This window comes from Pectobacterium aroidearum (assembly GCF_041228105.1).
Taxonomy (GTDB): Bacteria; Pseudomonadota; Gammaproteobacteria; order Enterobacterales; family Enterobacteriaceae; genus Pectobacterium; species Pectobacterium aroidearum.
The window spans coordinates 2939070-3169755 of record NZ_CP166097.1 but is presented as its reverse complement, the minus strand read 5'-3'; the positions used below and the strand labels follow the sequence as shown (position 1 = coordinate 3169755).

At 51.2% G+C, this 230686-nt stretch carries 193 protein-coding genes, 1 tRNA gene and 1 other annotated feature (2 of these 195 only partly in view); of the genes, 107 read left to right on the top strand and 87 right to left on the bottom strand.

Annotation, left to right across the window (positions count from 1 at the left end; all coding sequences use genetic code 11):
• Positions 1-375, bottom strand: the beginning of a protein-coding gene (gene yejM / locus AB8809_RS14455) for an LPS biosynthesis-modulating metalloenzyme YejM (RefSeq protein ID WP_349856414.1). Its footprint begins 1374 nt before the window's first position; 375 of the gene's 1749 nt are visible here — the first part of the coding sequence; its start codon is at positions 373-375; the stop codon falls past the left edge of the window.
• Between the two features lie 14 nt (positions 376-389).
• A complete protein-coding gene (locus AB8809_RS14450) occupies positions 390-620 on the bottom strand; it encodes a YejL family protein (protein WP_015839894.1) in 231 nt (76 codons plus the stop codon).
• 217 nt (positions 621-837) lie between these two features.
• Here AB8809_RS14450 and yejK point away from each other — a divergent pair, with 217 nt between their 5' ends.
• Positions 838-1845, top strand: coding sequence for a nucleoid-associated protein YejK (gene yejK / locus AB8809_RS14445; protein ID WP_181828314.1), 1008 nt, complete (start codon positions 838-840; stop codon positions 1843-1845).
• A gap of 86 nt (positions 1846-1931) precedes the next feature.
• Here yejK and AB8809_RS14440 read toward each other — a convergent pair whose 3' ends face one another.
• From AB8809_RS14440 to AB8809_RS14425, 4 genes are all read right to left on the bottom strand, one after another.
• The gene (locus AB8809_RS14440; protein WP_349856413.1) at positions 1932-3080 is read right to left on the bottom strand and encodes a heparan-alpha-glucosaminide N-acetyltransferase domain-containing protein; all 1149 of its coding nucleotides are present in this window, start codon (positions 3078-3080) and stop codon (positions 1932-1934) included.
• A gap of 99 nt (positions 3081-3179) precedes the next feature.
• On the bottom strand, positions 3180-3464 hold the full coding sequence (gene rplY, locus AB8809_RS14435; RefSeq protein ID WP_015839897.1) for a 50S ribosomal protein L25: 285 nt from the start codon (positions 3462-3464) through the stop codon (positions 3180-3182).
• Positions 3465-3722: 258 nt separating this feature from the next.
• Positions 3723-5483, bottom strand: coding sequence for a DEAD/DEAH box helicase (locus AB8809_RS14430; protein ID WP_349856412.1), 1761 nt, complete (start codon positions 5481-5483; stop codon positions 3723-3725).
• 2 nt (positions 5484-5485) lie between these two features.
• Positions 5486-5725, bottom strand: coding sequence for a YecH family metal-binding protein (locus AB8809_RS14425; protein WP_349856411.1), 240 nt, complete (start codon positions 5723-5725; stop codon positions 5486-5488).
• Positions 5726-5949: 224 nt separating this feature from the next.
• On the opposite strand from AB8809_RS14425, the gene rsuA reads away from it, so the two are divergent.
• The 3 genes from rsuA (at position 5950) to AB8809_RS14410 (ending at position 8655) form a co-directional block, all read left to right on the top strand.
• The gene (gene rsuA / locus AB8809_RS14420; RefSeq protein ID WP_015839900.1) at positions 5950-6645 is read left to right on the top strand and encodes a 16S rRNA pseudouridine(516) synthase RsuA; all 696 of its coding nucleotides are present in this window, start codon (positions 5950-5952) and stop codon (positions 6643-6645) included.
• 40 nt (positions 6646-6685) lie between these two features.
• On the top strand, positions 6686-7876 hold the full coding sequence (locus tag AB8809_RS14415; protein WP_015839901.1) for a Bcr/CflA family multidrug efflux MFS transporter: 1191 nt from the start codon (positions 6686-6688) through the stop codon (positions 7874-7876).
• Positions 7877-8310: 434 nt separating this feature from the next.
• A complete protein-coding gene (locus tag AB8809_RS14410; protein WP_015839902.1) occupies positions 8311-8655 on the top strand; it encodes a YejG family protein in 345 nt (114 codons plus the stop codon).
• Between the two features lie 39 nt (positions 8656-8694).
• Here AB8809_RS14410 and yejF read toward each other — a convergent pair whose 3' ends face one another.
• From yejF to yeiP, 8 genes are all read right to left on the bottom strand, one after another.
• Positions 8695-10311 (bottom strand): microcin C ABC transporter ATP-binding protein YejF, encoded by a 1617-nt coding sequence (gene yejF, locus AB8809_RS14405; RefSeq protein WP_181844321.1) that lies wholly within the window; start codon positions 10309-10311, stop codon positions 8695-8697.
• Position 10312: 1 nt separating this feature from the next.
• Positions 10313-11338, bottom strand: coding sequence for an ABC transporter permease (locus AB8809_RS14400; RefSeq protein ID WP_015839904.1), 1026 nt, complete (start codon positions 11336-11338; stop codon positions 10313-10315).
• On the bottom strand, positions 11335-12432 hold the full coding sequence (locus AB8809_RS14395) for a microcin C ABC transporter permease YejB (RefSeq protein ID WP_015839905.1): 1098 nt from the start codon (positions 12430-12432) through the stop codon (positions 11335-11337). Before AB8809_RS14395 ends, AB8809_RS14400 begins: the two co-directional genes overlap by 4 nt.
• A 9-nt stretch (positions 12433-12441) precedes the next feature.
• Complete coding sequence (locus AB8809_RS14390) at positions 12442-14250, bottom strand: extracellular solute-binding protein (RefSeq protein ID WP_349856408.1); 1809 nt, start codon at positions 14248-14250, stop codon at positions 12442-12444.
• Between the two features lie 466 nt (positions 14251-14716).
• Positions 14717-15301 (bottom strand): bifunctional murein DD-endopeptidase/murein LD-carboxypeptidase, encoded by a 585-nt coding sequence (gene mepS, locus AB8809_RS14385; protein WP_015839907.1) that lies wholly within the window; start codon positions 15299-15301, stop codon positions 14717-14719.
• A gap of 322 nt (positions 15302-15623) precedes the next feature.
• On the bottom strand, positions 15624-16325 hold the full coding sequence (locus AB8809_RS14380) for a phosphatase PAP2 family protein (RefSeq protein ID WP_015839908.1): 702 nt from the start codon (positions 16323-16325) through the stop codon (positions 15624-15626).
• Between the two features lie 38 nt (positions 16326-16363).
• Positions 16364-17350, bottom strand: coding sequence for a GTP-binding protein (locus AB8809_RS14375; protein ID WP_349856406.1), 987 nt, complete (start codon positions 17348-17350; stop codon positions 16364-16366).
• A 248-nt stretch (positions 17351-17598) separates the two neighbouring features.
• Positions 17599-18171 (bottom strand): elongation factor P-like protein YeiP, encoded by a 573-nt coding sequence (gene yeiP, locus AB8809_RS14370; protein WP_015839910.1) that lies wholly within the window; start codon positions 18169-18171, stop codon positions 17599-17601.
• Positions 18172-18606: 435 nt separating this feature from the next.
• On the opposite strand from yeiP, the gene AB8809_RS14365 reads away from it, so the two are divergent.
• Complete coding sequence (locus AB8809_RS14365) at positions 18607-18861, top strand: YkgJ family cysteine cluster protein (protein ID WP_349856404.1); 255 nt, start codon at positions 18607-18609, stop codon at positions 18859-18861.
• A 10-nt stretch (positions 18862-18871) separates the two neighbouring features.
• On the opposite strand, the gene setB is transcribed toward AB8809_RS14365, so the two are convergent.
• On the bottom strand, positions 18872-20050 hold the full coding sequence (setB, locus tag AB8809_RS14360) for a sugar efflux transporter SetB (protein WP_256541964.1): 1179 nt from the start codon (positions 20048-20050) through the stop codon (positions 18872-18874).
• A gap of 334 nt (positions 20051-20384) precedes the next feature.
• Between setB and fruB the strand changes: the two genes are divergently transcribed.
• The 3 genes from fruB to fruA are packed head-to-tail and all read left to right on the top strand — an operon-like array spanning position 20385 to position 24163.
• Complete coding sequence (gene fruB / locus AB8809_RS14355) at positions 20385-21518, top strand: fused PTS fructose transporter subunit IIA/HPr protein (RefSeq protein WP_015839913.1); 1134 nt, start codon at positions 20385-20387, stop codon at positions 21516-21518.
• Positions 21515-22453, top strand: a complete 939-nt coding sequence (gene fruK, locus AB8809_RS14350; RefSeq protein ID WP_005967280.1) for a 1-phosphofructokinase — start codon at positions 21515-21517, stop codon at positions 22451-22453. The genes fruB and fruK overlap by 4 nt, the downstream gene beginning before the upstream one ends.
• An 18-nt stretch (positions 22454-22471) precedes the next feature.
• Positions 22472-24163, top strand: coding sequence for a PTS fructose transporter subunit IIBC (gene fruA, locus AB8809_RS14345; protein WP_015839914.1), 1692 nt, complete (start codon positions 22472-22474; stop codon positions 24161-24163).
• A gap of 184 nt (positions 24164-24347) precedes the next feature.
• Here the strand turns inward: fruA and nfo are convergent, their stop codons facing one another.
• Together nfo and AB8809_RS14335 are read right to left on the bottom strand one after the other, a co-directional pair.
• A complete protein-coding gene (nfo, locus tag AB8809_RS14340; RefSeq protein ID WP_015839915.1) occupies positions 24348-25193 on the bottom strand; it encodes a deoxyribonuclease IV in 846 nt (281 codons plus the stop codon).
• Positions 25194-25397: 204 nt separating this feature from the next.
• Positions 25398-26471: a YeiH family protein gene (locus AB8809_RS14335; RefSeq protein ID WP_349856402.1), complete on the bottom strand. Its 1074-nt coding sequence runs from the start codon at positions 26469-26471 to the stop codon at positions 25398-25400.
• Positions 26472-26589: 118 nt separating this feature from the next.
• Between AB8809_RS14335 and yieE the strand changes: the two genes are divergently transcribed.
• The 4 genes from yieE (at position 26590) to AB8809_RS14315 (ending at position 32999) form a co-directional block, all read left to right on the top strand.
• Entirely contained in the window at positions 26590-27462 is an 873-nt protein-coding gene (yieE, locus tag AB8809_RS14330) for a DNA-binding transcriptional regulator YeiE (RefSeq protein WP_015839917.1), read from the top strand.
• 135 nt (positions 27463-27597) lie between these two features.
• Complete coding sequence (locus tag AB8809_RS14325) at positions 27598-29073, top strand: amino acid permease (protein ID WP_256541961.1); 1476 nt, start codon at positions 27598-27600, stop codon at positions 29071-29073.
• Positions 29074-29389: 316 nt separating this feature from the next.
• Positions 29390-31534 carry a TonB-dependent receptor gene (locus tag AB8809_RS14320; protein WP_349856399.1) on the top strand — a complete coding sequence of 715 codons (2145 nt, stop codon included), beginning with the start codon at positions 29390-29392 and terminating at the stop codon, positions 31532-31534.
• A 475-nt stretch (positions 31535-32009) separates the two neighbouring features.
• Positions 32010-32999 carry a 2-hydroxyacid dehydrogenase gene (locus AB8809_RS14315; protein ID WP_080516294.1) on the top strand — a complete coding sequence of 330 codons (990 nt, stop codon included), beginning with the start codon at positions 32010-32012 and terminating at the stop codon, positions 32997-32999.
• A gap of 420 nt (positions 33000-33419) precedes the next feature.
• On the opposite strand, the gene AB8809_RS14310 is transcribed toward AB8809_RS14315, so the two are convergent.
• Positions 33420-34340 (bottom strand): ABC transporter permease, encoded by a 921-nt coding sequence (locus AB8809_RS14310; protein ID WP_219607039.1) that lies wholly within the window; start codon positions 34338-34340, stop codon positions 33420-33422.
• A gap of 71 nt (positions 34341-34411) precedes the next feature.
• On the bottom strand, positions 34412-35923 hold the full coding sequence (locus tag AB8809_RS14305) for a sugar ABC transporter ATP-binding protein (protein ID WP_349856397.1): 1512 nt from the start codon (positions 35921-35923) through the stop codon (positions 34412-34414).
• A 271-nt stretch (positions 35924-36194) separates the two neighbouring features.
• Between AB8809_RS14305 and AB8809_RS14300 the strand changes: the two genes are divergently transcribed.
• Positions 36195-37283, top strand: a complete 1089-nt coding sequence (locus AB8809_RS14300; protein ID WP_349856396.1) for an oxidoreductase — start codon at positions 36195-36197, stop codon at positions 37281-37283.
• 86 nt (positions 37284-37369) lie between these two features.
• Here AB8809_RS14300 and AB8809_RS14295 read toward each other — a convergent pair whose 3' ends face one another.
• From AB8809_RS14295 to AB8809_RS14275, 5 genes are all read right to left on the bottom strand, one after another.
• Positions 37370-37582, bottom strand: coding sequence for a KTSC domain-containing protein (locus AB8809_RS14295; RefSeq protein WP_015839924.1), 213 nt, complete (start codon positions 37580-37582; stop codon positions 37370-37372).
• Between the two features lie 239 nt (positions 37583-37821).
• Positions 37822-38466 (bottom strand): glutathione S-transferase, encoded by a 645-nt coding sequence (locus tag AB8809_RS14290; protein ID WP_349856394.1) that lies wholly within the window; start codon positions 38464-38466, stop codon positions 37822-37824.
• Between the two features lie 209 nt (positions 38467-38675).
• Entirely contained in the window at positions 38676-39521 is an 846-nt protein-coding gene (gene fghA, locus AB8809_RS14285) for an S-formylglutathione hydrolase (RefSeq protein WP_349856392.1), read from the bottom strand.
• 41 nt (positions 39522-39562) lie between these two features.
• Positions 39563-40684, bottom strand: coding sequence for an S-(hydroxymethyl)glutathione dehydrogenase/class III alcohol dehydrogenase (locus tag AB8809_RS14280; RefSeq protein ID WP_015839927.1), 1122 nt, complete (start codon positions 40682-40684; stop codon positions 39563-39565).
• Between the two features lie 113 nt (positions 40685-40797).
• Positions 40798-41688 (bottom strand): LysR family transcriptional regulator, encoded by an 891-nt coding sequence (locus AB8809_RS14275; protein WP_181828331.1) that lies wholly within the window; start codon positions 41686-41688, stop codon positions 40798-40800.
• A gap of 691 nt (positions 41689-42379) precedes the next feature.
• On the opposite strand from AB8809_RS14275, the gene AB8809_RS14270 reads away from it, so the two are divergent.
• The 3 genes from AB8809_RS14270 (at position 42380) to yeiB (ending at position 46376) form a co-directional block, all read left to right on the top strand.
• Entirely contained in the window at positions 42380-44062 is a 1683-nt protein-coding gene (locus AB8809_RS14270) for a methyl-accepting chemotaxis protein (protein WP_349856390.1), read from the top strand.
• A 326-nt stretch (positions 44063-44388) separates the two neighbouring features.
• On the top strand, positions 44389-45051 hold the full coding sequence (gene folE, locus AB8809_RS14265) for a GTP cyclohydrolase I FolE (RefSeq protein WP_005967317.1): 663 nt from the start codon (positions 44389-44391) through the stop codon (positions 45049-45051).
• A gap of 137 nt (positions 45052-45188) precedes the next feature.
• On the top strand, positions 45189-46376 hold the full coding sequence (gene yeiB / locus AB8809_RS14260; protein ID WP_349856388.1) for a DUF418 domain-containing protein YeiB: 1188 nt from the start codon (positions 45189-45191) through the stop codon (positions 46374-46376).
• 11 nt (positions 46377-46387) lie between these two features.
• On the opposite strand, the gene sanA is transcribed toward yeiB, so the two are convergent.
• The 6 genes from sanA to AB8809_RS14230 form a co-directional block, all read right to left on the bottom strand.
• Entirely contained in the window at positions 46388-47167 is a 780-nt protein-coding gene (gene sanA, locus AB8809_RS14255; protein ID WP_349856387.1) for an outer membrane permeability protein SanA, read from the bottom strand.
• 181 nt (positions 47168-47348) lie between these two features.
• The gene (rimO, locus tag AB8809_RS14250; protein ID WP_015839932.1) at positions 47349-48677 is read right to left on the bottom strand and encodes a 30S ribosomal protein S12 methylthiotransferase RimO; all 1329 of its coding nucleotides are present in this window, start codon (positions 48675-48677) and stop codon (positions 47349-47351) included.
• 368 nt (positions 48678-49045) lie between these two features.
• Positions 49046-50878, bottom strand: coding sequence for an ABC transporter ATP-binding protein (locus AB8809_RS14245; RefSeq protein ID WP_349856385.1), 1833 nt, complete (start codon positions 50876-50878; stop codon positions 49046-49048).
• A 141-nt stretch (positions 50879-51019) separates the two neighbouring features.
• A complete protein-coding gene (locus AB8809_RS14240) occupies positions 51020-52828 on the bottom strand; it encodes a glycosyltransferase (protein ID WP_349856384.1) in 1809 nt (602 codons plus the stop codon).
• 82 nt (positions 52829-52910) lie between these two features.
• The gene (locus AB8809_RS14235) at positions 52911-54758 is read right to left on the bottom strand and encodes a glycosyltransferase (protein WP_349856383.1); all 1848 of its coding nucleotides are present in this window, start codon (positions 54756-54758) and stop codon (positions 52911-52913) included.
• A gap of 201 nt (positions 54759-54959) precedes the next feature.
• On the bottom strand, positions 54960-56792 hold the full coding sequence (locus AB8809_RS14230; RefSeq protein WP_349856382.1) for a glycosyltransferase: 1833 nt from the start codon (positions 56790-56792) through the stop codon (positions 54960-54962).
• Positions 56793-57491: 699 nt separating this feature from the next.
• On the opposite strand from AB8809_RS14230, the gene AB8809_RS14225 reads away from it, so the two are divergent.
• Complete coding sequence (locus tag AB8809_RS14225) at positions 57492-58658, top strand: PQQ-dependent sugar dehydrogenase (RefSeq protein WP_182099587.1); 1167 nt, start codon at positions 57492-57494, stop codon at positions 58656-58658.
• 31 nt (positions 58659-58689) lie between these two features.
• On the opposite strand, the gene AB8809_RS14220 is transcribed toward AB8809_RS14225, so the two are convergent.
• Positions 58690-59307 (bottom strand): glutathione S-transferase, encoded by a 618-nt coding sequence (locus AB8809_RS14220; protein ID WP_349856381.1) that lies wholly within the window; start codon positions 59305-59307, stop codon positions 58690-58692.
• A gap of 144 nt (positions 59308-59451) precedes the next feature.
• Between AB8809_RS14220 and AB8809_RS14215 the strand changes: the two genes are divergently transcribed.
• The 4 genes from AB8809_RS14215 (at position 59452) to AB8809_RS14200 (ending at position 63541) form a co-directional block, all read left to right on the top strand.
• On the top strand, positions 59452-60297 hold the full coding sequence (locus tag AB8809_RS14215) for a MetQ/NlpA family ABC transporter substrate-binding protein (RefSeq protein ID WP_015839939.1): 846 nt from the start codon (positions 59452-59454) through the stop codon (positions 60295-60297).
• 82 nt (positions 60298-60379) lie between these two features.
• Positions 60380-61396, top strand: a complete 1017-nt coding sequence (locus AB8809_RS14210; protein ID WP_194430071.1) for a methionine ABC transporter ATP-binding protein — start codon at positions 60380-60382, stop codon at positions 61394-61396.
• On the top strand, positions 61389-62048 hold the full coding sequence (locus AB8809_RS14205; protein WP_180777004.1) for a methionine ABC transporter permease: 660 nt from the start codon (positions 61389-61391) through the stop codon (positions 62046-62048). The genes AB8809_RS14210 and AB8809_RS14205 overlap by 8 nt, the downstream gene beginning before the upstream one ends.
• A 287-nt stretch (positions 62049-62335) precedes the next feature.
• Positions 62336-63541 (top strand): serine hydrolase, encoded by a 1206-nt coding sequence (locus tag AB8809_RS14200; RefSeq protein WP_336711527.1) that lies wholly within the window; start codon positions 62336-62338, stop codon positions 63539-63541.
• Here AB8809_RS14200 and deoR read toward each other — a convergent pair.
• From deoR to AB8809_RS14185, 3 genes are all read right to left on the bottom strand, one after another.
• A complete protein-coding gene (deoR, locus tag AB8809_RS14195) occupies positions 63538-64311 on the bottom strand; it encodes a DNA-binding transcriptional repressor DeoR (protein ID WP_349856379.1) in 774 nt (257 codons plus the stop codon). The two genes, AB8809_RS14200 and deoR, sit on opposite strands and share 4 nt — an antisense overlap.
• 31 nt (positions 64312-64342) lie before the next feature.
• Complete coding sequence (gene deoC / locus AB8809_RS14190; RefSeq protein ID WP_349856377.1) at positions 64343-65011, bottom strand: deoxyribose-phosphate aldolase; 669 nt, start codon at positions 65009-65011, stop codon at positions 64343-64345.
• 338 nt (positions 65012-65349) lie between these two features.
• Positions 65350-67038, bottom strand: a complete 1689-nt coding sequence (locus AB8809_RS14185; protein WP_015839945.1) for an aspartate:alanine antiporter — start codon at positions 67036-67038, stop codon at positions 65350-65352.
• A 380-nt stretch (positions 67039-67418) separates the two neighbouring features.
• Here AB8809_RS14185 and AB8809_RS14180 point away from each other — a divergent pair, with 380 nt between their 5' ends.
• On the top strand, positions 67419-67790 hold the full coding sequence (locus AB8809_RS14180) for an inner membrane protein YbjM (protein ID WP_015839946.1): 372 nt from the start codon (positions 67419-67421) through the stop codon (positions 67788-67790).
• Between the two features lie 70 nt (positions 67791-67860).
• Here the strand turns inward: AB8809_RS14180 and AB8809_RS14175 are convergent, their stop codons facing one another.
• A complete protein-coding gene (locus AB8809_RS14175) occupies positions 67861-68127 on the bottom strand; it encodes a GrxA family glutaredoxin (protein WP_010277298.1) in 267 nt (88 codons plus the stop codon).
• A 307-nt stretch (positions 68128-68434) separates the two neighbouring features.
• Here AB8809_RS14175 and nfsA point away from each other — a divergent pair, with 307 nt between their 5' ends.
• The 9 genes from nfsA (at position 68435) to rlmC (ending at position 77384) form a co-directional block, all read left to right on the top strand.
• A complete protein-coding gene (gene nfsA, locus AB8809_RS14170; protein WP_180777001.1) occupies positions 68435-69154 on the top strand; it encodes an oxygen-insensitive NADPH nitroreductase in 720 nt (239 codons plus the stop codon).
• Between the two features lie 16 nt (positions 69155-69170).
• Positions 69171-70082, top strand: coding sequence for a 30S ribosomal protein S6--L-glutamate ligase (gene rimK / locus AB8809_RS14165; RefSeq protein WP_015839948.1), 912 nt, complete (start codon positions 69171-69173; stop codon positions 70080-70082).
• Positions 70083-70349: 267 nt separating this feature from the next.
• The gene (locus tag AB8809_RS14160) at positions 70350-70829 is read left to right on the top strand and encodes a YbjN domain-containing protein (RefSeq protein WP_015839949.1); all 480 of its coding nucleotides are present in this window, start codon (positions 70350-70352) and stop codon (positions 70827-70829) included.
• Positions 70830-71201: 372 nt separating this feature from the next.
• Positions 71202-72311, top strand: coding sequence for a spermidine/putrescine ABC transporter substrate-binding protein PotF (potF, locus tag AB8809_RS14155; RefSeq protein ID WP_010277286.1), 1110 nt, complete (start codon positions 71202-71204; stop codon positions 72309-72311).
• Between the two features lie 203 nt (positions 72312-72514).
• A complete protein-coding gene (potG, locus tag AB8809_RS14150) occupies positions 72515-73648 on the top strand; it encodes a putrescine ABC transporter ATP-binding subunit PotG (protein ID WP_181829136.1) in 1134 nt (377 codons plus the stop codon).
• Between the two features lie 14 nt (positions 73649-73662).
• A complete protein-coding gene (potH, locus tag AB8809_RS14145; protein ID WP_180777000.1) occupies positions 73663-74628 on the top strand; it encodes a putrescine ABC transporter permease PotH in 966 nt (321 codons plus the stop codon).
• Positions 74625-75470, top strand: a complete 846-nt coding sequence (potI, locus tag AB8809_RS14140; RefSeq protein WP_010277277.1) for a putrescine ABC transporter permease PotI — start codon at positions 74625-74627, stop codon at positions 75468-75470. Before potH ends, potI begins: the two co-directional genes overlap by 4 nt.
• Before the next feature lie 191 nt (positions 75471-75661).
• Positions 75662-76114 carry a YbjO family protein gene (locus tag AB8809_RS14135; RefSeq protein ID WP_015839952.1) on the top strand — a complete coding sequence of 151 codons (453 nt, stop codon included), beginning with the start codon at positions 75662-75664 and terminating at the stop codon, positions 76112-76114.
• Between the two features lie 127 nt (positions 76115-76241).
• The gene (gene rlmC, locus AB8809_RS14130; protein ID WP_349856376.1) at positions 76242-77384 is read left to right on the top strand and encodes a 23S rRNA (uracil(747)-C(5))-methyltransferase RlmC; all 1143 of its coding nucleotides are present in this window, start codon (positions 76242-76244) and stop codon (positions 77382-77384) included.
• A gap of 356 nt (positions 77385-77740) precedes the next feature.
• Here the strand turns inward: rlmC and artJ (AB8809_RS14125) are convergent, their stop codons facing one another.
• The 5 genes from artJ (AB8809_RS14125) to artP all read right to left on the bottom strand — a co-directional run bounded on the left by artJ (AB8809_RS14125) (position 77741) and on the right by artP (position 81581).
• Positions 77741-78472: an arginine ABC transporter substrate-binding protein gene (artJ, locus tag AB8809_RS14125; protein ID WP_349856375.1), complete on the bottom strand. Its 732-nt coding sequence runs from the start codon at positions 78470-78472 to the stop codon at positions 77741-77743.
• A 232-nt stretch (positions 78473-78704) separates the two neighbouring features.
• Complete coding sequence (artM, locus tag AB8809_RS14120; protein ID WP_015839955.1) at positions 78705-79373, bottom strand: arginine ABC transporter permease ArtM; 669 nt, start codon at positions 79371-79373, stop codon at positions 78705-78707.
• Positions 79373-80089, bottom strand: coding sequence for an arginine ABC transporter permease ArtQ (gene artQ, locus AB8809_RS14115; RefSeq protein ID WP_015839956.1), 717 nt, complete (start codon positions 80087-80089; stop codon positions 79373-79375). The genes artM and artQ overlap by 1 nt, the downstream gene beginning before the upstream one ends.
• Positions 80090-80100: 11 nt before the next feature.
• Positions 80101-80832: an arginine ABC transporter substrate-binding protein gene (artJ, locus tag AB8809_RS14110; protein ID WP_180776995.1), complete on the bottom strand. Its 732-nt coding sequence runs from the start codon at positions 80830-80832 to the stop codon at positions 80101-80103.
• Between the two features lie 20 nt (positions 80833-80852).
• Positions 80853-81581: an arginine ABC transporter ATP-binding protein ArtP gene (artP, locus tag AB8809_RS14105; RefSeq protein ID WP_180776994.1), complete on the bottom strand. Its 729-nt coding sequence runs from the start codon at positions 81579-81581 to the stop codon at positions 80853-80855.
• A 207-nt stretch (positions 81582-81788) separates the two neighbouring features.
• Between artP and AB8809_RS14100 the strand changes: the two genes are divergently transcribed.
• Together AB8809_RS14100 and AB8809_RS14095 are read left to right on the top strand one after the other, a co-directional pair.
• A complete protein-coding gene (locus AB8809_RS14100; protein ID WP_015839959.1) occupies positions 81789-82112 on the top strand; it encodes a heavy metal-binding domain-containing protein in 324 nt (107 codons plus the stop codon).
• Between the two features lie 68 nt (positions 82113-82180).
• Entirely contained in the window at positions 82181-83008 is an 828-nt protein-coding gene (locus AB8809_RS14095) for an N-acetylmuramoyl-L-alanine amidase (protein WP_349856372.1), read from the top strand.
• On the opposite strand, the gene AB8809_RS14090 is transcribed toward AB8809_RS14095, so the two are convergent.
• From AB8809_RS14090 to AB8809_RS14075, 4 genes are all read right to left on the bottom strand, one after another.
• On the bottom strand, positions 83005-84441 hold the full coding sequence (locus AB8809_RS14090; protein ID WP_349856371.1) for a DUF2867 domain-containing protein: 1437 nt from the start codon (positions 84439-84441) through the stop codon (positions 83005-83007). The genes AB8809_RS14095 and AB8809_RS14090 overlap by 4 nt on opposite strands.
• A gap of 172 nt (positions 84442-84613) precedes the next feature.
• On the bottom strand, positions 84614-85657 hold the full coding sequence (gene hcr, locus AB8809_RS14085) for an NADH oxidoreductase (RefSeq protein ID WP_349856370.1): 1044 nt from the start codon (positions 85655-85657) through the stop codon (positions 84614-84616).
• 136 nt (positions 85658-85793) lie between these two features.
• A complete protein-coding gene (gene hcp / locus AB8809_RS14080; protein WP_256554750.1) occupies positions 85794-87446 on the bottom strand; it encodes a hydroxylamine reductase in 1653 nt (550 codons plus the stop codon).
• Positions 87447-87634: 188 nt separating this feature from the next.
• Positions 87635-88534, bottom strand: a complete 900-nt coding sequence (locus AB8809_RS14075) for a lysine exporter LysO family protein (RefSeq protein ID WP_180776990.1) — start codon at positions 88532-88534, stop codon at positions 87635-87637.
• A gap of 312 nt (positions 88535-88846) precedes the next feature.
• Here AB8809_RS14075 and AB8809_RS14070 point away from each other — a divergent pair, with 312 nt between their 5' ends.
• Positions 88847-90511, top strand: coding sequence for an ATP-dependent endonuclease (locus AB8809_RS14070; protein WP_349856427.1), 1665 nt, complete (start codon positions 88847-88849; stop codon positions 90509-90511).
• 113 nt (positions 90512-90624) lie between these two features.
• Here the strand turns inward: AB8809_RS14070 and cspD are convergent, their stop codons facing one another.
• Positions 90625-90846 carry a cold shock-like protein CspD gene (cspD, locus tag AB8809_RS14065; protein WP_010277240.1) on the bottom strand — a complete coding sequence of 74 codons (222 nt, stop codon included), beginning with the start codon at positions 90844-90846 and terminating at the stop codon, positions 90625-90627.
• 421 nt (positions 90847-91267) lie between these two features.
• Between cspD and clpS the strand changes: the two genes are divergently transcribed.
• Together clpS and clpA are read left to right on the top strand one after the other, a co-directional pair.
• Positions 91268-91588, top strand: a complete 321-nt coding sequence (gene clpS, locus AB8809_RS14060) for an ATP-dependent Clp protease adapter ClpS (protein WP_005967385.1) — start codon at positions 91268-91270, stop codon at positions 91586-91588.
• 29 nt (positions 91589-91617) lie between these two features.
• Entirely contained in the window at positions 91618-93891 is a 2274-nt protein-coding gene (clpA, locus tag AB8809_RS14055) for an ATP-dependent Clp protease ATP-binding subunit ClpA (protein ID WP_015839967.1), read from the top strand.
• A gap of 159 nt (positions 93892-94050) precedes the next feature.
• Here the strand turns inward: clpA and infA are convergent, their stop codons facing one another.
• From infA to trxB, 5 genes are all read right to left on the bottom strand, one after another.
• Positions 94051-94269, bottom strand: a complete 219-nt coding sequence (infA, locus tag AB8809_RS14050) for a translation initiation factor IF-1 (RefSeq protein ID WP_002211347.1) — start codon at positions 94267-94269, stop codon at positions 94051-94053.
• A 113-nt stretch (positions 94270-94382) separates the two neighbouring features.
• Positions 94383-95087 (bottom strand): leucyl/phenylalanyl-tRNA--protein transferase, encoded by a 705-nt coding sequence (gene aat / locus AB8809_RS14045; RefSeq protein WP_349856369.1) that lies wholly within the window; start codon positions 95085-95087, stop codon positions 94383-94385.
• A 34-nt stretch (positions 95088-95121) separates the two neighbouring features.
• Positions 95122-96861 carry a cysteine/glutathione ABC transporter ATP-binding protein/permease CydC gene (gene cydC / locus AB8809_RS14040; RefSeq protein ID WP_349856368.1) on the bottom strand — a complete coding sequence of 580 codons (1740 nt, stop codon included), beginning with the start codon at positions 96859-96861 and terminating at the stop codon, positions 95122-95124.
• The gene (gene cydD / locus AB8809_RS14035; protein WP_349856367.1) at positions 96861-98627 is read right to left on the bottom strand and encodes a cysteine/glutathione ABC transporter permease/ATP-binding protein CydD; all 1767 of its coding nucleotides are present in this window, start codon (positions 98625-98627) and stop codon (positions 96861-96863) included. Before cydD ends, cydC begins: the two co-directional genes overlap by 1 nt.
• 236 nt (positions 98628-98863) lie before the next feature.
• Complete coding sequence (trxB, locus tag AB8809_RS14030; protein ID WP_015839971.1) at positions 98864-99826, bottom strand: thioredoxin-disulfide reductase; 963 nt, start codon at positions 99824-99826, stop codon at positions 98864-98866.
• Between the two features lie 551 nt (positions 99827-100377).
• Between trxB and lrp the strand changes: the two genes are divergently transcribed.
• The 6 genes from lrp (at position 100378) to AB8809_RS14000 (ending at position 109556) form a co-directional block, all read left to right on the top strand.
• A complete protein-coding gene (gene lrp / locus AB8809_RS14025) occupies positions 100378-100872 on the top strand; it encodes a leucine-responsive transcriptional regulator Lrp (RefSeq protein WP_010277211.1) in 495 nt (164 codons plus the stop codon).
• A gap of 114 nt (positions 100873-100986) precedes the next feature.
• Entirely contained in the window at positions 100987-104460 is a 3474-nt protein-coding gene (locus AB8809_RS14020) for a DNA translocase FtsK 4TM domain-containing protein (protein WP_349856366.1), read from the top strand.
• Between the two features lie 263 nt (positions 104461-104723).
• Entirely contained in the window at positions 104724-105335 is a 612-nt protein-coding gene (gene lolA / locus AB8809_RS14015) for an outer membrane lipoprotein chaperone LolA (protein WP_015839973.1), read from the top strand.
• A gap of 7 nt (positions 105336-105342) precedes the next feature.
• Positions 105343-106686, top strand: a complete 1344-nt coding sequence (locus AB8809_RS14010) for a replication-associated recombination protein A (RefSeq protein WP_349856364.1) — start codon at positions 105343-105345, stop codon at positions 106684-106686.
• A 103-nt stretch (positions 106687-106789) separates the two neighbouring features.
• Entirely contained in the window at positions 106790-108085 is a 1296-nt protein-coding gene (serS, locus tag AB8809_RS14005) for a serine--tRNA ligase (RefSeq protein WP_180776983.1), read from the top strand.
• A gap of 316 nt (positions 108086-108401) precedes the next feature.
• Entirely contained in the window at positions 108402-109556 is a 1155-nt protein-coding gene (locus tag AB8809_RS14000; RefSeq protein ID WP_015839976.1) for an MFS transporter, read from the top strand.
• Here AB8809_RS14000 and AB8809_RS13995 read toward each other — a convergent pair.
• On the bottom strand, positions 109542-110483 hold the full coding sequence (locus tag AB8809_RS13995; protein ID WP_015839977.1) for a LysR family transcriptional regulator: 942 nt from the start codon (positions 110481-110483) through the stop codon (positions 109542-109544). The two genes, AB8809_RS14000 and AB8809_RS13995, sit on opposite strands and share 15 nt — an antisense overlap.
• A gap of 275 nt (positions 110484-110758) precedes the next feature.
• On the opposite strand from AB8809_RS13995, the gene AB8809_RS13990 reads away from it, so the two are divergent.
• The 3 genes from AB8809_RS13990 to AB8809_RS13980 are packed head-to-tail and all read left to right on the top strand — an operon-like array spanning position 110759 to position 114789.
• On the top strand, positions 110759-112063 hold the full coding sequence (locus AB8809_RS13990) for a cytosine permease (RefSeq protein WP_181828361.1): 1305 nt from the start codon (positions 110759-110761) through the stop codon (positions 112061-112063).
• Positions 112064-112100: 37 nt separating this feature from the next.
• The gene (locus tag AB8809_RS13985) at positions 112101-113210 is read left to right on the top strand and encodes a DUF917 domain-containing protein (protein ID WP_349856361.1); all 1110 of its coding nucleotides are present in this window, start codon (positions 112101-112103) and stop codon (positions 113208-113210) included.
• A 10-nt stretch (positions 113211-113220) separates the two neighbouring features.
• Positions 113221-114789 carry a hydantoinase/oxoprolinase family protein gene (locus AB8809_RS13980; protein ID WP_349856360.1) on the top strand — a complete coding sequence of 523 codons (1569 nt, stop codon included), beginning with the start codon at positions 113221-113223 and terminating at the stop codon, positions 114787-114789.
• A gap of 88 nt (positions 114790-114877) precedes the next feature.
• Here the strand turns inward: AB8809_RS13980 and pflA are convergent, their stop codons facing one another.
• The 4 genes from pflA to ycaO all read right to left on the bottom strand — a co-directional run bounded on the left by pflA (position 114878) and on the right by ycaO (position 121303).
• Entirely contained in the window at positions 114878-115618 is a 741-nt protein-coding gene (pflA, locus tag AB8809_RS13975; protein WP_320702501.1) for a pyruvate formate lyase 1-activating protein, read from the bottom strand.
• Positions 115619-115887: 269 nt separating this feature from the next.
• A complete protein-coding gene (pflB, locus tag AB8809_RS13970) occupies positions 115888-118170 on the bottom strand; it encodes a formate C-acetyltransferase (RefSeq protein ID WP_015839982.1) in 2283 nt (760 codons plus the stop codon).
• A 57-nt stretch (positions 118171-118227) separates the two neighbouring features.
• A complete protein-coding gene (gene focA, locus AB8809_RS13965; RefSeq protein WP_015839983.1) occupies positions 118228-119088 on the bottom strand; it encodes a formate transporter FocA in 861 nt (286 codons plus the stop codon).
• Positions 119089-119539: 451 nt separating this feature from the next.
• On the bottom strand, positions 119540-121303 hold the full coding sequence (gene ycaO, locus AB8809_RS13960) for a 30S ribosomal protein S12 methylthiotransferase accessory factor YcaO (protein WP_349856358.1): 1764 nt from the start codon (positions 121301-121303) through the stop codon (positions 119540-119542).
• 327 nt (positions 121304-121630) lie between these two features.
• Between ycaO and serC the strand changes: the two genes are divergently transcribed.
• The 6 genes from serC (at position 121631) to AB8809_RS13930 (ending at position 129437) form a co-directional block, all read left to right on the top strand.
• The gene (serC, locus tag AB8809_RS13955) at positions 121631-122716 is read left to right on the top strand and encodes a 3-phosphoserine/phosphohydroxythreonine transaminase (RefSeq protein WP_181828396.1); all 1086 of its coding nucleotides are present in this window, start codon (positions 121631-121633) and stop codon (positions 122714-122716) included.
• A gap of 206 nt (positions 122717-122922) precedes the next feature.
• Positions 122923-124212, top strand: coding sequence for a 3-phosphoshikimate 1-carboxyvinyltransferase (gene aroA / locus AB8809_RS13950; protein WP_349856356.1), 1290 nt, complete (start codon positions 122923-122925; stop codon positions 124210-124212).
• A 222-nt stretch (positions 124213-124434) separates the two neighbouring features.
• Positions 124435-125112 carry a (d)CMP kinase gene (gene cmk / locus AB8809_RS13945; RefSeq protein ID WP_015839987.1) on the top strand — a complete coding sequence of 226 codons (678 nt, stop codon included), beginning with the start codon at positions 124435-124437 and terminating at the stop codon, positions 125110-125112.
• Positions 125113-125227: 115 nt separating this feature from the next.
• A complete protein-coding gene (gene rpsA, locus AB8809_RS13940; RefSeq protein ID WP_015839988.1) occupies positions 125228-126901 on the top strand; it encodes a 30S ribosomal protein S1 in 1674 nt (557 codons plus the stop codon).
• Positions 126902-126992: 91 nt separating this feature from the next.
• Complete coding sequence (gene ihfB / locus AB8809_RS13935) at positions 126993-127277, top strand: integration host factor subunit beta (RefSeq protein ID WP_005967571.1); 285 nt, start codon at positions 126993-126995, stop codon at positions 127275-127277.
• Between the two features lie 303 nt (positions 127278-127580).
• The gene (locus tag AB8809_RS13930; protein WP_349856355.1) at positions 127581-129437 is read left to right on the top strand and encodes an amidohydrolase; all 1857 of its coding nucleotides are present in this window, start codon (positions 127581-127583) and stop codon (positions 129435-129437) included.
• 55 nt (positions 129438-129492) lie between these two features.
• Here the strand turns inward: AB8809_RS13930 and hisIE are convergent, their stop codons facing one another.
• From hisIE to hisL, 9 genes are all read right to left on the bottom strand, one after another.
• Positions 129493-130125, bottom strand: coding sequence for a bifunctional phosphoribosyl-AMP cyclohydrolase/phosphoribosyl-ATP diphosphatase HisIE (gene hisIE, locus AB8809_RS13925; RefSeq protein ID WP_349856354.1), 633 nt, complete (start codon positions 130123-130125; stop codon positions 129493-129495).
• On the bottom strand, positions 130119-130895 hold the full coding sequence (gene hisF, locus AB8809_RS13920; protein ID WP_181828400.1) for an imidazole glycerol phosphate synthase subunit HisF: 777 nt from the start codon (positions 130893-130895) through the stop codon (positions 130119-130121). The genes hisIE and hisF overlap by 7 nt, the downstream gene beginning before the upstream one ends.
• Positions 130877-131614: a 1-(5-phosphoribosyl)-5-[(5-phosphoribosylamino)methylideneamino]imidazole-4-carboxamide isomerase gene (gene hisA, locus AB8809_RS13915; RefSeq protein ID WP_005967577.1), complete on the bottom strand. Its 738-nt coding sequence runs from the start codon at positions 131612-131614 to the stop codon at positions 130877-130879. Before hisA ends, hisF begins: the two co-directional genes overlap by 19 nt.
• Before the next feature lie 6 nt (positions 131615-131620).
• Positions 131621-132211 carry an imidazole glycerol phosphate synthase subunit HisH gene (hisH, locus tag AB8809_RS13910; RefSeq protein WP_015839992.1) on the bottom strand — a complete coding sequence of 197 codons (591 nt, stop codon included), beginning with the start codon at positions 132209-132211 and terminating at the stop codon, positions 131621-131623.
• Entirely contained in the window at positions 132211-133278 is a 1068-nt protein-coding gene (hisB, locus tag AB8809_RS13905; RefSeq protein WP_180776973.1) for a bifunctional histidinol-phosphatase/imidazoleglycerol-phosphate dehydratase HisB, read from the bottom strand. Before hisB ends, hisH begins: the two co-directional genes overlap by 1 nt.
• 15 nt (positions 133279-133293) lie before the next feature.
• Positions 133294-134367 (bottom strand): histidinol-phosphate transaminase, encoded by a 1074-nt coding sequence (hisC, locus tag AB8809_RS13900; protein WP_181846600.1) that lies wholly within the window; start codon positions 134365-134367, stop codon positions 133294-133296.
• Positions 134364-135692 carry a histidinol dehydrogenase gene (hisD, locus tag AB8809_RS13895; protein ID WP_349856353.1) on the bottom strand — a complete coding sequence of 443 codons (1329 nt, stop codon included), beginning with the start codon at positions 135690-135692 and terminating at the stop codon, positions 134364-134366. The genes hisC and hisD overlap by 4 nt, the downstream gene beginning before the upstream one ends.
• A 5-nt stretch (positions 135693-135697) precedes the next feature.
• The gene (gene hisG / locus AB8809_RS13890; protein WP_181844282.1) at positions 135698-136597 is read right to left on the bottom strand and encodes an ATP phosphoribosyltransferase; all 900 of its coding nucleotides are present in this window, start codon (positions 136595-136597) and stop codon (positions 135698-135700) included.
• Between the two features lie 122 nt (positions 136598-136719).
• Positions 136720-136841 (bottom strand) — a sequence feature (His leader region).
• Positions 136817-136864 carry a his operon leader peptide gene (hisL, locus tag AB8809_RS13885; protein WP_106389040.1) on the bottom strand — a complete coding sequence of 16 codons (48 nt, stop codon included), beginning with the start codon at positions 136862-136864 and terminating at the stop codon, positions 136817-136819. (Overlaps the previous feature by 25 nt.)
• 284 nt (positions 136865-137148) lie before the next feature.
• Between hisL and AB8809_RS13880 the strand changes: the two genes are divergently transcribed.
• Positions 137149-137994, top strand: coding sequence for an SDR family oxidoreductase (locus tag AB8809_RS13880; protein ID WP_349856351.1), 846 nt, complete (start codon positions 137149-137151; stop codon positions 137992-137994).
• A 619-nt stretch (positions 137995-138613) separates the two neighbouring features.
• Here the strand turns inward: AB8809_RS13880 and AB8809_RS13875 are convergent.
• Entirely contained in the window at positions 138614-139315 is a 702-nt protein-coding gene (locus tag AB8809_RS13875) for a response regulator (RefSeq protein WP_180776969.1), read from the bottom strand.
• A 106-nt stretch (positions 139316-139421) separates the two neighbouring features.
• Positions 139422-141026: a sensor histidine kinase gene (locus tag AB8809_RS13870; protein WP_349856350.1), complete on the bottom strand. Its 1605-nt coding sequence runs from the start codon at positions 141024-141026 to the stop codon at positions 139422-139424.
• 420 nt (positions 141027-141446) lie between these two features.
• On the opposite strand from AB8809_RS13870, the gene AB8809_RS13865 reads away from it, so the two are divergent.
• The 11 genes from AB8809_RS13865 (at position 141447) to AB8809_RS13815 (ending at position 152248) form a co-directional block, all read left to right on the top strand.
• Positions 141447-142817 (top strand): 2-hydroxycarboxylate transporter family protein, encoded by a 1371-nt coding sequence (locus AB8809_RS13865; RefSeq protein ID WP_015840001.1) that lies wholly within the window; start codon positions 141447-141449, stop codon positions 142815-142817.
• 115 nt (positions 142818-142932) lie between these two features.
• Positions 142933-143817 carry a fumarylacetoacetate hydrolase family protein gene (locus AB8809_RS13860; RefSeq protein WP_181828403.1) on the top strand — a complete coding sequence of 295 codons (885 nt, stop codon included), beginning with the start codon at positions 142933-142935 and terminating at the stop codon, positions 143815-143817.
• Positions 143818-143905: 88 nt separating this feature from the next.
• Positions 143906-144970, top strand: a complete 1065-nt coding sequence (citC, locus tag AB8809_RS13855; RefSeq protein WP_256600015.1) for a [citrate (pro-3S)-lyase] ligase — start codon at positions 143906-143908, stop codon at positions 144968-144970.
• 23 nt (positions 144971-144993) lie between these two features.
• The gene (citD, locus tag AB8809_RS13850; RefSeq protein WP_349856348.1) at positions 144994-145284 is read left to right on the top strand and encodes a citrate lyase acyl carrier protein; all 291 of its coding nucleotides are present in this window, start codon (positions 144994-144996) and stop codon (positions 145282-145284) included.
• Entirely contained in the window at positions 145284-146159 is an 876-nt protein-coding gene (gene citE, locus AB8809_RS13845) for a citrate (pro-3S)-lyase subunit beta (protein WP_014915099.1), read from the top strand. The genes citD and citE overlap by 1 nt, the downstream gene beginning before the upstream one ends.
• Before the next feature lie 53 nt (positions 146160-146212).
• Positions 146213-147742 (top strand): citrate lyase subunit alpha, encoded by a 1530-nt coding sequence (citF, locus tag AB8809_RS13840; protein ID WP_349856347.1) that lies wholly within the window; start codon positions 146213-146215, stop codon positions 147740-147742.
• A 25-nt stretch (positions 147743-147767) separates the two neighbouring features.
• On the top strand, positions 147768-148295 hold the full coding sequence (gene citX / locus AB8809_RS13835) for a citrate lyase holo-[acyl-carrier protein] synthase (RefSeq protein ID WP_320702584.1): 528 nt from the start codon (positions 147768-147770) through the stop codon (positions 148293-148295).
• On the top strand, positions 148273-149178 hold the full coding sequence (gene citG / locus AB8809_RS13830) for a triphosphoribosyl-dephospho-CoA synthase CitG (protein WP_349856346.1): 906 nt from the start codon (positions 148273-148275) through the stop codon (positions 149176-149178). The genes citX and citG overlap by 23 nt, the downstream gene beginning before the upstream one ends.
• Positions 149179-149493: 315 nt before the next feature.
• Positions 149494-150249, top strand: coding sequence for a flagellar brake protein (locus AB8809_RS13825; protein ID WP_180776962.1), 756 nt, complete (start codon positions 149494-149496; stop codon positions 150247-150249).
• Between the two features lie 432 nt (positions 150250-150681).
• Positions 150682-150888 (top strand): hypothetical protein, encoded by a 207-nt coding sequence (locus AB8809_RS13820; RefSeq protein WP_015840009.1) that lies wholly within the window; start codon positions 150682-150684, stop codon positions 150886-150888.
• Positions 150878-152248 (top strand): APC family permease, encoded by a 1371-nt coding sequence (locus tag AB8809_RS13815; RefSeq protein WP_015840010.1) that lies wholly within the window; start codon positions 150878-150880, stop codon positions 152246-152248. Before AB8809_RS13820 ends, AB8809_RS13815 begins: the two co-directional genes overlap by 11 nt.
• A 212-nt stretch (positions 152249-152460) precedes the next feature.
• On the opposite strand, the gene sbcB is transcribed toward AB8809_RS13815, so the two are convergent.
• Positions 152461-153888, bottom strand: coding sequence for an exodeoxyribonuclease I (sbcB, locus tag AB8809_RS13810; RefSeq protein ID WP_349856343.1), 1428 nt, complete (start codon positions 153886-153888; stop codon positions 152461-152463).
• Positions 153889-154164: 276 nt separating this feature from the next.
• Between sbcB and AB8809_RS13805 the strand changes: the two genes are divergently transcribed.
• The 12 genes from AB8809_RS13805 (at position 154165) to AB8809_RS13750 (ending at position 167430) form a co-directional block, all read left to right on the top strand.
• Positions 154165-155115, top strand: coding sequence for a siderophore ABC transporter substrate-binding protein (locus AB8809_RS13805; protein WP_015840013.1), 951 nt, complete (start codon positions 154165-154167; stop codon positions 155113-155115).
• 21 nt (positions 155116-155136) lie between these two features.
• Positions 155137-156096: an ABC transporter permease gene (locus tag AB8809_RS13800; RefSeq protein ID WP_015840014.1), complete on the top strand. Its 960-nt coding sequence runs from the start codon at positions 155137-155139 to the stop codon at positions 156094-156096.
• Complete coding sequence (locus AB8809_RS13795) at positions 156086-157093, top strand: iron chelate uptake ABC transporter family permease subunit (RefSeq protein ID WP_349856342.1); 1008 nt, start codon at positions 156086-156088, stop codon at positions 157091-157093. The genes AB8809_RS13800 and AB8809_RS13795 overlap by 11 nt, the downstream gene beginning before the upstream one ends.
• Positions 157090-157848, top strand: a complete 759-nt coding sequence (locus AB8809_RS13790; protein WP_349856341.1) for an ABC transporter ATP-binding protein — start codon at positions 157090-157092, stop codon at positions 157846-157848. Before AB8809_RS13795 ends, AB8809_RS13790 begins: the two co-directional genes overlap by 4 nt.
• Positions 157849-157981: 133 nt before the next feature.
• Entirely contained in the window at positions 157982-158299 is a 318-nt protein-coding gene (tmaR, locus tag AB8809_RS13785) for a PTS system regulator TmaR (RefSeq protein ID WP_005967626.1), read from the top strand.
• Between the two features lie 317 nt (positions 158300-158616).
• The gene (locus tag AB8809_RS13780) at positions 158617-160890 is read left to right on the top strand and encodes a ComEC family protein (RefSeq protein WP_349856426.1); all 2274 of its coding nucleotides are present in this window, start codon (positions 158617-158619) and stop codon (positions 160888-160890) included.
• A 37-nt stretch (positions 160891-160927) separates the two neighbouring features.
• Entirely contained in the window at positions 160928-162676 is a 1749-nt protein-coding gene (gene msbA, locus AB8809_RS13775) for a lipid A ABC transporter ATP-binding protein/permease MsbA (protein WP_043881917.1), read from the top strand.
• Positions 162673-163674 (top strand): tetraacyldisaccharide 4'-kinase, encoded by a 1002-nt coding sequence (lpxK, locus tag AB8809_RS13770; RefSeq protein WP_349856340.1) that lies wholly within the window; start codon positions 162673-162675, stop codon positions 163672-163674. The genes msbA and lpxK overlap by 4 nt, the downstream gene beginning before the upstream one ends.
• 112 nt (positions 163675-163786) lie before the next feature.
• Positions 163787-163969, top strand: a complete 183-nt coding sequence (locus AB8809_RS13765) for a Trm112 family protein (protein ID WP_005967647.1) — start codon at positions 163787-163789, stop codon at positions 163967-163969.
• A complete protein-coding gene (gene kdsB / locus AB8809_RS13760) occupies positions 163966-164718 on the top strand; it encodes a 3-deoxy-manno-octulosonate cytidylyltransferase (protein WP_015840021.1) in 753 nt (250 codons plus the stop codon). Before AB8809_RS13765 ends, kdsB begins: the two co-directional genes overlap by 4 nt.
• 303 nt (positions 164719-165021) lie before the next feature.
• Positions 165022-166335, top strand: coding sequence for a pectate lyase PelN (gene pelN / locus AB8809_RS13755; RefSeq protein ID WP_015840022.1), 1314 nt, complete (start codon positions 165022-165024; stop codon positions 166333-166335).
• Between the two features lie 201 nt (positions 166336-166536).
• Positions 166537-167430 carry a YcbJ family phosphotransferase gene (locus tag AB8809_RS13750; RefSeq protein WP_015840023.1) on the top strand — a complete coding sequence of 298 codons (894 nt, stop codon included), beginning with the start codon at positions 166537-166539 and terminating at the stop codon, positions 167428-167430.
• Here the strand turns inward: AB8809_RS13750 and elyC are convergent.
• Entirely contained in the window at positions 167382-168230 is an 849-nt protein-coding gene (elyC, locus tag AB8809_RS13745; RefSeq protein ID WP_349856339.1) for an envelope biogenesis factor ElyC, read from the bottom strand. The genes AB8809_RS13750 and elyC overlap by 49 nt on opposite strands.
• A 166-nt stretch (positions 168231-168396) precedes the next feature.
• Between elyC and cmoM the strand changes: the two genes are divergently transcribed.
• From cmoM to AB8809_RS13710, 7 genes are all read left to right on the top strand, one after another.
• Entirely contained in the window at positions 168397-169182 is a 786-nt protein-coding gene (cmoM, locus tag AB8809_RS13740; RefSeq protein ID WP_349856338.1) for a tRNA uridine 5-oxyacetic acid(34) methyltransferase CmoM, read from the top strand.
• Positions 169179-170504, top strand: a complete 1326-nt coding sequence (gene mukF, locus AB8809_RS13735) for a chromosome partition protein MukF (protein WP_015840026.1) — start codon at positions 169179-169181, stop codon at positions 170502-170504. The genes cmoM and mukF overlap by 4 nt, the downstream gene beginning before the upstream one ends.
• Positions 170485-171207 carry a chromosome partition protein MukE gene (mukE, locus tag AB8809_RS13730; protein ID WP_010277044.1) on the top strand — a complete coding sequence of 241 codons (723 nt, stop codon included), beginning with the start codon at positions 170485-170487 and terminating at the stop codon, positions 171205-171207. The genes mukF and mukE overlap by 20 nt, the downstream gene beginning before the upstream one ends.
• Before the next feature lie 51 nt (positions 171208-171258).
• Positions 171259-175698 carry a chromosome partition protein MukB gene (gene mukB / locus AB8809_RS13725; protein ID WP_349856337.1) on the top strand — a complete coding sequence of 1480 codons (4440 nt, stop codon included), beginning with the start codon at positions 171259-171261 and terminating at the stop codon, positions 175696-175698.
• A 410-nt stretch (positions 175699-176108) separates the two neighbouring features.
• Positions 176109-177839 carry a L,D-transpeptidase gene (gene ldtD, locus AB8809_RS13720; RefSeq protein WP_349856335.1) on the top strand — a complete coding sequence of 577 codons (1731 nt, stop codon included), beginning with the start codon at positions 176109-176111 and terminating at the stop codon, positions 177837-177839.
• Between the two features lie 179 nt (positions 177840-178018).
• Positions 178019-178567: a YcbK family protein gene (locus tag AB8809_RS13715; protein ID WP_015840029.1), complete on the top strand. Its 549-nt coding sequence runs from the start codon at positions 178019-178021 to the stop codon at positions 178565-178567.
• Positions 178568-178648: 81 nt separating this feature from the next.
• Positions 178649-179296, top strand: coding sequence for an MBL fold metallo-hydrolase (locus AB8809_RS13710; protein ID WP_349856334.1), 648 nt, complete (start codon positions 178649-178651; stop codon positions 179294-179296).
• Positions 179297-179375: 79 nt separating this feature from the next.
• Here the strand turns inward: AB8809_RS13710 and AB8809_RS13705 are convergent, their stop codons facing one another.
• The 4 genes from AB8809_RS13705 to pncB all read right to left on the bottom strand — a co-directional run bounded on the left by AB8809_RS13705 (position 179376) and on the right by pncB (position 185032).
• Positions 179376-180566 (bottom strand): amino acid aminotransferase, encoded by a 1191-nt coding sequence (locus AB8809_RS13705; protein ID WP_349856333.1) that lies wholly within the window; start codon positions 180564-180566, stop codon positions 179376-179378.
• A gap of 313 nt (positions 180567-180879) precedes the next feature.
• On the bottom strand, positions 180880-181938 hold the full coding sequence (locus AB8809_RS13700) for a porin (protein WP_349856331.1): 1059 nt from the start codon (positions 181936-181938) through the stop codon (positions 180880-180882).
• A 295-nt stretch (positions 181939-182233) separates the two neighbouring features.
• The gene (asnS, locus tag AB8809_RS13695) at positions 182234-183634 is read right to left on the bottom strand and encodes an asparagine--tRNA ligase (RefSeq protein ID WP_015840033.1); all 1401 of its coding nucleotides are present in this window, start codon (positions 183632-183634) and stop codon (positions 182234-182236) included.
• A 192-nt stretch (positions 183635-183826) separates the two neighbouring features.
• Positions 183827-185032, bottom strand: a complete 1206-nt coding sequence (pncB, locus tag AB8809_RS13690; protein ID WP_349856330.1) for a nicotinate phosphoribosyltransferase — start codon at positions 185030-185032, stop codon at positions 183827-183829.
• Between the two features lie 223 nt (positions 185033-185255).
• Between pncB and pepN the strand changes: the two genes are divergently transcribed.
• From pepN to AB8809_RS13675, 3 genes are all read left to right on the top strand, one after another.
• Positions 185256-187871 (top strand): aminopeptidase N, encoded by a 2616-nt coding sequence (gene pepN, locus AB8809_RS13685; protein WP_349856329.1) that lies wholly within the window; start codon positions 185256-185258, stop codon positions 187869-187871.
• 206 nt (positions 187872-188077) lie between these two features.
• Entirely contained in the window at positions 188078-189088 is a 1011-nt protein-coding gene (pyrD, locus tag AB8809_RS13680) for a quinone-dependent dihydroorotate dehydrogenase (RefSeq protein WP_349856328.1), read from the top strand.
• A gap of 201 nt (positions 189089-189289) precedes the next feature.
• Positions 189290-189877 carry a cell division protein ZapC gene (locus AB8809_RS13675; protein WP_182099620.1) on the top strand — a complete coding sequence of 196 codons (588 nt, stop codon included), beginning with the start codon at positions 189290-189292 and terminating at the stop codon, positions 189875-189877.
• A 55-nt stretch (positions 189878-189932) separates the two neighbouring features.
• On the opposite strand, the gene AB8809_RS13670 is transcribed toward AB8809_RS13675, so the two are convergent.
• Positions 189933-191036, bottom strand: coding sequence for a YcbX family protein (locus AB8809_RS13670; protein ID WP_225181054.1), 1104 nt, complete (start codon positions 191034-191036; stop codon positions 189933-189935).
• 108 nt (positions 191037-191144) lie between these two features.
• Here AB8809_RS13670 and rlmKL point away from each other — a divergent pair, with 108 nt between their 5' ends.
• The 7 genes from rlmKL (at position 191145) to AB8809_RS13635 (ending at position 201324) form a co-directional block, all read left to right on the top strand.
• Positions 191145-193262, top strand: coding sequence for a bifunctional 23S rRNA (guanine(2069)-N(7))-methyltransferase RlmK/23S rRNA (guanine(2445)-N(2))-methyltransferase RlmL (rlmKL, locus tag AB8809_RS13665; RefSeq protein WP_349856327.1), 2118 nt, complete (start codon positions 191145-191147; stop codon positions 193260-193262).
• A gap of 3 nt (positions 193263-193265) precedes the next feature.
• Positions 193266-195194: an ABC transporter ATP-binding protein gene (locus tag AB8809_RS13660; protein ID WP_015840040.1), complete on the top strand. Its 1929-nt coding sequence runs from the start codon at positions 193266-193268 to the stop codon at positions 195192-195194.
• Between the two features lie 226 nt (positions 195195-195420).
• Positions 195421-196665: a membrane integrity-associated transporter subunit PqiA gene (pqiA, locus tag AB8809_RS13655; RefSeq protein WP_369986522.1), complete on the top strand. Its 1245-nt coding sequence runs from the start codon at positions 195421-195423 to the stop codon at positions 196663-196665.
• Positions 196625-198292 (top strand): intermembrane transport protein PqiB, encoded by a 1668-nt coding sequence (gene pqiB, locus AB8809_RS13650; protein WP_369986521.1) that lies wholly within the window; start codon positions 196625-196627, stop codon positions 198290-198292. The genes pqiA and pqiB overlap by 41 nt, the downstream gene beginning before the upstream one ends.
• Positions 198292-198858, top strand: a complete 567-nt coding sequence (pqiC, locus tag AB8809_RS13645; protein ID WP_015840043.1) for a membrane integrity-associated transporter subunit PqiC — start codon at positions 198292-198294, stop codon at positions 198856-198858. The genes pqiB and pqiC overlap by 1 nt, the downstream gene beginning before the upstream one ends.
• Before the next feature lie 314 nt (positions 198859-199172).
• On the top strand, positions 199173-199340 hold the full coding sequence (gene rmf / locus AB8809_RS13640) for a ribosome modulation factor (protein ID WP_010276992.1): 168 nt from the start codon (positions 199173-199175) through the stop codon (positions 199338-199340).
• A 424-nt stretch (positions 199341-199764) separates the two neighbouring features.
• On the top strand, positions 199765-201324 hold the full coding sequence (locus AB8809_RS13635) for a methyl-accepting chemotaxis protein (RefSeq protein WP_180776943.1): 1560 nt from the start codon (positions 199765-199767) through the stop codon (positions 201322-201324).
• Between the two features lie 452 nt (positions 201325-201776).
• Here AB8809_RS13635 and AB8809_RS13630 read toward each other — a convergent pair.
• Positions 201777-201866: transfer RNA gene (locus tag AB8809_RS13630), tRNA-Ser, on the bottom strand.
• A 278-nt stretch (positions 201867-202144) separates the two neighbouring features.
• On the opposite strand from AB8809_RS13630, the gene AB8809_RS13625 reads away from it, so the two are divergent.
• Positions 202145-202882: a phosphatase gene (locus AB8809_RS13625; RefSeq protein ID WP_180776941.1), complete on the top strand. Its 738-nt coding sequence runs from the start codon at positions 202145-202147 to the stop codon at positions 202880-202882.
• Between the two features lie 64 nt (positions 202883-202946).
• Positions 202947-203525, top strand: a complete 579-nt coding sequence (locus tag AB8809_RS13620) for a molecular chaperone (protein WP_015840046.1) — start codon at positions 202947-202949, stop codon at positions 203523-203525.
• A gap of 93 nt (positions 203526-203618) precedes the next feature.
• Here AB8809_RS13620 and AB8809_RS13615 read toward each other — a convergent pair whose 3' ends face one another.
• From AB8809_RS13615 to mdtH, 3 genes are all read right to left on the bottom strand, one after another.
• Positions 203619-204185, bottom strand: a complete 567-nt coding sequence (locus tag AB8809_RS13615) for a lipoprotein (RefSeq protein ID WP_015840047.1) — start codon at positions 204183-204185, stop codon at positions 203619-203621.
• Between the two features lie 202 nt (positions 204186-204387).
• A complete protein-coding gene (grxB, locus tag AB8809_RS13610) occupies positions 204388-205035 on the bottom strand; it encodes a glutaredoxin 2 (protein ID WP_349856325.1) in 648 nt (215 codons plus the stop codon).
• A gap of 181 nt (positions 205036-205216) precedes the next feature.
• The gene (gene mdtH, locus AB8809_RS13605; RefSeq protein WP_015840049.1) at positions 205217-206422 is read right to left on the bottom strand and encodes a multidrug efflux MFS transporter MdtH; all 1206 of its coding nucleotides are present in this window, start codon (positions 206420-206422) and stop codon (positions 205217-205219) included.
• Positions 206423-206737: 315 nt separating this feature from the next.
• Between mdtH and rimJ the strand changes: the two genes are divergently transcribed.
• The 4 genes from rimJ to murJ all read left to right on the top strand — a co-directional run bounded on the left by rimJ (position 206738) and on the right by murJ (position 210627).
• Positions 206738-207322 (top strand): ribosomal protein S5-alanine N-acetyltransferase, encoded by a 585-nt coding sequence (gene rimJ, locus AB8809_RS13600; protein WP_015840050.1) that lies wholly within the window; start codon positions 206738-206740, stop codon positions 207320-207322.
• Positions 207323-207331: 9 nt separating this feature from the next.
• The gene (locus AB8809_RS13595) at positions 207332-207970 is read left to right on the top strand and encodes a YceH family protein (protein ID WP_349856324.1); all 639 of its coding nucleotides are present in this window, start codon (positions 207332-207334) and stop codon (positions 207968-207970) included.
• A gap of 28 nt (positions 207971-207998) precedes the next feature.
• Complete coding sequence (locus AB8809_RS13590) at positions 207999-208964, top strand: Gfo/Idh/MocA family oxidoreductase (protein WP_349856323.1); 966 nt, start codon at positions 207999-208001, stop codon at positions 208962-208964.
• Positions 208965-209091: 127 nt separating this feature from the next.
• Complete coding sequence (gene murJ, locus AB8809_RS13585; RefSeq protein ID WP_015840053.1) at positions 209092-210627, top strand: murein biosynthesis integral membrane protein MurJ; 1536 nt, start codon at positions 209092-209094, stop codon at positions 210625-210627.
• A gap of 114 nt (positions 210628-210741) precedes the next feature.
• Here the strand turns inward: murJ and argS are convergent, their stop codons facing one another.
• Positions 210742-212472, bottom strand: a complete 1731-nt coding sequence (argS, locus tag AB8809_RS13580; RefSeq protein WP_015840054.1) for an arginine--tRNA ligase — start codon at positions 212470-212472, stop codon at positions 210742-210744.
• A gap of 657 nt (positions 212473-213129) precedes the next feature.
• Here argS and AB8809_RS13575 point away from each other — a divergent pair.
• Entirely contained in the window at positions 213130-213675 is a 546-nt protein-coding gene (locus AB8809_RS13575) for a VOC family protein (protein WP_181828426.1), read from the top strand.
• A gap of 426 nt (positions 213676-214101) precedes the next feature.
• Complete coding sequence (gene cutC, locus AB8809_RS13570) at positions 214102-214860, top strand: copper homeostasis protein CutC (RefSeq protein ID WP_349856322.1); 759 nt, start codon at positions 214102-214104, stop codon at positions 214858-214860.
• 157 nt (positions 214861-215017) lie between these two features.
• Here cutC and cmoB read toward each other — a convergent pair whose 3' ends face one another.
• From cmoB to AB8809_RS13545, 5 genes are all read right to left on the bottom strand, one after another.
• Positions 215018-216004, bottom strand: a complete 987-nt coding sequence (gene cmoB, locus AB8809_RS13565) for a tRNA 5-methoxyuridine(34)/uridine 5-oxyacetic acid(34) synthase CmoB (protein WP_349856321.1) — start codon at positions 216002-216004, stop codon at positions 215018-215020.
• Positions 216001-216744: a carboxy-S-adenosyl-L-methionine synthase CmoA gene (gene cmoA, locus AB8809_RS13560; protein ID WP_043881918.1), complete on the bottom strand. Its 744-nt coding sequence runs from the start codon at positions 216742-216744 to the stop codon at positions 216001-216003. The genes cmoB and cmoA overlap by 4 nt, the downstream gene beginning before the upstream one ends.
• Before the next feature lie 173 nt (positions 216745-216917).
• Complete coding sequence (locus AB8809_RS13555; protein ID WP_014915147.1) at positions 216918-217313, bottom strand: MAPEG family protein; 396 nt, start codon at positions 217311-217313, stop codon at positions 216918-216920.
• 152 nt (positions 217314-217465) lie between these two features.
• On the bottom strand, positions 217466-218278 hold the full coding sequence (locus tag AB8809_RS13550) for a DUF72 domain-containing protein (RefSeq protein WP_080516295.1): 813 nt from the start codon (positions 218276-218278) through the stop codon (positions 217466-217468).
• A 91-nt stretch (positions 218279-218369) separates the two neighbouring features.
• Positions 218370-219587, bottom strand: a complete 1218-nt coding sequence (locus AB8809_RS13545; protein WP_015840060.1) for an EAL and HDOD domain-containing protein — start codon at positions 219585-219587, stop codon at positions 218370-218372.
• Positions 219588-220061: 474 nt separating this feature from the next.
• On the opposite strand from AB8809_RS13545, the gene aspS reads away from it, so the two are divergent.
• The 6 genes from aspS (at position 220062) to ruvB (ending at position 225382) form a co-directional block, all read left to right on the top strand.
• Complete coding sequence (gene aspS / locus AB8809_RS13540; RefSeq protein WP_349856320.1) at positions 220062-221858, top strand: aspartate--tRNA ligase; 1797 nt, start codon at positions 220062-220064, stop codon at positions 221856-221858.
• 1 nt (position 221859) lies between these two features.
• Complete coding sequence (gene nudB, locus AB8809_RS13535; RefSeq protein WP_010275904.1) at positions 221860-222303, top strand: dihydroneopterin triphosphate diphosphatase; 444 nt, start codon at positions 221860-221862, stop codon at positions 222301-222303.
• Between the two features lie 23 nt (positions 222304-222326).
• Positions 222327-223070, top strand: coding sequence for a YebC/PmpR family DNA-binding transcriptional regulator (locus AB8809_RS13530; protein ID WP_015840062.1), 744 nt, complete (start codon positions 222327-222329; stop codon positions 223068-223070).
• A gap of 63 nt (positions 223071-223133) precedes the next feature.
• Positions 223134-223655: a crossover junction endodeoxyribonuclease RuvC gene (gene ruvC / locus AB8809_RS13525; RefSeq protein WP_015840063.1), complete on the top strand. Its 522-nt coding sequence runs from the start codon at positions 223134-223136 to the stop codon at positions 223653-223655.
• Between the two features lie 91 nt (positions 223656-223746).
• Positions 223747-224364 carry a Holliday junction branch migration protein RuvA gene (gene ruvA, locus AB8809_RS13520; RefSeq protein WP_015840064.1) on the top strand — a complete coding sequence of 206 codons (618 nt, stop codon included), beginning with the start codon at positions 223747-223749 and terminating at the stop codon, positions 224362-224364.
• 7 nt (positions 224365-224371) lie between these two features.
• On the top strand, positions 224372-225382 hold the full coding sequence (gene ruvB / locus AB8809_RS13515) for a Holliday junction branch migration DNA helicase RuvB (protein ID WP_015840065.1): 1011 nt from the start codon (positions 224372-224374) through the stop codon (positions 225380-225382).
• Between the two features lie 78 nt (positions 225383-225460).
• On the opposite strand, the gene AB8809_RS13510 is transcribed toward ruvB, so the two are convergent.
• The 3 genes from AB8809_RS13510 to AB8809_RS13500 all read right to left on the bottom strand — a co-directional run bounded on the left by AB8809_RS13510 (position 225461) and on the right by AB8809_RS13500 (position 228807).
• Entirely contained in the window at positions 225461-226840 is a 1380-nt protein-coding gene (locus tag AB8809_RS13510; RefSeq protein ID WP_349856319.1) for a carbohydrate porin, read from the bottom strand.
• A 167-nt stretch (positions 226841-227007) separates the two neighbouring features.
• Positions 227008-227313, bottom strand: a complete 306-nt coding sequence (locus AB8809_RS13505) for a PTS lactose/cellobiose transporter subunit IIA (RefSeq protein ID WP_349856425.1) — start codon at positions 227311-227313, stop codon at positions 227008-227010.
• Positions 227314-227478: 165 nt separating this feature from the next.
• Positions 227479-228807 (bottom strand): PTS sugar transporter subunit IIC, encoded by a 1329-nt coding sequence (locus AB8809_RS13500; RefSeq protein ID WP_015840068.1) that lies wholly within the window; start codon positions 228805-228807, stop codon positions 227479-227481.
• 462 nt (positions 228808-229269) lie between these two features.
• Between AB8809_RS13500 and AB8809_RS13495 the strand changes: the two genes are divergently transcribed.
• Entirely contained in the window at positions 229270-230229 is a 960-nt protein-coding gene (locus AB8809_RS13495) for a LacI family DNA-binding transcriptional regulator (protein ID WP_015840069.1), read from the top strand.
• A gap of 88 nt (positions 230230-230317) precedes the next feature.
• On the opposite strand, the gene znuB is transcribed toward AB8809_RS13495, so the two are convergent.
• Positions 230318-230686: the 3' end of a zinc ABC transporter permease subunit ZnuB gene (gene znuB, locus AB8809_RS13490; RefSeq protein WP_015840070.1), read on the bottom strand. The gene runs 417 nt beyond the window's last position; 369 of the gene's 786 nt are visible here — the last part of the coding sequence; the start codon falls outside the window, past its right edge — the gene reads right to left on this strand; its stop codon occupies positions 230318-230320.

Here is a 230686-nt window from a genome sequence, read left to right as displayed (position 1 = left end):
ATTGACGACAAGTTCCCAAACGGTGCTGTTGAGGTGTAGGTGAAAACGGGTAAAGACCTCAACATCCACTAACAGTATCGTCAGCCCAGCCGTTGCCAGCGCCGCAGACAGGAATCGCAGCAGGCGCTGCGACATCACAATAAACGTGAGCGGGAAGATGACCAGCAGATAGGCGGCAAAGACAATAAAACTAAAATGACCAAGCCAGCTAACCAGCGCGTAAATTCGACCGAACAGGGAGATCGGCCAATCGGCAACAAACAGATAGCGGCTACCCAGCCCCAAAGTGAGCAAAATGTTGAATAAGGCGAACCAGTGTCCCCAACTGATCATCTGGGAGACTTTTTCGCGGTAGCGCTGACGGTTGGTTACCATACGTTGGTCAAAACTTAGTGAGCTTTATCGGCTTTTTTAATCGAAGCCTGCAGGGCTTCAGCGAAAGAACGCGCCATAACCTGACGTTGCGCAGGCGCGATGCTGGTGTTAATCAGGTTTGTCACCATATTACCGAGCACCATCAAAGCAAGATCGGTCGGAGCGTGGTGCTTTTCCAGCACATTGACCATCTCAGAAAGCAGTTGTTCAACGTGTTCGTCACTATAACGGGATGATTGTGGCATAAAATGGCGTATCTCAAGCTGGTAAAGTCGCTTATCTTACCGTATAGGCTTATGCTTTTCCGCACTTTTATCATTACCGTATTTTATTACTGGCGTGCTTCTATCAATAAGTAGTGTAGACGCTTAGCGCGCGTACCCGTGCGAAGGGCGGCTTTATGTGTTGCGGGGCGTCCGCATCAATGCTTGAATACGCGCCTTGCCAAAAGGAGAGTTTATCATGAGTCTGGATATCGCCCAGATTGCCCTGCATCAGCTAATTAAACGTGACGAACAAACGCTGGAAATGGTGTTGCGTGATTCCTTGCTGTCGACCAATGCGGCAGTTGAAGAGATGATGGCTGAACTGCATCGCGTCTACAGCGCCAAGAGTAAGGCCTATGGGCTGTTTAATGAGCAAAGCGAGCTGGCGGATGCGCTGCGTGCCTGTCGCAAAGGGGATGAGGACTTTCTGAGTTTCTCACGCGCTGCGACCGGACGTCTGCGTGACGAGCTGGCGAAGTACCCGTTTGCCGAAGGCGGTATCGTGTTGTTCTGCCAGTACCGTTATCTGGCGGTCGACTACTTGCTGATATCGGTGCTCAATAGCTGCAACAGCATGCGGGTGAATGAACAGCTGGATATCAGCACCACGCACTATCTGGACATCAATCATGCCGATATCGTTGCACGTATCGATTTGACCGAATGGGAAACCAATCCGGAATCTACGCGCTATCTGACGTTCCTGAAAGGCCGCGTCGGGCGCAAAGTGTCTGACTTCTTCATGGATTTTCTGGCCGCATCGGAAGGGTTGGACACCAAAGCACAAAACCGTGGCTTGTTGAAAGCGGTCGATGAGTATTGTGATGAAGCGCAGTTAGATAAAAACGAGCGTCAGAACTATCGTCAGCAGGTGTATAGCTACTGCAATGAGCAATTGCAGTCCGGTGAGGAAATTGAACTGGCGTCGTTGTCGCAGGAGCTGCCACCGCTGGGTGAGAAAACTTTTCAGCAGTTTTCAACTGAGCAGGGTTATGAGCTGGAAGAAAGCTTCCCTGCCGATCGTGGCACACTACGCCAGCTAACCAAGTTTGCGGGCAGCGGCGGCGGCATCAGTTTGAATTTTGATGCACTGTTGCTTGGTGAGCGCATTTTCTGGGATCCGGCGACGGACACGTTGACGATTAAAGGCACGCCGCCGAATCTGCGCGATCAGCTACAGCGTCGGACGAGCAGCGGTAAGTAGTCGGCATCACTTCAGAAGACGACGTTGCCCTTTTTCTTATCATCAGGAAAAGGGCAGCGACCGCTAATGTTTGGGAACGATAACGGCTAGAAATATTTAAGCCAGCGGATGTCTCGACGGCGGGCTTTCAGGCGGGCAAACGCTTGAACCGGCGAAAATAACACGACCATCAGCACCAGAGCACACACCCACAATTGCCAGACGGCGGAAAAGCCGAACCACTCTCCCTGATTTTTCCCCCAGACAGCGACAGCGGTTAAATACAGGCCTTTTAAAACATACAGATGCAATAGGTAGAAAAACATTGGAGCGGCACCAAAGCTTGCCAGCATCACAAGCCAGCGCTTCTGTTGCTGACGTTCAAATACGGCAAGCAGGCACAGCCCGATGCCGAGTGTCAGGCAGAGAAATAGCAGCGATGGCGGATATTTCGTGATGTTGAAATAGCTCATTAGTGTATAGGTGATGACATCACTCTGCTGCCAGGGCTTGTCGCCATAGAGATTGATACTGCGTAGCACGAAGAACAGCGCGAGCGTGATTCCCGCCGCGATGAGTAAGACTTTCTGGCGCTGAAGCGGAAAAACGTCTTTTCGGTATAGCACACCAGCCACATAGCCAAGTGAAATGACACCAATCCAGGGAAGTACCGGATATGAGGTCCGCATACGGAAGGTTTCGCCGATTTCTATCCAACCGCGATCGTGCAGTATCGCCCAGGGAATGGACCAGATGGAGTCTGCGGAAGCATGCAGAGGATCCAGCAGATTGTGTCCGCCCACGATAACGACGCCGAGTATGAAAACCAGTCCGGCAGGGAGCCAGATCAACGCGCTGAGGGCGATCATGCTCATACCGATTGCCCAGATGACCTGTAAATAGATGACCTGCGGTGGGAACTGGAACGTCCACGCGAAGTTGATCAATGTGAGTTCAAGCAAAATAAGAATTAAGCCGCGCTGGAACAGGAAGAGGGCGGTTTGTCGGCGATCTTGTACTTTCTGCTGGTAAAGCGCCGCGGAAAGCCCGGTTAAAAAGACAAACACGGGAGCACATAAATGTGCCAGCGTACGGTTGATGAATAGCATGGGGTCGGTGCTGGTGACATCAATCGGATCGGCGAGTTGCAGGTGCAGATAAAAAGTCTCCCGCACATGGTCTAGTAGCATAAGTATCATTACCAGACCGCGCAGGGCATCAATAGCGATAAGCCGCTGTGGAATATCACGAGACATGTTCACATTCCTTTGTGAATGAGCAAATTTTTATAAAAAAAACGCCGCATAAGCGGCGTTCTTCTTTTCCGGCGTCCCGGAAAACAACTTCAGCGCAAACTAAACGCGTACGAAGTCGATGTGAGTCAGTTTTGGCTTGTAAACGTGACGTTGTACAGCCTGAACTTTAACTTGTACTTCTTTGCCATCGATAGACAGAATCAGTGCAGTACCGTAGAAGCCTTCTTTCGCTTCTTGGTTTTTCACTGAGTCGTGATCCAGTTCGATGGATACTGGTGCTTCTGAACCACCGTAAACGATGGCTGGGAATTTACCAGCGGAACGCAGGCGGCGGCTCGCACCCTTACCCTGATCCTTACGTACTTCTGCTTTGATAGTAATCATTTTATTCTCTACTTATAAAAGTAACCCTGCTACAGGCGACCCAGCAGCAGGCGGGGTTATTCAGCTTTTGCGAACAAAAGCGGGCTGAATTCTAGCGGAATATGCCCTTGCGGGCAAATGAATCTCAGCATTACTCGTCATACTTCAAGTTTCATGTGCGTTGGCAGCGTTCTGTCACCCGAATCACTTACCTGAGTAAGCTCATCGGGATTCCTTCACTTGCCGCCTGCCTGAAACTCGAATTATTTAGAGTATACTTTAGCCGCGGAGCTCATTGGCGCGACGAAATCGTCCCTGATAATCAAAGAGCTTTTCACGGATTTGCCAGAATTTTCCGTGTTTGCGGGCGACAACAAAGTCTGGGGCGCGAAGTAAGGCCTGCTGCGCGATAACGTCCGCGGCATGCTGCCAGTTAAACGGCGTTCCCGGCGCACGCTGATGAACGCGCAAAAATTGTTGCAGGAAAACGTGGCGCTGTGCGGTGGAATGCAGGCGAAAACGTTCACTCACGTCGGCCCCGTCTTCATCGTGGTAGATGATTTTCAGCCATTCTCCTTTTGCATCCTGCCCTTGCTCGAAGCTCATGCCGCTACAGCGTAAAACCAGTGCATCTTTCAGCTTCAGCGCTGCTTTCAGCATATCGTCGGGATCGACCAACACCTCGTCACACTGGTGGCAGCGGCGCGCTGCGATATCGTTTTCCGCGCCGCAGTGCGGACAAACTTTAAACCGAAACCGGAAATCACACTGTTGGCGTTGGCCATTTTCCGCCATTTCCCAACCCTGGCAGCGGCGGCCATAGTGTTCGATGACGTTGCCGTCTGGAGTGGTTTTCCCCCAAAAGAGGTTGGCAAAGCCGCATACGGGGCAGAAGATTTGCACCGGTTGGCTACCGGCATGCGGCTTGCTGTTGCCGACTTCTGGCGTATAGAGATCGTGTGGATTGCCCGCGTAATCCAGAATCAGACAGTCCGTTTTTCCCGGATATAAGCGTAAACCACGTCCGACGATTTGCTGGTACAGGCTGACGGATTCTGTTGGGCGAAGGATGGCGATAAGATCGACATGCGGGGCATCAAAACCCGTTGTCAGCACCGCCACGTTGACCAGATATTTCAGCGACTGTTGTTTAAAGGCGTCAATCAGCGCATCGCGCTCGGCTGCTGGTGTATCGGCGCTGACCAACGCCGCTTGGCCAGCCGGTAACAAGGTCGTAATTTCTTTGGCGTGTTCGACGGTGGACGCAAAAATCATCGCCCCGCGCCGTGTTTGCGCATAATCGATGACCTGGCTGATGATGTGCGGCGTAATGCGTTGCTGACGTTTGAGTTCGAGGTTCAGATCAGCCTCACTGAATAGCCCGTTGCTGCGGGCGGCGAGTTTGCTGAAATCATACTGCACCACGGGCATATCCAGTCTGTCAGGCGGCACCAGAAAGCCATGTTTGATCATATAGCGCAGCGGCAGCTCATAGATGCAATCACGGAACAAACAGCGCTCATCGCCACGTATCATGCCGTGATAGTGATACTGATATATCCAGCCTTTGCCAAGCCGATAAGGCGTGGCGGTTAAGCCGAGCAGCCGCAGCTGTGGATTGGTTTTTTGCAGATGCTGGATGATTTGTTGATATTGGCTGTTATCGTCGTCGCTAATACGGTGACATTCATCAATGATCAACAGAGAGAACGCATTGTCGAACTGGTCGAGGTTCCGTGCGACAGACTGCACGCTGCCAAAGACCACTTTTCCCTGACTTTCTCGCTGTTGCAGCCCGGCGGCGAAGATATCCGCATCAAGCCCCCAGGCGCAGTATTTGGCGTGGTTTTGTGCGACCAGCTCCTTAACGTGCGCGAGCACCAGCACGCGGCCGCGTGCGAGTCGCGCCAGTTCGGCGATAACCAGACTTTTCCCTGCGCCGGTGGGCAAAACGATGACGGCCGGCTGGGTGTGACAGCGAAAATAGTCGAGTGTGGCGGAAACAGCCTCACGTTGGTAAGGCCGTAGCGTGAACGACATAACTAGTGCTGACAGATTTTATTGGCGCTGGTGGTAAAGCCCGCATCCTGCGGGATAAATTTTCCGCGTTCAGACAAAAACTGTACCAGCATCGAGGCCGTCATATTTTCGGCAGAACAGGTATGAAAACGCGCCTCGTTGCCGAAGCGGGCTTCTATCGTGCTAATCAGCTGTTCGGTGGTAAATGACTCACCGGATGCGATCATCATTTGCAACACTTCATGACCGTGAATAGATGACATAGGGTTGTCCTTAAAATGTAAAAAATTGCCCTTATTATGCCTGTTGATAATACCCGGCGCGAGGGATAAGCAAAGGTCATGCAGCTTGAAGGCCTGCTAAAAAGAGCAACGTATGGACGGTGAATTGCAGGACGCGTGAACAAACCCCCGTTATACTATCCACTCACAATTTAGGGTCTCATGATTTGAGACAGGCAGTTATTTGAGATAGGTAGTGAGCTTTAATGCGATTGGACAAATTTTTATCCCAGCAGTTGGAAATTAGTCGTTCACTGGTGGCGCGTGAGCTCCACGCGCAGCGCGTTACCGTAGATGGTGAAGTGGTAAAAAGCGGTGCGTTCAAGTTATCCCCTGAACATAACGTTGAATTTGATGGTAACCCGCTGAAACAGCAGAACGGGCCGCGTTATTTCATGTTGAATAAGCCTCAGGGCTACGTCTGTTCAACGGACGATCCCGATCATCCGACTATTCTTTATTTTATGGATGTGCCGGTGGCGTACAAACTGCATGCGGCAGGCCGACTGGATATCGATACCACGGGATTGGTGCTGTTAACTGATGATGGGAAATGGTCGCATCGTATTACCTCGCCTAAGCATCAGTGTGAAAAGACCTATCTGGTAACGCTGGAGCAGCCGCTGGCTGAGGATACCGCCGCACAATTTACGGCAGGCGTGCAGTTGCATAACGAGAAGAATCTCACCAAACCCGCTACGCTTGAGAAGATAACGGATCATGTTGTTCGACTGACGATTAGCGAAGGTCGCTATCATCAGGTGAAAAGGATGTTTGCGGCGGTGGGGAATCGGGTCGTGGAACTACACCGCGAGCGTATTGGTGACATCTGGCTGGATAGCGAACTGGAACCGGGAGAATTCCGGGAATTAAGTGATGAAGAGATCGCCAGCGTAAAATAAAACGGTTCAGAACGACCTTCTTCCTAATTTGGAGTTATTAGTGCAATTACGCCGTTCTTCTCATCTCGGGCTGATCTTTATTCTTGGCCTGATTTCGATGCTAATGCCGTTAGCCATCGATATGTATTTACCTGCGTTACCGACTATTGCCAACGAGTTTGGCGTGGAGGATGGGCACGTCCAAATGACGCTCAGTACCTATGTACTGGGGTTTGCTATAGGCCAGATGTTCTACGGGCCGATGGCGGATAGTCTGGGGCGTAAACCTGTCATTCTCGGTGGTACGCTGGTTTTTGCGTTCGCAGGCGTGGCCTGTGCGCTGGCGCAAACGGTAGAGCAACTTATCTACATGCGCTTCCTGCACGGAGTTTCTGCAGCAGCAGCGGCGGTGGTGATTAATGCACTGATGCGCGATATGTTCTCGCGGGATGATTTTTCTCGCATGATGTCGTTTGTCGTGTTGGTGATGACGGTCGCACCGCTCATTGCGCCGATTGCTGGTGGCTGGCTGTTGCTGTGGTTCAGCTGGCATTCTATTTTCTGGACGATCTCTGGTGCGGCGTTTCTGGCCGCAGCGCTGATTTTCTTTTTCATCAAAGAAACCTTACCGCCTGCGAAGCGGCAGAAATTTCATCTGCGCACCACCATCGGGAATTTTGCCATCCTATTCCGCCACAAGCGGGTGTTCAGCTATATGGTGGCGAGCGGGCTGTCGTTTTGCGGCATGTTTTCCTTCCTGAGCGCCGGACCATTTGTGTATATCAACCTGTATGGTGTGTCACCTCAGAATTTTGGCTATTACTTTGCCCTGAACGTCGTCTTTCTGTTTGTGGTGACATTGTTTAACAGCCGCAATGTGCGACGGTTGGGGGCGCTGGCGATGTTCCGTGCGGGGCTGGTGATCCAGTTTGCGATGGGAATATGGCTGGTGATCGTCTGCCTGTTCGATCTCGGCTTCTTACCGCTGGTGTTTGGCGTAGCGCTGTTTGTCGGCTGTATTGCGATGGTTGCGTCGAATGCGATGGCGGTCATCCTTGATGATTTCCCCCATATGGCAGGTACGGCCTCGTCGCTAGCAGGAACGCTGCGCTTCGGTCTTGGTGCGATTGTAGGCGTTCTCCTCTCGCTGGCCTCATTCAACAGCGCTTGGCCGATGGTGTTATCGATGGCACTCTGTTCGATTGGTGCCTTTCTGCTGTATCTGTACGCGAACCGCTCGGCAGCGTCCTGATTTTCCCTTCTTCTCAGGTGTAGGAAAGGTGTTCCTGCATCTGAGTCTGTTTTCTCCTTTCTCCTTTCTCCTTTCTCCTTTCTCCTTTCTTCATTTCCTTTCTTCATTTCCTTTCTTCATTTCCTTTCTGACGACGAGCTCCTGCATGGCTTTTGTTTTGCTAATGTAAAATATTTGACCCAAAGGTGAACAAATGGGTCGAAAAGGGTTGAGATATTAAATGGAAAAGGTTACATATAGCCGGAAAAGAAGAAAAAATCGTGATCGGTTTGGCATTAATAGTGCTTGCAATCAGGCTTGTTAACCACTATTACGATATGAAAAAAGCGTGTTTGTTGTTTTTTTGTTCATGAAAAGTGGCAAGAAATGGTGTGAACACGCTACTATGATAAATATGTTACTATTTTGTGAATTATTACCTGAGGAAAACAGTAGTGGACAGTTTCCAACTTTCGGTAGTTCATCGTTTGCCGCAAAGTTATCGCTGGTTATCGGGTTTTGCAGGCGTCAATGTTGAACCGATTCCGCTGAGCGGCAGAGAAGAAGAGAATAACCTGATTGGCCTCAAGCTGTTGAGTCATGACGGCGATATTGCATGGAAAATCATGCACCAGTTACATCAGTCTCTATCTGAAATTCAGGTTGAATGCGCCGTTCTGGAATGGGAAGGCGAACCGTGCCTGTTTTTGCATCGCAATGATGAAAGTACGGCAATGTGCCGTCTGAAGAACGTTGGTGTCGCTATCGCTGAGTCCGTATCGGCACAATACCCCTTTTAAACCACAGCGTCAGAAACTGGCGCTGTGGTATTCTCTCATCTATGCCGACGGTGTTTCCGTCGAGTAAGATGAAAACTGTAGTAATTCCCGCGTGTAATGTTCAGCAGGGTGCGTGAATACCGCTTTGCATTCTCCTTGCTCAACCACTTCGCCCTGTCGTAACACAATCACCTGATGGCACAGCGAGCGGATAACCTGCAAATCATGACTGATAAACAGATAGGCGATCTTGTGCTTTTCCTGCAATGATTTCAGCAATGCCAGAATTTGTGCCTGAACCGTTCTGTCCAGCGATGATGTCGGTTCATCAAGGATCAGCAACTCCGGTTGCAGTATCAGGGCACGAGCGATAGCGATACGCTGGCGTTGGCCGCCGGAAAACTCGGAGGGATAGCGATAGCGGGTCGTAGGATCCAGCCCGACTTCCTGCATCGCTTCAACCACCCGCTGGTCGCGCGCTTCTTTGCTCAACTTATGATGAACGGTCAACCCCTCAGCAATAATTTGCTCCACGTTCAGCCGCGGGTTCAGCGCGGAGTTCGGATCCTGAAAAACAACCTGAATCCGATGGCGGAAAGGCAGCATTTGCTTACGGGTGAGCCCCTGTAAAGGCTGGCCGTCAAACCAGATATCACCGCGTGATTGAATCAGGCGCAGTAGCGCTAACCCGGTCGTGCTTTTACCTGAGCCGGATTCTCCTACCAAACCGAGACTTTCGCCGCGCCGCAAGGTGAAATTGATATCGTTCACTACCTGTTTTTCATCAACCGTACGGCGCAAAAGGCCGCGTTTGATGGGAAACGAAACGTGCAGTTTTTCCACCCGCAGGAGTGGTTCACCGTCATCTGTCACCGGAAGCGGTTCGCCTGAGGGTTCTGCATCCAGCAACTGGCGCGTATAGGGGTGCTGCGGTGCACTGAAAAGTTGCTGACAGCGATTGTGCTCCACGGCCTGACCAGCTTTCATGACCGATACGTTATCTGCTAGCTGACGGACAATATTCAGGTTGTGGGTGATGAACAGTAAACTCATTCCCAGTTCTTGTTTCAGCTCGTTCAGCAATTTCAATATTTGCGCCTGAACGGTCACGTCCAACGCCGTCGTGGGTTCATCGGCAATCAGTAAATCCGGCTGTGTCAGCAGCGCCATTGCAATCATGACGCGCTGGCGTTCCCCGCCGGAAAGCTGGTGCGGAAAATCATTCAATCGGCTTTTCGCCTGACGAATCCCTACGCGATCCAGACAGGTGATGACTTCGCTGCGGGCTGCCTCGGTGCGCATGCCCCGGTGAAGTGAAAGCACTTCAATCAGCTGTTTCTCAATGCTTTGCAAAGGATTAAGCGACACCATCGGTTCCTGAAAGATCATTGCGATCCGATTGCCGCGTATCTGGCGCAGTGTTTTTTCATCAGCATGCAGCAGCGATTGTCCTGCGAAGCGGATATCTCCATGTGGATAAATGACGGGCGGGGAAGGGAGCAAACGCAAAACCGACAGCGCAGTGACGCTCTTACCCGAGCCTGATTCACCGACCAGCGCCAGCGTCTCGCCTGCATTCACCGTCAGTGAAAGCTGGTCAACCACCCGTTGCTCCTGATCGCCTTTGCGGAAGGCAATGCTGAGATTATCTATCTGCAATAAAGGTGAACTGGACATATTAATGCGCCTTGCTAGGGTCAAAGGCGTCGCGCACCGCTTCGCCGATAAAGATGAGTAAGGAAAGCACGATAGAAAGCACCATAAACACGGTAATACCGAGCCACGGTGCCTGAAGGTTATTTTTCCCTTCCAGCAATAAGGTACCTAATGATGGCGAGCCCATCGGTAGACCAAAGCCAAGAAAGTCTAACGATGTCAGCGTGGTAATCGAGCCGCAGAGAATGAAGGGCAGATAAGTCAGCGTAGCGACCATCGCGTTTGGCAACATACAACGGAACATAATCGCGCGATCGCTGACGCCCATCGCCTGCGCGGCGCGAATATAGTCAAAGTTGCGGGTACGCAAAAATTCGGCTCGTACTACGCCAACCAGACTCATCCAGCCGAAAAGGACGGTAATGCCTAATAGCCACCAGAAATCCGGCTGAATCACGCTGGACAGCAGGATGATGAGAAATAGTGTTGGCATCCCGGACCAGACTTCGATAAAGCGTTGACCCCAGAGGTCGAGACGCCCGCCGTAGTAGCCCTGTGTCGCCCCGACGGCGATACCAATCACGCTGGACAGGATCGTGAGCGCCAGACCGAACAGCAGTGAGATACGGAAGCCATACAGTACCTGTGCGACCACGTCTTTCCCCTGGCTGTCCGTGCCCAGCCAGTTCTGCCAGTTTGGCGCAGATGGGAAGGAAGCCGTCGTGGCGTAGTTGATGGTGTCATAGCTGTAGTGAATCAGCGGCCAGATGGCCCAGCCGTGGCTGTTGATACGTTCGGCGATATAGGGATCGCGGAAGTCGGCGGTGGTATCCAACTGCCCGCCGAATGTCCTCTCGCTGTGGTCAATGAGCGCTGGCGTATAGAACTGGCCGTCATATTTCACCAGCAGCGGTTTATCATTGGCGATAAGCTCAGAAAACAGGCTGACGATAAACAGCACCATAAAAATCCACAGCGACCAGTAACCGCGGCGATTACTTTTAAAACGCGCCCAGCGCGCCTGATTAATCGGGCTTAAGCGGCTCATTGGCGTCCCTCAAAATCGATACGCGGATCCACCAGCGTATAAGTCATGTCACTGACGATATTAAGCAGTAGGCCGATCAGCGTGAAGATATACAGCGTACCGAACATGACGGGATAGTCACGTTGCAGCGTCGCGTCATAGCCCAGCAGGCCCAACCCGTTGAGAGAGAACATCACCTCAATCAGCAGCGAGCCGGTGAAAAACATACTGATAAAGGTGGCGGGGAAACCGGCGATCACCAGCAGCATGGCATTACGGAACACATGGCGGTAGAGAATACTTTTTTCATCCAGCCCTTTAGCGCGTGCGGTAACCACGTATTGCTTACGAATCTCATCCATAAACGAGTTCTTGGTGAGCATGGTGAGGGTAGCAAAACCGCCAATCACGGACGCGATAACGGGTAATGCGATGTGCCACAAATAGTCGGTAACCTTGCTGTACCACGGCAGAGTATCAAAATTGCTGGAAACCAGCCCTCGAAGCGGGAACCAATCTAGATAACTGCCGCCGGCGAACAGCACAATCAAAATGATCGCAAACAAAAACGCCGGGATCGCATAACCGATAATGATTAACGTACTGCTCCAGGTATCGAAAGGCGTACCGTTCTTCACCGCTTTCTTGATGCCAAGAGGAATAGAAATCAGGTAGACGATCAGCGTACTCCATAGTCCCAATGTGATTGATACCGGCATGCTTTCTTTAATCAGTTGCATCACCGAAGAGCCGCGAAACAGGCTGTCGCCGAAGTCAAAACGGACGTAATCCCACAGCAGTTTAAAATAGCGCTCATGGATCGGTTTATCGAAGCCATAGCGTTTGGTGATTTCCTCGATGACCTCCGGGTCGAGCCCGCGTGAGCCTCTATAAGCATTCTCGATATTGGGGGCACCGCTGGTGCCAGTGCGTGCCATCCCTGCATCCATTCCGCTATTGGCGGTATAGCCGCTGCCGTGTCCCATTTCAATTGCCGCGATGGCCTGATCCACCGGGCCACCAGGGGCAATTTGTACAATGAAAAAATTAATCGTGATAATCGCCCACAGAGTTGGAATGACCAGCAAGAGGCGGCGTAACAGATACGTTCCCATATTGATTCCTTAACGTCGCTCTGCGGGCAGCGTCGCCGCCTGTTGGGTATCGAACCACCAGCCATCAAAACCTAGCGAATAGGCCGGGCGTACAGCAGGCATGGCAAACTTGTTCCAATAGGCAAAGCGGTCATGATTGGAATACCACATCGGAATCATGAACTGATTCCAGGTCAATACCCTGTCCAGCGCGCGGCCTAATGACAGTAGTGGTGCTTTTTGCCCCTGATGCTTAACGATTTCCTCGACGAGAGAATCAATGGCGGGATCGCTGACGCCGGGTCTGTTGTAGCTTGAATTGATGTACTGCGAGCTCCAGTACATTTGCAGGTTGTCACTGGGGTAGAGGAAAGCAGGGTACACCATTGCCGTCATATCGAAATCTCGCTTACGAATACGGTTGTTGAACTGCGTGCTATCGATATTACGCACGTTCATGGTGATACCCAATTTTTTCAGGCTCTGCTGAAAAGGTAGGACATACTGCGAGTTACCTGCGCTTGGCAGCAGCAGCTCAAACGTAAACGGCTGCCCAGTTTTGCTACTAACCAGCTTCTGATCTTTCAATTCCCAACCTGCCTCTTCCAGCAGCTTGAGTGCCTTAAGCCAATTTTGTCGGTCATAGCCGCTGCCGTCGGAGGAGGGCGGTTGATAGCTAGGACCAAAGACTTCGGCGGGTACTTTGTCTTTGAGCGGCGTCAGCCAGGCCAATTCCTCAGCGGTGGGTTCGCCTTTAGCGGCATACTCGGTGTTTTGGAAATAGCTGTCTGTGCGTTGATAGGCGTTGTAATACAGCGCCTTGTTCATCCAGTTGAAGTCAAACGCCAGAGCTAACGCCTGACGTACGCGACGATCCTGGAACAGCGGCCGCTGGATATTGAATGCTAGCCAACGCGTATCTTGGGCGGATTGATTAACCTGATCCTGCTTAATGATGTAGCCACGCGCAAAGTTGCCACCCTGATATTGGGTCGCCCAGTTTTTGGGCGATCCTTCCTCTCGCAGATCGAAGGCTCCCGCTTTAAAGGCTTCCAGCGCGACGCTGTCGTCCAGATAGTAGTCGTAGCGAATTTTGTCGAAATTGTACTGACCTTTATTGACCGGCAGATCGGCACCCCAGTAGTCTTTTACGCGTGAATAGGTGACATATTGCCCCGTTCGATAGGCGGTAATGCGGTAAGGGCCACTGGCAGGTGGTGGGTACGATAGCGGCTCGCTAAATTTATGATTCTTCCAGAACTTCTCCGGCATGATAGGTAGAGTCAACAAGCTGAACATGCGGTTTTTGTCGGACACGGGAAAATCAAAACGTACGGTCAGCGGCGCAATCGCTTTGGCGGTAACGTCTTTAAAATAGATGCGGAACTGAGGCACGCCCTGTGTCATAAACATGTTATAGGTGAATGCCACGTCAGCTGCGGTGATCGGTGAGCCGTCATGAAAGCGAGCTTTGGGATTCATCTCTATTTCAATCCAGCGGAAATCCGCTGAATGGCGTGTCGTCAGCGCGACCAGCGGATAATAGCTGCCGGGTTCGTCATCAGAAGAAGTGAAAAGCGAATCGTAGAGCCGTTCCGTACGGGCTGCGGCTACGCCACGTAGTGCGAAACGGTTGAAATTATCAAAGGTACCTAGTGCGCTGAGGGTAATGCTGCCGCCCTTGGGAGCATCAGGATTGACATAGTCAAAATGGCTGAAGTTCTCGGCATATTTGGGTTCACCTAAAAGTGCAAAGCGGGTGCTGTTTTCAATCGTTTCAGCCTGCACGCCAAAATGGGCCGTGCAAAGCAATACGGCAGCGATAACGCGTTTTAACATCTGACGGTAATCTCCTGCGAACGGATGTCGTCTGGTGGGGTATCGTCTGATGCAGACGTTCCATACAGTAACATCAACAATGCCGATTTCATCGACATAAAGTTCTTGAAATAATTAACATTCCCATCGGGAAGCTGTGTGTTTTCTTTTTATCATGAAATCAGGTGATAAACCTACCTTAATCACGGCCTGTTAGTGTTTCAGGTTGTTGAGTTAGTCATATTTTGCGCAGTGCGCCGCAGAAGGGGGGAGGTGCTGCAATCTTCGAGTGAAAAGCGAGCATAAAAAAACGTAGGGAACGTTTTTCAACGTTGCGTAGCAACGGCCTGTAGGGTGATGGACAGGGATGTCCATCATAAAAAAACGCCGCTTGTTATAAGCGGCGTTGATGTCGTCTCGTTTCGTTGGCTAACAGCAAGGTTCTCTTACAAACAAAGCAATATCACAGCAAGGGCGCGGATATGGCTTAGCTGGTAGTGGTTCCTTTACTCAGAACACGGCGTCCTTCTTGATAACGCTTATTCCAGTAGTCTTCCGTCATTTTTGAAATAATGACGCCGCTGCTGGTTGACGCGTGGACGAACTGATCGTTGCCGAGATAAATGCCAACGTGGCGTCCGGTTGAACCCGCACGGAACAGAACAAGATCGCCAACGCGCAGTTTGTTGCGCTGAATTTTCTGGCCCATCTCTTGCTGTTCATAGGTTGAACGCGGTAAATCCATGCCAAACTGTTCGCGGAAAGTGCGCTGAACGAAAGCTGAGCAATCAATGCCACGGCGACTATCACCACCTAAGCGGTAACGAACACCTTTCCAACTGGCATATTGGTTGAGCAATTTGGACTTGATGTCCACATTACGAACCAATGCTTCAAATTCATCCTGAGAGGCTTGCAGTAAAAGACCATCTTTATCATTAACTGCATGCATATCAGTTTGAGCTTTATGGTTATATGCACTGTTACTTCCACATGCGGAGAGCATCATTGCTACCGCGACGGCAGGCACTGCCCGCCAGATATATCTCAGAATCGGTTGAGACTTGACCATTATTGTTATGTTCCCTTGCTGTCCTTAACGATAAATATCGCTATGTAGTATCCCCATTTCACTGGGGCATAAATGCCAAACGAAAACGAGACTCAGACTAAAACAGAGTTTCTTCTTAGCCAAACACTCATCAGCGAAAGTGTGCCGGAATGCACATTATTTCTCTTGCTGCTGTTAGTTCAGTATGCGCTAAAAAGCAAACTTGAACGAGACTACCGTAACAGCAGCAGGATTGCGAGAAGTTTTAACTATTTTATTTATAAGATTTAATGATGTATTCAGCTAAAAAATGTCGATGTAAAAAATCTGAAATCATAGAGATTTATACTGTCCGTTTTTTAGGTAATAGTCGGTCTAACAGAGCAATAGCGGCATCGCTTGCTGGCGTTAATAACCACCAGCTCAGGCCAACTAAAACAACTGAGAGCGAGCCGACGGCAATATCGGTAAACCAATGGGCGCCAATCATGATGCGAGGTAATGAGAAGATCACCATGATGACCAGGGCGATGGCGAAAGCGGTGCGGGTGAAATAGCGCAGCATAAAAGCGGCAAAGATCATCAGCATCATGCCGTGGTCGCCAGGGAAACTGTCCGATGAAGCATCTTTGGTCGGAATACCCGTTAAGTCTGAAACGCGGTTGATGTCGTTAAAATAGAGTGTCGGGCTGGCGTGTTGTACAGGTAATAAATGCCCCGCCTGATTCAGCGTCACTGCGGTGAGCAGCATGACAAAGCCGATGATCAATAAACGGCGGCGCTCTGCGGGCGTGGCTTTCAGATAAAACGACAGATACAGCAGGCCCATCGCAATGAGCGCACAGCCGTCAAAGGCGCGGTTGTTGGTAATGGCAACCAGATGTAAAAACGTCGGACTATCGACTAAGAGTCGATTGAAATAGAAAAAGATATGGCTATCAAGTGTGAACCAAAATCCATGGTTTTCGAGTAGATACCAGGATAAAAACAAACTAATGCCCAATACATTGAGCACGACAATAGAAGAAAAACGAGCAAATGACATAAGGCAAAGCATCCAAATAAAGACGAAAAAACTCCAGTTTAGTCCACGTTAGCTAAACGAGCCTTTAACAATGAGGCTTGTAACGTGTTCCATTCTGCTGGTGTTTCATTGATGATTTCGATACGGCTATCCATCGGTGCCGCCGATCGGGTTTCTATATGAAGATCGTGTCCCTGACGGTTAACGACAAGCGTCCCTTCTTTTATACGCATGACTCCTTTAACTCGGTTTACGGGAGAAAGACGAACCCAGTCCAGCAGGGCCGCAGTATCAAAAGCGGTTTCAGGGGCGAATATCCAGCCGCAGGCGTGATATCCCTGTCCCTGATTGAGAGAACGGCGCCAGGATTGCCCACCCGGTAATTGCAGCGCGGCCAGACCATTTGTGGGTTTATGCGAGTGGTGATGAGCGCCATCCGGTAGTTCTCGCAAGTTGTGTCGCGATTGATCGAGCAGTTGTCGGTCAATCTTTCCCTCACTGGCTTCGATAATTTGCCGCCCGTCGCCGCTCGCCTGCTGCCACTGCTGTAAGGCTGCGAGATCGTCGGCGTTATAAGTGTCACGCTTGTTGGCAATAATAATGTCAGCGGCGGCAAGCTGGTCACGGAAATTTTCATTTCCCGTGTAACGAGAATCGCTTAACTGACGCGCATCCAGCAGGCACAGCGTGGACTGCAATGTCAGCCAGGGCTGATAGATATCGCTTGTCAGCAATGAGAGAATTTGTTTTGGGTGGCCGAGCCCTGTGGGTTCGATGAGCAGACGGTGAGGCTTTTTCTGTTGGAGCAGCATATTCAGACCAACCTGCATAGGCAGACCGTTCACGCAGCACATGCAACCGCCGGGAATCTCTTTTAGTACTGCGCCGCTGTCTGCCAGTAGTGCGCCGTCAATGCCTACTTCGCCGAATTCATTGACCAGCACCGCCCAAACTTCGTCTTCTGGCTTTTGTGACAGAAGATGACGGATAGTGGTGGTTTTCCCACTCCCCAGAAACCCCGTAATCAAATTGACTTTCGTTAGCATGGCAGGCTCCTATGTGTGTGGAGGGTTTACGTGTGCCGGATGTATCACCCGGCGACAAGTATCGCGCTGATCGCACGAGGTTTCATCCTTGAGCTTATCCCATTAGCGCTATTTTATTTATTTGTCATTTTGAACCTGGGCAGTGCTCGAAATCCTCACGGACTACGTGTACGCTCCGGTTTCTGCGCGCTGTCCGTGTCCAAACTGACTGCATCAATAACGCTAATAACGCTTACTGGGATGGACTCTTAGTCTGCGCGGCCCATATAGCGACGTTCTGGAATATGAATACGGATTTTTTCACCCGCGCTCAGGTATTCTGGAACAGGGATGGTCAGGCCTGTGCTCATGGTGGCAGGCTTGTTGCGCGCACTGGCGGATGCACCTTTAATACCCGGAGCCGTATCCACGATTTCCAGATCTACTGTTTGTGGCAGTTCCAGCGCGATGATCTGGCCGTCCCAGCTCAAGACCTGAATTCCTGGCATACCGCCTTCAGGGATAAACAGTAGCTCTTCTTCTATTTGATCTTTTTTGAAGAGGTAAGGGGTGTAGTCCTCATCATCCATAAAGACGTATTCGTCGCCATCAATATAAGAGAAGGTGACCGTGCGGCGTGTCAGCGTGATGGTGTCGAGAATATCATCGCCTTTAAAACGCTCTTCCACTTTCAGCCCGGTACGTACATCAGAAAAACGCATTTTGTATAGCGTGCTGGCACCACGGGCGCTGGGGCTTTGGACATCGATATCCTTTACCAGCAATAACTTGTCGTTATAGTTAACGACCATACCACGTTTAATCTCGTTCGCTCTTGCCATAAAAATTACCTGCTATAAGGAGTGTGATTTTTGTGGCGACACGTTACTCGCGCCGAAGAGTTCAGGCAAGTGATACTCGTCATCCTTCAAATTTCATGTACGTTGGCTGCGCTACTCGGCACACTTACGTGTACCTCGCCCCGTTGGGGCCGCTGCAAGCAGCGTTCAAACCTGCCTCTGGCAGATTTGTCACTCACCCGAATCACTTACTTGTGTAAGCTCATCGGGATGAAATGAGAGACATCCTGTCTCTCACCGAAGGCCAGCCGTTGGCTGGTCAAATTCATTCCTGACGAATTTGTCCTTCGCTTGCCGCCTGCCTGAAATTCGAATTATTTAGAGTATAAGATGAAAGGGGGCTGATATTGGTTTTTTGCTGTGGGACTGCTATCGTGGCGCTCTCTATCTTTTGTCAGCCCACCGGAGAGTTTGCTGATGGACTGTCGCTCCCATTGCGGCGCCTGTTGTACCGCGCCATCGATTTCAACCCCCATGCCGGGGTTGCCGCACGGTAAACCCGCTAACACGCCCTGTATTCATCTAGATGACGCGATGCGCTGCGGGTTATTTCATTCACCGCTGCGGCCCGCGGTTTGTGCAGGGCTACAGCCGCGCGCAGATATGTGTTTCAGCCATCGGGACGAGGCGATGGTTTATCTGCTTAAACTGGAAGCTGACACCACGCCTTAACGTCCGGCGATCAGGCGTCCTTGATACGCCACATGCAATAGATGGAACCGGCGATCATCAGCAGCGCGAAGAAGAAGACAGCATGATAGTTCCAGATTTCAGCAACGATCCCAGCCAGTGAACCAGAGATGATCCAGCCAACGCGCGTGGTATTGGTAAATAGCGTCGTCGCTGCACCCGCCTGCCCAGGCATCAAATCCTGGAAATAAAGCATGCCGATTCCGGCCAGAATACCAATGAAAATGGCATTTAGCGCCTGTAACACCAGAAGGGCTATTTCCCCGTCGAGAACCAGCAAGCCGCCGAAAAACAGTAGCCCGGAGGCAACGGCAAGCCGCATCAGGAAACGTTTCCCAAAGCGTTTAGCGACGTAACCGGCAATCAGCATGACCGGAATTTCCAGCCCGGCAGCCACACCCATCATGATACCGGCCAGCTTTTCCGGTAGATGCAGTTCATGCACCAGATACAGCGGCATATTAATGAGGTAAATACCGTTGCAGGTCCACATCAAGGTACAGGCAACGAACAGCAAGAGCGTGTCCCGGCGATTGCGACGTGGTGATTCCAGCGTAGAGGTGGTCTTTTCCACGGCTTTGGGCATGGAAGGTAAGAAGAGTTTGACCAGAATACCGCACAGGATAAAGACGGCCGCAGCGGTCAGATACATTGTTGTGAAGCCGAAGCCCAGCGCCAGTGCAAAAGCGATAGGGGGGCCAACAACCCAGGCGAGAGAAATCTGGGCGCGGAGGATGGAGCTGAACATTGCCGCTTCTCGGCCGGTTTTATCCGCGTGCTCCCGCGCCAGCGCAAAAAGCTGCGGGTTCGCGGTTGAGCCAAAGCTGCTCAGCAGAACACCGATAAAAAGCAGAATAAAGTAGTTACGATTCCATGCAAACAGCATGCAGGCCAGTGCGCCCAGCAGGCAGCAGACGAAGATCAGAGATTTGCGATCGCCTTGACGGTCCGAGCGCGTGGCCAACATTTGGCTGACGACAATGCCAATAACTGCACTTCCGGTATAAAACATCCCCACCAGGAAAGGGCGAGCTTGTACTTCGCTGGAAAGAAAGAGGCTGAGCGTAGGAAGTTGCAGGGCGCCGGCCGTTCCGGTCAGAAAGGCAATAACCAGGAATGCTGACGATGTCAGGTCAAGCGGGCGTCGTGTTGTGTTTGCTGGAGTGAACATAAATTGATAGCGCTTGGAAAATAGGCAGAGGCTGTCGAGCGCGACATAGTACTCGGGTTTATTCTGAAACAGAAATCATGTTTCATTATTTTTCGTCAGCACAGCTTCAGCCATTTACGGATTTTTGTTGGCGGGCAGCGCATCATCCACGTTAAAATGTGCGTGATGTCAAAATTCTGTTACGTCAGCAGCGTAGAAAGCTTGCATAAATGACGTAATAGAATGAGACTTTTGAAACGTTTCAGCGGAATTTTTTTTGAAACGCCCTAACAATCGACACATTTTTTTCTCATAAAAGCTGAAACGATTCAACTTTCAGCAAGAGAGGAGAGCCATGTTCCAGTTGTCACAGCAAGATATTCATTTGGGCGCAGCGGCCAGTAATAAGCAGGAAGCCATCCAGCTTGTTGCTTCAGCACTGACCGAGGCCGGGTGCGTTAACGCAGGGTATGTCGACGGCATGCTACAGCGCGAACAGCAGACATCCACCTATTTGGGAAGCGGCATTGCTATCCCTCACGGCACCACCGATACCCGCGATCTGGTATTGAAGACCGGGGTTCAAGTATTCCAGTTTCCTCAGGGTATCGCCTGGGGTGAAGATCAAACCGCCTATGTGGTGTTAGGGATTGCAGCCCGTTCTGATGAACACCTTGCGCTGCTGCGTCAGCTGACTCACGTCCTGAGCGACGATCGCGTAGCGGCACGTTTGGCAAGCACCACATCAGCAGAAGAACTGCGTAGCCTGCTTATGGGCGAGCAACAGCTGGCAGAATTCCGCTTTGATACCTCGCTGATTGCGCTGGACGTGGCGACCGATAACCTGCTGACACTTCAGGCGCTGAATGCCGGTCGTCTTCAGCAGGTCGGTGCAGCAGACGCCAGCTTCGTCAGCACCGCTGTCAGCAACAAGCCGCTGAATCTGGGACAAGGTGTATGGTTCAGCGATAGCGCTGTCGGTAACCTCAGCAGCGCGGCGGCAGTCGCTCGTCCTGCGACGCCTTTCAGCGTTGACGGTGAAAACGTGGCGTTACTGGTAACGGTAGCTGCGGCTGACGATCAGGCTTTTGCGCCGATCGATTACCTGAGCAATCTGCTGATTGCACAAAAAGCAGAACGTCTGCTGACGGCTGATGCACCGACGCTGCTGGCTCTCTTGACCAGCGATGTACCGGAAGAAAGCGAAGTGCTGACGGCGGAATTTACCATTCGTAACGAACACGGCCTGCACGCGCGTCCGGGCACCATGCTGGTGAATGTGATCAAACAGTTCACCAGTGAGATTACGGTGACCAATCTGGATGGCACAGGCAAACCGGCAAATGGCCGCAGCCTGATGAAAGTCGTCGCGCTGGGCGTGAAAAAAGGTCACAAACTGCGCTTCACTGCCAGCGGTAGCGATGCAGAACAAGCACTGGCTGCTATTGGCGACGCAATTACGTCCGGTTTGGGCGAGGGGGCAGCATGAGCAGGAGAGTAGCCACAATCACCCTGAATCCAGCTTATGATCTGGTTGGCTATTGCCCGGAAGTTGAGAAAGGCGAAGTCAATCTGGTTCAGACAGCAGGTCTGCACGCCGCCGGTAAAGGCATTAACGTTGCCAAGGTGCTGAAAGATCTCGGGATTGATGTCACGGTAGGTGGCTTTCTGGGCAAAGACAATCAGGATGGTTTTCAGCAACTGTTCAGCGAGCTGGGTATTGCTAACCGTTTCCAGGTTGTGCCAGGACGTACGCGCATTAACGTCAAATTAACCGAAAAAGATGGCGACGTAACCGACTTCAACTTTTCCGGTTTTGAAGTGACACAGCAAGACTGGCAGCGTTTCGTTAATGATTCGCTGAGCTGGCTGGGGCAGTTCGACATGGTCGCGGTAAGCGGCAGCCTGCCTGCTGGCGTCGATCCTGATGCGTTTACCGACTGGATGTCTCGTCTGCGTACGCAGTGTCCTTGCATTATTTTCGACAGCAGCCGTGAAGCGCTGGTGGCGGGACTGAAAGCCTCTCCCTGGTTGGTGAAACCGAACCGCCGGGAGCTGGAGATATGGGCTGGGCGTAAATTACCTACGCTGGCTGATGTGGTGGATGCTGCCCACGCGCTGCGTGAACAGGGTATCGCGCATGTTGTGATCTCACTGGGTGCGGAAGGCGCACTGTGGGTGAATGCATCCGGTGCGTGGCTGGCGAAACCACCAGCTTGTGATGTGGTAAGTACGGTAGGTGCGGGCGACTCCATGGTTGGGGGGTTGATTTATGGCTTATTAATGCGTGAGTCCAGTGAGCACACTCTGCGTTTGGCGACGGCCGTTTCAGCGCTGGCTGTGAGCCAAAGTAATGTTGGTATTACCGATCGTCCTCAGTTGGCCGCGATGATGGCGCGTGTCGACCTGAAACCCTTTAACTGATACAGCAGGAGATAAACAATGAAAACGCTGCTGATTTTGGATAAATCACTGGGCCTGGCGAGAAGCCAACTGGTGAAGAACCTACTCGGCGCTGCCGCTGCGAAAGCAGGGGTGACGTTTACAGAACAGGCTAACGACGCAGAACTGGCGATCGTTCTGGGTGCATCCGCTGCGGCGGACAGCGCGCTGAATGGCAAACAGGTTTATGTCGGTGACATTGAACTGGCTGTTTCACAACCGGAAGCCTTTTTGGCGAAAGCACAGGCTGAAGCAACGGTATATCAGGCTGCCGCGTCAGCTTCCGTTCAGCAACCCGCTGCTGCCAAGCGCATTGTTGCCGTAACGGCGTGTCCGACGGGAGTCGCGCACACGTTTATGGCAGCAGAAGCGATTGAAAGCGAAGCGAAAAAACGTGGCTGGTGGGTTAAGGTAGAAACGCGCGGATCCGTTGGTGCGGGCAACGCGATTACCCCAGAAGAAGTGGAACAGGCCGATCTGGTAATCGTCGCTGCGGATATTGAAGTCGATCTGGCGAAGTTTGCTGGTAAGAAGATGTACCGCACCTCAACAGGGCTGGCACTGAAGAAGACGGCGCAGGAGTTGGATAAAGCGCAGGCTGAAGCGAAAGTGTATCAGCCATCCGGACAAACCAGTGCGGCAAGCACGAGCGAGTCTGCGCAGAAAGGCGGGGCTGGCCCGTATCGTCACCTGCTGACCGGCGTATCCTACATGCTGCCGATGGTGGTAGCGGGTGGTCTGTGTATCGCCCTGTCGTTTGTCTTTGGTATTGAAGCCTTTAAACAAGAAGGTACGTTGGCTGCGGCACTGATGAAGATCGGTGGCGGTTCTGCCTTCGCGCTGATGGTGCCAGTGCTGGCAGGCTATATCGCTTTCTCCATTGCGGATCGTCCGGGTTTAACGCCGGGTCTGGTTGGCGGGATGTTAGCCGTGAGTACCGGTGCGGGCTTCCTCGGTGGGATTATCGCAGGTTTCCTGGCAGGTTATATCGCCAAAGCGATCAACAATAAGCTGATTCTGCCGCAAAGTCTGACTGCGCTAAAACCGATTCTGATCATTCCGTTGTTTGCCACGCTGATCACCGGTCTTATCATGATTTACGTTGTCGGTACGCCGGTGGCGAAAATCCTGACTGGCCTGACAGGCTGGCTGCAATCCATGGGCACGGCAAATGCGGTGATTCTGGGTGCAATTCTGGGTGCCATGATGTGTACGGATATGGGCGGCCCGGTTAACAAGGTGGCTTACGTCTTCGGCACGACCTTGCTCAGTAGCCAGATTTATGCCCCGATGGCAGCGGTGATGGCAGCAGGTATGGTGCCTCCACTGGCAATGGGGCTGGCGACCGTGCTGGCAAGTAAGAAATTCAACCCGACCGAGCGTGAAGGGGGTAAAGCGGCGTTTGTACTGGGCCTGTGCTTTATTTCCGAAGGGGCGATTCCTTACGCCGCGCGTGATCCAATGCGTGTTCTGCCTTGCTGTATTATCGGTGGTGCGCTGACCGGTGCGCTGTCGATGGCGGTAGGCGCTAAGCTGATGGCTCCACACGGTGGTCTGTTCGTACTGCTGATTCCAGGTGCGATTACCCCGGTTATCGGCTACCTGTTAGCGATCATTGCGGGAACCGTTGTGGCTGGCGTGCTGTATGCGTTGCTGAAACGCTCTGATGAACAACTGGCGAAAATCGCGTAAGTCTGACTTTTACGATGCAGGAAACGGCGTCATGAATAAAAAGTAATGCCATAACACAAGGATGTGGATGAGATAGCGCCAGTTGGTATTCATCAACTGGCGCTTTTTTATGGCGTGTCATCTCTGGCCGCCACCCTTACGGGCCGTTGCTGATGCAACGTTAAAAATTTCTCCCGGAAATTTTTTAGCATTGGGCTTCGGACTTGAGCCAGGCGATTTCGTCAGCCCAGATATCGGGGTTGATTGTCTCCAGAATCATTGGGATCCCATCAAAACGGGCATCTTTCATGATGTAGCTGAAGGCCGTTTTGCCGATATTGCCTTCTCCCAGGCTATGGTGTCGGTCAACGCGACTGGCGAATGCGCTTTTCGCGTCATTCAAATGCATTCCTCGCAGATAGCGAAACCCAACGATGCGATCAAATTCTGCAAAGGTCGCTTCGCAATCCGCTTCCGTTCTTAGGTCGTAGCCGCCAGCGAAGGCATGACAGGTATCGATACAGACGCCAACACGGCTTTTATCTTCTACACCGTCAATGATGGCCGCCAGATGCTCAAAACGGAATCCGAGATTACTGCCTTGTCCGGCGGTATTTTCAATCACGGCGGTGACCCCGTCCGTTTCCGCCAGCGCGATGTTGATGGACTCCGCAATACGGGCCAGACAGTCTGCTTCTTCGATCTGTTTCAGATGGCTACCGGGGTGAAAATTCAGCAGGCTGAGCCCAAGTTGCTGACAGCGGGCCATTTCATCAATAAACGCGATACGTGATTTCTCTAACGCCTCGGCGTCCGGGTGTCCCAGATTAATCAGGTAACTGTCGTGGGGAAGAATTTGTGCTGACGTATAGGCATACTGTTCACAGGCGGCTTTAAAACGGTCGATGACCTCGGTGCTGAGCGGCGCAGCCTGCCATTGGCGCTGGTTCTTGGTAAACAACGCGAAAGCCGTCGCCTTTATCTCATGAGCGCGAATCACGGCCTGATCGACCCCGCCAGATGCGCTAACGTGTGCCCCGATGTATTTCATGTTGGTCTCCTCTGGTTTCGAGGACATTATGACATCGCCATGCATACCCGTCATACTTCAAGTTGCATGTGCGTTGGCTGCGTTCACTCACCCGAATCACTTACTTAAGTAAGCTCATCGGGATTCGTTCTCTTGCCGCCTTCCTGAAACTCGAATTATTTAGGGTATAGGTTAATCAGACGTTAACAGGTAAATAATTTATCGTTAGCCGAATAAATGCTCGAAGAACAGATTGATTCCTGCACCGCCAACCACCAGCCAGATAAATAAAACGAGAGCCAGCAGTAGCGGTTTTGCGCCTGCCTGACGAATGGCGCTGAATCGGGTTGTGAGCCCCAGCGCAACCATCGCCATGGTCAGCAGCACATTATCAAGCTGAACCAACTGCGTGACGACGGCGGGGGAAAGGAGCGGGAAAGAGTTAAAGGCGGCCACGGCGATAAAACCCAGCGCAAACCATGGGAACATCAGTGGAATGGCGTTTTGTGTATCACTTTTTTGCGTCGCTTTTTTTAGGTAGAACCCAAGAATGATAAGGAAAGGCGCTAACATCATCACGCGTAGCATTTTGCTGATGACGGCGATATTTTCCGTAGCGCCATCGACGGCATGTCCGGCGGCAACGACCTGAGCGACCTCATGTATCGTTGAGCCAAAGTACAGGCCGGCGATCTGTGGCGTGACCTCAATCCAGTGATATTCGAGATTGAGCTGATAGAGCCACGGATACAAAAACATGGCCGTCGTACCGAAAATCACCACGGTGGAAACGGCGACGGCAATGGCATTGCTGGACGCTTTGACAACGGGTGCGGTTGCCATGATCGCCGCCGCGCCGCAGATACTGCTGCCAGCACCGATGAGTATCACGGTTTCATTGTCGAGCTTCAGCCAGCGTTTACCCATCCAGCAGGCGAGCAAAAACGTCAGCGTGACCACGGTAAGATCGACGGCGACGCCAGTCACGCCAACGGCGGTAATCTGCTGAAAGCTGAGACGAAAGCCATAAAGTATGATGCCCCAGCGCAGTAAATGCTGTTTGGCCCACTGCACGCCAGAGTCGCACAGCGGATGCAGCCGTGGATAAACACTATTTCCCAGCACGATCCCAATAAGGATCGCTAATGTCAGAGAACCGGGTCCCCAGTGGGCGATTTTCGGAATATTTGCCAGCCAGAGGAGTGAAAAAGTTATTAAACTTACTAACAGCAGACCGGGTAATCGCGCTTTTGCTCCATTGGGTGGAACCATCGCTTGTAACGTTGCAGGAAGAGCCATGGGTTTGGTGCCTATTCTGACCGTACCGAATTGAGAAGCCAGCTTATAATCCACGAGATTAAAAGAGAAATTGATTATATATTTATAACCTATAGGTATTTCAGATAAAGAGCGCACTATGCATATCACGTTACGTCAACTGGAAGTCTTTGCCGAAGTCCTGAAAAGTGGTTCAACGACACAAGCCTCCGTTGTGCTTGCCCTGTCTCAATCGGCTGTTAGCGCCGCGCTGGCGGATTTAGAAGGGCAGTTGGGTGTTCAACTTTTCGATCGTGTGGGTAAACGTCTGGTGGTCAATGAGCATGGTCGCCTGCTGTATCCGAAAGCGTTGGCATTACTTGAACAGTCGATGGAAATTGAGCAGCTCTTCCGGCGTGACAATGGAGCACTGCGTATTTATGCCAGTAGTACCATCGGCAACTATCTATTACCTGCGATGATTGCCCGCTATCGCCATGATTACCCTGAGATCCCACTGGAATTGCATGTCGGCAATACCAAAGATGTGATTACCCGCGTGTCTGAATTCAGCGTCGATTTGGGTTTGATCGAAGGACCTTGCCATCATCCTGATTTGATTACGCAACCCTGGTTGGAAGATGAACTGGTAGTCTTTTGCTCTCCGGAGCATCCGCTCAGTCGGGGCTCGGTATCATTAACCGCGCTGGCTGATGCGCACTGGATCCTGCGCGAGCGTGGATCAGGTACGCGTGAAGTGTTGGATCATCTGCTGCTGACGCACCTGTCGCATTTCCATCTGGTTATGGAATTAGGGAATTCTGAGGCGATTAAACATGCGGTTCGCCACGGGATTGGCATCAGTTGCCTGTCGCGACATGTCATTGCCGAACAGTTGGCGTCAGGCTCGCTGGTAGAGTTGAAGGTGCCATTGCCTAAACTTACGCGGACGCTGTATCTGGTACATCACCGACAGAAACATCTTTCAAATGTGCTGCAGCGTTTCCTGAGTTATTGCTGCGAAACACCATAGCGAAAATATTTTCTGCTGCTAATAATCGGACGCGAGTTATTAAGCTCTCTTATAACTCGACGATCTTAACTATCCAGCACAATGCTATTTGCTACAATCCCGCCTCGATTTTTAGCACGAGCACGCGGGATAACAATGGCTCAGCACGATATTCAACAAACTACACAGGGCGCACCGACCCTGCGCCGTGAACTGAAAGCACGGCATTTAACGATGATCGCCATTGGCGGATCGATTGGTACCGGATTATTTGTCGCCTCTGGTGCGACGGTTTCACAAGCAGGCCCCGGTGGCGCACTTCTGTCTTATGCCCTGATTGGGCTGATGGTTTACTTCCTGATGACCAGCCTGGGCGAACTGGCGGCATTCATGCCGGTGTCCGGTTCATTCTCTACCTACGGTTCCCGTTATGTTGAAGAAGGGTTTGGTTTCGCACTGGGCTGGAACTATTGGTACAACTGGGCGGTAACCATTGCGGTCGATCTGGTCGCCGCGCAGTTGGTGATGGGATATTGGTTCCCTGAGGTTTCCGGCTGGGTCTGGAGCGCCCTTTTCCTGGCGCTGATGTTCCTGCTTAACTACATTTCCGTGAAAGGGTTTGGTGAAGCCGAGTATTGGTTCTCACTGATTAAAGTGACGACAGTCATCATTTTCATTGCCGTTGGCGTGATGATGATTACCGGCATCATGAGCGGTGCGGAAAATGCGGGGTTCCACAACTGGCAGATCGGTGATGCGCCGTTTGCAGGGGGCTTTTCCGCAATGATTGGCGTTGCGATGATCGTCGGTTTCTCTTTTCAAGGAACTGAACTGATCGGCGTGGCTGCGGGGGAGTCTCAGGATCCGGGTAAAAACATACCCCGTGCGATTCGTCAGGTTTTTTGGCGTATCCTGTTGTTTTACATCTTCGCGATTCTGATTATCAGCTTAATCATTCCTTATACCGATCCGAACCTGCTGCGTAATGATGTCAAAGACATTACGGTAAGCCCGTTCACGCTGGTGTTTGAGAATGCTGGCCTGCTGTCTGCCGCGGCGGTCATGAATGCGGTCATCCTGACGGCAGTGCTGTCGGCGGGTAACTCCGGGATGTACGCCTCGACGCGTATGCTGTTTACGCTGGCATCGGAAGGCAAAGCGCCGCGTATTTTCGCCAGGCTATCAAAAGGCGGCGTGCCGCGTAATGCGCTGTATGCCACAACCGTGGTGGCGGCGCTGTGCTTCCTGTCTTCTTTATATGGCAACCAAACGGTTTACCTGTGGCTGCTGAATACTTCGGGTATGACGGGGTTTATTGCCTGGTTGGGGATCGCGGTCAGTCATTACCGTTTCCGTCGTGGCTATGTCATGCAAGGCAATGACCTGAACCGTCTGCCTTATCAATCGAGTTTCTTTCCGCTGGGGCCGATCTTTGCCTTTGTGCTCTGCCTGATCATCACGCTGGGGCAGAACTATCAGGCATTTCTGGAAGATAAGATCGATTGGTATGGTGTCACGGCAACGTACATCGGTATTCCGCTATTCCTGCTGATTTGGTTTGGCTATAAGCTGTGCCGTGGAACGAGCTTCATCAAGTATCAGGATATGACGTTCCCCGATCATAAAGACTAAATCGTAAGCACGCGATTAACTATCGCTGCTTTTTAACTTAGCATATCGCCTTTCACGCCGCTGATAACATACTTATCAGCGGCGTTTTTATTGGGCAAAACTTCATTTCTATATCAAATATTTTGAATTTAATTATTGCTGGAAAGTCCTCCCTAACCGTTTTTATTCTTCTTGTTAAGCGCTTTCGTGCTACGAAAAATGGCATTTCTAAACCGTAGTTAAACGAAATGAAGAATGCTAATACTTATCATTTACGTTTAAATGCATTCCTTTACACTATTTTCTGCAAAAAAACTCAATAAAATAACGAGGAATCATGAAAGGAAATTCTCTGATTAATCTCAAGAATGCAGTCGCACTGGCTCTGGCGGCCACAGCAACAAATGTCGCGATAGCGGCAGGTAGTGATGATGTTTTAGTTGTCACCGCGAGTGGTTATGAGAAAAAGTTGACGAACGCACCAGCGTCCATTTCTGTCGTCAGTGAGGAAGAACTCTCGCAAAAAAGTTATCACGATCTGGGAGAAGCGTTAAGTGGCGTGGAAGGGGTTGATGTGCGCAGCGGTACGGGCAAAACCGGAGGACTGGATATCAGCATCCGCGGTATGCCGAGCAGTTACACTCTGATTCTGATCGATGGTGTACGTCAGAATGCTAGCGGAGATACCACGCCGAATGGTTTTGACACCATGAATACGGCGGTGATGCCACCGTTGTCAGCCATTGAGCGTATTGAAGTGATTCGCGGGCCGATGTCGACACTCTATGGCTCCGATGCGATTGGCGGTGTGGTCAACATTATCACCAAGAAAGACAGCAAGCAGTGGCGTGGCAGCGTTAATCTGTCACATACAGTGCAAGAACACCGTAAATGGGGTGACAGCTCCACGCTGGGTTTCTATACCTCTGGTCCGTTGGTGAATGATCAATTTAGTTTGGCATTACGCGGTAATGTGGAACATCGTCAGGGATCAAGCGTCACCTCACTGAGCGGGACGGGTGACACGCGTGTTCCTTTCCCGACCAAGACTGATAACTACACTGTCGGTGGGAAACTGAGCTTTAAAACCAGCGACGCCAATACCCTGTGGATTGATGGCGATGTGTCACGCCAGACTTACGATAACCGCAGTAGCCAACTGGGCCCGATTGGTGTTGGTGGCGGTGGATACCGCGATGAATTGCGTTTTGAGCGTAATAAACTGGCAATTGGCCATGATACCGACCTCTCGTTTGGTCGTTGGAGCTCAAACCTGTCCTATACAGTGACCGAGAACAAAGGTCGCTTGCTGACACCACGCGTGTTGAATACCGCTAATGCAGGCCTTTCTGGTCGTGACCGTGAACTGAAGAACACTAACACTATCTTCGATACGATGCTCGTGTCGCCAGTCGGGGAGGATCATCTGCTGACGGTTGGTGGGCAATTCTGGGATGCACGCCTCAAAGACGGCATCGTGCTGGCAAACAGCGGTGAAACGTTCGAACAAAAAAGCTGGTCGCTGTATGCAGAAGATGACTGGCAGCTACTCGATCCTCTGTCTCTGACGTTAGGTGCCCGCTATGAGAAACACGATAGCTTCGGCGGCCATCTGAGCCCGCGTGCTTATCTGGTATGGAATGTCGCGGACGACTGGACGGTAAAAGGTGGTGTCAGTACGGGTTACAAAACCCCCTCTCTGGCACAGTTACATAATGGCGTCAGCGGCGTTGCGGGGAATGGCTGGTCGACGGTTCTTGGTAATCCTAACCTGAAGCCGGAAGAAAGCACCAACTTTGAGACGGGTCTGTACTATGAGAATGCCGCGAATGTAAAAGCTAACATCACCGGTTTTGTGAACAATTACAAAAACAAAATTGATAGCTATACGATTAGCAGCAATAGAATAACGTTACCAAATGGTAGGGTGGTTACGGAAAGCGTTGGCTCTAGCCGCAACATTGGTAAAGCCAGAACTCAGGGTGTTGAATTCGCAACGTCTTTCCCTGTGGTTGTTCCAGAATTAACGCTGGGACTGAATTATACCTATACACGCAGTGAACAAATCGGTGGGGATAATCCCGGCGCTGCACTCACTAACACCGCTAAGCATATGGCGAATGCTCGCCTGAACTGGCAAATTGACGAGCAGTGGGCTACCTGGCTGGCCGCCGAATATCATGGCAAAACCCCGCGTTTTCTCAGCAATTATGCCAATCTGAGTGATGATGAGAAGCTGGTGCATAATGCGCGCGGTGCCAACCTGAAAGCGTGGACGGTAGTGAATTTGGGAGCCTCTTACAAAGTGACGAAAGATGTTACTCTGAATGGTACGGTAAACAATTTACTGGATAAGGACTTCTCCCAAGTACAATCGTATAACGGATACTACGCGGGTGATTACTTTGACTCCAGCCGTTCTACGACAGGTTATGTCACTCCGGGTCGTAACTATTGGATGTCAGTCAACGTTAATTTCTGATTGTCATCTTTCCCCGAAGCGGATGTTCATCCGTTTCGGGGATGAGGACACTTGCTTACTTCCTCTCTCCAGCTATATGGCATCACTTACGCAGTTTTTCTCTCATATTTATTTTTTCTGATTAACGACCAGACTGCGTTGTTACCCGTTATTACTCTCCTCTCTTTCACCGAACTCATGAGAACAATGAACGATTATCAGTAAGGCTTTATTGTTTTTGTGATATTTCTGAATATCGATGCTAACAATGTCAATGAATGAAATTCGTTATATTGGGTATTGTTAATTGCTTTAATGCTGACTACGCTTCACGTTACGGAGTGATGGATTTCCGATGAGGCAGGAAGTGTAACGTTATTAATACGTTCGTTGTCTTGTGTCGTACAGAGAATTTAATTCATTATTTTTGTATGAGAATACCTGTCGTGATTGCCGATTGTGGAGTCGCTTGATATCTGCAATCGTCAGTCAGTGTATGAATAGCAACCAGGGCACGATGATGTTAAAAATTACCTTTTTGGATAAAGGCTCACTGCCTGAAACCATTTTCCTGAAAAAGACGAATTTTAGGCGTCCACAATGCCGCCATGAATGGATTGAATATTGCTACACCTCGCCCGAGCACGTTATCGACCGAGCCAAAGATACCCACGTTATCATTACGAATAAAGCCTTATTAACGCGTGACACTTTAGCCGCGTTGCCTGCACTGAAGCTGATTGCCGTGACGGCAACGGGAACCGACAATATCGATCTTGTTGCTGCCAAAGAGCTGGGTATCACGGTCAAAAATGTACCTGGCTACTCGACGCAAGCCGTGTCTGAACATGTGATTGCCATGATTTTTGCGCTAAAGCACAGCCTGATGGCGTGGTATCGCGATCAATTGGGCGATCGCTGGGCCAGCCAGTCGCAATTTGCCTATTTTGATCACCCCGTCAAGGACATCGCGGGCGCGACGCTGGGCATCATCGGTGCGGGTACGATTGGGCGGGAAGTTGCGCGACTGGCGCAGGCGCTGGGGATGAAGGTGATTTTTGCCGAGCATCGTGGAGTCTCACTGTGTCGTGCTGGTTATCTGCCGTTTGAAGACGTGCTGCGGCTAGCGGATGTGGTTTCACTCAACTGCCCGTTGAATGCCAGTACGCAGCACCTGATTAATGCGGAGACGCTCGCGCTGTGTAAGCCCACTGCGTTTCTTATTAATACCGCCAGAGGCGGGTTGATTGATGAAAACGCGCTGGCAGCGGCATTGCAGCAGCGCGTCATTGCCGGTGCTGCGCTCGACTGTCTAACGCAGGAGCCGCCGCAAAAAGACAATCCACTGATGGTCGCGGCGAAAACCCTGCCGAATCTTCTGATTACACCGCATATCTCTTGGACGTCTGCCTCATCACTGCAATTGTTGATGGAAAAGACGATTGAAAATATTGATGAGTATGCCCAGCAGAATGGATACAAATAAGAGATAATTTGATTTCGCCGGGTATGAAGGAATATTACCCGGCAGCGTAAATATGATATTCATCAATTTTAATTGATTACTAAAATTGAACGTTTCACCAGATTGAATCTTTCACTGTTGATTATCTGCTTCATGCCCACTATATCCACACCGGAATGAAAGATAGCCGCGAGCGAATGAAAGTAGTGTGCACCAGACTTAAAGCGAAAATGTCATTCGTTGTGATTATTCTGATTACCCTCTTTGTTGTGCGAGGGAATATTTATTTCTTAATAATAACGGCAGTAAATAATCAGGTGGTGCAGTGATAATTACCAGTGTAAAAAGCCGATTAATGAAAGAAAGTGAAGGGAGTGGCGGGCTGCGTTGTTAATCCGCCCCGAATTCGGATGAATGGGGCGGAAGTCAGGTTAATGCGTATCAGCGTTTCTGGATATACGTCATTGCCAGCGCGAGCGCCAGAACCAGACCTTTGATGATATCCATGGCGTAGTAAGGCACGGAGAGCATCACCAGCCCATTCTGCAAGACGCCAAGAATAACAGCACCGAGCAGCGTACCCAGCGCGTTCGGTTTGCCGGATCCCGCCAGCGAGAAACCGATGTAGGCCGCGGCAACGGCATCCATCAAATAGCCACCACCAGCATTGACCTGAGAAGAGCCTATGCGTGATGCCAGTAAGATGCCACCCAGCGCCGCGAGTAATGAAGAAAACACATACGCCTGTACCCGATAACGCGCGGTACGAATACCAGCAAGTCGAGCGGCTTCCGGGTTGCCGCCGATGGCATACATCCGGCGACCGTGTTTGGTAAGGGACAGATACAGCTGCACCAACACCGTTACCGCCAGCATGATGACCACAATGACCGGTACCTGACCCAGTGTGGCAAAGAACTCAGGAATAACGCCTTCCGCCATTTCACCGCTGGGCAATACCATGTTCTGGGTGATGGAGCCGCCATAGCTGTACGTCATCGCGACGCCCTGAATGACGAACAGACTGGCAAGTGTCGCGAGCATATCGGGAATCTTCAGTACGACGATAAGAAAGGCGTTGAATAGCCCAACCAGCGTACACAGAAGAAGTGTCAGAACGATCGCGCCTGTGGTGCCGAATCCGTACCAGACAAAAAGCGAGATAACCAGTGCATTGGCCAGCGACGCCGTTGAGCCCACGGACAGATCAAAACCGCCGACGGACAGCGAGATAGAGACGCCAATCGCAATCACCGTGACGATGGCGATAGAGCGCAGAATATTGATGATGTTATACGGGTCAAGAAAGTTGTCCGACGCCAGCCCGAAAAGCGTAATCAGCGCGACAACCGTAATCAGCATGCCCCACTTATAGAGAAACTCGAAAACGTGGTGACGGAAGGGGAGCGCCCCGTTAGATGAAAGTGGGTGACTCACGCGGGAGTTCCTCCAGTTGAATATAAAAGTAAGGTTTCTTCGTCAATCTCAGAGGCGTTCAGCTCGGCGACAATGCGGCCATCCCATAGCACGCAGATGCGATCGCAGAGTCCGACAAGTTCGGAAAATTCACCCGAGGCATAAATAATGCCTTTTCCCTGACGAGCGAGGCCGTCAATCAGCGTGAACAGATCCTGCTTGGCCTTGATATCTACGCCTTTGGTGGGCTCATCAAAAATAAGAACTTGTGCTTCACTGCGTAGCCACTTGCCGATAGCCACTTTTTGCTGATTCCCACCTGACAGGCGCGCCAGCTTTTGCGTCGGACCGGTGGTGCGAACCGTAAGCTGCTCAACGACCTGTTTCGCCCAGCTAACAGCCTTACTGCGGCTGAAAACGCCCCAGCGGGAAAAGCTGTCGGTGGCGGCGATGCTGAGATTCATGGTGACGGATTCATCAATAAAAATGCCTTCTTTACGCCGCTCTTCAGGAACCAGCGCCAAACCTTGTTCGACGGACTGGTGTGGCGAGTGCGGTCGCCAGGGCTTACCGCGATATTCACCTTGCGCGATTTGGCAGGGTTCCGCGCCGAACAGCGCTTTACATAGCTCGGTTTTCCCCGCACCTGCCAGCCCAGCAATGCCCAGAATTTCCCCTTTGCGCAGCGTAAGGGAAATATTGTGCAGCAGTGTTTCATCGTGCAAACCGGTGACCTGAAGCAGCGTTTCTTCAGCAGGTGCGGTTCGACGCGGTGGGAAAATATCGTCAAGCCGATGCCCCAGCATTCTCTCCACGATCGCTTCGCCACTGAGCCCCTGCATCGCGCCGCTGCTGACAAACTCGCCGTCACGCAGGACGGTCAACGTATCGCAGATTTCGCTCAGCTCATGAATACGGTGGGAAATAAACACGATTCCGATGCCATCCGCCTGCAAACGGCGTACTACCTGAAAGAGGCGAGCGCTTTCGGCCTGATCCAGCGGGGCTGTGGGTTCATCTAAAATCAGGAAACGACATTCGTGGGACAAGGCTCGGGCGAGCAGAATTTGCTGTTTCTCTGCCAGCGAACAGGTATCCAGCCGCTGACGAACATTCAGGTGAACGCCAAGCTGATCGAGCAACGCTTGCGCCTGACGGTATATCTGCGGCCAGCTCAGCAGATGCCCGTCCTGCGCCAGCGTATCCAGCATAATGTTTTCCGCTACGGACAGCGTGGGAACCAGCGCGACATCGACTTCCTGCTGCACCAGATGAATACCGTACCGCTTGGCATCACGCGGTGAATGGACATCGACCTGCTTGCCATTAATTAGAATGTCGCCCTGATAGTGATCGTAAGCGCCGGATAAGATGGTCATGAGCGTGGATTTACCCGCGCCGTTTGCGCCGGTCAGTGCATGAATCGAACCACCTTCCAGTGTGAAATTAACCTGCTTGAGGGCGTGGAAACCAGAAAAGGAGATGGAAATGTTCTGCATTTCCAATCGGCTTTGGGCGGTAGGGATCATGGTCGGTAACGCTCTTGGCGGTCAGGGTCATGAAATAACGGAAAAGAAAGGTAGCACATATCCCAGAGAATTTAATACAGCTTCAAGTGTTTGAGATTGACTGGCTATGAACGAAAAAGCATAAATTAAGTAAAAAAGTTCTTAAGCTGCCGCAAGCAAGTGAATAAGATGGGATTATCAATAGGGTAGCGCAGCAGATTCATCTACCAGACAAACATAAGATAAAATAAGAGCCGTGCTCACGAGAGTGGTCGGCGAGGAAGATTCAAACATGCACACAACGACAGTCCGCGTACAGGTTGGTCCCGCCAACTATTTTTCGTTCTCTGGCGCTATCGATAAGCTGCTGGAGTTTTATCCGCCAGACGTGCTGAAAAACGCGTTGTGGATCTACGGCGAGCGGGCGATTGCGGCGGCGCGACCGTATTTGCCCGCCGAGTTCGACGCGCCGTCAGCCCGACGCGTTCAGTTTGGTGCGCATTGCAGTGAAGGTGAAGTTGCAAAACTAGTGGCACAGGCGGGCGATGACTGTCAGGTTGTCATTGGCGTCGGCGGTGGGGCGGTGCTGGATACCGCGAAGGTCGCCGCGCGTCATATTGGCGTGCCGCTGGTGGCAATTCCAACCATTGCCGCGACCTGTGCGGCCTGGACGCCGCTGTCCGTCTGGTATAACGATGCCGGACAGGCGCTGCGCTTCGAAATTTTCACTGACGCTAACCATCTGGTCTTGGTGGAACCGCGAATACTGCTGGCGGCACCCGTGGAATACCTATTGGCTGGCGTCGGCGATACGTTGGCGAAGTGGTATGAAGCCGTGGTGCTTAGCCCTCAGCCAGAAACGTTACCGCTTTCTGTTCGGCTGGGTTTACAGGCCGCATTGGATATCCGCAATGTGTTGCTACAACAAAGTGCAGCGGCGCTGGAAGCCATCAAGCGTGGCGAACTGACGCAGGATTTCCTGGATGTGGTGGATGCGATCATTGCCGGAGGCGGCATGGTTGGCGGGTTGGGGGAACGTTACACCCGTGTGGCGGCCGCGCATGCGGTTCATAACGGTTTGACGGTGTTGCCGCAAACGGAACGCTTCCTGCACGGCACTAAAGTTGCTTATGGCATTCTGGTACAGAGCGCCTTGCTAGGGGATAGTGAAACGCTGTGCCAACTGAAAGCGGCGTTTAAGGCGTTTGGTTTACCAACCTCATTGGCTGCACTGGATGTGGATATTCACGATCGCGCGGCGCTTCAGGCCGTTATTGCTCGAACTTTGCAGGCGGGAGAATCCATTCATTATCTGCCGTTGGCGCTTAATGAAGACGTGTTGATGGCAGCCTTTACTACCGTTGAATCTACTGAAGAATAAACGGATGCGAAGAAGCGGAGAGAGAACTCTCTCCGCCCTTAACGACTATTCTTTATCTTTAAAAAACCATTACTTATCTTTAAAAGCTACTGTGTTTTCTCGTAGGGGAATGAATTTTTGATGTAGCTGGCGTAGTAACGGTACTTCGTCTTGCTTGCCATCAGTTCTTCATAAATCATGCGTGCGACGCCGCTATAGAGGTAAATGCTCCCATTCAGCATTTCGACTTCTAACTGACTTTTTTCTGCATCGTATCCGACTGAAAACAACTCTGTTGATGAAACTCGTTTTCTCTGCAAAATTAATCACTCCCAACGTATCAATGCCGCATCCTGACGGTATACCACCTTTCGAGCCTTCTAACCATATTGTGTTATAACCTGAAAAATAGAGTTACAGCTCGAAATATATCGGGGGTAAACAGCAGCATATCGTTATTAGATCATGAATAATCAGTAAACGCTCACAGAATTCTTGCTCTGTCGCTTCCCTATCGATTTGTTATTCATCCCCGATCAGGAGAGGGTCTATTGCCTCGTTAATCCTGAGCGAGAGCGCGTTGAAAAGCTGGCTGGCTCTCTATCCGCTCAATGTATTGCTGAATATGCGGATAGCGGTTGAAATCCAGACGCGTTTTCGCCAACACCAATGGGACTGCCATTTGTATATCGGCACCACTGAGCGACTCTCCTGCAAACCAGTCTTGTGTGCTCAAATGCTGTTCGATGAACTGAAGTTGCGTCGTCAGCCTCGGCACAATAAAGGCCTTCTCGATGCTCTGCACAATTTTGCGTGCGATGGGGCGGATGAAAAACGGCATCGGTGCGGATTCTGTTTTTGCCAATACCAAGCGCATTACTAGCAGCGGCATGAGTGAACCTTCAGCGAAATGCAGCCAGAAGCGATAGTCCAGTAGCGCTTGTCCATTCTGTGGACGGAGTCTGCCGTTGCCGTAAGTCTCAATCAGGTATTCCACAATGGCCCCGGATTCGGCAATCGTGAGTTCGCCATCGGTAATCACCGGTGATTTACCTAACGGATGAATTTGTTTGAGCGATGTGGGAGCACTAAATGTTTTTGGGTCACGCGCGTAGCGAATGATTTCATAATCAACGCCCAGCTCTTCCAACAGCCAGGTCACGCGGGTTGAACGGGATTTTTCGAGGTGATGAACGTGTATCATCAAGATTTCCTTTTTTTCTTTTTTGATCCGTTAAGGCCGCACGCGGCAGGTGCGCTCGCGTTGTTCAGGGATTACGGCGATTGGGTTATTGCAGGGAGAGAAAACGCGCTCAGGAGATTCCTGAGCGCGGCGCTCAACGAGGTAAGCATAGCACCATTATTCGGGCTGCTATTCTTCAAACTGCGAGCAGTTATTCTTCAAACAGGCAGTTATTCTTCAAACAGATAGTGCGCGTGGAAGCGCAGATGATCTTCGATAAAACTGGCGATGAAGAAATAGCTGTGGTCATAGCCGGACTGTGTCCGCAACGTCAGCGGCCAGTCATACTGGCTTGCCAGTGCTTCCAGTTTCGCCGGTTGCAACTGGTCGGGGAGGAACTGATCGCAGTCTCCCTGATCGACCAACATTGGCAGCTTCTTCTGGCTATTTGCCAGTAAATGGCAGCTATCATACTGCAACCACTGCGTTTCATCCTCGCCGAGATAGGCGGTAAGCGCCTTGCGTCCCCAGGGAACCTGACTTGGGTTAACGATCGGCGCAAACGCGGATGCAGACAGGAATTGCTCTGGATTGCGTAGCGCCAGCATTAGCGCGCCGTGTCCGCCCATCGAATGCCCACTGATAGACTGACGACGGTTCACGTTAAAATGCTGCTGGATCAACGCTGGCAGTTCGCTGCTGATATAGTCATACATCCGGTAGTGTGCCGACCAAGGCGCCTGCGTGGCATTCACGTAGAATCCCGCGCCTTGACCCAGATCGTATCCGGCATCATCTGCTACGCCGTCACCACGCGGGCTGGTGTCAGGCATCACCAGCACCAGACCCAGTTCGGAGGCAATGCGCTGCGCGCCTGCTTTCGTCGTAAAGTTTTCGTCGTTGCAGGTTAACCCGGACAGCCAGTAAAGCACGGGCGGCGGCGTGTCATCCTGCGTCGGCGGCAGATAAATGCTGAACGTCATCGTGGTGTTCAGCGTGTCTGACACATGGCGGTAGCGCTGTTGCCAGCCACCAAACATACGGTGTTCTTCCAGCAGTTCCAGTGATGAGGTCATCGCTGTACAGCCTCCTTTTTCTGTTCCTGACGGTGGTGCAATTAACCGAAATGAATCACAGTGCGAATCGATTTGCCTTCGTGCATTAAATCGAATGCTGTATTGATCTCGTCAAGTCCCATGGTGTGGGTGATGAAGTCATTCAGCGGGAATTCGCCTTTCAGGTAGCGATCGACAATACCTGGCAGTTCGCTACGGCCTTTTACGCCGCCGAAGGCAGAACCGCGCCATACGCGACCAGTCACCAGTTGGAACGGACGGGTAGCGATTTCTTCACCTGCACCAGCCACGCCGATGATGATGGATTCACCCCAACCTTTATGACAGCACTCTAGCGCGGAACGCATGACATTAACGTTACCGATACATTCGAAGGAGAAGTCTACGCCGCCATCGGTCAGCTCAACGATGACGTCCTGAATCGGCTTATCGTAATCTTTCGGGTTGATGAGGTCGGTAGCACCGAGTTTACGTGCCAGTTCGAATTTGCTGGTATTGAGATCGACACCGATGATGCGTCCGGCGCCGGCCATTTGCGCACCGATAATCGCCGACAGGCCAATGCCGCCGAGACCGAAAATCGCAACCGTATCGCCCGCTTTAACTTTTGCCGTATTCAGCACGGCACCCATGCCGGTGGTCACGCCGCAGCCCAGCAGGCAGACTTCTTCCAGTGGCGCTTCTTTATTGACTTTAGCCAGCGAAATCTCAGGCACGACGGTGTGCTCTGCGAAGGTGGAGGTGCCCATGTAATGGAAAATCGGCTGGCCGTTTTTGGAGAAGCGGGTAGTGCCGTCTGGCATCAGGCCTTTGCCCTGCGTGGAGCGAATAGCCTGACACAGGTTGGTTTTGCCGGAGCGACAGAATTTACACTCGCCACATTCTGGTGTGTAAAGCGGGATCACGTGATCGCCGACAGCGACGCTGGTTACGCCTTCCCCAATGGCTTCAACAATCCCGCCGCCTTCATGGCCAAGAATCGCCGGGAATACGCCTTCAGGATCTTTGCCGGACAGGGTATAGGCATCCGTGTGACACACGCCGGTTGCGACGATGCGTACCAGAACTTCACCTTTCTGCGGTGGCATCAGATCCACTTCTTCAACCGACAAGGGTTGGTTGGGACCCCAGGCGATGGCTGCACGGGTTTTAATCATTTGCATGGTGGAGGACTCCTAATGGCATTCTGTTATGGGTTGTAAGTTGAATGATAGGACGTGGCATTCATCACCGTATCGTCCTGTCTTGAAAATGGTCGCTCAGGGAAGATAAGGGATTATTCCTGCTGAGCGGGTGGTTCAATCATGCTGCTCTGTTCAATAATGAGCTTTTTCAGCGCCTCGACATTAGGGCCGAAGGCGTCACGTCGCCAGACGAGCCACGTGGACGCATCGGCGATATCGGGCGGTAATTCATGTACCTGAACGCGCGCGCCAGCGGGCAGCGATTCCAGGATGGCATACGGGAGCATGGCAAGTCCGGCACCACTGGCTACACAGGCAAGCATGGCATGGTATGAGTGGATCTCCATGATAGTACCGGGTACTACACCATCCTGTCGGAACCAGCTCTCAAGGCGCTTTCGATAGGAACAGCTGGGGCGGAAAGCAAACAGCGTATCGTTGCTCGCATCTCGCGCATGAGTAATCGGCGCGTGCGTCGTGTCGGATATCAGCACGAGACGTTCCGTAAAACATGCGCAGCCATTCAGTTCATCATAGACGACAGGGCCATCGACTAACGCAGCGGCCAGCGTTCCCGCGCGCACACGCTCAATGATTTCCCCGGATGTGCCGGTATTCAGAGACAGCGAGACGTTGGGGTAACGCTGATGGTAAGCCGCTAATAGCGTGGGCAAACGGGTTGCTGCGGTGCTTTCCATCGAGCCTAACGCGAAATTACCTGCGGGTTCACCCGTGCGCGTCATGCTGATCGCTTCTTCGCTAAGCGCCAGAATGCGCTGCGCATAGCATAAGAAATTGTGCCCGATAGGGGACAGGCGCAGACGCTGTTTCTCGCGGATGAACAGATCCGTACCCAATTCCTGTTCCAACTGGCGTAACCGCGTGGTCAGATTTGAGGGCACCCGATGAAGCTGTTCCGCGGCGCGTGCGACTGAGCCTGTTTCGGCAACGAGGCAGAACATGCGGAGCTGGGTCAAATCCATATCTTTCTCTTTTTGTAATGAACTGGTGTTTGATTATTCATTTTTTGTGAAGTGTAGCGGCAAGCTGCGCATTTCGCAACTGTCTTACGCCACACTGATAGGAACGTAACGTAAACCAACGGCATGCAGACCTCGCACGAATGTGAAAATGACGGGCGTAATTATCATCAGGATTAATATCTGGACATAGAAAGAGATAAAATGATCGCGGCCTGAATTAATAGCACCACAATCAACTTTACAACTTATATGGGTATATTTTCTAAAGAAGAGGCGTGAATGGAAAATAAGAATAATCACAGAAAAATAAAACTGTATTTTACCGTGATGTGATCGCGGAGGAGAGAAAATAAATAGATAATTAAAATAAACAGTTAAATGTGTAGATAAATTGTTGCAACGAAGCAATAGCCAAAAACTATCGCATTTCTTCATTTTGATCGCATTTGTTGATGATAAGGCGTAAAGTGCCCACGCAAAGTGCCGATAATGTTAATGTATGGTAGGAATATCTTATCGTTATTGTAAGGAAGTGTATCTTTTGGTCATTAAAGGAAAATAACTCTAACTAATGAGAGCCTCTGCTCTTCATTAAATGACGTAACACCAGGCGTATTTCCAATTAAAAATGTGCAGCCATGTTGCAGAAAGCGCAGAGGAAAGTCGCCAAGATAATTTATAGGAGTCTTCTGTGAATTTTTTAAAAAATATCACCATCAGGGCAATGCTTTTAACAATATTGGGTCTGTTTCTGGCTGTATGGGGGGGAGCGTCTTTCTTTACTACCACCTCGTTGAGCAGCATGACCAAACTATTGGAATCCGGCGAGACTCAGCGTAAAAACGTAGAGAAGCTGGTAAAAGGCAATGACCAGTATTTTCGTACGGTTACTCGTCTTTTACGCTCAATGGATTTCCAGCAAACGGGCGAAACGGCGGAAGCAGAAAAAATATTTACGTCCGCAACTACCGCATTTAAAAACACGTCGGATCAACTGGCTGCGTTTAAAGCCGTTGAGCACGCCGGTGTCAGCAAGGAAACCGCAGATAATATGATCGCTGCGTGGACTCAGTTACTGGATAACGGATTGACGCCGATGCTGAACGCCGCACGTGAGAATCGACAGGAGGAATTCCGTCAGCTTTTCCGTAAAACCTACCCGCCGTTGAGCGTGGCGTTTGGCGCTAATATGGAAAAATACCAGACCGCGATTCTTTCATCGTCGGAAGCGTCAATGAATGAGGTCTACGGTCTGGTTGGCTGGAGTAATCACATTCTGCTCGGTGCGGCAGTTCTTGGATTGCTCATCCTGCTGCTGACGGATCGCTATCTGGTTAACTATCTGGTCAAGCCGTTGAATATGATCAAAGGGTATTTCCAGGTGCTAGCTGCCGGGCAACTTAACCACCCGATTGACGAGTTTGGCCGTAACTGTGCCGGACAGCTGATTCCTTATCTGAAAGAGATGCAGGGCAGTCTGGTTAATACCGTCTCTATTATCCGCGACAGCTCGGCATCGATTCATCAGGGCTCCAGCGAAATCAAAAGCGGCAATAACGATTTGTCCGCGCGCACCGAACAGCAGGCTGCGGCACTGGAACAAACTGCCGCCAGTATGGAAGAGTTGAGCGCGACGGTGAAACAGAATGCCGATAACGTTCATCAAGCTACCAAGCTGGCGCAGGACGCTTCCGTTGCGGCGAAGAAAGGAGGCGACGTCACGGCAGATGTGATGGCGACGATGGCAAGCATTACGACCAGCTCGAAGAAAATTGCTGACATCACCAGCGTGATTAACGGTATTGCCTTCCAGACCAACATTCTGGCGTTGAACGCAGCGGTAGAAGCTGCCAGAGCCGGTGAGCAAGGGCGTGGCTTTGCGGTGGTTGCGGGCGAAGTTCGTAATCTGGCTCAACGCAGTGCTCAGGCGGCGAAGGAAATTGAAAGCTTGATTACAGAGTCAGTTGAACGTATCAACACGGGGTCAAATCAGGTGACACAAACCGGCGAAGCGATGGATTCCATCATTTCCGCCATTACCCGCGTAAACGATCTGATGGGAGAAATCGCATCGGCATCGGATGAGCAGAGCCGCGGTATTACGCAGATTGGTCAGGCGGTGACCGAGATGGATGGCGTGACACAGCAGAACGCCGCGCTGGTGCAGGAGTCTGCTGCTGCGGCTGCCTCGCTGGAAGAGCAGGCCCGCCAGTTAACTGAGGCTGTATCGGTATTCCAGCTGTCGGCCGCAGAGGCGCATCGTCGTCCTCAGCAGCGTCTGGCGGAGAGAGCGCCAGCGGTGGAGAAGCCGATGCTATTAGCGGCTGCTGGCGGTAAAAAAGGTAATGCTAACGACAACTGGGAAACCTTCTGATAACCCCACGACACGCGGCGTCAGACGGCTGACGACCGCAAAAATCGAGTGATTTTCCACTAAAACACCGGGATAACCTCCCGGTGTTTTTTCATTTACCACGGAACATTGATGACTGAAGCGTGGTTTTTCTGTGCACAAAATTCGCGCCTCATTACTGCACACTGGCACATCCGCTGGGCTTGATAACTTGAATCTATTTCAACAATCATGACATACAATCGCTGGATAATCGTGACTCTCTCAACTAGAGTGTTGACGGCGCTAGGGTCTAATCAAGGCCGTGATAGTGCGATAGGCATAGTTACACCTGCAGGAGAATAATAATGTCATCACTAAGTAAAGAAGCCGTTATGGTGCACGAAGCGCTGCTGGCACGCGGTCTGGAAACGCCGCTGCGCGGAGCGTTGTTAGATCGAGATACGCGTAAGCAACGTATTGCCGAGCATATGACGGAAATTATGAATTTGCTGAGCCTTGACCTGAGCGATGACAGTCTGGCTGAAACACCGACGCGTATCGCCAAAATGTACGTTGATGAAATATTCTCCGGTTTGGACTACGCCAATTTCCCCAAAATCACCATCATTGAAAACAAAATGAAGGTTGATGAAATGGTCACCGTGCGTGATATCACGCTGACCAGCACCTGCGAACACCATTTCGTGACGATCGATGGGAAAGCAACGGTGGCGTATATTCCGAAAGATGGCGTCATCGGCTTGTCGAAGCTCAACCGAATCGTCCAGTTTTTCTCTCAGCGCCCTCAGGTGCAGGAGCGCTTGACGCAGCAGATTCTCGTCGCGCTACAAACGCTCTTGGGCACGAATAACGTCGCGGTTTCGATTGATGCGGTGCATTACTGCGTGAAAGCCCGCGGTATTCGCGATGCAACCAGCGCCACGACCACGACATCGCTCGGCGGATTGTTTAAATCCAGCCAGAACACGCGTCAGGAATTCTTGCGCGCCGTGCGCCACCATAATTAAGCCTGCTTTTATCGGCGATGATGAAGGAAATACCCTCGTCATCGCCACATCGGTCATTGTCAAATCAGCAAGTACCTTCGCTTTTTCCCTTTCTGTGCATACAATCGCTACTTCGATGATTTGAAAATGTAATTTGTATGCCTTCTCACACTGTACCATCACCTCATTTACCACTTTCGCGGCCACCTTCACGGATAGTTACGCTGGATTTTGCGCGTGGCGTCGCCATTCTGGGCATTTTACTGCTAAATATTACGGCGTTTGGTTTTCCGCATGCGGCCTACCTCAACCCAGCCTGGCAAGGAGAACCTACGTTGTCCGATGCCTTGACGTGGGCGGCGATGGATCTGCTGGCGCAGGCGAAATTCCTGACGCTGTTTTCTCTTCTTTTTGGCGCGGGGCTACAGCTACTGCTGTCGAGGGGGAAGCGCTGGATACATGCGCGTCTGTTCTGGTTGATGATCATCGGGCTAATTCATGCCATCTTCCTGTGGGATGGCGACATTTTGCTCGACTATGCGCTGATTGGGCTGGTGTGTTACGGCATGATTCGCCATGCGGAAAGTAGCCAGTTGCTAATGCGTACGGGGGCGGTTCTATATCTGGTGGGCATCGGCGTGCTGTTTGTACTGAGTCAGATTCTGAGCCTGCAACCGGGGCGATTCTGGCTACCGGATATGGCGGATATTACCTATGAGGCGTACTGGCGGGCGTTAGGCGGACCGGAAGCGTGGAGCAACCGCGTCGATCTGCTTACGGAAAGTCTGCTGTCGCTGGGCGTCCAGTACGGCTGGCTGCTGGCGGGATCGATGCTATTAGGAGCCGGATTGATGCGCAGTGGCTGGCTAAAAGGTGAATTTAGTACGGCACATTATCGCAAGGTTGCACTGTGGCTGATCCCTGTGGGTCTGGCGATTAACAGCGTTGGCGTGGTGGGGCAGTGGCTGGTGGACTGGGAATATCGCTGGAGCGGGCTGTTATTGCAAATTCCGCGCGAGCTGAGTTCACCCTTGCAGGCGATCGGCTATCTGGCGCTGTGCTACGGTTTTTGGGGCACGTTATGTCAATGGCGCATCACGTACTGGATTACGGATGTCGGGCGTATGGCGCTAACTAACTATTTGCTGCAAACGCTGATTTGCGTGCTGCTGTTTAACCAGCTTGGCCTGTTTATGGCTTTCAGCCGCCTGCAATTGCTGGCACTGGTTCCTGCTATCTGGATCGCCAATCTACTCTTTTCCCACTATTGGTTGCGCTATTTCCGTCAGGGGCCGCTTGAATGGCTATGGCGTAAACTCACCAATGCGATAGGGAAAACGGCGTAGAGAGAAAGAAGCTACGGTGTGGCGTGCTCGTTCTGCGGTTTGGATTCGGGCTCGGCTTTCGCCGGTTGCTCAGGTTTACCCTGATGAACGGGCGAGGGGAGCACCTGCTCCGGTAGGACGGCAGGATAATCCGGGGCATCCTCTGGGATGGTATGTTCTGCGGGAATTGGCACCTGTGGCCCTAAAAAGCGCGGTTCGCGTTTGAGGATATACAGGTCGAACAGCGCACCCAGACGAGCGCCAAATTCACGAACCCGTACGGTCATCATATTTTTGGGCGAAGGCACTGCATAGCATTGCGCCTGAATGCCGAGGTGCAGCGCGATGAATAGCGCGCGTTCGCAGTGGAAACGTTGGGTGATAATGGTGAAATCGTTGGTATCAAACACCTTACGTGTTCTGACGATAGAATCCAGCGTGCGGAACCCCGCATAGTCCAGCACGATATCCGAAGGCGGAACGCCTGCGGCGATCAAATCGCGACGCATCGTCATCGGCTCATTGTAACTTTGCAGCGCGTTATCACCGCTGAGGAGCAGATAGCTGACTTTTCCGCTGTTGTAGGCGTTAATCGTCCCTTGCATACGGAACAAGTAATACTGATTGATCACGCCGGTACGGTAGTATTTCGCTGTTCCCAGCACGACGCCAACCTGCCGCTTCGGCAAGGCCTGAAGTTCATCGTAAATAAATGGCGCGGTTTTCCAGCTGATCCAACGATCGAGAGCAAAAGCAGAGAGCAGCAGCACGCCAATGAGGGCTAACAAACCGAATGTCAGGCGTTTCCACATGCTTATGCCTCGGGTAAGGCTAGTCGACTAATCATGCCTCAAGGCTACTTTACCTGACAGAGTGACGCAAGACGAAGGCGAGGAACGGACGGTTTATTGATTGAATTTTCAGCGTTAGGATGAGAGGGCGAGAAAATAACACGCCAGCCTTTCGGGCAGAAAAGCTGGCGTGATGGGTAGGTTATACTCGGCTACCCCACAGATCGTATTCGTCTGCGTGTTCAACTTTGACCTTAACGATATCACCGACTTTCACGCCAGTTTCACCGTTCAGGTAAACTGCGCCGTCGATCTCAGGTGCATCGGCCATGCTGCGGCCAATCGCGCCTTCTTCGTCGATTTCATCAATCAGTACCAGCACTTCACGGCCAATTTTATCCTGCAAACGCTGGGCGGAGATCGCCTGTTGAAGCTGCATGAAACGGTGGAAACGTTCTTCTTTGACCTCTTCCGGCACCTGATCCGGCAATGCATTTGCCGCAGCACCTTCGACCGGGCTGAATTTAAAGCAGCCCACGCGGTCGAGTTTGGCTTCTTTCAGGAAGTCGAGCAGCATCTGGAAATCTTCTTCCGTCTCACCGGGGAAACCGACAATGAAGGTAGAACGCAGCGTTAAGTCCGGGCAGATTTCGCGCCAGCGCTTAATACGCTCCAGCGTTCTTTCGACTGCGCCAGGGCGCTTCATCAGCTTGAGAATTTTCGGGCTGGCGTGTTGGAGTGGGATGTCCAGGTAAGGCAGGATTTTGCCTTCTGCCATTAATGGGATCACATCGTCCACGTGTGGGTAAGGGTAGACATAATGGAGGCGTACCCACACGCCCAGCGATGCGAGTTGTTCACACAGGCTGACCATACTGGTTTTGACCGGCTGCCCGTTCCAAAAACCGGTACGCTGCTTCACATCTGCGCCGTACGCCGAGGTGTCCTGAGAAATTACCAGCAGCTCTTTTACGCCGGCATCAACCAGACGCTTCGCTTCATCCAGCACCGAACCGATTGGGCGGCTATCCAAATCGCCACGCATAGATGGGATGATGCAGAATGTACAGCGGTGGTCACAGCCTTCTGAAATTTTCAGATACGCGTAATGGCGCGGCGTGAGTTTTACGCCCTGTTCAGGGACTAAACTGGTAAACGGGTTGTGCGTCGGTTTAGGAACATATTGATGCACGTGCGACAGCACCTGCTCGTAGCTGTGCGGACCGGTAATTTCTAGAACTTTTGGATGCACTTCGCGTATTTGATTTTCTTTGGCACCCAGACAGCCTGTTACGATAACTTTACCGTTCTCATTCAGCGCTTCGCCGATGGCTTCCAGCGACTCTTGTACGGCGCTGTCAATAAAACCACAGGTATTGACGATCACCAGTTCAGCGTCGTCATAGCGGGGGACGACCTGATAACCTTCAGTACGCAGTTCGGTCAGAATCCTCTCGGAGTCGACGAGGTTTTTCGGGCAGCCGAGGGAAACAAAGCCGATACGTGGTTGTGGGGGGGCGATATTGCTCATAAGGATAAAAAATAGTCAAAGTTATGTTCGTTAGGGCAGCGATTGTACCGATGTCAACATCAAATGCCTATAAGAAGATGAGGGAGAAAGTGATAACAATGGGTATTTTTATCCACGGGACGTAGGGGCTAATACCGCACGTTTAAGCATTGATAGGCTCAGCGAAACTACGGGGAGAGGTGTTCCTGAGAACCTGTCCCCTATTTATCTTAAAAATGGCTTTAAGTGATAAGCATGAAAGGTAGGACTCACTTTCTCCGTTTTCCGGCCAAATTGTAGCGAATCATTAAGATTAGTAGTCGGAAGTGTGGATGGTAGAAGCGATGTCTGTTAGTGGCCATGCCTTCCGGTTGTGCTTTACGCCAGATCTAGCTTATCCCGACGAACCCATCCGTTTGATGCCGCCACAAACGGGCATATACCCCCTCTTGTGCCAATAAATCTCTATGGTTTCCTACTTCGACAATTCTTCCCTGTTGCATTACCACCAGACGATCCATTTTGGCAATGGTCGATAGTCGGTGGGCGATAGCGATAACGGTTTTTCCCTTCATTAAAATATCCAGATTATCCTGAATAGCGGCCTCGGCTTCCGAGTCCAGTGCTGACGTTGCCTCATCCATAATCAAAATAGGAGCGTCTTTCAGTAAAACGCGTGCGATGGCAATACGTTGACGCTGGCCTCCCGATAATTTGATACCTCGTTCTCCTACATGTGCATCTAGTCCTGAACGGCCTTGAGAATCGGCGATTTGCATGATGAATTCATCTGCTTGTGCATTCCTCAGCGCTTGCATCAACTCTTTATCAGTGGCGTTGTATTTACCGTACAGCAGGTTATCGCGTATCGAGCGGTGCAGCAGCGAGGTATCTTGTGTAATCATCCCGATTTGCTCCCGCAAACTTTCTTGTGTCACGTCGGCAATATTCTGGCTATCGATGAGGATACTTCCACTTTGCAGGTCATAAAGGCGAAGAAGCAATCCGACCAACGTTGACTTTCCTGCTCCAGAAGGCCCGACGAGACCGATTTTTTCCCCAGGCCTGATGCAAAAATTTAATCCTTCAATGATGTGATGTGAGGTGTTGTAACAAAAACTAACCTGATCAAAAGTGATGGTGCCATGTTGTACCTTCAAGGCAGGCGCATTTAATTTATCGGTAATACTGATCGGCTGAGAAATCGTCTTCATGCCTTCTTGTACGATGCCAAGGCTTTCGAAGATGCTATTCACCACCCACATGATCCACCCTGACATATTGGTGATACGAATCACCAAACTTGTCACTATCGCGATTGCGCCAGCGCTTAGTAACGAATGCGTCCAGAGCCATAGCGCAAAACCGATACTACCGACGATCAGCTGACTGTTCAGCATGATGATTGTCAGGTCCATGCTGGTGAGTACACGGTTGGCCATCTGCATTTTATGCGTATGCTCTGTTATAGCGTCCCTAACGTAGCGTGCTTCAAGCATGGTATGAGAAAACAACTTCAAAGTGAAAATGTTGGTATAGCCATCAACGATACGACCAATGAGTTTTGAGTTAGCCTCTGTTGATTCAATGGATCGTGCTTTCACCCGTGGCACGAAATAGCGTAGACAGCTGATGTATAGCACCACCCAGATAATAAGTATTACCATTAAACGCCAGTCCATTTCTGAAAGCACGAACAGCGTACTTAATACATAAATCAGCACATGCCAAATGGCCGATACAGCCTGAACAACAGAGTCACGTAAGGCATTCCCTGTTTGCATAATGCGGTGTGTGATACGTCCGGCAAAATCACTTTGAAAGAAATTCAGGCTCTGCTTGAGTACGGTATTGTAGTGCTGCCACCGAATCATGCTTGTCATGCAAGGGTTAATTGATTGATTAGTGAGTAAATTTCGTAATCCAAGGAAGAAGGGCTGAATGATGAGCGTAAGGGCTGCCATCCAGAGAAGTTCATTACCATGTTCACTGAAGAAGCTGTTACTGGGGGTAATGCGGATGAGATCGATGATACGGCCTAAATAACTGAGTATAACCACGTCAATGAGCGCAGTAATCCCCCCTACGACTAACAGCGCAGTGAAACTTGGCCAGACCTGATATAGATAGTGAAAATAAAATGATCGCAATCTATTTGGTGGTATATCTGCTGGTGCATCGCGAAATATAGTAATCAGTTGCTCAAATCGACGATAAAGCATATCTAACCCCTTGTATATTCTTCCCTGAAGAAAGCGGCCTGTTCTGCTATTCCATCCAGAACATACTCAGCCGCATTTAGCGATAACCCGTGAAGGTTTATATTTATGCTCAATCTGGTAGACCGTGCTTAGAGCCGGGTCCTAGAGGGAGAGAAAAATATCTTTTCCGACAATTCGCACGGCATGGTCATAAAAACGAGACCAAAGTGCCGTCCCTTGACCTAAATAGGCCAGGTGCCACGGCTTGGGCGTGCTGACAAAATGGACGATAGCCGCGTTTTCATACATAGCGCTCATTGGTCGACCTGGAGGCATATAGCAGTTATATTTTCCATCCAGTGTCAGATAGAGACCACGAATCGCTTTGTTCAATGCGCACTGATCTTGAAAAATAAGGACGCTATCTGTGTCTTCACTGTAGGCAATCGCAGCTTCTATTGCGGGTAATGTAGCTGGGTGATGGAAATCCAATAGCATCACGCCAGAGTTAAAATAGCGGCCATTAGGGATACCATGCAGTGTGACCGCATGGTCAACCAGAGGACCCACCTGGTCATGGCACGCAGCCAACGGAAATTCTTCCATATTCATATACAACAGTGGCAGCGGTGAAGATTGGATAACTACATCGGAATCAAGATATAGGGCCCGTGCTACACCACATTGGGATAGATAACGGCTGGCATAAAGTCGAGCGTATGCCATGGTGCTCAGCATATCTCCCATGGAATTAAACCCGTAGTGTGCCCGGCTCTGATCAAGTTGCATTTGCAACGTTGAGACTACCCGTAGCGTCAAAGACGGAAATTCACTGTTGATGCTGCTGGCGAGTTGTCCCCATAGACCATGTGCTTCCGGCAACACGAAAATATAGATGTCAGGTAAATTTTCGCTACGCTCGATGGTGATTGCCAGCGAGATGAGGGCGACGATAGCCGGAGCCGTGTACGCCGTATCGGCACAGAAGAAAATGGCATTTTCAGAAACGGGATGGGGTGGTGAGAGAGAAACGCCAAGCGGATAGTATGCAGTCAAGCTTGTGCTTTCGGTTTCATCCCCCTTGTCGTCCTCACGCTGAATGCGTCGTTGTGTAGCATCTAACGTTATTAGCGCGGTGCGTAAGCGGATCAGATCAGGTGAGGTAAACCAGCCGTGCAGCTGCTCTATAGCGCGTATCAGCCTGATGGTTTCTCCAGTCTGGGTCGCAACCAGCAAAATACGCTTAGCGGCCTCCTGATAAGAAAAATCGAGGTTAAACCATGCTTCGAGCAAAGGTATAACATCGTTGTAACGCGCTAAACTGATCAAGCACTGGATGGCGCAATGAATAAGGTTAGCCGATAGCGTTTCAAGTGGGCCAAGGTCGGCCAACCATGCCAGCCCTGCTTCTGGATTGCCTATAGTGCACTCATAGCGGGTACGAAGCGCTACGAGTGCTTCCGACATCTTATAATCTCGAGCGGGAATGCTCTCGAGCTGCTGGCGAAGTTCCTCAAAACGCCGGCCTTTAAGTAGGTACTTTAAGTGAAGCATGCGGGTATTTGGATGCTGGCCAGCAAACTCTGATAAATGTGAAATGATGGCATTAGCTTCTTCTAATTGTCCGGCATCGAGCAGGCGGTTTGTGGTGCCGACAAGGCTGTAGTAGTGACTGGAGGAGTAGGCGACGGGTGTGCGCTGAAAAAGCCTGGCTACCCCACTGTCAGCACCATACTGCAGGCAGATTTCCACATAGCGGGTAGCCAGAATACCTGATGAAAGCGGCATTTGTTGCTGTAGTGCAAACATCACCTCGTCAGTATCATGCTGGTTGAGAAGTGTTTTGAATATCTCAGCATGAATATCGCCACGCAGTGTGCTATTGGCAAGAGAAGATGCTGCCACCATTGATTGTCTCTCTGGCTGCGGTGTATGGTTTGAAAGTACTAAGTTCCGATCTTGTTTAGGCATATCTGCGTTCCTTGCGTTGTTGGTTTTCCAAAATCGATACCAAACACATGATTCATTGGCAGCGGTCAATATCTGCTCATCGTCATGCCACCTTGCTTATGGCGTAAAAAATACCCTCGCCGATCACCTGTATTGCATGATGTTTGTAGTCGGCCCAAAGTGTTGCTCCTCTCCCGCTGTAGTTAAGATCCCAGGGTTTCGGCGTGCTGATAAAATGCATGATCGCGGCATCCTCGTCTTGAGGATGGGCAGAATCGTCAGGAACAATGAACCAGTTAAATTTTTCATCCAAATCCAGATACAGCCCCTGAATGGCTTTGTTCAGCGCACATTGATCTAGATAGAGCAGCTTGTTGTCGAGTTGCTCGCTATAAGCGATGGCCGTATTTAGCGTTGATTGCGTTGCCGGATGCTGGAAATCAAGCAGCAAAATACCAGAGTTAAAATAGCGGCCGTTGGGAATACCGTGCAGCTTAATCGCGCGGCTGATTCTTGGGTGTGCACGTTCAGTACGTGCTGCGAGGGGATACCCTCCCATGTCCATATGTAGCAAACCAAGTGGTGAACGGCGGATAACAACATCGGAGTCTAAATACAGTGCGCGTGTAATACCAAGTCCTTGCAAATAGCGGCTTGCGTAAAGCCGGGCGTACGCGGTGATGCTCAGCATTTTTCCGTAGTTTTGAAACCCGTAGTGCGCTCGGCTTTCATCGAGATCCATCTGTAATGTCGATACAATTTTTACTGTCAGAGGAAATTTTTTGGCAAAACAATGTGCGATCTGGCTCCAGATTTCATGCGTTTCAGGCAGAACAAACATATAAATGTCGGGGGGAGGATTAGCCTGTGCAATCGACATTGCCAACGAGGTTAGCGCTACCAGCGCTGGAACGTTATATGCGGTATCAGCACATAAGAAAATAGCGTGTCTTTGCCTTGGGGTCGTCATGGATATCATGCCGTTGGCGTAGGGGAAGTCGAGCTCTCTGATGCTCTGCTTTTCATCAACAGAAGTCACTTTTGCATGAGCAGAATGGCGTGCTTCAATTGTTTGGAGTAATGCGGTACGCAGGTGTAACAGGTCGAGCGAAGTGAACCAGCCATGTGATGCCTCGATAGCCCGCACGAGCCTCAAGGTGCCACTGCTTTTTGACGCGGTATTCAGCACCAGTTCCGCGTGATCCTTAAAAGAGAAATCGAGGCTGATCCACACCTCAAGTAAAGCTAAGGCATCTTCAAATTTGCCGAGTTCGTTCAGACATTGTGCCGCTGACCACATGAGATCGACAGGTAGCGTGTTGCGAGGGCCGAACTCGTCCAGCCATGTGAGCCCGGCATCGGGTCTTCCTGTAATACACTCGTATCGAACACGCAGCATAAGAAGTTCCGCATTGATCCGATAATCCCGTAACGGAATATGGGCAAATTGTTTGTGCAACTCGTCGAACTGTGCAGCCTTAAACAGGAATTTTAAACGGAGAATCCTAATCTCTGCAGTCGGCCCCGTGAACTTACATAAGTGTGCAATGACCGATTCGGCGTCGGACATCAGACCTGCATTGATGAGACGAGTTGCGACACCGATCAGCGCGTGATAACAGCTATGCACGTATGCCATTTGCACGCTCTTTAGCAAGCGGGCGACACCTTGATCGGCACCATAACGGAGGCATAGTTGTAGGTAACCGGTTGTCAACGTAACCGGAGAAACACCTGCATTATTCTGTTGCAGCGCAGCAAACGCGATGCTGGCGTCGTGCAGATTAAGTAATATTCTGCCTATCTCAGTACCGAAATAGGCATCGGTTATGGCACTGCTAGCCGTAGGCCCGGCCATTCGGTTAGCCGGTAAATGATCTGAAACAAAGGGCGGTACAACGGGCCCTCCGGTATGATGTGAGGAAACAAAATCCTTTTCTTGTGCCGCCATCTCTGCACTCCTTAATTTGCGGATATCGTGAATTGGTACAGCCGCCTCATGAAATGACGGCCAGCGCTATCCGCGCGCAGTTGTATTACCTGTATCGTTAATCAGGTGAAATCACGATGGGATTTCACCTATTGCGTCGATAGAATATTTGAAGCGCTCTGGTGTTCCTGAATGTTTATTTTTATTAAAAGTTCTCACCTTTCATGAGGGACAAACCGGGCTAGAACAAAAAATTTCATCGCCGATTATGCGTATTGCGTGGCGTTGGTATTCACCCCATATCGTGAGTCCCTGGCCAGCGTAGCCCGCTTGCCAGGGCTTAGGGGTTTCAATGAAGTGCATAATGACGGTGTTGTCCTCTATCACTTGTGTAGCGCTACTTGGTGGTATGAACCTGTTGTAGCGCTCATCCAGTGCCAGATAAAGCCCGGAAATGGCTTTATTCAACGCGCATTGATCGAGAAAAAGTAACGGGCTATTTCCTTGTTTGCTATACGTAATTGCAGTGTTGATGGTAGAGATCATGGCGGGATGTGTCAGATCAAACAGTATCACTCCAGCATTAAAATAACGTTCATTGGCGATCCGATGTAGCCGGATAGCGCGCTTTATCAACGGAGTATTTCGGTCAGTACGCGCAGCCAATGGGAACCCCTGCATATCCTCATAGAGCAGGGATAAGGGCGAATGCAGGATCACAATATCAGAGTCGAGATAAAGCGCACGGGTCACGCCGATATAGTGTAAATAGCGGCTCGCGTAGAATCGCGTGTAGGTGGTTGTGCTCAATGTCTCACCGACGTTATAGAAACCAAATTGCGCACGGACTTCATCCAGATCCATCTGTAAGGTCGAAACAATTCGTAGCGTTATAATTGGAAATGCTGACGTGAATCGCTCGGCAATACGTTCCCAAAGCGGGCGAATTTCAGGCGGAACAAAAATATAGATGTCGGGGAGATTATTGGCACCACCTATCGACATCGCCAGCGATGTTAATGCCACAACGGCTGGAAGACTAAAGTCGGCGTCAGTACAGAAAAATATGGCATATTCAGAGAGAGGCTTCGTTGGCTGTAGCGCGGCATCTCCGCATGTCGGGCCGTTGACTGTTGGAGAGGTCCCGCTAATTTGAACGGGGTGTGGAGGGGAATAAGCCTGAAGCAGCGTCGTGCGTAAGCGGACCAAATCAGGGCAGGTAAACCAGCCATGGAGGCGTTCGATAGCCAGCACCAATCTGGGGGTTTCCCCCGTTTTTTCTGCCACCCGCAGTACGCGCTTGGTATCTCTTCGATAAGAGAAATCAAGGCTAAACCACGCCTCCAGTAAGGGGACCGCCTCCTCGTACCGTTCTAGTGTCGTCATGCAGTCCACCGCCCACTGGAGTAAGCGGGGAGGAAGTGTGTCGAGAGGTGCTAATGCGATTAACCATTCCAGGCCAGCAGATGGGTTCCCCATGACACAGTCATATTTGACTCGAAGTGCAATCAGTTCGTCAGAGGTTTGGTAATCCCTTAATGGGATGTCTTTAAACATCTCGCTTAGCTCATCAAGTTGTTCGAGGGCAAACAGGTATTTTAAGCGCAAAATACGTTGAGCTGGATGCCGACTAGCGAACTCTGATAAGTGCAAAATAATCGTATTAGCCTCGTTCATGAAACTGTTGTTAATCAAACGTGTTGCGACATTAACAAGATTATGATGAGTGCTTCGGTTGTAGCGCATTCTGATCTTTTGAAACAGGTTGGCCACACCGCGATCGGCACCGTACATCAGGCAGAGTTGTAAATAGTGGGCTGACACATGAGCTAAAGTCAGTTCTGGCATTCTCTGCCGTATTATTTCAATCACTTCCTTTGCATCATGTCTATTGAGCAATGTTTTAAATACTTCCGAGTGAATATCCTGAATTGGTTGTGTAATGGAATAAAATTCTTTTACAGGGTGAATAGCTGGTTCTATTCTAATATGTTCTGTGGGATGTGGTAATAAACTATCGTGTGGAATAAGTAAATCTTGGCCTTTTTGATCCATATATGCACTCCTTGCTATTAGGATTTTGATGTGACGTACGTCACAGACTCGTCAAGTTAATGAACGACTTACAATTTACCATTATTAATGGATGTGTTTTTAATGCTTGTTAAAATAGATTTTTCTGGATCAAGCAGTCAAAGCATTAAGCATTGCGTGTGATGCTTGAGTTATGCTGAATGTAATTTATAAGGTATTGATTTTTTATCAAATTAATCTTTAAGGTGTTGGGTTGTATGGTGATGAGGTGTTTTATTTCCTTTGTTGAATCTATTAATAGTGGTGTGTTTTTTTATTATTGTTTTTAATTTAAGAACAACCATTGTATAAATGGCTTGTTGTGTTTTTTTGATGTTTAATTATGTGGGTTTGATTTATTGATTTTTATATGAATACGAAAAAATCGTATCTTATGCTAATGTTTGTTGCAAATGAATATTTCAACAACCGCATTTTATGCACATTTCTGAGTGTTGGCATGTTTTTAATTGAATTAGAAATGGTTTCTATATTTCACACAATATTAGGATCTGGATTCTAAATAATTATAATTTTAGAAAGATGGTAAAGAGAAAAATAGAAGCGTGTAGATATGAGGTCAAAAGTTTCCACTCACTGGCTTGTCGTAACTTTTTTTTTTTGCACAAACATCGCATGCCGCCTAAATTTACAGGACTTTTGTTGGATGGAGACAACGCTATGTCCTATTGCCCCATGCCTCGCAATTCTGCTTCACACACCCGGTTACGACGATTTTCTGCTGCGCCTCATTGGCTGCTGCTTAGCGTGACGCTGCTGTTTTCCAGCCAGCTAGTAGCGGCGGAACCGAAGGTGACGGAATTGCAGGATAAGCTGGACCACCCGTGGTCATTAGCGTTTTTACCGGAGAATCAGGGGATTCTGATTACAGAACGTGCCGGGCATTTACGCTTGTGGAAAGCGGGGAGCGCGCTGTCTGCGCCGATCGCTGGCGTCCCGAAGGTTTTCGCTAAATCACAAGGTGGATTACTGGAAGTCGCGCTATCACCAGATTTTGCGCAGAATCGGCGCATCTACCTGAGCTTTGCCGAAGAGGGGAGCGATGGTAAAGCGGGAACCGCTGTCGGCTATGGCACACTCTCCGAGGATAATAAACGGTTAGAGAATTTTACGGTCTTCTTCCGGCAGGAACCGAAGCTGTCGACGGGTAACCACTTCGGCGGCAAGCTGGCTTTTGATCGACAAGGGCACCTGTTTATCGCGCTGGGTGAAAACAACGAGCGTCCGACCGCACAGGATCTGGATAAACTACAGGGCAAGATTGTTCGCCTGACGGCGGAGGGTAAAGTACCGTCCGATAACCCGTTTGTGAACACGCCTAACGCGCGGCCGGAAATCTGGTCCTACGGACACCGTAATCCACAAGGATTGGCGATTAACCCGTGGTCTGGCGTGCTGTGGGAAAATGAACACGGCCCGAAAGGCGGCGATGAAATCAACATCCCTAAAGCGGGAGCAAATTACGGCTGGCCGATTGCGACACACGGCATTAACTATTCCGGGTTGAAGATTCCAGAAGCGAAAGGAAAAGAGATCGAAGGGATGGCGAACCCTGATTTCTATTGGGAGAAATCACCGGGCATCAGCGGCATGGCCTTTTATAACAGCGATCGTTTCCCACAATGGAAAAACTCAGTGTTTATCGGTGCGCTGGCAGAGAAGAACCTGATTCGTCTGACGCTTGATGGCGACAAAGTCGCTTCACAAGAGCGCTTGCTGAGCGATCGCGGTGAACGTATTCGTGAGGTAAGGCTGGGGCCTGATGGCTACCTCTATTTACTGACCGATCATGACAATGGCAAATTACTGAAAGTCGGACTGGAGTAAGAAATCAGGCACCTTGCGGTGCCTGCTTCACTTAAGACAGCGGAATCATGACGTGCTTCTGATAAGCCGAACGTTCGGTGAGTTGCTGATACCAGCGCCCCAGATGCGGATGCGACTGCTGCTTAATCGGCATATTCAGCCAGCCGTAGACAATACAACCGAGTGGAATATCGCCAACACCAAACTGTTCGCCGGATAGCCACGGCTGATTAGCCAGAACGGTATCGACAATATCGAACAGGCGTTCGCATTCGGCGATGCCCTTCTGTACTAAGGCCATATCGCGTTTTTCCGGCGCGACGCGCACCATATTAATGAACACCGGTCCGAAGGAGACGGCGAGGGCGCTTGCCCAGTCCATCCATTTTTCAGCACTGGCGCGTTTGCCTGCATCCGCGAGATACAGCGAATCCTGCCCATACTGCGCCGCCAGATAACGTACGATGGTGTTGGATTCCCACAGCACCAGATCGCCGTCTCGCAAACAGGGGATGAGGCCATTCGGGTTCATCGCCAGATAATCGGCTTCATGGTTAAGACCGAATTGTCCACCCGCCGCAATATGCTGATAAGGCAGCGCCAGTTCTTCTGCACACCACAGGACCTTCTTTACGTTGGTCGAGTTATCACGACCCCAAATCGTTATCATACTTGCCCCTCTTTCTTCGTGAAGCCTGCCCCGGTTATCCGCAGCAGTTGATGAGAAATAATGATATGCCTTTTTAGTCTTTATGATTTAACTTGTCATTCTTAATAATGACAGCAAGTTACATTCAGACAGGAAAGTTACACAATGAAATTGACGCATTCTGTTCGCGCCGCTCTGGGCATCACACTGCTTGCTGCTGGTATGCAACTGGCGATGGCCAGCAGCGATCCACAGACGATCACATTTGGCGTGGCGCCAGGGCCGTATGGCGATATGGTGAATCTGGCGATCAAACCTGAGCTGGTGAAGAAAGGCTACAAGGTCGTCGTGCGCGAATTCAGCGATTACGTTCAGCCCAATCTGGCGTTGGCTAATGGCAGCATCGATGCCAACCTTTTCCAGCATACGCTGTATCTGGAAAAATTCGCCGCTGATAAAGGGCTAAAAATTTCCCCGTTGATTACCGTACCGACGGCCAGCATGGGCTTCTACTCGAAGAAAATCAAATCGCTGGATGAACTGAAGAAAGGGGATGTCGTCACGCTCTCTAACGACGCCACCAATCTGGCGCGCGGCCTGCGCTTCTTACAATCGATGGGGCTGATTACGATTAAGGCGGATATCGATCCGACCAAAGCTTCGGAAAAGGATATTCTTGAAAACCCGCGCGGGTTGGTCTTCAAACCGATGGAGGCGGCGCAACTGCCTCGCACGCTGGATAGCGTGACGGCCTCGCTGGTGAACGGTAACTTCGCGCTGGCGTCCGGTCTGAAACTGTCATCGGCTATCAAGCTGGAAACGCTGGATGAGAACCTGAAGAACATTATTGCCGTACGCACCGACGATCTCGATAAGCCCTTTGTTAAAGATACCAAAGCGATTGTGGAAGGACCTGCGTATGCCGCAGTGATCAACGATCCGGCATTGATGTATAGCCAGTTCCAAAAGCCGGAGTGGATGCAGGCGAAAACGCCAGCGCCCGCACAGTAAGCGTCAGGCTTGCACAGCATACTATTTGGCCGGTCTCTGACCGGCTTTCTTCTTTTCCGCTCAGGCCAGGAGTTTGCGGATAATGATTCAGTTAGAAGGGGTAAGCGTTGACTTCTCTCATGGGAAGCAGCCAGAAAACCGCGCGGTAGACAACGTGTCGCTGCACATCCAGCGCGGAGAGGTTTACGGTATTGTCGGCACCAGCGGCGCGGGAAAAAGCACGCTGTTGCGGACCATCAATCTCTTACAGCGTCCGACGTCAGGTCGTGTGCTCGTCAACGGTGTGCTCATCAGCGAACTGTCAGGGCAGCTTCTGCGAGAGCAGCGGCAAAAAATCGGCATGATCTTTCAGCATTTCAACCTGATGCAGACGCGCACGGTGGCGGAAAACGTGGCGTTTAGCCTGAAAGCCGCCGGGAAATCCAACGCGGATATCGCAGCGCGCGTGCCGGAAATTCTGAATCTGGTGGGGCTGGCGGATAAAGCATCATCTTATCCGGCACAGCTCAGCGGCGGACAGAAACAACGCGTAGGTATTGCCCGAGCGATTGCTAACGATCCCGAAGTGTTGCTGTGCGATGAACCAACGTCGGCGCTCGATCTGGAAACCTCTGCCGCCATTTTGGCATTGCTGAAAGAGATTAACGACAAGCTGGGTATCACCATCGTGCTGATTTCTCATGAGATGAGCGTGATTAAAGCCGTCTGCGATCGGGTCGCGGTAATGACGGGCGGTCGGGTGGTGGAAGAAGGCGATGTTTTCGATATCTTCGCGACGCCGCAGCATGCATTTACCCGCCAGTTGGTTTCCCACACGCTCGATTTGGCACTGCCGCCGCGTTTGCTGAAGGATTTGCAGGGCACACTATTAAAGATTCTATTCGTCGGCGAATCGGCGGAGCAACCCGTGCTGTCGGATGTCGCGACACGTTTTGGTGTGTCCGTCAACATCCTGCACGGCAAGATCGAATACATCGGCAATCGTGCGCTAGGCATTCTCGTGGCGCTATTGACGCATCCATCCGACCCCGCAAAAGTGGCGGAAGCGGTGGAACATATTCAGGTAAGAACGGCGAACGTGGAGGTGCTGCATGGCTGATTTATGGATCGATCTGGTCGCGGCATTCGGCGAAACATTCCAGATGGTAGGGATTTCAACGCTGCTTGCCGTCATCGGTGGTTTGCCACTGGGGCTGCTGATTTACGTCACGGACAGGAATCTGTTCTGGCAAAACCGCGCCGTCTATCTGTTTGGCACTGTGCTGGTGAATATTATTCGCTCTATTCCCTTCGTTATTCTGCTGGTCTTGCTGCTACCGCTGACGCAGTTTCTCTTGGGGAATACAATTGGACCTGTGGCGGCGGCGGTGCCGATGTCAGTGGCTGCGATCGCGTTCTATGCGCGGCTGGTGGATAGTGCGCTGCGTGAAATCGATCCCGGTATCGTGGAGGCGGCTGAAGCATTTGGAGCCAGCCCGATGCGTATTATCGGCACGGTGTTACTGCCAGAGGCGAAAGCTGGATTATTGCGCGGCCTGACGATTACGCTGGTGAGCCTCATCGGATATTCAGCGATGGCGGGCATCGTCGGTGGCGGCGGCGTGGGGGATCTGGCGATCCGCTTTGGCTATTACCGCTATGAAACCGAGGTGATGGTGATCACCGTTGTTGCATTGGTCATTCTGGTGCAGGTGGTACAAACACTGGGCGACTGGTTGTCAAAGCGTGCAGATAAGCGCGAACGCCGCTAAGGGTTTTCATGTATCGGCACGAGGGAGGAGGTTACACTGCCATGTTCCTCGTGCCATCCGTTATTTCCTCTGATTGTTCGATTGCTTGCATTTTCAGATATTCCTTATTTCCCCTAAGTCCTTTTTTTATCAGCATTTTTTTAGAAGCTTTCATTTCTTTGACTATCTTTACAGAGGGAACGGTTTTCATCCCAGAGATGACGCGTTACCTTTATATGTTACTAAAGTTTTCAAAACATATTGAAAATTAAGAATTTTTAACGACTGATGGACATTGCGGCGAACTCATGAAAACAACCCCTTTCCTGACCAGACTCACGTCTTTCTCTGTAGGTGCGGTATTGCTTGTTGGTGTGGTGCCATTCACCTATGCGGAACAGATGCCTGCGGTGCCGCAAATCGACGCCAAAGCCTTTATCCTGATGGATTACCACAGCGGTAAGGTGTTGGCGGAAAGCAATGCCGATGAGCGTCTTGATCCTGCCAGCCTGACAAAAATCATGGCAAGCTATGTCATTGGACAGGCGATTAAATCCGGTAAAATTAGTCCGACTGATGAAGTGACCGTCGGAAAGGATGCCTGGGCAACTGGCAACCCAGCGCTACGTGGTTCGTCACTGATGTTTCTTAAACCGGGTGACCGTATCCCCGTTTCTGAGTTAAATAAAGGGATTGTCATTCAGTCTGGTAACGATGCCAGCATTGCGCTGGCGGATTACGTCGCAGGCAGTCAGGATGCGTTTGTCAGCCTGATGAATAATTATGTGAAGGCGCTTAACCTGACGAATACGCATTTCCTTACTGTGCACGGGCTTGATGCCACAGGGCAGTACAGCACCGCACGTGATATGGCTCTGCTAGGTCAGGCGTTGATTCGCGACGTGCCGGAAGAGTATGCGCTGCACAAGGAAAAAGAATTCACCTTCAATAACATCCGCCAGCCTAACCGCAACCGTCTGCTGTGGAGCACTAACCTGAATGTGGACGGTGTGAAAACTGGCCACACCAACGGCGCGGGACACAATCTGGTCGCCTCGGCAACTGAAGGCAATATGCGTCTGATTTCCGTGGTGCTGGGGGCGCAAACGGATGCCATTCGCTTCCGTGAAAGTGAAAAGCTGCTTACCTGGGGCTTCCGCTTTTTTGAAACGGTAACACCTATCAAGGCGGATGCACCGTTTACCACGCAGCGGGTCTGGTTTGGTACCGAGAAAGAAGCGCGACTTGGCGTCGCACAGGACGCCGCGCTGACTATCCCGAAAGGGCAGATGAAGAACCTGAAAGCCAGCTTTACGCTCAATCAACCACAGCTTTCCGCACCGCTAACCAAGAATCAGGTTGTCGGCACTATCGATTTTCAACTGGATGGCAAAAGCATCGGGCAGCGCGAACTGGTGGCGATGGATGATATCCCCGAGGCCGGTTTCTTTAGCCGCCTCTGGGATACGGTGATGATGAAGGTTCAGCAGTGGTTCGGCGGACTATTCGGTTAATCCCCTGGGTGGATTAACTGGATGCCGTTGTTGGAAAAGTAACGTAAGTAGGTTTCGCCCGGTGCGCTGTCGGAAATGACCGTATCAAACAGCGTTATCGGGCCGATACAGGCGCGCTTGATCTGGCCGAACTTGCTGCTGTCCGCCACAATAATGATTCGTTGGGCGGTCGCCATTGCGCGTTGTTTCATGCCCAATTCGGCAAAGTTAAAGCAGGTAGCACCTGCGTTAAGTTCGATACCCGCCGCAGAGATAAACGCTTTATTCGGGCACACGTTGTCCAGTTCGCTGCGCTGGTTGAGCGGAGTGAAAATTGCGTTATCGGGATGATATTCCCCGCCGCACAAAATCACTCTGCACGCCTTTTTGTCTTGTAGCGCCAGGAAGGTATTGAGCGAATAACAAATCGCGGTAAAGGGCAGCTCATCAGGAATGGCATCAATGATGAAGGGGATGGTGGTGCCGCAGTCAAAAAAAACGGTATCGTTTGCCTCTACGAGAGGCGCAGCCGCCGCACCGATAGCCTGCTTTTCTCTTACGTGCTTGTTCTGCTGGTCGGAGACAAAGTAGTTCGTGACACCGTTATTTTTCAGGTCGCTCACGACGTAGCCGCCGAGCAGCATAACGCTGGTGGAATCGGCATTGAGATCGCGGCGCACGGTCATCTCGGACACGCCGAGTAGCTGTGCGGCGTCCTTAAGATGGAGTTTATCGGTTTTCTTTAATGCCTGAGCCAGTCTGCCGATTCGTTCGTCGCGCCGCGTTTCCATAAAATTCCCAGCTCGTAAGCTATTTTTGTTGTTAGTAGTTTCCTGCTGCGGCAGCTTCACCTGAAACGATAGCAACGCCAGAGCTGGTGCCGATACGCGTGGCGCCAGCTTCAATCATGCGTTGTGCCGTTTGGCGATCGCGAACCGCGCCGGATGCTTTGACACCCATTTCGTTGCCGACGGTGTTACGCATCAGTCGAACGTGTTCTTCGCGTGCGCCGCCGGTGCTGAAACCAGTAGACGTTTTGACGAACGCGACATCCAACTGACGACACATTTCACACACCAGGACAATCTGTTCGTCGTCAAGCAGACAGGTTTCCAATATTACCTTCAACGGTATAGCGGCGCAAACCTCACGCACGGCCTGAATATCCGCCTGAACGGCGGCAATTTTCCCGCTTTTCAACCAGCCGACATTAATCACCATGTCGATCTCCTGAGCACCGGCATCAATCGCCGCTTTGGCTTCAAAAGCCTTACTGGCAGTCAGGCCTGCTCCGAGAGGAAAACCGATAACAGAGCATACCCGCACGTCCGTGCCTTTCAGCTTTTCGGCGACTAAGGGAACGTAACCTGAATTCACACAAACGGCATAAAAACGGTGTGCTACCGCTTCATCACACAGCGTGATGATTTGCTGTTCGGTGGCATTGGCGGCCAGCAGTGTGTGGTCGATATAGCGTGCGTAGTCAGTCATGGTAAATCCTCGGTGGTATCGATAAAAAATCAGATGGTGCGATTATGACACTCAATGATTGAAATGTCACAAAAATAACAAAAAAATTATTATTTGTTATTTTAATAACAAAAATGAAGCGAGAGATGATTATCCGTGCACGGGGAGAGGGAAAGATAGATGGGGTTACATCGGGTAAAACAGAAAAGAAAACGCCCATCGTTCTTGAACCTGAAAGGCGGGAACGATGGGCTCCTCAATAAGGGGAATCAAAGAAAAGCAGTGGCACTTATTCAGACTTTAGGGAAAAGAAAAAGTTCTCGCTTTTCTGGAAAATATTGACGATTTTTTACATTTTTTCAGCCGGGTAATTCAGGCCAGATAATCACGATAAGTGAACCCGCTAATGTCAGCAGCACGTTGGCGATCGCATAGGTGCCCGCATAGCCGAGGGCAGGGATGTTACTGCGAGCCGTATCGCTGATAATGTCCATCGCAGGAGCACAGGTTCGTGCGCCCATCATCGCGCCAAACAGCAGTGCTCGGTTCATTTTCAGAACATAGGCGCCGAACAGGAAACAAATCACCACCGGCACCAGACTGACAATAAGCCCGGAGGCCAGCATCTGGATACCGACTTCACCCAGGCTACTGTTGATGGTGCTGCCTGCACTCAGCCCAACGCCAGCCATAAAGACCATCAGGCCAAATTCTTTGACCATGTTGAGTGCGCCTTGCGGAATATAGCCGAAGGTCGGGTGGTTGGCGCGCAGGAACCCCAGCATGATACCGGCGAACAGCAACCCGGCTGCGTTACCGATACCAAAAGTGAAGTTGCTAAATTGGATGGTGATCAGTCCGACCATGATACCGATAACGAAAAAAGCGCAGAAAGCCAGTAGATCGGTGACCTGGCTGTGAATAGAAATGAACCCGATTCTGTCAGCAATGCTTTTTACTCGGCGGGCGTCGCCGCTGACCTGCAAGACATCTCCTTTATTCAGCACGACGCTATCATCAATCGGCATTTCGATCTGGCTGCGGACAATACGGTTTAGAAAACAGCCGTGATCGGTCAGCTTCAATTGGCTAAGGCGTTTGCCGACGGCATTGTGATTCTTGACGACGATCTCTTCGGTGACAATACGCATGTCCAGCAAATCGCGATCGAAAACTTCCTTACCGTCGCGGAAATTGGAGTTCAGGCGGGAGTGCGAATCTGGATAGCCGACCAGCGCGATTTCATCGCCAATTTGTAAAACGGCATCGCCGTCAGGACTGGCCAGAATGCCGTTGCGTCGGATGCGTTCGATGTAGCAGCCGGTCTGACGATAGATTCCCAACTCGCGCAAATTCTTGCCCGCTGCCCAGTCAACCAGTTCCGGTCCGACGCGATAGGCGCGAATCACTGGCAGATAGACTTTTCTCTGGCTGTCTGCGTCTAGCCCGCGCTCGCGTGCAATCTGCTGCGCGCTGGTGGGGAGATCCTGATGCTGAAGTTTGGGTAGATAGCGTGCGCCAAAAATGAGGCTGACCAGCCCGACCAGATAGGTCAGTGCATAGCCCAGGCTCAGGTGGTCTTGCTCAATACCGAGCTGGCTGCCCATACTGGCGGTGTTGCGCAGCGTGTCGCCAGCGCCGACCAGCACTGGTGTGGATGTCATGGAACCCGCCAGCATCCCGGCCGTCAGGCCAATTCCCCAGCCAAAGAATTTACCTAAACCCAGCGCGAGTAGCATTGCGCTACCGACCATCACTAGCGCCAGCATGAAATAATTTTTTCCGTCGCGGAAGAAAATAGAAAAGAAATTGGGTCCGGCTTCCACTCCCACGCAAAAAATAAATAACATAAAACCGAGGCTCAGCGCTTCGGTATTAATCGAAAAATGTTGTTGGCCAAGTAATAAAGAAACCACTAAAACGCCAATAGAATTACCGAGTTGTACTGGCCCGAGGCGTAATTTCCCCAGACAGAGTCCTAATGAAAGAACCACGAATAAAAGCAGAATGTAATTCCCATTTAACAAATTAGCGACGTTTATATTCATGGAATGTAACTTGTTGTTTACCAGTAAGTTCTTGATGTTATTCATTATAGCGGCTAGATTTAGCCATGAAATGCATGAATTCCCGTGACGGTATCAATACACGTCAGCTGAAAGGAATCAGCCTCGTTCAGTATAATTTATCCGATAAAATTGTTCAGTGTAATTATTGTTTAATTTAATGATTGTGGTGTCGCCGGTGAAGGAATGCGGCGGGTTATTCTCTCTTTCTGCGGATAACCTGCGCGTCGAATAAATCGTAGCGAAGCCTCATGTTTTTCATATCGGGGAATAGAGAAACCCATCATTTTTACCATACCGCACCATGTGTTTTCGGTATCTGGTTGATGCAGGTTGGGAGGCATATTGAAAGGGGGCGATTTATGGCAAAAAATAAAGGTTGGGTCGGCGCGACCTGCTGTTTTCTTTTGTTCACCGTGGTATTTCTGAGCCAAAAGATTGAGGCATCGGATGTTGTGGTGAATGACGGGCTGCGTGGTAGTCCGGGGATGTTGCTTTTTCTGCTGCCCGGCATGGTGGCCTGTTTTCTTTCCGCACGCGGCCGCTTGCTTTACCCGTTGTTTGGCGCACTGGCGGCGATGCCCGTATGCTTACTGGTGCTTCATCTGTGGAATACGCCGATGCGATCTTTCTGGCAAGAGCTGGCCTATGTGATGAGCGCGGTCTTTTGGTGTGTGCTGGGCGCGTTGGGCGTGCTGTGTTTACGTAGCCTTTATCGACGCTATCTTCGTTGAGCGGATCTTATTCCGAGTTCATAAAAAAAGCGCGGACTATTGCCGCGCTATTGTTCTGCCAGTTCGATGATTATGACTGGAACAGGGCCAGATGTTCTTTGGCGTAGGCTTCAAAATCGGTGCAGCCGCCGATGTGTTTTTCGTCCAGGAAAATCTGCGGCACGGTTTCAACCGGCTTTCCTACCGTCTTGGACAAATCTTCTTTCGAGATACCTTCTGCATGGATGTCTACATAGCGGAAGCTGAAGTCATCACGTTGCTCGGCCAATTTCTCTGCCAGTTCTTTCGCACGTACACAATAAGGGCAAGCGGGGCGCCCGAAAATTACAGCGAACATGTAAACTCCTTTGTAAAATTAGAAAATGTTCTCATTCTTGAAACGTATAGCGTGACGCCTGTTGCAGACAAGGTCACGGCTAAAAGTGTTACGGTTAATGAGGTTACTGCGAATCGCGTTACTATACCGAAATTTATCAATACTATGCCCGCATTCATTGATGAAAAAAAGTAGTCATTACCTGTTACAACGATTTGCTACGCCGATTAGACTGTGGGGGAATGCAGACTCCGCCTGAGCTACGATATACTCCCGCCATACTTCAAGCTGCATGTGAGATGTACTTTACCGACTGAAGGATGCCCGTGTGACACCGACTATTGATTTGCTACAGCGCCACCGTTCTATTCGCGCGTTTACGTCTCAGCCAGTAACGGATGAGCAACGCCACGCCATTATTACCTCCGCACAAAGCGCGTCCAGTTCCAGTTTTTTACAATGCAGCTCTATTATTCGTATTACCGATCCTGCCGTGCGCGAAACGCTGGTTCACTATACCGGCGAACAAGGCTATGTAGCGCAGGCGGCAGAATTTTGGGTCTTTTGTGCCGATTTCCACCGCCATGTAGCGATCTTCCCACAGGCAGAAACCGGGCTGGCCGAGCAGTTGCTGATTGGCTGTGTCGATACCGCGCTCATGGCGCAGAATGCGCTGGTCGCCGCAGAGTCGCTGGGATTAGGTGGGGTATTTATCGGTGGAATCCGCAACCGAATCGCCGATGTCACGCAGTTGCTGCAATTGCCAACGCTGGTTATACCATTGTTTGGCCTGTGCCTGGGGCATCCGGATGCAGAACCGATGCTGAAACCGCGTATGCCAACCGCTATGCTGCTGCATGAGAATGTCTATCAACCGCTCGACCACGATGTGCTGGCGCAATACGATCGGCAAATGGTGGAATATTATCTGCAACGTACCGGTAGTCGCCGCGAAAGCTGGAGTGAGCACGTCGAACGGACGCTGAAAAAAGAGTTGCGTCCATTCATGCTGGACTACTTACATCAACAAGGATGGGCGATACGTTAGTATCTGTAGGATATTTATGAAGATAGCCATTCTGTCTCGTGATGGGGCGTTATATTCCTGCAAACGTCTGCGTGAAGCGGCTGAGGCGCGTAAGCACAGCGTTGAGATCATTGATCCGCTTTCCTGCTACATGAATATCAATTCAGCGGCGCCGTCGGTGCATTATCGTGGGCGTCGGTTGGATAAATATGACGCGGTCATTCCGCGTATCGGTTCACAGATCACGTTTTACGGCACGGCGGTATTACGCCAGTTTGAAATGCTGGGAAGCTACCCGCTGAATAATTCTGTGGCGGTAATCCGTGCCCGCGACAAACTGCATTCACTACAGCTACTTGCCCGTGAAGGCATTGATCTGCCGATTACCGGTTTTGCTCACTCGCCGGATGATACCGGTGACCTGATCGCGATGGTAGGCGGTGCGCCGCTAGTCGTAAAACTAGTGGAAGGCACGCAGGGGATTGGAGTGGTGTTGGCTGAGACGCGTCAGGCGGCAGAAAGCGTGATTGATGCCTTTCGCGGGCTGAATGCGCATATTTTGGTGCAGGAATACGTACGTGAAGCGCAGGGTAAAGATATTCGCTGTCTTGTTATCGGCAACCGTGTGGTGGCGGCGATTGAACGGCAGGCAAAAGCGGGGGAGTTCCGTTCAAACCTGCATCGCGGCGGCTCGGCGAATAACGTGAAAATTACGGCGCAGGAGCGTGCTATCGCCATCAAGGCGACGAAAACGCTGGGGCTGAATGTCGCAGGCGTTGATATTTTGCGTGCCGACCGGGGGCCGCTGGTGATGGAAGTCAACGCTTCGCCGGGGCTGGAAGGGATTGAAACGACGACTGGGTTTGATATTGCTGGCATGATGATTGAGTTTATTGAGCAAAATACTCAGAGGCGCTTCGCAACATCGGCAAGCATAAGTAAAAGTTAGCTTTCTGAAACAGGGGCAGCGCCGTAAAATACGACGTTCCCGATTGAGGGGGCATTGTGCCACGGCGCTATCCAGTACGTTGCCGTATACCAGAACGAGGAAAGCGGGGACGACGCGCTTTTATCATGGCATCGTCGCGCAATATTCCGTAAGCTATGTGCCGTTTTTAATGATGTTTCTGTTTTACGTTTTAACATCGCTCCGATATGAGCGGTGCTTTCTTTTCAACAACGCTGTTTTTACGGCGACAGGTATGAGGCAAACATAATGGATTCACTCATCGTCCCGGATTTGGCTATGCTACGGCGGTGGCTGGATCAACTGAATATTCTGTATTTTGAATGTGATTCCTGTCAGGCGCTCCATCTTCCTCATATGCAAAATTTTGATGGCGTGTTCGATGCGAAAGTTGATCTGGTAGATAACGTGATCCTGTTTTCCGCACTTGCCGAAGTGAAACCCAGCGCGTTGATCCCTCTGGTCGGCGATCTGAGCCAAATCAACGCCAGCTCGTTGACCGTCAAAGCGTTTATCGATGTGCAGGACGATAATCTGCCGAAGCTGATTGTCTGCCAGTCATTCAGCGTTGCTGCCGGCATGACGTTGGAACAGTTCCGCCATTTCATGCAGCAGTCTGAAGAACAGATCTCAATGGTGATCCTCGAAGCTGGTGCTAATAATCTGCTGTTTATTGGCGAGGAAGAAGAGGGCTCTGCTGTCAGAGTCACAACCTCACATCTGCATTGATACGGTTGCTGCCAAAGGCAGCAATTGGTTTTACTTATTTTCCTCTCGCCGACACTTATTCTGGCTATTTCGCATTATTGCCAGATATTTCTCTTTGTTTGCGGCTAAACACCTTCATCACATCGATAAAATGTGAATAAATAATCGTTAAAACCCATTTTTTACGTTCAAGTATGGTGCATAGGATGTTGTGGGGTTATGCTTTATTCCTGTAAGACACGGACAGCTGAATCAGGGCTATGTCTGTGTTTGAGCGAATAAAAATCGGTGCATACTCATTCACCGATTGGATAGCGCGGCAGGACATATTTTGTATCGGAACGATACAGGCTCATTTCCATGAATCACCCCCTTATATGGAGGAAGGAACGGATGTTCACCCAACGTAAAAAATGGCTATCGGGTGTTGTTACCGGCTTGCTGATGGCCGCGTCCGTCACCGCATCTGCGGAAGAGAAAACGCTGCATGTTTATAACTGGTCCGACTATATCGCGCCGGACACGTTAGCCAATTTCCAGAAAGAAACCGGCATTAAAGTCGTCTATGACGTGTTTGATTCCAACGAAGTGTTGGAAGGTAAGCTCATGGCGGGCAGCACGGGTTTTGATCTGGTGGTGCCTTCTGCCAGCTTCCTGGAGCGCCAGCTCTCTGCGGGAGTTTTTCAGCCATTAGACAAGAGCAAGTTACCGAATTACAAAAATCTGGATCCTGAGCTGATGAAGCTGATTGCGCAGCACGATCCAGAGAATAAATATGCCCTGCCTTACCTGTGGGCGACCACGGGCATCGGCTATAACGTTGAGAAAGTCAAAGCAGCGCTAGGGGCTGACGCGCCGGTTGACAGCTGGGATCTGGTACTGAAACCAGAGAACCTGGAAAAACTGAAAAGCTGCGGCGTCTCCTTCCTGGATGCACCGGAAGAGATCTTTGCGACCGTGTTGAACTATCAGGGTAAAGATCCGAACAGCACCAAGCCGGGGGATTACACCACGTCTGCGACCGACCTGCTGCTGAAACTGCGTCCGAGCATTCGCTACTTCCATTCATCGCAGTACATCAACGATCTGGCAAACGGCGATATCTGCGTCGCAGTCGGCTGGGCGGGCGATATCCTGCAGGCAGGAAACCGTGCGAAAGAAGCGAAGAACGGGGTGAATATCCAATACAGCATTCCGAAAGAAGGCGCGTTGGCATTCTTTGATGTTCTCGCTATTCCAAAAGATGCTAAAAATCTGGATGAAGCCTATGCGTTTCTGGATTACCTGATGAAGCCGGAAGTGATGGCGGGAATCAGTAACCATGTGTATTACGCGAGCGGTAATCTGGCATCCTTGCCGTTGGTGAACGCAGAAATTCGTAATAACCCGGGCGTTTATCCGCCGGCGGATGTGCGTGCCAAACTGTTTACGCTTAAGGTGCAATCTCCTCAGATTGACCGCACGCGTACACGTGCATGGACTAAGGTTAAGAGCGGCAAATAGCCTTTTAGCTTTGAATAGTTACCCAAGCGCTTGATGGTGGCTGGTTTCAGCAATCAAAGAATGGATGGGTATGAAATGTGGCAAACAGGCGGATGAACCGCCTGTTTGCGCTCTATATTGTGTCACATCGCTGAATGCAAAAAACGCCGAATGGCGGCATCTGCGGTGTGGCTTGTTCTGCTTTTGCCGGAGAGCAATGCGAAGTGAATGACGCGATCCCCCGCCCTCAATCAAAACCTCAAAAAGCGGCCACACCGCTGCTGGAAGTGCGTAACCTGACGAAGTCGTTCGATGGTCAGGCCGCCGTCGATGATGTCAGCCTGACGATTTATAAAGGCGAAATTTTTGCTCTGCTGGGTGCATCCGGCTGTGGGAAATCCACGCTGCTGCGTATGCTGGCGGGTTTTGAGCTCCCCACGCAGGGGCAGATTGTTCTGGATGGTCAGGATTTGTCATTGGTGCCGCCTTACCAGCGTCCTATCAATATGATGTTTCAGTCTTATGCGCTGTTCCCACACATGACGGTGGAAAAGAATATCGCGTTTGGTCTGAAGCAGGACAAGCTACCGCGCGCAGAAATTAAAGACCGTGTGGAAGAGATGTTGTCGCTGGTGCATATGCAGGAGTTCGCTAATCGTAAACCGCATCAGCTTTCCGGCGGCCAGCGTCAGCGTGTCGCATTGGCACGTAGTCTGGCGAAGCGTCCTAAACTGCTGTTGCTGGACGAACCGATGGGAGCGCTGGACAAGAAACTGCGTGACCGCATGCAGCTCGAAGTCGTCGATATTCTGGAGCGTGTGGGCGTGACTTGCGTGATGGTGACGCACGATCAGGAAGAAGCCATGACCATGGCAGGCCGTATTGCCATTATGAATCGCGGTAAATTCGTACAGATTGGCGAACCGGAAGAGATTTATGAGCACCCGAACACGCGTTTCAGCGCGGAGTTCATCGGCTCGGTCAATATGTTTGAAGGGATCTTGCAGGAACGTCAGGACGATGCGCTGATCATCAAAAGCCCTGGGCTGGTGCATCCGCTGAAGGTGGATTCGGATGTCTCGGTGGTGGATGGCGTTCCGGTCTACATCGCGTTGCGTCCAGAGAAGATCATGTTGTGTGAAGAGGTTCCAGCCGATGGCTGTAACTTCGCGGTAGGGGAAGTGGTGCATATCGCCTATCTGGGCGACCTGTCGATTTACCACGTCAGGCTCAACAGCGGGCAAACCATCAGCGCGCAGTTACAAAATGCTTACCGCTATCGCAAAGGCGCACCGACCTGGGGAGATGAGGTCCGGCTGTGTTGGGATGCGGATAGCTGTGTGGTTCTGACGGTGTAGTGAGGAAGAATGCCATGACTTTATTTCCCGAACGTAGCACGGCGGAACCACCGGGCAAGGCCAGACTCTGGCTCCGTGTGCTGATGGCACGCTGGCGTCAAAAGCACGGACGTAAGCTGGTCATTGCGCTGCCGTATCTGTGGCTGCTGCTGCTGTTTATGCTGCCATTCCTGATCGTGTTCAAAATCAGCCTTGCAGAGATGGCGCGGGCGATCCCGCCGTATACCGATCTGGTTTCCTGGATGGACGACAAGCTGGATATTTCCCTGAATCTTGGGAATTACCTGCACTTGTTGGACGACCCGCTGTATTTCGATGCCTATATGCAATCACTCCAGGTTGCTGCCGTGTCGACGTTGTGCTGTCTGTTTATCGGTTATCCGTTGGCTTGGGCGGTAGCGCACAGCAAACCTTCAACGCGTAATATCCTATTATTGTTGGTGATTCTGCCATCGTGGACGTCATTCCTGATTCGCGTCTACGCCTGGATGGGGATTCTGAAAAATAACGGCATCCTGAATAACTTCCTGCTGTGGCTGGGTGTGATCGATGAACCACTGGTCATTCTGCATACCAATTTGGCGGTTTATATTGGTGTCGTGTACTCCTATCTGCCGTTTATGGTGCTGCCGATCTATACCGCGCTGATGCGGTTGGACTATTCGTTAGTGGAAGCATCGTTGGATCTGGGCGCGCGGCCGCTGAAAACCTTTTTCAGCGTGATCGTTCCTTTAACGAAAGGCGGAATTATTGCCGGCTCGATGCTGGTCTTCATCCCTGCGGTGGGGGAATACGTGATTCCAGAACTGCTCGGCGGGCCAGATAGCATCATGATTGGCCGTATTTTGTGGCAGGAATTCTTCAATAACCGTGATTGGCCGGTGGCGTCTGCCGTTGCCGTCGTTATGTTGCTGCTATTGATTATGCCGATTATCTGGTTCCACAAACATCAGAGCAAAAGTGCGGAGGGTGAGGCGTGAATAATTTACCTGTTGTTCGCTCACCGTGGCGTATTGTGATTTTGGTGCTGTGCTTTACGTTCCTCTATGCGCCGATGCTGATGCTGGTGATTTACTCATTCAACAGCTCCAAGCTGGTTACCGTCTGGGCTGGCTGGTCGGCGCGCTGGTACGTTGAGCTATTCCACAATACGGCGATGATCAGCGCGGTGCTCCTGAGTCTGACGATTGCCGCAGCTTCGGCCACGATGGCCGTGATTCTTGGAACAATCGCCGCCGTGGTGATGGTGCGCTTTGGCCGTTTTCGTGGTTCCAATGGGTTTGCATTCATGCTGACAGCACCGCTGGTTATGCCAGATGTGATTACCGGCCTGTCACTGCTATTGCTCTTTGTGGCGTTAGGTCATGCGATTGGGTGGCCAGCGGAAAGAGGGATGTTAACTATCTGGCTGGCGCACGTCACGTTCTGTACCGCCTATGTCACCGTGGTTATTAGTGCTCGTCTGCGTGAGCTTGACCGTTCTATTGAAGAAGCAGCAATGGATCTGGGCGCGAATCCGCTCAAGGTGTTCTTCATTATCACGGTGCCGATGATTGCGCCTGCGCTGCTTTCCGGCTGGCTGCTGGCGTTTACGCTGTCGCTGGACGATCTGGTTATCGCCAGCTTCGTGGCTGGACCAGGTTCGACGACGCTGCCAATGCTGGTGTTCTCCAGTGTCAGAATGGGCGTTAATCCACAAATTAACGCATTGGCTTCCCTGATATTGTTAGTCGTTGGTATTATTGGTTTTATCGCCTGGTGGTTTATGGCGAGAGCAGAGAAGCAGCGCTATCGCGATATGCAAAAAGCGAGACGCGGCTGATTCGATTTCTCACTGTAATTTGTTAGCCTAGCGAAGATTTCCAGCAACGCCGCCAGAGTATGGGGGCGTTGTTGTTTTATATTCGCGTTGGGTTTTATATCAACATCCCATTTTATGTGGGTGTTGTATTTGGGGGCGGATAAATGACCGCATGAAGGGAGAGCGTTGAAATTCTGTATACAAAGAAGGAAATGACACAACGCAAAGTTTATGCCCCGGTACCAGTCATGGTGGCGGGGATTGCGATTATTGCTACTCGTTTTTTGGGGATTTTGCTGCTGGTGTGGGAGCTAGGGCTCAGCGATTTTAGCGGCTGGATTGGCAGCAACGCAGAAGCCTGGGATTCGACGCTGGTGTTACTGTTATCACTTGTTGTCGTTGGCGTTGAGATTCGCTGCGGCTTTGCCGTTTTGGCTGGTGTGAACTGGGGGCGCTGGGGCTATGTGGCCTGTCAGGCCGCGGTGGTGTGTTACCTATTGCTAGCGTCGTTCAGTGAGTTTATGCCGGCAATATTCCATATTTCAGGAGAGAACAATGCTGCCGTATTGCATCAGCTCCTGCTGCAAAAGATCCCGGATCTTCTGGTGATTGTTTTACTGTTTCTGCCACGACGCAGTAAGCGTTTTTTTCTGCGCCAGAAATAGACATTTATCGCTCTTGAACCTGTCTGGCTGCTGGCGTTGCCCATGAACAAGCGGAAAGATCGCAGGGTGACGCCATCAGGGTGGTATAATCCTCTCATTCCGTATTATTTTTAATAGTTAGATTTTTATGCATTGTGCCCGCTACAGCACGGGAACCTGTCGTTCCTGCCAATGGCTGGAAAAAGCCTACCCACAGCAGCTATCCGATAAGCAACAGCACCTTGAAGGCTTGCTACAGCCACACGCCGTGCAGCGCTGGCTGCCGGTGCAGCCTTCTGCGCAGTCTGCGTTTCGTAATAAAGCCAAAATGGTGGTGAGCGGCAGTGTGGAGAGCCCGCTACTGGGGATGCTGCATCGTGATGGAACGGCGGTGGATCTTTGCGATTGTCCCCTTTATCCGTCCAGCTTCGCACCGGTTTTCGACGTGCTTAAAGTCTTCATCGCCCGAGCGGGGCTGACGCCTTATAACGTGGCTCGACGCCGTGGGGAGCTGAAATACCTGCTGCTGACGGAAAGTACGCAGCGCGGCACGTTTATGCTGCGTTTTGTTTTACGTTCGGAAACTAAACTGGCGCAGCTGCGTGCCGCATTGCCCTGGCTACAGCAACAGTTACCGCAGCTTGAGGTGATATCCGCCAATATCCAGCCGGTCCATCAGGCGATAATGGAAGGGAAAACAGAAATCATCCTAAGTGAGGCTGCCGCGTTGGCCGAACAGTTCAATCAGGTGCCGCTGTATATCCGTCCGCAAAGTTTTTTTCAGACGAACCCGCAGGTGGCGGCTGCACTGTATGCGACAGCACGCGACTGGGTTGCAGAGCTGAATATCACCAGCATGTGGGATCTGTTTTGCGGAGTAGGGGGATTTGGTCTGCACTGCGCGTCACCGGAGATGCGTTTGACAGGGATTGAAATCAGCGCTGAGGCAATAGCCTGCGCACGCCGCTCTGCGGAACAGCTTGGGCTGAAACAGGTGGAGTTTCAGGCGTTGGATTCTACACAGTTCGCGACAGGTAAAGCGGAAATTCCCGAGCTGGTGCTAGTCAACCCGCCACGCCGCGGTATCGGCCGCGAACTGTGTGCTTACCTGAGCCGTATGGCACCGGACTATATTCTCTACTCCAGCTGTAACGCCGAAAGCATGGCAAAAGACATGACCGAGCTGACGAATTATCGTGCGCTGCGCGTACAGCTGTTCGATATGTTCCCGCATACGGCGCACTATGAAGTGCTGATGTTATTGAAACGTGATGATATCGAGAAAATCTAGGTCATCTGTGTTCTTTGTGGAGCCTGCTGCATCAGGCGTAAAAAATTGCGCTGAGGTGGGCGTGGCCGCCGGATGAGCGGTATGGACGCCGCGAAAGTCTGCGCCGCGTAAGGAACGCGTCGCAGACGGTCCGAACAGCGGATACGAGCGCCGAAGGCACCGCGAAGCGGCGCAATTAGCGCCGAAAAGCCAGTGGTCAAGGCGCTGCGGCGTTTGAGCGCGCCTTGTCGGGCGTGTGATGAAATGACAGAAGAATACCGTAATTAACACGCACGAAACCTTTAAACGACCTAACACGTAATAGTGGGAGCGTTCGATAACGCGGTACATTCATACCGCGCTACGCGAAGTGAACCTTATTGCGGGAACCACTTGTCGTTGATGGCTTTGTACGTGCCGTCCGCTTTGATGGCGTCCAACGCTTTATTCAGTTTCTCCAGCAGTGCTTTGTCATCGGGACGAACGGCGATGCCTAATCCGGTACCGAAGTATTCTGCGTCAGTCACGTGTTCACCAACCGTTGCCAGTTCAGGGTTCGTCTTAATCCATTCGTTGACGACAGCGGTATCACCGAATACACCGTCGATGCGGCCGTTTTTCAGATCCAGTACCGCGTTCTGATAGCTGTCATAAGAGACGGTTTGTACTTCCGGGTGCTTGTCGTGCATATATTTCTGGTGCGTCGTACCGTTTTCCATACCAATACGTTTGCCTTTCATCGCCGCAAAATCGCTGAATTTGCCTTTTTGCGCGATAACGACAGCAGAGTTGGCATAGTAAGGCTGCGTGAACATGACCTGCTTGCTGCGTTCTGGGGTGATGTCCATACCGGAAATCACCGCGTCATAGCGACGGAATTTCAGCGCAGGGATCAGGCTGTCAAATGCTTGATTGGTGAACGTACAGGTTGCCTGCATTTGTTTGCACAATGCTTTCGCTAGATCCATATCGAAACCGACGATTTCGTTGTTGGCATCCAGTGATTCAAAGGGTGGGTAGGTGGCTGATGAGGCAAAACGGATGGTGTCTGCCGCGGTGGCGCTGAAGGCGATTCCTGCCAGTAAGGTGGCGAGCACTAATTTTTTCATTACCTACTCCTGTCTGTTTTTCTTATAAAATAGTTACGCGGAAACATTCCAACGTCATGGCGATTACCATGCCACTGATTGAATTTATATGCAATAAAAATGATTAATAAGTCGATTTGTTGCGTATTTTTACATCAGCAGGCAACGGACTAAGGGGACGGGCAGAGATGGCACGCCATAAAAAAAGCAGGCTGGTAAAGCCTGCTTTCTAAACGGATAAGTGTGATAAGGATTAATTACGGCGTTCAAACACCAGCGCACGACGTTCAACCCAGCGCATCAGTAGCGTCAGTAACCCGTTGACACACAGGTAGATAATCCCGGCGGCACCAAACACCATCACGTCATACGTCCGGCCGTACATCAATTGGCTGTAGCCCATGACTTCCATCAGCGTAATGGTGTAAGCCAGTGACGTACTCTTAAACACCAGCACCACTTCATTTGAATAAGAAGACAGCGCACGCTTAAACGCGAACGGCAGCAAAATGCGTAATGTTTGCCGCTGATTCATCCCCAGTGCCGCACAGGATTGCCACTGTCCGGCAGGAATCGCTTTGACTGCGCCATAGAACAGCTGCGTGGTATAAGCCGCACTATTGAGCGCCAGCGCTACCATCGCACACAACCACGGTTGCGAAAGCAGATTCCATAGCCAGGGGATTTGCTGGATAGAAGTAAATTGCCCTGGGCCATAGTAAATCAGGAAGATTTGCACCAGCAGCGGCGTGCCGGTAAACAGCGTAATGTAGCCTTTTGCCAGCATCGAGATGACAGGCGTTTTGAGCGTCAGTACGACGGTCAGCAGCAACGACAACACCAGCGCCACGACGATAGAGACCGCGGTTAAGGTCAGGCTGGTATGCAGGCCTTTTAATAGCTCAGGTAAATAAGCGAGCATCAGGAAGGTCTCCGCTCAAAACGCGTGGTGCGCAGTTCAATGCGTTTCAGCACATACTGACTTAACAGCGTGATAATCAAATAGATCGCTGCCGCGACAACGTACCAGGTAAAGGGCTCTTGAGTCCGTGTCGCAATGCTTTTGGTTTGCAGCATCAAATCATTAACGCTAATCAGCGAGACCAGCGCGGTATCTTTCAGCAATACCAGCCACTGATTGCCTAATCCTGGCAACGCATGGCGCCACATCTGCGGCATGATCAGACGGAAAAAGATCGCAGATTTACTGAGTCCCAGCGCCTGACCCGATTCCCACTGTCCTTGCGGTACGGCTTTTAGCGCACCACGCAGCGTTTGGGAAGCGTAAGCGGCATACAGCAATGCCAGCGCAATCACGCCACACAGGAAGGGGCTGATTTCAAACATGCCGATATCCAGTTTTACCGGGATCTGCACGATGAAGAGATTCAGGGTGAAACCATCCGCCAGCATCATCAGCAACTGGGACGATCCGAAATAGATAAACAGCACGACCAGAATTTCTGGCAGGCCGCGCAGCAGCGTCACGACGGCGGTTCCCGTCCAGCTAACGGCTTTCCAGCGAACGGTTTCCCAAACGGCAAACAGCATCGCCAGCACGAGGCCGAGCACCAGTGCACAAACGGCAAGGCCGACGGTCATCCCGGCGGCGCTTGCAAGAGGTTGGAATTCAATCATTGAGCGTCAGATTACTGCTGGAACCATTTTTTGTAGATGGTCTCGTAAGTGCCATCCTGCTTGATTTTGTTGAGCGCATCGTCGAATTTCTTCAGCAGCTCATCGTTGTTCTGGCGCACGGCGATGCCCAGACCGATACCGAAGTAACCTTTATCTGTTACGTTTTGACCAACGGTCGTCAGCGTATCGTTCTGTTTCAGCCATTCGTTAACCACGGCGGTATCACCGAACACGGCATCCAGACGGCCATTTTTCAGATCCAGCACGGCATTCTGGTAGCTGTCGTAAGGCACAGTTTTGATATCGCTATGCTTTTCCATCAGGTATTTCTGATGGGTCGTACCATTCTGTACGCCAACGCGTTTGCCTGTCAGCGCAGCAACATCGGCCACTTTCCCTTTCTGGGCAATAAACTGAGCGGAGTTATCATAGTAAGGCTGAGTGAATGAGACCTGTTGCTGACGCTCTGGAGTAATATCCATTCCCGCGATGACGGCTTCGAAGCGACGGAATTTCAGGCCGGGGATCAGGCTGTCGAAAGCCTGATTGCTGAACGTGCAGTTTGCCTGCATTTCTTTGCACAGGGCATTAGCCAGATCGATATCAAAACCCTGAATCTGGTTATTGGCATCGACAAATTCGAACGGAGGGTAGGAGGCTTCGGTCGCGAAACGGATGGTATCCGCGGCGTTAGCAGAGGCGGCGCCTACTGCGAATAAGGCTGCAACAATCAATTTTTTCATTATCATTTTCCTGATAGTAATCAATGTGACAAATAACCAGCGAATTCAGGCGTCTGCGGCTGGGTAAAGTGCGTCGCATCCCCCTGTTCAACGATGCGGCCGTTTTCCATATACACTACCCGGCTGGCCGTTTTACGGGCAAATTCGACTTCGTGGGTCACAATCACCTGCGTGATGCCGGTTTGCGCCAATTCACGGATGATGTTGACGACCTGAGCGGTAATCTCTGGATCCAGTGCGGCGGTGGGCTCATCAAATAACAGCACCTGAGGTTCCATCATCAGCGCACGCGCAATCGCAACACGCTGTTGCTGCCCGCCAGACAGATGAAGGGGAAAGCGATCGGCAAAGTCATTGAGGCGCAGACGCGTCAGCAGTTTATCCGCCCGCGCTTTGGCTTCTTCTTTACTCAGTCCCAGCACGCGGCAGGGCGCTTCAATCAGGTTTTGCGCGACGGTCAGATGCGGCCATAAATTGTATTGCTGGAACACCATCCCGACGTTCTGACGCAACTCACGGATCGCGCTATCGGATGGCGTGCGCTGAAAATCAAACTGATTACCGGCGATGGAAAGCGTACCAGAGCGCGGCATTTCCAACAGATTAAGAACTCGTATCAGCGAGCTCTTTCCTGCTCCGCTGGGACCAAGAAGAACCAGCGTTTCACCCGCAGGACAATCGAGGGTGATATCAAATAGCGCCTGGTATGTGCCGTAGAAACAGTTAATGCCGTTTAGTTGAATACTCATGCGTAAGAATTGAATAGACATTGATGCGGCGAATGTTAACGTCGGCAGAATAGTTATGCAATCACCGGGGGTTAAAATTTGCCAATAAGCGATTTGTTGGTTAAATAATAGCACAAAATAACGGCTTACGGCTTGGAGACACGCTTTCTCGTCGTGGGTGCCAGCCGTACAGCACATTGATAGTCAATCGCAGTGAAAGGAGATGACATGCAATTATCTACGACACCGACCCTGGAAGGCTTCACGATTACTGAATATTGTGGCGTCGTGACCGGCGAGGCCATTCTGGGCGCGAACATCTTCCGTGATTTTTTTGCCAGCATTCGCGATGTCGTTGGCGGTCGTTCCGGTGCATATGAGAAAGAGCTGCGTAAGGCGCGCCAGATCGCGTTCAAAGAGCTACAGGAACAGGCCGCTGATTTAGGCGCGAATGCCGTGGTAGGCATCGATCTTGACTATGAAACTGTCGGGAAGGATGGCAGCATGCTGATGGTGACCGTCAGCGGTACCGCAGTAAAAGTTCGCCGCTAGTGGCTGAAATAGCCGATTAGTGCAGGCAAGAGACGCTGCGGAAAAGATACCTATATAGTGGAATAACGATGTTGAAATGGATGGTCTGCATAGTGCTGGGGCTGTTGACGGGGTGTCAATCGGCTTCCTCGTTACAGGAACAGAATAATTATGTGCTGGAGACGGGAGTGCAGTCGCGGGCACAGGAGTCCCGTATTCGCTTTCTGGTGATCCACTACACCGCGGAAGATTTTGCCACCTCGCTGAATATTCTGACGGATGAGCATGTCAGCGCGCATTATCTTGTTCCGGCGCATCCGCCTTTGCAGCGCGGCAAGCCGCTTGCCTGGCAACTGGTACCGGAATCTCAGGCTGCCTGGCATGCGGGTGCCAGTAGCTGGCGCGGGTTTAGTCGGCTGAATAATTCCTCGATTGGTATTGAGATTGAAAACGCGGGCTATCAGCGCACGCTAACAGGCTATACGTGGGAGCCGTTCACTGCCGCGCAGATTCAACTGGTAACTGCGCTTGCCCGTGACATTGTCGCTCGCTACCAGATTGCGCCGCAGAATGTGGTCGCACACAGTGATATTGCCCCGCAGCGGAAACAAGATCCAGGGCCGCTGTTCCCCTGGCAGGCGCTGGCGCAAGCGGGCGTGGGTGCCTGGCCGGACGCGCAGCGGGTGGCGTTTTATTTGCAAGGACGACCAACGACGCAGCCGGTGGATGAAGCGGTTCTGCTGGAAAAGTTAGGACGCTATGGCTATTCGGTGCAGGATACGATGACGGCGCGTGAGAAGCGGCAGGTGATTGCCGCTTTCCAGATGCATTTCCGACCTGCGAACTATCAAGGTCAGCCAGATGCGCAGAGTGAAGCGATTGTCGACGCACTGCTGGAGAAATACGGCAGCCGCTAAACCACTTCCTTCTCTGCCAGTTTCGCAATGCGCGCTGCCATGCCACGGAAGATAAACAAATGAGCTGGCATCATCAGAAACCAGTAAACCAGCCCGTTGAACCCAGAAGGATGCCAGCGGGCGCGGACATCCACGGTTCGGTGAGTGCCTTTGTCCGTGATAGTAAAGTTGAGTTTACCCAGCCCCGGTGCTTTCATGCCGAATAGCAGTACCAGCTGACGCTGTGGCTTGATCGAGATAACCTTCCAGCCGTCGATTTTGTCGCCCACTTCCAGCGTCGGGCGCTCGGGGCGTCCATAAGTGACGCCGTTACCGCAAAGATCGTCCAATCGGGCACGGATGTTCCACAGCGTATTCGCGTAAAAATAGCCCTCTTTGCCACCGACCTGCTGAATGACCTGCCAGAGCGCCTGACTGGAGGCTGTTGTCTCCATCGTATGCCCCGCCTGTTTAGGGTAAAAACCGTAATTTGGTTTCCAGCGCGCGCGAACCTCGGTGTCATCGCCCCAATCGGCCTGCTGTACGCTCTCCATTTCGCTTTGCAGCGTGAGGCGTACGGCGTCATCAAAGCTCATCAGCGTTTGTGGAATCAACGTCTGTAGCTCATGGCCATCGGCCTGCAAATCGTGTTTTAACCCCTGAATCAATGCTCGGGCGATGGACGGGGGAACCGATGTCACCAGATGCAAGAACCAGACGGACACCAGATGCGTCGGCATCGGAACGGGAATCAGCACTCTGCGTTTGCCGCTAATCTGAATGAAACGCTCGAACATCGTCTGGTAGCTGATGTATTCGGGGCCTGCGGCATCCATGATGCGATGTTCTGTCGCGGGGTGCTGCACGATGTCGATCAGATAAACCAGCAGGTTTTCCAGCGCAATGGGCGACGATTTAGAACGCACCCAACGTGGTGGCGTCAGCACTGGCAGGTTATAGACCATATCTCGCATGATCTCGAATGCCGCCGAACCCGCGCCAATAATAATGCCCGCACGCAGTTCCGTGACGGGGATGCCGCTGCTGCGCAGAATATCACCGGTAATCTGGCGTGCCTGCATATGCGGTGAGGTGTCATCTTTTGCCTGAAGCGACCCCAGATAGATAATCTGTTTCACGCGGCTGGAGGCCAGTGCCAGCAGCAAATTCATGGCCGCCATGCGTTCCCTTGCCACGAAGTCCGCGCCGTCGCCCATGCTGTGCACCAGATAATAGAGCGTTTCCGCGCCCCACAGGCCATCAGGTAGGCTTTCTGGCTTGGCGAGGTCAACCTGTTGGCAATCGACGCCCGGCCAATGCCGTGACGCGAGGGACTCGGTATTGCGACCGGCAGCGATGACCTGCTTGCCCTGTTTGCTCAATCGTTCGGTTAAATGGCGGCCAATGTAGCCAGTTGCGCCCAGAATCAGGATCGGGGCTGAGGGGGATGTCATGTGCCAGCGGCTCCGCAGCAAAATATAACCATGGCTTACTATAACGGGGAAAAGGCAAAAAGTGAGGAAAAGAGTGGCATTGATACTCGTCTGAAAGCAACGCGTATTTAACATGGCCTACCTGCCCGATAGCTCACGCTAGCAGGCAGAAGGGGATAAAGCGAGGAGCGTATCAGGCCAGAACGGCGTCGCCTTGCAACTGGCAACTACAGGCCAACACATAGCCCTGTTCGATCTCGGCGGGGGTAAGCGTCATGGTACTGGTCGTGGTGTACTGACCAGACAGTACGCGGGTTTTACAGCTTCCGCAAACACCGGCGCGGCAGGCAGCGACAACGGGCACCTTATTGGCTTCCAGTGCAGCCAGCAGGCTGATCCCCACCGGAACGCGCAGATTTTTCAGCGGACGGCTGATGGTCAACGTGAGTTGATCTGCATCCTCGTCCACCATGTCATCTGCCGGGCGGAACTGTTCTTTGAAGATGCGGTTTGAGGCAACGCCAAGCTGTTGACTCAGGGTTTCCATCTGGTTCATGTAGGGGGCTGGACCGCAGGTCATCACGGTACGGCTGGCGATATCCGGCACGTGTTCGGCCAGCAGGTCGCCGCTGATACGTCCGGCAAGGAAACCGGGTGCGGCGTTAAACTCTGCCATCAGCGTCAGATGCAGTTGCTGCGGGTAACGCTGCACCAGATCCTGCCATTCGCGGGCGAAGATCACCTGCAACGGATTGCGTACGTTGAAAATTACGTGGATATCGGTTTGCGGCTTGTTTGCCAGCAGCCAGCGGCACATTGACATAATTGGCGTGACGCCGCAGCCTGCCGCCGCCATCAGGTAGCGATCGCTGACCGCGTTAGCGCAGGTAAATTCGCCCTGTGCATCAGACAGCCACAGGTAATCACCGACTTTCAGCGTTTGGGTCAGCCAGCGGGAGCCGATACCGTCGTCCAATCTTCTTACCGTCAGGGTAATAAAGCGGCTGAGGCCCGGTGAAGAAGAAATCGTATAAGCCCGCAGCGTCTCCGCGCTGTTAGCAATGCTGACCAACGCATACTGACCCGGCTGATACGGATAAAAATCATGATTAACCAGTGAAATCGTCCAGACATCGGGCGTTTCCTGCGTAATGGAATGCACCTGCATGCGGTTAGAACAAAGCGGCGTCGGCCCCGTCTGTGGTACTGGCACTGTCTGTAGTGCGGGCATGGTCATAGTCAATCTCCATAACAAACGGATACGGTGAAGCGTGTAAAAAAGCAGCCCATAAAGATTGGGCTTAGCGTGAGGTGCAGTGCTAACACCTCACGCGGCGTGCCGAGGAATGCGCTCCTCCGCCCGCGTTAATTCATCAAGCGGCCAGAATGGTGTTCATGTCCTGTTCAACGGTGGTAATCGCCCGCATACCGAATTTCTCGTTCAGAATGGCGAGCAGGTTGTCCGTCAGGAAGCCCGGAGCCGTCGGCCCGGTGTAGATGTTCTTCACGCCGAGGGACAATAGGGTAAGCAGGATGACGATCGCTTTCTGTTCAAACCACGACAGCACCAGACTCAGCGGCAGGTCGTTTACGCCACAGCCCAGTTTTTCTGCCAGTTTGACGGCCAGAATAATGGCGGAGTAGGCATCGTTACATTGGCCGACATCCAGCAGACGCGGCAGGCCTTCCAGCGTACCGAAGTCCAGTTTGTTGAAACGGTATTTACCGCAGGCCAGCGTCATGATCAGGCAGTCCTGTGGAACGTTCAGCGTGAAGTCAGTGAAGTAGCTACGTTCTTCACGGCTACCGTCGCATCCGCCAACCAGGAAGACGTGGCGTAGTTTTTTCTGTGCGACCAGATCGATCACGGTGTCGGCGGCGCTCAGTAGAGTTTCGCGACCAAAGCCGACGGTGATCATGTGTTCGATTTCACTGTACGGGAAGCCAGCCAGACTCTGTGCCTGTTCGATCACTGGACTAAAATCGTCGCCTTCCAGATGGTTCACGCCCGGCCAGCCAACGATGCTGCGCGTCCAGATGCGGTCGCCGTAGTTACCGACGTTTGGATCGATAATGCAGTTAGAGGTCATGACGATCGCGCCAGGGAATTTGGCGAATTCTGTCTGCTGGTTCTGCCAGCCGCTGCCGTAGTTGCCCGCCAGATGCTTGAATTTTTTCAGCTCTGGGTAACCGTGTGCAGGCAGCATCTCGCCGTGCGTATAGATGTTGACGCCTGTCCCTTCAGTTTGCTCCAGCAGCATGCGCAGGTCTTTCAGGTCATGGCCGGAAATCAGAATCGCTTTACCTGCAATCGGACGAACGTTAACCGCAGTCGGCTGTGGGTTACCGTAAGCATCGGTTTCGCCACGGTCGAGGATTGCCATGACGTTGAAGTTCATTTTACCGATACTCATAGCGTTGTTCAGCAGGGTATCAACATCGGATGGCTGTGTGCCCAGCCATGCCATGAAAGCATGATATTCGGCGTAGATAGCGTCATCATACTGACCAAGAACGTGTGCGTGCTCCATATAGGCCGCCGCGCCTTTCAGGCCGTAGAGGTTGAGCATGCGCAAGCCGTGAACATCATCGCCGACGATAGCTTTATCGCTGTCCAGCGCAAAATCCGCCGCCTGTTGCAGTAAGGTTGGAATATCGTTGCCAGCCAGTTGCAGCGCTGCCATTGGGTGATCCACGGTCGCGGTGGCATCGTGCAGACGGCAGCGAACCGCCAGAGACTCACGCAGTGTGATGGCTTCCTGTGCGTAGCCAATAATGCGCTGGGAATCGAAGTTTACGTTGGTCAATGTAGAGAAGAAGGCGCGTGGTGCAAAATTGTCGACATCGTGATCGATGATATCCAGCTCGCGCGCTTTCAGCGCCCAGGCAGAAAGCCCTTGCAACACAGCGACCAACAGGTCTTGCAGATCGGAGGTTTCTGCGGTTTTGCCGCACATGCCCTGAGCGTAAGAGCAGCCGTTTCCAACAGGGGTACGAATCGTTTGTTCACATTGCACACAAAACATAATGACTTCCTTTTTTAAGTTGCATTTAAAATGCTTGTTTAAAGCATAGTGTCAGCCGAGGCAGGTAAAAAGGCTTTTTTACTGCAACTTTAGGTAAATTTGATTTAGCGCAATTTTGGTGATGGGCAATGAAAATCACTCTCAATCACGGCCCATAAAAGCAGGGAGAAACAACGTCTAGTGTGTGCTTATGAGGAAAATAGCGCCATCAGTATCGGTGCGGCGAGGCTTAATAAGAAACCGTGTACGATAGCCGCAGGTACGATATCGATGCCCGCGCTGCGCTGTAAAACGGGCAGAGTGAAGTCCATCGAGGTCGCACCGCAAAGCCCTAACGCAAAGGAACGGTTACGCTGTGCCAGCGCGGGAACGAGCATGATAGCCAGCAGTTCGCGAGTCAGATCGTTGAAAAACGCCGCGCTGCCGATGACGGGCCCAAGCGCGTCGGTCAGCAGAATGCCAGACAGCGAATACCACCCATAGCCTGATGCCATCGCCAGACCGGTTTTCAGCGGCAGCCCCAACACCCACGCGGCCAGCAGTCCGCCGCCCAGCGCACTGATACCGACGATGAGAGCGATGACCAGACCGCGACGGTTTAATACGATTTGGCGCAGCGTCATCCCGCTGTTACGCAGTTGGACGCCCACCAGGAATAACAGAAAAATCAGGGCATATTCGCTGCCTTTGCTGGCATAGGTGAACCCTGACCAGTGCGTTAATCCAAGTAAAAAACCACCGAATACCACGCTGCAAAGTTTGAACGATTCAAGGATCATACGCAGTCGGGAAGGTGGGGTATCGTCTTTGTACTTGCTGCGCCACGCACTGCGCTTTTCCCATAACCACAGGGCAACACCGTTTGCCGCGACAATACAGATGGCGAAGACGGCGGTGTAGCGAAAGATCAGTAACAAATTGCTGCTGATATTTTCCAGAAAGGCCAGACTTATTCCCATCAAAAACAGAATAACGTACACCATCCAACTCAGCAGTTGGTTAATCAACTGTAATGTTTTTTTGGCGCGCAGCGGCACCAGATAGCCAATGATGAGCGGTAATAAAATAATTAATAATCCTGAATACATCACAGAATTGATGTCCTTACGCGAGAAAAACGGCGCTAACCCGTATTTTAGGATGAGCTGGGGCTACCGTAGTCAGACAGTGAGGCTTTTCTTCTTCATTTCTATCCCCGATAGACATCGACACGGCGGAAACACAAACCGTTCATTGACAACATCGTGGGATTCATCGGCTACACTTGGCGGGAAGAAAAACGATAATTTATTAAAATTAAACAAATTATCGGAGTGAGTAAAGCGCTGTCTGGCAGGATGTTCTCTATGATGGGCATTCTGGCAGCAGAAAACCGCAGGCAGCCGCTACAGGAGAGAAGGATGCATCTGGAAAGTATTGAAATCCTGGGATTTCGGGGAATCAATCGTCTGTCGCTGGCGTTGGACGAGAATAACGTACTGATTGGTGAGAACGCCTGGGGGAAATCGAGCCTGCTGGATGCGCTCTCGCTGCTGCTGGCACCGACATTGCCGCTTTATCATTTTGATATGCAGGATTTTCACTTCACTCCGGGGGATGAAAATAGTCGGGAAAAGCATCTTCAGATTATTTTCACGTTTTGTGAAACCGCACCTGGCCACCATTTATCTCCGCGCTACCGTTCGCTTAGCCCTGTTTGGGTGGAAGGCGAGGCATCGTTATACCGCATTTTCTATCGGCTGGAAGGTGAGGTGGACGAAAGCCAGTCGGTTTTCACCTGGCGTAGCTTTCTGGACGCCGACGGGCACCCGATACCGCTGGATGATATTGATGAACTGGCCAGAGAGATTATCCGCCTGCATCCGGTGCTGCGGCTGCGCGACGCGCGTTTTATGCGGCGTCTGCGTTCCGGAACGCTGGCGGCGACGTTAGATAACAGTAATGAAAAGCTGGCCCAGCAGTTTGAGCAACTGATGCGCGAGCTGGCGCAAAATCCGCAGAAGCTGACGGATAAAGAGTTGCGGCATGGTCTGGTGGCGATGCGGCAATTACTGGAGCACTATTTTTCCGAGCAGAATGCCACGGGGAACGACCGACGCCATCATCGTCATGCGCGAGCACACAATGGTAAATCGTGGCGCTCGCTGGACAATATCAACCGCCTGGTTGCCGATCCAAATAGCCGCAGCCGGCGCATTATCCTGCTGGAGCTATTTTCTACGCTGTTACAGGCGAAAGGGTCGGTAGCGCTGGATCCGCATGCCCGTCCGCTTTTGCTGATTGAAGACCCCGAAACCCGCCTGCACCCGATTATGCTATCCGTCGCCTGGGGGCTTCTGGTGCAGTTGCCGCTCCAAAAAGTCACGACAACGAATTCGGGAGAGCTGCTGTCGCTGGTGCCGATGGAGCACGTGTGCCGTCTGGTGCGGGAATCGTCACGGGTTGCGACATATCGCATTGGTCGTCAGGGCATGAGTGCGGAAGACAGTCGGCGCATTGCGTTTCATATTCGTCTGAATCGACCCGCTTCACTTTTCGCACGCTGCTGGCTGCTGGTGGAGGGGGAAACCGAAGTCTGGATGCTGAATGAACTGGCACGACAATGTGGGCACCATTTTGAGGCGGAAGGGGTGAAGGTGATTGAGTTTGCCCAATCCGGGCTCCGGCCACTGCTGAGGTTTGCACGGCGTATGGGGATTGAATGGCATGTGCTGGTCGATGGCGACGACGCGGGGAAAAAGTATGCAGCGACGGCGAAAAGTATGTTAACCGTTCAGGACGAGAGCGAGCGAGATCATCTGACCGTCTTGCCCGCATCGGACATGGAACACTATATGTATCGTGAGGGGTTCAGTCACGTGTATCACCGCACCGCGCAGTTGCCGGAGAAAGTGCCGCTATCGATGCACAAAATCATCATCAAGGCGATTCATCGTTCATCCAAGCCCGATCTGGCGATTGAGGTGGCGATGGAGGCAGCAGCGATGGGCAGCGATGCAATCCCACCGCTTATACGCAGCATGTTCTCCCGCGTCCTGTGGTTGGCCCGCGGACGTGCGGATTAGCGTGATACAGAAATAAAAATGCCGTTCAGTGTGCTGAACGGCATTTGTCGCATTATAGTCATTTTACGGTTTAGCGTAGGTATTCTGAGTAAACGTGTAGGGTGTCGAAGGGATCAGGATGCGGCCTCGGCGACTTGCGGGACGATCAGGCAAGCGTGATTACCTTTCGGCCCTTGATGAACATCAAACCTGACAACCTGTCCGGCTTTCAGAGTCCGGTAGCCATCCATTTGAATGGTTGAGTAGTGCGCGAAAATATCGTCACCTCCCCCCTCTGGACAGATAAAACCAAACCCTTTGGCATTATTGAACCATTTAACAGTACCTGTCTCCATGCATTGACATCCTTCGCAAGAGTATTCTTTTCAGTAAGGTGTGGTTATTTGGTTACTACGAATACGAATTGATTAAAACCCCATCAATTCATCCGTACACTTTAGTGAAATCGATCCCGGCGTCAAGCGATCCACCGCGTGGTGTTGAGGGGAGTTTGTCAAAGTTTGATGCAGATAACGCTATTGATGAACCGACGATCGCGTTGCGTACTCAAGATATCGGTTACAGGCCTTGAATTTTGCTTTCCAGGAACCATTTATTCCCTCAGGTGGTAAAATAAAAAGTAGACGTGATACTGTAAATGTAGAGATACCCGTCATCTTTCAAGTCGCAGGCGCGCATTTCCTGCTTCTCGAATCTATTGGGAATAAACAGACGAATTCGCGCGCCGCGGTATTCGTTACAAGATGTGGATAGAGAATGGGAAACAACAGTACGTGGTCACAATCTGAGAACCTGACCGCCGATAAACAGAAAGAAAAATTGCAGCCGCCATCCATGTACAACGTGGTGTTGAATAATGATGATTACACCCCGATGGAATTTGTTATTGACGTTCTGCAAAAGTTCTTTTCTTATGATATTGAACGTGCCACACAGCTTATGTTAACCGTGCATTATCAGGGGAAAGCGATTTGTGGCGTATTCAGCGCTGAAGTGGCTGAGACCAAGGTCGTACAAGTCAATCGTTATGCCAGAGAAAACGAGCACCCGCTGCTCTGTACGCTGGAAAAAGCCTGAAGTCAGGCGTTTTATTGGGAGAGGTGCCTATGCTCAATCAAGAACTGGAACTCAGTCTCAACATGGCTTTCGCCAGAGCGCGTGAGCACCGACACGAGTTTATGACCGTGGAGCACCTGCTGTTAGCACTGCTCAGTAACCCAGCCGCCCGTGAAGCATTGGAAGCCTGTACGGTAGATTTAGCCGCGCTGCGCCAGGAACTGGAAGCGTTCATTGAGCAGACCACACCAACATTACCGCAAAGTGACGACGAGCGAGAAACTCAGCCTACGCTCAGCTTCCAACGCGTACTCCAACGCGCCGTCTTCCATGTGCAGTCTTCCGGCCGCAGCGAAGTGTCCGGCGCTAACGTTCTGGTCGCGATTTTTAGCGAGCAGGAATCTCAGGCTGCCTACCTGCTGCGCAAGCATGACGTCAGCCGTCTGGATGTGGTGAACTTTATTTCCCACGGCACGCGTAAAGAAGAAACCGATCAGGCGCCGAACCCTGAAAATCCCGTCAATGAAGAACAGGCAGGAGGGGAAGATCGTATGGAAAACTTCACCACCAATCTGAATCAACTGGCTCGCGTTGGCGGTATCGATCCGCTCATTGGCCGGGATAAAGAACTGGAGCGCACGATTCAGGTCTTGTGCCGCCGTCGTAAAAATAACCCGCTACTGGTCGGCGAATCCGGCGTGGGCAAAACCGCGATTGCTGAAGGGCTGGCTTGGCGTATTGTGCAGGGCGATGTACCGGAAGTGATGGCGGAATGCACGCTGTACTCGCTGGACATTGGTGCGCTGCTGGCAGGCACCAAATACCGCGGTGACTTTGAAAAACGCTTCAAGGCGCTGCTGAAACAGCTCGAACAAGATAAAAACAGTATTCTGTTCATTGATGAAATTCACACGATCATCGGCGCAGGCGCTGCGTCCGGCGGTCAGGTTGATGCCGCTAATCTGATTAAACCGCTGCTTTCCAGCGGCAAGATCCGCGTCATCGGTTCAACCACCTATCAGGAGTTCAGCAATATCTTTGAAAAGGATCGTGCGCTGGCGCGTCGTTTCCAGAAAATCGATATCACTGAACCTAGCGTGGAAGAAACCATACAAATCATTAATGGTCTGAAGCCGAAGTATGAGGCTCACCATGATGTTCGCTATACGTCGAAAGCGATTCGTGCGGCGGTAGAGTTGGCGGTGAAGTATATCAACGACCGTCATCTGCCGGATAAGGCGATTGATGTGATCGATGAAGCGGGCGCACGCAGCCGTCTGGTGCCAATCAGCAAACGGAAGAAAACGGTTAATGTGAGTGACATCGAATCTGTTGTCGCCCGTATTGCCCGTATTCCAGAAAAAACCGTCTCCGCCAGCGATCGCGATGTGCTGAAGAACCTCAGCGACCGCCTGAAAATGCTGGTGTTTGGACAGGATAAGGCTATTGAAGCGCTCTCTGAGTCTATCAAGATGAGCCGAGCAGGGCTGGGTCAGGAGCGTAAGCCGGTTGGTTCCTTCCTGTTCGCGGGTCCTACCGGTGTCGGTAAGACGGAAGTGACGTTACAACTGGCAAAAGCGCTGGATATTGAACTGCTGCGCTTTGATATGTCTGAATACATGGAGCGCCACACGGTCAGCCGCCTGATTGGTGCGCCTCCGGGCTATGTGGGCTACGATCAGGGCGGCCTGCTGACGGATGCCGTGATTAAGCATCCTCATGCGGTGCTGCTGCTGGATGAAATTGAGAAAGCGCATCCGGACGTCTTTAATCTGCTGTTGCAGGTGATGGATAACGGTACGCTGACGGACAACAATGGCCGTAAAGCGGATTTCCGTAATGTCATTGTCGTCATGACCACCAACGCAGGCGTGCGGGAAACACAGCGTAAATCCATCGGTATCATCCATCAAGACAATAGCAGCGATGCGATGGAAGAGATCAAGAAGGTATTTACGCCGGAATTCCGTAACCGTCTGGATGGCATTATCTGGTTCAACCATCTGTCGACTGACGTCATTCAGCAGGTTGTCGACAAATTTATCGTAGAACTTCAGGCGCAACTGGATGCGAAAGGCGTGTCGCTGGAAGTCAGTGATGAAGCGCGTAACTGGCTGGCAGAAAAAGGCTACGACAAAGCGATGGGTGCCCGACCGATGGCGCGCGTAATGCAGGAAAGCCTCAAGAAACCGCTGGCCAACGAGCTGCTGTTTGGTTCACTGGTAGACGGTGGTTCTGTCACGGTAGAACTGGATAAAGAGACGCAGCAGTTGACCTACGGCTTCAAGAGTGCGCAGAAGCGGAAAGCGGAAAGCGTTAATTAATCAATATCGTTTGATACCTAAAAGGGATGCTGAGGCATCCCTTTTTTATACCCCTTTGCCAGACTCTCTCCCAAAAACAAAAGCCCTTGCCATGAAGGGAAGGGCTGGGGAGGGTGTCACATCCTCGTATATCGCTGTTATCAGCGATGGGCGAACCGGTTAACGGCTGCGGAAGACAATGCGGCCTTTACTCAGGTCGTACGGGGTTAACTCTACAGTGACTTTGTCACCCGTCAGGATGCGGATATAGTTTTTACGCATTTTACCGGAGATATGAGCGGTAACCACGTGCCCGTTTTCCAATTCAACGCGGAACATGGTGTTGGGCAGCGTATCAAGCACGGTGCCTTGCATTTCAATATTGTCTTCTTTGGCCATCGAATCCTCTAGGTCTAACTACCTTTATTTTTTAACCGCAAGATAATGCCGAAAAACCGCCATTATGTAAAGAAGCGTTCACGTTTGGGGGATTATTTACCCGTTTTTCTCTGTCATAGCGTCGGTTCGGCGAGCTGTTGGGGGAGCCAGCAGCCGTCGTCGACGGCGAGATCCTGCCACTGAGAAAGCTGTTGCAGGAAGCGATCGCGAGAGATTTCACTTACGCCCAGCGACGCGGTATGGGCGTTTAACACCTGGCAATCAATCAAATGACCACCGTGGCAAATAAAATGTTGTTGAAACGCCAGCAGCGCGTATTTTGACGCATTATCTGTACGGCTGAACATCGACTCACCGCAAAATAATCTTCCTTGTTCAACGCCATATAGCCCACCAACCAGTTTGTCATCCTGCCATACTTCGACAGAGTGCGCTTTGCCGGCCAAATGAAGCTGGCGATAGGCTGAGATAATCTCCGACGTAATCCAGGTGCCGTCATGGTGTTCATGGGCACAGGCGTGAATGACGTCATCAAACGCCTGATTCAGCGTGGCGTGAAACGTATGGCGCTTCAGAAACTTTTTCATACTGCGGCTGACATGGAGTTCATCAGGAAACAGCACTGCACGCGGATTCGGAGACCACCATAAAATAGGCTCACCGGGAGAGAACCAGGGGAAAATTCCCTGTCGGTAAGCTGCTTTTAACCGGGCAACGGAGAGATCGCCGCCAACGGCCAGCAGGCCGTTGGGGTCATCCAACGCATGGTTCGGATCAGGAAACTGAAGCGATTGAGGTGATAGTTGGTATAGACGCATGTTTTTCAAACGTTGTGTTTCAACTGAGTTTGCCTTAAACGTGTTGGCGGAATTGCCAATAACGCCCTTTTTGTGCCATTAGCGCCTGATGGCTGCCCTGTTCGATCACCTTGCCATCGTCCAGAATACAGATGCGATCCATTGACTCTAAACCGTATAACCGGTGAGTGATGACAATCAGCGTCTTATCAGCACAGTGTTGGCGTAGCAGTTGCAGAATACGTTTTTCAGTCTCTGCATCCAACCCTTCAGTCGGTTCATCCAACAAAACAAGCGGCGCGTCGTGCAATAAGGCACGTGCTAAAGCGATACGGCGCTGCTCACCGCCGGAGAGTTGGCGACCACCTTCTCCCAGCCAGGCATTCAGCCCTTCATTTTCCAGCAATTTTTCCAACCCGACCTGCTGTAATACCTCGGCCAGTTTTTCGTCCCGCGCCGTTGGTGCGGCCAGTAGCAGGTTATCACGCAGCGTTGCGCTAAAAATATGCACACGCTGTGGGACCACGCTCATCATTGCACGGAGGTCGGCTTCCCGCCAATCGGCAAGGACGTGGCCATTCAGCCTAATGTCCCCGTATTCACAATTCCATGCCCGAGTCAGCAGTTGCAATAGCGTCGATTTCCCGCACCCGGTACGCCCCAGCAGCGCCAGATGTTCGCCCGGTTTAATGGAAAGAGAAATGTTTTGCAGCACGGGCTGTGGCTGACCGGGGTAGGTGAAGCCCACATGTGAGAGGTCGAGTGCGGCCTCGCGTGACGTTTCTGGCCCGCGCTCAGGGAAAGTGACGTCAACGGGCTGGCGAATGATTTGATCGACCCGCGCGGCGGAAGCAATCACTTGCCCCATATGCTGGAAAGCCACCGTGACCGGAGCCAACGCTTCGAAGGCGGCAAGCGCGGCAAACACGAACAGTGCAATCAAGGCGCCGGGCTGTGGATTACCGCCTACGCCATCTGCCGCTAGCCACAGAATCAGGGTAACGGTCAGCCCGCTGCATAGAATCATCACCGCCTGAGACAGGCCAGTAAGATTGGCCTGCTGGCGTTGGCGGCGCAGCCAGTTAATTTCCACCAGCGCCAGCTGCTGACGGACGCGATCGAGCGCGCCGAAGACAGTCAACTCTGCCTGACCTTGCAACCAGGTCGTTAGCTGAAGGCGGTATTGTGCTCGCAGCGCGGTCAGATCCTGCCCGATGCCATTTCCTGCCCGATAAAATAGAACCGGCAGGCACAGCAGCAGTACCAGCATGATAGTGCCAAGCGTCAACGCCAATGTGGCGTCAATGAAGCTCAGGCCGTAACAGACAATAAGAATGACGGCGAAGGCGCTGATGATGGGGGAAATCACGCGCAGATAGAGGTGGTCTAGCGTATCCACGTCCGCCACAAGCCGGTTTAGCAACTCAGCCTGGCGAAATTGTGCCAGCCCACCCGGAGAGAGCGGCAGAATGCGAGAAAAGGTGAAAACACGTAAGCGCAGCAGAACGCGGAATGTGGCATCGTGGCTGACTAGCCTTTCGAAATAGCGCCCAGCCGTGCGCGCAATCGCCGCACCCCGCACGCCTGCGGCAGGCAACATATAGTTGAAGGTGAGCAGCCCGACGATTCCTGCCAATGCGGCGCCAGCCAGAAACCAGCCGGAGAGGGCAAGCAGGCCGATACTGGCAAGCAGGGTTGCAATAGCTAGCACGACGCCCAGACTTAAGCGCCAGATGTGCTGGCGGTAGAGCGCCAGAAACGGTTTTAATACCTGCATCGTTTTTCTCTGAGCCATTACAGTGCCTCCTGTCGTTGTGCCAGCAGCATCGCAAAGGGACCAGCTTCGGCTCGGAGTGTTTGATAATCACCTTGTTGGACTAACCGACCGCCGTCCATTACCCAGATTGCATCATATTCGGTGATATCGGCGAGCTGGTGCGTCACCAGCAGCGTGGTCTGGTGACGTGCAGCGTCGTTTAACGCCGTCATAACCAGCTCTTCGCTGTGGGCATCCAGACTGGCTGACGGTTCATCCAGCAGCAATAAGTTGCAAGGATGGATAAGCGCACGGGCAACGGCAACGCGCTGCGCCTGACCGACGGATAAGCGCGCTGCGCCGTCACCGATCGTGGTTTCCAGCCCTTGTGGGAGCTGTGGTAAGAATTCCTGCACATAGGCGCGCTCAATTGCCCGCTGTAACTCCACAATGTTGGCCTGCGGGTTACCCAGCAGAATATTGCTGCGCAGCGTCTGTTCCGGTAAATGGGGATTTTGCCCAACCCAGCTTAACTGCTTACGCCATGATTCAGGCGTCAGCGTGTTCAGGGCCTGACCGTTGACGGTTAATGAGCCGCGATAGGGCAGGAATCCCAGCAGGGCATTAAGTAACGAGCTTTTTCCTGCGCCGCTGAGGCCGACCAGTGCGATACGCTCGCCTGCGCGAATATCGAACGTCAACGGTTGAGTGAGTGGTGTGCCATTGGGCGCGAGGACGACGAAATCTTCTGCCCGAATGGCAATGGCGGTATCACTGTTGAATGTCTGGGTGCCAAAGCCTACAGTTTCACCTTCCTCGGCTAAAAAGGTCACCAGCGATTCCGCTGCGCCGATAGCCTGAGCCTTGGCATGATAGAACGTGCCCAGATCGCGTAAAGGCTGAAAAAACTCCGGTGCCAGAATCAGCACGAGAAAACCGGCGAAGAGTGTCACCCCCATACCGTAATGGCCGAAATCCAGTTCTCCGAGATAAGAGAAACCGAAATAGACGGCGACAACAGCGATTGAAATGGAAGCAAAAAACTCCAGTACGCCCGAGGAAAGAAATGCCATGCGCAGCACTTCCATCGTACGGCTACGGAAATCTTCGGACGCGTGGCGGATTTGTTCAGTTTCAGCCTCGCCCCGATGGAACAGGCGTAGTGTCTCCATCCCGCGTAGGCGATCGAGGAAATGTCCGCTCAGGCGTGCCAACGCCAGAAAGTTACGTCGGTTGGCATCCGCCGCACCCATACCGACCAGCGCCATAAAAAGCGGAATGAGCGGGGCGGTGAGAAACAGAATCAAGCCCGCAGCCCAATTGAGTGGGAAGATCGTGATTAAAATAAGCAACGGGATCAGCGCGGCAAGATACATTTGCGGCAGGTAGCGGGCGTAATAATCCTGCATATCATCAACCTGCTCAAGAATCATCGTTGCCCAACTGCCCGCAGGTTTGCCTTGTACCCAGGCAGGGCCAAGCTGTTGCAATCGATCCAGTACCAGCTTACGAATTTGCTGTCGAACGGCTTGCCCGCATAGAAAACCGACACGCTCGCGTAACACGCTGTTAAGCGCACGCAGAACAAATGTGGCGATCAGAAGAAGAAAAGGGGAGAGCAGAGATTCACGGGGAGCATGCTCGATGATCAAGGCATGAAGCAGCGTCGCTAACAGCCAGGCTTGTGCCACGATTAATGCACCGCTCAGGAACCCAAGCAGCAGTGAAATACGTAGCCAACGTTGCGCCAGCTTACTCTGCTGCTTCAGCCAGGCGGTCAGTTCTTGCTGTCTGGTTTTTTTCATCAGGCACCAGTTCGTTATATTGCAGAAATGGACTTAACAGAAAATAACTCTTATGTAACTGTTAGTTAACAAAATTATCTTCTATCATGCAGAATGACGCCATGTTACCGCGACAGGGGCGCGCTGCAAACGAAAAGGAGAAGGGAAATGGGGGAGGCGATCAATTTTTGTGTTGCGGAAGGCAAATCGGCAGGAAGAAAACGGAACGGCAGATGCCGCTCCGTGTCAGTGTCGTATTACTTATTGACGGTCAGTCCGTCCAGATAACGTTCAGCATCCAGCGCTGCCATACAACCGGTACCTGCAGAGGTAATGGCCTGACGGTAGATGTGGTCCATGACGTCACCTGCAGCAAAGACACCAGGAATGCTGGTTTGCGTCGCATTGCCGTGAATGCCGGATTGCACTTTGATATAACCGTTTTCCAGTTCCAACTGACCGCCGAACACGGCCGTATTTGGACTGTGGCCGATAGCGATAAATACGCCAGCCAGTTCCAGTTCTTCCGCTGCATCGCTTTGCGTATCGCGGATACGAACACCGGTCACACCCATGTCATCACCCAGCACTTCATCCAACGTACGGTTGGTATGCAGGATGATGTTGCCGTTTTTAACTTTGTCCATCAGTCGGTCAATCAAAATCTTCTCTGAACGGAACGTCTCGCGGCGGTGGATTAAATGCACTTCTGCCGCGATGTTAGACAGATACAGCGCTTCTTCGACGGCAGTGTTCCCGCCACCCACCACGGCAACTTTCTGATTACGGTAGAAGAATCCGTCACAGGTTGCACAGGCGGAAACGCCCTTGCCTTTAAATGCTTCTTCGGACGGCAGGCCAAGGTAGCGAGCTGATGCGCCAGTGGCGATGATCAGCGCGTCACAGGTGTATTCGTCGCTATCACCGAATAAACGGAAGGGACGGTTCTGCAAATCAACACGTTCAATATGATCGAAGATCACTTCGGTATTGAATTTGGTTGCATGCGCGTGCATGCGTTCCATTAACAGTGGGCCTGTTAAATCATCGGCGTCGCCCGGCCAGTTTTCTACTTCGGTCGTGGTCGTTAGCTGACCGCCTTTTTCCATACCTGTGATTAATACTGGCTGTAAGTTCGCCCGTGCGGCATAAACTGCGGCAGTATAGCCAGCGGGGCCTGAACCCAGAATCAATAACTTGTGATGTTTAACGGTACCCATGCTTTCCTCATTTCATGACGGTGGATAATGTCCATATGAACAGTCTCTACCACGGACAATGAGAATGATTGTAAGGAAATTACAGGAGTAAAAAAAGTATGCAGAAAAGTTGCTGGCTATTTGTTTAATCGTTAATGACGATGGTGACGACAAATAGCTGAAAAATCAGCCATATTCATAAGTAAAATGATTGAAGTCATCTCGGTGAGTGGCTCTGGCTTATCCAATCTGGCAGTTTCTTCTGATTTTCGTTGTTTTGCTTTGACAATCGGCTGTGCATTTGCGAAAACATCTGGGTAAGAGGAAATTTTTTGTATGTGAACAGTTAAAAGCTCGGCTTTTTATTCGTTTTTGCGCAGGTAGTAGGCCTTTGGGCCACGGATATGACGTGATGGTCTTTTTCGCGGGTGAGCAATACGTGGGGCGAGAACGAGAAGTTAATGACTTTTGATATACAAAATAGGCAGCGTGTCTTCTTTAAGGGTAGCTCTGATACATGAGGTCTATCGGGGTAAAGCGGGTGCAGGGAAAAGTGAAGAGAGACAATAATAATGGTAGACACTAAAAAACGGCCAGGAAAAGATCTCGATCGTATTGATCGTAACATCCTGAACGAATTGCAAAAAGATGGGCGTATTTCCAATGTCGAGTTGTCCAAACGTGTTGGTCTGTCGCCAACGCCTTGTCTGGAGCGTGTGCGTCGTCTGGAAAGACAGGGTTTCATTAACGGCTATACAGCGCTGCTAAACCCACATTATCTGGATGCGTCACTGCTGGTTTTTGTTGAAATAACGCTAAACCGCGGCGCGCCTGATGTGTTTGAACAGTTCAATGCTGCGGTGCAGAAGCTGGAAGAAATTCAGGAATGTCATCTGGTTTCGGGTGATTTTGACTACCTGTTGAAAACGCGCGTGCCGGACATGTCTGCTTACCGTAAGCTCCTGGGTGAAACGCTGCTGCGTTTGCCAGGCGTAAACGACACCCGTACTTACGTGGTGATGGAAGAAGTGAAGCAAAGCAACCGTCTGGTTATTAAGACGCGATAAACGTGTGGGTGCAAAACCCGATAAATTCAGCTACACTCCTGTGAATTTATACAGTCCCAGCGCCGGGTTTTCTCGGCGCTTTGTCATAAACCTTACAGGCCCCTGGAGAGACTCTTGAGCCAGGAATATACAGAAGATAAAGACGTTTCCCTGAAAAAGCTCAGTGGTACACGTCGTTTGCTTGAAGCGATTTTAATCGTTGTGGCACTTTTTGCGGTTTATCTCAGTGTCGCACTACTCAGTTTCAGCCCTTCCGATCCCAGTTGGTCACAGACTGCATGGCATGAACCGATTCACAACCTTGGTGGTGTAGCAGGTGCATGGCTGGCGGATACGCTGTTCTTTATTTTTGGTGTGCTGGCCTACGCCATTCCGCCGATTATGTTATCTCTGTGCTGGGCTGCTTTCCGCCAGCGTGATAACCACCAGTCTATTGACTACTTTACCTTTTCACTTCGCTTAATTGGGACATTGGCGCTGATCCTGACCTCTTGTGGTCTGGCTGCGTTGAATATTGACGATCTCTACTATTTTGCTTCCGGTGGTGTTTTGGGAAGCCTGTTGAGTAGTTCAATGATCCCGCGTTTCAACAGTATGGGCGCGACGCTGATTCTGCTGTGCGTGTGGGGAGCCGGGTTAACGCTGTTTACCGGTTGGTCATGGCTAACGATCGCTGAAAAAATTGGTGCTGGCGTGTTGAGCTGTCTGACATTTATGTCAAACCGTTCACGTCGCGATGAAGACTACCGCGAAGAAAACGATCGTGAAGAAGAAGATGAACGCGATGTGCTTAACCTGCGCCACGATGAAGCGTCGGGCGAGGCGGTAACGCAACAGCGTGATGACGATGATGTTCTGTTTTCTGCACCTTCCGTGGCCGATACCGTAAACGATACGGCGGCAGAGAATAAGATCGAGGCGTCATCATCTTCAACTGAAAACGCGTCGGCTGCTACTCCACCGGCTTTCTCAGCAGAAATGCCTGCGGTAGGGTCAACATTCCCTGAATTGACAGCGCCAGACTCGCCATTGTCTGATTCCGCGCCTGCTGCTGTGCCACCTGTTGCCTCATCAACGGTTGATACGGCACCATCGCTGAATCCGCCGCTATATTCGTTTGAAATCCCTGAAACACCCGCAGCGATGCCAGAGATCGCAACGTCGCCCGAACTCCATAGCAGTGCGTATACGCCTTACGGCAATAGTTACGGAGAGCGTGTCGTACCGCCGATCGTAGCGGCACCGGTGGTTCAACCCTTTGCTGAACCGCCACAGCCTGCACGCGATACGGATTTCAACGCGAACAACACCTTTATGCCTGCGTTCAGTGCTGATGGGGATGATAATCCGCAAATTAAACGCGGCGTCGGGCCAGAACTGCCGCGCCCTAATCCGGTGCGCATTCCTACCCGCCGCGAACTGGCGTCGTACGGAATTAAACTGCCGTCGCAGCGGCTGGCTGAAGAACAAGCAAGGCTGCAGGCGCAGAATGAGAGTGCGGAAACGGAATTGACGAATGATATCTATCAGGAGGAAACACCTGATGACATCGCCCGTCAGGAAGCGGCACTACAGCAGGAGTATCTGAATCAGCAGCGCCAGCGTTATGGCGATGAATATCCGTTACAGGAAGAGGATGAAGACGCGCTTCTGCAAGCACAGTTAGCCAGAGATTTCGCTGCGCAGCAGCAGTCCCGCTATGATGCTAATGCACCACAGTACGATGAGGAGATGCCTGCTCCGACAGCATCGCCTGCGGTCAGTGAACCCGTTCAACCGACGCCTGTGGCATCGCATAACGCTTTTTCATTCTCGCCGTTTAGCGCGGAGAATGAGCGCGAGCCTGAGCCGCAGACGTTCAGTGAGCCGACGTATACGCAGCCATCTTATCGTGCCGAACCCGATCTTCCACCGATGCACGCTGGTGACGATGACGACGATAATGAACGCAACCCGTTGACGTTTGGTCAGCCAACGCAACCGTCTTCAGTGTCGGTAGACGCTGCGCAACAGGACAGGCCAGCAGCGCCAACGCATCATCCGGCAATGGAGGGGCTGATTCATCCATTCCTGATGCGTAATGAACAGCCGTTGCAGAAGCCGACTACACCGCTGCCAACACTGGATTTATTGACTCCGCCGCCAGCCAGCGAAACGCCTGTTGATAATTTCGCGTTGGAGCAGACGGCGCGACTAATTGAAGCGCGTCTGGCTGATTTCCGGGTTAAAGCGGATGTGGTCGATCATTCTCCAGGTCCGGTGATTACGCGGTTTGAATTGGATCTGGCGCCGGGCGTAAAAGCGGCGCGTATCTCGAATCTGTCGCGCGATTTGGCTCGTTCACTGTCGGTTGTCGCCGTGCGTATTGTTGAAGTGATTCCAGGCAAACCGTATGTCGGTCTGGAGCTGCCGAATGCACATCGTCAGACGGTTTATCTGCGTGAGGTGTTGGATTGCGACAAATTCCGCGATAACCCATCGCCGCTGTCAATTGTGCTGGGTAAAGATATCGCCGGCGAGCCCGTCGTTGCCGATTTGGCGAAAATGCCGCACCTGCTGGTTGCTGGTACGACAGGCTCGGGTAAATCGGTCGGCGTCAACGCTATGATCATCAGTATGCTGTATAAAGCCACGCCGGAAGACGTGCGTTTTATTATGATCGACCCGAAAATGCTGGAACTCTCGGTGTACGAAGGTATTCCGCATTTGTTGACGGAAGTCGTGACCGACATGAAGGATGCGGCAAATGCGTTGCGCTGGTGCGTCGGTGAAATGGAACGCCGCTATAAGCTGATGTCGGCGCTTGGCGTGCGTAATCTGGCCGGATACAACGAACGGGTGATGACGGCAAACGCGATGGGACGCCCGATCCCCGATCCGTTCTGGAAGCCGGGTGACAGTATGGATATGACGCCGCCAGTACTGGAAAAACTGCCGTATATTGTGGTTATGGTCGATGAATTTGCTGACCTGATGATGGCGGTGGGTAAGAAAGTTGAAGAACTGATTGCCCGACTGGCGCAAAAAGCGCGAGCTGCCGGTATTCATCTGGTTCTGGCGACGCAGCGTCCTTCGGTTGATGTTATCACCGGATTGATCAAAGCAAATATTCCGACGCGTATCGCGTTTACCGTGTCCAGCAAGATCGACTCACGGACTATCCTCGATCAAGGCGGCGCGGAGTCGCTACTGGGGATGGGGGATATGCTGTATATGGCACCTAACTCCTCGATACCTGTCCGCGTTCATGGCGCTTTCGTCCGCGACGAGGAAGTTCACGCCGTCGTTCAGGACTGGAAAGCGCGGGGTCGTCCTCAATATATTGATAATATTGTCAGCGGTGGCGATGATGCTGAAGGAGGAAGCCTCGGCCTTGATGGCGACGAAGAGCTCGATCCGCTGTTCGATCAGGCGGTAGAGTTTGTGGTCGATAAGCGTCGGGCATCCATTTCCGGTGTACAGCGCCAGTTCCGTATCGGTTATAACCGCGCCGCGCGAATCGTTGAGCAAATGGAAGCGCAGGGCATCGTCAGCTCTCCTGGGCACAATGGCAACCGCGAGGTATTGGCTCCGCCATCAATGGAATAGCGCGTAGTATTGATTGATTTCACTCCATTATAAGGGCTGCGCGTGCAGCCCTTATGCAAAGAAGCGTAAAAGCGGTAATAAGCAGATAATTCACCTATCACCGTCCGAGTGGGTTCAGATAACATAGTTATATAGGTAGCGTGGATCTACCGATAACGTAGATCGACAAATAACATTGTTCCACAAATAACATCGACGCCATGTGAAGCATTTGTCTTCACTTGTGAAGGTGGTTATATCAGGACACTCAAAGGATTATGCGTATGAAAAAGTGGTTAGCCATCAGTTGCCTGATTGCAGGTATGACCTCAACTGCTGTCTATGCGGACGCGGCAAAAGATTTGCAGGGTCGCCTCAATAAAGTAAACAGTTTCCATGCAAACTTCAGCCAGAAAGTCACCAGTGCCGATGGCGCAGCGGTGCAGGAAGGGGAAGGCGAGCTGTGGCTGAAACGTCCTAATCTATTTAACTGGAAAACCACGTCGCCTGATGAGAGTACATTGATTTCTGACGGTAAAACACTTTGGTTTTACAACCCGTTTGTCGAACAAGTCACGGCAACGTGGCTGAAGGATGCCACAGGGAATACGCCGTTCATTCTGATAACTCGTAACGATGCCAGCGACTGGAATAAGTACGATGTGCGCCAGAAAGGTGATGATTTTGAGCTTACGCCGAAATCTGCGAGCGGCAATCTAAAACAGTTCGCGATTAATGTGACGACCAACGGCACGATCAAGCAGTTTACCGCGACGGAACAAGATGGGCAGCGGAGCACCTATGTGCTGAAGAACCAGCAAAATGCCGCTGTTGATGCCGCGCAATTCACGTTCACACCGCCGAAAGGCGTCACGCTGGATGACCAGCGTCAGTGAGGCCAGAGTGAGTAACCTGTCCCTGGATTTTTCCCATAACGAATTTCAACCTCTGGCCGCGCGTATGCGGCCTGCGACGTTGGCACAGTATATCGGCCAACAGCATTTGTTAGGTGCCGGTAAGCCTTTGCCACGCGCAATTGAGGTAGGGCAACTGCACTCCATGATTCTCTGGGGTCCGCCAGGCACGGGGAAAACCACGCTGGCAGAATTGATTGGGCATTACGGACAGGCTGATGTAGAACGCATTTCTGCCGTGACGTCCGGTATTAAAGAAATTCGTGAAGCGATTGAACGTGCACGACAAAACCGTAATGCCGGGCGTCGTACCATTTTGTTTGTCGATGAAGTTCATCGTTTCAACAAAAGTCAGCAGGATGCGTTTTTGCCACATATCGAAGATGGCACGATCACCTTCATCGGAGCAACCACAGAAAATCCCTCTTTTGAGCTTAATTCCGCGTTGTTATCGCGCGCCCGCGTCTATTTGCTGAAGGCGCTGACGGCGGAAGATATCGAACAGGTATTGCAGCAGGCGATGAGCGACAGCGAACGGGGATATGGAGGACAGAATATTGTCCTACCTGCCGACACCGCACGTATGCTGGCCGAATTGGTCAATGGCGATGCCAGACGCGCGTTGAATAGTCTGGAAATGATGGCAGATATGGCGGAAATTGACGCGCAGGGTATGCGTGTCCTGACGCCAGCGCTCCTCAATGAAATTGCAGGCGAGCGTAGTGCCCGTTTTGATAACAAGGGTGACCGCTATTACGACCTGATTTCAGCGCTGCATAAATCGGTAAGGGGCTCAGCGCCAGATGCGGCACTTTATTGGTACGCCAGAATTATCACCGCTGGCGGCGACCCGCTGTATGTCGCCCGGCGATTGCTGGCGATCGCGTCAGAAGATGTCGGTAATGCTGACCCGCGTGCGATGCAGGTGGCGATCTCCGCATGGGATTGTTTTACTCGCGTTGGTCCGGCGGAAGGGGAGCGCGCTATCGCTCAGGCGATAGTTTATCTGGCCTGTGCTCCCAAAAGTAACGCCGTCTATAGCGCTTTCAAAGCGGCGATGCAGGATGCGCGCGAGAAGCCAGACTATGATGTTCCCGAACATTTGCGCAATGCACCGACCCGATTGATGAAAGAAATGGGGCTCGGAGCAGAGTATCGGTACGCACACAACGAACCCAATGCCTATGCGGCTGGCGAGATCTACTTTCCGCCAGAAATGGCGGAAACGCACTATTACACGCCGACCTCGCGCGGCCTTGAAGGCAAAATTGGTGAAAAGCTCGCCTGGCTTGCCGCTCAGGATCAAAATAGCCCGACAAAACGCTACCGTTGAACTAAGCGTTGCGGTAAGGTTATTGCGGTATTTTCTGAAACCGGCCGCGTAGCGCGCCGTGTACGCCACCATTTCATTTGATAATCATAAGCACAGGATTAGCATGCTCGATCCCAATTTACTGCGTAATGAGCTAGACGCAGTCGCCGAAAAGTTACTGGCTCGCAGAGGCTTTAAGCTGGATGTTGAGACCCTGCGTAAGCAGGAAGAACGTCGTAAAGTATTGCAGGTAGAAACCGAAAACCTGCAGGCAGAGCGTAACTCCCGATCGAAAGAGATTGGTGCAGCAAAAGCACGCGGTGAAGATATCGAGCCTTTGCGTCGTGAAGTTAACACATTAGGCGAAAAACTGGATGCCGCGAAAGCCGAGCTGGATCAGTTGCAGAATGAAATTCGCGATCTGGCGTTAACCATTCCAAACCTGCCGGACGACTCCGTCCCGCTTGGCAAGGATGACACGCAGAACCAGGAAGTGACCCGCTGGGGTGAACCGCGTAAATATGATTTCCCGGTACGCGACCATGTTGAGCTCGGTGAAATGGCTGCCGGACTGGATTTTGCCGCTGCGGTAAAATTAACCGGTGCGCGTTTTGTTGTGATGAAAGGACAGATCGCTCGCCTGCATCGTGCACTTTCCCAGTTCATGCTGGATTTACATACGCAGCAACACGGTTATCAGGAAGCGTATGTGCCTTATCTGGTAAACCATGCCACGTTATACGGTACGGGTCAGTTGCCTAAATTTGGCGAAGACCTGTTCCACACTAACCCGTTAAGCGAAGAAGCAGAAAGCAGCCAATATGCGCTGATTCCGACGGCTGAAGTTCCGCTGACCAACCTGGTACGTGACGAGATTCTTGATGAAGAATCTTTGCCACTGAAGATGACTGCACATACGCCTTGCTTCCGTTCTGAGGCGGGGTCGTATGGTCGCGATACGCGTGGTTTGATTCGTATGCACCAGTTTGACAAGGTTGAGCTGGTACAAATCGTCCGTCCTGAAGATTCTATGCAGGCGCTGGAAGAGCTGACAACCCATGCCGAAACGGTGCTGCAACTGCTGAAATTGCCTTATCGTAAGGTCTTACTGTGCACCGGTGACATGGGCTTTGGTTCGACTAAAACCTACGATCTGGAAGTCTGGCTGCCCGCGCAGGATACGTACCGTGAAATCTCCTCTTGCTCAAACATGTGGGATTTTCAGGCGCGTCGTATGCAGGCTCGCTGCCGCAGCAAGTCCGACAAGAAGACCCGTTTGGTCCATACGTTGAACGGTTCTGGTCTGGCAGTTGGCCGTACTCTGGTGGCAGTTCTGGAAAACTACCAGCAGGCTGATGGCCGTATTGAGATTCCTGAAGTGTTGCGTCCGTATATGGGCGGGCTGGAATTTATTGGCTAATTTTCAGTTATCTGCATAAAGCGCCTAAGGGCGCTTTTTTTACGTCTTGTGTTCGGTAATATTTTTTCATCGTAAAAAGAGTTCCTCTGCTTCAAACCGTTCGTGTGACTTAATTTTAAAGCTAAAACCACCTTAAAATCAGTCGGGTAGCTTCTGTGTGTTTTTAAGCATGGCGGCCTGCCTATGGGAGTTGATGAATTCTTTCAATCCATAATGTGGGAAAGGACTTTTAGCACTTTTTGCCCGGATTGACTTTTATATGCGCAGTGGCATGATGCGCTCACTCTTCTCCGGTTGTTTGGTTATCCACTTCGCTATGTCTGCTTATTCCCGCCCAGTGCTGCTCTTGCTCTGCGGACTCTTGCTGCTGACAGTTTGTATCGCAGTATTAAATACTCTGGTACCACTTTGGCTGAGTTATCAATCGCTTCCTGTTTGGCAGGTCGGCCTCGTTGGCTCGTGCTATTTCGGCGGCAATCTGGTTGGAACGCTATTAGCCGGTAAATTAATCAAACTTTATGGGTTTAACCGTAGCTATTATTTCGCCGCTTTATTATTTGGCATCGCGATTTTTGGCCTCGGCATTTCTGCGGATATCGGCAGTTGGCTATTCTGGCGCTTTCTTGCTGGGATCGGCTGTGCATTAATCTGGGTCGTGGTTGAAAGTGCCTTGTTGTGTAGCGGAACGCCGACGCAACGAGGGCAACTGCTGGCTGCGTATATGATTGCCTATTACCTCGGTAGTGTGATTGGACAACTCCTGCTTGGTGTATTACCGACAGCATTGCTGAGCGTGCTGCCGTGGATGGTCGCACTGGTTATTCTGGCAATATTACCACTGCTGTTTACTCGTCTTCCTACACCGCCAGAACAGCAAGAAAAGTCTGTTAGTCTGTGGAAAATGCTGACGTATCGCAGCGCGCGTTTAGGCGTACACGGCTGTATTATTTCCGGTGCAATCTTAGGATCGCTGTATGGCCTGATGCCGCTATATCTCTCTCATCAGGGGATGAATGACGCACAGGTTGGATACTGGATGGCTCTGCTAATTAGCTCAGGCATTATTGGTCAATGGCCTATTGGACGTATGGCCGATCGATATGGCCGGCTGTTAGTTCTGCGGGTATTAGTCTTTGTTGTCATTATTGGCTGTGTAGCCATGTTAAGCATCAGCCACTATGCCATGGCGCCGTCGCTTTTCCTTCTGGGATGCGCAGGCTTTACGCTGTATCCCGTTGCTATGTCGTGGGCATGTGAAAAAGTGCGTCCTGATGAGCTGGTAGCGATGAATCAGGCTTTGCTCCTCAGCTACACGCTTGGCAGTCTTTGCGGGCCAAGCGTTGCTGCGGTATTGATGCAAAGCTACTCCGATCGCTTGCTGTTTGTATTGATTGCTGCTGTTGCCATGATCTACCTGATGATGTTGCTCAGAAAAGCCGATCATCATCCAACGCCATTAGCTGCAGCTTGAGGTAGAGACATCAAGGCCAGCCAGCGAGCTTTGTCCCGCTTCCACCATGTTGTTCCACAGCGCTTCAGCGACTGGGCTAAGGCGCTGTTTTGCATTTCGCACCAGATAAAATATGCTGGTTAGTTTTAAACGGTCTGGTGAAATTGCGGTGAGTTTCCCTTTCTCAACCCAAGGGGCAGCATAGTGATCGGGAAGAAAACCAATATGGGTGCCTGCCAGCAGCAGCAGTAAACTTGCTTCTACATTCCATGCTGTATCCTGCAAACCTTTCTTTGCAACAGGCCCTAACTGTTTACTAATTTCGTGTAGTGCATGCCCACCGATGAGCAGTCTGTTAGGGTTAAGTGTGCCCTCGTGCCACTCTCTTTCTATGCGTTCCCCGTGTTCAGACGCACAATAAAAATGGCTTTTTTCAACGAAAACAGGCTGGAAATGGATATCTATTGGAACATCATCTGGTAAGACGCTCAGAATGATATCAAGGTGACCATTTTTTAGGCGTTCCATTAATGGTGTATAATCACCAATCTCTAGTTCCACTGCAACATCAGGGCTTTGGTCGTACAATTTGCCAATAGCGTTAGAAATGACTTTGTCTGGGTGAGTCACGGTATTATCCAGACAACCAATCCGAGCTTTACCAATAAGCTGATGTTTTATACTTGCCAATCGATTAGCAAAATCGTCCAACGTAGCGATGACAGATTTAGCTTCCTGATAGACCACTTCACCTTCGGTTGTTAAGGCAAAACCACCGCGCCCACGCTCGCACAAAACGAGTCCAAGCGTATCCTCAAGGCGAGATAGGTAGTGACTTAACACGGGTTGGCTTAGGCCTGTTGCGTCTTGCGCGTTGGTAATTCCTTGTTTTTCAACAATTTTACAGAAAAGCTTTAACCAGCGGATCTCCAGTTTATCTAAGCGCATAGCATTTCCTTCGCACACATTACATATCTGAATGTTAACATCAAAATATATCTGTATTAATCGATATGAAACCCATTTATCTTGTCGTTACGCCACATACATTGATGTGGTTGCCACAAAAAAGCGTGGTTTTATGTGTCACATCAGGGTCTCTCATAAGCACAATGGTGTTGTTAGCTTGCTGACGACACCATTGTTCTATACGCCGTCAGGCAACCTCTATAAAATATCACAACGATACAATAATTATTTGCTGCTTATTTAATGGAGGTTATATGTCTCAAGGGAATGCTGTACCTGGAAAAGAACAACAGGGGCGGCAAATCTATGATTACGAATACGAACCTGTCCCTGCTGAAGCGAGAAAAAGCTGGTATGTTATTGCTTTAATATGGCTGGCAATGGGGATTGATATCTCAGGTTTATTCCTTGGTGCTTTCTTAAGCGGAGGATTGCCTTTCTCCCAAGCTGTTAGCGCCACGCTTATCGGTTCTGCCTTTTTAGGTGTATTGGCCGCATTATGCGCGAACGTCGGTTATGGCTGTGGGTTATCAACAACGCTACTAAGTATCTCCGTTTTTGGACGCTTTGGCGGAAAGCTTATTGGTATTTTCTCTGCTGTATCATTGGTTGGTTGGTTTGCTTTTCAACTCGATTTTTTTGGCGTAATGCTGCAAAAAGCACTGTTACATTATCAAATTGAACCAGGTCGTTTTCTTATTTTGGTTTTTGGCATGGCGCTGATGACTTCTACGGCTATTTGGGGTGTCAGAGCATTGGGTAAACTGAGTGTATTCAGCGTACCACTTATGTTGATATTGATAATTACAGGCCTGGTTTTAGCGGCGAATAACCACCCCGAAATACCCCTCCCGATAATTAAAGCGCCGATTAGTATGGGAAGCGCTATCTCTTATGTTGTTTCTATCTGGATAGTCTCTGCCGTGATGTCCCCGGATATAGCTCGCTATGCTAAAACACGTAAAGATGCGTTACTTGGTGCGGGATTGGGGTTCTTTTTAGGTAATAGCTCAACAATATTAGTTGCGCTTATTCTGACTCATCTTGTCGGTACAGAAGATTTAGTTGAAGTGTTTTTCAGTATTGGTTTGGGGATGTCTGCAATTGTGGTGCTTATTTTTGCCCAGTGGACAACAAATAGTACCAACCTTGTCTCCGCATCATTGGGGCTATCCGTTGTTATTCGAGCACTATCACGGCCAGTATTGGTTGTGCTAATGGCTATTGCCGGGTTGCTGTTAGCGTATAACGGTATGATTAATAATTTTACCCAATTCTTGTCGCTGCTCGGTGTCCTGATTTCCCCTATCGCAGGTGTTTATCTCGTCGAATATTATTTTATTAAGTCCTCACGTTTGCAGAAAAATGTATCAGAGGCTTCATTCTTGAATGTGGCGGCGGCTATATCTTGGTCACTTGGTAGTCTTGTGAGCCTGTTAACTTCCCCAGATTTTTTTGATTTATTTACGATAAGCTCAATTTCTGCTCTGGATGGCGTCATTGTAAGTATGGTGATTTATATCGGCATACATAAAATTTTCCCTCAATTGGCAGATTAAACGTGTTACGCAGATAACATGAGACCTTGGGTAAAATATGTCTCGTTATATTAATGTACAAACCATTGATGATATAGCACTAGGGGCCGCGGTTCTCGGTACTGGAGGCGGCGGCGACCCGTATGTAGGTTCTTTGATGGCAAAACACGCATTAAAAAATGCGGTCAAGGTTCCTGTATTCGATTTAGATGAAATTAAAGACGATGAGCTGTTTGTTCCCTGTAGCATGATAGGTGCAACAACGGTAGTTGTAGAAAAAATTATGTCAGCTAGCCAGTTTGTTCTGGCGTTTGACGCGATGGAAACGGCGCTTCAGCGACCTATCACTGCAACATTTCCCATCGAAGTTGGCGGTATTAATTCGCTCATACCGTTTGTTGTTGCGGCTGCAAAAGGAGTACCTGTCGTTGATTGTGATGCGATGGGGAGGGCCTTTCCCGAAGCGCAGATGGTGACCTTTTTTCTTGATAATTTACGCTCTGCGCCAAATACGTTAGCGGATGAAAAGGGAAACACGGTTACCTTAAATCCTATTGATGGCATGTGGTCTGAGCGTTTGGCCAGAGTGATTGCGGAACAAATGGGGGCCGCCTGTGCCATGTGTGATTACCCATTGCGCGGTAGCCAACTTAAGCGTAGTGCCATCAAAGGTACACTCACACTGGCGCAGAATATTGGAAGAACGTTGCGTCAGGCACACCAATCGGGAAGCCATCCCGTGCAATCCTTACTGACCATACTGAATGGCTACGTTATTGCATCAGGCAAGGTTGTTGATGTTGATCGTCGCACCATTGGAGGGCTTGCCCGGGGCAAAGTAGTTCTGGATGGCATGGGGAACGATAAAGGTGAGTCGTTTACGGTGCTTTTCCAGAATGAGCTATTGCTTGCTTATCGTTCGTCACAGGTGGCAAATCCTACGCAGGATAATCTGCTGGCTGTTGTGCCTGATTTAATCTCCATAGTAGACAGTGAAACCGGACGTCCAATTATTACGGAACATTTACGTTATGGGCAGCGAGTCGATGTTATTGCCTATCCGTGCAATGACAAGTGGCGAACGCCAAAAGGGATTGACGTTGCGGGGCCGGAGTATTTCGGTTATCCGGTGCAGTATGTGCCGATAGAACAGCTTGCAAATCGCTGAGGCTTTCCCGATGTTACATAAAAATGATTACCGACTCGGGATTGATGTCGGCGGCACCAACACGGATGCGGCAATTTTAGATGCGGATCTGCGCTGTATTGCGACGGCCAAATTTCCTACCAGTCTGGATATTTATAGCGGTATCGAACGGGTGATTGCTGAAGTATTGACGCAGTCAGGTATCGAGCCGCAGCATATTCGCTATGCGATGTTGGGCACAACACAATGTACCAATGCGATTGTTGAGCGGAAAGGGCTGGATCGCGTTGGTTTATTACGCCTGAGCCTGCCAAGCAGCGATAGCGTTCCACCGCTATTTGGTTGGGATGATGAATGGCAAAGGACATTAGGCGAGCATTTCTACCAAATTCATGGTGGCTATGAATTTGATGGCCGAGAGATTCATCCCATATTGCGGGATGAAGTCTTGGCGGCGTGTGACAGGATGCGCGGTCATGTGGATAGCGTGGCAATTTGTGGCGTATTCTCACCCGTAAACAATAAGCAGGAACAGCAGGTTGCTCAGTGGGTGAATGCAGCACTGCCTGATGTTTCCGTGTCGTTATCCCACCGGATAGGCAGCACCGGATTACTGGAAAGGGAAAACGCGACAATCCTGAATGCGTCGTTGCAAAGCACGGCAAACCGGTTTGTTAGTGGCTTTACGCAAGCGCTAATCCGACATGGTATTAAAGCTACACCGTTCTTCGGGCAAAACGACGGCACATTGATGTCCGAAAGTATGGTGAAGCAATATCCCATTCTGACGATGGCCTGTGGGCCAACGAATTCGATTCGCGGAGCGTGCCACCTTTCCGGGCTGGATAATGCACTGATTATTGATGTCGGTGGCACGACGACAGATATTGGCGTGTTGGTGAATGGCTTCCCGCGTGAGTCGGCTATCGCTGTTGAAGTGGGCGATGTACGAACGAATTTTAGAATGCCTGATATTATTTCTATCGGCATTGGCGGGGGAACCTGCGTGCGGCAGTCTCAGGATGGGAAACTCACGCTTGGACCTGACAGCGTCGGTTATCGTCTTCTTGAACAGGGTGTCAGCTTTGGTGGGGAGACGTTAACGCTCAGCGATATTATGCTGCAGCTTCATCGCGAGCGATGGACATCCGATCTTCCTCGCCCGCTTCCTGAGCTAGATAACGTACTTTGCCAGCAGGCTTATCGTCAGATGATTGATAAAGTGGAAAGTGCTATCGATCGGATCAAATCGTCCAGCGCTGCTATTCCGGCGGTGCTTGTTGGTGGCGGTAGTATTTTACTGCCTGACGTTTTATCGGGTATCAGTCAGGTCATGCGCCCGTTGAATTTTGATGCGGCAAATGCGGTAGGTGTAGCCTTAGGAAAGGTTGGCGCACAGATTGAGCGCGTAGTGAAAATGCCGGATAACGATCGTGAGAAGATAAAAAGCGAGCTGCAGCAACAAACGGTTTGTCTTGCAGAAGAAACGGGTGCGATGCCGGGCAGTGTTGAAATCATCGACTATCAGGAAATTCCGTTGGCGTATCTGCCAGGGAATGCGGTACAGGTGAAAATCAAGGCAGCAGGCAATCTGGCTTAGTACAGCGCTTAACGTTGTAAGGATATCTCTTCGCTACAATGAAAATAGCGCGCCATGAGCGCGCTATTTTTTCAGGAACGATCAGAGATTAGTACATGACCTTGTGACCGTAGCTTTCAAGAATCGACTTAATACGATCCATGGTATCGGCCTTCGGTGGTTTAACACCGTCTAACTTGTACTCCTCACCCATTGCGATCCACTTGTGTTTGCCAAGTTCATGGTAGGGGAGAAGCTCAATTTTCTCGATGTTCGTCATATCTTTGGTGAACTCACCCAACTTGTGTGCAGACTCATCATCATCAGACCAGCCGGGGACGACCACATAACGTATCCAGGTACGCTGGTTGCGCTTTGCCAGATAACGTGCGAAATCCAGAGTACGGTGGTTCGATACGCCAACTAAATTCTGGTGTATGTCGTCGTTCATTTGTTTCAGATCGAGCATCACTAAGTCGCTGACGTCCAGTAGCTCGTCAATGACGGGGTCATAGCGGCGTACAAACCCGTTGGTATCCAGACAGGTGTTGATACCTTCTGCCTTGCAGGCGCGGAACCAGTCGCGCACAAATTCGGCCTGAAGAATGGCCTCGCCGCCGGATGCTGTTACGCCGCCGCCGGATGCATTCATAAAATGGCGGTAGGTCACGACTTCTTTCATAAGTTCTTCCACCGTCACTTCCTTGCCGCCGTGCGTATCCCAGGTATCACGGTTATGGCAATACAGGCAGCGCATCAGGCAGCCCTGGAAGAAGATGATGAAACGGATGCCTGGGCCATCGACAGTGCCGCAGGATTCAAAGGAGTGGATGCGACCGATTACTGACATTGCGAGGTTTTCTCCAAATTTGACCGAACAATAGCGGTCTTTATGAGCGCAGTCATAAGAAAGCAGGTGTTAATCTGGCAGGGATTGCTGACAGAAAAACACCGTAGGACAGATGCTGCGTCGAATCTGTTTTGCGAGCCATCCACATGGTGAGAGCAATATAGCGGGCTGGCAAAACAGGCTAACAACCTGAACGACAATCTGGGGTGAGAAAAAGGCCCCACTGATGTGGAGCCTTTATTTTACGCCTTTTCAGACAGTCATGGAAATTACATTGACTGAGTGAAAGTACGGGTGATGACGTCTTGCTGCTGTTCTTTCGTCAGTGAGTTGAAACGCACTGCGTAGCCAGATACACGGATAGTCAGCTGCGGATATTTCTCTGGGTTTTCCATCGCATCAAGCAGCATTTCACGGTTCATGACATTAACGTTCAGGTGCTGACCGCCTTCGATGCTGGCTTCGTGGTGGAAATAACCATCCATCAGGCCGGCAAGGTTAGCTTTACGCACGTTGTCGTCTTTACCTAACGCGTTCGGTACGATGGAGAAGGTATAAGAAATACCATCTTTCGCGTAAGCAAACGGCAGTTTGGCAACAGAAGTCAGAGAAGCAACAGCACCTTTCTGGTCACGACCGTGCATTGGGTTCGCACCAGGTCCGAACGGTGCACCTGCGCGACGGCCGTCTGGGGTGTTACCTGTTTTCTTACCATATACCACGTTAGAGGTGATGGTCAGAACAGACTGCGTTGGGGTTGCGCCACGGTAGGTAGCCAGTTTCTGAATTTTCTTCATGAAACGTTCAACCAGGTCACAAGCCAGTTCATCTACGCGAGCGTCGTTGTTACCGAATTGCGGATATTCGCCTTCGATATCAAAGTCGATAGCCAGACCATCTTCATCACGAACCGGTTTAACTTTGGCATATTTGATGGCTGACAGGGAGTCAGCAGCAACAGACAGACCAGCGATACCACATGCCATAGTACGGAACACGTCACGATCATGCAGTGCCATCAGCGACGCTTCGTAGCTGTATTTGTCATGCATGTAGTGGATGATGTTCAGCGCGGTGACATACTGTTTCGCCAACCAGTCCATGAAGTGATCCATGCGATCCATCACTTCGTCGAAGTTCAGAACGTCGCCTTTGATTGGTTCTGATTTCGGACCAACCTGCATTTTCAGTTTTTCGTCCACACCGCCGTTAATAGCGTACAGCATGGTTTTCGCCAGGTTTGCACGGGCACCGAAGAACTGCATTTGTTTACCAACGATCATTGGGCTTACGCAACAAGCAATCGCGTAGTCATCGTTGTTAAAGTCAGGACGCATCAGATCGTCATTCTCGTATTGCAGAGAAGAGGTATCGATGGAGACTTTAGCGGCATAGTTTTTGAAGTTCTGTGGCAGTTTTTCAGACCACAGGATGGTCATGTTCGGCTCTGGAGACGGCCCCATGGTGTACAGGGTGTTCAGGAAGCGGAAGCTGGTTTTACTTACCAGCGTACGGCCATCCAGACCCATACCAGCCAGAGATTCAGTTGCCCAGATTGGGTCACCAGAGAACAGCTCATCATACTCAGGAGTACGCAGGAAACGCACCATACGCAGTTTCATGACCAGGTGGTCAATCATTTCCTGAGCTTCTTCTTCGGTGATTTTGCCAGCTTTCAGATCGCGCTCAAGGTAGATATCCAGGAAGGTGGACACACGTCCGAAGGACATGGCTGCACCATTCTGTGATTTCACCGCAGCCAGGTAGCCGAAGTAAGTCCACTGAACCGCTTCCTGAGCCGTTGTCGCTGGGCCAGAAATATCACAGCCATATTTAGCTGCCATTTCTTTAATTTGGCTCAGGGCATGGTGCTGATCGGCAATTTCTTCACGCAGACGGATTGTTGCTTCCAGATCTTCGCCGTTTTCCAGTTTGGTTTGCAGAGAAGTGAACTGAGCAAACTTGTCTTTCATCAGGTAGTCGATACCGTACAGCGCAACGCGACGGTAGTCACCGATGATACGGCCACGGCCATAGGCATCTGGCAGGCCAGTCAGAACGCCAGATTTACGGCAACGCAGGATGTCTGGGGTGTAAACATCGAACACGCCCTGGTTGTGCGTTTTGCGGTATTCAGTGAAGATTTTTTTCAGTTGAGGATCCAGTTCACGGCCGTAAACTTTGCATGAACCTTCAACCATTTTGATGCCGCCGAACGGAATCAACGCACGTTTCAGCGGAGCGTCAGTTTGCAGACCAACGACTTTTTCCAGACCTTTGTTGATGTATCCCGCGTCGTGAGACGTGATAGTTGCGGCAACATTGGTATCAAAATCAACAGGGGCGTGAGTGCGGTTTTCCTGCTTGATGCCTTCCATGACGCTGTCCCACAGGGCAGAAGTCGCTTTGGTTGCACCAGCCAGGAAAGACTCATCACCTTCATACGGTGTGTAGTTTTTCTGGATAAAGTCACGAACATTGACGTTATCCTGCCATTCACCTTTGCTAAAGCCTTGCCATGCATTGGCCAATTTTTCATTCAGCTCGGTCATTTTACACCTACCTTTGATATGGATTTCTTAAAACCCGACGTTGCGGCCGATTGCACCTTAGTGGTGCTTGTCTCCACCGCGCAAATAAATTACCCAGTATGTTAAACCGACCAGGACGCCACCGCCGATGATATTCCCCAGGGTTACAGGGATCAGATTATCGGTAATGAAGTGGCTAACGGTTAAATGTTCAAACTGAGACGGTACCATTCCGATAGCATTCCAGAATTCCGGTCCCGCAAAGTTTTTGATGACGATGCCCATGGGAATCATGAACATGTTAGCGATACTGTGCTCAAAGCCGCTGGCAACGAACATGGCGACAGGCAGAATCATGGCAAACATTTTGTCGGTAAGCGTACGGCCGGAATAGCTCATCCACACAGCCAGACATACCATCAGATTAGCCAGAATCCCCAGACACAGTGCTTCAACAAACGTATGTTCCAGTTTGTGTTCAGCCGTTTGTAGGACGTTGAGACCCCACGCACCGTTTGCGACCATGTGCTCTCCCGAGAACCAGATAAGCCCAACGAAGAAAAGTGCGCCAATCAGGTTGCCGACATAGACATTTGCCCAATTATAGGCTAGTTGCTTCCAGGTGATACGTCCACTGGCTTTGGCAATCACGATGAGAACGGTTGAGGTAAATAAGTCTGCACCGCAGACGACAACCAACATGAGGCCAAGGGAGAAACAAATACCACCGATCAATTTCGCGATACCGAAAGGGATCGTTGCGGTTCCTGTGGTGGCAGTAATATAAAAAACGAAGGCGATCGAAATAAATACACCCGCGGTTATCGCCAAATAAAACGTCGTACACGGTTGTTTGGTAGCTTTATAAACTCCGGCGTCTTCAGCAACTTTTGCCATTGCAGCCGGGAGTAATAGAGTAAAGGGGTTGTCAGCTTTCACACTAACTCTCTCTTAAAAATTATCAGCATTGAGATACTAACAAAGCAGTATACGGTAAAATTTGACGTGGATCATATTGCAAGAAATTAACAAGGTGGTGAGGAGGGTTGGATGCCCTATTTTTATGGTTAATCTGTTGAATTTTATAATAAAAAAATATTTTAAATTTTGCAAAAAGAGTTGAATGGCATACGTTAAACCTACCGATTTAGCGTTAATAAAAATCATGTTTTGTAGAATTTCAGTACCACCTTGTCGACGTAATTTAATTAAAAATTCACCATTCAATAACAATGTTCTGATTATGCATTACGAATAATAAATATGACTCTGTGGATAATAAAAATAGCCCTTTAAAATAAAGGGCTATTTGGGGTGGCTACAGGCAGATTGCTATTTGCAATAGCGCGTCCATCAATATAAGACGCACGCTGGCTGCATCAGTCGGCCATTATTTTGCCTGCCAGTAACGACGTTTAGCCTGTTGCAGCTTCTCATAGGCAGCCAGCAGCGACTGGTGTGCAGGTAAAGTGGTAAAGGTGTCATCCACGGCAAACAAGCCGTAGAAGCAGGCTTCGCCAGCAACGGCGGCGCTGGCGGCATCGACCGTTTCACTGCCGTACATTTTGGTAAAGGCGTCGTAATATTCTGCCGGGTTACGCTCAGGCTCCTGAGCCAGTAACAGCAGGGTCTGAAGGCAACGGTAATAGTTGCTGCGTTGCGCCGTAAAGACCGAATCATTGAAGTCTTGCGTCCACTCTGTCCAGCTTAGCGCTTGATCCAGATCGCCGCCGGCCAGCGCCAGCATGGCTTTTAATTCGCCAACACGCAGAGTAAACCAGCCATTATCTTTGCCGGTGGCAATGCCGAGCAGTTCGCGTACACGGGTGAAGTCGTCCAGCCCTTCGTCATCAAGCTGTTGTAACAGAGCCAGATAGTCTTCTTGCTCCCACTTGCTATCAGGCAGCGCCAGCAACGTATCGCGCAGGTGAGCACCCATGCTGTTGTTGGCCAATAACAGATCGTCAGCAGGGTAGATATCTGACATTCCCGGCACGATGATGCGGCAGGCATAAACCGACAGATGCTCATAATCGGCAATGTAAACTTCTTTATCTTCCTGCTTGAAGATCGCCATTAGCGTGGCGAATTCTTCTTCCGTCGACCCTTTAAAGCTCCAGTCGGCAAATTCATAATCCGCTTCTTTCTTGAACATATCCCAGGAGATCAGACCGCTGGAATCGATAAAGTGGGTTTCCAGATTAGCGTGTTCGGCCACTTCTTCATCATCGAACGTCGGCGGGGTGAACACATCTAGATCTTTCAGTCCGCGACCTTGCAGCAGCTCGGTGACGGTACGCTCCAGCGCCACGCCGAAATCCGGGTGCGCGCCGAAGGAGGCAAAGCAGGTACCGTTAGCCGGGTTAAACAGAACCACGCAGATAACCGGATATTTCCCGCCCAGTGAGGCATCGTAAGAGAAAATTGGGAAGCCTTCTTTCTCCAGTGTCGCAATGGCTTCGACCACACCAGGGTAGCGGTTCAGCACCGCTTGCGGAATTTCTGGCAGGCTGATGGACTCGGCAATGATGCGGTTTTTGATGCTGCGTTCGAACACTTCGGACAGCCCTTGAACGCGGGCTTCGTTGGCGGTGTTCCCGGCGGACATGCCGTTAGAAACGTACAAGTTGCCGATGATATTCATCGGAATATAGACGGTTTGCTGATCGGACTGACGAGTAAACGGTAGTGCGCAAATGCCTCTGTCGGCATTGCCAGATTGCAGGTCGATGAGATCGCTGGCGCTCAGTTCCTGCTCAGGATCATAAAATTTGTGCAGGCGTGCATCCAGGATACCTTCTGGCAATGTGTCATCTTCTGGAATTGGGAACCATTTTTCATTCGGGTAGTGAACGAAATCGCCGTTGGCGATGGTCTTGCCGAGATAGAAATCAGCGAAGAAATAGTTAGTAGACAGACGTTCGAAATATTCCCCTAACGCAGAGGCTAATGCTGCTTTCTTACTGGCGCCTTTGCCGTTAGTGAAGCAGAGCGGGCAATCGCGGTCTCGAATATGGACAGACCAGACGTTTGGCACCGGGTTCAGCCATGACGCTTCTTCGATGTTAAACCCCAGGTCTTGGAGCTGTTGTTGAAAACGGGCGATGGAATCTTCCAGGGCGGCGTCTTTGCCTGGGATAAACGTTTGGGTCATGGTGTTCACTCTTATCGAGATTAGCGGAAGCGGCATGATACGGATTTTTCTGTCCAGACTCTATTTATTCATAACAGATTGGCAACGGTGAAAAAGAACAGACTCCGTAACGTGCCGTTTTGCATAATGAAAGCGCAATAAGCGTTGCAGCCGCGATGGACGAGTGATAAAACCGATAGCAGGGTAAAAGTAATGTGGTTATGGCGGTCATTCCGTTATAACTACTATCTCGTAACAGCGGTATTTTTATAACCGACAGGTTTATAAAAATGGTATTTGTAACACGGTGATAAAACAGCCGCTATTTTTCAGGTGTGGTGAGGGGAAATGACTCAGATTTTTAATTTTAGCGCCGGTCCAGCAATGCTGCCGGTTGAAGTACTGCGTCGTGCTGAACAGGAATTGTGTAATTGGAATGGCCTGGGTACATCGGTCATGGAAATCAGCCACCGTAGTAAAGAGTTTATGCAGGTTGCCGCTGAATCCGAACAAAATCTGCGTGATTTGCTGAAAATCCCCTCCAACTACAAAGTGCTTTTTTGCCACGGCGGTGCTCGCGCACAATTTGCGGCAGTGCCATTAAATCTCTTGGGTGAGCGCTCAACGGCGGACTATATCGATGGCGGATACTGGGCGCACAGTGCGGTCAATGAAGCAGAAAAGTACTGTACGCCTAATGTGATTGACGTGAAAACGCGCGTAGACGGCCTGCGTGGCGTTAAGCCGATGCGTGAATGGCAATTGTCTGATGACGCGGCATTTGTGCATTACTGCCCGAATGAAACCATTGATGGTATTGCGATCGAAGAAGAGCCGGATTTTGGCGATAAAATTGTGGTCGCCGACTATTCTTCCAGCATCCTGTCTCGTCGTATTGACGTCAGCCGCTACGGTGTGATCTACGCCGGTGCACAGAAAAATATCGGTCCTGCGGGTCTGACGTTGGTTATCGTACGTGACGATCTGCTGGGCAAAGCGCGCCGTGAACTACCATCGATTCTGGATTATCAGATTCTGGCGGACAATGACTCCATGTTTAACACGCCGCCGACCTTTGCCTGGTATCTGTCCGGTATGGTCTTCAAATGGCTGAAAGAGCATGGCGGTCTGGCTGAAATGGAAAAGCGCAACCAGGAGAAAGCCGACCTGCTGTATAGCGCCATTGACGGTAATGATTTCTATCATAATGACGTCGCGGTAGCGAACCGTTCTCGCATGAACGTGCCGTTCCTGCTGGCAGATGCCGCGCTCGATAAAGTCTTCCTGGAAGAGTCCGTTGCGGCGGGCTTGCATGCGCTGAAAGGCCATCGCGTAGTGGGGGGCATGCGTGCTTCCATCTACAACGCCATGCCGTTGGAAGGCGTGAAAGCGCTGACTGAATTTATGGCTGACTTCGCACGTCGCCACGGTTAATTAATACCACCTCGCTATACCCTAAATAATTCGAGTTTCAGGCAGGCGGCAAGAGAAGGCATCCCGATGAGCTTACTCAAGTAAGTGATTCGGGTGACTAAACGTAGCCAACGCACATGCAACTTGAAGTATGACGGGTATATACATTTTTATAAACCCCGGGCTTGCCGGGGTTTTTATGTCCACGTTGAAAGAATAGGCTTTACATGCAGGAATCCCTGACCCTACAACCCATTAAACTGATTAACGGTACCCTTAACCTTCCAGGATCAAAAAGCGTCTCTAACCGCGCGCTTTTACTGGCTGCGTTGTCCGAAGGTAAGACTCGCCTGACTAACCTGTTAGATAGTGACGATGTCCGCCATATGCTGACTGCTTTAACGGCGCTGGGTGTGGGATATCATCTGTCATCCGATCGGACCGTGTGTGAGATTACCGGTCTGGGTGGTGCGTTTACGGCATCGCAACCGCTGGAGCTGTTTTTAGGAAATGCAGGTACGGCGATGCGTCCACTGGCCGCGGCCTTATGTCTGACGGATGGTGATATTGTGCTGACGGGTGAGCCCCGTATGAAAGAGCGTCCAATCGGGCATCTGGTCGACGCGCTGCGTCAGGGCGGGGCAAGAATTGACTATCTGGAGCAGGAAAACTATCCACCGCTTCGTCTGCATGGTGGTTTTCAGGGCGGCGAAATCAGCGTAGACGGTAGTGTATCCAGCCAGTTCCTGACGGCACTGTTGATGACCGCACCTCTGGCCGCGCAGGATACGCAAATCAGCATTCAGGGCGATCTGGTTTCTAAACCGTATATCGATATTACGCTGCATATGATGAAAGCGTTTGGGATTGAAGTACGTAATGAGAACTACCAACGCTTTTTTGTCGCCGGATGCCAGCAGTACCGCTCACCGGGTGATTATCTGGTGGAAGGCGATGCGTCATCGGCTTCTTACTTTCTGGCAGCGGCGGCGATCAAGGGCGGCGTTGTGCGCGTGACCGGTGTTGGCCGTAATAGCGTGCAGGGTGATATCCGCTTCGCCGATGTTCTGGAAAGAATGGGGGCGACCGTGCGCTGGGGTGAGGATTATATTGAATGCGAACGCGGCGAACTGCACGCAATCGACATGGATATGAACCACATCCCAGATGCTGCGATGACTATCGCAACGGCGGCGCTTTTCGCACAGGGCGGCACGACTACGCTGCGTAATATCTATAACTGGCGTGTGAAAGAGACGGATCGTCTGGCTGCCATGGCGATTGAGCTGCGTAAAGTGGGGGCGGAAGTGGAAGAGGGTAACGACTACATTCGCATTACACCGCCAGCCAAGCTGAAAGCAGCAGAAATCGGGACATACAACGATCACCGTATGGCGATGTGTTTCTCGCTCGTGGCGCTGTCGGACACACCGGTCACAATTCTCGATCCGAAATGTACCGCCAAAACCTTCCCCGACTACTTTGAACAGCTGGCGCGCCTCAGCGAACTGGCTTGATTCCTCTCTAAGGCACGGTCTCCGTGCCTTTTTTCTTGCTCTGCTTCTCTTAAACAGCGCTCTGTTTTTCTTTCTGAATTGCGCACTGCATTCAGAGAATGCCTTATTTTTCCCACCATTCCGGCATTGGGGTAACCTTTCTCTGCATTGATGCGTATAATGAGGCTCCGTGATGCCATAAAACGGCATAAGCGGAACTTCCCAGTATTAAAGGAGAGAGAAATGACGGTGATGGCACCGGTAGTTACGGTTGACGGACCGAGCGGCGCAGGCAAAGGTACCTTGTGTAAGGCATTGGCTGAAGCTTTACAGTGGAATCTGCTGGACTCGGGAGCTATCTATCGTGTTTTGGCTCTGGCAGCGTTACACCACCATGTCGATATCAGTTCCGAAGATGCGCTGGTCCCGCTGGCCTCTCATCTTGACGTGCGCTTTGTTGCCGAAGGCGGGCAGCTAAAAGTCATTCTGGAAGGCGAAGACGTTAGCCACGAAATTCGTACCGAAGCGGTAGGTAATACGGCTTCTCAGGCTGCGGCATTTCCTCGCGTTCGTGAAGCCTTGTTACGTCGGCAGCGCGCTTTCCGTGAGGCTCCGGGGTTGATTGCCGATGGCCGTGATATGGGTACGGTGGTCTTTCCTGATGCGCCTGTGAAGATTTTCCTGGATGCCAGCGCGGAAGAACGGGCACAACGTCGCATGCTACAGTTGCAGGGGAAGGGCTTTAATGTTAACTTTGAACGTCTTTTGTCTGAGATAAAAGAACGGGATGAGCGCGATCGCAACCGCCCCGTTGCACCGTTAGTACCTGCTGCCGATGCGTTGGTGCTGGATTCAACGGAAATGACAATTGATGAAGTGATAGCGCGCGCGTTGGCTTATGCCCGCGAAATTTTAGCGTAATCACAGAACACAGAATTTTTACCTCGTTGTAAGGATGCACAGCGGGGCATGTTAAACAACCCCATCGAGCAGGATGCCAGATGGACGTTAAATTGAAACCCTTAAGATTATCAACATGACTGAATCTTTTGCTCAACTCTTTGAAGAATCCCTGAAAGAAATCGAAACCCGTCCTGGTTCCATCGTACGCGGTGTTGTTGTTGCTATTGACAAAGATGTCGTACTGGTTGACGCCGGTCTGAAATCTGAATCTGCCATTCCGGTAGAGCAATTCAAGAACGCACAAGGCGAACTGGAAATTCAGGTTGGTGATGAAGTTGACGTTGCTCTGGACGCTATCGAAGATGGCTTCGGTGAAACGCTGCTTTCTCGCGAAAAAGCTAAACGTCATGAAGCATGGCTGACGCTGGAAAAAGCCTACGAAGAAGCTGCAACTGTTACTGGTATTATCAACGGTAAAGTTAAAGGCGGTTTCACTGTTGAGCTGAACGGCATTCGTGCGTTCCTGCCAGGTTCTCTGGTAGACGTTCGTCCGGTTCGCGACACGCTGCATCTGGAAGGCAAAGAGCTTGAGTTCAAAGTTATCAAGCTGGATCAGAAACGCAACAACGTTGTTGTTTCCCGCCGTGCAGTTATCGAATCTGAAAACAGCGCTGAGCGCGATCAACTGCTGGAAAACCTGCAGGAAGGCATGGAAGTTAAAGGTATCGTTAAGAACCTTACTGACTACGGTGCATTCGTTGATCTGGGCGGCGTTGATGGCCTGCTGCATATCACTGATATGGCTTGGAAACGTGTTAAACACCCAAGCGAAATCGTCAATGTGGGCGACGAAATCACTGTTAAAGTGCTGAAGTTCGACCGCGAGCGTACTCGTGTATCTCTGGGCCTGAAACAACTGGGCGAAGATCCATGGGTTGCTATCGCTAAACGTTACCCAGAAAGCACGCGTCTGACTGGCCGCGTGACCAACCTGACTGACTACGGCTGCTTCGTTGAAATCGAAGAAGGCGTTGAAGGCCTGGTACACGTTTCCGAAATGGATTGGACCAACAAAAACATCCACCCATCCAAAGTTGTTAACGTTGGTGATGTAGTGGAAGTGATGGTTCTGGATATCGACGAAGAACGTCGTCGTATCTCTCTGGGCCTGAAACAGTGCAAATCTAACCCATGGCAGCTGTTCGCAGAAACCCACAACAAGGGCGACCGCGTTGAAGGTAAAATCAAGTCTATCACTGACTTCGGTATCTTCATCGGCCTGGACGGCGGCATCGATGGTCTGGTGCACCTGTCCGACATCTCCTGGAACGTGGCTGGCGAAGAAGCCGTTCGCGAATACAAGAAAGGTGATGAAATCGCCGCTGTTGTTCTGCAGGTTGACGCAGAGCGCGAGCGTATCTCCCTGGGCGTGAAACAACTGGCTGAAGATCCGTTCAATAACTACCTGTCTGTTAACAAGAAAGGTGCTATTGTTACTGGTAAAGTTACAGCAGTTGACGCCAAAGGTGCTACAGTTGAATTAGCAGACGGCGTAGAAGGCTACCTGCGTGCTTCTGAAGCCTCTCGCGACCGCGTTGAAGACGCAACACTGGTTCTGAACGTTGGCGACAGCGTTGAAGCGAAATACACCGGTGTTGATCGTAAAAACCGCGTTGTTAGCCTGTCTGTTCGTGCGAAAGACGAAGCTGACGAGAAAGATGCAATCGCAACTGTCAACAACAAGCCTGAAGAAAGCAATTTCTCCAACGCAATGGCAGAAGCGTTCAAAGCAGCTAAAGGCGAGTAATCACAACGGTAGAATGAGCAACGTAAGTTGCTCATTCTTGTAACGGTAGTCAGTTATCCTGGTTATTGATAGCCACGCATTTGGAGGAGCTATGACCAAGTCTGAACTTATTGAAAGGCTTGCTGGACAGCAATCTCATATCCCGGCCAAAGTGGTTGAGGATGCAGTGAAAGAAATGCTCGAACAAATGGCTTCTACGTTAGCCGAAGGCGATCGTATAGAAATCCGTGGGTTTGGCAGCTTTTCACTTCACTACCGTGCACCGCGTGTAGGTCGTAATCCGAAAACGGGTGATAAAGTTGAGCTGGAAGGTAAGTATGTCCCTCACTTTAAACCGGGCAAGGAACTCCGCGACCGCGCTAACATTTATGGTTAATCGTTAGCCATAAATACCAGCCTTATAAAAGCACCCTATATTGGGTGCTTTTTTATGTTTATCGTTCTTCTTCTTTCCGAACGACTGCACGACTGATGATGTGACCGACTGGCCGTTCAGAAAAACACCACGCTATATGCCTCTTTTTTTCCTGCCATTCCATAGGTTAAGTGACCGCCCGCACACGAAATATGAATTTTTTGATTTTCAACCGTTTGGACGTTGAAGTTTTGAAGGTTGTTACCTATTTTTCATTCGGAACATTAACATTTCTAATGCGTTATCTCTAAATAAGGAAAGTGTATGAGTGAAGCGTGTGGTCATTCCGGCGGCATAAGCTGTTCCTGTTGCAGCCCTCTGTGGAAATCATTTCTCCCTAAAACGTCAATTGATATCCCGGAAGAAGAAAATAGTCTGTTTACCGAAACGAAATTATTCCGCTCTGCGCCAAATAAAGATGGTAGTCCTGGAAAAGCGATTCTGACGCTAGAGGATGGGCAGGACGTGGCGGTTGAAGCGATGGGGATTCATGATGGACTCGTGGTTGCAACGGGTTCATACCAGGATGTGAAGGCCAAAATGCCGAAAAACACATCGGAGCACCTATTATCAGGTAATCAAGCACTGTTGCCAGGCCTGATTGAACCGCATGTACATATCATTAATACGGCGATGTTATCTGCTATCGGCAATGATGTTAGCCCGTTTGAAGAACAGACATTACGCAAAGATTATAATAGAGATTGGGTGACATCCAGCCTGGCTACGAAGGTGGCGGCAAAGTCGGATTCGGACTGGCTTATTGGCTTTGGTGCAGACCCTTCCTTGTTTATTGGTGGAGAGAAGGAATTCAATGCCACCATTCTTGATGAACATGTGACGGATAAACGACCCGTTTTTGTCATCAATGCCTCGATGCACATTGCCTATATCAATACCTGTGCCATTAAACTTGTCAAAACTAAAGGCGTTGATGCTCCATCGGACGGTATTCTGAACGAAATCACGGGTATAAAGCCTGTTGTGGACGTCATTACCAGTAGTTACTCCCAAACAGAATTGGCGGCGAAGTTAGTTGCCGCAGTGCATCATTTGTTTGGTGTGGCGAGTCAGCGCGGTGTGACTTATATGCTTGATGCGGGCGTTGAACCCAAAAGCGAGCAGTCTGCTTTTGATCAAGTGAGCTTGCTGGATAAATGGGCGCATCTGCCGGGCTGCCCGGTGCGAATTGGCGGCGCGCTGCTCGTGACGAGTGATGGTGATTTCAAGAGTCACGTGGTCGATTCTTACTCCCCAGGCTACGGTGATGAACATTTTCACTTACCGTATATCAAGATTATTTCGGATGGCTCTAATCAAGGGCTGACGGGGTATCAGTCCAAGCCGTATTGTTGTAACAGCCGCTATGAAAAAACGCCGAGTGAAACAAATGCTGGTGCTTTCAACTTCGATCCTCTCACGGACATCAATACGTTGGTGAGTAGCGTTGTGCAACATAAATGGCCGTTGATGATTCATACGAATGGCGATGAGGCCATTAGTCTGACATTAGCGTCATTTCAAGAGGCTGGCGTGACATCTGATACCTATGAACAGCGCCGCGATCGTCTGGAACATGCATCCCTGCTGAGTGATGATCATCTGTCTGAAATGGTGTCATGTGGTATTTCGCCGAGTTTCTTGATTGGTCATGTGGGGTATTGGGGCTGGGCATTTCAGAAAACCATATTGGGAGAAGGTCGGGCTAATCACCTCGATCGCTGCCAGACCGCACTTAATCATGGGATGAGGATTACGCTACACAGCGATAACGGTGTTACACCGCTTGGTCCGCTGCGCATGATGGAACAGGCTATTTCACGGGTGATGGAAGGTGCACCTCAACAGGCGACTCCTGCTGTGCTGTGTGAGCAAGAACGGATTTCCCGTTTTGCTGCACTGAAAGCCACAACCTATGATGCTGCCTGGCAATGTCATGCAGATCAGTGGGTCGGTTCGCTCGTTGCAGGTAAATGTGCTGATTTTGTTATTTTGGCGGATTCTCCGCTGACCTATGACTCAGCAGACAAGAATAATCCGGTCAAAGATATGCGTGATATCCCGGTTCTGGAAACCTGGAAAGGAGGACGTAAAGTGTATTCAGGAACGGGTCATTCTTAACGTCGCATCATGCTAAAGCCCCGCGTTATCATTGACCGATAACGCGGGGGAAAGCTTACTTATTGTGACGCTCTTTCAGACGATTGATGATGGTCGCCAGATCCAAATCTTGATCCTGCAACAGCACCAGCAAGTGGTACATTAAATCGGCGGCTTCGTTGGTCAGTTCCTCGCGGTCATGCACCGTTGCTGCTAATGCGGTTTCCAGTCCTTCCTCACCCACTTTCTGCGCAATACGCTTGGTGCCGCTGGCATACAGGCGTGCGGTATACGAGCTATCTGGATCGGCGTGCTTACGCTCGGCCAGCAACTGTTCCAACTGATAGAGGAACGTCCAGTCGCTGGCAGCAGGCGAGAAGCAGCTGCTGGTGCCCAGATGACAGGTTGGCCCGATTGGGTTAACCAGAATCAGCAGCGTATCGTTATCGCAGTCTGGCGTAATAGAGACGACATTCAGGAAATGTCCCGAAGATTCACCTTTGGTCCACAACCGCTGTTTGGTACGCGAGAAAAACGTGACTTTTCCGCTTTTCTCCGTGGCCTGCAAGGCATCCTGATTCATGTAGCCCAGCATCAATACTTCACCGGATACTGCGTGTTGCACGACAACCGGCAGCATGCCGTCCGTTTTTTCCCAATCGAGTTGGTTCCGTTGTTCGTCGTTTAGAAAGAACTTTTCGCTTAACACACTCGAATCTCCACACCCTGTTGCTTAAGATATTGTTTCAACTCGCCAATATTAATAATTTGCTTGTGAAACACCGATGCTGCCAGCGCGCCATCTACATGGGCTGTTTGGAATGCATCCAGAAAATGTTCCATGGTGCCTGCGCCGCCGGAAGCAATAAGCGGGACGTTGCAGACATCACGCACCAGATTGAGCTGGTGTAAATCATAGCCGTTGCGCACGCCGTCCTGATTCATCATGTTCAGTACAATCTCACCCGCGCCGCGCTTTTGCACTTCTTCTACCCAGTCCAGCGTTTCCCAGGTGGTGACCTTGGTACGTGCTTCATCGCCTGTGTATTGATTAACGTGGTAGCGGCCCGTCGAGGCATCGTGCCAGGTATCAATCCCGACGACGATGCACTGCACGCCATAACGATCGGCCAGTCGGGTAATCAGCTCTGGGTCGGCCAGTGCCGGTGAGTTGATGGAAATTTTATCCGCGCCGAAAGAGAGAATTTGGCCTGCTTCTTCCACGCTTTTAATACCGCCTGCCACGCAAAAGGGAATATCGATAACTTCGGCAACGCGGGATACCCAACTTTTATCGACCACTCGGCCATCGGAAGAGGCGGTAATATCATAAAACACGAGCTCATCAGCACCTTCCTGCGCGTAGCGCTGCGCCAGCGGCACGATGTCACCGATGATTTCGTGATTGCGGAACTGCACACCTTTGACGACCTGACCGTTACGCACGTCCAGACAAGGGATTATCCGTTTTGCCAGCATGAAATAGCCTCCGCGACGTTAAATTTACCTTCCAGCAGCGCACGACCTACGATCACGCCTTGCACACCGCTGCCGCGCAAATTGGCGATATCTGTCAGGTTACCTATACCACCGGATGCCTGAAAGGCAATCTGCGGGTAGCGCTGGCTGATTTCACGATAGAGCTCGACGTTGGAGCCGCTCAGCGTACCGTCACGGGAAATGTCAGTACACAGTACATGCTTCAGACCGAACGGCAAATATTGCTCGACGACCTGCTCAAGCGTGGCGTCAGAATTTTCCTGCCAGCCGCTGATGGCGACGAACTTTGTGCCGTTGGCGTCAATACGCACGTCCAGCGCCAGCACCAGCGCTTCTGCGCCGTAGCGGGTGAACCATTGCTGAACCAATTCCGGCTGTTTCACGGCAGTGGAGCCGATAACGACACGGCTGGCGCCAGCTTTTAATAACGCTTCCACGTCCTGTTCGGTGCGAATGCCGCCGCCGATCTGAACTGGTACGCTAACGCCAGCCAACAGCGTGGTTAATAGCGGAATCTGGCGGGCAGAAGGATCTTTTGCACCAGTTAAATCCACCAAGTGCAGCACGCCAGCCCCTTGCTGCTGGTAATCCTGCAGGCGTGGAAGCGGGTCGCTGCCGTACTGGCGCTGTTGGCCATAATCACCCTGATGCAGACGGACAACCTGTCCATCAATCAGATCTAATGCGGGAATAATCATGACGCTCTACATCTCCAGAAAGTTTTTCAGCAGTTGCGCACCCGCAGCACCTGAGCGCTCTGGGTGGAATTGCACGCCAAAGAAATTATCTTTTTCCAGCGCGGCAGTGAATGCTTCGCCGTAGTTGGCTTGGGCAATCGTGTTTTCGCAAACTGGCATGGCGTAGCTGTGAACGAAATAGAAATAGGCACCGTCATCGATATCGCGGAATAAACGGTGTCCGGCCTTCGGAATCACCTGATTCCAGCCCATGTGTGGTAGCGGCAAGCCGTGGTCAACCATCTTTTGCACTGGCGAATCGACAATCCCCAGCGTGGGGATGCCACCATTTTCGTCGCTGTGTGTCCCCAGCAATTGCATGCCGAGGCAAATACCGAGAACCGGTTGAGTACAGGCTTTGATCAGCGCGATCAGTTCACGCTCTTCCAGTTGATTCATCGCCGCCTGCGCGGTGCCAACGCCCGGCAGAAACAGTTTATCTGCCTGCAGGACTATCTCGGCCTCGCGACTGACTACGGGGGTATACCCCAATCGCTGAACGGCATAGGTTACCGAAGAGAGGTTGGCGCAGCCGGTATCAAGAATGACGACCTTCATCAGAGCACTCCTTTCGAGCTCGGCAGCGTATCACCCTCGACGCGAATTGCCTGGCGCAGCGTGCGTCCGAAGACTTTAAACAGGCTTTCCACACGGTGATGATCGTTACGCCCCTTGGTTTTCAGGTGCAGCGTACAGGCCATGGAATAGGACAGCGAGCGGAAGAAGTGCTCGACCATTTCCGTGCTCAGGTCGCCCACACGCTGGTAGCTGAACTCCGCCTTATATTCCAGATGCGGACGCCCGGAAATATCCAGCGCACAGCGTGCCAGACATTCATCCATTGGCAGGACAAAGCCAAAGCGACCAATACCGCGTTTGTCACCCAGCGCTTTATTCAACGCTTCGCCCAGCGCCAGACCGGTATCTTCCACCGTGTGGTGATCGTCAATGTACAGATCGCCTTTCACTTCAATATTCATGCGGAAGCCGCCGTGGGTGGCGATTTGATCCAGCATGTGATCGAAGAATCCGACGCCAGTGTTGATTTTGCTGCCGCCTTCCTGATCCAGCCAGACGTTCACGTCAATCGCGGTTTCGCGCGTAACGCGGTTAACGTGGGCATGGCGATTACGCTTGGTTAACTGGTTGGTAATCGCTTGCCAGTTCAACCCGCCGCGCTGGTAGAGCAGGCCAGTAATGCCCATGTTTTGCGCCAGTTGGATATCGGTCTGGCGGTCGCCGATGACGTAGCTATTTGCCACATCCATCAGGCCATTATTCAAATAGCTGGTGACCAGTTCGGTTCTGGGTTTGCGGCAAGCGCAGTTATCCGCTGGCAAGTGTGGGCAAATCAGCACTTGTTCAAACTGGATGCCCTGCGATGTCAGAATCTGCATCATCAGGTTGTGCGGTGGATCGAAGGTTTCTTGCGGAAAGCTTTCGGTTCCCAGTCCATCCTGATTCGTGATCATCACCAGCGTATAGCCAGCTTTTTGCAGCGCCAGCAGCGAGGGAATGACATCTGGTTCCAGCGCCAGTTTATCCAGACGGTCAACCTGAAAATCCTCAGGCGGTTCAGCAATCAATGTTCCGTCACGGTCGATAAAGAGGTATTTCTGGCCCACGTGAGCTCCTTAAAATTAAGCGTTGATGCCCGGCAGTGATTGTAATGCAGCAACAACGCGTTCGCATTCGTAGCGGTTGCCGATAGTAATGCGCAAACAGCCTGCAAGGCTCGGTTGCTTATTTTGGTCACGCAGAATAATGCCCTGATCCCACAGTGTTTTAAATACAGACGGGGAGGCGGTAAAACGAACCAGCAGATAGTTGCTTTCGCTGGGGAAGACTTCTTCAATGCAGGGAATGTCTTTTAAGGCATCGCTCAGCCAGCGGCGAGCGGATGTAATCTCCTCAACATTCGCCTTCATTTTGGCGATCCCTTCACGGCTCAGCGCCTGCGCCGCAATATCTGCCACGGGGGTGGACAGAGGATAAGGGGCAATAACTTTCAGCAGAAGCTGAATCACTTCAGGGTTTGCCAGCGTAAAGCCACAGCGCAATCCGGCGAGCGAAAAGGCTTTAGACAAGGTACGCAGAATTACCAAATGAGGAAACTCGTCCAGCCAGACCGCGGTAGTCGCCTGCGGGCAGAATTCAATATAGGCTTCATCGATAACGACCAGCGCTTTTCCCTGTGCCATCGTGAGCAACTGGCGTAAATCTTCTCGTGCAATCAGGTTGCCGGTCGGGTTATTCGGGCTGCAAACGTAAATGACTTTGGTACCATCCAACTGCGCCTCGATAGACTCAAGATCCAACTGCCAGTCAGCTTTACTGGCTGCGGTGCGACGTTCTACACCAAACGTTTCGGCGCTAACGGCATACATACCGTAGGTCGGAGGACAGAACAGGATGGCGTCTTTCCCCGGTTCGCAGAATGCACGGATCAGTAATTCGATACCTTCGTCGGCACCGCGGCTGACCAGAACCTGCTCCGGCTGAACACCCGCATACTCGGCGTAACGGTTGATGACCTGTACCGGCTGACATTCCGGGTAGCGGTTCAGCGTCTGTAGCGTCAATTGAAACGCGGGGGCTTCCGGGTATTCATTGGCGTTCAGCCAAACATCGCCGTTGCCGCCCAGACGACGGGCAGACTGGTAGGGGGTTAACGCACGGACGTTGGCACGTGCCAGTTGTTCAATGCTGCTCATGCTTGCTCCTTCAGTGCTGCGACACGCAGGGTAACGGCGTTTTTGTGGGCAGTTAGCTGTTCGGCCTGTGCCAATGTTTCTATCGTCGGTGCCAGTTGCAGTAACCCCTGCGGCGTGAGCTGCTGTACGGTCATGCGCTTCTGGAAATCGGCCAGACCCAGGCTTGAATAGGTTGAGGTATAACCATAGGTCGGCAGAACGTGGTTAGTACCGGAGGCGTAGTCGCCAGCGGACTCCGGCGACCAGTCGCCGAGGAACACGGAACCGGCGCTGGTGATGCTATCAACCAGTGATTCGGCATCGCGCGTCTGGATGATCAGGTGCTCTGGGCCATATTGATTGCTGATCTCAACGCACTGCGCCAAATCACGTGCGACGATGACGCGGCTACTGGCAAGTGCCTGACGCGCGATGTCTGCACGGGACAGTTGCGTGAGCTGTTCTTCAACGGCGTCCGCCACGGCTTTAGCCATTGCTGCGTCTGGCGTGAGCAGAATGACCTGTGAATCTGGGCCGTGCTCTGCTTGCGACAGCAGGTCGGAGGCAACAAACGCGGGCGTTGCGCCGCTGTCGGCGATCACCAGCACTTCGGAAGGACCGGCGGGCATATCAATGGCTGCGCCATCAAGCTGCTGACTAACCTGACGCTTGGCTTCCGTGACGTACGCATTGCCAGGGCCAAAAATTTTGTCTACTTTCGGCACGCTCTCTGTGCCAAACGCCATCGCAGCAATCGCTTGCGCGCCGCCGAGCTGAAAGACTTCTTTAATGCCGCACAGCTGGGCGGCATACAGAATTTCATCGGCAATCGGCGGCGGTGAACACAGCACCACGCGACCGCAGCCGGCGATGCGCGAAGGCGTTCCCAGCATCAACACGGTTGACGGCAGCGGGGCGGAACCGCCAGGGATATACAGGCCGACGGTCGCGATAGGGCGAGTGAGCTGCTGGCAACGCACGCCCGGCTGCGTTTCGATATCGACAGTCGGCAGCTTTTGCGCGTTGTGGAATGTTTCGATATTACGCACGGCGATCGCCATCGCCTGTTTGACGTCATCACCCAGACGCGCCGCGGCTGCGGCGATCTCGGCATCGGTGACGCGAATCGCCTCTACCTGAACTTTGTCAAACTGGGCGCTGTAGTCGCGCAGGGCGCTATCACCACGGCTTTTTACGTTTGCCAGAATATCGCTCACGATGGCGGTGATGCGGTCTGACGCGGAAATGGCCGGGCGAGTCAGTAGCTGACGCTGCTCTTCTGCTGAGCAGCGCTGCCAGTCGACGAGCGTGCTGAAACTGCCGGTGCTGTTGGTGTTATCAGCCATCGTCATCACTCCATCATTTTTTCAATCGGCAGAACCAGAATGGAACTGGCACCCAACGATTTCAGTTTTTCCATCGTTTCCCAGAACAGCGTTTCGCTGCTGACCATGTGCATGGCGACGCGACTTTGGTCACCCGCCAGTGGCAGAATGGTTGGACGCTCGGCGCCGGGCAGCAGGGAAATGACTTCTTCCAGACGTTCGCTAGGCGCGTGCAGCATGATGTATTTTGACTCGCGCGCCTGAATCACGCCCTGCATACGGGTCAGCAGTTTATCGATCAGCTGTTGTTTCTCTGCGGGCATCTCGCCGTCGCGTTGAATCAGGCAGGCTTTGGAGCGGTAAATCACTTCCACTTCACGCAGGCCGTTGGCTTCCAGCGTGGCACCGGTCGATACCAGATCGCAGATGGCATCGGCCAGACCAGCACGCGGTGCAACTTCGACAGAACCGTTAAGCAGACAGGATTTGAAGCTGACAGATTTTCTGTCGAGATATTGTTTGAGCAGGTGAGGATAAGAGGTGGCGATACGTTTGTTTTGCAGACACTCAGGACCGGTATAGGCTTCGTCCAATGGCATCGCCAGCGACAGGCGGCAGCCGCCAAAATCCAGACGGCGCAGCGTGAAGTAACGCGGATCTTCGCCCTGAGCGCGGCGGTTTAACAGTTCTTCTTCCAGCACGTTTTCGCCGATGATGCCCAGATCGACCACGCCATCCATTACCAGACCGGGGATATCATCATCGCGCACGCGCAGGATATCAATCGGCATATTTTCTGCGAACGCAATCAGGCGCTGTTGCTGTAAGTTGATTTTGATCCCGCAGCGCGCCAGCAGTTCGCGTGAATCGTCGCTCAGGCGGCCTGACTTCTGCATTGCTATCCGTAAACGTGTTTTATCCAGCATGGAAACCTCATTAACCTGTCAAATTTAAATTTTTGGAAATAGAGCGAGCATAAAAAAACGTCGGGAACGTTTTTTAACGTTGCATAGCAACGGCCTGCAAGGTGCGCGCAAGGATAGCGCGCATAAAAAAACCCTCGGAAGATGATCTTCCGAGGGCTCTCTTTGTGTTCTGCGCCACTGGAAGATCTTAACGTCTTCCAGCACCAACTGCCCGAAAGACTAATCAGGATGATGGTGATGATGGTGGTTAAACAGAACGCGTGTCATAAGTTGTCTCTTGGTTGTGTCAGTATTTATTAAATCAATAACGATTTGTCTGTCGAATAACCTAAACCATGTTCGGGTTGTTGTGCAACATTTTTTTAGCAGATGTAGGCAGTTCATTTTGGGTTGTGTGATGCGCCAGCCTAACCGCACGGGATATCGGCTTGTGATAGGCAGAAAGGGTTACTGAAATCGGACAGGCAGCCGTAGCGATAGGTATGAAAGCCGTTTACTCTGTAGGCGTGCGTAGTGTTACTTAACAGGCTCCTTGCAGGGGAGAACGGCAGATGAAAAAAGTATCGATTGTTGGATTGGGCTGGCTGGGTATGCCGCTGGCTTTGACGTTGAATGGACACGGCTACCACGTAACGGGAACGAAAACCACTCAGGACGGCGTCGAGGCCGCACGTATGAGCGGCATTGAGTGCTATCAATTGTCTCTGACGCCAAAACTGGAATGTGACGCTGACGAGCTTAGCGCGCTATTACAAGAGGTTGATGTCTTGATCGTGACGTTGCCCGCCAGCCGAACGGCGGAGGGGGGCGAAGGGTATGCGCAAGCGGTACAGCAGTTGGTGAATATGGCGCGCGTGTTTCATGTCCCACGCATTATCTTTACCAGTTCAACGTCGGTCTATGGTGATGGTAGCGGTACAGTAAGAGAAACCTCGCCGCTACAGCCGACGACGGTAGCAGGGAAGACGCTGGTGTCCCTCGAACAGTGGCTACAGCATTTACCCGATACGTCGGTGGATATCCTGCGTTTGGCAGGGCTGGTCGGCGGCGATCGCCATCCCGGGCGTTTTCTTGCTGGTAAAACCAATCTGCCGCGTGGCAATCATGGCGTGAATCTGGTGCATCAGGAAGATGTGCTGGCGGCTATCCTGTTGCTGCTGAAACTACCAAACGGTGGACATATCTATAACCTGTGTGCACCGGAACACCCTGCCAGACAGGATTTTTATCCTGAACAAGCACGCAGATTGCACGTGTCTCCACCGCAGTTTGCCCCCGTAGCCGAGAGCGATCAGGGTCGAATTGTTGACGGACAGCGTATCTGCCATGAACTTGGGTTTGACTATCAATATCCTAATCCATCAACAATGCCGCTGAACGAGGGTTCGCAGAGCTAAGCATCATATGCATCAGGGTTTTGATATCACGGTTTTTGATATCACGAATAGGATGCTTGATACGCCCGGATGCACATGATGCTATCCGGGCGTGAGCGGTTAAAAAGACGTCCAGTCGCTTTCTAGCGAGACGGCTTTTTTGTCTGCCGTTGACACTCGTTTTGACAGCGCATGTCGTGGCGTAGAGGAAGACGCACGTGAAGCGGCGCGGTTGTCAGATTGAGGCATGCGAAAGTGTTCGAGCAACTTCCTAATGATAATTCGTGAGGTTTCTCTCCTGCGGTTGGACAACGGCACACCACATTCAGGTTGAACTACCAATAAGCGTTACTGCAACCGTTTAAGAATAAACACAGATAATTTTGATTGTTTTTTAATTTTTAAAAAATAGAGAAGGAAATGGATGAATGAGAAACGTATTGAAAATACAAGTAGGGTAAAAATAACGAATGGTTAAATTTGGTATTAATGTCGGCGGATCTGACAGATCGATTAATCGCGCTATTCTTTTCCTGAGTTCTTATCGCACTTTTTATCTATCGTATCTTACATCGGCGTCTGTCTCTGCTGCATACCCTGTGACGGCACATTTCGCCGCCATAGGATAGGGCTGTGGTACCTAGTGGGCGTGCTTTGTACGATACAGCCGACGCGGATGACCAATCTTTCCGTAACGCATTTCGATATCGAGAAACTGGTTTTCAACGCAAAACTCCAGATAGCGGCGCGCCGTCGTTTTACTCAACCCGGTTTTTTCGACGATATCATCGACGGAATACAGCGTCTCACCGCCATCGCTGGCAAAAATCTGCTTGATCAACCCCAGCGTGTTCTCCTCAATACCTTTTGTTGATGAGGAAGGCGCGGCACCGGACGATTGCAGCTGATAGAGAATATCGACGTTCTGTTGATCGACAATTTTGTAGGTGTGCTGAGTTTTTACAAATTGAATAAATCGCTCCAGCGAAGAGCGCAGTCGCGGGTAGGAGAGCGGCTTGATGATGTAGTCAAAGGCTCCGCAGCGAATGGCCTGAGCGCAGGTATTCATATCGCTGGCTGCGGTAATAAAAATGACGGAACAGTCCATCCCTTTGAGCAGTTGGCTTTCAATCAGTGAGACGCCTTCGCCGTCGGGCAAATAGTTATCGAGCAGGATCAGGCGTGGTCTATGTTGTTGAAGGAGTTTTTTGGCTTCAAAAAGCGTCGCGGCAATCCCGACAACACGCAGATTGAAATGCTTTTCAATAAATTCAGCATGAATAGTTGCCAGCTTACTTTCATCTTCAACGATTAAGACATCGAAATGTTCAGTGTGCTGCATGGTGTGAATCCCTGTTAGTATCTGAAACATAAAAGAAGATCTGCTATCCGTTACACCCGTCATATTTCACGTTGCCTATGCGTCTTGCAACTCGCGGCAGCTCAACTTATTTGGGGGATAGCGGTATAAATAGGGAAAATATGCTGCCATTCGGCTGATTGGCCGAGACTTCAATCATTCCCTGCGCCTGGTTAACGTAGCTAGACACCAGATGCAGCCCCAGCCCGTGATCGCCCTGCGTTTTACTGGTTACGCCCATTTCAAACAGCCTATCGGCAATCGCCGGATCGATCCCCGTTCCCTGATCGGCGACCTCAATGACCAGTTCTTGTTCGCTATCATAGATATACACCTCGACAGGATAATGTGGGGCTGTAGTGGCTAATGTTGCTTCCATTGCGTTATCCAGCAAATTACCAATGATGGACATGAATTCCGTCTCGCTTAGCGCCGATGGAATACGGGTGAGCTGGCAGCGTGGATCGAAAACAATCTCAATGCCTTTTTCCCGAGCCGTTGCGTATTTACCCAGCAGTAACCCGCATAGGGCGGGCGAACAGAAGCGGCGGGAAACAAAATCCAGCACTACCTGGGCGCTTTCCGACTGTGCTTCAATATATTTTATCGCTTCGTCATAACGTTTTAGATGCAGAAGCCCGGCCAGCGTTGCTGTCCAGTTCAATTGCTCATGCCGCAGAATACGCAGACTGTTTGCATAACGTTTTACCTGACTAAGCTGCATGCTAAGCGTGTGGATATCGTTTTTGCTGCGGAAGCTGATGACCCAGCCCTGAAGCTCATCTTCCAGCATAATCCGTACCCGACTGGCAATCACGGTGGCATGGTTAAAACGGCAGATCTCATCGTGGGTGTCACTGTTCCACATGGCCTCGCCAGAGAAAAAAGGCACGGGTTTAATGACGGTATCAATCGGCTTGCCGCGCAACAGATAGGACGGTTCGTTCAGCCCGAGGATCTCTTTGGCCGCATGGTTAATGGCGGCGATGCGGTGCTGTTTGTCGATGGCGATGACCCCTTCATAGATCGATTCGAGCAGTGCTTTCTGTTGCCTGACCAACATGCGAATCTCAAGGGGTTCGAGGCCAAACATCTGCTTTTTCAGATTCCGCGAGAACCACCAGGAAAAGATAAACAGTGCGACAAAGAGCGCCAGAATGGCCAACAGAATGTGCGCCAGTTTACTGAAGGTTAGATTGTCGATGTGAGTTTTCAGATAACCAACGGAGACAATACCGATAACCTGACCGTCAGCGACGATCGGTGCTTTGCTGCGTAGTGAGACACCTATGCTACCGTGACGCACGGTAATCACGCTTTTTCCCGCGAGTACGTCGAAATTATCTCCGCCGACCATTTGCGTGCCGACGAGCTTATCGCTTTCCGCGTATTCAGAATGAAACAGATGACGCGCCTGATTATCACCGACCACGATATAGCTGGCATCACTACGCTGTTTTAATTGCTGAGCGAGGGTATATATCTGTTTAATATCTCTATTTTTTACCGATTCCACCAGCGTTGGGATGATGGCGATCTCTCTGGCCTGCACCTGCGCGCGCGTACCCAACTCGGAATACAGCTGCTTATCGATATCGTGATAATAATAAATGCCTGTCATCAGAAGTAACGCAGAGAAGAAGACGATCAAATAGATAAATAATTTGATATGAAAGGAAAGTCTCAATCTCATGATATGCGGTTGCCTGACGGTAAATGAGAAATAGCTGATGAATTTATCACGAATGGTAATAAGAATGGACTGAGAGGAAAAAACTTGTGAGCAATAACACGTTTAAATAGGTTGCAAGCAATAGAGTGTCGGTAATAATAAGATAAAATTAAACGTATCCTTTTTGTTTAATAAACAACTTAATTACTTTTTATCAACATAATTATGTTTGGGAAATAAAAACCATAAACACCATAAAAACCTTAAAATTTATTTTGAGCGTAAATTCATCTAACTGCCTGCGTTATAAACGATTTTCGAATATAAACCATAAAAACCATAAACACCTTTAAAACTCATTTTTTAATTTGAAGGGAATCACATAATAATACGACCCTGAACCCTATGATGCGCTGACAAAATAAAACGGGGGAGTGAGTTATGAGTACGACTGATGATTCATATATTGTTGTAAATAATGAGGCGGCTGGGAAGGTCTCATTAAAGGAAAAATGGTGGCACATTCTGGATACCTATAAAGTAGGTATTATTCCGGTGCCGCTTTTTGTGCTGGCGGGGGTATTAATTGGTATCGACTGCCTGAATGGTAAGTTGCCGAGCGACATCGTTGTGATGGTGGCGACGCTGGCATTCTTTGGATTTGCCTGTGGTGAATTTGGCAAGCGTCTGCCAATTATCGGCAAGATGGGGGCAGCGGCAATCTGTGCGACTTTCATTCCTTCGGCGATGGTGCATTATGGCCTGCTGCCGGACGTTGTTGTTGAATCCACGACCAAGTTCTACAAAAGTACCAACATCCTATATCTCTACATCTGCTGCATCATTGTCGGCAGTATTATGAGCATGAATCGACAGACGCTGATTCAGGGCTTCCTGCGTATTTTCTTCCCTATGCTGTGCGGTGAAGTTGCCGGGATGCTGGTGGGCATGGGCGTAGGTATTGCGCTGGGTCTGGATCCGTTCCAAATCTTCTTCTTCCTGATTCTGCCGATTATGGCGGGTGGGGTAGGTGAAGGTGCCATTCCGCTGTCTATCGGCTATGCCACGATTCTGCACATGGATCAGGGGGTAGCACTGGGCCGCGTCTTGCCGATCGTGATGCTGGGTAGCCTGACCGCCATCATCATTGCCGGTGTGCTGAATCAGTTGGGTAAACGCTATCCACACCTGACTGGCGAAGGCGAACTGATGCCAAATAAAGGCAACAATCTGGGCAACGGTGAAAGCAGTGCCCCTGCTTCTGCCTTTAGCGGTAAAGCCGATGTGACGACCATTGCCTCTGGCGCGCTGCTGGCCATCCTGCTGTATATGATCGGTATGCTTGGCCACAAAGTCATTGGCCTGCCTGCGCCAGTCGGCATGCTGTTTGCCGCTGTGCTGGTGAAGTTGGCTCACGGCGTTTCACCGAAAATGCTGGAAGGCTCTCAGGTGGTTTATAAATTCTTCCAGACCTCCGTGACGTACCCGATTCTGTTTGCCGTTGGCGTGGCGATTACACCGTGGCAGGAACTGGTGAACGCTTTCACGATTCAAAACCTGCTGGTGATTATTTCTACCGTAGTCACGCTGGTCGCGACGGGCTTCTTTGTGGGTAAAAAGATCGGTATGCACCCGATTGATGTTGCCATTATTTCCTGCTGCCAGAGCGGACAGGGCGGTACCGGTGACGTCGCGATTCTGACGGCGGGTAACCGTATGGTGCTGATGCCCTTCGCGCAGATTGCCACACGTATCGGCGGTGCCATTAACGTTTCGATTTCACTACTGGTACTCGCCAACTTTTTAGTCTGATGTCAGACAGAAAATAAAAGATGTTGAGCCAAGAAATCGTGTGTTGAAAAAATAAGTTGAGTTAACGAAATAAAGTCCGCCAATACGCGTGGGTTTATTTTGCACAGGAAATATTATGAAACTTGCAAGCTATCGTTATAACGGTAAGGACAGTTACGGCATTTATACGCCAACGGGATTAATCGATCTCGGCAGTAAAATTGGTCACCGTTACCCCGATCTGAAAGCATTACTCGCGCAGAATGCACTACCTGTTGCGCATGAATTCAGTATGAATACGTCGGATATTGCGGTCGCCGATGTGACATTTCTACCGGTTATTACCGCACCAGGGAAAATACTGTGCGTAGGAATGAATTATGCCGCTAAACGTCAGGAATTTAATGAGCTGAATCCTGCGCCAACGTTATTTGTGCGGTTTGCGGATTCGCAAACCGGACACGCGACGCCGGTTATTAAACCGCATTATTCCAGCGAATTCGATTATGAAGGCGAACTGGCGGTCATTATCGGTAAAGGTGGGCAGAATATTTCTCAGGATGTCGCGCTTTCTCATGTTGCTGGTTACAGCTGCTACATGGACGGCTCTGCGCGTGACTGGCAGCACAGTTGGTTTACCGCAGGCAAGAACTGGCAGAAAACCGGGGCGTTCGGCCCTTATCTGACCACCACGGATGAAATTCCCGATCCGCATGTACTGGCAATCCGCACGTATCTGAATGGCCGCATGGTGCAGGACGACAATACCAGCAGCATGATCCACAAAGTGGCTGAATTGATTGAATACATCAGCACCTTCACTGAACTGAGTGCGGGCGACGTGATCATCACCGGTTCACCGGGCGGCGTGGGGAAAAAACGCAATCCGCCGCTGTTTATGAACGCTGGTGACTGTATTGAAGTGGAAATCGAAAACATCGGTCATTTACGCAACACGATAGTGGATGCCGCTGCGCCGTTGAAATCGACGCTGACTGCCGCTGAAGCTGCCGCGCACTGAGCATAAGTGTAAGTACAAGGCTGCCGGTGTGAAAACCGGCAAGCCTGCAATGATGCCATAACCCATTCGAGTTGCAGGAAGAACCGTGATGTATGCCAATGATTCCGTCTTTTTTGACACGCTGGATGTGCGCCTTCGGGAGCAGGAGAGGGGCGCGGTACGTCAATTCCTTGCACACTGTCAGCTCGGCATGGATGACGATATTGACATCGTTGTGGTTGGCAAACTGGGCGGGCGGCTGATCGCCTGCGCAGGGCTGGCTTCCAACACCATTAAGTGCGTTGCGGTCGATCCTGAATTCAGGCACCTCAATCTGGGCGTGCAGGTGGTGAATGAAGTGATGCAGCAGGCAGCACAGCGCGGCCATTTCCACCTGTTTCTTTATACCCGCCCGGAAAATGTCGACATCTTCCGTGGATGTGGTTTCTATCCGCTGGCGTGTTATCAGGACAGCGCAGTACTGATGGAAAACACGCCGATTGGCATTCAGCAGTATTGCCAGTCTTTAGCCGCCTTCGCGCAGCCTGAAACGCTTGCGACGCGGACAGATAAGAAGATCGGCGCGATTGTCATGAATGCGAATCCTTTCACATTGGGGCACCGCTATCTGGCGGAACACGCGGCGCAGTCGTGCGACTGGCTGCATGTATTCGTGGTACGGGAAGATGTTTCTTTTTTCCCTTTCAGCGAGCGTCTGGAGATGGTGCAGCGTGGCGTGGAGCACATCCGCAATATCACTGTGCACGCTGGCTCGAACTACATGATCTCTAAAGCGACGTTCCCCGGTTATTTCCTGAAAGAAGAGAAGCTCATCACTCGCGCCCATGCGGCGCTGGATTTAATCATTTTCAGGAAATATATCGCGCCAGCGCTCGGGATCACCCAGCGTTTCGTTGGCACCGAACCCTTTTGCCCGGTGACGAATCAGTACAACCAGGACATGCACTACTGGCTGGAGAAAGACCAGACGTTGTCTTCCCCCGCATTAAGCGTGGTTGAAATTGAACGTAAACGGCAAACCTCAGGACTGGCCATTTCCGCTTCAGAAGTCAGGAAATTACTCAAACTTCGGCAGTACAGCCGTATTCAGGACATCGTGCCAGTCTCAACCTTTGAGCATCTACAGCACTACTACGAACCCGAATACGCGTAATTAAAATTAATCAGGATAAGTCTATGAAGATTGTTAAGGAGTCCCTGGCGGGCACCTTTGAATCCAGCGATCTGCTGGTCAAAGTGGCTCCGGCAGACGGGAAACTCACCGTGGTTATCAACAGTGAAGTCATGAAGCAGTTCGGCCACCAAATCAAACAGGTTGTGAATGAGACGCTGGAGGCGCTAGGCGTACAAGAAGGGACAATCATTGTGGATGACAAAGGCGCACTGGATTGTGTCATCCGTGCCCGCGTGCAAAGCGCGGTGCTGCGCGCGACAGACGGACAGCAGATTGAATGGGAGACATTATAATGAATAAACTTCGCCGCAGTATGCTGTTCCTCCCCGGCGCTAACGCCGCCATGCTGTCCAATGCATTTATCTATAAGCCTGACTCCATCATGTTCGATCTGGAAGATGCGGTTTCCCTGCGGGAGAAAGATACCGCACGCCTGCTGGTTTTCCATGCGCTCCAACACCCGATGTACCGTGATATTGAAACCGTGGTGCGTATCAACCAGCTCAGTACGCCGTTTGGTTTGCTGGATCTTGAAGCGGCGGTGCGCGGCGGTGCCGATGTGATCCGCCTGCCGAAAACGGACTCCACCGATGATGTAGATGAACTGGAACATCATCTGGTTCGTATCGAAAAAGCCTGCGGCCGTGAAGTAGGTTCTACGCGCATCATGGCAGCGATTGAGTCTGCGGTTGGCGTCATTAACGCGGTCGCGATTGCACGTTCTTCCGAGCGCATGATCGGGATTGCGCTGGCGGCGTTTGACTACGTGATGGATATGCAAACAGAGCGCGGCGATGGCACGGAGCTGTTTTATGCCCGCTGCGCGGTGCTGCATGCGGCTCGCGCTGCCGGTATCGACGCCTTCGACGTGGTCTATCCCAACGTCAATGACGATGCAGGTTTCCTGAAAGAGGTCGATCTGATCCGTAAGCTGGGCTTCAACGGTAAATCCCTGATTAACCCGCGCCAGATTGAGCTGTTACACAACGCCTATGCGCCTACGCAGGATGAAGTGGACTATTCCCATCTGGTGATCAAAGCCGCCGAAGAGGGGGAGCGTGCTGGTTTGGGCGTTATTTCCCTGAATGGAAAAATGATCGACGGGCCGATTATCGACCACGCCAGAAGAGTGCTGGAACGTGCTCAGGCCTCCGGCGTTCGCAAATAGCCGTTGCGCGATTACACCGCAACGGCCGCTCTCAGGAATTACAGGATTAGACAATGAGTCATTTTATTGAAGCACTGCAAAAGCAGTACCCGGAAAAACGTCATCTGCAAGCTTTCGTCAACGCGAATCAAAATACACCGTGGCTGAATGATGTTGCCCAAAAGCATGAGCGCAAACTGTGTGCCGATCTGGAAGACGCGATTCGTCACAGCGGCCTGAAAGATGGAATGACGATCTCTTTCCACCACCATTTCCGCGAAGGCGATAAAGTAATTAATCTAGTGATTGATACACTGGCACGCATGGGCTTTCGCGACCTGACGCTGGCATCCAGCTCACTGATGAGCTGTAACGCACCGCTGATTGAACATATCAAGGCAGGTGTGATCAGCCGGATTTACACCTCTGGGATGCGCGGCAAGCTGGCCGACGCCATTTCCCACGGACTCATGAAAGAACCGGTACAAATCCATTCCCACGGCGGTCGTGTCCATTTGCTGCAAAGCGGTGAACTGAATATCGATGTCGCTTTTCTGGGCGTACCGTGCAGTGATGAATTTGGTAACGCCAACGGTACTGTCGGGAAATCCAGCTGTGGCTCGCTGGGCTATGCGATGGTCGATGCGCAGTTTGCCCGTAAAGTGGTACTGCTGACCGAAAGTCTGGTGCCGTTCCCCAATATGCCTGCCAGCATCGTGCAGGATCAGGTGGACTATATCGTTCAGGTTGATGAAGTCGGCGATCCGGCCAAAATCAGCGTGGGCGCGGCGCGCGTCACCAGCAATCCGCGTGAGCTGTTGATTGCCCGTTCTGCGGCGGATGTGATTGAACATGCCGGCTATTTCAAAAATGGTTTTTCTATCCAGACCGGCTCCGGTGCGGCCTCTACGGCCTGTACGCGTTTCCTCGAAGATAAAATGCGTCAGCAGAACATTGTGGCGCGTTTTGCCCTCGGCGGTATCACCGGTGGCATTGTCGATCTGCATGAAAAAGGGCTGATCGAAAAACTGATCGATACGCAATGTTTTGATGCCAATGCGGCGGCGTCACTGGCGAAGAATCCAGGCCATGTCGAGATTTCCACTAACGTTTACGCCAACCCAAGCTCTAAAGCGGCCTGCTGCGATCGGTTGGATATGGTGATTCTCAGCGCGCTGGAAATTGACACCGATTTTAATGTCAACGTGATTACCGGCTCCGACGGTGTGATGCGTGGGGCGTCCGGTGGACACTGTGACGTCGCGACAGCCGCGAACCTGACCATTGTCGTGGCACCGCTGATCCGCAGCCGTATTCCGACCGTAGTGCGTCAGGTGACGACGCGGGTTACGCCGGGAGAAAGCATTGACGTACTGGTGACCGATCACGGCATTGCCGTAAACCCGGCGCGTCCTGAAGTTGCTGAACGTTTGAAACAGGCGGGGCTGACGGTGATGACGATTGAAGCGTTGTATCAGCGTGCGATTGAGTTGGTTGGTGAACCACGCGCTATCGAGTTTCATGACCGCATCGTCGGCGTCATTCGCTATCGCGATGGCAGCGTGATTGACGTCGTTCGTCAGGTGAAAGAAGCCGACGAATAAGCGTGAACGCATGAGGGAATCGATGATGACAAATGCTGTTTCCATTTCGCTGGAAACCTTACTCGCGGCAAAGGAATGCCGCGCAGTTCGCCAGCAAGAATGGCTCACTCGGCACGGTGCGACGCTGGTGTCGTTGACGCTGGTTACGCCGGGGCCAGTAAAAGATAGCGAAGGCTATCGACAGGTGATGGCCGAAGCGATCAAAGCATTCACGTTTCTGTGTCAGGCAAGAGGTTGGATGGTGCTGGAACAGCAGACATTCTGGTTGGCAACCGGAGCGGAAGCGCTGTGGGCCATCACCAAAGATGCGCTGTCGGTGAAAGCGGCGACTATTGCGCTGGAAGATAACCACGAACTGGGGCGGCTATGGGATTTCGACATCTTCAGCCCGGAAGAGGGATCGATTGGTCGGTCGATGCTGGCGCACAGCGGACGCTCCTGCCTCTTGTGCAATCAGATGGCACACGCCTGTAGCCGTTCACGTCGCCATTCGTTATCTGAATTGCTTGAGCACATTGAGGACAAGGTCAATGCCTACTTTACGCCAGCCTGACGGTGTACTGTCGGCCGCACTCTCTCATTCCGTCGTCAGCGAGTATCGGGAATGTCTCTCGTTGCCGGATATCGACCAGCGTGTTGCGCATGCGTTGACGATGGAAGTAATGCTGACGCCGAAACCTGGACTGGTGGATCGTGCGAATAACGGTGCTCATCGTGATATGGATGTGGCGCTATTTCAGACCAGCATTCAGGCGATTTCGCCTTGGTTTCGGCATTTTACCGATGCGGGTTATCAGCACGCCAATATACCGCTAGCGCAACTGCTGTCTCAGGTTCGGCCTATCGGTATCGCTTGCGAACAGGCGATGCTGTCTGCGACGAAAGGCGTGAATACCCATAAAGGCGGAATTTTCGCGTTTGGCCTGCTGTGCACTGCCGCAGGCTGGTTGGCAGGGCGGGGAGAGCGTGTGACGCAGCGCAGCCTATGCGACAGCGTTGCCGCAATGTGTCACGATCTGGTGCGTAATGAGCTGGAGACCTGCTCCGGCGCGGCAACGGCGGGTGAGCACCTCTATCAGCGTCATGGGCTGACGGGCGCAAGGGGAGAAGCCGCTAGCGGTTTCAATACCGTATGTCAGTACGCACTGCCTGCTTTGCAGCAGGCGATTGCCGCCGGAGCGGACAACGAAACCGCGCTGTTACGGACGCTGCTGGTGCTGATGGCCCACAATCCTGACACCAATGTCGTCTCTCGCGGTGGAATGGACGGACTGGCGTTTGTGCAAGCTTACGCGCAGAAATTACTGGTTGGTCCGCTGGATCGTCAGGCGCTAATCAAGATGGATGACGCGCTGATTGCCAGAAACCTTAGCCCAGGCGGTAGTGCCGATTTGCTGGCGTTAACCTGGCTGCTGTATCACTATCCTGCCGAATAGCGTTGCGGTGCCCATACACTGGGGCAGAATAGCCGCTTAATGGCAATATTGTACTCATCAACGATGTACAGAAAAACGCCATTATCTGGTCGCTTCTGCTCACCTTTTTTCTATTATTCCGCTAAAGTAGTTGGGCAAACTGCCGATATCGTTTGCACAAATCTATATCTTACGATTTCAGACACTCCGCATGATCGTTTTCAATATGCAGCCAGTACGGTGGCATCGTAGTGGCACACATGGACTTGAAAGATAACGGAGAGGCGTGCATCAATATAAGCCATTGACACATAATCCATGTAAATAATGGTGGGGATGAAAGCGGTGAATGAAAATTTGAAAGAGCAGTTTGTTAAGCGCAACAAACTGGCTATCTGTGCAACCCTGCGCGAATTAAAGAAGAATGATATTTCTCTGATGGTTCATCATTCTCACGGTCAGTTCATCAGTAAAATTCTTGACGTTGTCCCGGACAACAACCTGTTTGTCTTCGATTTAGGCGGTATTGAGCGTGAAAATAATCGCGCGCTGTATGCCGGATCGCTCTCTTTTGTCGCAGAGCCTGCGGGTGCAAAAGTTGAATTTAATGCCGAAATTGCGAAAACGGTAACTTACGATGGGCTGCCAGCCTTCAGCGCGCAGATTCCTGAACTGCTTTATCTTATCCAACGTAGAACCTATTTCCGCATCAATACGCCACTCTGGCCGCCGTTGACGTGCCGTGGCGAGTTGCCGGATGAAAGTGTTTTCCTATTTACTATTAAAGATCTCTCGTTGGGTGGGTTGAGCCTGTATACCGACCGTGACACCACCGGGCTGTTGACCGAAGGCGACATCATTAAAAGCGTGGAAATGGATCTTGCCGATCACGGCTTCTTCTGCGTCGATTTGCAGTTCGTCGGTCAGGCCATGGTGAAAGTCGTCGATAACAAAGGCGAAGTGAAACTCACGCAGCGTTTGAGCTTCAAGTTCCCTTCACTGAACGCGGCACAGGAGCGGGATCTTCAGCAGGTGATTTTTGAGCTGGAAAGATTACAAAACGAAAAGAAAAAGCGGTTCCAGGAATTGTAATTTTTAAGCGCGACCTTTTGTTTCGGCTTTACACATAACAGCAACGTTTTTCATTACAAGTATTAACGTATTTATCCTGAAATGATTCAGGCTGCGGAGCAAAATATGATTGTTTTGCATGCGAAAAATCAATACACACGCCGCTTGATGTATGACGGGGATAAATAAATTGTTTCCAACGTTCTCAGAGCCTTGTCAGATGAGATCGTCTGGTGCAGAATACGCGCCTTGCAAATAACCGACGTCTAATAGCGTCGGTTATTTTTTTACATTTATGCTCGTCAACCTTTCAGGTTACAGGGGTATTGGTGTGGTTTCTTACCTTCTCTGTGGCTCGGTTTGCTGGGTATAGGGTCTTCAACCAAAGAGGCCGGACAACGATCCGGATAGATAATTTTGTGTGTGCCTGTGAGCACAGTGAGGAAAGGAAAGATGGGGCAATCAGTAAGTTTCACACCGGTACCCGCCGGTTTGGGCTGCAATGGTATTGGTTATGGCGCGACGTCGTCGCAGGTTATTTCTGGTGCTGTTTCAGCTACCTCTTCTCATCGTGATTCAGGCAAGTCCTGTATCCATTCATTTGTTTCCGGTGCGTATGCCCCTGCCGTAATGAACGGAGGTGTACGCCATGTCGCTTGATACATCTCTGCCTAACGCTGGCGCAAAACGTGCTCAGTTAAAAAGAACGCTTACGCTGTGGCCCGTTGTTATGATGGGGCTGGCGTACATGCAGCCGATGACCATTTTTGATACCTTCGGTATTGTGTCTGGCCTGACCGACGGCCATGTGGCGACCGCCTATGCGTTTGCGCTGGTGGCTATTCTGTTCACGGCGCTGAGCTATGGCAAATTGGTAAAACGTTTCCCGTCAGCGGGTTCTGCTTATACCTATGCGCAAAAAGCGATCAGCCCGCACGTTGGGTTTATGGTCGGCTGGTCATCGCTGCTGGACTATCTGTTCATGCCGATGATCAACATTCTGTTGGCGAAAATCTATCTGGAAGCGATCTTCCCCGGCGTGCCGTCGTGGATTTTTGTCGCGGTACTGGTCGGGCTGATGACGCTGTTTAATCTGCGTGGCATCAATCTGGTTGCTAACCTGAACTCCATTATCGTGGTAGTACAGGTGGCTATCATGGCCGTGTTCCTGGGGCTGGTCATCCACGGTGTTTATCTGGGCGAAGGTGCAGGTACGCTGACCAGTACGCGTCCATTCTGGTCTGAGAACGCGCATGTGGTGCCGATGATTACCGGGGCAACGATTCTCTGCTTCTCGTTCCTGGGCTTTGACGGCATCAGCTCGCTGTCGGAAGAAACGCAGGATGCCGGTCGGGTTATTCCAAAAGCCATCTTCCTGACAGCGCTGATCGGTGGTGTGATTTTTGTTGCCGTGGCGTACTTCCTGCAACTGTACTTCCCGGATATTTCCCGCTTTAAAGAGCCGGATGCGTCTCAGCCGGAAATCATGCTGTATGTTGCGGGTAAATTCTTCCAGTCTATTATTCTGGTGTTCTCCTGCGTCACCGTGTTGGCGTCCGGTATGGCCGCACACGCCGGTGTTTCACGCCTGATGTATGTGATGGGACGCGATGGCGTGTTCCCTGAGCGCTTCTTCGGTTATATCCATCCGAAATGGCGTACCCCGGCGCTGAACGTCCTGCTGGTTGGCGTGATCGCACTGTCTGCGGTGTCGTTCGACCTGGTGACGGCAACTGCGCTGATTAACTTCGGTGCGCTGGTGGCGTTTACGTTCGTGAACCTGTCGGTTATTTCACAGTTCTATATTCGTGAACGCCGTAACCGTACCGTAAAAGACACCATTAACTTCCTCGTACTGCCTGTACTGGGCGCGTTAACGGTAGGGGCGCTGTGGGTGAATCTGGAAGCCAGCTCAATGACGCTGGGTCTGGTATGGGCAACGATCGGGCTGCTATATCTGGCGTTTGTGACGCGCAGCTTCCGTCAGCCAGTACCGCAATGCAGTGAAGAGCCAGTGTAAATAACTGACGACGTGCATGAATGAAAGAGAAAAGCGGAGCCCGAGTGCTCCGCTTTTTTATGGCGAGCTATCCCTGGCTGCCACCCTTACGGGCCGTCGCAAGCGACGTTGAAAAACGTTCCCCACGTTTTTTTATGGCGGCAATTATTCTTGCCGCCGCCATTCAGGTTGTTGCTGCGCAATGTTGAGAACGCGTCCTGCGTTTTTACACGTTATCCCACCAGTTCCTGCGCATAGGCGTACAACGCTTTTAACTGCGCCATCTTCTCTTTATCGTCTTCATGAAGCTGATACAGATTACTGAGCTCTGACAGATAATCCTGCAGACGTTCCGGCGTAAATACCGCGCGCCGATGCTGCAGCCAGCGCTGCTGTTCGCGATCGTCCAGCGTGCCGGGGAAATTGCGGGCGCGATAGCGGAAAAGCAGCGGTTCCAGTCGATTATCGGCAAACGTGAGATCCAGTGCAGGGAGGTTCTGCGGAGCGGTCTCCTGAATAATCTTCATCGCCATACGGTCAGCATCGCCGAAGAAGCCATCATAAAGCCGTAAATCGACATCATCAGATGTGACAAATGCGGGCGCTTCAGCAAACAGCTCGACCACTTTTTCTCTGACGCTCGTGTTGTTGCGCAGCAGCGCCAGATTATCCAGACAGCGTTGACGATCGATGCCTAACCTTTCTGCGTCTTCGGGGCGTAAGGTATTGGCTGGTGCCAAGACCGGACATTTATTGATGTGCACCAGCTTGAGCGGAACCGCACTCTGATCGGGTTCCAGCGCATCCCGACGGGTATATAACCGTTCACGCAATGTCTCGCTGTCCAGTTCCAGCAGCGGCGTCATATCTCCAGCCAGATCGCACATGATGACCGCATTACGGTTGTCCGGGTGCCAGGCGAGCGGCACGACCCAACTGGTGTTGCTCCTTGCCGCGCCAAACATGCCAGATACGTGCACGAGCGGTTTCATCTGTGGGATATCAATCAGTGCGGAAATTTTGTTTTTGTTACGCAGCGTGAACAGATACTCAAACAGCTTGGGTTGTGCCTGTTTGAACAGTTTCGCCATGGCGATGGTGGCATAAACGTCGGACATCGCATCATGCGCCTGTTCGTGCGAGATGCCGTTGGCTTTCGTCAGATGTTCAAGGCGGAAACTGGGCAGGCCGTCATTATTCTCGGGCCAGACGATGCCTTCCGGTCGCAGCGCATAGCAGGCGCGTAACGCATCCAGTAAATCCCAGCGCGAATTGCCGTTTTGCCAGCTGTAAGCGTAAGGATCGTAGAAGTTACGGTAGAAAATATTCCGGCTGACTTCATCATCAAAGCGAATGTTGTTGTAGCCCATAATACAGGTGCCGGGCACGCTGAACGCGTCGTGGATCTGACGGGCGAACTCCGCCTCATTGACACCTTTTGCCAGCGCGACCTGCGGAGTAATGCCGGTGATCATCACCGCTTCCGGCTCCGGCAGGTAATCATCGGACGGACGACAATAAATGACCAGCGGCTCACCGATAATGTTGAAATCCATATCGGTACGAACCCCTGCAAACTGCGCAGGGCGATCGCGCGCCGGGTGTTTACCGAATGTCTCGTAATCGTGAATGAAAAAAGTGGGTTGTATTTTCTCGGCCATATATGCAGTTAGCTACGTGTGCGCGCTGAGCCTGAAATCAGGCAAAACAGTCTGGAAAACGGCAAGGATATCATTTAATCGACTTTTCTGCGGCGCTTTCCTGATTTGCATCACTTCTCTGACCTACATCAATAGGCAGGTGGAGATAATCGCTAGGCATGACTGTGTCCATTCGGTTACAATTTTTGTTTTAATGCGAATGATAATTAAATTCGATACTTTGCGAAGTTATTCGCACTGCTTAATACCGATTAATACCGAAATAAGGAGAAAGGAATGCGGTTTCCCTCGATGATAAAAATGACGCTGCTGGCTTCCGCGTTAGTGGTGGCAGGCTGTGATCAGTCTGATTCAACACCTGCGGCCAGTAAAACTGTCGCGATCGAACATACAAAAGGTGTGACGCAGGTTCCTGTGAATCCGAAAAAAGTCATCGTGTTTGATACCGCTATTCTGGATACGATGACCGCGTTGAACATTGATGTCGCGGGCGTACCGCAGGGTGACGCAAAAATCTTCCCTGACGTTCTTGCCCAATATCGTGACAGCAAATATCTGAATGCGGGCACGCTGTTTGAGCCTAACTATGAAGCGATTAGCAGTGCCGCTCCCGATTTAATCATTGGCGGTGGTCGTGCTCGTGATGCCTATGACAAATTAAATGCCATCGCGCCGACGATCGCATTGGATATCGATGACCACCAATTCATGACCAGTTTTACGCAGCGAGTTGAACAACTGGGGGAGATTTTTAGCAAGCAAGATGAAGCTAAAGCCAAACTGGATGATTTTAAACAACGCATCGCCCAAACGCGTGAAAAAGCTGATAAAGCAGGTACGGCATTATTGGTGATGGTCACGGGCGGCAAAATGTCGGCATATGGCCCGAAATCTCGTTTCGGCTTTGTTTTCGACGAGCTGGGATTTAAGCCTGCAACGGAATTTCCTGATTCTGGGCGCCACGGTAACGTCGTGACTTCTGAACTGCTGTTAAGCGCTAATCCAGATTGGTTATTCGTCTTCGATCGTGACAGCGCAATTGGGAACCAGAAGGAAGGTCAATCAGCAAAACAGGTGCTGGATAACCCCTTGGTGAATAAAACCAATGCCTGGCAGAACAACCGCGTTATTTATCTGGACTCCTCTTCGATTTATATCGCGGGCGGGCTGCAAAGCTATCTGCGTCTGATCGATGATGTCAATAAAGCACTTGATGCCAAACCCTAAGACTGCATCGTGACTTCGGCAATGAAAACGTTTTATTTTTCGGTTGGTATCATCTTCATGCTGGGGATGATTACCACCAGTCTGTTTATCGGGGCAGGGCAAGTCACGTTTAATGCGGTATGGACCGACCCGATGATGCGTGACATTTTCTTTATTAGCCGTGTTCCGCGCACGTTGGCTCTGCTGTTGGCGGGGAGCGCCATGAGCGTGGCAGGCTTAATCATGCAACTGCTGACGCAAAACCGTTTTGTCGAACCGTCACTGGCTGGCACAACGCAGTCTGCGGGGTTTGGCCTCCTGGTTGTGATGGTGATTGCCCCGTCGGCTTCACTGATGGTGAAAATGGTGGTCGCCAGCGCGTTTGCGATGGTTGGTACGTTATTGTTTATGATGCTGTTGCGCCGTATTGTCCTCAAATCGGCGCTGGTCGTGCCGTTGGTCGGGATCATGTTGGGCTCGGTCATCGGTGCGGTGACTACGTTCGGCGCAATGCATTATGACTTACTTCAATCGCTTGGCAGTTGGGAAGCCGGGGATTTTTCCGGTATTTTACAAGGACGATATGAACTGCTCTGGCTGGTGGGGATTCTCACATTGTTGGCCTGTTGGACGGCGGATCGTTTTACCGTTGCCGGAATGGGGCGAGAGTTCTCTGTGAATGTCGGCCTGAACTACCGAAAAGTGATGCTGCTGGGGCTCTCTATTATTGCGGTGATTAGCGGTGTCGTTGTTGTCGTCGTGGGGGCATTGCCGTTTCTGGGGCTGATTGTGCCGAACCTCATTAGCATGATGATGGGGGATAACGTGCGAAAAACCATCCCTTGGGTCTGTTTGCTCGGCGGTGGGCTGGTGCTGTTGTGCGATATCATTGGCCGCGTGGTGCGTTACCCGTTCGAGATTCCCGTGAGTGTGATTTTGGGCGTGATTGGTGCCGTTGTGTTCCTTTTCCTGTTGTTGAGTCAGAGACGTCATGTCAGTTAATGAGTTCAAAGTTGATACCCCCACTTCCACTTCGTCTGTAGCGTGCAGCTCATCACCTTATCGGCGTTTATGGTGGCTGAGTGCGGTGGCATTAGCGGCCATCGTGGTGTTCATGACCATCAATCTGGGCGGTAACCTGCGCTACATCCTGATACATCGGGGCCAGATTTTATCCACGATGGTACTGGTCGCGTTTGCTGCTAGTGTGTCAACCGTCCTGTTCCAGACGGTGACGAATAACCGCATTCTCACGCCTTCTATCATGGGGTTTGAGGCGCTGTTTATCTTGCTGCAAACAGCGGTGCTGTTCTTCTTTGGGATACAAGGTATTACGGCGGTTGGCGTGAGCGGCAAATTCATCCTTGAAGCGTTGCTGTTGGTGCTGTTTTCCTTGTTACTCTATCGCAGTCTGTTTACCGGGAGTCACAGTAATCTACATCTGGTTCTGCTGGTCGGGATCATCTGTGGCACCTTGTTTCGCAGTGCTTCCAGCCTGATGCAGCGGCTCCTGACTCCCGGTGAGTTTGCTGTGCTGCAAAGCAGAATGTTTGCCACCTTTACGCGTGCAGCGCCGGAACTGATTGCGCTGTCTGCTGCGATCATCTTGATTATTGCCCTGTGCGTATGGCGATTGCGTTTCCAATTGGACGTACTGGCGCTGGGGAAAAATACAGCGATTAATCTAGGTATTTCTTACAAACGCCATGTAACACTGGTGCTGTTGCTAGTGTCAGTGCTCGTCGCTGTGTCGACGGCGTTAGTGGGCCCGTTAACCTTTTTAGGATTTATGGTGGCGAATTTAGCCTATCTGATTGCGGGTTCCAGCCAACATCGCATTGTGCTGCCGACGGCGTTTTTGCTTGGCATCATCGCGTTAGTGGGGGGACAGTTAATTTTGGAACATCTGTTGGGCATGGCGGGAGCGCTTTCCGTGGTGCTCGAATTTATCGGTGGTTCGCTGTTTATTGTGTTGTTACTGAAAAAGGTTTCTGTGTGATTGAGATCGGCAATGTAACTAAAACGTATAATAACGTGACGGTATTAGACAATGTCTCGGCGACGGTGCCTCGTGGCGGTGTGACGTCGATTATCGGCCCGAATGGGGCAGGGAAGTCGACATTGTTGTCCATCATCAGCCGCTTGCTGGAAGCGGATCGCGGACAGGTAAAAGTGAACGGCATGGATGTGATGACAACGCCAAGCGATAAGCTGGCGATGTGTTTGTCCGTGCTACGGCAGGAAAACCAGTTTACCAGCCGTTTAACGGTAGCGGAGCTGGTGGGTTTTGGCCGTTATCCCTATACCAAAGGACGGCTGAATGCTGACGATCGTGAACGCATCAGCGCTGCATTGGCATTCCTCAATCTGACTGAGTTGAAAGATCGGTTTTTAGATGAGCTCTCCGGCGGTCAGCGGCAGCGGGCTTATGTCGCTATGGTGCTGTGTCAGGACACGGAATATGTGCTGCTGGATGAACCGCTGAATAATCTGGATATGAAACACGCGGTGGCGATGATGAAACAGATTCGTCGTGCGGCCGATGAGTTAGGTAAAACCATTGTGCTGGTTATCCACGATATCAACTTTGCTTCCGCCTATTCGGACTACATTATTGCGATGCGCAAAGGGCAAGTTATCTACACGGGGAAACCGGAGGACATCATGGTGTCCGACGTCCTGGAAGATATTTTCGATACCGAAGTTGCCATCGAAGAGGTTCATAATCAACGCATCGCGGTATACTATCGATAATGGTTTGATGACAGATTATCCGCTCAGTGGGGCATTAGCGCAAAGCGCGTAAGCACTGCTTGAAAGACGCTGGGTATAACCTGTATGGTAAATGCATAAAGAATTTATGTATGACTTAAGGTAAGGGTAAAAGATGGATAAGGACACTAAGCCGTGTTTCCAGGATGTGCTGGAATTCGTGCGCATGTTTCGCCGTAAAAACAAACTTCAGCGTGAAATCGTAGACAACGAAAAGAAAATTCGCGATAACCAGAAGCGCGTCCTGCTGCTGGACAACCTGAGCGAATATCTGAAACCTGGCATGTCCATCGAGGACGTGCAAAATATCATCGCCAATATGCGCGGTGATTATGAAGATCGCGTTGATGACTACATCATCAAGAACGCCGATCTGTCGAAAGAACGCCGTGAACTGTCTAAAAAGCTGAAAGCGATGGGCGAAGTTAAGTAACCTTACGCGCCGTTTTTACGGTAAATAGCTACTGTAAAAGGATCGCTTCCGCGGTCCTTTTTTCTTTTTTATTCTCAATCAGTTCATTCCCTCCTCTCCTGGCCTAACCTCTTTTTCAGTCAATCATTGTCGTATCGGACGTCTGAAAAACTGGAATCCAGCTTGCACGTCGAATGCCACTTTTTGCAATTTAACCACTTTCTTGCGAAGCGTTTCCCCACCTGAGTATTTCGTCCTGTTGCATTAACTTGAGTTACTGCAACATTCCCAAGCGATCAACAGGGAAAGAGGGAAGGGATGTGTTATGGCAAGGGACGATGTCGGTAAATAGTCTGGCTTGGGCTGGCGTGTTGGGTATTCTGCCACTGCTTTTTTTGCCGCATATCCCGGTGCAAACGCTGTTATGGTGGGGAATGGGGCTATCCATCTGTGTGATTCTGGGTGGATATCGTTATGCTGGGATGCGGTTTATCGCGCTTATTGCTGTGAGTTTTTGTTGGGCAGCGTTGAATGCTCAAACTCTGCTGCTACAAATTGATCGTTTCACGCAGGATTCGGTTAACGCTGTCGTGACAATAAGCAGCATACGGTTCAGCGAACACGGTGATGACGGGATCACAGTTCGGTTGGAAGAGATAAACCAGCAGCGAATCTTCCCACCGCTGTATGCCCAACTGACCCTATCACCAGCGATGGAAAACTGGTGCGGTGGCCAACGCTGGGCGATAACCGCCAATTTTCGTCCTATTCATAGTCGACTAAATGAAGGCGGCTTTGATAGCCAACGCTGGGCGATAGCCAAACGACAACCGTTATCGGGTCGTGTGCTAACGGCAAAGGTGATAGATAGCCGCTGTGATTTCCGCCAGCGCACGATCGCGCAGGCGGAACAGCAGGTTCAGGGCTTACCATGGCGTTCTATTTTATTGGCACTGACGTTTGGCGAGATGAAGACGGTTAGTCCGGAACTCAAGGCGCTCCTTCAGAATACGGGTACGATGCACCTGATGGCGATCTCTGGCCTCCATATCGTGCTTGCGGGGCTGGTCGGATGGGGAATGGCGCGGGCGTTGCAGTATGGCTTTCCCGTTCAGTGGATTGGCTATCGTTTCCCATTGCTCACGAGTGCCGTGGTTGCCTGGGGATATGTCTGGCTGGCAGGAGGAAATCCTCCAGCAGTGCGATCTGCGCTAGCGCTCAGCGTGTGGGTTTGCCTAAAAGTCTGGAGCGTTAACTGCTCAGCCTGGCAGGTCTGGCTATGGTGCGTTGCGCTGATTCTGGTGAGCGATCCATTGAGCGTGTTGTCAGACAGCTTTTGGCTCTCTTGTCTTGCGGTGGCATCGCTCATTTTCTGGTTTCAGTGGGCACCGCTTCCCCACCGACTACAGACGCGGCGACGATGGTTCTGGCTACGCTGGATCCACCTGCAAACGGGAATCACCCTGCTATTGATGCCCCTGCAGCTTCATATCTTTCATGGTTTTAGCATTACCTCTCTGCCCGCCAACCTATGGGCGGTGCCTTTAGTGTCTTTCGTCACCACACCGCTCATTTTGCTGGCATTGAGCACGATGGCATTTGTACCACTAGGTGAAATGCTTTGGTGGTTGGCAGATATTTCGTTGCGTGTGGTGTTCGCACCGTTGACGTATCTACAGACAGGGTGGATCTATCTTGATGCATCGTTACTGCTAGGGAGCGTCGCGGGATGGGGTGCCGTCGTAATATGGCGCTTTCGCTGGTGGCGAATCCATCCGATGAGTATCGGCGCGCTGATTCTGGTTTTATTGGCTTTCCGCATAAAGAGCGATGAACCTGCCTGGCGTGTGGACATGCTGGATGTCGGCCATGGGCTGGCTATCGTGATTGAGCAGCGTGGAAAGGCGGTGCTGTACGATACGGGAAATCGCTGGGAAGGAGGCGATATGGCGACGCGGGAAATTCTGCCTTATCTGAGATGGCGGGGAGTCGACGTGGAAAACATTATCCTGAGCCACAGTCATATGGATCACATCGGGGGACTGGAGACGCTACAGGCAGCCTATCCTGAAGCAACGATCTATAGCGCAACCAATGCGATGAATCATCGTTCTTGCCTACGTGGCGAGCGTTGGCGCTGGCAGGATCTCACGTTTACCGTGCTTTGGCCGTTAGCACTCGTTGCACGAGCGGAAAATAACGATTCCTGTGTGATCCGCGTTGATGATGGCAAACACAGTGTCTTATTGACGGGCGATCTGGAATCAGATGCAGAAATGGCATTAGTGAGGCTAGAACGTAGTGCGTTGCGTGCGAATTTGTTACAAATCCCTCATCATGGCAGTAAAACGTCATCCTCGCCCCCTTTCATCCGTGCGGTTAATGCCGAGTTCGTTATCGCCTCTGCGGCACGTTATAACCCGTGGCGGCTGCCTTCAGTAAAGATTGTTGGGCGATACCGACAATATGGTTACTCATGGCTGGATACCGCATCATTTGGGCAGCTAAGCGCTCGTTTTTTCAGCGATTCATGGCATATTCTGCGGTTCAGAGATCACATATCGCCTCGTTGGTATCATCAGTGGTTTGGCGTAGGGCGGTATAATGAGTAAAATGGTCGGCTATTTCTTTCCGCTTCAGGTTTACTACATGCTGAATGATAAAGATCTCTCCACCTGGCAGACTTTTCGTCGCCTTTGGCCGATGATCTCTCCTTTTAAAGCAGGGCTTGTTATTGCTGCGATTGCTCTCATTATTAACGCAGCCAGCGATACATTAATGCTCTCTCTGCTTAAACCCTTGTTAGATGACGGATTTGGCAAGGCGGAACGTGCCGTATTGATCTGGATGCCGCTGGTGGTCATCGGTCTTATGATACTGCGCGGGGTGTCAGGATTTATATCTAGCTACTGCGTCGCCTGGGTTTCAGGCAAAGTGGTGATGAACATGCGCCGTCGTCTTTTCTCCCATATCATGGGGATGCCGGTGGCGTTCTTTGACCAGCAGTCAACCGGGACGCTGCTTTCCCGTATTACTTATGATTCAGAACAGGTTGCGGCCTCTGCGTCCGGTGCGTTGGTTACCGTCGTCAGAGAAGGGGCATCGATTATCGGCCTGTTCATTCTGATGTTCTACTACAGCTGGCAGTTGTCCATCATTCTGATTGTGATTGCGCCGATCGTGTCGATCGCTATGCGCGTGGTGTCCAAACGGTTCCGCAGTATCAGTAAAAATATGCAAGATACCATGGGGCACGTCACCACCAGCACCGAGCAAATGCTAAAAGGCCACAAAGAAGTGCTGATGTTTGGCGGCCAGGACGTTGAGACTAAACGTTTCGATCAGGTCAGTAACCGGATGCGCCAACAGGGCATGAAACTGGTGTCTGCCTCATCAATCTCCGATCCTATTATCCAGTTGATCGCTTCGCTGGCGCTGGCATTTGTACTGTATGCCGCCAGCTTCCCTAGCGTAATGGAAACGTTGACTGCTGGGACGATCACGGTGGTGTTCTCTTCCATGATCGCGCTGATGCGTCCGTTAAAATCACTGACCAACGTTAACGCGCAATTCCAGCGCGGGATGGCCGCGTGCCAGACGCTGTTCGCGATTCTGGATATGGAACAGGAGCGCGATACGGGTAAACGCGAAATCGAGCGAGCGAAAGGCGAACTTGAATTCCGTCAGGTGAATTTTGCTTATCCTGGTAAGGAAAATCTGGCGCTGAAGGATATCAATTTGCATATCCCAGCAGGAAAAACGGTGGCATTGGTTGGGCGCTCTGGTTCGGGTAAATCAACGATTGCTAGCTTGATTACACGTTTTTACGACATCCAATCAGGTGAGGTTTTGCTCGATGGTCACGACCTACGTGAGTATCGCCTGTCCTCCTTGCGTAATCAGGTGGCGTTGGTTTCTCAAAACGTGCATCTGTTTAACGATACGATAGCGAACAATATCGCCTATGCCCGCAATGAGCACTATAGCCGTGAGGAAATTGAGCGTGCGGCGAAAATGGCGCATGCGATGGATTTCATCAATAAGATGGATCATGGTTTGGATACGGTCATTGGTGAAAATGGCGTGATGCTTTCCGGTGGGCAACGGCAGCGCATCGCGATTGCCCGCGCGCTGCTGCGTGATAGTCCGATCCTGATCTTGGATGAGGCTACGTCGGCGTTGGATACGGAATCTGAACGTGCGATTCAATCTGCCTTAGACGAACTGCAAAAAGATCGTACTGCTTTGGTGATTGCACACCGTCTCTCCACGATTGAAAAAGCGGATGAGATTCTGGTGGTTGAGGATGGCAGAATCATTGAACGTGGTAACCATGTTGCATTATTGGCGGCAAACGGTGCCTATGCCCAACTCCATAAAATGCAGTTTGGCGAATGATTGAGCGTATCTGGTCTGGGCGGTCGCGGCTCTATTGGCTATTGTTGCCGTTGTCGTGGCTATACGGATTTATCACGTTTCTGATCCGCCAAAGCTATCGACTGGGGTGGCGGAAAAGCTGGCGATCCCCCGTTCCTGTCGTGGTCGTGGGAAATCTGACGGCAGGCGGCAATGGGAAAACGCCAGTCGTCATTTGGCTTGTCGAGCACCTACAGCGCAGAGGCTATCGTGTCGGCGTGGTGTCACGCGGCTACGGTGGAAAAGCTGAACGTTATCCTCTGCTGCTAGATGACACGGTAACAACGGCGCAGGCAGGCGATGAGCCGGTTCTGATTTTTCAGCGAACCGGAGCGCCCGTTGCGGTAGCTCCCCGTCGTCGGGACGCCGTGAGTGCGTTATTGGCACAGCACACGTTAGATGTTGTGATCACGGACGATGGATTACAGCACTATGCGTTGGAAAGAGATATTGAGCTGGTTGTGATTGATGGAATGCGGCGTTTTGGCAATGGATGGTGGCTGCCTGCGGGTCCAATGCGGGAAAGAGAAACTCGTCTGACGTCGGTGGATGCTGTTATTGTTAACGGCGGCACGCCGCGAACAAATGAGATAGGCATGACATTAACGGCTGGGATGGCAGTTAACTTACTTTCTGGTGAGTCTCGACCGCTAAGCCAGTTGCATGATGTCGTTGCGATGGCGGGTATCGGACATCCCCCGCGTTTTTTTGCTACGTTGCGAGAGGCTGGCGTCAGCATTGCACGTGAAATTGCCTTTGCTGACCATCAATCGTACCAACCAGAACAGCTTGAATCGCTGACTCAGGATGCGACACAGCCGCTGCTGATGACGGAAAAAGATGCTGTGAAATGTAAGGCGTTTGCCCAACGTAATTGGTGGTATCTGCCGGTCGATGCCATGCTCGCTGAGCCCCGCGGCACGCAGTTGCTCGATAAACTGGAAAACGTGATTAAGCTGCATACGAGTAACAGAACATAAATCGAACTTGTACCACGGTTTTAGATATCTTCCAGAAGGTATCGCCATAGTAGATCGCTGCCATAGCGAGAAAGAACATACCGATCATCGATCGGCCAAAGATGGAGGAAGCATGGATCACCGTTTACTTGAGATTGTTGCCTGTCCTGTTTGTAACGGTCGGCTGTATTTTAATAAAGAGAAACTGGAGCTGATATGCAAGGTCGATGGTTTGGCCTATCCGGTTCGTGATGGCATCCCCGTGCTGCTGGAAAACGAGGCTCGTAAACTCGGCGCTGACGAGATAACACAATGACCTATACCGTGATCATTCCTGCGCGTTTTGCGTCAAGCCGACTGCCGGGTAAGCCGTTGGCGGACATCAACGGTAAACCGATGGTCGTCCATGTGATGGAGCGGGCGCTGGAATCGGGAGCGCAGCGCGTGATTGTCGCCACCGACCATCCTGATGTTGAAACGGCCGTGAAGCAAGCTGGTGGTGAAGTGTGCCTGACCCGTGCCGATCATAATTCCGGTACGGAGCGCTTGGCTGAAGTTATCGAACGCTACGGTTTTACTGACGATGACATCATCGTTAACGTTCAGGGCGATGAGCCACTCATTCCTTCCGTGATCATTCGTCAGGTGGCGGAAAACCTCGCAGCCAGTAAAGCGGGAATGGCAACGCTGGCGGTGCCGATTGAAACCAGCGAAGAAGCATTCAACCCGAATGCAGTAAAAGTGGTGACCGACGCGGAGGGATATGCGCTGTATTTTTCTCGTGCGACGATCCCTTGGGACAGAGAGCGTTTTGCTCAGTCTAAGGAAACTATTGGCGATCATTTCCTGCGTCATCTCGGCATCTATGCCTACCGTGCCGGGTTTGTGCGTCGTTATGTCAGTTGGGCACCGAGCCAACTGGAGCAAATCGAATTACTGGAACAGCTGCGCGTGCTATGGTACGGCGAGAAGATTCATGTTGCGGTTGCGAAAGCGGTGCCTAGCGTTGGCGTGGATACGCCAGAAGATCTGGCGCGTGTGCGGCACGTTATGGCGAATCGCTAAGACCTATCACACCACGCGACTATGAATACTTCATGGGGGATCTATTCTTGCCGGAATAGATTTTCTCCATGAAGTTTTTTCTTTATACGACATATTATCTTTTAAATTATTTAGCACTTATTTAGATAAGTATTCTTAAAAATTCTCAAATTACGCTGTGCTGCTTTATTCCATAGGCGATTTATTTTCATTCTGAATTGATGAGTAGCGAGTGGAACTTTTATTTTCATATTTAAATGCTACTATCAATTCGCCATGTTTTTGCATGGCGTTTTTATTATTTCAACTAAGGACGGTAATGATATGAATGCTAAACGTTATATCGCAAATTTTTTTCTCGGCGGTATGCTGATGGGGGCTGCGGCGGGCAGCAGCGCGGCGGTGTATTATATGGCGCCCAACGGCAATGACGCGAATAACGGCAGTAAAAACTCCCCCTGGAAAACGATCGATCGCGCACAGAAAACATTAAATCCTGGCGACCGCCTGTGGATCCGTGGCGGTAACTACGTGTTTACCAAGGGGCTGAACGTCTGTGCAACGCGTACTGATGTGGTGAACGCGATTACGCTGAATAAGAGCGGTACCGAAGGTAAGCGCATTGAGTATTGGGCGTACAGCGGAGAAGTGCCCGTGTTTGATTTCAGCCAGATGCAGGATGATTGCCGCGTCAAAGGCTTCAACGTTGTGGCAGATTGGATCTCTCTGAAAGGACTGGAAATAACCGGTGTTCCGCAGCGCAATAACCTTAACCATGAATCCTGGGGAGTATGGATAAGGGGCAGCAATAATATATTCGAGCAGTTAAATATCCACCATATTATGGGCACGGGTTTGTTTATCCAGCGTGGGGGATATAACCTGGTATTGAATAGTGACTCCCACCATAATTACGATCCGCTGACCTCTAATGGCGCTGGTCAAAGTGGCGATGGATTTGGTGCGCATATTCCGGCTAATCAACCAGGTAATATTTTCCGCGGTTGCCGGGCATGGTCAAACTCGGATGATGGCTTCGATTTAATTAATGCCTATTCTCCGGTGCTGATTGAAAACTCTTGGGCGTGGTCACACGGTTATTTGCCGGGAACGACGCAGTCGCTGCCGGCAGGTAATGGTAATGGCTTTAAAGTCGGTGGCTACGGCGGCGTTTATGTGGCAAATGCGGTAAAGCATACCGTGCGTAACTCGGTTGCGTTTTTAAATAAAGCGGCCGGTTTTTATGCTAACCACCATCCGGTTGCGAACGATTTCTTTAACAACACCGGTTATAAAAATAACCCTAACTTTAATATCCGCGGTATTGATGCAAACGGAAAAGCGATTGGGCTAGGTACGCTACGCAATAACGTTTCTCATGGCGGTAAAGACCTGTCGTTCTCCGACGGTGCGAACATGCGCTACAACTCATGGGATCTGAAAATTGCGGTATCAGATTCTGACTTCGAGAGCGTTTCCGTGACCGGCTGGGATGCACCGCGTCAGGCGGATGGCAGCTTGCCAGTACTGAAGAGCCTGCATCTTGCGTCGGGTAGTGCGCTAATCAACAAGGGTGGGGATGTCAAACTGCCTTACAAAGGTTCAGCCCCAGATCTGGGTGCTTTTGAACGCGAATAATGGCGGAGTGTAAATACACTCGCCTGTCACTCACACTGTCCCCCTGCTAACAGGCAGGGGATAGTGCGGCAATAACACCGGCAGGGCATGTTCCCTGCCGTCATTGATCCTCTTTTATTTGATCTGCGTTGAAGAATTTGTCCTCCGCTCACCGCATCATGGTGAACGGAGTCATTTGGCTCAACGGGGGTATAGCCGTTTATGGAACAGTTGAAATCGGAGCTCAGCACCGTGTTGGGGGAAAGCCTCAGCCGGCTTGAGCGCATAAGCGAACAGCCCTATGCGGATCTGTATGCCTTGTATGATAAAGAAGGCAACGCCATTCCTTTGTTGGCTAAAAGCTATGTTTGCCAGGGCGTCGCACAGCAAGAAGCCTACAAGCTCTCGATGCTGGCGCGTGAGGGCGATGTTCGTTTGCCAACCGTTTATGGGCTGGTATTGACGCAGCAGCAGCCTTATCGTGAGTTGTTACTGATTGAGCGCCTGCGCGGTGTGTCGGTGGAGGCACCACCAAGAAGCGGTCAGCGTTGGACGCTTCTGATGGATCAGATTGTTGAAAGCGTATTAGCCTGGCACCGCATTGATAGTCATGGTTGCGTCGGTTCTGTCGATAGCACGCAGGACAACGACTGGGTCAGTTGGTACCAACAGCGTGTAGAAGTGCTGTGGTCGACGTTACTCAATGTCAGTGCGCCACAGCTGACGCAACAAGATCGAGGCGTACTTTATCGTTCTCGCCAGTGTTTAGCGATGCTATTTGAAGATTTTGAGGATGGCTGTGTACTGGTTCACGGCAATCTTTCGCTGCGCAGCATGTTGAAAGACGCGCGTAGCGATCAACTGTTGGCGATGATTAATCCAGGCATGATGCTGTGGGCACCCAGAGAGTATGAGCTCTTCCGGCTTTGTGAAACCGGGATGCCGGAGCAACTGCTTTATCACTACCTAAAACAGGCACCGGTAGCTGAGTCTTTTGTCTATCGGCGCTGGTTGTATGTTATCTGGGAAGCCGTGGCTCGTTATATCCACACCGGTCAATTAGACCGTCAGCTCTTTGATGTGGCTTCCCGAGAGCTGTCCCCTTGGCTGGAGTGATCCTGTGGTTGTTCGGCGCTGTGTGGTGTTGCCGACGTTCCTTTCAGCGCTTGCCAGAGGCGACCGAGTGTTTCATACCAGGCGCGTTCGCTGTGCGATAAATAGTAAGCGGAAGGAAAGACTTTCTCCCACGGGTTGAGCGCAGACGTGATCGCCATCTGATTCGCCGGAGCCGGAATCGGTGCAAGCCCCTGAGCCTGGAAGAACCGTATGGCGCGAGGCAGGTGGTTTGCCGAGGTCACCAGCAAGAAAGGGCGATCGCCAACAATCTTAGCGGTTGCCGCCGCTTCTTCTTCCGTATCCCTTGGCGTATCCAGAATGACGATATCCTGCTGAGGAATACCCAGACTTTCTGCGACCAGCGCAGCGGTTTTCGCACTGCTAACTGGGTTACCCTGCGCCGCGCCGCCAGTAAAAATTAATTTTGCGCCGGGGTTGGCATGATAAAGGCGAATCCCTTCCGTCACGCGCGGGAGGCTGTTGCTGATCAAATTGGAACTGGGTGCCCATTCCGCGTTATAGGTATACCCCCCGCCCAGCACGACAATATAGTCGGCTTTGCTCGCCTGCAGCGTTTGCCGCCAGGTTGGGTAGTGTGATTCCAGTGGTAACAGCAGCCTATCGGCGACAGGTTGCAGGCTGAGCAGAATCAGCGCCAGCCAACTGGCTAAGATTATCGTTCTTCCCGTGCGCTGCCGTTGGGTAAACCAGAGCAGCAGCAGGCCAACACCCATCAGAAGCAATAGCAATGGCAGAGGCTGCAGAAGGCCACCGACGAACTTTTTGAGTGTGAAAAGCATAAAATTGCATTCCTTTTGAGTGAAAAACCCGCATCCGGGAAGATATCATGCGGTAAGGCCATTTATTCTAAGCCAGCCTGTGCCAAAATGGCAGGCTGGAAAAATCGCATCGCGCAGACATGTGCTGCACGAGCTCCCCCGTTTATATGATGCGGAACAATGACTGATGCAGGATCGCAATTTTAACGATATCGCCGAAAAATTTGCTCAGAATATCTATGGCACAACGAAGGGGAGACTTCGGCTGGCGGTATTGTGGCAGGATCTTAGCGATCTTTTGATCCGACTTCCGGCACGCCCATTGCGCATCCTTGATGCGGGAGGCGGTGAAGGGCAGATGGCGTGTCGTCTGGCGGCTTTAGGACATCAGGTATTGTTGTGCGATGTTTCCGATGAGATGATTCAGCGCGCCAAAAATGCGGCAGAGGCGCAGGGCGTGACCCATAATATGCGTTTTGTGCAGTGTGCCGCACAGGATATCGCGCAATATATGGAAAGCCCCGCCGATCTGATATTGTTCCACGCGGTGCTGGAGTGGGTCGCGCAACCGCAGCAGATGCTGAAAATATTGTATGATTGCCTGTCGCCAGGTGGTGCGCTGTCTTTGATGTTTTATAACCATCACGGACTGTTGATGCGTAACATGGTGCTGGGCAACTTTGATTATGTTCAGGCCGGTATGCCGAAGAACAAAAAGCGCTCGCTATCGCCAGATCATCCGCTGGATCCGCAAGAGGTGTACGGCTGGCTTGATGAAATGGGGCTGACCATTAGCGGGAAAACTGGCGTGCGTGTGTTTCATGACTACCTGCAGAATAAGCAGCAGCAAATTGATAAGTTTGCCGACATTCTGGAGCTCGAACAGCGGTATTGTCGGCAGGAGCCTTTTGTGAGTTTGGGCCGTTATATCCATGTCATGGCGCATAAACCCCATTTAAAGGATGCATTATGAGTGATTTTTCCCAGACTGTACCCGAACTGGTCGCCTGGGCACGAAAAAACGATTTCTCCATTTCCCTCCCTACCGAGCGCCTGGCGTTTTTGATGGCGATCGCCACGCTTAACGGCGAACGCATGGATGGTGAAATGAGTGAAGGTGAGCTGATTGATGCCTTCCGCCATGTGAGTCAGGGATTTGATCAGACGAACGAAACCATTACCGTCCGCGCCAATAACGCGATTAACGATCTGGTGCGCCAGCGGTTGCTTAACCGCTTTACCAGCGAACAGGCGGAAGGCAATGCGATTTATCGTCTGACGCCGCTGGGGATTGGCATTACCGATTATTACATCCGGCAGCGTGAGTTCTCGACGCTGCGACTTTCTATGCAGCTCTCTATCGTGGCACAGGAACTCAGCCGTGCGGCCGATGCAGCAGAAGAAGGCGGCGATGAGTTTCACTGGCATCGCAATGTGTTTGCGCCGCTGAAATATTCCGTTGCTGAAATTTTTGACAGTATCGATCTGTCACAGCGCGTGATGGATGAGCAGCAGCAGGGTGTGAAAGACGATATCGCGGCGCTGTTAAATCAGGATTGGCGGGCAGCGATCAGCAGTTGTGAACAACTGCTGACGGAAACGTCGTCTACACTGCGTGAATTGCAGGATACGCTAGAAGCCGCTGGCGACAAGTTGCAGGCGAGCCTGTTGAGCATTCAGGATGCGATTATGAATAATGCGCATAATCTGGAATTTGTCGACAAACTGGTCTTTGACCTGCAAAACAAACTCGATCGCATTGTGAGCTGGGGACAGCAGACGATAGACCTGTGGATTGGCTACGACCGCCACGTACATAAGTTTATCCGTACTGCGATTGATATGGATAAAAACCGCGTCTTCGCCCAGCGCCTGCGTCAGTCGGTGCAGAGCTATTTCGATAGCCCTTGGGCGTTGACGTTTGCCAACGCCGATCGTTTGCTGGATATGCGTGACGAAGAGCTGACGCTGCGTAGTGAAGAAGTGACCGGTGAATTGCCGCCGGAGCTGGAATACGAAGAGTTTAGTGAAATGCGCGAGCAGTTGATCGCGCTGGTCGAGCAGGCGCTACATAAATATAAAGCGCAACAGATTCCGCTGGATTTGGGGGAAGTTATGCGTGAATACCTCGCGCAGCATCCTCGCTCGCGGCATTTCGATGTTGCCCGAATCGTGGTCGACCAGGCAGTCCGCCTGGGCGTAGCCGAAGCAGATTTCACCGGATTGCCTGCATTGTGGCGGGCAATCAATGATTACGGAGCCAAGGTGCAGGCCCATGTCATCGACAAATATTGAACAATTTATGCCAGTGAAACTGGCAACCGCGCTGTCGAATAACCTCTTTCCTGCGCTGGACAGCCAATTGCGCGCCGGGCGTCATATTGGCATTGAAGAGCTGGAAAACCACGTATTTCTGATGGATTTTCAGGAAGTGCTGGAGGAGTTCTACAGCCGTTACAACGTAGAGTTGATCCGCGCGCCGGAAGGTTTTTTCTATCTGCGTCCGCGCTCCACTACGCTGATCCCCCGTTCTGTGCTGTCTGAGCTGGATATGATGGTAGGGAAAATTCTCTGTTATCTCTATCTGAGTCCGGAGCGCTTGGCGCACGAAGGCATTTTCAGCCAGCAGGAGCTGTATGAAGAGCTACTGAGTCTGGCGGATGAAAGTAAGCTGTTGAAGCTGGTTAACCAGCGTTCTACCGGTTCCGATCTGGATCGCCAGAAGCTGCAGGAAAAAGTCAGAACCTCGCTTAACCGCTTACGTCGGTTAGGCATGATCTACTTTATGGGAAATGACAGCAGCAAATTCAGAATTACCGAATCGGTGTTCCGCTTCGGAGCTGATGTACGCAGCGGCGATGATGCCCGCGAAGCGCAGCTACGCATGATTCGCGATGGTGAAGCGATGCCTGTTGAAGGTAGTTTGTCGCTGAAAGATGACAGCGACGATAACGATCGCACTGATGATACCGCGCCAGAAACGGGCGAGGATGAATAAGAGCGTATCCCATTCCTACTGGGGTAGGCTCTGTGTTGAGGATGAACAGGAATGATTGAACGCGGTAAATTTCGCTCACTAACGCTGGTCAACTGGAACGGCTTTTTCGCCCGCACCTTCGATCTGGATGAACTGGTTACCACGCTATCCGGCGGTAACGGTGCTGGGAAATCCACCACGATGGCCGCCTTTATTACGGCGCTGATCCCTGACCTGACGCTGTTGCACTTCAGAAACACGACCGAAGCCGGTGCTACCAGCGGTTCTCGTGATAAAGGCCTGCACGGTAAATTACGTGCCGGTGTCTGCTACTCCACGCTGGATGTCGTTAACTCGCGCCATCAGCGCGTGCTGGTTGGCGTTCGTCTCCAGCAGGTCGCGGGTCGCGACCGTAAAGTCGATATCAAGCCTTTCACCATTCAGGGATTACCGACAGCTATCCAGCCGACGCAAATTCTGACGCAGGTGGTCGGCGATCGCCAGGCACGGGTGCTCTCGTTGCAGGAGTTGAAAGATCGCGTTGAGGAGATGGAAGGCGTTCAGTTCAAGCAGTTTAACTCCATCACCGACTATCACTCGCTGATGTTTGATTTAGGCGTGGTGCCGCGTCGTCTGCGTTCTGCTTCTGACCGTAGCAAGTTTTATCGCCTGATTGAAGCCTCGTTATACGGTGGTATCTCCAGTGCCATTACTCGCTCGCTGCGTGATTATTTACTGCCGGAAAACAGCGGCGTGCGTAAAGCGTTTCAGGATATGGAAGCGGCGCTGCGTGAAAACCGCATGACGCTGGAAGCGATCCGCGTCACCCAGTCCGATCGCGATCTGTTTAAACACCTGATCTCCGAAGCGACGTCTTATGTTGCCGCTGACTATATGCGTCATGCCAATGAGCGGCGCATCCATCTTGATGGGGCGCTGGAATTGCGCCGCGACCTGTTCTCCAGCCGTAAGCAACTGTCGAGCGAACAGTACCGTCATGTGGAAATGGCGCGAGAACTCGCGGAGCAGAGCGGTGCGGAAGGCGATCTGGAAACGGATTATCAGGCAGCCAGCGACCACCTGAATCTGGTGCAAACCGCGATGCGCCAGCAGGAAAAAATCGAGCGTTATAACGCCGATCTGGAAGAACTAAGCTATCGCCTCGAAGAACAGAACGAGGTGGTAGAAGAAGCGCGTGAGCAGCAGGCGGAAAACGAAGAACGCGCCGATGCTGCTGAGCTGGAAGTGGATGAACTGAAAAGCCAGCTTGCCGATTATCAGCAGGCGCTGGACGTACAGCAAACACGTGCCATTCAGTACCAGCAGGCACAGCAGGCGTTGGAGCGCGCTCGCACATTGTGCCAGTTGCCGGATTTAACGGCAGATAACGCGGACGAGTGGCTGGACAGCTACCAGGCCAAAGAGCAGGAAGCGACAGAAATTCTGCTGATGCTGGAACAGAAGCTGAGCGTGGCTGATGCAGCGCACGGCCAGTTTGAGCAAGCCTATCAGCTGGTGAGCAAGATTGCTGGTGCGGTTAACCGCAACGAAGCCTGGCAGGTCGCACGTGATTTGCTGCGCGACAGCTCTTCGCAACGCTATCAGGCGGAGCGAGTACAGCCGCTACGGATGCGCCTGTCTGAACTGGAACAGCGCCTGCGTGAACAGCAGGATGCCGAGCGACTATTGCAGGATTTCAGCAAGCGCAACGGTCAGGATTATCAGCCGGAAGAACTGGAGTCGCTCCAGCAAGAGCTTGATGCCCGTATCGAAACGCTGTCATCGCTGGTGGCGGAAGCGGGTGAACGCCGCATGGCGCTGCGTCAGGAGCTGGAGCAAATCCAGCAGCGTATTCAGAAGCTGACGACGCGTGCGCCAGTCTGGCTGGCCGCTCAGGAAATGCTGACGCAGTTGAGCGAGCAAAGCGGCGAAACGTTTGAAGATAGCCGTCAGGTGACGGAATTCATGCAGCAGTTACTTGAGCGTGAGCGTGAAACGACCGTTGAGCGTGACGATATCGCTAGCCGCAAGCGACAGATTGAAGCGCAGATTGAGCGACTGAGTCAGCCGGGTGGTTCCGAAGACCCACGCTTAAACGCGTTGGCGGAACGCTTTGGCGGCGTGCTGCTATCTGAAATTTATGATGACGTGACGCTGGATGATGCGCCGTACTTCTCGGCACTTTACGGCCCGTCCCGTCATGCCATCGTGGTCGCCGATCTCTCGCTGGTACGTGAACAGCTTGCTGGTCTGGAAGATTGCCCGGAAGATCTGTATTTGATCGAGGGGGATCCGCAGTCGTTTGATGACAGCGTGTTTGCCGTTGAAGAACTAGAACGTGCCGTCGTCGTCAAAGTCGCGGAGCGCCAGTGGCGTTATTCCCGTTTCCCTGAAGTGCCGCTGTTTGGTCGCGCCGCGCGGGAAATGCGTCTGGAGAGCCTGCGTGATGAGCGCGAAGCGCTAGCCGAACAGTACGCGACGCTGTCGTTTGACGTGCAGAAAACGCAGCGTTTGCACCAGTCCTTCAGCCGGTTCATCGGTACACATCTGGCTGTCGTTTTTGATGAAGATCCCGAAGCGGAAATTCGTACGCTCAGCTCCCGTCGCGGCGAGTTGGATCGTGCGATTGCCAGCTTTGATGGTGAGAACCAGCAGCAACGTCAGCAATATGAACAAGCGAAAGAAGCCAGCGTACAGCTGAATAAACTGATCCCGCGTGTTAGCCTGCTGTGCGACGAGACGTTACAGGATCGCGTGGAGGAGATTCGCGCGGAGCTGGATGAAACCGAAGAGTCTGCCCGTTTCATTCAACAACACGGAGCGACACTGGTTAAGCTGGAACCGCTGGTTTCTGTCTTGCAAAGTGACCCGCAGCAACATGAGCAGTTGCAGGAAGATTATGCTCAGGCACAGAACGCACAGCGGCAGGCGAAACAGCAGGCGTTTGCATTGACCGAGGTTGTGCAGCGTCGCGCACACTTCAGCTATGCCGATTCCGCCGGCATGCTGGGTGAAAACGCCGGCTTGAATGACAAATTGCGTCACCGTTTGGAACTGGCTGAAGCGGAACGGACAAAAGCACGCGAACAGCTTCGCCAGCATCAGGCACAGCTGACACAGTACAGTCAGGTTCAGGCATCGCTGAAAAGCTCTTACGATGCCAAACAGGATATGCTGAAGGAGCTGACGCAAGAGCTTCAGGATATCGGCGTACGTGCGGATGCCGATGCCGAAGAACGTGCCCGTCAGCGTCGTGATGAGCTGCATGCGGCATTAAGCACCAACCGCTCGCGGCGTAATCAGTTGGAAAAACAGATTACGTTCTGTGAAGCCGAAATGGACAGTTTGCAGAAGAAATTGCGCAAGCTGGAGCGTGATTATCACCAGATGCGTGAGCAGGTTGTCACTGCGAAAGCAGGCTGGTGTGCGGTCATGCGTTTGGTGAAAGACAACGGCGTTGAGCGCCGTCTGCACCGCCGTGAGCTGGCGTATATGGAAGGCGATGAACTGCGTTCCATGTCGGATAAGGCGCTGGGGGCGCTGCGTCTGGCGGTGGCGGACAACGAACATCTGCGCGATGTACTGCGGCTTTCGGAAGATCCGAAGCGACCAGAGCGCAAGATCCAGTTCTACATTGCCGTTTACCAGCACCTGCGCGAGCGTATTCGTCAGGATATTATCCGCACTGATGACCCGGTAGAGGCGATTGAGCAGATGGAGATCGAGCTTAACCGTCTGACTGAAGAGCTAACGGCGCGTGAACAGATGTTGGCTATCAGCTCACGCAGCGTGGCAAACATCATTCGTAAAACGATCCAGCGTGAGCAGAACCGTATTCGTATGCTGAACCAGGGGCTGCAAGCGGTAGCGTTTGGTCAGGTGAAGAGTGTTCGTCTCAACGTCAACGTGCGTGAAACGCATACCACGCTGCTCAATGTGTTGTCCGAACAGCAGGAAATGCATCAGGATCTGTTTAACAGCAACCGCCTGACCTTCTCGGAAGCGTTGGCAAAACTGTATCAACGCCTGAATCCTGAAATTGATATGGGACAGCGCACACCGCAAACGATCGGTGAAGAGTTGCTGGACTACCGAAACTACCTTGAAATGGAAGTTGAGGTTAACCGTGGCGCGGATGGCTGGCTGCGAGCGGAAAGTGGAGCGCTGTCTACCGGGGAAGCGATTGGTACCGGGATGTCGATTCTCGTCATGGTGGTACAGAGCTGGGAAGAAGAGTCTAAGCGCCTGCGTGGTAAAGATATTATTCCGTGTCGTCTGCTCTTCCTCGATGAGGCAGCGCGTCTGGATGCCAAATCGATCGCCACGCTATTCGAGCTGTGCGATCGTCTGGAAATGCAGTTGGTCATCGCGGCACCGGAAAATATCAGCCCTGAGAAAGGGACCACCTATAAGCTGGTGCGTAAAGTCTACCAGAACAATGAGCACGTCCATGTGGTCGGGCTGCGTGGTTTTGGAGCAGAAGCCCCTGAGACGCAGGAGCAAGCCTCATAGTGGAGTGATAAAGTGTATCGCAGCAAACCTTACTGCTCTTTTCCTCTATAATGATAAAGCCGCTTTTTTAAGCGGCTTTATTTTTACGTAAAAAGAATGCTGACAGTGAATAAGTTCCTCAAGCTCGAAAGATAATAACCAGAAGAAGAAGCAAAAATATTTTTCTCTTTATATACTGACGGTAAAGCGATGGCAGGCTGCGGAAGGATTTGCGGTTGTATATTGTACAGTGACGACCGTGAATAACGGGCGAGATATAAAAACGATCATATTTCATTCTTTATCGTTTTCTACAATGGAAAACGAAAAAATGAGTTTACGCCAGTGCGAGCGAATCCGGTTTGTTATTTCCATGTTCAACGTGGATTGTCGTAAAAGCATAGTGATTAATAAGTACAGGGGATAAATGGATGTTGTTGTTACATAAACGAAAAATGGTCAGGCTGCTGTTGCGCGTGGGTTGTATTTGGGTCGGAAGCCTGTCTCCTTCGTTTTCGGTGCTGGCAGCATCTCCGACGGTGATATCTGGCTTATCGCAAAGCTCGGGTGCAGTTTCTGTAGAAAAGAGTCGTGCAGGGCTTCTTTCAGCGCTGCCGCACGGCGTGTCGGTACATTATCTCTCTGATTTATCATCGCTTTATGCCCAACATCAGATGCAACCGATGTGGGCGGATAATCGCGCGGTGCAACAGTTTCAACAGCAGCTTGCCGAATTGGCGATAGCGGGCGTACAGCCGCAGTTCACCACGTGGGTGACTTGGCTGACCGATCCGCAATTGACCGGATTTGCGCGCGATGTCGTGCTATCGGATGCAATGCTGGGTTATTTGCAGTTTGTTTCTGGCGTGGAGCGTAACGGCAATGATTGGCTGTACAGCAGCGTACCTTATCGTCTGCAATCGCCTGCGTTGAATATCGTTTCTCAATGGCAACAGGCCGTAAAATCCGGCACCAGCGCGGCCTATGTGGTTTCGCTGGCACCGCAGCATTCACAGTACGCCAAAATGCATGAGGCGCTGAAGACGATGCTGACGGACAATCGCCCGTGGCCGAGTCTGAATTTGACGGAATCTCTGCGTCCGGAACAGCAGAGCCGAGAGCTGGCAGTACTGCGTGAAATTCTGCAGCGTACTGGCATGCTGTCGTCAACGGAGAGCATTACGCTGTTTAACGAAAATACCGCCGCGACGACGATACCGGCAGGCGAGTCTCCGTTGGTCGAGAGTGGGGCTGCGATCTACACGGGTGAACTGGTTGAAGCGGTGAAACGCTTCCAACATTGGCAAGGGCTGGAGGACGACGGCGTTATTGGTAAGCGTACTCGTGATTGGCTCAATGTTTCCCCCCAAATGCGCGCGACGCTGCTGGCGCTGAATATTCAACGCCTGCGCCTGCTGCCGGATAATGTTCACACCGGTATTATGGTGAATATCCCCAATTATTCGCTGATCTATTATCAGGACGGCGCTGAACGCTTATCGTCACGCGTTATTGTTGGACAGCCCAAGCGTAAGACGCCGTTGATGAGTAGTTCGCTGTATAACGTGGTGGTCAATCCACCGTGGAATGTCCCTACTACGCTGATTCGACAGGATATCATTCCTAAAGTAGTACGCGATCCTGGTTATCTACAGCGTCATGGCTATACGGTGTTGTCCGGCTGGAGTCAGGATGCGGAAGTGATTGATCCATCGATGATCGATTGGCAGATTGTGTCACCAGAGCGTTTCCCCTATCGCTTACGTCAGGCTCCTGGCGCGAACAACTCGCTGGGGCGCTATAAATTCAATATGCCAAATTCGGAAGCGATTTATCTGCACGATACGCCCAATCACAACCTGTTCCAGCGTGATATTCGGGCGCTGAGTTCCGGCTGTGTGCGGGTCAATAAGGCATCGGAATTGGCTAGCATGCTATTGCAGGATGCGGGATGGAATAATAGTCGAATTTCTTCCATGCTGGATCAGGGGAACACGACCTTTGTTTCAATGAAGCACCGAATTCCGGTTAATCTCTATTATCTGACAGCGTGGGTAGCGGAAGATGGTAGGCCTCAATTCCGCACAGATATTTACAATTATGATGATACTGCCCGAGCCGGGACGAAAGTCCTCTCCAAAGCAGGGTTATTGCTTCAGTAAGTATTGAAAATACGGGCATTAGTCGTATTGGTATTTTATCGTTTTGCGGGGGATTGATGCGATCTCCCGCAAACCCGTAAGCAAAGCGGGTTGACTCACTTTTCTCTGGCAGTTAAGGTTCAAGGCGGTGCGTTTTTTGCCTCCTTTTATACCGTTATTTTAGCCAGGGTACTCGTTCTATGGATCACATTGACAACCATCGCCGTAAGTGGCTTGCACTGGGTGGTGCCGCGTTTGGTATCGCACTGCTTCCCGGTCAGGCATTTGCAACGTTATCTACGCCCCGACCACGAATTTTAACGCTAGACAATCTGAATACCGGAGAGCGGCTAAAAACGGAATTTTTTGATGGCAAACGGTATAACAAATCAGAACTCTCCCGCCTGAATCACTTTTTCCGCGATTATCGCGCCAATAAAATCAAAACGATTGATCCCCAACTTTTCGATCAGCTCTATCGCTTACAGGTCATGCTGGGCACCAATAAGCCTGTACAGCTGATTTCCGGTTATCGCGCAATTGATACGAATAATGAATTACGTGCGCATAGCAGAGGTGTGGCAAAGCAGAGCTATCACACGAAAGGGCAGGCGATGGATTTTCATATTGAAGGCGTTCAACTGGCCAACATTCGTAAAGCGGCGATGAAGATGCGTGCAGGTGGGGTTGGCTACTATCCGCGCAGTGATTTCGTTCACATCGATACCGGCCCGGTCCGCACCTGGTAAGTCGCTACCGCAGCATGACATTTTTCTGAGACGGTTCGCGAATACATCGCGAGCCGCTCAGTTTATTCAACATGGAGTGATATGAAATATCAAATTGTCCCAGTGACAGCATTTAGCCAGAATTGTACGTTGTTATGGTGTGAAAAAACGAATGAAGCGGCGATTGTCGATCCCGGTGGCGATGCAGAAAAAATCAAACGCGCCGTTGCGGATGCAGGGATTTCGGTTAAGCAGATTCTGTTAACACATGGTCATTTGGATCACGTTGGTGCGGCGGCGGAATTGGCCGAACACTATCAGGTTGCGATTATTGGCCCGCAGATTGAAGATGCATTCTGGCTGGAAGGGCTACCGGCACAGAGCCGGATGTTTGGCCTGGAAGAGTGCGCACCGCTGACACCATCGCGTTGGCTACAGGAAGGTGATGAGGTCAATCTGGGGGAAACCACGCTGGCGGTTTTCCACTGTCCTGGTCATACACCCGGCCATATCGTTTTCTTTGATGCAGAATCGCGCCTGGCACAGGTAGGGGATGTCATTTTCAACGGTGGTGTAGGGCGTACCGATTTTCCACAGGGCGATCATCAGGCGCTGATTGCATCCATCAAGAATAAGCTGCTGCCGCTGGGTGACGATGTGACGTTTATTCCAGGGCACGGCCCGATGTCAACGTTAGGACATGAGCGCAAAACGAACCCTTTCCTGCGTGAAGATGCCGCGATTTGGTAGTGTCCGCTCCCTTTATCAGCAAAAGGGTATAAATGAAAAAGCCGACACACTGTGTCGGCTTTTTTGATCGCTAAACGGATTAGAGCACGGCAACAATCGCTTCGCAGAGCGGAGCCATATTTTCCGGCGTCATTCCCGCAACGTTGATACGGCCAGAGTTCACCGCATAAACGCCGAATTCGTCACGCAGACGCAGAACCTGCTCTTTGGTCAGGCCACTGAATGAGAACATCCCATTCTGGTCGATGATGAAGGAGAAATCCTGCTGTGCGCCTTTTTCCTGCAAGGTATTAACGAACAGCTGACGCATACGCTGAATGCGCTCACGCATCGCCGTTAATTCCTGCACCCAAATGGTTTTCAGCGCGTCGTTGCCCAGAATGGTAGCCACAACGGTCGCACCGTGTGACGGCGGGTTAGAGTAGTTTGCGCGAATAGCAGCTTTCACCTGACTGAATGCTTTATCTGCCGTTGCGGCATCGGCAGCAACCAGCGTGCAGGCACCGACGCGCTCATTGTACAAACCGAAGTTTTTAGAGTACGAGCTGCATACGATCAGTTCATCGTGCTTCGCGGCGAAAATGCGCAGACCTTCTGCATCTTCTTCGAGGCCGCGGGCAAAGCCCTGATAGGCGAAGTCAAACAGCGGCAGCCAGCCTTTCGCTATCGACAGCTCAGCCAACGTAGCCCACTGCTCAGCTGTAGGATCGATACCGGTTGGGTTATGGCAGCAGCCGTGGAACAGTACCACGTCGCCCGCTTTGGCGGCATTCAGGCTGTTCAGCAAGCCATCAAAATCCAGCGCATGGTTCGCTGCATCGTAGTAGTCGTACTGGCACACTTCCAAACCGACGGCAGAGAAGACGTTATTGTGATTTGGCCAGGTTGGGTTGCTGATCCAAATGCGCTTTGCAGATGTCTGATTGGCAATGAAATCCGCCGCTACGCGCAATGCACCCGTTCCGCCTGGGGTTTGCGCCGTACGGGCACGTTTGTCGGCAATGATGGCATTCTGCTTGCCAAACAATAGCTCCTGTGTGCACTGACCGAATGCTGGCAGACCGTCAATGCCCAGATAGTTTTTGGTGGTTTCATTTTCCAGCAGATACTGTTCTGCTTTTTTTACGCTGGTCAGAACCGGAGTTTTACCGGTTTCATCTTTATAGACACCAATACCCAGATTGATTTTATTCACGCGGTCATCGGCGCGGAAAAGATCGGTCAGCCCGAGAATAGGATCGGCCGGTGCGGCAGAGATATTTTCAAACATTGCCAGAATGTTCCATAACTGAGATGAAATAAGAATTCTCAGAGTACCGTCAGTAAAAGGCTTTGCCAACCGTTGATGTCAAAAAGAAAGGGAAATAACAGGGAGGAGGAGAGAGACGAAATAAAAGACTGGCTAGACGAGAATAATTGGCGCAGCGTGGCGTAAAGCTGAAGCAAAAAATGTGAGGCGTGTTTTCACCATCGCTGACGGCGGCTCGTAAGGTGCTGTTGAGTACGCAATAAAAAAGACAGAGCCGAGGCTCTGTCTTTCATGCAATACGAACGATTAACTCGTTACGTTATGCTGCGACAACTTAGAACTGGTAAACAACACCAACGTCTACACGGTCGTTGTTTTCGAGACCGTATGCGTTGTTTTTATCAAGCAGACTGATGTCATATTCAACATAGGTAGAGAAGTTTTTGTTGAATGCATAGGTTGCGCCAACGCTTGCATATTTAACGCCGTAGTCGTTTGCGTTCACATTAGTATTGATTTTGTCTTTACGAGAAACGTAAGCCAGAGTTGGAGTTAAACCAAAATCAAAGTTGTACTGTGCAACTACTTCAAAAACTTTACTTTCGTCAGCTAAAACAGAACCAGTAGTTCTGAAGAAGTTACGGCCTTCACCGTAAGTTGCTGCAACATAGACATTGTTCGCGTCATATTTCAGACCAGTAGCCCATACGTCTGCGCGCTCACCGCCAGCTGTTGAAGTGCGCTGAGCAGCGGTACGCTCTTGAGAGCCATAAGAAGCAACAACACCTACACCAAAATCAGTGTCATAGGACAGGGAGGTTGCCCATGCATCACCGTGGCTGCGATCGATACGAGTACCGCTTTCATTTTTGGCAACGTATTGCAGACCGAAACCTAAATTGTCAACCAGACCAAAGAAGTTAGAGGTGTTATAGGTTGCTGCGCTGCTGACACGACCAGTCAGGGTATCGGTAACGCTGCTGTCGCCGCCGTTTTCTGGCAGTACGTCGGTATAAGCCAGACCGTTGTAAGCTACGCCAGTGTTACGACCGTAGTCGAAAGAACCGAAATCACCAAATTTCAGACCAGCAAATGCTTTACGGGTTTTGCCTTCACCTGCATTATTTTCTTCAGCATTGTTACCATCGAATTGGTATTCGAAAGTACCGTAACCAGTCAGGTCGCTAGTGATCTGAGTCTGGCCTTTAAAACCCAGACGAGCATAGGTGTTGTCTTCGTTTTCTGCACTTTGGTTCTTGAATGCATAACCCGCGTGTACACGACCAGTCAGATCCAGCTTGTTAGCGTCTTTATTATAGATTTCTGCTGCGTTGGCTGCGCCCGCGACTAACAGAGCTGGGATTACTACTGCAAGAATGTTGCGTTTCATCATTATTACCCTCATTGGTGTTATTTAGACACCTGCCACTGCCATAAATAATTCTTTACGGAACTATTCCTGAAAGTTTGGTGTCTTCCTGTGTCTGAACGCAGTTTTCCATTCACTCGCTAGTTAATCCACCCTAAAGATGCTACAAACTTCGTAATCGAGTAACAAATGGAAATAATATGTGTCTAAATGTAAATTTCAGGGAACTTTGTGAGACATAACAAAAATTAAAAAAAAAGAGCCGGGAAACCCGACTCTTCTTTTCTACATATTTGTTTTACTTATATTAAATTTTTATTTAGAAACTGGCGTTTCTCGGTGTGCGTGGGAAAGGAATCACATCGCGCACATTTTGTACACCGGTAACATAGGCAATCAGGCGCTCAAAACCTAAACCGAAACCGGAATGAGGAATGGTGCCGTAACGACGTAAATCACGATACCACCAGTAGTCTTCTTTATTCAGTCCCATCTCTTCCAGACGGCTATCCAACTCTGCCAGACGCTCTTCACGCTGAGAGCCACCGATGATTTCACCGATTCCCGGCGCCAGAACATCCATCGCGGCAACAGTCTTACCGTCGTCATTCATACGCATGTAGAAGGCTTTGATGTCTTTCGGGTAGTTTTTAACGACAACCGGTGCTTTGAAGTGTTGTTCCGCCAGATAACGTTCATGTTCGGAGGAGAGGTCAACGCCCCAATAAACCGGGTTCTCGAATTGCTTCCCACAGTTAAGCAGGATCTCGACGGCATCGGTGTAATCCACCTGGGCGAAATCGGAGCTGACGAATTTTTCCAGTCGCGTGATGGCTTCTTTATCTACGCGCTCGGCAAAAAACGCCATATCATCGGCACGCTCGTTCAGTACGGCCTGGAAAACATATTTCAGCAGGTTCTCAGCCAGACCCGCGACGTCATCCAATGTGGCAAACGCGACTTCCGGTTCGATCATCCAAAACTCAGCCAGATGGCGGCTGGTGTTAGAGTTTTCCGCACGGAACGTAGGGCCAAAGGTATACACGTTGGACAGTGCACAGGCGTAGGTTTCGCCATTCAACTGACCAGATACGGTCAGGAACGCTTCTTTACCGAAGAAGTCTTCGCTGAAATCCACTTTACCTTGTTCAGTACGCGGCAGGTTTTCCAGATCGAGAGTAGATACGCGGAACATTTCACCCGCGCCTTCGGTATCGGATGCGGTAATCAGCGGGGTAGATACCCAGAAGTAGCCGTTCTCGTGGAAGAAACGGTGAATGGCCTGCGCCAGCGTATGACGAACGCGCGCAACGGCGCCGATCAGGTTGGTGCGCGGACGCAGGTGGGCGACTTCACGCAGGTATTCGATGCTGTGACGCTTTGCCGCCATCGGATAAGTATCGGGATCGTCAACCCAGCCGACGACGTTGACGTTGGTTGCTTGCAGCTCGAAGCTCTGGCCTTCACCCGGAGAAGCGACGACGTTACCGGTGATTTCTACGGAGCAACCAGTGGTCAGACGCAGCACGTCATCCTGATAATTGGAGAGATTATTATTAACGACAGCCTGTAATGGATTAAAGCAGGAGCCGTCATAAACGGCGATAAAGGAGATACCGGCTTTAGAATCTCTCCGGGTACGTACCCAGCCGCGCACGGTGACTTCGCTGTCAACGGCGACACGGCCTTGCAGTACATCGACTACAGGCACTACGCTCATAAAATTCTCTCTTTAATTAATCGTGTTTAAGAAATATATCGTGTTTGAAACGCCAAATGGCCCAATCCGAGCCATTTGCTATGTTACTTGCGATGCAACAGGACACAAGCAGAAATCACCGGAATGGCGCGAAGTTTTCGCGTATTACAGTGAATCTGCTGCAAAGTTGGTCAACCGCTATAGAGGAAAGCCTCAACTGGCCTTTTTCACGCGGGGTAAGTCAAACGCTTTGCGTAACTCACACACAAAGTTCTGATCCTGACAGATGGTTTTTCCTGGACTATCGGAGAGCTTTGCCACCGGCTTGCCGTTGCATTCCACCAGTTTGATGACGATATTCAGCGGTTTCACGCCGGGGATATCACACGTCAGTCGCGTGCCGATGCCAAACACCAGATTCACGCGCTGCCCAAAGTGACGGTACAGCGCTAGCGCTTTATCCAGATTCAGATTGTCGGAGAAGACCAGCGTTTTACTCATCGGATCGATATTCAGGCGCTGATAGTGCGCAATGGCTTTCTCTCCCCAATCGACCGGGTCGCCGGAATCGTGGCGCAGCCCCTGATAGGCTTCCGCGAACGGTAAATCGAAATCGCGCAGGAAGGCATCCATGGTGATGCAGTCGGTCAATGCGATACCTAAATGCGAGGGATATTCACGCAGCCACATTTGCAGTGCGGCACGTTGGCTGTTGGCCAACGTTGGACTGATTTGCTGGTGAGCCTGAAACCACTCGTGCGCCTGTGTGCCGACTGGCGTGATATCCAAACGGCGCGCCAGATCGTAATTGCTGGTGCCGATAAGGTAAGGGAAGTCAGTTTGCAGCGCTGTCACAATCGTCTGCTGGACATCACGAGAGAAACGGCGGCGTGTGCCGAAGTCCATTAGCTTGAACTGGCTAAGATCCACATCTGCGCTGTACTGGCGGAAGCTTTCCAGTGAGACTGACAATTGAACGAGCGCTTGTTCAGCCGTAACGTTGGGCGAACGATGCCGATGCACGACTTCACTGATCACTGCCAACAGAGGGACTTCCCACAAAATCACTTCACGCCACGGTCCGGTGATACGGATATCCAGCTTGCCCGCATTATTCTTGATCGAAACCTGCTGGGGATTGAAACGAAAGCCCCGCAGCCAGTGTAGATAATCCGGCTTGAAGAATGGCAGAGAAGAAAGATAGGTGAACTCATCGTCATTGAGTGACAAGAAACGCATCAGATCGACCTGATGGGCTATTTCGTCGGCGTAAACGCCTAATAACTCATCACCGCGACAGCGAAATTCAGCCGCAACGTCAACATCATAATAGTGATGATACACCGCCTGTTGCATGTGCAGCTTGTAGGCATCGGTATCCAGCAATGAGTGTAGAATCGGGGAAGTGTGCAAAGTCATAATGCGTTACAGCATCCTCGTAAGATGCATATCCACCATCGGGACAATCAGCAATGTCCGGTCAGTATACCTTGATTATTTGCTTATTACATTACGACAACATAGCGAGACGTGCGGGAGCGAACCACGGTGCGATGATTATCCTCATTATTTTGTCGTGGTAACATTAAGATAACAGGCTTAGACTTGATCTTTGATGCTTATGACGAGGTGGAAACTTTATATGAATCAACAGCCGCAAATAAAATATCGCCATGACTACCGTGCACCGGATTACACCATTACCGACATTGCACTGGATTTCGATCTCCATGCCGAGAAAACTCGGGTAAAAGCCGTTAGTCAGGTGGTGTTGCAGGGGGACGCTGGCGCGCCGTTGAAGCTGGATGGTGAAGGGTTAACGCTGATTAGCCTGAACGTTGATGGACAGCCGTGGACACATTATCAGCAGCAGGACGATGGCCTGATTCTGACGCAATTGCCCGCGCGTTTTACGCTCAGCATCGAAACGGACATCAATCCTGCCGCTAATAGCGCGCTGGAAGGGTTATACCTCTCTGGCGAAGCACTCTGTACACAGTGTGAGGCCGAAGGTTTCCGCCACATTACCTACTATCTTGACCGACCGGATGTGCTGGCAAAATTCACCACGCGCATTACGGCCGATAAAGCACGCTATCCTTATTTACTCTCTAACGGCAACCGTATCGCGCAAGGCGAGCTGGAAGGCGGTCGCCATTGGATTGAATGGCAGGATCCGTTCCCGAAACCGGCTTATCTGTTCGCGCTGGTTGCCGGCGATTTTGATGTCCTTCAGGATCGCTTCACGACACGTTCTGGCCGTGATGTTGCGCTGGAGTTGTATGTTGACCGTGGCAACCTCGATCGCGCTGGCTGGGCGATGACCTCGCTGCAAAATGCGATGAAGTGGGACGAAGAACGTTTCGGTCTGGAATACGATCTCGACATTTATATGATCGTCGCCGTTGATTTCTTCAATATGGGGGCGATGGAGAATAAAGGGCTGAACGTATTCAACTCTAAATACGTGCTGGCCAAAGCTGAAACCGCGACGGATAAAGATTATCTGAACATTGAAGCGGTGATCGGCCATGAATATTTCCATAACTGGACGGGTAACCGCGTGACTTGCCGCGACTGGTTCCAGCTTAGCTTGAAAGAAGGGCTGACGGTGTTCCGCGATCAGGAGTTCAGCTCCGATCTGGGGTCGCGCCCGGTGAACCGTATCGATAACGTACGTGTGATGCGCGGTGCGCAGTTTGCCGAAGATGCCAGCCCGATGTCCCATCCGATTCGTCCCGATCAGGTGATCGAGATGAATAACTTCTATACGCTGACGGTCTATGAAAAGGGATCGGAAGTGATCCGCATGATGCACACCTTATTAGGTGAAGAGGGATTCCAGGCCGGCATTCGTCTGTATTTTGAACGTCACGATGGCAGCGCGGCGACCTGTGATGATTTCGTGCAGGCGATGGAGGACGCTTCCGGTGTCGATCTTACCCAGTTCCGTCGTTGGTATAGCCAGTCTGGCACGCCAGTGCTGACCGTGCGTGATGATTACGATCCGCAGACACAACAATATCTGCTGAGCGTGAGCCAGACGACGCCAGTCGGTGCCGACAAACAACCCAAATTGCCACTGCACATTCCGCTGGATATCGAACTGTACGATCCGCAAGGGCAGGTGATTCCGTTACAGAAAGACGGCCAACTACTGGCGTCGGTACTCAATGTGACCGAATCCGAACAGACGTTCATTTTCGATCAGGTACCTTGCCGCCCGATTCCTTCTTTATTACGTGAGTTTTCTGCGCCAGTAAAACTGAACTATGCCTGGAGCGATGAACAACTGACGTTCCTGATGCGTCATGCGAGCAATGCGTTCTCTCGTTGGGATGCGGCACAGAGCCTATTGGCCAACTATATCCGTCTGAACGTTTCACGTTATCAGCAGAAGCAGCCGCTTTCCGTGCCGATGCATGTTGTCGATGCTTTCCGTGGCGTGTTGCTGGATGACAAACTGGATCCGATGCTGGCTTCTCAGATTCTGACATTGCCGAGCGAAAACGAGATTGCTGAGCTGTTTGATATCATCGATCCGACGGCGATCGCTGCCGTACGCGATAGCATGACGCATACGATGGCGAAAGAGATGGCGGATGAGTGGCTGGCGGTATACCACGCGAATCAGGCGCCACAGTATCGCATCGAACATGCGGATATGGGTAAACGCGCGCTGCGCAACGTCTGCCTGCATTATCTGGCATTCAGCGATGAAGCGCAGGCGGATAAACTGGTGCAGGCGCAGTTCCGTCAGGCGGATAACATGACGGATTCGCTGGCGGCGCTGTCGGCGGCAGTTGAAGCGCAGTTGCCAGTGCGTGATGAGCTGCTGACGCAGTTTGATAACCGCTGGCATCAGGATGGTTTGGTCATGGATAAATGGTTTGTGCTGCAAGCCACCAGCCCGGCAGCCGATGTACTGACCCGCGTGCGTGAACTGCTGCAACACCGTTCATTCAGTCTGAACAACCCTAACCGCCTGCGTTCGCTGGTGGGGGCGTTTGCGGCCGCTAATCCATCGGCTTTCCATGCCGAAGACGGTAGCGGCTATCGTTTCCTGACGGAAATTCTGAGCGATCTGAACACTCGCAATCCGCAGGTCGCGGCACGGATGATCGAACCGTTGATCCGCCTGAAACGCTATGATGCTAAACGCCAGGCGCAAATGCGTCAGGCGTTGGAGCAACTGAAGACGTTGGAAAATCTGTCTGGCGATCTGTTCGAGAAGATCAGCAAGGCACTGCAAGACTAATCCTGTCACGCCGATTAGCACAGCCACACGCGGTATCCTGCCGCGTGTGGCGATTATTTCCACATCACGATTTCCACGTCCCGCAAACGTTTTACTTTCCGCAAAGATGGAATTACCATCACCGCCCGTGAGTTAAACCGTAATCCACGATTGCTTACTTTCAGCGTAGGCAAGATACCTTTGCGATAGGGATCTCAGGAGACAATATGTTCTATCCCGTTATCAAAAAAGCCCTGTTTCAGCTCGATCCAGAGCGTGCGCATGAGCTGACCTTCCAACAATTACGTCGTATTACCAACACGCCTTTTGAATTTTTCGTCCGTCAATCTGTTCCAACTAAACCAGTTACCTGCATGGGGTTATCTTTTAAAAACCCACTCGGTCTGGCGGCGGGATTAGATAAAGACGGCGAATGTATTGATGCATTAGGCGCAATGGGATTTGGTTTTATTGAAGTGGGGACGGTCACGCCGCGCCCACAATCCGGTAATGATAAACCGAGATTATTCCGCGTAGTGGAAGCGGAAGGATTGATCAACCGGATGGGATTCAATAATAAGGGCGTAGATTATCTGGTCGAGAATGTAAAGAAAACACGCTTTGGCGGTGTATTAGGGATCAACATCGGCAAGAATAAAGATACGCCGGTTGAGCAAGGTAAAGACGATTATTTGATCTGTATGGATAAGGTTTATGCTCACGCTGGCTATATCGCGATCAATATTTCGTCCCCCAATACGCCGGGATTACGCAGCCTGCAATATGGTGAAGCGCTAGACGATCTTTTGCTGGCGATAAAGAACAAGCAGGCGGAATTAAAAGAGAGACATCAAAAATATGTCCCTGTGGCGGTAAAGATCGCGCCGGATCTTTCGGAAGAAGAATTGATCCAAATTGCCGATAGTTTGGTGCGTCATAACATCGACGGTGTGATTGCCACGAATACCACGCTCGACAGAAAACTGATTCAGGGATTAAACCACTGCGGGCAGACGGGAGGATTAAGTGGACGTCCGTTGCAGACAAGCAGCACGGAGATTATCCGCCGTTTGTCACAGGAATTAGCAGGGCGTTTACCGATTATTGGCGTCGGTGGAATTGATTCTTTGGTCGCCGCACGCGAAAAAATGGCGGCTGGCGCATCGCTGGTGCAGATATATTCGGGCTTTATTTTCCATGGTCCTCGTCTGATTAAAGATATCGTTACACATATTTAATCCGAAATTCCTTTCATTTTTAGCTGGGGGTTTATTTATCCCCCCAGCTAGTCTATATTTTATCCGTTTGCGTAAATAATCTATCAACTGATGTCTGACCTTCTTACCGCAGCGTTTATGACGATGACCGATTATTGCGATGTAAGAAAAAACAATCAGCCATTTCTGATATTTCTACTGTGAAGACGAAGGGTAAATAATATGAAGTTAAAACCTGACGATAACTGGCGCTGGTATTTTGATACCGAACACGACCGCCTGATGTTGGATTTGGCTAATGGCATGTTATTCCGTTCTCGTTTTCCCTCTAAAATGTTAACGCCGGATGCTTTCAATGAATGTGCCTTTTGCGTTGACGACGCCGCGTTATTTTTTACTTATAACGACAAATGTCAGAAAGCAGCGCTGCATCGCGATCTTCAAGGCGAATTAGTTTTAAACGCGCTGGTGGCCACTCGATTCCTCAAGCCATTAATGCCGAAAAGCTGGCATTTCATCCAACAGCCGGATGCCGTGACCCATTTGCCGCAGGCGGGGGATATTGTGCAGGTGCAACTCACTGAGACCCATGAAACGGCTTGTTTTCTGGTGGCGGAAGCGGGGGATAAAGCCTGCCTCTGCTTGCTGGCGCAAGAACAGCTGTCATTAAATGGGAAGACGATGGTGCTGGGTGATGCCATAAAAATCATGCATGACAGGTTAATGCCTGCCGCTATTCAAAATAGCACTGAGTGGGAAACCGGATTAGGCGAAGGCACATCGGCATTTGAGTATGCCAAGGTCGTCTAGGTCCTCGGCTATACCCGTCGTACTTCAAGCTGCATATCCGCTGGATTTTCTTTGGCTATTGCAAATGAAGGTCACTCTGTGGAATACAGCTACAGCTAAGAATCTCGCCGTTTCCTCTGATAGCGCTTTGCTTCAGAGCAGAAACTTCCCCGCTGACTAACGTCAATTTACAGCAACCGCACAGTCCTGCCCGACAAGAGTAGGGGACTCGAATGCCCTGTTGCTCCAACTGTTCCAGTAAAATCTGCTGATTGTTCCCTTGTAACGCTTTTCCCTGATAGTGGATGGTGACGGCCTGTTCGCTTTTTTCGGGAACAGCAAGGCTTTCGACCACCTGACCGGAACCGTAAGGACGCGGCGGCTTGGTCGCTAAAACTTCCAGCGTATCGCCTACGCGAATGATACCCGTATTTCTGGCGACCAGATTTTGCCCAAAATCAACGTCGCCGTTTTCGGCCGTGCGGAACGATTGCAGCGTTGCCAGCGGTTCTCCTGATGGGTGCTTACGACCGCGTTCAATGCTGACTGTGGTGAAAATGCAGCGGCTACAAGGTTTGACGACGTCAAAAATAATCTCGCCAATACGGATGGTTTTCCAACTATCTTCGGCAAAAGCGTCTGCACCCGTCACCACCAGATTGGGGCGAAACTGTTCGATCTTAATGCCGGCGGAACAGCGCTGACGCAGTGCCTGAAATGACGCGTCATTGATTAACAAAAACGGATAGCCGTCAGCAAATGACAGGGGAACGTCTGGATAATGCTTAACCCGCCGCGACGGTTCATTGCCCACCCAGCGAAGTTGGACGGCGCGCTGAAAATAGTGGCTTAGCCATGTGTTGATGGCATCGGGGGCGACGAGCGCCGTAAAGTGCGTGCCCCAGACTTCCGTCGGCTGAGGTGCTGCGGTGAAATCGGCAAAGCGTATCGTGGCAGTTTGACCATCAGGTGCAGCAATAAACAGCCCGTCCGGCAGCAACGCCGGTGTAAACAGCACCATTTGTGGATACTGGCGAGCGGTAATAAATGTTCCATCAAGTTCGGTAATCATGAAGGCACGATCGTTCGCCAAACCGCTGACAGACGCCATCGCGTGGGACAGCTGTAGCCCCCGCATCGATTTTACCGGATGAATATAAAGCCGCGTTACGCCAATCACTAACCTGTTCCTTGCCAAAGTAAAACGGCAACTTTATGACAAGCGTCTGGGATTAGCTATAATGCGCCTCAATTTCTTTTTTTTACATATTTTGGTGATAGTGACGACATGAATGCTTTGTTTGCCAGCACGGCGCGGGGATTGGAAGAGTTATTGAAAAGCGAACTCGAATCATTGGGCGCGCAGTCCTGTACGGTGGTGCAGGGTGGTGTCCATTTTGAGGGGGACAACCGCCTGCTGTACCGGAGCCTGCTGTGGAGCCGTCTGGCGTCGCGCATTCTGCTGCCGCTGAATGAATTCAAGGTACATAGCGATCTGGATTTGTATCTGGGCGTGCAGGCGATTGACTGGTCAACGATCTTCAGCATCGATAAAACCTTTGCCGTGCATTTTACCGGCACGAATGAAGATATCCGCAACAGTCAGTACGGTGCATTAAAAGTTAAAGATGCGATTGTTGATAGCTTCACGCGCAAAACCGGACAGCGTCCGGACGTAGCGAAGCAGCAGCCGGATATTCGCGTTAATGTCTTTTTACAGCGTGACACGGCCAGCGTGTCGCTGGATTTAAGCGGCGAGGGCTTGCACCAGCGCGGCTACCGCGATCTGGCGGGGCTGGCGCCGCTAAAAGAAAATCTGGCGGCGGCGATTGTTTTACGCTCCGGCTGGCAAAACGGCACACCACTGGTCGATCCGATGTGTGGTTCCGGTACGTTGCTGATCGAAGCGGCGATGATGGCTGCCGATCGCGCCCCCGGTTTGCATCGTACGCACTGGGGGTTTAACGCCTGGTTAAAACACGATGCCGAACTGTGGCGCGAAGTGACGGCGGAAGCACAGCTGCGCGCCCGTCAAGGGTTGCAGGCAACCACGTCACGCTTCTTCGGATCGGATAATGACCGTCGGGTGATTGATATCGCCAAAGCCAATGCGCGTCGTGCAGGCGTGGCCGAATTGATTTCTTTCGGCGTCAAAGATGCGGCACAGCTGCAAAACCCGCTGCCGGAAGGTCCGAAAGGGACGGTCATCAGCAACCCGCCTTACGGTGAGCGTCTGGAAAGTGAGCCTGCATTGATCGCTCTGCATAATATGCTGGGCCGTAAGATGAAAAGCGACTTTGGCGGCTGGCAGCTCTCGCTGTTCAGCGCATCGCCGGAGCTGTTGAGCTGTCTGCAACTGCGTGCTGAACGCCAATTCAAAGCGAAAAACGGTCCGTTGGACTGCGTACAGAAAAATTATCAACTGGCAGAAACGCAGAGCGAATCCGCAGGACAAATCGCGGAAGACTTTGCCAACCGCCTGCGTAAGAACCTGCGTAAGCTGGATAAATGGGCAAAGCAGCAGGGGATTGAATGCTATCGCCTCTATGATGCCGATCTGCCTGAATATAATGTAGCGGTCGATCGCTACGGCAGTTGGGTGGTCGTACAAGAGTATGCGCCACCGAAAACTGTTGATGCCCAGAAGGCCCGTCAGCGCCTGTTTGATGTGATTAACGCGACGCTGAGCGTGCTGGAATTACCGTCGAACCGCCTGGTGCTAAAAACACGTGAACGCCAGAAAGGCAAAAACCAGTATGAAAAACTGGCACAGAAAGGCGACTTCCTTTTGATGGAAGAGTTTGGCGCCAAGCTGTGGGTCAATCTGACTGACTACCTGGATACCGGTTTGTTCCTCGACCACCGTATTGCCCGAAAAATGCTGGGTGAGATGAGCCGTGGCAAAGATTTTCTCAACCTGTTTGCTTACACCGGCACGGCAAGTGTACACGCCGGATTGGGCGGCGCACGTTCAACGACGACCGTTGATATGTCGCGTACCTATCTGGAATGGGCAGAGAAAAACCTGCGGGTGAATGGCCTGACCGGGCGTCAGCATCGTTTGATTCAAGCGGATTGCCTATCGTGGTTGCATAACGCCAATGAGCAGTTTGATGTCATTTTCATCGATCCGCCGACCTTCTCTAACTCAAAACGGATGGAAGAATCGTTTGATGTCCAGCGCGATCATCTGGCGCTGATGAAAGATCTCAAACGCCTGCTGCGTCGTGGCGGCACCATCATGTTCTCGAATAATAAACGCGGTTTCCAGATGGATAGCGCCGGCCTGACCGCGCTGGGGCTGAATGCCAAAGAAATTACCGCGCAGACCCAATCGCAAGATTTTGCTCGTAATCGTCAGATTCATAACTGCTGGCTGCTGACGCATGCCGGTGAGGAAAAGTAACCGATGTCTTTAATCAGTGTTTCAGGTGCATGGCTGTCGTTCAGCGATGCGCCGCTGTTGGATAACACCGAACTCCATATCGAAGAGAATGAGCGCGTTTGTCTGGTTGGACGTAACGGCGCGGGCAAATCTACCCTGCTAAAAATTCTGGCCAAAGAAATCCCGCTGGATGATGGTCGTATTACCTATGAGCAGGATCTGATTGTTGCGCGTTTACAACAGGATCCTCCGCGTGATGTTGCTGGTAGCGTCTTTGATTTTGTCGCCGAAGGGGTGGCCGCGCAGGCGGGTTACCTGAAAGATTACCATGCCATGCTGCGCCTGGTAGAGAGCGACCCAAGCGAAAAGAACCTGAATCAGTTGGCTAAGTTGCAGGATGTTCTGGAGCATCAGGGCCTGTGGCAACTGGAAAGTCGCATTCACGAAGTGCTGGAACAGCTTGGTCTGTCAGCCGATGCGCCACTGGCGTCGCTTTCTGGCGGCTGGCTGCGTAAAGCTGCGTTGGGCAGAGCGCTGGTGAGTTCACCGCGAGTTCTGCTGCTGGATGAACCGACCAACCATCTGGATATTGAGACGATTGACTGGCTGGAGACGTTCCTGAAAACGTTCCAGGGCAGCATTATCTTTATCTCCCATGACCGTTCATTTATTCGCAACATGGCAACCCGCATTGTCGATCTTGACCGCGGCAAACTGGTTTCCTGGCCGGGCAACTACGATAAATATCTGGAAGGAAAAGAAGAAGCGCTGCGGGTGGAAGATCTGCAAAATGCGGAGTTCGATCGCAAGCTGGCACAGGAAGAAGTGTGGATCCGTCAGGGCATCAAAGCCCGTCGTACCCGCAACGAAGGCCGTGTACGTGCGCTGAAGGCTATGCGTCAGGAACGTGCTCAGCGCCGTGAAGTGATGGGCTCGGCGAAAATGCAGGTTGAAGAAGCCGCCCGCTCCGGCAAGATTGTGTTTGAGCTGGAAGACGTGAACTATCTGGTTGATCAGGGCCCTCAGGGCGAAAGGAAAGTCCTGGCGCGCAATTTCTCCGCTCAGGTACAGCGCGGCGACAAAATTGCGCTGGTGGGACCGAATGGCTGCGGTAAAACCACGCTGCTAAAATTGATGCTGGGTGACCTGGAACCGATCAGCGGCCGCGTACATTGCGGGACGAAGCTGGAAGTTGCCTATTTCGATCAGCACCGTGCCGAACTCGATCCAGAACGTACGGTGATGGACAATCTGGCGGAAGGTAAACAGGAAGTGATGGTCAACGGCCGTTCACGCCATGTGTTAGGCTATTTGCAGGACTTCTTGTTCCATCCCAAACGCGCGATGACGCCAGTAAAAGCGCTGTCGGGTGGGGAACGTAACCGCCTGTTGCTCGCGCGTTTGTTCCTCAAACCTAGCAACTTGTTGATTCTTGATGAACCGACCAACGATCTGGACGTGGAAACGCTGGAATTGCTGGAAGAGTTAATTGAAAGTTATCAGGGAACCGTTCTGCTGGTCAGCCACGATCGTCAGTTTGTTGATAATTCGGTTACCGAATGCTGGATCTTTGAAGGTGAAGGCAAGATTTCCCGCTTCGTCGGTGGGTATTACGATGCACAGCAGCAGCGGGCAACGGCAACGCCATTGAGAACGACGAGTGCGCCAGCGGCAACTACGTCAGCGACGGCCGCGAGCACCGCACCGTCCGCTAAACGCAGCGCGGGGAAATTAAGTTATAACCAGCAGCGCGAATTAGAGCAGTTGCCGCAACGCCTTGAGCAACTGGAACAGGACATTGCGTCGCTGCAGGCGCAGATGAATGATACGGGTTTCTTTAGCCGCCCACGCGAAGAGACGCAGCAGGTGTTAAATGCTCTGGCGGAAGCGGAAAGCGCGCTGGAAGCCTGTTTCGAACGTTGGGAAGAGTTGGAAGCACAGAAAAACGGCTAATCCACGTGATTGCATGACCCCATCAAGGCAGGCGTGATGTCTGCATTGATGGGGTTTTCAGTCATACGCTGACGAGTTTTGAAGGAGATAATGCGTGTGTTCCCATCACGATCGACATGACCCTGATCTTCAACAAAAACAGAGTCATCAACACAAGCACGATCTTCAACATGAACCTGTTCATGGGCATAGCTCTGAACACGAACATCATCACCATGATGATTATATGCTTTGCCCGCAGTGTGACCTGCTGGTGGAGCTACCTGAACTCTTGCACGGCCAGAAGGCGACCTGCCCGCGTTGCAAAACGGGACTAACCAGTCGACAGACGGAACCGCGTAAACGACCGGTTGGCTATGCGGTGAGCGCGTTATTCATGCTATTGCTGGCAAACCTCTTCCCCTTCGTTTCTATGCGTGTGGCGGGAATCACCAGCGAAATAACCCTGATACAAATTCCTAAAGTGATGGTGGCGGAAGACTATGCCAGCGTCGCGACGCTGTTTATGCTTTTTGTTCAGCTGGTTCCGGCCTTAAGTATGCTGACCCTCATTCTGCTTTGCCTGCACGCCTCGTTACCGCTGGCGTTGAAAAAAAGCATGGGTAAGATGCTGTTTCATCTCAAAAGCTGGGGAATGGCGGAGATTTTTCTGGCTGGCGTGCTGGTCAGTTTTGTCAAACTAATGGCCTATGGCGATATCGGCATCGGTACCAGTTTTGTGCCTTTTGTCCTGTTCTGTCTGTTGCAACTGCTGGCTTTTCAAAGCCTCGACCGCCGCTGGCTGTGGAATGATATCGTGCCGCCCCCGGCATTACCTGCGCTCCCGGTTCTGGGGAAAAGCGGGTTATCGCAAGGGCTGCGTTCGTGCTCATGTTGTACCGCTATTCTACCAGCCAGTCAGTTAATCTGCCCACGTTGCCACTCACGCGGACATGCTCGCAAGAAGCATAGCCTGCAATGGACGCTGGCTCTGCTGATTACCTCGGTGATGCTGTATATCCCCTCGAATCTGCTGCCGATCATGGTGACCGAAGCCTTCGGCGATCGCATGGGATCGACGATCATGTCGGGTGTTATTCTGCTGTGGGGAATGGGATCTTATCCTGTTGCGATGGTTATTTTTGTCGCCAGCGTCATGGTGCCATCGCTAAAAATGTTGGCCTTAGGCTGGCTTTGTTGGCAGGCGAATGGCAAAACCAAAAAAACGGAAGACAGCGAGCGGATGCATGTCATCTATGAGATGGTTGAGTTTGTTGGACGCTGGTCGATGATTGATGTGTTCGTGATTGCCGTCCTGTCTGCGATGGTGCGCATCGGTCGCCTGATGAGTATTTATCCCGCCGTTGGGGCGGTGCTGTTCGCGGCCGTGGTGATTTTGACCATGTTTGCCGCGATGATGTTTGATCCCCGTTTGTTGTGGGATCGTCGCAATGATGTTCTTCATAAGGAGCCTGCCGTTGGCGAAAGATAATCATGCCGTTGCGGATGTAGAAACGATTAAACGCTGGTCGCCGGTCTGGATTGTGCCGATTGTCACGGTGCTAATCGGCGCCTGGATACTGTTTTACCATTTCAGTCATCAAGGGCCACAAATCACGCTGATGACCAGCAACGCCGAGGGCATTGAAGCGGGCAAAACCGCCATCAAAAGTCGTAGCGTAGACGTTGGGGTGGTAGAGAGCGTGGTACTGAGCGACGACCTTCATCAAGTGGAAATCAAAGCGCGTCTGCATGATGGCATGGAGAAACTGCTAAAGCAGGACTCCGCTTTCTGGGTGGTTAAACCACAAATTGGTCGGGAAGGGGTTTCCGGTCTGGGGACGCTGCTATCCGGCGCTTATATTGAGCTCCAACCCGGAGCCAATAAGGATGAGAAACGCGAGTTTACTTTGCTGGATGCGCCGCCGCTGGCCTCGCCGGATGCGAAAGGCATCAGGGTAATACTGGACAGTGAACAATCCGGGCAACTGAATGCGGGCGATCCGGTTCTGTTCCGTGGCTATCGGGTGGGATCGGTGGAAACCAGCGAGTTCGATCCGAAAGCGCGCAAGATGCGCTATCAGCTGTTTATCTCAGCACCGTATGATGGGTTGGTCACCAGCAATGTTCGTTTCTGGAAAGACAGCGGCGTTGCATTTGATATGTCGGCACAAGGTATGCGCGTCGAAATGGGCTCGTTGACCACGTTGTTCAGTGGTGGCGTCAGCTTTGATGTCCCAGCAGGATGGGAACTGGGCGATGCGGCCAAGACCATGGCGCAATATCGGCTCTTTGATAGCCAGCGTAGCATTCAGGACTCGCTGTATACCGAATATAAAGAGTATCTGCTGTTCTTCAGCGAATCGATCCGGGGCTTACAGGCGGGAGCACCGGTTGAATTCCGTGGTATTCGACTGGGCACGGTTGCCGAAGCGCCGTTTTTCCCAAAAAATATGAAGCAAGATCTGGATGATGATTATCGCATTCCGGTGTTGATTCGTATTGAACCCGATCGGTTCGAGAAGAAGATTGGTGGCTCGTTTGATTTTGAACAGCACCTAAAACAAGCCCAATCGTTGGGACTACGCGCCTCGATGAAGTCGGCTAACCTCCTGACAGGAGCGCTCTACATCGATTTCGATTTTTATCCAAAAGAGAAAGTGGATAAAAAACTCTTGGTTCTGGATGGCTACCCAATTCTGCCTACCATTGACGGCGGTCTGTCACAGATTCAGCAGAAACTGATGGCAGTGCTCGATAAGGTGAACAACTTGCCGCTGAACCCGATGATTAATGAAGCGACGAAGACGCTGGCGGAAAGTCAGGCGACGATGCGTGAAATGCAAAAAACGTTGGCGACGCTAAACAAGCTCACGTCCAGCAAAGCGATGCAGGACCTGCCGGAAGATATGCAAAAAACACTGCTTGAACTGAATCGTAGCATGAAAGGCTTCCAGCCCGGCTCGCCAGCATATAACAAGATGGTGGCGGATATGCAGCGGTTAGATCAGGTATTGCGGGAGCTACAGCCTGTGCTGCGTACCCTGAACGAGAAAAGCAACGCATTGGTGTTTGAGGCCTCGGGTAGTCAGGATCCTCAGCCGAAGAGGGCGAAATAATGATGAAAGCATGGACACTGGTTCTGGCGCTGGTATTGAGTGCGTGCAGCAGTAGCAGTACGCAGAAAACGTATTATCAACTGCCGATCATCGCGGATACCAACACAGTGCAGGCGGCGGTGACTCAGGGTCACCCGCTTTGGGTTGAACATGTCAGCGTGGCGGACTATCTCGTCAATGCGGGATTGGTCTACCAGACTAACGATGTGCAGTATGTCATTGCCAGTAATAACCTGTGGGCCAGCCCTCTGGATCAGCAATTGCAGCAGGCGCTGGTGACTAATCTAGGGCATAAATTGCCCGGTTGGGTTGTGACCACACAGCCGCAAGGAAGCGATCAGGCGGTGTTGAACGTGTCGGTTACGGGTTTTCACGGCCGCTATGATGGCAATGCTGTCGTGCGCGGAGAGTGGATGCTGACCTATCAGGGAAAAGTAGTTAAACGCTCCTTCAGCGTAGTACTACCACAAACGGAAGATGGCTATGACGCACTGGTCAGAACGTTGGCACAAGGCTGGCAGCAGGTTTCCCAGTCGATTGCACAGCAGGCCGTGACGCTGAACTAAGCGTTAGCCATGCTCTGCATCATCCGATTGTGATTTGAAAACACGAAGTCCCTAAGACAGGTTTCTCGTTAATCAGGCCCTAAGAATGTAATGCTGTGATTGCATTATGTTTTTAGGGCTTTTTCATTATTTTCAATTGGTTATGATTTTTTGTGATGTAGGAGGGAAAATTCCTATTTTGGATCACAAATATGACACTGGCGTGAATTTTGCGCCTTGACCTTTGGCGACATAATCGGTATTGATAGTCTGTGGTTGCTTATAAAGTAATCATTGTTTTCTTTCCACCAGATAAATAATGAGGGAAATAAGGCATGAAGAGACAGAAACGCGATCGCCTGGAACGGGCTCATTCACGTGGTTATCAAGCAGGTATTGTCGGTAGACCGAAGGAATTTTGTCCTTATCAATCCATTAATGCCCGGTCCTACTGGTTGGGAGGCTGGCGAAAAGCCATGGAAGACAGGGCTGTTACCGCTTAGCGCGCCTTGTCATTAGAGGGAACGCCTCCGCTTTTGCGGAGGCTTTTGTTTTTTTAGGGGCTAAATACCCGATTCTTCTTCTCCCTGCGTATTGATGTAGGGCCAACGACGACACCACCAATCGGCAGAATCAACGAACATAATCGACAAATGCGCTCGGGAAGTCTGAGGCCTCGGATAGCGCTCCGAGATCTTGCTATTTCCGTAACGTTATTTACCTATTAATTTCGATTTCGATCATTTTATTCATGATTTTTAGTCTTTATTGCTCGATATCGTCTTTAAATTGAGCGAATAAGGTGGTTTTTCATTATTTTTTGTTAAAAAATCTATCATTACTACCTGGATGGTATGGTTCGGAGCGGCAATGTAGTGTAATTTTTTGTTCGGAATTTTCTGAAAAGCGGTTAGAGAGAAAAATATCGTGAAATTACGAACCAGAATTGCACTGCTATGCGGTACGACCTTGTTAGGGATGTTAATTTTATCCGCGGTGGCGCTGAATACGCTCTATAACACGATGATGAGCGAACGCGTCGGCCAGCTTTCTACGTTAGTTCAACTGGCTCATTCGGCGGCACAAAAAGCGTATGATCTTGAAAAAAGTGGTCAGCTGTCGCATGAGGACGCAGAAAAAGAGGCCAAACGGACGATCGGCAATTTCCATCAGGGCGATCGCTATTTCTTTGTGCGCGGTTACACGAATGATGTGAACTACGTTCATCCTAATCCTAAGCGTATTGGCATTGTCGATGCCAATGGGGGTAAAGAAGCGGGGGAACGCTATCGTGCTTCGCTTCAGGGCAATACGATCGGCACCGTGATTGCGGAAGGGACGCGCCCGGGGCAGCAGAATAAAGTTGAGAAGCTTTATGCCGTCATCAAATTCGAGCCTTGGGATTGGACGATTGGCTACGGCGATTACATTGACGATATCCAGCAAACATTCTGGCGTAATGCGCTGATCCTGCTGTCCTTAGGGCTGGTTCTGCTGTTAATCATTTCTGCATTTGCGTGGAATATGTTCCGTACGCTGATGCGTCAGCTCGGCGGTGAGCCTCAGTATGCCGTGGATGTCGTACGCGAAATTGCGGGAGGTAATTTACGCGTCGATGTTGAAACAAAGCAGGGCGATCAAACCAGTATTCTTTACGCTATTCGCGCGATGCGCGACAACCTGTCTCATCTGGTTAATCAGGTTCGCAGTAGTACCAACTCCATTGCAACTGCTTCAACACAAATCGCATCAGGTAACGGCGATTTGTCTGCGCGTACCGAATCACAGGCTAGCGCATTAGAACAGACGGCTGCGGCAATGGAACAGCTGACCGCGACGGTGAAACAGAATGCGGACAACGCCCGTTATGCGAATGAGCTCGCGGTATCAGCGTCGGATGTGGCGGTGCGTGGTGGTGATGTTGTCAGCCGGGTTGTTGTGACGATGGACTCCATCAGCCTGTCGTCACGCAAAATTGTGGATATCATCGGCGTTATCGACAGCATCGCTTTCCAGACAAACATTCTGGCGCTGAATGCGGCGGTAGAAGCGGCACGCGCCGGTGAACAAGGCCGTGGTTTCGCTGTAGTCGCGAGCGAAGTCCGCACATTGGCGCAGCGCTCGGCATCCGCCGCCCGGGAAATTAAAGGCCTGATTGATGACTCTGTTGCTAAGGTGGGTGAGGGCACGGATTTCGTGAAGCAGGCTGGCGATACGATGAATGAAGTGGTTGAAAGCGTACACCGCGTAACGTCCATGATGGGTGAAATCAGTGTGGCGAGCGCGGAGCAGCGTTCTGGGATTGAACAGGTTAATCTTGCGATATCGCAGATGGATCAGAGCACTGAACAGAACGCTGCGCTGGTTGAAGAAGCACTGGCGGCGGCACACTCGCTGAGCGAGCAGGCACAGGAATTATCACGTACCGTTGAGCAGTTCCGCGTCGATGAGTCAGCAGGCAGCTATCTGGCGCTGGGGGCAAGATAGCTGTAACAAAATGGCAGGGTTCAGGGACTACTCGAACCCTGTCAAGGCTTCTCATCCGTTCCAACGGTATAAAAGAAAACTCCCTTAACTTGCGTTAAGGGCAGCTCGGTGTACGTATGTGGGGGATTGACTCGCGGCGTCCTGCCGCTCGCCCTGCGGGCCGCCGTTGGCGGTCCAAAACGCCAGTCCTGTCGTTTTGTCGAACCCTGTCAAGGCTTCTCATCCGTTCCAACGATATAAAAGAAAATGCCCTTAACTTGCGTTAAGGGCAGCTTGGTGTACGTATGTGCGGGGATTGACTCGCGGCGTCCTGCCGCTCGCCCTGCGGGCCGCCGTTGGCGGTCCAAAACGCCAGTCCCGTCGTTTTGTCGAACCCTGTCAAGGCTTCTCATCCGTTCCAATGGTATAAAAGAAAACGCCCTTAACTTGCGTTAAGGGCGTTTTCTTTTATATGGCGGTGAGGAAGGGATTCGAACCCTTGATACGTTTTCACGTATACACACTTTCCAGGCGTGCTCCTTCAGCCTCTCGGACACCTCACCGTGGTCTCGCAGCATCGCATATCAGCGGACGGCGCTAATGTAGGTAAATTGCCGAACAGCGTCAACAAACTTCTGCATTCAATACGTGCAATTAGCTAAAGTTAACGCAATTTGTTGCTTTGCTCACCGTTTTTGCTCTTGTCTTCGTTCATTCCCTGTCGTTATACAAAAAATCAATGTTTCATTTATGTTAATCATGCGTTGTAATTTCGCTCACTGGCTGCGGAATACCCCCGAAAATGGTATGCTGACTGGCAAACGTTGACCCAGGAGAACCTATGTATCCCGTCGATTTACATATGCACACCGTTGCCAGCACGCACGCTTACAGTACCCTGCATGACTACATCGCTGAAGCACAGCAGAAGAATATTCGCCTGTTTGCCATTACCGATCATGGCCCGGATATGGCGGATGCGCCGCATTACTGGCACTTCATGAATATGCGCGTTTGGCCGCGTCTGGTTGATGGCGTCGGTATCCTGCGCGGTATCGAAGCAAATATTAAAAACATTGAAGGCGATATCGACTGTACCGGACCTATGCTGGATCAGGTTGATGTCATTATCGCGGGCTTTCATGAGCCGGTTTTTCCACCACAGGATAAAGATACACATACCGCTGCGATGATCGCGACCATGGCGCGCGGTGACGCGCATATCATTAGTCACCCCGGCAACCCGAAATATCCTGTCGATATCCGTGCAATTGCGGAAGCTGCGGCGAAATACAATGTAGCGCTGGAGCTGAATAACTCCTCTTTCATGCATTCACGCAAAGGCAGCGAACCAAACTGTCGGGCGATTGCTGAAGCCGTGCGTGATGCCGGTGGGTTACTTTCTTTAGGTTCTGATTCCCATATCGCGTTTTCTCTGGGAGACTTTACCCACTGCGAACGTATTTTGCAGGAAGTAAATTTCCCGCAGGATCAGATATTGAATGTAAGCCCTCGGCGCGTGTTGGATTTCCTCGAACAGCGGGGAATGCCTGCTATCGCTGAACTTGCTGATTTGTGACATTGTCACTTAAGAATGCTGTCACTTAAAAATACTGTTACTTAAAAAACAAACAGGGTTATCAATGAACGAATTTTCTATTGTGTGCCGCCTATTGGGCACGCTGTTTTATCGCCAGCCACAGGATCCTTTGCTGACGCCACTGTTCACGCTGATTAAAGAGGGGAAGCTGGCGCAACATTGGCCGCTGGAGCAGGATGCCTTGTTGGCCCGTTTGCAAAAAGGACTGGATTTACCTGCGATGGCGGCGGACTACCAGGCTCTGTTTGATAGCGAAAACGGCTCCGTTTCGCCGCTGCGTTCGTCCTATGAAAGCGATGCGGATGACGCAGAAATTCGTACCTTTTTGCAACAACGTGGCATGCCGTTAAATGACGGCGCAGTTGGTCATTTTGGTAGCTTACTGCTTGCGGCGTCATGGCTGGAAGATCAGGCACAGGAAGACGAAACGACTGCACAGATTACCTTGTTTGATGAATATCTCTTGCCGTGGAGCGATCGTTTTCTTGGGAAAGTGGAAAGCCATGCGACCACTGCATTTTATCGTACGCTGGCGATCGTGTGTCGTGAGGCGCTAGAAGCCATGCGAGATGAATTGGGTGAAAGCGACGACGAAGAAGACGAGTCAGAAACAGAAGAATAATACGGTGGTATGAAACCCCGCAGTATGAAACCCTGCAGTATGAAACCTAGTGCGCCGATAGCAGACATAGTGTTTGCTATCGGCGAGTAAACATTAGTCAGTAAACAGGATAACGATCTGGCCAGGTTTGATTTCGATGCCTTTCGCCATCTTCTTCGCCAGCGATTCCGTTGTGCTCTTATCTGCATTCAACACGTAAGCCGGTTTTTGGTCAAAATAGCTTTTTAGCGATTGATTGAGGTAAGGGCTTAGGGTTTTCATTACCGTCTGCATTTTTTCCGGCTGAACGGTGTAATCGACCAGTTCCATGTCTTTCAGGTAAATCGCGCCCTGCGTTTTATCAAATACTGGCTGTGCTTTCAGCGTTAACTTCATATCGGCAGCCTGATTGCCTAACAGGGATGAAATATCGACCTTCGCATTGCCCGCAAGCGTGACTTTCCCCGGTTCAGCCCGCCCAATCTGGCTGGATAGCTCGGTTAGCACGATATGCGCATCCACCACGCCAGGCACGCCCAACTGTTTCTGGTAATCATTGTGTTTTTGTAGGTACTCATTCACTTCCTGTTCACTGAGCGTGTATTGCGTGAGTTTATTACAGCCGCTGAGTGTAAAAGCCAGCAACACTGCGGCTGCTGCCATCCATCCTGATTTTTTCATTATTCTGACCTCTTAATGCTATTGACGCGCACAATCTACTCATCAGTGGCGTGTGTTCATACGGGTAATCTATTTGTGTGAGCAATCAACACGAATTACACATCGGCAGCGTGCGCTTGATGTACAGGGTAAACAATAGGATAGCACTGAAATAGCGGGGAAACGCCGCCTCACGATGAAGCGGCGGAGTAAAATCGAAGGGTTAGATTGCCAGACTGCTGAGCAGCGTGACCTGAGTCTGTTTCGCCATGTTATCCCGATAGGCTGCAACGCGTGAAGGGGGCGTGACACCCGCAACGATAGACAGCGATCGGAGCAGCGGGAAGAGGTCGATATCGTCCGTTGATAGTTCCCCGTTGCAGGCGTTTGGCTGGACAATCAGCGGATCGAGATCCTGTAAGTCATTATTCAATTTCTTAATCAGCCCCTGAGAATGACTCAAGTGGTCAGCAAAATTGCCTCGCTGCGCTTCCTTCTTATTAATAAAGTATTGCCGGGCGGAAGCGGAGGCAAATTCTTCAAAGGCAGCCTGAGCAAAGCGAGGGATAATCAGACGCGGCGTATATTCGGTGACTTTGCGCAGCCAGGCGGTGATGGCGGGATTGGTGGAACCGGTCAGCAGCGGCTTGCGGTCGTAATTATCGATGAAATGAACAATGTCCATGCTTTCAGGCATATGACTGCCATCGTCTTTTTGCAGAATGGGCACCATTTTCTGACCGATCAGCCGCTCTGGTGTCGCGGCGTCATCGTTCGCCAGTATTTGTAATTCGACAGGGAGATTTTTCAGGCCAAAGATCATGCGTGCTTTAACGCAGTAGGGACAGTGATCGTAAATGTAGAGCTTCATACGTTGTCTCCTTAATCACAGGGTATAGACAAAGGCCGCGGTGCGGCCACGCGAGTAACCCATCATCAAACAAAGTAAACCGAGCGTGTGAGAAGGCTCGCGACGAAACAATTGTTTGAATGTATTAGGAAAGTATAGAAGGGCATTACCGACGAGATCAAACTCGTCGGTAAAATTCAGACTAATGACCACCTAGCATGGCAGGCTCGATGCGACGTTGATTGAACTGCCAATACAATGCGGCTAACGTCAGGAACCCGATAGTGCCGAGCATAAACCACGGCAGTTCTGGCTGGTTCAACGCATGTCCGGTATCGAATAGCCAACCGCCGCCGCTGTAGCCAATCGCGCCGCCGAGCGCCAACCCAAGCCGACTGAACCCCATATAGCTGCCTCTGGCTCTGGCATCCGCCAGCGAGGCGCTCAGGGTTTCACGCGCGGGTTCGGCGATAATCGATCCAATGTAAAACAGGCAGATCAGCATCAGCAGGGTTTGCAGCTCTGTCGTCATCCCGATAGGGAACATACTGACGGACATAATGAACAGCCCTGCCATCAGACGCTGTTCCAGCCGGAAGCGCTTCTCGCTCCAGCGGGCGATAGGGTATAACAGCGTCAGCGACAGCGCTGCTTCAATGGCGTACATCCATTTCACCGCAGACGGTGTTCCGGCGATTTCGTTGACCATAATCGGCAACATCAACAGAACCTGCACGGCCAACATGTAGTAACCCGTTAGCGTTAACACATACATCAGGAAACGGCGGTCGCGAATAACGCGCGTGAGGCCTTCCAGTATTGGTGTCTTGACTGTTGAGATGCGATAGGCTGGCAGCAGCCAGGCATTGAGCGCCGCCGCGAGTACGAAGATGACCGCCCCCGTCCAGCAGACGATCTCAAAATCGTACTGGAGCAACCAACTACCAATGAGGGCGCCGATAACAGCGCCAGCGCTATCCTGCATCATTAACAGCGAGTAAAAACGGCCGCGTTCCTGCGGACGAATCAATTTGATGACCAGTGCGGTGCGTGGCGGATCGAAGAGTGTGCCGCCGAGGCCGGATAGCGCACAAGATAGCCAAAGCAGCCAGGGTTCGTCGGCAATTGCCATGAACACAAAACCGGAGGCGCGTAGGAGCATCCCGGTAATAATCATCGGTTTGGCGCCAAACCGGTCAGCAATGGCCCCGCCGAAAATACCGAGCCCTTGCTGAATAAACTGACGCAATCCCAATGCGATACCGACTAATAATGCCGCCCAGCCGAGATCGTCGACAAAACGAATGGAAATAAGGGGGAAGACAACAAAGAATCCCAGAACCACCAGCATATTATCGAGTAATAAAAAATATTTACCCAAGCTCCGAGCTTGCGACATCAGAGGCATGTTTCACCACAACGAAGAAAGGAGGAAAATAACAGACGTGACTATTTTGTACTCTAATTCGACTTTGGTATAGCCTATTGTTGGATAATATTTTTTTATCGATTTAACGTTATCCGAGTAGCATTTCGGCGAGAAAAAACGGCTTTCCTGATTCAACTGCGCAATAACTCGGCGACGAGGATTTTACGTCTCTGAATTTATGTGGTTATAGTAAGGATTATCGGAAATGCCGATATTTTCTGCTTATGTGGAATAATTACTTTTTCAACGGCGATGAATTTTACTTATCGATAACATGGAGAGGCAGGGGGAAAAATGTTTGGCTACCGTTCAACACCAGCAAGAGTGCAATTGACAACCGACAGGCTGGTGGTGCGTCTTGCCCATGAGCGCGATGCATGGCGTCTGGCTGAATACTATTCTGAGAACCGTGATTTCCTTAAGCCGTGGGAACCTGTGAGAGACGCCAGCCATTGCTACCCATCAGGCTGGCAAGCACGTCTGAGCGTGATTAACGATATGCACAAGCAGGGCAGCGCCTATTATTTCCTCCTGTTGGATCCGAATGAAAACGAAGTGTACGGCGTGGCTAATTTTAGCAACGTACTGCGGGGATCGTTTCACGCCTGCTATCTGGGCTATTCGCTCGGTCAGAAATGGCAGGGGCAGGGGCTGATGTATGAGGCGCTGCAACCAGCAATACGCTATATGCAGCGTCAACAGCACATGCATCGCATCATGGCCAACTACATGCCGCATAACCAGCGTAGCGGAGATTTACTGGCGCGTTTGGGGTTTGAACGTGAGGGCTATGCGAAGAATTATCTGCTCATTGACGGCAAATGGCAGGACCATGTATTAACCGCGCTGACCAACGCAGAGTGGAAGTCTCCGCGTTAAGGAAAAATGATGAAATACCAACTAGATACTCGTGAAGCTCGCGTGATTGGCTGCATGTTGGAAAAGCAAATCACGACCCCGGATCAATACCCGATGTCGTTAAACGGCATCACCACGGCTTGTAATCAGAAAACTAACCGTGAACCCGTGATGGAACTGAGTGAAAGCGAAGTGCAGCAAACGCTGGATTTACTCGTGAAGAAGCATTTTCTGCGCACGCTTAGCGGTTTTGGCAATCGTGTCGTGAAGTATGAACATCGTTTTTGCAACTCTGAATTTGGCGACCTGAAACTCTCACCGGCGGAAGTCGCACTGGTGACGACGCTTCTCCTGCGTGGGCCACAGACGCCAGGTGAACTGCGCACTCGCGCGGCCCGGCTGTATGAGTTTTCAGATGTTAGCGAGGCTGAGTCCACGCTTGAACAGCTGCAACAACGCGACGATGGCCCGTTTGTCGTTCGGCTGGCGCGGGAAGCGGGTAAGCGGGAAAGTCGTTATCGGCACCTTTTCAGCGGCGACGCCGGTGATGCTGCTGCTCCTGAACAAGAAGGGGCGGGCGACAATTCACATCAGTTGACTGAGCGGGTTGAGACGTTAGAAAAAGAGGTCGCGGAACTCAAACGTCAGCTTGCCGCGCTGTTAGCGTAATGGATCGGTATCAGGGAGAAAAATCGTTATGAAGCCTCAGATTGCCTCTGCGGAACGTGTCTCTGAGCAGAACATCGCTACCCAGCGTCCTCGTATCGGCGTTATCGGGTTGGGGTCTATCGCGCAGAAAGCGTATTTGCCGATTCTCAGTCAGGCCGAGCGCTGGGAACTGGTCGGCGCATTTTCTCCTGACCAACAAAAGACGCAGCGGATTTGTCAGCACTATCGAATGACGAGTTTCTCAGCGCTGGATGAGCTGGCTATACAATGTGATGCCGTTTTTGTGCACAGTAGTACCGCCAGCCATTTTTCCGTGGTGAGCCAATTGCTTAAGGCTGGCGTCGATGTTTATGTGGATAAACCGCTGGCAGAGACGCTGGAGCAGGCGGAAGCACTGGTCGAATTAGCAGAGCAACGGCAAAAAATTCTGATGGTCGGCTTTAATCGTCGTTTCGCGCCGTGCTATCAGCAGCTAAAACAGCGGCTGGATCAGCCGGCATCTCTACGTATGGATAAACACCGGATTAATGGTGTTGGGCCACAGGATGTGCGTTTTACTCTGCTGGACGACTATCTACACGTGGTCGATACGGCGCTCTGGCTGGTGGGTGGCGATGCCCAACTGATTGATGGCGTTTTGCATGCTAATGCGGACGGTCAATTGCTGTATGCCGAGCACCATTTCCAGAGCGGTAGCTGTCAGGTGACGACCAGCATGCATCGTCATGCCGGAAGCCAGCGAGAATGGGTTCAGGCCGTGACCCATGGCGGGCTCTATCAGGTGGATGAGATGCGTGAATGGCGTGAAGACCGCGAAGGTGTGACGCTCCGCCCGGCCGTGCCATCCTGGCAAACCACGCTGGAGCAACGTGGGTTTGTCGGTGCAGTGCAGCATTTCATGGCGGCAATTGAACAACGGAAACCAGCGGAAACATCCGGTAACCAGGCGTTGCTGTCGCAGCGCATGATTGAAAAATTGCTGGGAAAAAGCTGAAAAGTTCAGCGGTTATGACAATGCGCGGTAGCTATTACTCGCGCAATGCGTAGACTAGTCGCACCTCGCAATCAGGATGACCTTAACGGGTTACTAATCGGTCCTGAACCGTTCAGAACATAATCGGATGAATTTACTTAAATCACTGGCTGCCGTCAGTTCCATGACCATGCTATCGCGCGTCTTAGGGTTCGTGCGCGATGCGATCGTCGCCCGTATTTTTGGTGCCGGCATGGCGACGGATGCTTTCTTTGTGGCATTCAAACTGCCTAACCTGCTCCGCCGTATTTTCGCGGAAGGCGCATTCTCACAGGCGTTTGTGCCTATTCTTGCCGAATATAAAAGCCAGCAGGGTGAAGAGGCCACGCGAACGTTCCTCGCTTATGTTTCCGGTATGCTGACGCTGATTCTGGCGTTGGTCACCGTTGCGGGAATGGTTGCCGCGCCCTGGGTTATTATGGTGACCGCTCCCGGTTTTGCCGCGACGCCAGAGCGCTTCGAACTTACCTCGGATCTGTTAAGAGTCACGTTCCCCTACATCCTGCTGATTTCGCTGACCTCTATGGTGGGGTCGGTGCTCAACACCTGGAACCGTTTCTCGGTGCCAGCGTTTGCCCCGACATTGCTTAACGTCAGTATGATTGGCTTCTCGCTGTTTGCCGCGCCGTATTTTAACCCGCCAGTAATGGCGTTGGCCTGGGCGGTGTTGGTTGGCGGTTTACTGCAACTCGGCTACCAGTTACCGCATCTGAAAAAGATTGGCATGCTGGTATTGCCGCGCCTGAAATGGCGGGAACCGAGCGTCTGGCGAGTCATGAAACTGATGGGGCCTGCGGTTTTGGGTGTCTCGGTAAGCCAGATTTCACTCATTATCAACACTATTTTCGCGTCCTTCCTCAGCGAAGGGGCGGTGTCATGGATGTATTACGCCGATCGACTGATGGAGTTTCCTTCCGGTGTTCTGGGCGTGGCGTTGGGAACGATCTTACTCCCGTCGCTGGCGAAGAGTTTTGCCAGTGGCAATCATGACGAATACTCCCGTCTTATGGATTGGGGGCTCCGCCTGTGTTTCCTGCTGGCGCTGCCGAGTGCGGTTGCATTGGGTATTTTGGCTCAACCGTTAACGGTGTCTTTGTTCCAGTACGGCAAATTTAGCGCCTTTGATGCGCTGATGACTCAGCGGGCGCTGATAGCTTACTCGGTTGGGCTGATGGGATTGATTGTCGTTAAAGTGTTAGTACCTGGCTTTTATTCCCGACAGGATATAAAGACGCCGGTCAAAATCGCGATAGTCACGCTGATTCTGACGCAGGTCATGAACCTGATCTTTATTGGTCCGCTGCAACATGCGGGTCTGGCGTTGTCCATCGGTCTGGCCTCCTGCCTGAATGCCGGGCTGTTGTACTGGCAACTGCGTAAGCAGGATATTTTCCAGCCACAGCCGGGCTGGAAAGGTTTTCTGGTGCGTCTGCTGGTTGCGGTGATCGTGATGTCGCTGGTTTTGCTGGGGATGCTGTGGTGGATGCCCGCGTGGGATGACGGCAATATGACGATGCGAATTCTGCGTTTGCTGCTGGTTGTGGTCGCCGGGGCGGGCTCTTATTTTGCCACGCTGGCGCTGTTGGGATTCCGCCCTCGGGATTTCGCCCGCCGTAGCGTGTAACAACGGCAAATCGTTATTCGGTTGTTTTTTGCCTGCAACGCAAAACGCCATTGGTGGCAGCACCAATGGCGTTTTTGTTGTCAATCGACGGACAAGCTTTCAGTCGATGGAAGATTACATCTTCTCGACGGTTTCGATGCCCAGCGTATCCAGACCTTGCTTCAGCGTTTTCGCCGTCAGCAGCGCCAGTCTCAGACGGCTCTGACGCACGTCGTCACTTTCGGCATTGAGGATCGGGCAGTGCTCGTAGAAACCAGAGAACAGACCCGCCAGATCGTACAGGTAGCTACACATCACATGTGGAGTACCTTCACGGGCGACGGAGGTGATGGTTTCTTCAAACTGCAGCAGGCGCGTAGCAAGGGCAAACTCGCGCTCATCGCTCAGCGTAATCGGCTGCGTTAAGCTGTCTTCCTGTATTCCCGCACGTTTGAAAATAGACGCGACGCGGGTGTAGGCGTATTGCATGTAAGGTGCCGTGTTGCCTTCAAACGCCAGCATGTTATCCCAATCGAAGACATAGTCCGTCGTACGGCTCTTCGACAGATCGGCGTATTTGATCGCACCGATGGAGACCACTTTCGCCAGCGCGCTTAACTCATCACTTTCCATTTGTGGATTTTTCTCTGCGATGAGTTTCAGTGCGCGATCGTAGGCTTCATCTAACAGCTCGGACAGTTTGATCGTCCCGCCTGCACGCGTTTTGAATGGCTTGCCGTCTTTGCCCAGCATCATGCCGAACATATGATGTTCCAAACTGACGGAGTCAGGCACATAGCCAGCTTTACGCACGATGGTCCAGGCCTGCATTAAATGTTGATGCTGGCGGGAGTCGATGTAGTAAAGCACGCGATCGGCGTTCAGGGTTTCATAACGGTATTTGGCGCAGGCGATATCCGTTGTGGTGTAGAGGTAGCCGCCATCCTTTTTCTGGATAATGACGCCCATCGGTTCGCCTTCCTTGTTTTTATATTCATCAAGGAAAACTACCGTTGCGCCTTCACTTTCTACCGCCAGACCTTTTGCTTTCAGGTCGGCAACGATACCCGGCAGCATGCTGTTGTACAGGCTTTCACCCATCACATCCTGCTTGGTTAGCGTAACATTGAGGCGTTCATAGTTGATCTGGTTCTGCGTCATAGTGATATCGACGAGCTTGCGCCACATCTGACGGCAATATTCATCACCGCCTTGCAACTTCACTACGTAACCGCGTGCGCGCTCGGCGAAATCAGCGTCATCATCGTAGTGTTTCTTCGCTTCACGATAGAATGCTTCAAGATCGGACAGGTCCATCTCACTGGCATTTTCGTTTTGCATTTTTTCAAGGTAGGCAATCAGCATACCGAACTGCGTACCCCAGTCACCGACGTGGTTGGCACGAATAACATTGTGACCTAAAAACTCCAGCGTACGAGCGGCAGCATCACCAATAATGGTTGAACGCAGGTGGCCGACGTGCATTTCTTTCGCGACGTTGGGGGCAGAGTAGTCAATCACGATCGTTTGTGGTTCAACCGGTGTTAAACCTAATTTCGGTGCATTCAGTGCGTTCTCAACCTGACTCGCCACCCACTGCTTATCGAGAAAAATATTAATAAATCCCGGGCCTGCGATTTCTGTTTTTTCCGCAATGCCCTCCAGCGCCAAAAGCTGGACGACTTTTTCGGCCAATTGTCGCGGCGGCATGCCCAGTTTTTTTGCCACGGCCATGACGCCATTGGCCTGATAATCACCAAACTGTGCTTTTGCCGACTGACGAATCTGAGCTTCGCTGTCTGCTGGCGCGCCCGCGGCGGTTAACGCCTGGCTGACTTTTTCGGAGAGAAGAGCCTGAATATTCACCGGTTTACCTTAAATAAAAAATTAAGCCTTGCTTATACCATATTTGCCTTTCCTCGTCAGCAGACGGGGAGGGGCAACGGGACGTTCAGGCGAAAAAATACCCGCAAGCAGGATATGAAAAGGGAGCGATGACAGGGGAAAAACAGATAAGGAGAACACGACAAAAAAGAGAATGTAGTTTTAGGTAGAATAAAAATAAATAAAAATTACGGCCTTAACGTTTTCTGGATCGATTATTTACACCAATTTTATGTGAGTCTCTGGTTTTAAAATGACGAAAAATAGCGTATGCCGCAATAGCGATAAGCGCGATGGATATAATGAGTAAAACCATGATGATATCTCTGCGTTATTATTTGTGTTCTTAATTTATACGTTTTCTTTTAGGCGTTCAATGGGGCATCTATTATTTAAGATTCCTCCCAGAATAGGTTGCGAGACGTATCGCAGATTAACGCCGAGTAAAAAACATTTACGTTTATTAATCAAACAGCAGGGTTGTCTTTTCTTTGCATTTAATGCGTTTCATGTAACGAAGGTGTAAATAATTGTACAAAGGGAAAAGTAGAATTTAATTAGAATGCGCCACGGGTATGATATTCTCACTGCGTAAATGGTTATTGATAATGTGAGATGCCGCAAGGAGTTTTACCCGATATGTTACCCAATGATTTGATAACGGATTTAGCACGTTTTGAGCAGGAATTACAGGAATTGGCCGATGTGCTACAGCTGGATTTAAGTGCATTTCATGCTGACCATATCTCTCTGCGTTGCCATCAGAATACAACGGCTGAATCCTGGAAGGCGGCGCTGTTAAAACGTGGCCGTTTGCTGTCTGAAAATCAGATCAATGGTCGCCCAATCTGCTTGTTTATACTGGATAATGCCATTCCGGTCGGCCCGTGGCAGATGACGTGTGTCGAGCTACCATGGCCGGGGAAAAAGCATTATCCGCATGAAGGGTGGGAGCATGTGGAACTCGTGCTGCCTGGGGATGTGGAAACACTGCATCAGCGTGCGTTAGCCTGCTTGTCTGATGATGCTCTGCGTACGCCGGGCATCAAACTTAAATTCAGTTCTCCGCAAGGCGAAAAAGAACGCATGCCTAATCCGACGCTGGCGGTCACCAACGGGAAAGTGACAATAAAATTTCATCCATGTGATATACGCGATGTCGTCGCGAGCGAAATGTCTTCATGATGAAAAATGTCTTCATGATGAAAATAGTAAAGCGCTCGTATGCAGAGTAATCAGAAAGATAACATTGGCTGAAAGGTAAAATGACATGTCGCGTTATTCACGCCATTTTCTTCTACTTTATACCCTAAATAATTCGAGTTTCAAGAAGGCGGCAAGCGAGGGAATCCCGATGAGCTTACTTAGGTAAGTGATTCGGGTGAGTGAACGTAGCCAACGCACCTGCAATTTGAAGTATGACGGGTATAGAACAGATTAATAAAACTGTGGATTATGTCATGTTTATTTCGGCAATGTATCGCGTTCATTGTGACTCCTGTCTCCTCACGATATGAATGTGAATGCCATAGTTATTACTTTAGTCGGTCTGATGATTCGCCGATTTTTCGCTAAAGAAAATAGTCTGAGAGTTTACATGGAGGAGCAGCGATGACGAAACTGGAAGTATGCTGTTATAGCGTTGATTGTGCCATAACAGCAGCGCAGTCTGGGGCTGACAGGATTGAACTCTGTGCAGGACAACGAGAAGGCGGATTAACGCCATCCTATGGTGCGCTGCGTAGCGCTCGTGAAAAAGTCGCGATTCCCGTTCACCCTATTGTGCGTCCGAGAGGCGGCGATTTTTGCTATAGCACGATGGAATTGGCTGCCATCAAATATGACATTGAACAGATTCGCGAGATGGGGTTTCCTGGCGTCGTTGTAGGCGTACTCAATGAAGAAGGGCACATTGATTTGCCCAAAATGCGCGAAATCATGGCGGTGGCTCAAGGAATGGCGGTGACCTTTCATCGTGCGTTTGATATGTGCCTGAACCCTTATGTTGCGCTGGAACAACTCACCGACCTTGGCGTATCGCGCATATTAAGCTCTGGGCAGCAACAAACGGCAGAAAATGGATTACGGTTATTACGTGAACTAACACAGGCCAGTCGCGGTCCAATTATTATGGCAGGTTCCGGCGTGCGACTGACTAACCTGCACAAATTTCAGCAGGCGGGTATTCGAGAACTGCACAGCTCCGCCGGGCAGTGGACGTCATCCCCCATGCGTTATCGCAAAATCGGTGTGTCGATGTGTTCTGAGACGGAGTTAGATGAATTTAGCCAGTATTGCGTGGATGGTGATGTGGTGGCAGCAATGAAACGGGCGGTGAGCCCGGAGCGTGAAATGCAGTATGTATCGTAATCTAAGGTGTTTTATGGTGTAGCGGTTGATAGATCGCATTGCTATAGATGCCACATCGTCATTCTTCAATTTTTGCCGCGCCGCATACCGATAGGTTTGCATGGCAAGTACCAAGCCCCAGTATATTGCTGGGGCTTTTTTTGTCGCATGCAGTAATTTAGGGTTGGTAGATGCCGGGTTTACGTGCAACCAAGACGGCGCGTACCGGTGCGGGGTAGCCTTCCACCGTTTTTGACGGATCCTCAGGATCGAGGAATTCCGCCAGAGACTCTGTGATCATCCAGTCTGTCCGGCGCTGTTCCTGCGTTGTTGTTGTGCAGACATCGACGACGCGGACATCAACAAAGCCGCATTTTTCAAGCCATGTGGTCAAGGCCGCAGCAGAAGGAATGAAATACACATTGCGCATTTGCGCGTAGCGTTCTCCCGGTACCAGTACCTGATTTTCATCGCCTTCAATGACCAGCGTTTCCAGCACCAGTTCACCCCCCGCCACCAGTTGATTCTTTAATTGCCACAGGTGATCGAGCGGGGAACGGCGGTGATACAGCACGCCCATCGAAAACACCGTGTCAAACGCAGCCAGTTCGGGGAGTTGCTCAATGCCGAGTGGTAAAACGTGCGCCCGCTGATCGTCACCGAGCAGTTTACGTACAGCTTCAAACTGGCATAAGAATAACTGCATAGGGTCGATACCGACCGCCATCGTGGCGCCTTCACCGACCATCCGCCACAGGTGATAGCCGCTGCCGCAGCCTACATCCAAAATCAGGCGATTCTTCAACGGGCTGATGTGCGGGAGTACACGCTGCCATTTCCAGTCAGAACGCCATTCCGTGTTGATATTCACACCGTAAAGCGAAAAGGGGCCTTTACGCCAAGGCATCAGGTTACGCAGCAGCTTTTCAATGCCTTCACGCTGACCCTCGGAAATATCAGGTTCCATGCGCGCTGTAACGCTGTCGTTCAAATCCAGAGTGGTTGGCGTCAGCGAGGGGAGATGTTCCAGCGAGTTAAACCAGAGTTTAAACTTACCGTGCAAGGATTCCTGCTGCCAACTGCTGAGCTGTGAAGGCAGCGTGTTAAGCCAGTGGCTGAGCGGGCCTTTTGCGATTTGCTGATAAAAATTGCCGAAATCGATCACGCCTTTTCCTCTGCTTTCACGGCTAATAACGAACCAAAATTAAAACATTGAAACCAAACTTCACTGTGCTCAAAACCGGCGTTTGCCAGCCGAGCCTTATGGGCTTCTACCGAATCGGTCAGCATGACGTTTTCCAACATACTGCGTTTCTGACTGATTTCTAACTCGCTGTAGCCATTTGCTCGTTTGAAGTCGAGGTGCATGTTAAACAGTAATTCGCCGACGTCTTTGTCCGTAAAATTGAATTTTTCAGAGAGGACAAGCACGCCGCCGGGATTTAATCCCTGATAAATACGTTCGATGAGCACCTGTCGCTGGGAAGGTTCCAGAAACTGAAGCGTAAAGTTCAGCACCACCATAGACGCATTTTCGATATCAATGTTCAGAATATCGGCTTCTATAATCTCGACGGGAGTGTCGGAACGAAAAGCGTCAATATGGCTGCGGCAGCGTTTCACCATGGCCGGGGAATTGTCTACCGCGATAATTTTGCAACCTGGAACATGGATATTGCGTCGCATCGACAGCGTAGCTGCACCCAGCGAGCATCCTAGATCGTAGACGTGGCTATCCGGGCGGACGAACCGTTCTGCCAACATGCCAATCATCGAGATGATGTTGGAATAGCCAGGTACAGAACGTTGGATCATATCGGGAAAGACGTCAGCAACGCGTTCGTCGAATGTCCAGTCGCCTAAATTGGCAATTGGCACAGAAAAAAGCATATCGCGGTTTGGCATGGCAGAAGGTGCACTGAGAGTGATAGTAATTAAAGAGGGCGTATTCTAGCAGAATACACCGTAGCCTTCACCTTCCACATTGTGTAGACGCATAGTGTGGACGCGTTTTTTGATTCCCGGGCGCATAAAGATTCGTACGACCGGGAGGGCAGGCATCGTTCTTGTTTCCGCTATCAATACAGCGTGAAAACCAGATCCCAGGGGAGATAATAGAGGTTTGCTGCAATCATCAGGATGAGTGAGGCATAGGTTGCCGCCATACCTGAACGCCGCCAGCGAAATTCACGGTGCCGGAGGCCGTAGTAGTGAACTAAACGTCCGGTAATCAATAAAATACCGCAAAAATGGATCATGATGATAAGGGCGCCGTTCATTTCCATCAGCACCAGCAAAATCGCCGCAATCGGGATATATTCGACCGCATTGCCATGTACCCGGATCGCCGTTTGCAATTCATAAAATCCGCCGTCGCCGTATGCAACGCGATACTGCATTCTGAGCTTCACAACATCAATAGACAGCTTTATCAACAAGATTGCGCCAAGCACGATATAGAGCGCACTTACCATGTTTTACTCCGTAACCTAACCGAAAACGGCTTGCAGAATAATAGCTTTCCCTAACGCAACTGTCGCCTGTAAAGGCCGATTTTTTTAGCGGAAATGCGTTGCGTTGCGAAAGGGTTTATAACCAAACGGGCTAACACCCGTCAGTTGGTGGATCAAAAGAGCGTCGCCTGCTGTGGCCAATCCGGTTGGGGTGGCAAGGTTGGGTCGATCTCGGCGAGTAACGGCCAAAGCTGTTGTGCCAGCGGCGGGGCATCACCGATATCCGGCGTGTGAATAAAAAAGAAAGGATTGGCTTCACGCCACTGCGGCAGCTTGTTACGCCATGACTCGAACCAGCGAAGATTTTCTTCCGGCGTTTCACTACCGATAAAGCGGATCAGCGGCTGTGTGGCCGTGAGCACGGCGTGTACCGGCACGCGAGGTTTCTTACGCTGGGCTTCACGCATCGCAGCACTGTCTGGCGCGGCATGATGAACCGGTCGACTGTCGAGAATTACGCGATTAATGCCACGCTGCTGTAGCCCCTGATTCAGTGCGCGCTCCTCATCGCCTTTGGCAAAAAACAGCGGATGACGAACTTCCACACCGTAGCCGAACCCCTGCGGCAAAGCATCAAGAAAACGCCACAGAACAGGCAACTGCGAGGGACCAAAGGCGGCAGGGAGTTGCAGCCAGAGCTGTCCGATACGGTGTTCAATCGGCTCCAGGCATTGATAAAAGAGGCTGACATCGCTGTCACAGTTTTGTAGGGCAGCCTTATGACTGATCGTTGAGGGAAACTTGAAGCAAAAACGAAAGTCGTCATGCGTCATATCACGCCAGCGTAAGACAACCTCGCGTGAAGGCAACGCATAAAAGGTCGTGTTCCCTTCCACGCAGGTAAAATAGCGGCTGTAATCGGCAAGATCGTTTAACCCCAACCGACTCCAGGCAGAATGCTGCCATTGTGGTAATCCGATGTACATCATCACACCATAACTTCATTGAGCTTCACGTAGGATGGCGGTGATTATCGCGTAATTGTCAGGACTGCGCGAGTGAGCCGAGAGAAATCGTTTATAAAATCTCATCCGCCCACTGTGTTGCCTCCATGATCATGGTGAAGAAGTTTTCTTCATCGATACCCAACTGGATTAAAAGTTGCTCAAGTTCTTCCCATTCTTGTTGTTCATATTTAGAAATTAACGTCAGATAAACCGCCAGCTCACCAGTATTTTCTAATAAGCTCTGGTTAATTTTTTCCGATAGGGCGATTTGCGAGAGCAATAGAGGCATCGGCGAATCTAATACGGCATCAAGCAGTGACAATAATCCGCACAAAAATGCATCGGTGGTATCCTCCTTCACATTAAAAGAGGCATACAATAATTCGAAGAATCTGGCGCGAATTAAGCTGGTACGATAAAGCTCGCTGGGTTTATTTTCGTTACTATTAGTAATGCTGATCAATGAGACAAAACGTTTAAGCTCCCGTTGTCCAAGCAGCATTGCCATGGAACGGAAAGACATTGATGTCGCGGTAATGCCAAAGCGGGTGTTGTATTTGATATTGGTGATGTGGCGCATCAATTTATAATAAAGCGAGAGATCGGCACAGACCAATTCTTCGATCGTGGCATAGTTGATTTCAGGCTTATTGACTTCTCTCAGTAGCCTGATGGTATTGCTGGAGTTATTGACCAGTTTTTTCGATCTGATCATTTCTGGATGGCTAAAAAAATACCCCTGAAATAGTGAGATACCCAGCTTTTTGCTTTGCAGATATTGCTCATGTGTTTCTACTTTTTCGGCCAGATAGGTTAATTTACGCTGTGCGGTTCTGTTGATGAAATTTTCAATATCACCAAACGTCGACAAGGTTAAATCAAATTTGATGATGTCGATGTAAGGCAAAAATCGATCCCAATCTGAATCCATCGAAAAATCATCCAGTGCAATTCTGAAGCCTTTTCTTTTTAGTTTTTTTACGGCGACAAAGAGATCGTTGTCGGGGATCGCATTTTCCAGAATCTCGATAACGACCTTTTCCTGTGGCAGGACTTCAGCCTGGCCGTTGATCAGCATCTGGTGGGGAAAATTAATATAGTAAGGCTGCTCAGCCACGGATTTTGTCAGCGGATTAGTTAAAAATTGATCGGAAATGAGCTGTGCGGTTGCAAACTCAGGACTGACGTCAGGAAATCTATTGGTGACGTCCATGCGAAAAAGGAGTTCGTAGGCAACGGTTTGGAGGTGTTGATTTAAAATAGGTTGGCGGGCAACAAATGAATACATAGTTGTTCTCCATGTAAACCATACGCATTTGCCAATAATGGGAATGCGTTTTTTATTAAAATTTTTATAAAAATAAGCAGTTACTTGGTAATTTTAGCAGGTTTTATTAAAAGAGAAGGTCGGTTTCCGTAAATCCTCACGCTGTGCGTATTGGTGAGTTCTGTCTCTTTGGGCTGAGGCGTCGCGGTTTTTCGGACGCTCACTTTTGCAACAACTCAGTGCTGATTGGTGAACATTTCGTTAACCGGAAAGGAAATTTCATAAAAAGAGTAGGCGGCTGCGTCGCAGAGCGTTACCTTCATGCTTATCGTTCGGGCGAATATCCTTTATAATAGCCGCCTTTTTTCACCGGACAGTAACCCAGAAAAACCATGCCGTGCAGCGAAAATGCCACTGTTTTTGTGCTGTGATCTACCGTGAAAAGTGATCTACCGTGAAACGTGTGAGCTGGCGGATGAGTAAAAGGACATCGTGATGCGTACTAATTATTGCGGGCAGTTGAATTCGTCCCATGTGGGCCAGGAAGTGACATTGTGCGGTTGGGTTAACCGCCGCCGCGATCTGGGTGGTTTGATTTTTATTGATATGCGTGACCGCGAAGGGCTGGTTCAGGTGTTTTTTGACCCAGACCGTCAGGACGCATTTAAACTGGCATCCGAGTTGCGTAACGAGTTCTGCATCCAACTTACCGGTGTAGTTCGCGCCCGTCCAGAAAGCCAAATCAACAAAGATATGGCGACGGGTGAAGTCGAGATTTTTGCCAACGCCCTGACGATCGTTAACCGCTCTGAAGCGCTGCCGTTGGATTCAAATCAAACCAACACTGAAGAAGCACGTCTCAAATACCGTTATCTCGATTTGCGCCGTCCTGAAATGGCGCAGCGCCTGAAAACGCGTGCCCGTATTACCAGTTTTGTTCGTCGATTTATGGATGAGCACGGCTTCCTGGATATCGAAACGCCAATGCTGACGAAGGCGACGCCGGAAGGCGCGCGCGACTATCTGGTGCCGAGCCGCGTACATAAAGGTAAATTTTATGCGCTGCCGCAGTCTCCACAGCTGTTCAAGCAGTTGCTGATGATGTCCGGTTTTGACCGTTACTATCAGATCGTCAAATGCTTCCGTGACGAAGACCTGCGTGCTGACAGACAGCCAGAATTTACCCAGATCGATGTGGAAACCTCTTTCATGACCGCGCCGCAGGTGCGTGAAGTGATGGAGAAGCTGGTGCGTGAACTGTGGCTGGACGTGAAAGGCGTCGATCTGGGCGATTTCCCGATCATGACGTTTGCAGAGGCGATGCGTCGTTTCGGTTCCGATAAGCCAGACCTGCGTAACCCGCTGGAACTGGTTGACGTTGCCGATCTGGTTAAAGACATCGACTTTAAAGTGTTCTCCGGCCCGGCAAACGATGCCAAAGGTCGCGTTGCCGCTATCCGCGTACCGGGTGGCGCACAGCTGAGCCGTAAGCAGATTGATGAATACGGCAAGTTTATTGAAATCTATGGCGCGAAAGGTTTGGCTTATATCAAGGTCAACGAGCGTGCTAAAGGTCTGGAAGGCGTTCAAAGCCCGGTAGCGAAATTCCTGAATGCAGACATGCTGTCAGCGTTGTTGGATCGTACTGCCGCGCACGATGGCGACATTCTGTTCTTTGGCGCAGACAGCGCGAAAGTGGTCACCGATGCGCTGGGCGCGCTGCGTCTCAAACTGGGCCGCGATTTGAACCTGACGAAAGACGACAGCTGGGAACCGCTGTGGGTCGTCGATTTCCCAATGTTTGAGGAAGATGGTGAAGGCGGGTTGGCTGCGATGCACCACCCGTTTACCGCGCCGCGTGACATGCTGCCTTCTGAGCTGGCTGCCAACCCGGTTTCGGCGATTGCCAATGCCTATGACATGGTGATTAACGGTTATGAAGTGGGCGGCGGCTCGGTGCGTATTCACAACGGTGACATGCAGCAAACTGTGTTCAGCATTCTGGGCATTACCGAACAAGAGCAGCGTGAGAAATTTGGCTTCCTGCTGGATGCGCTGAAATATGGTACGCCGCCGCATGCGGGTCTGGCGTTTGGCCTTGACCGTTTGGTGATGTTGCTGACGGGCACCGATAACATTCGTGATGTTATCGCCTTCCCGAAAACGACGGCAGCAGCGTGCCTGATGACGGAAGCGCCAAGTTTCGCCAACCCGGCCTCGCTGGAAGAGCTTGCCATTGCGGTTGTCGTGAAAGGGAAAGCGGCTCAGGATGGAAAATCCGAGAACGAATAAGATGGTATACAAGCGACCCGTTTCGGTTCTGGTGGTGATCTATGCCCGTGACACCGGACGGGTGCTGATGTTGCAACGGCGTGACGATCCCGAATTCTGGCAGTCGGTAACCGGCAGTATAGAAGAAGGGGAAAGCGCGCCGTATGCCGCACAGCGTGAAGTCAAAGAAGAAGTGAACATTGATATATCCGCGGAAGCGTTATCACTCTTTGATTGTCAGCGCTGTATTGAGTTTGAGCTATTTGCTCATTTGAGACGTCGCTATGCGCCGGGGGTTACGCACAATACCGAACACTGGTTTTGTCTGGCGTTACCTGCTGAGCGCGAGGTGCAATTATCCGAGCATCTTGCCTACCAGTGGTTGGATGTGCCCCACGCGGCACAGTTGACCAAGTCCTGGAGCAACCGGCAGGCGATTGAGGAATTTGTTATTTATCCGGCCTGAACAGGCTTTTTTCGGAGATTTTTATGGCAGGTCATAGTAAGTGGGCTAACACAAAGCATCGTAAAGCAGCACAGGACGCCAAACGCGGTAAAATCTTTACCAAGATTATCCGCGAACTGGTTACCGCAGCCCGTCTGGGCGGTGGCGATCCCGGTTCTAACCCGCGTCTGCGCGCAGCGATCGATAAAGCACTGTCCAACAACATGACGCGCGATACCCTGAACCGCGCGATTGCCCGTGGCGTCGGCGGTGACGAAGATGCCAACATGGAAACCATCATTTATGAAGGCTACGGCCCGGGCGGCACTGCTGTCATGGTGGAGTGCCTGAGTGACAACCGTAACCGTACCGTTTCCGAAGTGCGTCACGCGTTCACGAAGACGGGTGGGAATCTGGGGACTGATGGTTCCGTTTCATACCTTTTCACCAAGAAAGGCGTTATTTCTTACGCACCAGGCCTGGATGAAGATGCAGTGATGGATGCGGCGTTAGAAGCAGGTGCTGATGATGTCGTGACGTATGACGACGGTGCGATTGACGTCTTCACGCCGTGGGAAACGTTCGGTAACGTGAAAGATGCGTTGGATGCGGCGGGCCTGAAAGCCGAGTCAGCTGAAGTGTCGATGATTCCATCCACCAAGGCGGATATGGATGCGGAAACAGCACCGAAACTGATGCGTCTGATTGACATGCTGGAAGACTGCGACGATGTGCAGGAGGTTTACCATAACGGTGAAATCTCCGATGAGGTGGCTGAACTGCTGTAACGGCAGGTCGGTAATGCAAAGTAGAAGCAGTTACCCACACGCGCGAATCGACGGAGCGACACGATGACAATAATAGTTGGCATTGACCCCGGTTCTCGCGTGACGGGCTATGGCATTATCCGTCAGCAGGGGCGTCACCTGACGTATCTCGGCAGCGGTTGTATCCGTACCGTGGTGGATGATATGCCCACGCGGTTGAAGCTGATTTACGCTGGCGTCAGTGAAATCATTACGCAATTTCGCCCAGATTGTATGGCGATTGAGCAGGTTTTCATGGCGAAAAACCCGGATTCAGCCTTGAAGCTGGGGCAGGCGCGCGGTGTAGCTATCGTCGCGGGAGTCAATCAGGACCTACCCGTGTTTGAGTATGCGGCGCGTTTGGTTAAACAAACGGTGGTGGGAACGGGCGCGGCGGATAAAAAGCAGGTGCAGCATATGGTCCGCTCGCTGCTGAAACTGTCGGCCAGTCCGCAGGCGGACGCCGCCGATGCGTTGGCGATTGCCATCACTCATTGTCATTTTAACCAAAGCCTGCTGCGTACATCGGCGGCGAAAGTGAACCCGCTGGCAGGACGACTGCGCTGAAACAGGAGGCTGGATATTCATCCAGCCTTTTTTATGTTATATACTCGTCATACTTCAAGCCATTCATTCCCTAAGTAAAAGGAAGCGCAACGTGATAGGTCGTCTCAGAGGCATTATCCTGGAAAAACAGCCGCCGCAGGTGCTGATAGAAGCTAACGGCGTGGGTTACGAAGTCCATATGCCGATGACGTGCTTTTACGAACTCCCTGAGCTCAATCAGGAAGCGATTATCTTTACCCATTTCGTGGTCCGCGAAGATGCACAACTGCTGTTCGGTTTTAATGATAAGCAGGAGAGGGCGCTGTTCCGCGAGCTGATCAAAGTGAATGGCGTTGGACCGAAGCTGGCGCTGGCGATTCTCTCCGGGATGTCCGCGACGCAGTTTGTCAGCGCGGTTGAGCGCGAAGAAATCGGTGCGTTGATTAAACTTCCGGGCGTAGGTAAGAAAACGGCGGAAAGGTTGGTTGTTGAAATGAAAGATCGCTTCAAGGGCTTGAGCGGCGATCTGTTTAATCCGGTCAGCGATATTCCGCTGGCATCACCGGCGAGCGCAGAAAGCCGTGCCAGCGATCCCGAAGCGGAAGCCGCAGCAGCACTGGTTGCGCTGGGCTATAAACCGCAGGAAGCTAGCCGCATGATCTCCAAGATTGCGCGCCCTGAGGCCGACTGTGAAACCCTGATCAGGGATGCACTGCGCGCGGCGCTGTGAGGTATTCATGATAGAAGCCGATCGTTTAATTTCCGCTGACGCTATTCCTGAAGAAGAATTTCTCGACCGAGCGATGCGGCCTAAGCTGCTGAACGAATATGTGGGCCAGCCGCAGGTGCGTGAGCAGATGGAAATTTTCATTCAAGCCGCCCGCAAACGTGGGGATGCGCTGGATCATCTGCTGATTTTTGGTCCTCCCGGACTGGGTAAAACGACGTTGGCGAATATTGTCGCTAATGAGATGGGCGTGAATATGCGTACAACGTCGGGTCCGGTGTTGGAAAAAGCAGGCGATCTTGCTGCGCTGCTGACCAATCTCGAACCGCATGATGTGCTGTTCATTGATGAAATCCATCGCCTCTCGCCCGTAGTGGAAGAAGTGCTGTACCCGGCGATGGAAGATTACCAACTGGATATCATGATCGGCGAAGGGCCCGCGGCTCGCTCGATTAAACTCGACCTGCCTCCTTTCACACTGATTGGCGCAACGACGCGTGCGGGGTCGTTAACCTCGCCGCTGCGCGATCGTTTTGGCATTGTGCAACGTCTGGAGTTTTATAATGTGGCGGATTTGCAGTATATCGTTGGCCGCAGCGCACAGTGTCTGGGATTGGATCTGACGCCGGAAGGCTCCCTTGAAGTCGCCCGCCGCGCGCGGGGCACGCCGCGTATTGCTAATCGGCTATTGCGTCGGGTACGCGATTTTTCCGAGGTTAAATCGGAAGGGGCGATTACCGGAGTTGTGGCAACGCAGGCGCTGGATATGCTGGCGGTGGATACCGAAGGATTCGACTACATGGACCGTAAGCTGTTGTTGGCGATTATCGATAAATTCATGGGCGGTCCCGTCGGGCTGGACAATTTAGCGGCTGCCATTGGCGAAGAGCGTGAAACCATTGAAGACGTGCTGGAACCGTTTTTGATTCAGCAAGGGTTTATTCAGCGTACGCCGCGCGGTCGAATGGCGACGCAACATGCCTATCGGCATTTTGGCTTAACGCGCGAAGATTTGGGCTAACGAGTGACTCTACATAGCGCTTCATAGAGGTTTTGCCAGATTCAGGGAGACCACCGGAGTCTCCCTGAATGTATGTGATTAGAACCAGGCTTCCCACATTGCCCCGACGTTGAACGAATCGAGCTTCGTGTTGACGCCAGTCGTTGTCCGCGCGGTATGTTTGTTATCCACTTCCCCACCAGTCACATAGAAGCGCAGCATCGGTCTGAATTCCGGTCCCATGGCGATCGAGACATTCTGTGAAAGCGTCAGTTTCCACCCTTTGTTATCACCGCCCTGACCGTAATCCACGTGCTGATAGCCCGCTTCAAGCCAGGTAGAATGCACATCATTCCAGAAATACATGGGTCGAACGATGGCATTGTAGTTACGACGGTCGTCCTGACTCGCGGAGTCGTTCGAGTAGTCGTGGTAGGCAAGCAGATATTCGACCTGCGTCTGCGGTGTGAATTTGTATTTACCTTCAAAGCTGGCATAGAAGGTTTTCAGGTTATCCGTTTTGTTGTAAACGCTGTTGTCCGCATGATTCGAGTAGCGAGTAATAAATTGATTAAGGCTATTTTTGCCTGTGTGGCTCAAGACCGCACCGCCTTGCCAGGCTTTCAGGCGCGCATTGTTATCCACTGCTTTTGAATCAAAACCGTAGTTCGCGTACAACGCAAGATCTAACGCCCCCAGCTTAATGCCATGTATTTTGGAGGTCAGTGCGTAATTACCTTTATCGCCCGTGCCGGAGCCACCGGTACAGCTAATGCGTGAGGGGTTCGAATTATTGGTTATAACCTGAGGATTACAAGACTCTACGGCACCGACGGTCGCCACATCAAATTGAATACCACCAAGTTCAAAATTCTTTATCCCCGCCCCCTGACCGTCATGGTTCATCCAGAAATAGTCGTTGATACCTTGCTGTGGACGCTGGTGGAAATCACGCCCTGCCCAGAGGTAGGCATTTGGCTGGGAAGCAAAAAGGTTGGTGACGCCCGCATAGGCTTTTTTCAGGTTAACTTCGTCACCCCAGTGGTCGATCATCACGACCACATCCCAGATTGCGCCGTTGTCACTCTTGAAGGCCTTGGAAAGCTGGAATTCACCGCCGTTGCCTTCGTTGCCCAGACGACCCAGCGCGGAAGCACCATTGTAGGAGCCGTCAACCGCAACATATTTCTGGTCACCACTCTGGAATTGCGCACCATAGCGAGCATAACCGGTGAAATCGATCCCGTAGGGGATCGCCATATCAGGCGTCTTGGGGGCATCCGGCGTGGTCAGCGGATCGACTTGTTTACTGGCGATGGCGTCTAATTTGGCTTGACGCTCCGCCAGCGCTTTTTCTACTGCTTGAGCAACGATGCGATCTAATTGCTCCTGAGTAATTGTTTCTTGTGCGAATGCGGAACCGGAGCAAAGGGCAGCCAGAACCGCCAGCGTAACTGGAAGTTTTTTGCAATTTGTCATAATCATCTCAATTCGGTAAGTTATTTTCAGACAATAACCATCCCGTTCTGAGTAGCGTGAATAAAGACACGATGTTCAGAACAAGGTGATTGTTATTTTTTACAGCATCACGTAATTAAATAACTGACGTAATCGATCCTCCCTTTAAGAGGTATTTGTTATTTTTATTATTTCCGTTGATAAAGATGAATAATTTCTTCTGATAATTCTCGAGCAAGTAGTGATGTCATTAAATGATCTTGAGCGTGAACCATAATTAATGTCATCGGCTGTCTGGCTTCTCCTGCATCCTGTTCGATCAGTTGGGTCTGCATATGGTGAGCTTTACGCGCATAGCCATCAGCTTCTTTCAACAGATTTTTAGCTTCATCAATGTTGCCTCTACGTGCAGCGTGTAGTGCCTCAAAACACAGGCTACGTGACTGCCCCGCATTGACGATAATTTCCATTACTGCATCTTCTAATGTAATCATCATATGACCTATTTTATGTGACCGAATATTCGCAGCACATATATTTTTATGCCACGTTCTTAAATAGCATTCAGATCGCTGAATATGAATAATGAAAATAAATGACACTGAATGCTCTATTTCCTTCTTTATTTAATTCCTTTAGTTAGTTCTTTATCAATGTCATTAATTGCTCCTCACCGTTTTTGTCAGCGATAAATCACCCTGTATTTTTTTCTCTTCGGTTTTCAGTAATGACCGTTCGTAGGCTCGCAGGAACGGCAAATACATCAGTGCGGAAAATACCATGCACAGCAGGCACATAATGAGTGGACTGAAACTCCAGTTTGCGGCCCATGATGCGCCAATGGGGGCGGGGGTTGTCCATGGCGTGAGCGAGACGACCTGCGCTAGCCACCCCATTTTGGTCGCGGTGTAAGCCAATACGGCATTCACCATCGGTACGAAAACAAAGGGGATGAACAGCATCGGATTCATGATAATCGGCGCACCAAACATGATCGGTTCGTTGATGTTAAAGAAGCTCGGTACGACGCCCATTCTGCCAATGGTGCGTAAATGCGTGACCTTGCTGCGTAACAGCAGGAATGCCAGCGGTAGCGTCGAACCGACGCCGCCAATCAACAGGTAGTGATCCCAAAAACCCTGTAAATAGATATGCGGCAGTACTTCACCGGCTGCCAGCGCGGCTTGATTTACGGCCAGATTGGTCATCCAGAATGGATTCATGATGCCTGTGACAATCAGCGAACCGTGGATCCCCGAAAACCAGAAAAGCTGGCACAGCAGCACAGACAGAAGAATGGCAGGCAGCGAGTCTGAGGCGGACACCAGCGGTGCCAGCAGGTGCATAATCGCTTCGGGAATGATCATGCCCGTTTGCGCTTCAATGAAAAGATTGAGCGGGTGCAGCGTTGCGACAATCACCAACACGGGAATGAGGATTTCAAACGAACGGGCGACACCCGTCGGCACTTCTTTCGGTAAGCGAATGGTAATGTTGTGTTGTTTAAGCGCTGCATAAACACGGGTGGCGTAGATGGAGGTCAATAAAGCGGTGAAGATCCCTTGTCCTGACAGATACTCGGTAGAGATTTTGTCATCGGCGTAAGGGGCGGCGACGAGCAGGAAAGCCATAAATGCCAGCAAGCCAGACATGACGGAATCGAGATTAAATTGTCGTCCCAGACTGGCACCCACGCCCACGGAGATGAAAAATGTCATCACGCCCATACTGAGCTCAAAAGGCAGCATCAGTTCTGCGCGGTAGGTGATAGAGAAATCCAGCCAGGTACGAGCAAATCCGACAGTCGTATCGGCAGAGAAGGGAGGGAAAATAAACACCAGCATAAATGAGCCGATGATCATAAAAGGGAGCGCGGCGGTAAAGCCATCGCGGATAGCGATCACATATTTTTGTTGCCCTAAACGTCCGGCCAGCGGGGTAATCGATTGTTCGATCGCGGCAATCGTTGATTGATATAAGGAACTCATGTGAACACCTTTTTCATGTGTCGCCGTAACAGCGACAGATCGTCATCAAGTATGTTACCGCCACGACTATTCCATAACACATTGAATAAAAATGTGTTCTTAGGGTTCTATGCGTGGCGGCCTGTTATGATCGTGAGCCTATACCCGTCATTTTTCTTCCGCGGCGGACCGCATTTTCCGCTAAACAGAATGTAAAAAGTTATTGCTAGTATGATTGGATATCATATGGAAACCGTTTTCCATGCAAAGAAAAGAGAAGTGTGATGACCGTCAATATGTGATGGTTTCTGGCGATATTAATTAGATTTACATCACATCTTATTGGTATGAATACGTATTGGATGTCAAACGGATAATCGGTTTCCATGCTGGATGGAAAGGGTTATACTGCAAAGTAATACAATGCGCTGTGGGTGTTCAGGGTTTTTTGAGTCGGATTTAGCGTTTTCCAGGGGCAAATAGATGTCTACAATCAACGATGTATCGCGTTTAGCTGGGGTGTCCAAAGCCACAGTCTCCCGGGTGTTGAGTGGTTCACGCGGCGTAAAGGAAGCCAGCCGTCTTGCGGTGTTAAAAGCGGTTGATGAGCTTAAATATCGGCCGAACGTCATCGCTCAATCTCTGCTGAGTCAGTCAACGGGCTGTATTGGTGTGATCTGCGCGCAGGACAACATTAACCAGACGACCGGCTATCTTTATGCGCTGGAAAAACACTTTAGCCGGCATCAAAAGCATCTTTTGTTACGGTTTGCCAGCAGTAGGTCAGAAGTCATGAGCGTGCTTGATGAGCTGAGCAGCGGCCTGTGTGATGACATTTTAGTCATCGGCGCGCGCTTCCCGCTGAATCTGCCCGACAAGAACATTATTCTGATCGATTGTATGGAGACGGACACCGCAAACAGCCTGCAATTCGATCACGCTTTCGCCACGGAAACGGCATGTAATTACTTGATTCGACAAGGCAGGCGACAAATCGCGCTGATTAATCCCGCCGCCAGCAGTTCAGCGGAGCAGGTGCTTTTAGGGTACAAGCGGGCGCTGGAAAATAATTTCTTGCCGTTTAACCGCAACCTGATTTTTATGGATGCGTCTTCATCGTCGTCGGTGGCGCTGCAAGTGTTGCTCAATAACAGCACGACGCTGAATTTCAATGCGCTTCTGGTCGCAGATGAGCAGGAAGCCAAACGTGTAATTACACAGCTTCAGGCGTTTAATAAATCAGTGCCAAAAGACATCATGGTATTCAGTCTGGCAGGGTCTCTCGATATTCCTGGCATTCCGGCGATACCGGCCATTGAATATTCGATGGATGCGATAGCGGCCAGAATCGTGTCCTGGCTTAATGAGAAAACGCAGGACGTGCTGGGCTCGTATGTCTTGCGCGGTGATTTAATCATTCCAGATATGGCGAACCGGAAATAAACGCGTTTTTCACCATCTTCAAAATATAAAGCCCTTCTGGACATGGTACTCAGAAGGGCTTTTCCTTTTAATTTGTGCTACTGACTGGCTAGGCGGGCTGTCGCTTAAGCAGGCTGACAATAAACAGCAGCGAGGCGCACAGCACTACGGATGGCCCGGCTGGCGTATTGTAGCCAGCCGAGAAGGCCAGTCCGCCCGTCACGGCAATCATGCCAACAATAACCGCGATACTTGCCATTTGTTCCGGTGTCCGCGCGAATCGTCTGGCGCTGGCTGCGGGAATAATCAGCAGTGACGTAATGATCAGCGCACCAACAAATTTCATGGCAATGCCGATCGTTAATGCGGTGGTCAGCATCAAAAGCAGTTTGGTGCGCTGTAGCTTCACGCCGTCGACGTGTGCCAGCTCCGGACTAATCGTCATGGAAAGCAGCGCGCGCCATTGCCAACGCATAAT

Excerpts from the sequence above, each read along its gene's own strand:
- pqiC (WP_015840043.1), top strand. The coding sequence starts at position 198,292 with ATGATGAAAGCATGGACACTGGTTCTGGCGCTGGTATTGAGTGCGTGC.
- ruvB (WP_015840065.1), top strand. The coding sequence starts at position 224,372 with ATGATAGAAGCCGATCGTTTAATTTCCGCTGACGCTATTCCTGAAGAA.
- sbcB (WP_349856343.1), bottom strand. The coding sequence starts at position 153,888 with ATGGCCGAGAAAATACAACCCACTTTTTTCATTCACGATTACGAGACA.
- artP (WP_180776994.1), bottom strand. The coding sequence starts at position 81,581 with ATGAGTATTCAACTAAACGGCATTAACTGTTTCTACGGCACATACCAG.
- citE (WP_014915099.1), top strand. The coding sequence starts at position 145,284 with ATGAATAAACTTCGCCGCAGTATGCTGTTCCTCCCCGGCGCTAACGCC.
- AB8809_RS14290 (WP_349856394.1), bottom strand. The coding sequence starts at position 38,466 with ATGATACACGTTCATCACCTCGAAAAATCCCGTTCAACCCGCGTGACC.
- ldtD (WP_349856335.1), top strand. The coding sequence starts at position 176,109 with ATGTTGTTGTTACATAAACGAAAAATGGTCAGGCTGCTGTTGCGCGTG.
- pqiB (WP_369986521.1), top strand. The coding sequence starts at position 196,625 with ATGATGTTCTTCATAAGGAGCCTGCCGTTGGCGAAAGATAATCATGCC.
- AB8809_RS14375 (WP_349856406.1), bottom strand. The coding sequence starts at position 17,350 with ATGCTAACGAAAGTCAATTTGATTACGGGGTTTCTGGGGAGTGGGAAA.
- AB8809_RS14280 (WP_015839927.1), bottom strand. The coding sequence starts at position 40,684 with ATGCAAATGATTAAAACCCGTGCAGCCATCGCCTGGGGTCCCAACCAA.
- pflB (WP_015839982.1), bottom strand. The coding sequence starts at position 118,170 with ATGACCGAGCTGAATGAAAAATTGGCCAATGCATGGCAAGGCTTTAGC.
- murJ (WP_015840053.1), top strand. The coding sequence starts at position 209,092 with ATGAATTTACTTAAATCACTGGCTGCCGTCAGTTCCATGACCATGCTA.
- AB8809_RS14205 (WP_180777004.1), top strand. The coding sequence starts at position 61,389 with ATGGCTGATTTATGGATCGATCTGGTCGCGGCATTCGGCGAAACATTC.
- ycaO (WP_349856358.1), bottom strand. The coding sequence starts at position 121,303 with ATGACCCAAACGTTTATCCCAGGCAAAGACGCCGCCCTGGAAGATTCC.
- AB8809_RS14315 (WP_080516294.1), top strand. The coding sequence starts at position 32,010 with ATGAATAGCAACCAGGGCACGATGATGTTAAAAATTACCTTTTTGGAT.
- AB8809_RS14300 (WP_349856396.1), top strand. The coding sequence starts at position 36,195 with ATGCACACAACGACAGTCCGCGTACAGGTTGGTCCCGCCAACTATTTT.
- pncB (WP_349856330.1), bottom strand. The coding sequence starts at position 185,032 with ATGACTTTGCACACTTCCCCGATTCTACACTCATTGCTGGATACCGAT.
- AB8809_RS14335 (WP_349856402.1), bottom strand. The coding sequence starts at position 26,471 with ATGGCTCTTCCTGCAACGTTACAAGCGATGGTTCCACCCAATGGAGCA.
- AB8809_RS13555 (WP_014915147.1), bottom strand. The coding sequence starts at position 217,313 with ATGGTAAGTGCGCTCTATATCGTGCTTGGCGCAATCTTGTTGATAAAG.
- AB8809_RS13865 (WP_015840001.1), top strand. The coding sequence starts at position 141,447 with ATGAGTACGACTGATGATTCATATATTGTTGTAAATAATGAGGCGGCT.
- AB8809_RS13550 (WP_080516295.1), bottom strand. The coding sequence starts at position 218,278 with ATGTACATCGGATTACCACAATGGCAGCATTCTGCCTGGAGTCGGTTG.
- citX (WP_320702584.1), top strand. The coding sequence starts at position 147,768 with ATGACAAATGCTGTTTCCATTTCGCTGGAAACCTTACTCGCGGCAAAG.
- rlmC (WP_349856376.1), top strand. The coding sequence starts at position 76,242 with ATGCATTGTGCCCGCTACAGCACGGGAACCTGTCGTTCCTGCCAATGG.
- yejF (WP_181844321.1), bottom strand. The coding sequence starts at position 10,311 with ATGTCCAGTTCACCTTTATTGCAGATAGATAATCTCAGCATTGCCTTC.
- mukE (WP_010277044.1), top strand. The coding sequence starts at position 170,485 with ATGTCATCGACAAATATTGAACAATTTATGCCAGTGAAACTGGCAACC.
- AB8809_RS14100 (WP_015839959.1), top strand. The coding sequence starts at position 81,789 with ATGCAATTATCTACGACACCGACCCTGGAAGGCTTCACGATTACTGAA.
- AB8809_RS14240 (WP_349856384.1), bottom strand. The coding sequence starts at position 52,828 with ATGCCTAAACAAGATCGGAACTTAGTACTTTCAAACCATACACCGCAG.
- AB8809_RS13495 (WP_015840069.1), top strand. The coding sequence starts at position 229,270 with ATGTCTACAATCAACGATGTATCGCGTTTAGCTGGGGTGTCCAAAGCC.
- AB8809_RS13985 (WP_349856361.1), top strand. The coding sequence starts at position 112,101 with ATGTCTCGTTATATTAATGTACAAACCATTGATGATATAGCACTAGGG.
- AB8809_RS14185 (WP_015839945.1), bottom strand. The coding sequence starts at position 67,038 with ATGAATATAAACGTCGCTAATTTGTTAAATGGGAATTACATTCTGCTT.
- sanA (WP_349856387.1), bottom strand. The coding sequence starts at position 47,167 with ATGTGGAAACGCCTGACATTCGGTTTGTTAGCCCTCATTGGCGTGCTG.
- artM (WP_015839955.1), bottom strand. The coding sequence starts at position 79,373 with ATGCTCGCTTATTTACCTGAGCTATTAAAAGGCCTGCATACCAGCCTG.
- AB8809_RS13820 (WP_015840009.1), top strand. The coding sequence starts at position 150,682 with ATGGGGCAATCAGTAAGTTTCACACCGGTACCCGCCGGTTTGGGCTGC.
- cydC (WP_349856368.1), bottom strand. The coding sequence starts at position 96,861 with ATGGCTCAGAGAAAAACGATGCAGGTATTAAAACCGTTTCTGGCGCTC.
- fghA (WP_349856392.1), bottom strand. The coding sequence starts at position 39,521 with ATGACCTCATCACTGGAACTGCTGGAAGAACACCGTATGTTTGGTGGC.
- citF (WP_349856347.1), top strand. The coding sequence starts at position 146,213 with ATGAGTCATTTTATTGAAGCACTGCAAAAGCAGTACCCGGAAAAACGT.
- AB8809_RS14220 (WP_349856381.1), bottom strand. The coding sequence starts at position 59,307 with ATGATAACGATTTGGGGTCGTGATAACTCGACCAACGTAAAGAAGGTC.
- ihfB (WP_005967571.1), top strand. The coding sequence starts at position 126,993 with ATGACCAAGTCTGAACTTATTGAAAGGCTTGCTGGACAGCAATCTCAT.
- pyrD (WP_349856328.1), top strand. The coding sequence starts at position 188,078 with ATGTTCTATCCCGTTATCAAAAAAGCCCTGTTTCAGCTCGATCCAGAG.
- AB8809_RS13860 (WP_181828403.1), top strand. The coding sequence starts at position 142,933 with ATGAAACTTGCAAGCTATCGTTATAACGGTAAGGACAGTTACGGCATT.
- nudB (WP_010275904.1), top strand. The coding sequence starts at position 221,860 with ATGGTATACAAGCGACCCGTTTCGGTTCTGGTGGTGATCTATGCCCGT.
- grxB (WP_349856325.1), bottom strand. The coding sequence starts at position 205,035 with ATGAAGCTCTACATTTACGATCACTGTCCCTACTGCGTTAAAGCACGC.
- AB8809_RS14400 (WP_015839904.1), bottom strand. The coding sequence starts at position 11,338 with ATGAGCCGCTTAAGCCCGATTAATCAGGCGCGCTGGGCGCGTTTTAAA.
- AB8809_RS13625 (WP_180776941.1), top strand. The coding sequence starts at position 202,145 with ATGTATCCCGTCGATTTACATATGCACACCGTTGCCAGCACGCACGCT.
- aat (WP_349856369.1), bottom strand. The coding sequence starts at position 95,087 with ATGCGTCTATACCAACTATCACCTCAATCGCTTCAGTTTCCTGATCCG.
- clpA (WP_015839967.1), top strand. The coding sequence starts at position 91,618 with ATGCTCAATCAAGAACTGGAACTCAGTCTCAACATGGCTTTCGCCAGA.
- hisG (WP_181844282.1), bottom strand. The coding sequence starts at position 136,597 with ATGCTGGATAAAACACGTTTACGGATAGCAATGCAGAAGTCAGGCCGC.
- AB8809_RS13930 (WP_349856355.1), top strand. The coding sequence starts at position 127,581 with ATGAGTGAAGCGTGTGGTCATTCCGGCGGCATAAGCTGTTCCTGTTGC.
- AB8809_RS13660 (WP_015840040.1), top strand. The coding sequence starts at position 193,266 with ATGTCTTTAATCAGTGTTTCAGGTGCATGGCTGTCGTTCAGCGATGCG.
- asnS (WP_015840033.1), bottom strand. The coding sequence starts at position 183,634 with ATGAGCGTAGTGCCTGTAGTCGATGTACTGCAAGGCCGTGTCGCCGTT.
- AB8809_RS13510 (WP_349856319.1), bottom strand. The coding sequence starts at position 226,840 with ATGACAAATTGCAAAAAACTTCCAGTTACGCTGGCGGTTCTGGCTGCC.
- AB8809_RS13505 (WP_349856425.1), bottom strand. The coding sequence starts at position 227,313 with ATGATTACATTAGAAGATGCAGTAATGGAAATTATCGTCAATGCGGGG.
- mukB (WP_349856337.1), top strand. The coding sequence starts at position 171,259 with ATGATTGAACGCGGTAAATTTCGCTCACTAACGCTGGTCAACTGGAAC.
- cmoA (WP_043881918.1), bottom strand. The coding sequence starts at position 216,744 with ATGCCAAACCGCGATATGCTTTTTTCTGTGCCAATTGCCAATTTAGGC.
- aspS (WP_349856320.1), top strand. The coding sequence starts at position 220,062 with ATGCGTACTAATTATTGCGGGCAGTTGAATTCGTCCCATGTGGGCCAG.
- AB8809_RS14325 (WP_256541961.1), top strand. The coding sequence starts at position 27,598 with ATGGCTCAGCACGATATTCAACAAACTACACAGGGCGCACCGACCCTG.
- AB8809_RS14365 (WP_349856404.1), top strand. The coding sequence starts at position 18,607 with ATGGACTGTCGCTCCCATTGCGGCGCCTGTTGTACCGCGCCATCGATT.
- mukF (WP_015840026.1), top strand. The coding sequence starts at position 169,179 with ATGAGTGATTTTTCCCAGACTGTACCCGAACTGGTCGCCTGGGCACGA.
- AB8809_RS13875 (WP_180776969.1), bottom strand. The coding sequence starts at position 139,315 with ATGCAGCACACTGAACATTTCGATGTCTTAATCGTTGAAGATGAAAGT.
- msbA (WP_043881917.1), top strand. The coding sequence starts at position 160,928 with ATGCTGAATGATAAAGATCTCTCCACCTGGCAGACTTTTCGTCGCCTT.
- citD (WP_349856348.1), top strand. The coding sequence starts at position 144,994 with ATGAAGATTGTTAAGGAGTCCCTGGCGGGCACCTTTGAATCCAGCGAT.
- AB8809_RS13765 (WP_005967647.1), top strand. The coding sequence starts at position 163,787 with ATGGATCACCGTTTACTTGAGATTGTTGCCTGTCCTGTTTGTAACGGT.
- AB8809_RS13595 (WP_349856324.1), top strand. The coding sequence starts at position 207,332 with ATGAAATACCAACTAGATACTCGTGAAGCTCGCGTGATTGGCTGCATG.
- yejK (WP_181828314.1), top strand. The coding sequence starts at position 838 with ATGAGTCTGGATATCGCCCAGATTGCCCTGCATCAGCTAATTAAACGT.
- trxB (WP_015839971.1), bottom strand. The coding sequence starts at position 99,826 with ATGGGTACCGTTAAACATCACAAGTTATTGATTCTGGGTTCAGGCCCC.
- AB8809_RS14000 (WP_015839976.1), top strand. The coding sequence starts at position 108,402 with ATGTCTGCTTATTCCCGCCCAGTGCTGCTCTTGCTCTGCGGACTCTTG.
- AB8809_RS13995 (WP_015839977.1), bottom strand. The coding sequence starts at position 110,483 with ATGCGCTTAGATAAACTGGAGATCCGCTGGTTAAAGCTTTTCTGTAAA.
- pflA (WP_320702501.1), bottom strand. The coding sequence starts at position 115,618 with ATGTCAGTAATCGGTCGCATCCACTCCTTTGAATCCTGCGGCACTGTC.
- AB8809_RS13705 (WP_349856333.1), bottom strand. The coding sequence starts at position 180,566 with ATGTTTGAAAATATCTCTGCCGCACCGGCCGATCCTATTCTCGGGCTG.
- hisA (WP_005967577.1), bottom strand. The coding sequence starts at position 131,614 with ATGATTATTCCCGCATTAGATCTGATTGATGGACAGGTTGTCCGTCTG.
- AB8809_RS13715 (WP_015840029.1), top strand. The coding sequence starts at position 178,019 with ATGGATCACATTGACAACCATCGCCGTAAGTGGCTTGCACTGGGTGGT.
- AB8809_RS14180 (WP_015839946.1), top strand. The coding sequence starts at position 67,419 with ATGGCAAAAAATAAAGGTTGGGTCGGCGCGACCTGCTGTTTTCTTTTG.
- AB8809_RS14225 (WP_182099587.1), top strand. The coding sequence starts at position 57,492 with ATGTCCTATTGCCCCATGCCTCGCAATTCTGCTTCACACACCCGGTTA.
- AB8809_RS14175 (WP_010277298.1), bottom strand. The coding sequence starts at position 68,127 with ATGTTCGCTGTAATTTTCGGGCGCCCCGCTTGCCCTTATTGTGTACGT.
- AB8809_RS13870 (WP_349856350.1), bottom strand. The coding sequence starts at position 141,026 with ATGAGATTGAGACTTTCCTTTCATATCAAATTATTTATCTATTTGATC.
- AB8809_RS13795 (WP_349856342.1), top strand. The coding sequence starts at position 156,086 with ATGTCAGTTAATGAGTTCAAAGTTGATACCCCCACTTCCACTTCGTCT.
- AB8809_RS14430 (WP_349856412.1), bottom strand. The coding sequence starts at position 5,483 with ATGTCGTTCACGCTACGGCCTTACCAACGTGAGGCTGTTTCCGCCACA.
- AB8809_RS13825 (WP_180776962.1), top strand. The coding sequence starts at position 149,494 with ATGAAAGCGGTGAATGAAAATTTGAAAGAGCAGTTTGTTAAGCGCAAC.
- AB8809_RS13615 (WP_015840047.1), bottom strand. The coding sequence starts at position 204,185 with ATGAAAAAATCAGGATGGATGGCAGCAGCCGCAGTGTTGCTGGCTTTT.
- AB8809_RS13575 (WP_181828426.1), top strand. The coding sequence starts at position 213,130 with ATGTTACCCAATGATTTGATAACGGATTTAGCACGTTTTGAGCAGGAA.
- rimJ (WP_015840050.1), top strand. The coding sequence starts at position 206,738 with ATGTTTGGCTACCGTTCAACACCAGCAAGAGTGCAATTGACAACCGAC.
- mdtH (WP_015840049.1), bottom strand. The coding sequence starts at position 206,422 with ATGCCTCTGATGTCGCAAGCTCGGAGCTTGGGTAAATATTTTTTATTA.
- yieE (WP_015839917.1), top strand. The coding sequence starts at position 26,590 with ATGCATATCACGTTACGTCAACTGGAAGTCTTTGCCGAAGTCCTGAAA.
- AB8809_RS13805 (WP_015840013.1), top strand. The coding sequence starts at position 154,165 with ATGCGGTTTCCCTCGATGATAAAAATGACGCTGCTGGCTTCCGCGTTA.
- artJ (WP_180776995.1), bottom strand. The coding sequence starts at position 80,832 with ATGAAAAAATTGATTGTTGCAGCCTTATTCGCAGTAGGCGCCGCCTCT.
- AB8809_RS14160 (WP_015839949.1), top strand. The coding sequence starts at position 70,350 with ATGGATTCACTCATCGTCCCGGATTTGGCTATGCTACGGCGGTGGCTG.
- AB8809_RS13780 (WP_349856426.1), top strand. The coding sequence starts at position 158,617 with ATGTCGGTAAATAGTCTGGCTTGGGCTGGCGTGTTGGGTATTCTGCCA.
- serC (WP_181828396.1), top strand. The coding sequence starts at position 121,631 with ATGACTCAGATTTTTAATTTTAGCGCCGGTCCAGCAATGCTGCCGGTT.
- AB8809_RS13675 (WP_182099620.1), top strand. The coding sequence starts at position 189,290 with ATGAAGTTAAAACCTGACGATAACTGGCGCTGGTATTTTGATACCGAA.
- AB8809_RS13700 (WP_349856331.1), bottom strand. The coding sequence starts at position 181,938 with ATGATGAAACGCAACATTCTTGCAGTAGTAATCCCAGCTCTGTTAGTC.
- rimK (WP_015839948.1), top strand. The coding sequence starts at position 69,171 with ATGAAGATAGCCATTCTGTCTCGTGATGGGGCGTTATATTCCTGCAAA.
- cmoM (WP_349856338.1), top strand. The coding sequence starts at position 168,397 with ATGCAGGATCGCAATTTTAACGATATCGCCGAAAAATTTGCTCAGAAT.
- AB8809_RS14425 (WP_349856411.1), bottom strand. The coding sequence starts at position 5,725 with ATGTCATCTATTCACGGTCATGAAGTGTTGCAAATGATGATCGCATCC.
- AB8809_RS14070 (WP_349856427.1), top strand. The coding sequence starts at position 88,847 with ATGCATCTGGAAAGTATTGAAATCCTGGGATTTCGGGGAATCAATCGT.
- fruB (WP_015839913.1), top strand. The coding sequence starts at position 20,385 with ATGTTCCAGTTGTCACAGCAAGATATTCATTTGGGCGCAGCGGCCAGT.
- deoR (WP_349856379.1), bottom strand. The coding sequence starts at position 64,311 with ATGGAAACGCGGCGCGACGAACGAATCGGCAGACTGGCTCAGGCATTA.
- pelN (WP_015840022.1), top strand. The coding sequence starts at position 165,022 with ATGAATGCTAAACGTTATATCGCAAATTTTTTTCTCGGCGGTATGCTG.
- artQ (WP_015839956.1), bottom strand. The coding sequence starts at position 80,089 with ATGATTGAATTCCAACCTCTTGCAAGCGCCGCCGGGATGACCGTCGGC.
- cmk (WP_015839987.1), top strand. The coding sequence starts at position 124,435 with ATGACGGTGATGGCACCGGTAGTTACGGTTGACGGACCGAGCGGCGCA.
- nfo (WP_015839915.1), bottom strand. The coding sequence starts at position 25,193 with ATGAAATACATCGGGGCACACGTTAGCGCATCTGGCGGGGTCGATCAG.
- AB8809_RS14245 (WP_349856385.1), bottom strand. The coding sequence starts at position 50,878 with ATGCTTTATCGTCGATTTGAGCAACTGATTACTATATTTCGCGATGCA.
- pqiA (WP_369986522.1), top strand. The coding sequence starts at position 195,421 with ATGCTTTGCCCGCAGTGTGACCTGCTGGTGGAGCTACCTGAACTCTTG.
- AB8809_RS13800 (WP_015840014.1), top strand. The coding sequence starts at position 155,137 with ATGAAAACGTTTTATTTTTCGGTTGGTATCATCTTCATGCTGGGGATG.
- rimO (WP_015839932.1), bottom strand. The coding sequence starts at position 48,677 with ATGAGCAATATCGCCCCCCCACAACCACGTATCGGCTTTGTTTCCCTC.
- cspD (WP_010277240.1), bottom strand. The coding sequence starts at position 90,846 with ATGGAGACAGGTACTGTTAAATGGTTCAATAATGCCAAAGGGTTTGGT.
- rmf (WP_010276992.1), top strand. The coding sequence starts at position 199,173 with ATGAAGAGACAGAAACGCGATCGCCTGGAACGGGCTCATTCACGTGGT.
- AB8809_RS13980 (WP_349856360.1), top strand. The coding sequence starts at position 113,221 with ATGTTACATAAAAATGATTACCGACTCGGGATTGATGTCGGCGGCACC.
- AB8809_RS14310 (WP_219607039.1), bottom strand. The coding sequence starts at position 34,340 with ATGCTGATTACGGTTGTCGCGCTGATTACGCTTTTCGGGCTGGCGTCG.
- AB8809_RS14135 (WP_015839952.1), top strand. The coding sequence starts at position 75,662 with ATGACACAACGCAAAGTTTATGCCCCGGTACCAGTCATGGTGGCGGGG.
- deoC (WP_349856377.1), bottom strand. The coding sequence starts at position 65,011 with ATGACTGACTACGCACGCTATATCGACCACACACTGCTGGCCGCCAAT.
- fruA (WP_015839914.1), top strand. The coding sequence starts at position 22,472 with ATGAAAACGCTGCTGATTTTGGATAAATCACTGGGCCTGGCGAGAAGC.
- lpxK (WP_349856340.1), top strand. The coding sequence starts at position 162,673 with ATGATTGAGCGTATCTGGTCTGGGCGGTCGCGGCTCTATTGGCTATTG.
- AB8809_RS14075 (WP_180776990.1), bottom strand. The coding sequence starts at position 88,534 with ATGTATTCAGGATTATTAATTATTTTATTACCGCTCATCATTGGCTAT.
- AB8809_RS14380 (WP_015839908.1), bottom strand. The coding sequence starts at position 16,325 with ATGTCATTTGCTCGTTTTTCTTCTATTGTCGTGCTCAATGTATTGGGC.
- hcp (WP_256554750.1), bottom strand. The coding sequence starts at position 87,446 with ATGTTTTGTGTGCAATGTGAACAAACGATTCGTACCCCTGTTGGAAAC.
- tmaR (WP_005967626.1), top strand. The coding sequence starts at position 157,982 with ATGGATAAGGACACTAAGCCGTGTTTCCAGGATGTGCTGGAATTCGTG.
- AB8809_RS13710 (WP_349856334.1), top strand. The coding sequence starts at position 178,649 with ATGAAATATCAAATTGTCCCAGTGACAGCATTTAGCCAGAATTGTACG.
- ruvC (WP_015840063.1), top strand. The coding sequence starts at position 223,134 with ATGACAATAATAGTTGGCATTGACCCCGGTTCTCGCGTGACGGGCTAT.
- AB8809_RS14390 (WP_349856408.1), bottom strand. The coding sequence starts at position 14,250 with ATGTTAAAACGCGTTATCGCTGCCGTATTGCTTTGCACGGCCCATTTT.
- potF (WP_010277286.1), top strand. The coding sequence starts at position 71,202 with ATGTTCACCCAACGTAAAAAATGGCTATCGGGTGTTGTTACCGGCTTG.
- aroA (WP_349856356.1), top strand. The coding sequence starts at position 122,923 with ATGCAGGAATCCCTGACCCTACAACCCATTAAACTGATTAACGGTACC.
- AB8809_RS13545 (WP_015840060.1), bottom strand. The coding sequence starts at position 219,587 with ATGTATTCATTTGTTGCCCGCCAACCTATTTTAAATCAACACCTCCAA.
- artJ (WP_349856375.1), bottom strand. The coding sequence starts at position 78,472 with ATGAAAAAATTAGTGCTCGCCACCTTACTGGCAGGAATCGCCTTCAGC.
- AB8809_RS14200 (WP_336711527.1), top strand. The coding sequence starts at position 62,336 with ATGAAAACAACCCCTTTCCTGACCAGACTCACGTCTTTCTCTGTAGGT.
- hisH (WP_015839992.1), bottom strand. The coding sequence starts at position 132,211 with ATGAAGGTCGTCATTCTTGATACCGGCTGCGCCAACCTCTCTTCGGTA.
- AB8809_RS13815 (WP_015840010.1), top strand. The coding sequence starts at position 150,878 with ATGTCGCTTGATACATCTCTGCCTAACGCTGGCGCAAAACGTGCTCAG.
- hisF (WP_181828400.1), bottom strand. The coding sequence starts at position 130,895 with ATGCTGGCAAAACGGATAATCCCTTGTCTGGACGTGCGTAACGGTCAG.
- rlmKL (WP_349856327.1), top strand. The coding sequence starts at position 191,145 with ATGAATGCTTTGTTTGCCAGCACGGCGCGGGGATTGGAAGAGTTATTG.
- elyC (WP_349856339.1), bottom strand. The coding sequence starts at position 168,230 with ATGCTTTTCACACTCAAAAAGTTCGTCGGTGGCCTTCTGCAGCCTCTG.
- AB8809_RS14450 (WP_015839894.1), bottom strand. The coding sequence starts at position 620 with ATGCCACAATCATCCCGTTATAGTGACGAACACGTTGAACAACTGCTT.
- infA (WP_002211347.1), bottom strand. The coding sequence starts at position 94,269 with ATGGCCAAAGAAGACAATATTGAAATGCAAGGCACCGTGCTTGATACG.
- hisC (WP_181846600.1), bottom strand. The coding sequence starts at position 134,367 with ATGAGCAGCATTGAACAACTGGCACGTGCCAACGTCCGTGCGTTAACC.
- AB8809_RS14230 (WP_349856382.1), bottom strand. The coding sequence starts at position 56,792 with ATGGATCAAAAAGGCCAAGATTTACTTATTCCACACGATAGTTTATTA.
- potH (WP_180777000.1), top strand. The coding sequence starts at position 73,663 with ATGACTTTATTTCCCGAACGTAGCACGGCGGAACCACCGGGCAAGGCC.
- AB8809_RS14440 (WP_349856413.1), bottom strand. The coding sequence starts at position 3,080 with ATGTCTCGTGATATTCCACAGCGGCTTATCGCTATTGATGCCCTGCGC.
- AB8809_RS13880 (WP_349856351.1), top strand. The coding sequence starts at position 137,149 with ATGAAAAAAGTATCGATTGTTGGATTGGGCTGGCTGGGTATGCCGCTG.
- AB8809_RS14215 (WP_015839939.1), top strand. The coding sequence starts at position 59,452 with ATGAAATTGACGCATTCTGTTCGCGCCGCTCTGGGCATCACACTGCTT.
- AB8809_RS14275 (WP_181828331.1), bottom strand. The coding sequence starts at position 41,688 with ATGGATTTGACCCAGCTCCGCATGTTCTGCCTCGTTGCCGAAACAGGC.
- AB8809_RS14210 (WP_194430071.1), top strand. The coding sequence starts at position 60,380 with ATGATTCAGTTAGAAGGGGTAAGCGTTGACTTCTCTCATGGGAAGCAG.
- folE (WP_005967317.1), top strand. The coding sequence starts at position 44,389 with ATGTCATCACTAAGTAAAGAAGCCGTTATGGTGCACGAAGCGCTGCTG.
- lolA (WP_015839973.1), top strand. The coding sequence starts at position 104,724 with ATGAAAAAGTGGTTAGCCATCAGTTGCCTGATTGCAGGTATGACCTCA.
- AB8809_RS13500 (WP_015840068.1), bottom strand. The coding sequence starts at position 228,807 with ATGAGTTCCTTATATCAATCAACGATTGCCGCGATCGAACAATCGATT.
- rsuA (WP_015839900.1), top strand. The coding sequence starts at position 5,950 with ATGCGATTGGACAAATTTTTATCCCAGCAGTTGGAAATTAGTCGTTCA.
- yeiB (WP_349856388.1), top strand. The coding sequence starts at position 45,189 with ATGCCTTCTCACACTGTACCATCACCTCATTTACCACTTTCGCGGCCA.
- serS (WP_180776983.1), top strand. The coding sequence starts at position 106,790 with ATGCTCGATCCCAATTTACTGCGTAATGAGCTAGACGCAGTCGCCGAA.
- citC (WP_256600015.1), top strand. The coding sequence starts at position 143,906 with ATGTATGCCAATGATTCCGTCTTTTTTGACACGCTGGATGTGCGCCTT.
- AB8809_RS14235 (WP_349856383.1), bottom strand. The coding sequence starts at position 54,758 with ATGGCGGCACAAGAAAAGGATTTTGTTTCCTCACATCATACCGGAGGG.
- yeiP (WP_015839910.1), bottom strand. The coding sequence starts at position 18,171 with ATGGCAAGAGCGAACGAGATTAAACGTGGTATGGTCGTTAACTATAAC.
- kdsB (WP_015840021.1), top strand. The coding sequence starts at position 163,966 with ATGACCTATACCGTGATCATTCCTGCGCGTTTTGCGTCAAGCCGACTG.
- lrp (WP_010277211.1), top strand. The coding sequence starts at position 100,378 with ATGGTAGACACTAAAAAACGGCCAGGAAAAGATCTCGATCGTATTGAT.
- AB8809_RS14095 (WP_349856372.1), top strand. The coding sequence starts at position 82,181 with ATGTTGAAATGGATGGTCTGCATAGTGCTGGGGCTGTTGACGGGGTGT.
- mepS (WP_015839907.1), bottom strand. The coding sequence starts at position 15,301 with ATGGTCAAGTCTCAACCGATTCTGAGATATATCTGGCGGGCAGTGCCT.
- citG (WP_349856346.1), top strand. The coding sequence starts at position 148,273 with ATGCCTACTTTACGCCAGCCTGACGGTGTACTGTCGGCCGCACTCTCT.
- setB (WP_256541964.1), bottom strand. The coding sequence starts at position 20,050 with ATGTTCACTCCAGCAAACACAACACGACGCCCGCTTGACCTGACATCG.
- AB8809_RS13530 (WP_015840062.1), top strand. The coding sequence starts at position 222,327 with ATGGCAGGTCATAGTAAGTGGGCTAACACAAAGCATCGTAAAGCAGCA.
- hisD (WP_349856353.1), bottom strand. The coding sequence starts at position 135,692 with ATGGCTGATAACACCAACAGCACCGGCAGTTTCAGCACGCTCGTCGAC.
- rplY (WP_015839897.1), bottom strand. The coding sequence starts at position 3,464 with ATGATTACTATCAAAGCAGAAGTACGTAAGGATCAGGGTAAGGGTGCG.
- pepN (WP_349856329.1), top strand. The coding sequence starts at position 185,256 with ATGAATCAACAGCCGCAAATAAAATATCGCCATGACTACCGTGCACCG.
- AB8809_RS14395 (WP_015839905.1), bottom strand. The coding sequence starts at position 12,432 with ATGGGAACGTATCTGTTACGCCGCCTCTTGCTGGTCATTCCAACTCTG.
- AB8809_RS13750 (WP_015840023.1), top strand. The coding sequence starts at position 166,537 with ATGGAACAGTTGAAATCGGAGCTCAGCACCGTGTTGGGGGAAAGCCTC.
- cutC (WP_349856322.1), top strand. The coding sequence starts at position 214,102 with ATGACGAAACTGGAAGTATGCTGTTATAGCGTTGATTGTGCCATAACA.
- fruK (WP_005967280.1), top strand. The coding sequence starts at position 21,515 with ATGAGCAGGAGAGTAGCCACAATCACCCTGAATCCAGCTTATGATCTG.
- clpS (WP_005967385.1), top strand. The coding sequence starts at position 91,268 with ATGGGAAACAACAGTACGTGGTCACAATCTGAGAACCTGACCGCCGAT.
- AB8809_RS14090 (WP_349856371.1), bottom strand. The coding sequence starts at position 84,441 with ATGACATCCCCCTCAGCCCCGATCCTGATTCTGGGCGCAACTGGCTAC.
- AB8809_RS13590 (WP_349856323.1), top strand. The coding sequence starts at position 207,999 with ATGAAGCCTCAGATTGCCTCTGCGGAACGTGTCTCTGAGCAGAACATC.
- AB8809_RS14320 (WP_349856399.1), top strand. The coding sequence starts at position 29,390 with ATGAAAGGAAATTCTCTGATTAATCTCAAGAATGCAGTCGCACTGGCT.
- cydD (WP_349856367.1), bottom strand. The coding sequence starts at position 98,627 with ATGAAAAAAACCAGACAGCAAGAACTGACCGCCTGGCTGAAGCAGCAG.
- AB8809_RS13990 (WP_181828361.1), top strand. The coding sequence starts at position 110,759 with ATGTCTCAAGGGAATGCTGTACCTGGAAAAGAACAACAGGGGCGGCAA.
- AB8809_RS13620 (WP_015840046.1), top strand. The coding sequence starts at position 202,947 with ATGAACGAATTTTCTATTGTGTGCCGCCTATTGGGCACGCTGTTTTAT.
- AB8809_RS14305 (WP_349856397.1), bottom strand. The coding sequence starts at position 35,923 with ATGATCCCTACCGCCCAAAGCCGATTGGAAATGCAGAACATTTCCATC.
- rpsA (WP_015839988.1), top strand. The coding sequence starts at position 125,228 with ATGACTGAATCTTTTGCTCAACTCTTTGAAGAATCCCTGAAAGAAATC.
- hcr (WP_349856370.1), bottom strand. The coding sequence starts at position 85,657 with ATGACCATGCCCGCACTACAGACAGTGCCAGTACCACAGACGGGGCCG.